Here is a 227,338-nt window from a genome sequence, read left to right on the forward strand (position 1 = left end):
TGGTGGCTATGACGGGATTCGAACCTGTGACCCCCGCATTATGAGTGCGATGCTCTAACCAACTGAGCTACATAGCCAACCTTGCTTCCGGTGAGTCGTTGCCTCGTCACCGTGCGGGCCGAATTATGCGTATCTGGCTCTGGGGCGTCAACCCTTTTTTTGCCAGAAAAACGCAATTTGAGTGCGTTTGACCAGTTATTGGCCTCTGTTGCGCAAAAGCCCAACAATCTGGTTTTTTTTAAGACATTGCCATTATTGCCCGGGCAATGGCAGATAAAAAACAGGCCAGCAAATGCTGGCCTGTCATGGGATTAGACGTTGAACAGGAAGTTCATGATATCGCCATCTTTGACGATGTAATCTTTCCCTTCAGCGCGCATCTTGCCCGCTTCCTTGGCGCCTTGCTCACCCTTGTAGGTAATAAAGTCTTCAAAAGCGATGGTTTGGGCGCGAATAAAGCCTTTTTCAAAGTCAGTGTGGATCTTGCCAGCCGCTTGCGGGGCAGTGGCACCGACCGGAATAGTCCAGGCGCGCACCTCTTTCACACCGGCGGTGAAGTAGGTCTGCAGGTTGAGCAGCTGGTAGCCGGAGCGGATCACGCGGTTCAGGCCCGGCTCTTCGATACCAAGGTCAGCCATGAACTCGGCGCGATCTTCGTCGTCCAGTTCGGCGATGTCGGCTTCGATGGCACAGCAGACCACGACCACGACCGCGTTCTCGGCGGCGGCGATTTCACGCACCTTGTCCAGATAGGGGTTGTTCTCGAAGCCATCTTCCGCCACGTTGGCGATATACATGGTTGGTTTCAGGGTCAGGAAGTTGAGGTGGCTCACGGCGGCCAGCTCTTCTTTATCCAGCTTCATGCCGCGGATCATCTGGCCGTTTTCCAGTGCGACCTTGATCTTCTCAAGCACTTCTACTTCAAGCTTGGCATCCTTGTCGCCGCCTTTGGCGCGCTTGGACTGGCGGTGAATGGCGCGCTCGCAGGCGTCCAGATCCGACAGGGCCAGCTCGGTGTTGATCACTTCGATATCGTCAGCAGGGGAGACCTTGCCGGCAACGTGAATGATGTTCTCGTCGTCGAAGCAGCGCACTACGTGGCCGATCGCTTCGGTTTCACGGATGTTGGCCAGGAACTGGTTACCCAGACCTTCACCCTTGGAGGCACCGGCAACCAGACCGGCGATGTCCACAAATTCCATGGTGGTCGGTACAACGCGCTGCGGATTGATGATGGCAGCCAGCTGATCGAGGCGGGGATCCGGCATCGGCACCACACCTGTGTTCGGCTCGATGGTGCAGAACGGGAAGTTGGCGGCTTCGATACCGGCCTTGGTCAGTGCGTTGAACAGGGTGGATTTGCCTACATTAGGCAGGCCCACGATACCGCATTTAAAACCCATGGATTGTTACCTTACTTGATGGATGCTGTGAGGCTCGCCCGTAGGCGGCCCGTGTCATGCTTTATTCGGCTTTGAAGCTGTGCAAGCGATTCATGGCCTTGGTCATATCTTGTTTGAACAGGATGTCGGTGGCGCGCAGGGACTCGTCCAGCGCGGCGTCGATCAGGTTCTGTTCACTGCTGGGGGCCTTGGTCAGGACGAAGCCCGCCACCTGCTCTTTGCTGCCGGGATGGCCGATCCCGAGACGCAGCCGGAAGAAGTTATTGTTGTTGCCCATCTTGGCGATGATGTCCTTGAGGCCGTTATGGCCACCGTGACCACCACCCTGCTTGAACTTGGCGATGCCAGGCGGCAGATCCAGTTCGTCATGGGCCACCAGCATCGCTTCCGGCTCAATCTGATAAAAACGCGCCAGTGCGGCCACCGCCTTGCCAGAGAGGTTCATATAGGTGTTCGGGATGAGCAGCCGCACATCCTGCCCCTCGACCAGGATGCGGGCAGTATGGCCGAAGAACTTGGGTTCTTCACGCAGGCTGACATTGTGCCAGCGGGCCAGTTGCTCCACATACCAGGCGCCCGCATTGTGGCGGGTCTTGGCATATTCCGGGCCGGGGTTGCCCAGTCCGACGATCAGTTTGATTTCGCTTGTCACGCTTGATGTCTTCACTCGCAGCTGCCGTGGGCACACTACCCAGGGCAATAGGACGCAATATTCTAGCCGCCGAGTGGCGATCACTCAACCAATGCGCATGTTATGGCGGGATTTGCAGCATTATTGCGGCCAATGGGTGGCTAACGGTGGGCAAACGGGCCTCTTGCAAGAGGCCCGTTTCAGCTTGCCGATGGATTGTGCCCGGTTGACTACCGTCGTTATTTGGCACGCAACAGGGTTACGGTCTCTTCATCCAGTGCGGTCAGGGTGGGACGGGCATCGCGCACATACTCCACGAAAGAGGCTGCATCGGTGCCGCAATCCACGCCGCTGGCTTTGCAATCGAGTGGCTGGCCCGGGGCATAGACGGCGCTCAGCAGCTCGCCGTTTTGTGCCACCTTCAGCACCGGGAAGGCGGTCAGCTTGCCATTGACGCTGGCGATATCGACCCGCTCGCTCTTCTGACGCTGGGCATTGGCCAGTGCCTGCCAGCCATCGTTGCCGTTGGCGCTGTAGGCGTTCATCACCACCCGATAGCGCTGGTTATCCACCAGATCTTGCCATTCGCCACTTGCGGTCTTGCGCTGCAATTGGGTCAGGGTGCCCGCCTTGCCTGCGTCGGTCTCCTGGAAGGTGTAACGCAGGTTACCGCCATAGGGGAACTTGCCGGCATGGGCGCTGGCGGGCAGGGTGGCGGTGATGGTCTCGGTCAGCAGGGCACGCACCTCGGCGCCGGTCAGGGTCAGCACCGAGAGCTGGTTCTTGAACGGCAGCAGAGTGAGGGCGCTATCCCCCTCACGCCATTCGCCAGCAGGCAGGTCGGCGCGCACGCCGCCCACCGCAACCAGAGAAAAATCGACCGGGCCGCCGGTCAGGGCTTGCACTGCTGGGGTATTGGCCCAGTAGAACTCCCCTTCGGCAACCAGCGGCGCTACATCTGAGCCGTGGCTGTCGCTGCCGTTGTCACCGGGACGACGGGCATTTTGCAGCTGCTCGGGGATGGTGCCGATCACCGGGCCGTAGGCTTTCTCCAGCGCCGGTTTGTAGTGGCTGTCGATGATGCCGCGCAGGCGCGGATCTTCATCCACGGTCACCAGATTGGGCTGGTTGTCGACAAACTGGCTCGCCTCTTTGCTGCGGGCGTCGTCGAGTGCTTGCTTGCGCGCCGCATCGGCGAAGAAGTCGCGGCTGGCCAGCAGGCTGTTGTGGCCTTGGCAGTCGGTCACCTGACCCTGGCTGTCAAAGGTCACCTGTGCCAGACCGATGGCCTGGGCGTAGGAGCCCGCCTGCACCACGCAGGTCTTGCCGATGCCATCCGGATTGGTCACCAGCTTGGCGTAATCGCCGGTCTTGCCCCAGCCAATATTGCGAAAATCGCCGAGCAGGCTGTGGGAGTGGCCGCCGACGATGGCATCGAGGCCGTTTACCTTGGCGGCCAGCGCCAGATCCCGCTCGTTGCCGATGTGGGTCAGCGCCACGATCTGGTGGATCCCCTTGGCTTGCAGCATGTCGACCGTGGCCTGAGCCGAGGCGACCTCCTTGCCAAAGCGCAGTTTGCCGACGTTGGGGGCGATATTGCCCATGTCTTCCAGTACCAGACCGATGACGGCGACCAGCTGTTTGCCTTGTGGCAGGTTGTCGAGATCGGTGACCGGGCTCTTCTGGTTGCCGTCAAAGGCGTAGACCACGAAGGGCTTGAGGTTGTCAGCCTTGCTGAGAGCCGGATCGGCCTTGGTGTCGAGGTTGGCGGCCAGCACCGGGAAGTTGACCCCCTCGATGAAGCGGGCCAGCTTCTGGTTATCCAGATCGAACTCGTGGTTGCCCAGCGCCATGGCATCGAGGCCGAACTGGCTCAGCAACTCGGCGTTGGCCATCCCCTCGTTGAGTTTGAAGTAGCCGCTGCCCTGCCAGGCATCACCGCCGTGCAGCAGCAGCAAGGGCTGGTTCTTGGCCAGCGCATCGGCCTGATAGGCTTTCGCCATGGTCAGCAGGCGCGGGTAACCGCCAAAGCGGGTATAGAGGGTGTCCGTCTCCCCCTGCTGGGTAAAGATCTGCCCTTTGATCTCGGCATTGACCGGATCAAACTGGGAGTGGGTGTCGTTCATGTGAGCCAGGGTCAGCACGAAGGGCGGGTTCTCTTTGGCGGGCTGACAGGCGAACAGGGCGGAGGTGAGGGTCGCGAGCAGGAGGGGACGCAAGCAATTCATGGGTAAATCCTTAAGCCTGCCGGGGGCAGGGTCGTACCAGATAGCAGAAAGTTGGAAAGAGAAGGTCCAGAAAGACGAAAACCGCCTGATGGCGGTTTTCGTTATTGCTGAATCTATCAATGCTCAAACATGGCAGAGATGGACTCTTCGTTGCTGATGCGACGAATGGCTTCGGCCAGTACAGTTGACAGCGTCAGCTGCTTGACCTTGCCTACCGCTTTCATCTCCGCAGTGAGCGGGATGGAGTCGGTGATGATCAGTTCGTCGATCACGGAGTTCTTGATGTTCTCGACGGCGGAACCGGAGAAGACCGGGTGGGTAGCGTAGGCGAATACACGCTTGGCACCGCGCTCTTTCAGGGCCTCTGCGGCTTTGCACAGAGTGCCGCCGGTGTCGATCATGTCATCAACGATGATGCAGTCGCGGCCGGCAACGTCACCGATCAGGTGCATGACCTGGGAGACGTTCGGGCGGGGACGGCGCTTGTCGATGATGGCGATGTCGGTGTCATCCAGCAGCTTGGCGATGGCGCGGGCACGCACGACGCCACCGATGTCCGGAGAGACGACGACAGGAGACTCGAGGTTCTTGGACTTCATGTCTTCCAGCAGCACCGGGCTACCGAACACGTTGTCTACCGGAACGTCGAAGAAACCTTGAATTTGCTCGGCATGCAGGTCAACGGTCAGCACGCGATCCACACCGACGCTGGAGAGGAAGTCAGCGACAACCTTGGCGGTGATGGGTACACGGGCGGAGCGGACGCGGCGGTCCTGACGGGCATAACCAAAGTAGGGGATAACGGCAGTGATACGGCCAGCTGAAGCACGACGCAGAGCATCCACCATGACGATCAATTCCATCAAATTGTCGTTGGTCGGGGCACAGGTGGATTGAATGATGAAGATATCGCCACCACGTACATTCTCATTGATCTGTACGCTGATCTCGCCGTCGCTAAAGCGACCTACGGCAGCATTGCCGAGTTTGATAAACAGGCGATCTGCGATCTTCTGGGCTAGTTCCGGCGTTGCGTTACCAGCAAACAGCTTCATGTCAGGCACGGTTTGAAACCTCGGGGTTGCATCCAGTATGTGGGGGAGTCTGAAATCAGACCCTATCGTTTTGGGGCAAACGATTTATCAAGATAACGTACAAGGTGTCTGCTGCCCAATGATTGTGATGATACCGGTAACCCGAATCCGTGGCCGAGTGCAAAACCGGCCACGTTAATCATCAATACCGTTCGGTAAAATTGGCTGGGGTACTAGGATTCGAACCTAGGAATGGCGAGATCAAAACCCGCTGCCTTACCGCTTGGCGATACCCCAATCATTTGAACTGTTGCAATGTGGAGAAGAGAGGTGATATGTTCTCGCCCTTGGCGACAAACCCATCAAGTCCCTTCGGCACGCAGGCCAACACTTCCCGAGCAGTCACTTCGTCTTCAAATTGAGCAAAGACGCAGGCTCCTGTGCCCGTCATTCTTGACGGCGCGTATTCTAGCAACCAGCCGAGCGCATTGGCAACCTCGGGGTGGCGCTTTTTCACCAGTGATTCGCAATCGTTTTTCCACTCGCCTTCCAGCAGGTTGTCCAGCGCCATTTTTGGCGTGGCTCTCGGCAGGTCCGGATCCTGGAATACGGCCGCGGTCGCCACATGGCAATCGGGCTTGAGCACCAGATACCAGGCATCGGGCAGTTCGACCGATTGCAGCCGCTCGCCCACTCCTTCGGCAAAGGCCGCCTTGCCACGGACAAACACCGGCACATCAGCCCCCAACTGGACGCCAAGCGCTGCCAGTTCATCTTCACTCAAACCCGCTTGCCAGAGGTGGTTAAGCGCTACCAGCGTGGTCGCTGCATCGGACGAACCGCCGCCAATGCCGCCTCCCATGGGCAGCACCTTCTCCAGCCGGATATGGGCACCTTGCGGGCTCGGCAGGGTTGCCTGCAGTAGGCGTGCAGCCCGGATAATCAGATTCTGCTCATCCGGCACCCCGGGAATGGCCGGGCTCAGGGTGAGGGTGTCGCTATTTGGTATCACCTCAAACTCGAGCCAGTCGCTGTGGTTGAGGAAGATAAACAGGGTCTGCAGCTCGTGATAGCCATCGGGACGACGGCCATTGACGTGTAAAAACAGGTTGAGTTTGGCCGGTGCCGGCCAGCGTGTGGAAGCCATTAACGTGCAAGAGTCCATTGGTTGATCTGAAGCTTGAGGCGGCTGTTCTGGCCGGTCATGGTCAGCTGGTGCGGCAGGCGGTAGCCATCCTGATCCCGATAATCGCCATAGACGATCTGCCACTGGCCGTCGCGCACGCTGGCCAGACTGCTGTCGGGGTTGAGTTCAAACTCCGCTTGACCCGGTAGCCCCTTGATCCACTCTGGCAATCCCGCAACCGGAATATTCCAGCCGGTCAGTTGATAGATGAGCGCTTCTGCATCCTGGCTCTGGTGGCGATTGCCGTCGCTGTCGAGCAGGGTGATCTCTCCCTTGCTGCGGGAGAGCTCCAGAATGCTGGTGCCAATCAGGCTGGTGAGGTTGAGGCGATAATCCTCGCCATCCTGCTGCCAGTTGAGACGGGCGCTGCCTTTTTGCTGGGGCGTGATGATGGCCATCTTGCCGGATAGCTGCCAGTGGGTCAGCTTCTCGAGACGGGTCCGCTCCTGGTTCCAGTTCACCTGGTCACGCTGGGGCTGGGTGGTGGCACAACCGGCCAGCAACAGCAGGCAGGTGAGGGTAAAAATACGTAGCAGCAAGAGACGGCTCCAGAGAGAGGAATTTGCCACAGTATACGGGGCGGCCGTATTGCTTTTAAAGACTTACCCTTTCTCGTACAATTGGCAGCCTTTGCACCCAGCGTATGAAATGATCGTCGCCCACTCATGAGTTTGCTTGCCCTCGGAATCAACCACAACACCGCCAGTGTCGCCTTGCGGGAACGGGTCGCCTTTGGCCCGGACTGCATCGATCGCGCCTTGCGTGAGCTGGTGAGCCAACCCGGTGTCAGCGAGGCGGTGATCGTCTCCACCTGCAACCGGACCGAACTCTATTGCAATCTGGAGGAGGAGCGGCAGGAGCAAGTGCTGCGCTGGCTGCAACAGTTCCACGGGCTGGACGCGGCCGAACTGGTCACTGCCATCTATCAGCATCACGATGAAGAGGCGGTGCGCCACCTGATGCGGGTGGCGTGCGGGCTCGACTCGCTGGTGTTGGGGGAGCCGCAGATCCTGGGGCAGATCAAGCAATCCTACGCTCACGCCCAGCAGGCGGAGTCGGTGAAGGGGGCGCTGGAGCGGCTGTTCCAGAAATCCTTCTCGGTGGCGAAAAGAGTGCGTACCGATACCGAGATTGGCGCCAGTGCCGTGTCGGTGGCCTTTGCCGCCGTCAGTCTGGGTCGGCGGATCTTCTCCGATCTCTCCCAGACCAAGGTATTGCTGGTCGGGGCGGGGGAGACCATCGAACTGGTGGCCCGTCACCTGCGCGAGCAGAGCGTCACCAAGATGATGGTGGCCAACCGCACCTTGCAGCGCGCCCAGACCCTGGCAGCCGAATTCGGTGCCCAGGTGATGACGCTCGAAGAGATCCCCGACTATCTGCACGAGGCGGATATTGTCATCAGCTCGACCGCCAGCCCACTGCCCATCATCGGCAAGGGGATGGTGGAGCGCGCGCTGAAGGCCCGCCGCTTCAAACCCATGTTTCTGGTGGATATTGCCGTGCCGCGCGACATCGAAGCCGAAGTCGATGAGCTCTCCGATGCCTATCTCTACACGGTGGATGATTTGCAGGGGATCATTGAGCAGAACCTCGAAACCCGTAAACGGGCTGCCGCCCAGGCGGAAGTGATCGTGCAGGAAGAGCGCGACGAGTTTATGGGCTGGTATCGTGGCCAGAGCTCGGTCGACCTCATTCGCGATTACCGCCATCAGTCCCAGCAAGTGGCTGATGAAGAGTTGCAACGGGCCCTGCTGGCATTGGCGCAGGGCGAGAGTGCCGAACAGGCGCTCAAGGCGATGGCCCATCGCCTCACCAACAAATTGATCCACGCGCCGACCCAGGCGTTGCGCCAGGCTGCCTCCCAGGGGGATCAGAGCGAGCTCTCCCGCTTGCGGCAGGCGCTGGGGTTGTCACAAGAGCCATAATTTTCGGGCAACCTGCCGGTTGTCCCGTCCTCCATTGAGAATGCAAGAGTTATGAATCCGTCACTGATCAGAAAGCTGGAAGGCCTCATCGAGCGCCACGAAGAAGTACAGGCCATGCTCGGCGAGCCGGATGTGGTCTCGGATCAGGATCGCTACCGCGCCCTGACCCGCGAATATGCCCAGCTGGAAGATATCGTTCACGCCTTCCAGCGTTACCGTCAGGCGCAGGATGATCTTGAGACCACCCAGATGATGCTGGAGGAGGATGATGCCGACCTGCGCGAGATGGCGCAGGAGGAGCTGCCGCTGGCCAAGGCCAATCTGGAGGCGCTGGAGCAGGAGCTGCAAGTGATGCTGCTGCCCAAGGATCCCAAGGATGACAACAACTGCTATCTGGAGATCCGGGCCGGGGCCGGCGGTGATGAAGCGGCCATCTTTGCAGGCGACCTGTTCCGCATGTACTCCCGCTTTGCCGAGCGTCAGGGCTGGCGCGTCTCCATCGTCAGCTGCAACGACGGGGAATATGGCGGTTACAAGGAGGTCATCGCCAAGATCGACGGCGAGCGTGTCTATGGCCGTCTCAAGTTTGAATCCGGTGGTCACCGGGTACAGCGGGTGCCGGAGACCGAATCTCAGGGTCGGGTGCACACCTCCGCCTGTACCGTCGCGGTGCTGCCGGAAGTGCCGGAAGCCGAGCAGATCGAGATCAACCCTTCCGACTTGAAGATCGACACCTTCCGCGCCTCCGGTGCCGGTGGTCAGCACGTCAACAAGACCGACTCGGCCATTCGCATCACCCACCTGCCGACCGGGCTGGTGGTGGAGTGTCAGGACGAGCGCTCCCAGCACAAGAACCGCGCCAAGGCGATGTCGGTACTCTCTGCCCGCCTGCAGGCGGCTGAGGATGAGCGCCATCGCGCCGCCGAGCAGAGCACCCGCCGCAATCTGGTGGGCTCCGGTGATCGCTCCGAGCGCATCCGGACCTACAACTATCCGCAGGGCCGTCTCTCCGAGCACCGTATCAACCTGACCCTGTACCGCCTCTCCGAAATTTTGGAAGGGGACCTGGACTGCGTTATCACGCCGCTGGTGCAGGAGTATCAGGCCGACCAGCTCGCCTCGCTGGCCGAGAGCAATTGATGCAAATGCGGAACCGGCAAGTTCGCATTAAGTGTTGTGCCCATAACATGGAGCCGCACTGATGCAGATCCAGCAGGCTCGTGCCCATATCATGACCGTACTGGCTGAGGGGGAGTCCCCTCGCGCCGATGCCGATGTGCTGCTCTGTCATCTGCTCGACTGCCGGCGCAGCTATCTGATGACCTGGCCCGAACGCGAGCTGGATGCCGCCCAGCAGGCCACCCTGCAGACGTGGCTGGCCCGTCGTCTCAACGGCGAGCCCATTGCTCATCTCGTTGGCGAGCGGGAGTTCTGGTCGCTGCCGCTGAAAGTGAGCCCGGCGACCCTGATCCCGCGCCCCGATACCGAGGTGCTGGTCGAGCAGGCGCTGACCAGAATCCCGCAGGGGCCGTGCGCCGTGCTGGATCTGGGCACCGGCACCGGCGCCATCGCGCTGGCGCTCAAGTCCGAGCGGCCCGAAATCGATGTGTGGGCGGTGGATCGGATGGCCGATGCCGCAGCGCTGGCCCGCGAGAACAGCGCCGCGCTGGGGTTGCCCATCGAGGTGCGTGACGGCAGCTGGTTTGCCCCGCTCGATGAGCAGGCCCCCCGCTTTGCGGTGATTGTCTCCAATCCCCCCTATATTGATGGCGCCGATCCCCATCTCGAGCAGGGTGATGTACGCTTTGAACCGCGCTCGGCGCTGGTGGCGGACGAAGCGGGGCTGGCGGATATCCGCCATATCGCGACCCATGCCCCAACCCATCTGCACAGCGAAGGGTGGCTGCTGCTGGAACATGGCTGGGATCAGGGGATGGCGGTGCGCCAGCTGTTGCAGGATCTCGGCTATCGCAGCGTAACCACGGTGCGTGATTACGGGGAGAACGAGCGGGTCACTCTGGGCATGTGCCCGGCCTGCTGAATCTCTTAACTACCGGTTTGACGGGCAGGGGCGCGGCCTCTGCATCGAGGATTGATATTGAATAGCTATCTTGTGCTCAAGCATCTGCATCTCACCCTGATTGGCGGGGCCGTGCTGATGTTTATGCTGCGTTTCTACTGGGTTCAGGCCGGTTCTGGCCGGGCGTTTAGCGCACCCGTGCTGAAAACCAGCGGTCTGCTCAACGGACTGGTGGTGCTCTCCGGCATACTGCTTTGCGTGGTGCTGGGTCTCAACCCGCTCAATAACGGCATTCCCTGGCTCAGTGAGAAGCTGACGGGGATCCTGGTATTGGTCTTTCTGGCGGCGATGGCGCTGCGGCTGGCCAAAAGCAATCTGGTGCGCTGGTGCTCCTTTCTGGGGGCGCTCGGCTGGATCTACTTTATTGCCAAGTTGGCAGTGCTCAAACAGACGAGTGTGTTCGGCTAAGGCATGAAGAGAATGTTACACATAGACGAATGGACCGATTTCGAAGCCCACGACATCACCGAGCTGGCGTTGTCAGTCAGTGACGAAATTTATGGCTCGGTCGAGCAGGGGATCCGCGAGTTGAACCTGCTGGACGAGTGGCTGGACGAGCAGATTGAAGAGGGCACCTGCGACGAGGTGCGCCAGCAGTTGCTGCAAGGCTTCTACCACAGCCTCGGTTTTCATGGCGATTGGCAGGATTATTTCTCTGCCAACAATTGCGATCTCAATCAGGTGTTGGTTCAGCGCAAGGGGATCCCGGTCAGCCTCGGCATTCTCATCATTCAGCTGGGGCGCAAGCTCGGGCTCGATGTAGAGGGGATCTGCTTCCCCGGCCACTTCCTGGTGAGCTTTGCCGGTGGCGAGGGGGAGGTCTATGTCGATCCCTTTACCGGCGATGAGCTGAGCCTGGCCCGCATCGAGCTGCTGCTGCGCGGCGCGTTGGGGGACTTGGCGACCCTGACCCCCGACTACCTGCAACCCTCCGGCCAGTGGGAGATCATCGAACGGCTGCTCAACGTCAGCAAGGGTGCCCTGCTGCGGGAAGACCGCATGCCCGAGGCGCTGCGTTGCAGCGAGCTGTTGCTGCGGATGAAGCCCGGCGATCCGCTGGAGACGCGGGATCGCGGCTTTATCTACGAGCAGCTCGATTGCCCGCGCCAGGCCGCCGACGATTTTGAATATTTTATTGAACAATGCCCGGACGATCCGGTCGCCGATGTGCTGAAAGTGCAGCTGGCCGCGCTGGATCTGAGCCCCAAGCCCCTCCATTAAGGGTGCTTGAAACTAAACAGAAGAATATCAAGGCCGCTGCGTCCGGTCGTAACGGATTAACTTGGCTTCAGGCCCTTTTATTAAGGATGTCTTGGAGTTGAAACAGAAGAATATCAAGGCCGCAGCGCTCGGCTGCAACGGAGTAACTTGGCTTCAGGCCCCTTCATTAAGGAAGTCTTAGATGGAACAGAAGAATATCAAGATCAACCAGATCGACGTTGCCAATGACAAACCGTTCGTGCTGTTTGGTGGCATGAACGTGCTGGAATCCCGCGACATGGCGATGGTGGTGTGCGAGAAGTACGTGGAAGTGACTAGCAAGCTGGGCATCCCGTTTGTCTTCAAGGCGAGCTGGGACAAGGCCAACCGCTCCTCCATCCACTCCTACCGCGGTCCGGGTCTGGAAGAGGGGATGAAGATTTTCCAGGAGCTGAAAGCGACCTTCGGCATGCCGGTCATCTCCGATCTGCACGAACCCCATCAGGCCAAGCCGGTCGCCGAGGTGGTTGACGTTATCCAGCTGCCCGCTTTCCTGGCACGCCAGACCGATCTGGTGGAAGCCATGGCCCGCACCGGCAACGTCATCAACATCAAGAAGCCGCAGTTCCTGAGCCCAAGCCAGATGAAGAACATCACCGACAAGTTCGAGGAGTGCGGCAACGAACAGCTGATCCTGTGCGAGCGCGGTGCCAACTTCGGCTACGACAACCTGGTGGTGGATATGCTGGGTCTGGGCGTGATGAAGAAGAGCACCGGTGGCTATCCGGTGATCTTTGATGTGACCCACTCCCTGCAGTGCCGTGATCCGCTGGGGGCGGCCTCCGGTGGTCGTCGCGAGCAGGTGACCGAGCTGGCGCGCGCCGGTATGGCAGTCGGTCTGGCCGGTCTCTTTATCGAATCCCACCCGGATCCGAAGATTGCCCGTTGTGATGGCCCGAGCGCCCTGCCGCTGGAGAAGCTGGAAGGCTTCCTCAAACAGATGAAGGCCATCGATGACCTGATCAAGGGCTTCGAACCCCTCGATACCTCGGCCTGATCCCGACGCTGTCATGCCTGATGAAAATGCCCCGCAATGCGGGGCATTTTTTGATAATGATGCGGTGACAAGCACGCATAAAAAAACGGCCAGTCGGCCGTTTTTTGTGCTGATACCGCAAGTATCAGCTCTTCACTGCAGGGCGCTGATTACAGGCTCTGGGTGAAAGTACGGGTAACCACGTCACGCTGCTGTTCCGGGGTCAGGGCGTTGAAACGCACTGCGTAGCCAGATACACGGATGGTCAGCTGCGGGTACTTCTCCGGGTTTTCGATAGCATCTTCCAGAGTTTCGCGACGCAGCACGTTGACGTTCAGGTGCTGGCCACCTTCAACAGCAGGCTCAGCCTGAACCGGCAGTTCGCGGTATTCGAACTGACCCAGGTCAGCCAGTTGCACTTCTTGATCGGCAGCGAAAGCATCGCCTTTGACGCAGATGCAGCGAGCCTGTTGCTTCTCTTCGTCCAGCAGCCAGAAAGAGTTCAGCAGAGCGGTGTTGGCGGCCTGGGTGATTTGAATGCCTTTGATCATGGTATGACTCCTCAATGGGAACGCGAATCCAACTGTAAGGAAATTACCCTGATGTATTTAAGCTACCGTCGATGGCGATGACTTAAAGGGCCCTTGCCTTACACCTTTTCTTTGATGGGGTCATATATACCATGTTGGTAATATTACTAAAATTGATCTAGATCAATAAAAATCAATAAAGCGCCATTTAAATGGGGTTAAATTCTTGAGTTGAATCAAAAATAGGTCATTTTTCTGATTTTGTAAGATATCAAAATTATGCATCTTTTATCTTTTTAATCTAGTAATTTAACTACATCTTTTCGGCTTTTCTGTGGTGGATTGAGGAGTTGGCTACACTCAGCAGAAAGCAAGGAGAGTGTCGGGTGAATATCAGGTGGCGAATGTGGGGATGGTTGGCCCTGTTCTGTTGCTGGGCAATCACAGCTGTGGTCCGGGCCGAAACAGTACGCATAGCGGTGGGCGAATGGCCGCCTTATATCAGTGAGTCGCTGCCCAATCAGGGGTTTCTCTGTCAGGTGGTACGTGAGGCCTTTGCCGAGCAGGGGGTCGATGTCAGCTTTCATTTCTACCCCTGGTCTGAGGCATACAGCCTGACTCTTGAAGGGCGTTATATGATTACCATGCCCTGGTTTCGCTCTCGCGAGCGCGAGCAGCACTTCTATCTCTCTGCATCGCTGGGCAAATTTACGACCCGTCTGCTTGCACTTAATGGTTCGCCATTGGTCAGTTTGGGTGAGCTGAAAAACGAGCCTGTCGGGGTTACCCGTGGCTATTTTTATGGTGAAGGGTTTGCAGCAAGGCAATCCGAGCTGTCTCTTGAGTGGTCCGACTCCGATGAGGAGAGCATGGAGAAACTGCTCACCGGACGCATTCGTTATCTGGTCATGGATGAACAGGTGGCACAGGTTCTGTTTCAGCAGGTTCTCTTTCGTCATCCCCAAGCGGCAGCATTGAGTGGTGCCCCCGATCCCATCTGGTCCCAGCCGGGCTATCTGCTGATGCGCAAGGCCGATCCCGATGCCCGCCGCTTGATGTTGCTGTTTAACGCCGGTCTGCACAAACTGGAGCGCTCCGGCCGGCTCGCCAGGCTCTGGAAAGTGTGAGTCACGGTTGCGTCTTGCGGGCTGCCCCCCTATCCTGACTCCTTCGCCGTATCAAGTGAGGAGGCCGGGGTGCTGACCTGGAGTGATGTGATTGGCTCTGAAAAAGAGCAGGACTATTTCAAGTGTACGCTGGCGACCGTCAGGGCAGAGCGGGAAGCGGGCAAGGTGATCTACCCCCCCGCGGCCGATGTGTTCAATGCTTTCAAACTGACCGAACTGGATCAGGTCAAGGTGGTGATCCTGGGGCAGGATCCCTACCATGGCCCGAATCAGGCACATGGTCTCTGCTTCTCCGTCCTGCCCGGGGTGCGTACTCCCCCCTCACTGGTCAACATCTATAAGGAGATGCAGCGGGATCTGCCTGGTTTCGTCACACCCAATCACGGTTTTCTGGAGTCCTGGGCCAGACAGGGGGTTCTGCTGCTCAACACAGTGCTGACAGTGCAGGCCGGTCAGGCACACTCTCATGCCCATCTGGGGTGGGAAACCTTCACCGATCGGGTCATCGAGCAGATCAATGCCAGTTGTAACGGGGTGGTATTTCTGTTGTGGGGCTCCCATGCCCAGAAGAAAGGGCGTTTTATCGACCGGCAGCGCCACCACGTGTTGACGGCACCCCATCCCAGCCCCCTTTCTGCCCACCGTGGTTTTATCGGCTGCGGCCACTTTTCCGAGACCAACCGCCTGCTGGAATTGCAGGGTAAAAGCCCGATCGAATGGCAATCTGTCTGCCAACCACTTGATTGAGTGCAAAGTTCGGGCGACAAATGACCGTATACTCAGGAAAGTAACATTTTATTTCAGCGCCAAGGAGTGCCCATGTTATCGAGTCTGCACAAGGATCACCTCAATATCGCCCGACTGCTGGATCTGCTGAAGCAGAAGCTGGCCGCCATTCGTGCCGAGCAACCTATCAGCTATTTTCTGGTGCGCGATGTCATCGATTATCTGCGGGAGGTTTCTGACAAGTATCACCACCCCAAGGAAGATCTTGTCTATGACTACTACCTGAAATACCGGGTGGTGGAGGGGGATGTCGCGAACCGCTTGCATGAGGAGCATCTCAAGTTGCTGGAGGCGGGGACCGAGCTCAAGGAGATGGTGGAGATGATCCTGATGGATGCGGTGATCCCGCTCGATCAGTTCACCGCCAAGCTGGAGCGCTTCGTGGAGCTGCAAGAGGCACACATGAACTACGAAGAAGGGGTGATCTTCCCCCATCTGCGTGACTCCCTGACCGAGGATGACTGGCGTCATCTGGAGCAAAACTGGCAGAACCGAGCTATCGGTGATCCTCTGTTTGGTGCCGAGATCAGCCAGCACTTCCAGGCGCTTGCCAAGCGCCTCTCCCTGCCTTTTGCTGCCAGCTGACGCACGCGGCTTTCGGTCATCAGTCATCTGACTGTGCAGGTGTTACCCGGCCAATGTGCCGGGTTACTTATTGTTACTCACGCCACATGATCTTGTTGTGCCATTTGTCGGGCACAGTGAGCTGCCAGCGGGCCAGCTCGCTCTTGCTGAAGACATATTCGCCGCGCAGGGCCGCTCGCGGGGAGATAGTACGGGGCAGGGTGCCCGCCAGTATGGTGCTGATAAGGGACGCTGCCTGCAACCCCTGATCGTGGCCGTCCAGTACCAGCCCGCCGATGGCCATCCCCTTGCCGACGGCAAACTCCCAGAAACAGAAGAGAGGAACCGGTGTGTTGGCGCTGGTCCACTCCAGCACCGTCTGTTCGCTCACATGCTTGCCATTATCGTCGACCAGCGTGTGGTAGAGGCCGAGGAAGATTGCCTGATAGCCATTCTTCTTGGCGTTGAGCACCGCCTCCTGCCAGAGGCTGTAATCCCCCATCAGCTGGCTGTTGACCCGGGTCTGGCCGACTCGCAATTCGGTCTGGGTCTTGAATTCATCCTCGATAGCGGTGAGGGCCACATTGCTGGAATCAAACAGTACCAGCGCCTTGTCAAGCCCTCCCATCATCTGACTTATTTCGCTGATGTTGCGCTTGAGCAGGGGGCGTTCCAGCACCCCGGTGATCTTGGGGTGGCCGACAAAGCCCTTGAGGCGGGGGTTTTCGTTCATGCCGAGAAAAACAACGGGAGTACCCAGCGAGGCGATCTCGTTGGCCAGATAGTTGATGGCATTGTCATCCCCCAGCACCACCAGATCCGGTTTGCTCTTCAGATAAAAAGCGATAGCCCGTTGAGCGATGTCGTCGAACGCCTCCCGTGGATGGCGTTTGGTGTCCATATAGAAGTGAGAGATCTTGTGCTCCCCCTGCAACCCTTTGCGCAAACCTTCGTTGTAGCTCTGGTCCCAAAGGTATTCGGGATGGTAGCTGCTGATCACCAGAATGTTTGCGGCCCAGAGCGGCAGGGAGAGGGTGGAGAGCAGTAGCAACAGCAGGGAGGTGCGCATGGGAAGGCCCCTGTCGAGTGATAGTGTATGCATGCTCAGTATGGGCAGTGTTTGCCGTTACTGTCATCTCGAAACCGGTATGGCAGGGCGCGATTTTTTTTTCGGTTGAGCGGATCGGACGCCAGCCCGCACTCTGCTTGGGATCGGGTTTTATTGAGTCTTTTTTTGGTTGGTCGTGAACTGTCCCGCTCGCTGAAAAACCTGTTCTGGATCAAGAAATGAGGCTGCGCTTTGGTGCCTAATAGACACCACATATAGGGACGCATTCGTTTTTAATCCCTATATGTTGTGTTATTAAGCTGTGTATAAGCTGTTCCCCTCCTATCTTCAGCCCAGGCTTGTCAAGCCTCGGCTGAATTTATTTGCGTCCAGGACGAGATGCCGGGAGGGGGGCCCAACAAGGGTGAGCCAGAGGCAAATGCCTGGCCTTTTAACGGGGAAAATCCATGAAACCGGTTGTGATCAAACGTGACGGATGTCGCGCACCATTCAATGCCCAGCTGATTCGCGATGCGGTCAGCCGTGCGGCGGAAGCGGTCAATCAGGCCAATCCGTCACTCGCCTCCCGCATTGCCAATGCAGTGAGTCAGGAGCTGGAAGGGCGTGGTGAAGTTGATATCCACGAGATCCAGAACCGGGTCGAAAACCACCTGATGGCTTCCGACGACAAGGCCATCGCCCGTGCCTATATCGAATATCGCCACGACAGGGATCAGGCTCGCGAGGCGCGCGGCCGGCTGGCACAGGAGATCCGTGGTCTGGTCGAGCAGACCAACGCCGCCCTGCTCAACGAGAATGCCAACAAAGACTCCAAGGTGATCCCGACCCAGCGCGACCTGCTGGCCGGTATCGTCGCCAAGCACTATGCTACCAGCCACATGCTGCCCCGTGATGTGGTTCAGGCTCATGAGAGCGGTGATCTGCACTTCCACGATCTCGATTACTCACCTTTCTTCCCGATGTTCAACTGCATGTTGATCGATCTGAAAGGGATGCTGACCCACGGCTTCAAGATGGGCAATGCGGAGATAGATACCCCGAAATCCATCAGCACCGCCACGGCCGTGACCGCCCAGATCATCGCCCAGGTGGCGAGCCACATCTATGGTGGCACCACCATCAACCGCATCGACGAAGTGCTTGCCCCCTATGTGACCATCAGCTGGCAGAAACACCGTGAAGTGGCCGAAGAGTGGGGCATTGCCGACGTGGAAGCCTACGCCATGGCCCGCACCGAGAAAGAGTGCTACGACGCCTTCCAGTCGCTGGAGTACGAAGTCAACACTCTGCACACCGCCAACGGTCAGACGCCGTTTGTCACCTTCGGCTTTGGTCTGGGGGACAGCTGGGAGTCGCGGATGATCCAGCGCGCCATCCTCAGCAACCGTATCGCAGGCCTTGGCAAGAACAAGAAGACCGCCGTGTTCCCGAAACTGGTGTTCGCCATCAAGGATGGCCTCAACCACAAGCAGGGCGATCCCAACTACGACATCAAGCAGTTGGCGCTGGAGTGTGCCTCCAAGCGGATGTATCCGGACATCCTCAACTACGACCAGGTGGTCAAGGTGACCGGCTCCTTCAAGACCCCCATGGGTTGCCGCTCCTTCCTCGGTGCCTACGAGGAGAATGGCGAGCTGATCCACGAAGGTCGCAACAACCTGGGGGTGGTGAGCCTCAACCTGCCGCGCATTGCCCTGAAATCCCGTGACGAAGCGGACTTCTGGGATCGTCTGGATGCCTCTCTGAGGGTCGCCAAGAAGGCGCTGATGTACCGCATCTCCCGTCTGGACGGGGTGAAAGCGCGGGTTGCTCCGATCCTCTATATGGAAGGGGCTTGCGGTGTGCGGCTGAAGGCGGACGACAACGTCAGCGAGATCTTCAAGAACGGTCGCGCCTCCATTTCCCTCGGGTATATCGGGGTACACGAGACCATCAACGCCCTGTTTGGTGACAAGGTGCACCTGTTTGACAGCGCCGAGCTGCAACAGAAGGCCATCGCCATCATCGCCCGTCTCAGGGCAGCCATTGACGAGTGGAAAGAGGAGACTGGCTACGGCTTCAGCCTCTACTCCACCCCGAGTGAGAACCTTTGCACCCGTTTCTGCCGCATCGACGCCAAAGAGTTTGGCGTGGTATCCGGTGTGACCGACAAGGGTTACTACACCAACAGCTTCCACCTCGATGTGGAAAAGCAGGTCAACCCGTACGACAAGCTGGACTTCGAGGCGCCCTATCCGCCCATCGCCAGCGGCGGCTTCATCTGCTACGGCGAGTACCCCAATATCCAGCACAATCTGGAAGCGCTCGAAAACGTCTGGGATTACAGCTATGACAAGGTGCCTTACTACGGTACCAACACCCCCATCGACGAGTGCTACGACTGCGGCTTCACCGGCGAGTTCGAGTGCACCTCCAAGGGCTTCACCTGCCCGCGCTGCGGCAACCACGACCCGGCCAAGGTGTCGGTGACCCGCCGTGTCTGCGGCTACCTCGGCAGCCCGGATGCGCGCCCCTTCAATGCGGGCAAGCAGGAAGAGGTGAAGCGCCGCGTCAAACATATGTAAGCCAAGCCCTCACCCTAGCCCTCTCCCAAGGGGAGAGGGAACCGGCCGATGTACAGTTTGCGCTGCTTTGCTCCCTTCTCCCCTCGCGGGAGAAGGGGCGGGGATGAGGGGGCCGTAATAGAGAGAGATGATGCACTACCACCAATACTATCCGGTCGATGTGATCAACGGCCCCGGCACCCGTGCCACCGTGTTTGTCTCGGGCTGCGAGCACCAGTGCCCGGGTTGCTACAACCAGAGCACCTGGCGGCTCGATGGCGGCAAGCCGTTCGATGAGGCGATGAGCGATCGCGTCATTGCGGATCTCAACGACAGCCGCATCAAACGGCGAGGTCTGTCGCTTTCCGGCGGCGATCCGCTCCACCCTGCCAACGTGCCCCACGTGCTGGCGCTGGTGAAACGGGTGCGCGCCGAGTGTCCGGGCAAGGATATCTGGTGCTGGACCGGCTACCGGCTCGGCGAGCTGTCAGAGGCCCAGCGCGAGCTGGTGGCCTTGCTGGATGTGCTGGTGGATGGCAAGTTTGAAAAGGCGTTGGCAGACCCCGGCCTGCTCTGGCGTGGCAGCAGCAATCAGCAGATCCACGACCTCAACGCCTGGCGTGATGCGGGTGAGCGAATTCCCTGTCTGGTTTGCAGTTGAAGTCCGGGATGTTTATGGTTAGCCCATTCCAATCCTGACTACATTTTTGAAAAGGAGAGCCGAGATGAACAATCTGCTCAAGATCCTGTTGGCCATTTTCCTGCCCCCGGTGTGCGCGTTTATCCAGGTGGGCTTTAGCCTGCACTTTTTAATCAACATTGTGCTGACCCTGATGGGCGGTCTGCCGGGCATGGTGCATGCGCTCTGGCTGGTGGTGAGCGACAAGCGCGGCTGATTGGCTGGTTAATGAGTTTATTGATGATAAAAGGGCCAACCTCTCGGGGTTGGCCCTTTTGTTCATGTTCATACGAATACTTTTTCGTTAGGATGGGTCACTGACCAAGGGGCGCATTGAGCGTCCCGCAGTCCGGCAACAAGCACCGGCAAAGAACAAGGAGCGTTACATGAAGTGGAAAGTCGCAGTATGGTCAGGTCTGGCAGTGACACTGCTGCTGGGGTGCTCATCCCGTCAGGAGGTGGCGCACGAGCGCGCTCCGATCGCTATCCCTCTCGAGCAGTTGTCCAGCTACTGGGTTCAGGAGAAGCAGTGGTCATGGCTTGGCAACGACGAGCCAGCCCTGCCAGCCAAACCGGTCAAGGGGTATGTGGAAGTACGCTATCAAATCGACGCCAGCGGCACGCCGGTCAAGCCGGAAGTGGTGGCGGCCGAGCCCCCCGGCGAGCTGGAGCAGAGCGCGCTGGCGACCCTTTCGCGGATCCGTTACAGCCCGGCAGAGGGCAACCCGGATGCCATTCCGGTCGAGGTGACCAACCGCTTCGAGATCGAGATCAACTGATCCCCCACCACTCTGATGCCAGAGAAAGAGAGACCCCGGCCAGGCCGGGGTCACGTTTATTGCTGTTTGCAGTCGTTGTAGGCGGTCTGCCACTCGCCATCCTGATCCCGAAGCTCGACAAAGCCCTCATCCCCCTTGTTCCACCAGACGGCCTCATGTTCGTCCGTATAGCGGGCGCCGGAGGCCGAAATGGCCTGGGGCAGGGTGTAATCCTTGCCGTTCGGCAGTGATAGCTTGATAAAGTTGAGGCTCTCGTCTGAGAGGGAGAAGTAGCGCACCTGCACCTTCTTGCCCTGCTCGCACTGGTAACTGACCGGTTCGCCACCAGTGACTGAGAGGGTATTGCCCTGATTGCAGCCAGCGAGCAGGCCGAGGGCCAGCGCACCAGCGGCCATCATATGTGCTTTATTCATGATTACAGCTCCATTGGTGTCATACGGGCGTGAGCCTAACAGGTTGCCGTTATTGTGCAATCAGCGGGGCCATTCGGTGCGTCGCTGGCTGTCCGGCATACCGCGCGAGTATGAGGGGGATGCCGCTATCAGCAAGGTAGTGTCAATCAGTGCAGGCCAAGTCTGGTTTCAAACTGGCGGATCAGCGTCTCATAGGTGCCGTTGTTCTTGATCTTCTGCAATCCCTGCTCGAACTGCTTGGCCAGCGCTTCCCCTTGCGGTGTGTTGCGGGAGAAAGCGAGCCAGAAGCCATCGGTGGAGATCTTGCCAACCTTGACCACCTTGCCGGTCAGCTGCTTCTGCTGGATCTTGAGGTAGCCCGGCATACCGTTCATCAGGATGTAGTCGACCCGGCCACGTACCAGCATCTCGAGGATCTGGGCATCGGATTTGGCCTGAAAGCGGGTGATCCTGGGGTTCTCCATAAAATCGGTGGGGTAGGTGTAGCCGAGGGTGATGCCCACCCGCTTGCCCTCCAGCGAGGTAAGCTTGAGATCCCGTTGCGGGTCGCTGGCAAGAGCGAAGATGGCGAGATCCTCCTCGAACATGGGGGTATCGTGCCAATGGTACTGGTAGCGGTTCTCTTCGGTGATGGTAGCGTTGAAGCACCCCGCAAGTTTGCCGCTTTTTGCATCGTGCATGCAGCGGGCGAAGGGGAGGGTGCGAAAGACAATCTCGATCCCTTCGGCGGCGAACACCGCCTTGACCAACTCAGGCGCCAGTCCGCGGGGCTGGCCATCCTCATTGTCCTTGCCGCGCTCGCAGTAGGGAGCCCAGTCATCTTCGGCGCCAATGACAAGCGGAGCCGCCCCGAGCGGGCTGGTGGCCAGCAGCACCAGACACACCAGCCATTTTTTAAACAACGAAACCATAGGTGCACCTCATCGACAGCAGCCTTACAAGCATAGCCATACTTCTGTGCTGACTTGTGGTGACGGGAGGATGACAAGGGTGCAAAAAAACGCCCCGGCAGGCGACGGGGCGAAAGAGAGCTCATCCATGGGCTGACAACAGTGTTTACAACAGGAGATCAATAACCGAAGCGGGTCGCCTCGAAGCGGTTGAGCAACCGGTGGACGAGGTAGCAGGCCAGCAGGGTGACCACGATGGCAAACAGGATGCTGCTCACCCGGTAGAGGGCGCTGAACACCAGATCGTTGCCCGGGGTGAGGTACTGGCCAAACAGGATGCCGAGGGTGGTGAGGGCGCCAAAGCCGACCCCGGAGCCGCCTGCCTCCTTGACGTGGGCATGGCTGAACAGCATGGCGCCGAGCCACAGCAGTGGAGCGACCAGCAGCAGTTGCCCTGACCAGTCATAGAGCAGCAGTTGGCCGAGCAGGCCGAAGGTGACCCCCAGCAAGGTACCCATCGCCCGTTTACGGGCATAACTCAGCGCACCGTTCCAGTGCATGGGGAACAGCACCAGCAGGGTTGTGGCCTGGGCAGACATGGAGTCGCGCAGGTCAAACACCTGAAATACCAGAAACGACAGGGTGGCCACAGTGGCACCCAGCAGGGCTTCATGGCGCATCCGGTGCGGTGCCTTGGGGGCCGAGGCGGGCTTGGGTCTGGCCTCCACATCCGGGATCAGCATGGTCATCAGGTAGGCGATCAGCACCGACAGCAGGCTCGCCCAGATATTGTTGAGGATCAGGTCGTTGAGGTCGGTCTGCGGATAGCTGGCAAAGTGCAGCATGATGCTGAGGCTCAGCACCCCGTTGGCCCCGAACAGAAACAGGCTGCCCCGCGACATGGCGGCGAAACGGTAGAGAAACAGCAGAAAGGCGATGGGAGTCATCAGTGCCGGATGGCTGCCAAACAGCCCCCCCAGCAGCCCGACCTCCACCCCACAGACCATCGCCGCCGCGATCAGCTGGCGTGCGGCATGGCCATTCATTACAGGCACCATCCCCAGCAGCAGCACCGGCGTGACCGTATAGAAGACCCCGTAATTCCAGCCAAACAGTTTGCAGAGCAGAAAGCCCGTGGTGCAGCCAAAAGCGATGCGCAGGCACTGGCGCAGCTCGTTGCCAGTGAGGGGCCGATACCAGAGGTGAGTGGCAGCACCACCGACGAGGTGGGCTGGGGCAGTATTGGCCGACGGGTGAGTGGCGTGGTTAGTAGACATAATGGAGCAGGCTGAGCAGGTGGATCTGGCCCCGTGCCAGCATGGCGGTCAGGGCATTGTCCGGCAGCAGTTGCACCGTGGCCCGCGCCCCGGCTGGCAGATGGTCGGGGAGCTGGTCCAGCTCGAGGTGCAGCCGCATCCGCTGGGCATCCCGCACCCAGCGATCCGACTCCACCGGTGCGGCCAGTCGACCATTGGCATCAAACTGACCGGCACTCACCCCGGCATCCAGACTGCTCACCCGGGCAGGATAGAGCTGACCCGGCTCGCCATCGAAGGCGACCAGTGCGCGGGTTTGCGCGCCGACATGGCGCAGGCTTTTCTCCCGAAAATCGGCAATGACGTCCACCTGTTCCGACACCAGCGCCAGCAGCGGGCTGCCCGCGCTGGCGATACTGCCCGGCTTGAGCTGCAGGTTGGTGATGGTGCCATCCTGATCCGCGTGGACCTGGCTGTAAGAGAGGGCCAGCTGCGCTTGCGCCAGCTGGTTGCGGGCCTGGCGCAGCAACAGATTATCCTCACCGGTTACGCCACGACTGGCCTTGATCTGGGCCAGTTTGGCCTGACTGGCGCGCAGGTTGGCCTGGGCGCTGCGCAGGGCGCTGTCAGCCTCATCTTTTTGTTGCAGCGAAACCATGTGACGTTGGTAAAGCGCATCGATCCGCTCAGCCTCGCGCCACTTCTGGCTGGCCAGGGTCTCCTTGGCGTTGATCTCGGCAACGGCGGCGGTCAGGGCGGCATCCAGTTCACTGTTCTGCTGCTCTGCCTGCGCCAGCGCAAGGCGGGCCTGCTCCACTGCCAGTTCAAAAGGGGCCGGATCCAGCCTGAACAGCAGATCCCCCTTCTTGACCTGCTGGTTGTTGTGAACGGCGACCTCGATCACCTTTCCGCTCACCTGGGGGGCCAGCTTGGTGACCACCCGGGTCGCCATCGCCTGAGGGGTGAGGGGCATCAGCAGGTCGGCTATCAGAAAATAGGCAAACAGGGTGGCAAAGCCCGCCATGGACCATTTGATCCAGCGGGTAAATTGTTGATCCGGGGTCATCTTATTCTCTCTCTGTGTCGGTCTCGGGAGGGCTTGTATCGCCTCCGGCTTGTCGGTCGTGGTGTTGTTCAATTTTGCTGAGGGCGTTGGCCGAGATCCGCTGCACCGTGGCTTCAAACAGCTGCAGGGTCTGCTCGTCGATGCCCCCCAGCAGCTCCCGGCGTATATTCATGATGCGGTCGGCGATCTGATTGAGCAGGGTCTGGCCAGCCGGGGTCACGCAGACGATGCGGGCCCGCTTGTCCTGACTGCAGCAGTGGCGCTCAATCAGTCCCTGCTCTTCCAGCTGGCCCAGGGTGCGCATCAGGGAGGGGAGCTCTATCTCGAGGGCTTCGGCCAGGGTCTTCTGGCTGACATGGTTCCCCATGCGGGAGAGTTTCCACAGCGCGGTCCAGCGGGGATGGGTGAGGCCAAGGGGAGCCAGCTCCAGGTCGGCGGCAGTACGCCATAGCCGGTGCATCCGCGCTATCTGCTCGGCGAGCGACAGCTCGCGCAACCTTTCCAGATCCGTCATCTTCTCATCCTCAATGTACTTAGCATGCTAACTATCATACTTGTTTAGCAGGCTAAGTAAATAGTGTGATGCTGATCATGTTTCTGGTCGGATCTTTCGCTGGTGCGAGTTGGCATCATTCGAGACTTGTGTATTATTCTCGGGTCTGATCCACTCGAGGCTCTCTTGCCGATTCGGATATTGCGCCGTGAATGGAGGATATCCGGCGATTATTTTCATGAAATTTTCAGCTTCAGCGAGCAGCTCTTTTTTTATCCGCTAATATTGATGGGGTTATAAAACAAGGGGGAAACGGGTTGTGGATGGATATGACAGTGGATGTGTGTATCTGGCAATTGAAACGCTGTTGAGTGATGGGGAATATGGTGCAGAGTCACACCATGGCGTGAATCGGGAAGGCGCTATCAGAAGTACCGATATCAGTCATGATTTTGACCCCGCCAATATTCCATTACTGTTGGCAGAATAGACCTGACCGAGTGTGATCCTTGTGAGTTCAAGCCAGTGCTCTGGTATTCGCTGGCTTGGCTCATCACTATTTCAATCTCCCCTTTTTGCATCTTTCTCCTCACCCTTTTTCATCGTGCGTGCTTCCTGCACGCCGACTCAAACCCTGATGTGGCACGCCGTGGCACTCGCGTTATGGCGATGACATTGCCCGCTGATTATCACTCACAGGTGCTGTGGCGATAAATGGTCGCAGAGCTTGTCATCTGGCTCTGTTATTTCCCCGAAGGGGGGAGAACATCGCATCGTTATTACTGCTGATCACCCAAATACCCGCCATTATGGTCGCTCGTTTTATCACCCTATTTCCTGACTTGGTCGGGTATCGGATGTCTGGTGTTCTATTGTGTTGCGCACGTTGGCGGCACCATGATGTTTAAGTTTTTAATGTTTTTATATGGCTTTGCAGTCTGGCTAACCGACAGGGGAGAGGGGGATCAATAAAGTAGCGGCCACAATCACACGCAGAGTACATAACAATGAAAAACCTCTCACCCCTACAAACCACACAAGAAAAGGCCGCCTTTATGGGCGGCCAACAAATTGCCGGTATGCCGCTCTTTATATTTCTGGGGCTGGCGACCTGTGTTCTCTTTTCCGGCTGGAATGGCTCGCTGCCGCTGGGCATGGTCGGTGCGCTGGCACTGATGTTCGTGCTGGGCACCCTGCTGACCGAGTTGGGTGAGCGGATCATGCCGATCCGCGAATACCTGGGGGGTGGCACCATCCTCGCTATCTTTGGCGGCGCCGCCCTGTTCGAATACCAGCTGCTGCCGGTGCAGGCGGGGCAGGTCATCACCCACTTCATGAAGGAGGGAGGCTTTCTCAACTTCTTTATCGCCAGTTTGGTGACTGGCTCCGTGTTCGGCATGAGCGGCGCTTTGCTGAAAAACGCTGCCATGCGCTATCTGCCGGTCATTCTTGGCGGCGTGGCGCTGGCACTGCTGAGCGTGGGGCTGGTCGGCTCCCTGATGGGGTATGGCTTCAAGAATGCGGTGCTGCTGATCGGGCTGCCCATCATGGGCGGCGGTATGGGGGCGGGGGCGGTGCCTCTGGTGGAGATCCTCTCCGGCCCGATGCAGATGTCCAGTGCGGATCTCTTGTCGCGCATGGTACCGGCGGTGGTGATCGCCAATACCTTGGCCATTCTGGTGGGCTCCCTGCTGGCGCGGCTCGGTCGCCGTTACCCCTCCCTGACCGGCAACGGCAAGCTGATGGTCAAAGAAAGTAGCCAGAGCATTGCCGATGAGCAGGCCGAAGCACCGACCCTGCAGAGTCTTGGCATGGGCCTTTTCATCAGCTCCAGCATGTTTGTGCTGGGCTCCCTGCTTGGCAACTTTATCCCCATGCACCCCTTCGCCCTGATGATTTTGGCCGTCGCCTTTATCAAGGTGAGCGGCCTGCTGCCGCGCCGTTATGAGCAGGCGGCGGCCGACTGGTATCAGTTTGTGGTGAGCAACCTCACTCCCTCCCTGCTGGTGGGGATCGGCGTCGCCTATACCAGTATTCCGGAGCTGATCAGCGCTTTCTCCATCAGCTACTTCGTGCTGGTCATGGTCACCGTAATCGGTGGCGCCCTCGGCGCGGCGCTGGTGGGCCGGATGATCGGTTTCTATCCCATCGAGGCGGCCATCACCGGCGGACTTTGTATGGCCAACATGGGTGGCACCGGCGACGTAGCCGTGCTCTCGGCGGCCCAGCGCATGAAGCTGATGCCCTTTGCCCAGATCTCCTCCCGTCTCGGCGGCGCCGTGATGCTGATCTTGGCCACCGCCCTTATCTCCCTGCTCGCCTGATACCGGATTGAGGAACAAACAAAATGAACGACATCATGATGGGCACCAGCCTGCCCTATGCCGAGCGCAAGCGTCAGGGCGTGCGGGGTCGCATGCCGCATAAGGAGGAGTCCCTCTCCCAGCAGCGGCGCCGGATCTACCGATTGGTCAGTGCCATGCAGAGTCCGTTTGACCAGCATCTGCTGCTGCGCCAGCTGCAGGAGGACAACCCGGTGCTGTTCTACGATCTGGTGCGCCACCACCTGCCGGAGCTGCTGCCGATCATCTACACCCCGGTGGTGGGGGAGGCGTGTCAGCGCCACAGCGATCTCTATCTGCGCAGTCACGGGCTCTATCTCTCCTGGCATGACAGGGACGATCTCGACGACATCCTCGAGTCGGTGGAGCAGGAGGTGGATGTGATCGTCATCTCCGATGGCGAGCGGGTGCTGGGTCTCGGCGATCTCGGTATCGGCGGCATGGGGATCTGTATCGGCAAGCTGGCGCTTTACTCCGCTGCTGGCGGCATCAATCCGGCCCGCACCCTGCCGCTCTGCGTCGATGTGGGTACCAACAACCCCGAGCTGCTGGAGGATGACTCCTACCTCGGCTGGCAATCCCCGCGCATCGACGGCGAGAGCTACTACCACTTCATGGACAAGGTGGTGGCCGCCATTCGCAAGCGTTGGCCACAGGTGGTGCTGCAGTTTGAAGACTTTGCCGGCAAGCACGCCGCCAATCTGCTGGCCCGCTATCGGGACGAGCTCTGCATGTTCAACGACGACATTCAGGGCACGGCGGCGGTCGCCTCTGCCTGCGTGCTGGCCGGTTTGCAACAGTCGGGTATCGCCCTCAGTGATGCCCCTGTGCTGATCGTCGGTGCCGGTTCTGCCGGTTGTGGCATTGCCGCCATGCTGGCCCAGCTGGCGGGTGGCAATGAGGGGGTCTGGCTGTTTGATCAGGACGGGGTGGTCTGCAGCGATCGCTCCACGCTGACTCGTGCCCAGCAGCCGTTTGCTCGCGCCGTGAACGAGGGCAACAGTTCGCTGCTGGAGACCATCCGCCAGGTGCGACCGGCGGTCTTGATTGGCGTCAGTGGTCAGGGGGGCCTCTTTACCCGCGAGGTGTTGCAGGCGATGGGGGAGGTGTGCGATCAGCCGGTGATCCTGCCGCTCTCCAACCCGACCCGCAGCGCCGAGGCTACCCCTGAGCAGGTGTGGGCCGCCACAGATGGCCGCGCCCTGCTGGCCACCGGCAGCCCCTTTGCGCCGGTAACGGTGGCCGGCGAGCGGCGGGTAGTCTCCCAGTGCAACAACGTCTATGTCTTCCCGGGGATTGGTCTCGGGGCCTGCGCCGTCAAGGCGCGCCGCATCAGCGATGGCATGTTGCTGGCCGCGGTGCGGGCAGTTGGCGCCTATCCACTGGTGGCGGGTCGGCTGTTGCCCCCCATCGAGCAGGTGGGAGAGGTGGCCCGCGCCGTCGCCAGAGCGGTGGCACTCTGTGCCCGCGAGGAGGGGTTGGCCGATTTTGTCGGCGATCCGGCACCTTTGATTGACCAGACCTGGTGGCATCCGCACTATTGGGCAGCGTCCTGACGTTTTAAGGTATGTGCATGAAACTTCGCCACCAGTTGGTCACCCTCTCTCTTGGGCTCTCCCTGCTGCTGATCCTCATTCTGGGCAGCCTGCTGGCGCTCTTTATCCGTCATCTGCTGGAGAGCAATCTGCAGGATAAAGGGAGCGATCTGGCACGGGTGATGGCGGCGGACACCCGGGTGGTCGAGGCCCTGCGTCAGGGGAGTGATCCTACCCTGCGCGACTACGTGGAGGCGGTCTGCAACCGCACCGACGCCACCTATATGGTGGTGACCGATGAGCATGGTCGCCGCCTCAGCCACCCCAACCCCGAGCTGGTGGGGCAGAAGTTTCGCGGCGAGGATATCTGGCCCGCGCTGCAGGAGCGGCGCAGCTACTGCTCCAAGGATCGGGGCACCATGGGACCGGCGATCCGCTGCTTTTCCCCGGTGGTGGGCGGGGATGGGCGCGTCATGGGGGCCGTGGTGGTGGGCTACCTGATGCAGCAGGTGGAGGGAATCTATATGGAGCGGGTGGCCCTGCTCATCAGCGCCATCGTTGCAGTGCTGGGGTGTGGTCTGCTGCTGGCACTCTGGGTGCAATATCTGCTGCGCAAGACCCTGCTCGATCTGGAGCCGGAGGCGATCGTGCGCCGCTTCACCCTGCAGGATCTGGTGCTGGAGCACATCACCGAAGGGGTCATCGCCCTCGATGGTCGCGGCAATATCAACATGATCAACAGCACCGCCAGCTATCAGCTGCGGCTGCCGGTTACCGGGCGCCATGCCCTGCAGGGGCAGTCGCTGGCGGAGCTGGTGCCACCCCTTGCCCCCTGTCTGGAGCAGGAGGCGGGGGAAGTGAGCTTTACCATTCAGGGGGAGTCCTTCGTCGGCCGCTGGCAGGCGGTGCAGGGCAAGGCACCGGGGCGGTTGCTGATCTTCAGCCGTCCGGAGGTGGCCGCCAGTCTGGGGGTGCAGGTGACCCACCTGCGCCAGTATGCCGAGATGCTGCGGATGCAGAGCCACGAGTTCGCCAACAAGCTGAGCAGTCTCTCCGGCCTGTTGCAGCTGGGCCATGTGGAGCAGGCGGTGGAACTGATCCAGCAGGAGAACGAAGCGTGCCAGACCATGCTGCAGGAGCTGCTGCGGCTGATCGACAACAAGCCGGTGGCGGGGCTTATTCTCGGCAAGTTCAGCCGGGCCCGCGAGCTGGGGGTGACCCTGGAGCTCGATCCTGACTCGGCGCTGGCGGAGTATCCGGCTTCGGTCTCGGCCGATCTAATCACCCTCATTGGCAACCTGCTGGATAACGGCCTGCAGGCGGCTTGGCGCAACCGCCAGCAGCGACCGCCGCGGGTGCTGCTGTCCCTGTGCGATGTGGGGCGGCGGCTGGTGATCGAGGTGGAGGATAGCGGCGAGGGGGTCGACGAGGAGTTGGCCGATCATCTGTTCGATTACGGGGTGAGTCGCCAGAGCGGCGATCACGGGGTGGGTCTGTTCCTGGTCAAGGAGACCGTGGGTCGGCACGAGGGTGTGATAGAATGGCGGCGAACCGCCGAGCAGACCACCCTGTTTGGTATCTACTTGAATAAAAGCCAATTAATGTGAGCCATGGACCCAATAATCACGCTTGTTATTGAAGATGACGATCGGATCGGTGCCATCTTGTCAGAACTGGTGGCGGCGACCCCCGGTTTCTCCCTGCTGGGGCGGGCCGGCACCCTGGCCCAGGCCGATGCCATGATGGCCGGTGTGGTGCCCCAACTGCTGCTGGTGGATGTCTCCCTGCCCGATGGCTCCGGCCTTGAGTGGGTGAGCCGCCTGCGCAGCCACAACCGCGAAGCCTATGTCATCATGGTGACTGCCTCGCGGGATGTGGAGACCATCCAGCAAGCCCTCAATCTGGGGGTTCATGACTACGTCATCAAACCATTACGGCTGTTTCGCATCCAGCAGAGCCTGGACGAGATCCTGCAACTGCACAGCCGCCTCTGCGAGCGGGGTCGGCTGGAGCAGGAAGATCTCGACAAGCTGCTGGGCAAGGGGGGGCGCTCCCAGATCAAGGAGATGCGTGTCACTCCCAAGGGGATCGACAGCATCACCCTGCGTCAGGTACTGGATTTGCTGGCGGGTGAGCCGGAGAACGTCTTCTCCACCGACACGGTGGCGCTGCGGCTCTCCCTCAGCCGCACCACGGCGCGCCGCTATCTGGAGTATCTGGAGTCGGAAGATCGGGTGGATGTAGATCTCAACTACGGTCAGCGGGGGCGGCCGGAGCGGCGCTACCGCTGGCGCCGGGCCGGTTGAGATGCGCACTGGCGTGCATTGCAGAAACAACAAGGGAGCCATGGGCTCCCTTGTTGTTTTCGGACGATGTTCGTTCTCAGGCGGTTTCCCGTTCGGCTACCGGCGCACGCCCCTTCAGCTGGGAGATCATCACGCCCCCCAGAATGAGGCCACCCCCCAGCAAGTGGTAGCCGTGGATCGGCTCGCCCAGACCGACGACAGCGATAAGCGCTGTACAGAGCGGCATCAGGTTCATAAAGACCGAGGTGCGCTCTGCCCCCATGTAGGCGAGGCCGCGCATCCAGCAGTAAGCCGCCAGCAGGGAGGAGGCGAGCCCGGCGAAGAGCACCAGCCCCCACCCTTCGGCCGGCACCGCCATCGAGTCGGCACTGAGAGCGAGCGGCACCAGCAGCAGTACGGCCAGCAGGATCTGCATGTAGAGGTTGAGCCAGGGGCCAAACGGCAGTTGCCAGCGGCGGATCAAGAGGCCGTAAAGGGCGTAGCTGGCGGAGCCGAGCAACATCATGCCATCCCCCGGGTTGATGCCGTTATGGAGCAGGGCCAGTGGTTCGCCCTTGCCAAGCAGCCAGAGCACGCCGAACAGGGAGATACTCATGCCGAGCAGTGCCTGTTTGCCGGGACGCTGGCCGAAGAAGAGCGCCCCTTGCAGCAGGGTGAGCAGTGGAATGAGGGAGCCGATCACCCCCATATTGGTGGCCGAAGTGCTGTGAGCAGCGTAGTAAGCGAGGCACTGGTAGAGCACCATACCGAGCGCCGCCAGCACCAGCAGCTTGCCGAGCCAGGGGCGAACCTCGCTACGGCGGCGCCACAGCTGCGGCAGGCAGAAGGGGGTCAGCGCCAGAGCGGCGATCACCCAGCGATAGAAGGAGATAGCCGCGGGGTCGAGCACACTGGCGGCCGCCTTGGACACCACGGTATTGGTAGCCCAGATCAGCACCGCCATCAGCGGAAAGAGAAGAGGGGAAAAGATTCGCATCAGAGGCTCCTTATTAACAGGGGGCCAAGTCTACCCTTGTCTTTATATTCTCAAGTAGCGTAAAACAGACAGATGACCCAGCAGAAAAGACAACTCTTTCTGATGCACCTTATTCCGGCCCACACGGGCTGCGTCTGCCCGCAACTGATGGCTGCTTTTGACCTGTGCCGGAGACCGAGCCAACAGGGCGTTGCATCACGCCTGCTCCTCTCTCTCGCTGACAAGGGGCGCTGATGGCCACTCACCACTTTCAGCCGGTAGATGTCGTTCTGCCCGCTCCCAATCCGCTCTTTTTCAGTTACCAGCAGATGTTGGCCGACAGCGCGACCGTGCTGCACTCCCACCCCTGGGGCCAGCTCAACATGATCAGCCTGGGGATCATGGAGATAGAGCTGGGGGATCAGCGACTGGTGGCCCCTGCCGACTACCTGATCTGGGTACCGGCGGATCTCGACCACACCTCTTACAACGAGCAGACCCTCGACTACACCTCCATCTACGTCAGTCACGAGCTGGCGGCCAAGCTGCCGCCAGAGCCCAGATTGCTGCTGCTCACCCCGCTGATCCGCGCCCTGCTGAGCGATTTTTGCGAACGGCGGGTGAGCCATATGGCGGATGAGTGGGATCAGCGTCAGGCCGAGTTACTGGTGGAGCGACTGGCGCGCACCCGCTGTCAGGAGAGCTACCTGCCGATGAGTCAGGACAAGCTGCTGGCTCCCATGCTGGCGGCGTTACACAGCGATCCTGCCGATCCCCGAACTCTGGCCCAGTGGGCCGGACAACTGCATACCACAGAGCGCACCCTGGCGCGGCGCTGCCTGCGGGAGCTGGGGATGAGCTTCGGTCAGTGGCGGGCGCGGTTGCGGCTGCTCAAGGCTCTGGCCTGGCTCAAGGGGGACATGCCCATTCAGGAGATCAGCTGGCGGCTCGGTTACGGCTCCACCTCGGCCTTTATCGCCATGTTCAACCGGGAGCTGGGATGTTCACCCCAGCGTTATCGCCAGCAATCGGCAGAACGGGGGCTCTAATGGGAAAAAACGGGAGCGATGCAGTGTGAATGCCATGATAAGTAGCCTGTTTCTTGTCGTTACAGGGATTATCATAGAGCCCTGTTATCATGGGCCATCTGGCAGCAACGATCGGTTGTCTGCCCGAGTGAATGGCTGTGCCTTCATATTCAGGGGTTAGGGTAAGCATGATCGCGTCCGGTTCCCGTTTGGCCGAGTCACTATTCTGGTATCTGCTGGCGCTCACCGGTTGTGCCATCCTGCTGTTCGAGTTCGGGCCAGAGCGAGTTCTCGATATCAAGGAGTGGCCGCTCTCCATCACAGTGCAGCAGCCACGGGATGCTGGGCCGGGGGCGGTGCGCTATCAACCCTCGGCGGATGATCATCCCGGAGTGGTCTGTACGTTAACCGCCAATCCCGCCAGCTACCCAAGTTGCGGCCTTATCCTCACCCTGACCCCCCGTGACAAGGGGATTAATCTGACCCGTTTTGGCACACTTCATATCCGTTTGAGCGTAACCGGGGCTGGCGAGCAGGATTGGCGCTTGTATCTGCGCAACTACAATCCGGTCTATGACCGGGTTGATGAGCCTGAGCAATCCAAGTTCAACGAGATCATTTTTCGGCCGGCGGATTACGGCCGGGATCACGAGGTGCCACTGGATGTGTTTACCCCGGCGACCTGGTGGATCACCCGTTACAATGTGCCGTTGCAGCAGCAGGGGGCCAATCTGGATCGGGTTTATGCCATCGAGGTTATGGCTGGTTCAGATATGCCGCCCGGTAAGCATGGCGTGGTGATCGAAGCGCTGCAGTTTCACGGTAGCTGGCTCGATGCCACCCTCTTCTATCGGCTGATCCTGTTTGTCTGGTTTCTTTACGGTTGTACCGTTTTTCTGATCAACCACCTTTTGATGAAGCAGCGCTTGCAGCATGCCCATCAGGCCAAACTGGAGGCCGAGGCGCTCAACCGGACCTTGAGTGAAGAGAATCGCCGCTCCCGCGAGGAGGCCTGTTATGATGCCCTGACCGGCGCCCTCAACCGGCTCGGCGGTGAGCGACTGCTGCTCGAGATAGGTGAGCAGCCCTGCACTCTTGTCTATATCGATGTGGATCACTTCAAACAGATCAACGATAGCCATGGCCATCCGGTGGGAGACGAGGTGCTCAAACTGCTGGTCAGCGAGATCCTGCGCCACTGCGATCCCCTCTGCCATCTGGTGCGCTGGGGGGGAGAGGAGTTTGTGTTGGTCTGCCTTGATTACGATGAGTTGCGGGCGTGTATCCTGGCCGAGCGGCTGCGCACCCTGCTGGAGGCATCTCCCCATTGGCCGCTGGCCTTGCGGGTGACCGCTTCGTTCGGGGTGGCCGAGCGGGGGGGAGAGCCATGGGAATGCGTACTCAAACGTGCCGACGAGGCGCTCTATCAGGCCAAGACGCAGGGACGCAACCGGGTAGTGGCGCATTGAGGGCGGTAGCATGACATGTTAAAGACGAGAGCAAGATGACCAGACAATCTATTGGTGCCCTGACCCTGCTGGTGGCCGACTATGACGAGGCTATCGCCTTTTTCACCGAGGGGCTGGGGTTTGCGCTGCTGGAAGATACCCGGCTCGACGAACCGGGCAAACCGGGCAAACGCTGGGTGCGGGTTGCTCCCGCTGGCAGCTCGGGTTCCTCGTTGCTGCTGGCGCGGGCTGCGACCCCGGAGCAGCTGGCCGCCATTGGCAAACAGGGTGGCGGACGGGTATTTCTGTTCCTCGAGACCGATGACTTCTGGCGGGATTACCGGCGGATGCAGCAGTATGGTGTCCATTTTTGTGAACAGCCTCGACAGGAGTCCTACGGCACCGTGGTAGTGTTCGAGGATATCAGTGGCAACCGCTGGGACCTGCTGCAACGCGCTGCTGCCAACTGAATCTGAAAACGTTTATCATCCCGCCTGTCATAAAGTCATAAAAGTGTCACAGAAAATTCTAATAATTGGCGCACCCATCTTCACAGAGGAGAGAGAAGGGAATGGCTAAGCGAATTCTGGTGGTCGAGGACGAAGCACCGATCCGCGAAATGCTCTGTTTCGTGCTGGAGCAGAAGGGGTATGAGACGATTGAAGCGGAAGATTTCGCCGACGGACTGGCGAAGGTGCGTGAACCCTACCCGGAACTTATCGTGCTGGACTGGATGATGCCAGGCGGCAGTGGCATCCAGTTTATCAAACAGCTCAAGCAGGATGAGGTGACCCGCCAGATCCCGGTGGTGATGCTCACCGCCCGCGGTGAGGAGGAGGACAAGGTGCGTGGTCTGGAGGCCGGTGCCGACGACTATATCACCAAGCCGTTCTCGCCCAAGGAGCTCACCGCTCGCCTCCATGCGGTGATGCGCCGAGTCTCCCCCACCTCGGTAGACGAGGTGATCGAGGTGCAGGGGCTCAAGCTGGACCCCGTCTCCCACCGGGTCAGTGCCGAGGAGAAGGCGCTCGACATGGGGCCGACCGAATTCAAGCTGCTGCATTTCTTCATGACTCACCCCGAGCGGGTCTATAGCCGTGAGCAGTTGCTCAACAATGTCTGGGGTACCAATGTGTACGTCGAGGACAGAACCGTGGATGTGCATATTCGGCGCCTGCGCAAGGCGATTGAAGAGACAGGGCACGACAGATTGATCCAGACGGTGCGTGGAGCCGGATACCGCTTCTCAACCCGTCTCTAGAGGCAGTTATGTTGCAACCTTACGCCTGGCGGCGACAGTTGTGGCGAATGGCGTTTTTCTACGCCCCCTTCGCATTGGTTGGCTGGTTGATTGATCATCTTGCCCTCTGCCTGTTGGTGGCGGCAGTGTTGCATCTGGGCTGGCATTACCGTTTTCAGAAGCGGCTGTCTGATTGGCTGTGGCACGACCGCAGCCTGGTACCACCTAACGGCAGTGGCAGCTGGGAGCACATTTTCAACGGGATCTACAAATTGCAACAGCGTCACCGGGCTCGGCGGCGCGAGCTGGCGGGGCTGATCCGCCGCTTTCGGGAGGGGGCCGAGGCGCTGCCCGATGCGGCCGTGGTGTTTCGCGAAGATGGCAGCATCCTATGGTGCAACCGGCTGGCAGAGCAACTGCTCGGTTTCCGCTGGCCGGAAGATGCAGGTCAGCACATTGGCAACTTGATCCGCCATCCTGCCTTTGCCGCCTATCTGGGGAAGGGGAGCTATGATGAACCACTGGAGATGACTTCTCCGATCAACGAAGAGAAGTTTCTCGAGTTTCGCATTATGCCCTACGCCTCCGATCAGGCGATGCTGGTGGTACGCGATGTCACCCGCCTGCGCAGTCTGGAGAAGACCCGCAAGCACTTTGTCTCCAATGTCTCCCACGAGCTGCGCACTCCGCTCACCGTGCTCAAGGGCTATCTGGAGATGACTGAAGATCCGCCCCCGCCTGCCATGTGGGCCAAGGCGCACCGGGTGATGATGGAGCAGACCATCCGGATGGACAATTTGGTCAACCAGCTGCTCACCCTGTCGCGCATCGAGGCGGCACCGACCGTTGATCTCTCCCATCTGGTGGACATACCTGCCATGCTCGGACTGCTGGAGCAGGAGGCGCGGGCGCTCTCGGGCGAACGGGCCCACCAGATCGAATTCATGGTGCAGCCAGACCTGTTTGTGCGCGGGGATAAGGAGCAGCTGCGCAGCGCCGTCTCCAATCTGGTCTACAACGCCATCCACTACACACCGGCAGGGCGCAAGATCAGCGTGGAGTGGCGCAAGCAGGGGGCAATGGCGCTGTTTGCCGTGAGGGATGAGGGGGAGGGGATTGCCCCCGAGCATCTGGCGCGGCTGACCGAACGGTTCTATCGGGTCGACAAGGCCCGCTCCCGCCACACCGGTGGCTCCGGACTCGGCCTTGCCATCGTCAAGCATGCCCTCAGTCATCATGACTGTCAGCTCGAGATTGAAAGTCGTGTCGGCCTTGGCAGTCGCTTCAGCTTCATGATACCGGCTCGTATGGTGGTGTTAAAATAGCCTTTTATGACAATGGGTTAGTAAATTCGAGAGGGCCACAATGCGGGCCCTCTCTGCATTTGTGCAACTTTGTTGTCATGTCATTAAAGTGTCACATTTAATCCATAAATTTGTCACTGCCAGGTCAGATACTGGCGCCGTCTTAAGAACGGACCTTCTGTAACTTTGGAGAGATTGGATGAAACTCAACAAACTGGCTGGTGTAATAGGATTTACCGCAGCAACCCTGTTTTCTGCCAGCACCCTGGCCTATGGTGTCGACAAGGATCTGCCGGATTACACTCCGACCAGCGGTATCTCAGGCAACCTGTCCTCTGTCGGCTCTGATACTCTGGCCAACATGATGACCCTGTGGGCAGAAGAATTTAAGCGTGTCTACCCCAACGTAAATGTCCAGATCCAGGCGGCCGGCTCTTCTACCGCACCGACCGCCCTGACCGAAGGGGTTGCCCAGTTTGGTCCCATGAGCCGCGCCATGAAGGCCGGTGAAATCGAAGCGTTCGAGAAGCGTTATGGCTACAAGCCGACCGCTATCCGCGTTGCCGTCGATGCCCTGGCGGTATTCGTCAACAAGGACAACCCCATCAAGGGGCTGACCATGCAGCAGGTTGATGCCGTTTTCTCCAGCACACTCAAGTGCGGCGAAGCCAAGGCGGCTACCAAGTGGTCTGATCTGGGTCTGGATGGCAGCTGGTCCGGCAAGGATCTGCAACTGTTCGGTCGCAACTCGGTATCCGGCACCTACGGTTACTTCAAGGAGCACGCGCTCTGTAATGGTGACTTCAAGAGCGGTGTGAACGAGCAGCCGGGTTCCGCCTCCGTGGTGCAGTCTGTTTCCGCTTCCCTCAACAGTATCGGTTACTCCGGTATTGGTTACGTTACCTCCGGCGTTCGTGCCATTCCGCTCTCCAAGGATGGCAAGACCTTTGTCGATGCTACTGCCGATAATGCCATCACCGGCAAATATCCGCTGTCACGCTTCCTGTACGTTTACGTGAACAAGCATCCGAACAAGCCGCTCTCTCCGATGGAGCAGGAGTTCGTCAAGATGATGCTCTCCAAGGCGGGCCAGAACATCGTTGCCAAAGATGGCTACGTACCGGTACCGGCCAAGGTGGTGCAGGCGGATCTGAAAAAGCTGGGCATCATGTAACCGCTTGCTGCCAGCATCTACTGATAAAACGAGCCCCAATCGGGCTCGTTTTGTTTTTGGTGACTGTCAGTTCTGTTAATAGCGCTGGATGGATGTTTTTCCGCCAGCCGGGGGCAGGTTCCCTTGCGTAGCAGGGCTGCATTTCCGAGAATAGGGCAACGTTATGGCAAAGGATCCCTTCATGATTGCGTCCCTCTCCAAGTTTGGCCTGGTAGCCCTCTGTAGTTCCCTGCTGGTCGCCTGCGCCCAGTCGCCGACTGGCCGCAGCCAGATGCTGCTCTACTCCCCCCAGCAGATGAACCAGCTTGGTGCCGACTCCTTCGAGCATATGAAAAAGCAGGAGAAGGTGAGCAAGGATGCCAAACTCAACGCCTATGTCTCCTGTGTCGCCAAGGCGGTGACCGCCCAGGTGCCGGCCAGCTATGGCATCACCAATTGGGAAGTGGTGGTGTTTGACTCCAAGCAGGTCAACGCCTTCGCCCTGCCCGGCGGCAAGATCGGGGTCTACAGCGGCCTGCTCAAGGTGGCCAAGAATCAGGATCAGCTGGCGACCGTCATCGGTCACGAGTTGACTCACGTGCTGGCCCAGCACTCCAACGAGCGACTCTCACGCAGCCAGTTGGCGGGGATCGGTCTGGCGGCTGCGGACATTGCCATGGGCACCAGCGAGTATCGCGGCGCCACCATGGCCGCCCTTGGCCTCGGGGTTGAGGTCGGAGTGATGCTGCCCTATGGCCGTACTCAGGAGAGCGAAGCGGATCGGCTCGGGCTTGAGCTGATGGCGCGCGCCGGATTCAATCCGGCCGAGGCGATCCCCCTGTGGCAAAACATGAGTGCCGCTGCCGGTGGCAACACCCCGCCGCAACTGCTCTCCACCCACCCGAGCAACGAGAACCGGATCGCCGAGTTGCAGGCGCAACAGGCGCAAGTGCTGCCGCTCTATGAGCAGGCCCGCGCCAATGGTCTGGTGCCCCAATGCAAGGCATAAGCCTGCGCATGGCGCGCAGCGATGATGCCGCCGCCATGACGGTGATGCAGCGAGCCAGCTGGCTCGCTGCCTATGGCCAGGTGCTCGGTGCTGACCTGCTGGAGCAGCTGGACGTTACCGCTCATCTACAGATTTGGCAGAGCCGTCTGGCCGAGCCGGGCCCAAGGCCCATGCTGCTTTGTCTCGATGAGGTAGTGATTGGCCTGCTCTATTGGCAACCACAGCAGGAAGCGGGGCAGAGCCATGCCCTGATCCGCGCTTTTTACCTCCATCCCGACCACTGGCGACAAGGCTATGGCAAACGGTTGTGGCAGGCGGTGGCTATGCAGATGCGCCGCGCCGGTTGTCATAGCGTCAAATTGTGGCTGCTCGATGGCAACCACATCGGCGAGGGGTTCTACCTGCGACGCGGCTTCGTCTTTGACGGCGCAGAGCGCACCCTGATAAGCCTCGGGCAGCCCTGCCTGCAGCGACAAATGAGCCGTTTGCTCTGATCACTCTCCCGTTTTTCGCCTTCGGTCACTTTATTTTTTTTGCGAATTAATACAATGTCCCCCTTGGAACAGAGTTGGATAAACACGGGCTGACAAGGGAGTGCTGGCATGTATTACGGCTTTGATATCGGTGGCACCAAGATCGCTTTTGCGGTCTATGACGGTGCATTGAACCTCTGCCACGAGGAGCGCATGAGCACCCCGGGCAACGATTACGAGGGGTTGCAGCAGCTGATCCGCTCCCGGGTCGAGCAGGCGGATGCCCGCTTCGGCGCACGGGGCTCGGTCGGCATCGGTTTTCCCGGGGTCATCAACAGCCACGATCACAGCATAGTGGCGGCCAATCTGCCCTCCATCAATGGTCGCCATCTGGGCGCCGATCTGGCCGAGTTGCTGGAGCGGCCGGTCAAGTTGGATAACGACGCCAACTGCTTCCTCTGGTCCGAAGTGCATCAAGGGGCAGCTGACGGCGCAGGCAGTGCGCTCGGCGTCACCATCGGCACCGGTATCGGCGGCGCCGTCTATTTGGCGGGCAAGCTTATTCAGGGGCGCAACTGGCTGGCTGGCGAGATTGGTCACTACCCCTTGCCCGCGACCATGCTGATGAAGTACCCCGATTTGCCCCGTCCCCGTTGCGGCTGCGGCCGTCTGGTCTGTTTTGAAACCTATGCCTCCGGCACCGGTCTGGAGCGTCTCTATCACCATTTCCATGGCCAGCGCGCCACGGGTCACCAGATTGTGGGGCGCTTCGAGGCCCATGAACCCAATGCGGTCGAGACGGTCGACTGCTGGCTGGAGATCATGGCCGCCGGGCTTGCCACCGCCATTTCGGTGATTGATCCCGAGGTGGTAGTGTTGGGGGGCGGCCTGAGCGGCTTGCCCGCCCTCTATGAACAGCTGCCGCTGCGTCTGCCCGGTCACTTGTTGCCCGGGGTCGCCCTGCCCGAGATCCGCCAGGCCCGCTTCGGCGGCGCCGGTGGTGTGCGCGGCGCAGCCTTGCTCAATCTATGAGATCAGATGTGGGGTCTGATCTCCCCGAAAAAGGAGTCCTCATGACCCGTCTTGAAATCTGTATCGACAACCTGGAATCCCTGTTCACCGCCCAGCGATCCGGGGCGGATCGCATCGAGCTCTGCTCTGCGCTGGGTCTGGGCGGCCTGACCCCCTCCTACGGTTTTATGCAGCAGGCGGCCCGCCATGCCACCGTGCCGGTTTATGCCATGATCCGCCCGCGTGCCGGGGATTTTTGCTTCAATGACGGCGAGTTCGAGATGATGCTGCAAGATATTGCGGCCGCACGCGCTGCCGGTCTGCAAGGGGTGGTGGTCGGTTTGCTGGATGAGGAGGGGCGGGTGCCTGCCGCCAAGCTCAAACAGCTGGTGGATGCAGCAGGACCGTTGGGGGTCACCTTCCATCGCGCCATCGACCTCTCCTCCGACTGGCGCCTCGATCTAGAGACCATAGTTGCTGCCGGTTGCGAGCGCATTTTAAGCTCGGGCCATGCGCCGACCGCGCTGGCTGGGCTGGAAACCCTGCAGGAGATGCAGCATGCGCTGGCGGGGCGTGCCAGCCTGATGCCGGGGGCCGGGGTCAATGCCGACAACGTGCGTACCATCATCGAGTTCACCGGGGTGAGCGAAGTACATATGTCCGGCATGGGCTGGCGCGGTGGCATGGTGCCGCACGGAGTGAATATGGGCACTTCGGATGATGGTCGGGTCAATATCACCGATGGCGCCAAGGTGGCCGCGGTCAGAGCCTTGCTGGATCGCGGTTAAGCAGATCGCCGCCGTTGGGCGGCGTTCATCCGCATCTTGTGTGAAGTTCCTCCCACTGACGGGGAAATCAGGGGCGCCCCCGGCAGCACCCCGGCCAAAAGTCTGATATCATCCCGCCTCTTTACTACATGGATCTGGAGCAACATCTCAATGTCCCAATACGACTCTATCGAACAGAAGGCCAGCTATGGCATCGGCCGCAACATGGGTGATCAGCTGGCGCAGCAAGCCTTCGCCGGTCTGGATATCCCGGCCCTGCAACAAGGTCTGGCAGATGCCCTGAATGGTCTGGAGTTCGCGGTCAGCCGTGACGATATCAATGATGCCTTCCAGGTGATCACTGCGCGTATGCAAGAAGAGCAGGAAGCCGCCGCCAAGGCCGCTGCTGCTGACGGCGAAGCCTTCCTGGCTGATAACGCCAAGCGCGCTGAAGTGAAGGTGACCGACTCCGGTCTGCAGTACGAAGTGCTGGTAGAAGGCAACGGTGCCGTTCCGGTAGCCGGTCAGTCCGTGCGTGTGCACTACCACGGTACCTTCACCCACGGTGGCGTATTCGACAGCTCCGTCGCTCGCGGCCAGCCGGCTGAATTCCCGGTGACCGGCGTGATCGCTGGCTGGGTTGAAGCGCTGCAGCTGATGCCGGTTGGTTCCAAGTGGAAGCTCTACATCCCCCACGATCTAGCCTACGGTGCCCGTGGTGCCGGTTCCATCCCGCCCTACTCTGCACTGGTATTTGAAGTCGAACTGCTGGACATCCTGTGATCCTGCTGGCTTGATGCAAACGGCGACCCTCGGGTCGCCGTTTGTTTTTGGGTTATGTGATAGACAGTATTTGTCGCGGCCAGCGGGCTGGAGAGCAGAAAAGGACGGCGTTTTTGCGCCATTGACTGGTTTTTTCAGAAACGGAAGCAGGCATACTGCGACTCATTAGAGAGGATAAGGAGAACCCGATGAGCAAGAAGATGAAGAAAGTAGCGGGGCTTGCTCTGTTGCTGCTGAGCATTCCGGCCAGTGCTGATGCCATGCGCTGCAAGAACGCTCTGATCACCGAGGGAGACACCACCGCCGAGATGCTGCTCAAGTGCGGTGAGCCGATGTTGCGTGAAGAGCTCAACCGCAACGAGGAGAACCAGTTTGGCAACATGGTGCAGGTCAAATATGGTGAACGCTGGACCTACAACTTCGGCAAGAACGAGTTCATGCGCTTTGTGACGGTGCGCAACGGCATCATTACCGATATCGAAAACGGCCCGCGCGGCCAGTAGCCGGCGGGCAAAGCATGGATGCACAACAGACAGTAGGGCAAGACCCTTTGACTCACATGTCCGGCAAGGGGTCGCGGTGACCAAGTTGTCTGACCGCCAGATTGATCTGGCGAGCCAGTCTTAGCCGCTGGCGGCAGGTCAGGCCATGGAGGCTGATCCTGCCCGCGTTGAATTCAAATGTCCCCAGCGACTCGATGGCAAAATAGCCTCGATGAAAGCTCTTGATGTAGCGAGCGATCTGCCGTGGGGATAACTGCTTGAATACCTTCATCACACGGTTCCCTGATTGCCTGGACAGGGCACACTATGGTGTCGGTCGATGACACTGATATGACGGTTTATAAAGATTTGCATGAATCCTTATTTTGCCAGTGAGCTCGGCAAATTGACGGCATCATCGAAAAAGTTGTGCCATGACAAACCACCGCACCGATATACTGCGGGCTTGAATGGAACAAATAAAAGGGCCTGTGCGTGGAATGGGTTGATGTGGTGGACGAGGATAACCGGGTGATTGGCGTGGCCGAGCGAGCCAAGGTGCGGCGGGAGAATCTCTGCCATCGCGCCAGCTATATTCTGGTGCTCGACGACGCGGATCGGATCCTGGTGCAGCGACGCACCCTCAGCAAGGATTTCTGCCCCGGCATGCTGGATGCCTGCGCTGGTGGCGTGGTCACCACCGGTGAGGAGATGGAGCGCTCCGCCCGCCGCGAGCTGGCCGAGGAGCTGGGGATTATAGATGTTCCTCTGCAGGGCTTTGGCAGCTTTTATGCGGAAGGGGAGGGCTACCGGGTCTGGGGTGGCCTCTTTAGTTGCCGTTATCAGGGGCCGCTGCAGTTGCAGGCCGAAGAGGTGAGCTCGGTGCACTGGATGAGCCTGGCCGAGATCGCCGAGCGTGCCAGCGACTTTACCCCCGACTCCCTGCTCGCCATCGCCACCTGGCAGGCGAGGCGCTGAACAATTTCATATATCCTCTTCTTCAGAGACAAGACGGGCAGCCTGATGGCTGCCCGTCTGCCTTTGTGCATTTAGTTGGTCTGCTACACCAGCTTGAGGCGTCGGTTGGTGCGCCCGCAAGCGCTCGGCTTGGCGAGCCAGTGCCCTTGCCAGTCGGTGGCTAGCCGCAGCAGCGGATACTCCAGATCGAGTCGGGTCACCACCAGCTGGCCGGTCTCGTCGCCGCTCACCGGCTCGCCGCTGGCGGGATCGATGATCTCGATGATGCAACTCTCGCTCACAATAAATCCCTCTCCTGGTCGGCTCTCGTAAGCCACTACCCCCACATCCTGCCACACCAGACAGTTGAGGGCCGCAATGCCGTGAATGGCGCGCAGCGGCGTGGTTTCCGGGTGAGTGGCTTCACACAGCAGTGCGCGGCGCAGCGAGTCGGTCGGGATGTCGGCCGCTTCGGCCGCTTCCAGCAGATCGAGCAGGGTCACCAGCGGACCGACGTAGCCGGTGGGTTGATAGCGCAGCAGCGCCTCCAGCTGGCGCTGGGTATCGTGGGGCCCGCAGGGCACCACGGGGGCGCCCAGCTGGCGGGCGCCGTTATCGAAAATAAAGGCGGTGGGGCCGGCATGATAGTCGTGGCCATTGAGTATTACCTCACCTGGCTTGAAGCCGGCGGCAAACAGTGCTCGAGCGGCCCCCCACCAGTCTGCTCCTGCATACTCGGGGATGGCCAGCTGGCCCGGACAGGAGAAGACCCGCAACGCCTGACTGGCGGGGCGGCCGGTGAGTCCGGCGAACGGAGGGTGAGCCTGCTGGGCGGCAAACAGCTCTTTGCTGTCGAGCAGTGGCAGGGTGGCCAGCTCTGCCAGATCCTCGAGGCGGCACTGGCGATAGACGCTGGAGTAACCGGCGCAATATTGACTGACATGGGTAAGCTGATGATTGAGCTGCTCCAGCTGCTGTTGTTCGCGCAAGGCGGGGGGGCGAATTTCCAGTCCATCGTAATAGTGCTGCATGAGGCCTCCTTGGTCGGCTGATCCTGCTCAAGGTTAGTTCAAATGATCCAAGCAAAGGGAGGTCTGTGTCACAGCTCGGCAGTGGGGTAGACTGGGGCCTCCTCCCTCCACTTAAGGACGAGCACAATGATTGCGATGGGTCAGACTCTGCCTTCGGGCGAATTTACCTTTATCACCGCCGAGGGCAAGCAGCTGCGGGATAGCCAGACGCTGTTCGCCGGTAAAAAAGTAGTGCTGTTTGCGGTACCCGGTGCTTTTACTCCCACCTGCTCCAATGCCCACCTGCCCGGTTATGTGGTGCTGGCCGATCAGTTTATGGCCAAAGGGGTGGATGCCATCTGCTGTCTGTCGGTCAACGATGCTTTCGTGATGCGGGCCTGGCAGACGGCCCAGAATGCCGAGGCGATCACCATGCTGGCGGATGGCGACGGCAGCTGGACCCGGGCGCTGGGTCTGGCCAAGGATACCGGCGCCTTTGGAGGTATCCGCGCCCAGCGCTTTGCGTTGATCGCCAACGATGGCGTGGTCGAGCAGCTGTTTGTGGAGGCGCCTGGCAAGTTTGAGGTCTCCGATGCCGCGAGTCTGCTGGCTGTGCTGTGAAATGTTAATCGCAGTTTGATTTCCCCTTGAAATGGGAGGCTGGCTCGTTACACTGGCGCCACTTTTGAATCGGGTCAGGAGCTTGTCCTGACTCTGTTGCTTACTGGCGATGGGATGGAGATGTTATGACCCTGGCTGTTGTTGCCCTGATTGCCGGACTGGCGCTGCTGGTCTGGAGTGCTGACAAGTTTGTGGATGGTGCTGCGGCGACCGCCCGTTATGCGGGGATGCCGCCGCTGCTGATCGGCATGGTGATCATCGGTTTTGGTACCTCGGCCCCGGAGATGGTGGTCTCGGCGCTGGCGGCGTCCCAGGGCAATCCCGGGTTGGCGCTTGGTAATGCCTATGGCTCCAACATCACCAATATCGCGCTGATCCTGGGTCTGACGGCACTGATCAGCCCTATCGCGGTGGCCTCTCAGGTAGTGCGCAAGGAGATCCCCATCCTGCTCGGTATTACCCTGCTCTCAGGTGCCCTGCTGATTGATGGTCATCTGGGCCGGATGGATGCGGTCATTCTGGGGGCCGTCTTCGTTGCCCTGATGGGCTGGTCCATCTGGGCTGGCATGAATGGCAAGGGAGATGCGCTGGATACCGAGACCGCCGAGGATATCGAGAGCGAGGGGATGTCCCTCAAGAGCGCCGTTTTCTGGTTGGTGGTCGGGCTGGTGCTGCTGATCGGCGCTTCCCGCCTGTTGGTCTGGGGGGCGGTGACCATCGCTCAGGCGCTTGGTATCAGCGATTTGGTGATTGGTCTCACCATAGTCGCGATAGGAACCTCCCTGCCGGAGCTGGCTTCGTCTCTCATCGCCATTCGCAAGAACGAGCATGATCTGGCCCTTGGCAACGTGCTGGGCTCCAACCTGTTCAACACCCTGGCGGTGGTGGGGATCGCGGCGGGTATTCATCCGTTGGATGTGGCGCCGGAAGTGCTCTCCCGCGACTGGAGCATCATGATGGGGTTGACCCTGCTGCTGCTGGTGATGTGTCTGGGCCGCAAGGGGCAGGGCCGTATCAACCGGTTGGAGGGGGGCGTGCTGCTCACCTGCTTCGTCGCCTACACCGGCTGGCTGCTGACCAGTCAGTTCGTCTAGCCAGATCTGGCAAGATAAAACGAAAGAGGGGAAGCCTGGCTTCCCCTCTTTGCATTCGGGTGTCGGTCTTAAGCGACGGCCACCAGTTTCTGCCCCTTCTGACTGCTGTCCAGAATGAGGATGCTCGCCTTGGGGAAGAAGTTGAAGGTGGAGGCGGAGGCCCATGTATAGGCGCCCATCACCTTGCCAACCACCAGTTCGCCGATAGCCAGATCGGGCAGCATGATGCCATCGCGGATCACGTCCACGCTGTCGCAGGTGGGGCCTGAGAGTACCGAGTTATGCAGCTCGCCACTGGCATAAGGCGTGCTCACCGGATAGGTGACGTGGTCATAGAGCTGGCCGTTGTAGCTGCCGTAGAGGCCATCATCCAGGTAGTACCAGATCTTGTCGCCACGGTGGGCCTTGCCCATCACGCTGGATACCGAAGTCATGGCCGGCGCACTGATAAAGCGGCCCGGTTCGGCAATCTTCTGCACGGTAGCGGGCAGCTTGGCCAGCGCTTCGCGGATCGGGGCGCAGAAGCCGTCGATATCGAACTCGCCCCCCTCATAATCGACCGGGAAACCGCCGCCGATATCCAGCACCCAGGGCTTGAGCCCGAGCGCCCAGGCTTGCTCCATGATCTCGCGGCAGGCGTCGATGGCCTGCACATGGCGACGGGCATGAGGCACTTGCGAGCCGACGTGGAACGACAGCCCCATCACCTTGATCCCCTTGGCGTGGGCCAGTTGCAGCAGCGGCAGCGCCTGCTCCGGAGTGCAGCCGAACTTCTTGGAGAGATCGACCTTGGTCTCGGGGTTCGGGAAGCTGACCCGCAGCAGCAGTTTCACTTCGTCCTTGTAGGGAATGAACTTCTCCAGCTCCAGCGGGTTGTCGTAGACAAACACAGTGCAGCCGAACTCCAGCGCATAACGGATATCGCTGTCGCGCTTGATGGGATGGGTATGAATGCAACGTCCCGGGCGAACCCCCTGACTGCGCACCAGATCCACTTCGCCATTGGTGGCCAGATCGAAACAGGCCCCCTCTTCCTTCAAGACAGAGACCACCGCCTCATGGGGCAGGGGTTTGAGTGCATAGTGCAATCGTACATCGGGCAGGGCGGCGGCCAGGGCCCGATACTGTTTGCGGACGGCTGCCTTGTCGAGCAGCAGCAGGGGGGAGCCGAATTGTTCAACCAGCTGACGGTAATCTTGTGCGACCACATCTTTTGCAACCAGGGTCTCGTTCATTCTCTTTTGGTCATCCTTAGGGGGCGTGATATGCCCAAGCCATATGCGATTGAACCGGCGACGGCCGGGTCAGGCGAGCGGTCCGGTGGGACCAACCGAACACAGTGCATAAATTGATAACAAAGTGCTTGGTTATGCGGCGGATTATCGGCTTATTGATTCTGTGTGCAAGCATTTTGATTGGATATGTCGGCAAGATTTTCTTGGCGAAACGAGAGGGATCACTGTTCTCTATCCGCCATTTTTCCCGTTTGGGCCACATTTGATCCGTGAAAGCCTAACTTGTTGATAGTTAACTAACATTTAACATTCTTGCTGCGATTCTGGTGGTCACTAAAAAAATATAAATGGGGGCGGCCAAGTGCGAGACAGCTCACATTTTTTGGATTAACATGCCGACTTCCTAATCCAAACTAGTTCGGATGAAGGTAGCAGGAGAGCGATGGGCAACCATCCACCGAAGAAGTGAATCTTTCAGGTACCGGGCAACCGGTGTGGACTGCTACTGGACGATACTCTGGAGAGACCCGTTAAATCGGGCGCCGAAGGAGCAAGGCACCATGACTACCCGCAAGGGCAGGCTGGCGCCGGAAACTCTCAGGCAAAAGGACAGAGGGGATGGGATGGTTGTACCTGGGCTTGGCCCGCATCCGATCGCCTCTGGCCGATCGCGACACCTATGGGAAGATCATCCTTCTCCTCCTTAATTTATGTTTCTTAAGGAGGATGCATGTCATCAATTCAATCGGCGTTAACCGCCATCGATAGTTTTATCTGGGGGCCGCCCCTGCTGATCCTGCTGGTCGGGACCGGTATCTATCTCACCCTGCGTCTGGGTCTGCTTCAGGTGGTGCGCTTGCCGCTCGCTCTGCGGCTGGTCTTTGGCCGCGATCAGGGGCAGGGCAAGCAGGGGGATGTCTCCAGCTTCGGCGCCCTCTGTACCGCCCTCTCTGCCACCATTGGCACCGGTAACATCGTCGGGGTGGCTACCGCCATCAAGCTCGGCGGCCCCGGTGCCCTGTTCTGGATGTGGATGGCGGCACTGTTCGGCATGGCTACCAAGTATGCCGAGTGCCTGCTGGCGGTCAAATACCGCGAGCAGGATGCCAACGGCCAGATGGCTGGCGGCCCCATGTACTATCTGGAGAAGGGGCTCGGTTCCAAACCGCTCGCCAAGCTGTTTGCCCTGTTCGGTATCGGCGTGGCCTTCTTCGGCATCGGTACCTTCCCGCAGGTCAATGCCATCTCCGATGCCATGAGCCTCTCCTTCTCGGTGCCCCGTGAAGCGACCGCCGTGGTGCTGACCCTGATCGTGGCGCTGGTGACCCTGGGAGGGATCAAATCCATCTCCAGCGTGTCGAGCAAGGTGGTGCCCTTCATGGCCATCTTCTACATCGTCGCCTGTCTGGGTGTGCTGGTGAACAACGCCAGCGCCTTGCCCGATGCCGTCATGCTGGTTATCGAGAGTGCCTTCACCGGCCATGCGGCGACCGGCGGCTTCGTCGGTGCCAGCATCATGCTGGCCATTCAGTCCGGGGTGGCGCGCGGGGTCTTTTCCAACGAATCGGGACTGGGCTCTGCGCCCATCGCGGCGGCGGCGGCCAAGACCGATTCGTGCGTGGAGCAGGGGCTGGTCTCCATGACAGGTACCTTCATCGACACCATCATCATCTGCACCATGACCGGCCTGACCCTGGTGGTGACCGGCGTGTGGAGCGGCGATGCAAGCGGCGCGGCCATGACCAGTCTGGCCTTTGCCCAGGGGCTCGATGCTCATGTCGGCCAGTATCTGGTGAGCATTGGGCTGCTGTTCTTCGCCTTTACCACCATCCTTGGCTGGAACTACTACGGCGAGCGCTGCACCGAGTACCTGTTCGGGGTGAAGGCGATCAAGCCCTATCGTCTGGTCTATCTGGCGCTGGTGGCGAGCGGTGCTTTCCTCCATCTGGACATGATTTGGCTGCTGGCCGATATCGTTAACGGCCTGATGGCGGTGCCCAACCTCATCGGCCTGATTGGCCTGCGCCATGTGGTGATCGCCGAGACCCGCGCCTACTTTAGCCGGGATCTGGATAGCGAAGCCGAGCCGGAGCCGCAGACGGCCTGAACGCCTCAGCCCGTTTCGCGTTCCCATTGAAAAGAACAAGCCACGACTCCGGTCGTGGCTTTTTTTGTGCGCAGTGTCTATGGACGGTGATTTTCCCTCTCCCTTCGGAATAAGGTCAGGATGGGGGGGATAGCCCCTCGCTCAGCAGGCTATCCAGACGTGCTCGCACTTTCTCTACCAGTGCCTGATCGCTACCGCGCCAATCGATGCAGCTTGCCAGCGTGGTGGAGGTTCCCGCCATAAAACGCAGCTCGCCGCCCGCCAATTCGTAGAAGCGGCTCGCCATCCTGGTTCCCTCATCCACATCACCCGCCACCAGCAGCATGGCTTGCGCCAGCACGGCGCCCTGGTGATCCTGCCCCGGCGCCAGCCAGCGCTGGGCGGTACCGGTGATCTTGCGTCCCCCGATCACCAGATTGTACTGACCATCGCAAAAGGATCCGGGCACGAAGTCATAGCTTCCCTCAAGGCCGTACTCTGCCAGCAGGGTCAGCAGCGGCGCCCCCAGCAGCCGGTAGTAGTGGGCGAGGTCTGTGGTCGTGCGGGGCAGCAGCAGGGATAGGTTGAGGATCCCCGCCCCGTGGGGCACGGCGGTACCGCCGCTGTCGCGCACATGTACCGGCCAACCTTCAGCTGCAAGTTGCTGGCAGGCGGCTTCGTAATGGGGGAGGCGGGTATCTTTGCGAGTGACAATCAGGCATTGGGGCGCCTGCCAGAGGTGAGCGCGGGGCTGGCCGTCATGGGCACAGTCGCGCAGCCAGCGCTGCTCTTGCGCCAGTATCTGTGCGGGTGAAGCGGTATCGGGAAGGGGGGAGAGCAGGCGATAGGGCATGGCGGCATCCTCAAAAAAGGCTGCCCAGCACACTACCCGTGGCGACTGGCAAGGTAAAGCCCCGCAGTGCGGGGCTGTTTGCTATCGGTAGACGGTGTCTCAGGAGTGGCGCGCTTCGCGCTTGGGCAGCAGCAGGTTGAGCACGATGGCGGTAATGCCACCGGTGGCGACGCCGTAGGAGAGTACGCTCTTGGCCAGCTCCGGGAGGTGTTGCAGCACTTCCGGCACCTGCGCGACTCCCAGCCCCATGGCCAGCGACACTGCCAGGATCATCAGGGCGCGGCGATCCAGCTCCTCGCGGGCAATGATGCGCACGCCAGCGGCGGCGATGGTGCCAAACATGACGATGGTCGCTCCGCCCAGCACGGGCTCGGGGATCTGTTGCACCAGACTCGCGACCGCCGGGAACAGGCCAAGCAGCGCAAGCATGGCGGCGATAAAGAGACCGACGTGGCGGCTGGCGACGCCGGTCAGCTGAATAACGCCGTTATTCTGGGCGAAGGTGGACATGGGGAAGGTGGAGAACACCGCCGCCAGCATGGAGTTGGCACCATCAGCCAGCACGCCGCCTTTGATCCGCTCCATATAGACAGGCCCTTCCAGTGGCTCGCCGGAGATATCCGAGGTGGCGGTCATGTCGCCGATCGCTTCGAGCGCCGTCACCACGAAGATGATGGCGAGCGGCACGAACAACTGCCAGTCAAAGCCGAGGCCGTAGTGGAGCGGAATGGGCACCATCACCAGCGGGCCGTCGAAGGTGGGGGCGCTCACTTTGCCCAGCAACAGCGCCACGGCATAGCCCGCCAGCATGGCGATCATGATGGCGGAGAGGCGCAACCAGGGGTTGCGACTGCGTTGCAGCAACACGATAAGGCCGAGCACCAGCAGGGAGAGGAAGAGGTTGGTGTGACTGGCGAAGCTGCCATCAGAGAGGGCTGCATAGCCGCCGCCCATGCTGATGAGACCTACCTTGATCAGGGTCAGGCCGATCAGCAGCACCACTATGCCGGTCACCAGCGGGGTGATGATCCGTTTCACCAGATGGAGGAAGCGGCTCATCACCACGATAGTGAGTGCGGCAACCATCATGGTGCCAAACAATGTGCCCAACAGATCCTCGGTGGGCATGGCGGCCTGTTTGAGGGCGAGACCTGAGGCGATGATGGGGCCGAGGAAGTTGAAGCTGGTGCCTTGCACCGAGAGTAGGCCGGAACCGATGGGGCCGAAGCGGCGGGTTTGAATGAAGGAGGCGATGCCGGACATGACCAGCGACATGGAGACGATATAACGGGTGTCGGCGGCAGGGAGGCCGAGGGCATTGGCGATAATCAGGGGCGGGGTAATGATGGCGACAAACATGGCGAGCATATGCTGCAAGGCGGCGAACAGCGTCTGGGGCAGAGGCGGGACATCCTCTATGCCATAGACCAGTTCGCTATGGGCTCGCCTGGGTGGATGTGCCTCTCGATTGGCGCGTGTGACAGCAGCCTGTTCCATAAGTACCTCGAATTGTGTGGGGAGGGGGAGAAAATTGGGCGCTATTGTAGTGATTGAAATGAGGCTGACCAGCGCTAATTATGCAAAAAAAGGTTTATTTTTTGATGGGTTGAAACGTTTGCGCGCTGCGATTATCATCTGTCGGTTTGTGTGACCGACCTCTCCTTTTTATTCTCCCCGCTAATGACATTTTTACCACTTTGTAGGTGTAGAATGAGCCCTCAGTATTCATCGTGGAGACTCTGGATGCTCAAGTTGTCAGAGTTCTGGAGTGCGAGGGTTCACTCCGAAGACTTTACTCGTACTCGCATGGGGTTTATGACGGTGCGTTTGCGTCTGCTGACCTGCTTGCTGATGCTTGGATTGCCCGCCTGGGCCGTGGTGGATTGGTTGACCTTGCCTGCCGTTCATTTCGAGCAGCTGTTCCAGGCCAGGATCTTCTGCACTCTGGCGCTCTCGCCACTTATTCCGCTCTCGTATCTCATCCACTTCAAGCGGGAGCGGATGAAGCTGGCCCTTGGCTACCTGATGGCCGTGATGATGCTCTTCTCCCTCTTCTGCCTGAACAGCTTTGGCGCCGGACAGGAGTTGCAGGCGGGCTATGCGGCCTTTCCCTATCTGCTGATCACCCTGTTTGCCATCTTCCCCATCCCCCTCTCCCTCGGCTTGCAACTGGCAGGTGTGGTGCTGGTGACCATGCTGCTGGGTCACTGGCTGCTGGTGGGCCAGAGCATCTGGAGTCAGGCCACCCTGAATCAGGTGTGGGTGCTCGGCATGTTTACCATGGCCAGTTGCTGGGTGCAGTGCGGCCAACTCAACATGCTGCTGCGGCTCTATCGGGAATCGACCACCGATGAGCTGACCGGCATGATGAACCGCCGCCTGCTGATGAAGCAACTGGAGCAGGCCAGAATCCGGCTGCAACTCAAGAAGAAGCCCTTTGCGGTGATGCTGCTGGATCTCGATCGCTTCAAGCGGATCAACGATATCTACGGCCATCTGGCGGGGGATGCAGTGCTCAAGGAGGTGGCTACCACCCTGGGCGAGCAGCTGGAGTCTGACATGGTGCTGGGGCGTTATGGTGGTGAAGAGTTTGCCATCCTGATGCACAACTGCGCCGATCCGGCGCTGGCGAGCAAAATGGCCGAGCGGCTGCGCATTGCCGTCGAGGCGCGGCTGGTGAAGAGCCCCACCTCGGACGAATTGCTGGAGGTGACGGTGAGTATCGGGATTGCCATGGCTCGTTCCGATGACACCATCGATATTCTGATCAACCGTGCCGACGAGTGCCTCTACCAAGCCAAGATGGCGGGACGCAACTGCGTGGTGGTCGAGGGGCAGAACCGCGCAAAAACAGATGCCGCCTGAGGGCGGCATCCTGTTGGCAATGAGCTGGTGCGATCAGGCCAGCTTGTACTTGCCGGAGAGCTGCTGAGCCAGCAGCTTGAACATGTTGAAGACCGCCATGGTCTTGCCGGTCGGGGTGCCGTCTTCGGCCAGGAAATACTCCCCCTTGAACACCAGAATATCCCCCTTCTGCTCCACCGAATCGGCGCGCATACCGTGGATGAAGTCTTCATGCTCTTTGATGATCTTGTTGGCCATCTCAAGCAGGGCCGTCTCGGTGATCAGCTCTTTCTGTGGTTGCATGCTCGTCTCCTTAAACGACTACTGGACAGGGAAACCGTGGATCCCTGCCTCTGATTGAAGAGGCGCCCAGCATACTGCAAACAGGGTTTTTCTGTCATTGATATGACCCCGATTTGTGGCTGTTTATCCGATCACCAGATTCTTCAACCAGCAGCGCTGGCGAATACGGCGCTGCACCAGCAGCACCTTGCTGAGCTCCTCAAGCAAGACCACCGCCACCACCCAGGAGAGGGGCCAGCCGAGCAGCGTGACCGCCACCCAGGCGAGCGGGATGCCGATGCACCACATGCCGACAATATCGATGAAGATGCTGTAGTTCACATCGCCGCCAGAGCGCAGCACCCCGATGATCCCTACCATGTTGAACACCTTGAGCAGCATCCCGAGACACATGATGCCGAGCACCTGTCCCGCTTCCGTCATCAGCTCGGGGGGCAGGTTGCCGACCCACTGTAGCAGGTTGGCTTGCAGCAGCCAGACGATGATCCCCACCAGTAGCGCGCCAATCGGTGCCAGCAGCAGGAACAGCTGGGAGTGCTGCCAGGCAATCTCGTACTCCTCGGCCCCGAGCCGGTGACCGAGCAGGGTGGAGCAGGCCACCGCCAGTCCGAAGAAGAGGGAGATAAGGATGCTCTCCAGGGTGCCAAGGGTGGTCATGATGGCCAGCGAATCGGTGCCAAGATGGGCATAGAGAAAGCCGTAAATCAGCATGCCGAAGGCCCAGAGTCCGTCATGGAACAGCAGCGGCAGGGCGATCAGGGTAAAGCGCACCACCTCCTTGCGCTTGAAGGCGGCCAGCCAGTCTGGTGCGCGCGGGATCAGGCGCGCTTCATAACGCTTTACGTAGAGCAGTAGCAGGGCTGTCTGCAGCAGCCGGGAAATGGTGGTGCCCCAGGCCGAACCGGCGACCCCCATCGCCTCGAAGCCGAAGTGACCGAAGATGAGGGCGTAGTTGAGGATGACGTTGGCGATGATGGCGATAATGCCGATGCGGGTCGGCGCGGCGGCATTGCCGACCGAGCGCAGTGCTGACTCCAGCGGCACTACGATGGCGGTACAGAGGATGGTGGCGCCGGTGATCATCAAGAATTGATCCGCCAGTGCCCGCAGTGCCGGATCCTGACTGGCAAAACCCAGTACGCTGCCCGGTGATAACACATAGATGAAGGCAAAGGGCAGGGTGACCAGCAAGGCGCCCACTATGGCCAGCGCCAGGGAGCGGCGCACCCCGGCCATCTCCCCGCGCCCGAAGTATTGTGCTGCCAATACCGAGACCCCGCCCGCGAGGCCCGCTATCACCAGCAGATTGAAAAAGAAGACCCGGTTACCCAAGCCGACCGCCGCCACAGCCGTGGTGCCAAGCTGGCTCACCATCATGATATCGATGAGGCCAAGCAGGGAGAACATCATGGATTGCAGCGAGACAGGCAGGGCCAGCCGCCACAATCGGGTCATGAACTCGCGATCGGTGGTTTGTTTTAAAATCGCTTGCCAATAATTCATAGTTGTTAACCGGGTATGAGAAAAGCAAGGTTTGTCAGGGGTATGATAGGGGCTGACGAGGCTCTTCTCACTGTGAGTAGCTCTCGATTTTCTTGTGTAAAACTATCCTGTTGAGGTGTTATGCCATTTGCCAGCGAGTGTCTGGAGATAGCGCCAGCCTGTGAAGAGCAGATGCTGGGACGTGAAGGGCTGCCCCTGCTCGGCGAGGCGGGGATCTTCCTGACCGGCCTCTCCCGGGTGCGGGGTCACTACCTGATCCGTCGCAATCGCCCCGAGTTTCATATTCTGATGGTGAGTCACGATGAGGGTGGCGCGCTGCTCACCGACGAGGGGGAGCAAGCCATTCCGGCCGGGTCGCTGATTTTCCTGCCCGCCGCCGTGCCTGGCGGTCTCAAGCTGATTGGCGAAAGCTGGCAGATCAGCTGGATTTTGCTCGATGACGTGCCGCGCTGGCAGCACCTGCACCGCCTTGGTCACCGTATCTGGCAAGGGGATGGCGGCGATCAGCTCTACCATCTGCTCAGCCTGATGCAGGGGGAGGGGGTTCGCTCTTCGCTGCAACCCCAACTGCTTAGCCTGTTGCTGGCGCTGCTGGAGCGTACCCTGCAAGGGGAGGTGCGCGGCACCCCTGAACTCAGATTGCAGGCGCTGTTTCGCCGGGTGGAGGCGCGCCTGGACGAGCCCTGGAGTGTCGCCCTGCTGGCCCGACAGATGGCCTGCTCCGTGCCTCATCTGCATCGCCTCTGTCAGCAAGCGTTCGGTATGGGGCCGATGGCGAGGGTGACCGAGCTCAGAATGAACAAGGCGCGCCAGCTGCTGCTCTATACCAACTGGCCACTTGGCGAGCTGGCGGCTCGGGTCGGTTACAGCGATGGGGCCAACTTTGCCAACCGCTTTCGTCGTCTGACTGGTCAGACCCCCGGCGCCTTTCGTCGACTGGGTCGCAAACCTTTTGCAACGGATGTGCAAACTCTTTGAAATTAATGAGACAAGCCCCTAGGATCGGCGGGTCCCTGCGTCTAGCTAACCGTTTAGGTACCAAGATCCATGTTTGAAGATAATAACCAGAAACGTCCTCTCTACATTCCCTACGCCGGTCCCGCCCTGCTGGAGACCCCTTTGCTCAACAAGGGCAGCGCCTTCACCTGCGAAGAGCGCAGCAACTTCAACCTCGAAGGTCTGTTGCCCCAGAATATCGAGACCATCGAAGAGCAGGCCGAGCGCGCCTATCGCCAGTTCATGGCGTTTGGCAACGACATGGACAAGCACATCTATCTGCGCAACATCCAGGATACCAACGAGACGCTTTTCTACCGTCTGCTGCACAACCACCTGACCGAGATGTTGCCCATCATCTACACCCCGACGGTTGGCAAGGCGTGCGAGGAGTTTTCCAACATCTATCGCCGCGCCCGTGGCCTGTTTATCTCCTATCCGGACAAGGACAGGATCGATGACATGCTGCAAAACGCCACCAAGCAGAACGTCAAGGTGATCGTGGTGACCGATGGCGAGCGGATCCTGGGTCTGGGTGATCAGGGGATCGGCGGCATGGGCATTCCCATCGGCAAGCTGTCGCTTTACACCGCCTGTGGCGGCATCTCGCCTGCCTACTGCCTGCCGGTGGTGCTGGATGTGGGCACCAACAACCAGCAACTGCTCAATGACCCCTTCTATATGGGGTGGCGCAATCCGCGTATCTCGGGGGATGAGTACGCCGAGTTTGTCGATGCCTTCATTCAGGCGGTCAAGCGCCGCTGGCCCGATATTCTGCTGCAGTTCGAGGATTTCGCCCAGAACAACGCCATGCCGCTGCTCAACCGCTACAAGAACGAGCTCTGCTGCTTCAACGACGATATTCAGGGTACCGCGGCTGTGACGCTGGGCAGCCTGATCGCCGCCTGCAAGGCCTCCGGTGCCAAGCTCTCCGAGAAGCGGGTTGCCTTCCTCGGTGCGGGCAGCGCTGGTTGCGGCATCGCCGAGCAGATCGTGGCGCAGATGAAGGCCGAAGGGCTGACCGATGCGCAGGCCCGCAGCCGGGTCTTTATGGTGGACCGCTTTGGTCTTATCACCGACAAGATCCCCAACCAGCTCGACTTCCAGCGCCGTCTCTCCCAGCCGGTGGAGCGGATCAAAGACTGGCCGGTGGGGGACAACATATCCCTGCTGGAGGTGATGGAACACGGTCGCCCGGACATCCTGATCGGGGTATCCGGTCAGCCGGGGCTGTTTACCGAAGAGGTGGTCAAGACCATGCACAAGCACTGTGCCCGTCCCATCATCTTCCCGCTCTCCAACCCCACCTCCCGGGTCGAGGCGACGCCGGCAGACCTCATCCGCTGGACCGACGGTCAGGCGCTGGTGGCAACCGGCAGTCCGTTTGCACCGGTGGAGTACAAGGGCAAGCGCTACGTCATCGCCCAGTGTAACAACTCCTTCATCTTCCCGGGGATCGGCCTTGGCGTCATCGCCTCCGGCGCCACCCGGGTGACTGACGCCATGTTGATGTCGGCCAGCCGCGCGCTGGCGGAGTGCTCGCCGCTGGTGAAAGGGGAGGAGGGCTCCCTGCTGCCGGACCTGGCGGATATCCATCAGGTCTCCCGCTACATCGCCAAGATGGTGGCCAAGACCGCCATGCTGCAGGGCAAGGCGGTGCAGACCCCGGACGAGGTGATCGATCAGGCCATCGACGCCAACTTCTGGCATCCGGAGTATCGCCGCTACCGCCGCACCTCCTTCTGATTGGGGAGAAGGGAATGCCACGGCAAAGCAAAAGGGATGCGAAAGCATCCCTTTTTACTGCACGTCTGACATGGTTATCGCCTCAAGATCAACTACTCGCTGGCGCCCTGTACGCCGGTGACGCGCACCTCGACCCGGCGATCCGGCCCAAGGCAGTCTATGAGGGCGGCTCTGGCCTTGATGTCGTCACACTGGTTGCCGGTGACCGGATTGCTCTCGCCATTGCCCTGAATGCTTACCTTGTCGGCAGGCAGCCCTTTGTTGATCAGAAAGTCGGCAACGGTTTGGGCCCGAGCTTCTGACAACCTCTGATTGCTGGCATCCGAGCCGATACGGTCGGTATATCCCATCACCACCGCACTGCCATCCTTGGGTTGTACATCGACGATCTGCTGGTAGAGAGCGTCCAGCGCGCTCATCCCCTCCGGTTTTAAGTCCGCTTTGCCAAAGGCGAACAACACATCGGAACTGAGGTTGAAGGTCTGATCTACCACCTCCGGTTCGGCCGGTGGCGGGGGAACCACGACCGGTGCGGGCGTGGGAGCCGGCTCTGTCGGCTGGCTGCGATTGGGATGGATCACTACTTCCAGGGTTGCTGTGCTGATGTCGCTGACCCAACGCTGGGTGCCGCTGTTTGCCTTGTCATTGTCAGGATCATCGCCGACCCTGACCAGATAACGATACCTGGCCTGGAGATCGACCCAGTCATGGAGCCGGGCCGTCACTCCCAGACCTGCCAACGGTGCCAGGTTGTCGTCCCCGCCATTGATCGATTCAACGTGATAGATATAGCCACCACCCTCGGCAAACACCGAGAACATCTCGCTGAGCGGCAAACGACCAATCACAGACAGGGTAGCTCCCTTGCTGTTGAACTCATGACCGCTGATATCCCAGTCACCTGTGGAGAGGTAACCAATTTCGGCGCCCAGGTTCTCCGTGAAGTTGTAGCCGCCAAACAGGGAGAGCGCAGTCGCATCCTTGCTGACATCCTGGCTGAAATCATTCAGATCGTGGGCTATCGCCCAGCCACCGCCTATCCCGGCATACCAGTCATGGACCGGTACTGCTTGTGCGCCTGTGCTCGCCAATGCCAGTGCAATCCACACAGGTTTTAATCTTATGTTCATCGCGTATCCTCGTCGATGTGTGGTTTAGTGGGGCTGCCTGCTGGTCAAACCCCACACTTATGTATAGGTGACAGGTTGTATTTAACCACTCAAGAGGTGTGGATTGCGGCCATAAGTGAACCTATGTCACTGAAACCATGCGGGAAGAGGAAAGATAGCCTGAGGTGGGCGGCATGGAAGACAATAAAAAGGAGGCCATATGGCCTCCTGCTTATCCAGATGATCAGGATTATTGTGTGACTTGTTGCACACCGGTGACGCGCACTTCAACGCGGCGATCCGGCGCCAGGCAGGAGATCAGCTGAGCCTTGCCCTTGACGCTGTTGCACTGGGTGCCTGTGACCGGATTGGCTTCACCGCGGCCTTCGATGGCAACTTTGCCAGCCGGCAGGCCCTTGCCAACCAGGAAGTCGGCTACGGTACGGGCGCGTGCTTCGGAGAGTTTCTGGTTGTAGGCGTCAGTGCCGATACGGTCGGTGTAACCGACGACCACGGCACTGCCATCTTTTGGCTGTACGTCGACGATCTGCTGATACAGGGTGTTGAGCGCTGCGACACCTTCTGGCTTGAGGGTGGATTTGCCAAAGGCAAACAGCACGTCAGAGCTCAGGGCGAAGTTCTTGTCAACCACCACAGGTTCTGGGGTTGGCTCGGGTGCTGGTGCCGGAGCGGGGGCCACGTAAGTGGTGCGGTTCGGGTGCATCACCAGCTCCAGGGTTGCGACGCTCATGTCGCTCTCCCAGGTCTTCTGCTCGTCACCCAGACTCCACATGTAGCGGTAGCGGGCTTGCACATCGATAAGGTCGGAGAGCTTGGCTGTCACCCCCAGACCGGCCAGCGGCGCAGTGCCGTTGTCGCTGTTGCCATTGCCGTTGACGTGGTTGAAGTAGGCACCACCTTCGGCAAACACCGAGAAGATGTCACCCAGTGGCAGGCGGGCGATACCGGAGAGGGTTGCACCCTGGGTTTTGAAATCGGCACCGTCAACGCCCGCTTTACCTGCGTAGAGGTATCCCAGTTCTGCCGAGTAGTAGTCGTTGAAGTTGTAGCCGCCGAACAGATTGAGCGCGGTGGCATCCTTGTCAGTGTCTGTCCCGAAGTCATCCAGGTTGTGAGCATAAGCCCAACCGGCACCGACACCGGTATACCAGTTATCGGCGGCCTGAGCCGTGGTTCCTGCGGCGGCGAGCGCCAGTGCAATCAGGGTAGGAGCCATTTTGAGTTTCATCGGTTTATCCTCGTTGTGTTAGCCCATGTCGGGCAATGCACTTGTTTTTATTGCTGCGAAAAAACCGCCAGCAAAGTGGATAGCGAAGGCTTATGGACACTCATGAGGCAGTGGCGTCATGGACAACAGACCGGACAAGAAGCGCTTTTTAGTGCTTATCCAACACCTTACAGGCGCAACTACTTTATGCTTTCGAGACGGGGCAGGCAAGGGCAGGGAGGCGGGAATGAGGGATGCAAGCGAGAACGAGACAAACAAAAAGGGATGCCGCAGCATCCCTTTTTTTCGCACTATCTGAACGAGGTCAGATTATTGCTGAACTTCTTGTACGCCAGATACGCGAACTTCTACGCGACGATCCGGAGCCAGGCAGGAGATCAGCTGAGCTTTAGCGGTGATACCGTTGCACTTGGTGCCGGTAACCGGGTTGGCTTCGCCACGACCTTCGATGGCAACCTTGCTGGCAGCCATACCTTTGCTCACCAGGAAGTTGGCAACGGTACGGGCACGGGCTTCAGACAGCTTCTGGTTGTACGCGTCGGAACCGATACGGTCGGTGTAACCAACAACAACAGCGTTGCCATCTTTCGGCTGGAACTCAACGATCTGCTGGTACAGCGCATTCAGGGCTGCAACGCCTTCCGGCTTCAGAGTCTCTTTGCCAAAGGCAAACAGCACGTCTGAGTTCAGTGCGAAGTTCTTCTCTACAACTTGCGGAGCAGGAGCCGGTGCTTCTTCAACAACCGGGGCAGCTACCGGAGCTACGTAGGAAGTGCGGAACGGGTGGTATACCGCTTCCAGAGTAGCGATGCTCTGGTTGGCCTTGTAACGCTCACCGTTGGCGTGCAGGTCAGCCACGTCCCACATGTAGCGGTAACGAGCTTGCAGATCCAGCGCGTCATTTACCTTGTAGGTCACACCGGCGCCAGCCAGCGGGGAAACTTTAGTGTCGCTGGTGCCCAGGCCGTCGGTGTGACCCCAGTAGGCGCCGCCTTCAGCGAACAGGGAGAAGTTGTTGCCAACCGGCATACGGGCGATACCGGACAGGGTGGCACCCTGGCTCTCGTAACGGTTGCCGTCGGTGTTGCCACGACCGGTGTACTGGTAGCCCAGTTCGGTACCGAAGTTTTCGGTGAAGTTGTAACCCATGAAGGCGTTGGCGGCAGCCGCGTCTTCCTGGCCTACATTGGTGCTTTCCAGCTTGTTCAGGCCGTTGAAGTGAGTAGCACCGACACCGGCACCGAAGTAGATGTCGTCAGCGGCGTGAGCAGCGGTAGCACCCAGAGCAGCCATGGCGATGGCGATCATGGAAGGAGCCATTTTCATCATAAAAAAATCCTCGTTGAGATCGCACGTTATTCACGTGCTTCACACTTTGTAATTTATGTAAGCTGCAGGCTCCGCCGTACGGCTGGCGTCGAGTCTGGCAGATGACCCGGTATAACCGGGTTGCACACTCTCCTGGTGTGTCGAGTGCGCTGGCATGGCACGCAATGCGTGAGAAACCACTGCCAGGCAACTGATGTCATTCCGATGACGAGGCGCACTCTATGCCGATTTTAAAACATGATCAAGCTCACAAATGAGCCTTGTGGCAAATTGTGTCGTGACCTTAAATGGCTGTTTATCCAGATTAATTAGTGATCCAGATAGGCCCTGTGCAGTTTTTTTTCCAGCTTCATATAGGCCTGAACCCAGTCGGAGTGCGGGTTGGCAGGATTTGCTCTGGCAGTGAACACCTCGAGGTAGTCTGCTTCCGTTGCACTTTTCAGCAGGGGAGTAAACGCCATCAGGTAGTGGCGGGCCAGATAGGGATCCAGGGGCCAGATGTTGAGGATGGCTCGTGCCACAGGCTGAACCGCGGCTGAACAGATGAAATGGCGGTGTCCCGCCTCCAGCCAGTCGGCCATCTCGCACATGCCCGATTCAGCTACCAGACCACCATCACCCGGGGCGCTTGCCAGCGCAATTGTCTGACCGTTTACCGTGGTGAGCTCTTCATTGTTATGCAGGGCACCATCGTGGCTGCGCAAGGGTAGGTTATGCGATTCCTGTTCAAGAAACAGGCTGCAGCTCTCCGGCAGGGCGGCCAACAGCTCGCTGGCCTGGCTGGACATCAAGGCCGGAAGCCAGAATGCTTCGGCACGATATTGTGCACCTTGACTGAGCTGTTGTTGCAATTGGGCCGGGTCAGAAACCGGGTGTAGGCGAGAGATAATGCCGGGAAACGCCATACTTATTCCTCTTAATGGGTAGCTGGCGGATTATACGAGTTATTCTGGTGGCAACAATAAAGGTTTCTTTTCGAGACTGTTTACCTGAGACAGCTGAGCGATTACCATCCCACGTTGAAGATAAGGGTTGTCGCCGAAAGGCGCTCATAAAGATAGAGGCTCGACCATAACGAGTCCGTACAAAACTGATACACTTGACTACGAGTCGTCGCGAAAAATAAAGACGGATTTAATCCGTCAAACGGAGTATGGAACATTATGAATTCAAATATCGTCACTGTTGGCAAGAAGATCCGTCAGATCCGTGAAGCGGTCGGTTTGAGCCGTCCGAAGTTTGCTGATTTGCTCGGTGTTCCCCCCACAACCCTGAAAAACTACGAGCTGGGTTACCGTGAAGTTGGGGGCGCCTTCCTGGTTGCCCTGGCGCACCACCCGGATCTGCACAAGTTCACCCTCTGGCTGCTGGCAGACAAGAAAGTCGCCGAAATTGGCCAGATTGGCCCGGATGACCTCGCCAAGGCGTGATTATCGATGTGAATAGAAATGCCGCCTTCGGGCGGTATTTTTTTTGGGTCGCCGATCGATATTTTGATCTAACACGCTTTGAATTATCCATGCAGGCCAACGAGAATAAGCGGCCCCGAAAAGTGGGCCCCTGGTGGTATCTGGCCACCTGAACACTATTACATTCAGGATGATATGAGCAATCGTATGGAGTATGGGTATGAGCAGTAATGAGTTGGATAAACGCTATGGCCTGATGACTGCCATTGCGATGGTGGTCGGCGTGGTGATCGGCTCCGGTGTCTTCTTCAAGGCCGATGATGTACTGCGTCTGACTGGCGGTAATCTGGCCATTGCGCTGCTGGCATGGGCGCTGGGGGCATTTTCGATGATCTTCGGCGCGCTGGTGTTTGCCGAGTTTGCCCAGCGGATCGAAAAGTCCAACGGTATCGTCGATTATGCCGAAGCGGCATACGGCAAAATGTTTGGTTATCTGGTGGGGTGGTTCAAAGGCGTACTCTATTACGCCCCTCTTTCCGCCATCCTTGCCTGGGTCGCCGCTCTGTACACCATGATCTTGCTTGGTAGTGATAATCCGACCAACTCTGGTGCGACCTGGATACTGGCGGCTGTCTATATGACGGTCACCTATTTGATCAACTTCTACACCCCGGTCCTGGCGGGCAAGCTGCAAGTGGGCTCTACCCTGATCAAGTTGATCCCGCTGATCCTGGTTGCCATTGTGGGCACCATTTCAGGCTTGCTCAATGGTGTCACCGTGACCAACTTTGTGCAGGCAATGGATGGGATAGGAAGCACCGGAGGCACGCTGGCCACGGCCGTGGTTGCCACCGCCTTCGCTTATGAGGGGTGGATCGCCGCCGTGACCATCAACAGCGAAATTCGCGATTCCAAGAAGAATCTGCCCAGAGCGCTGGTGATTGGCACCCTGATAGTCTTTGTGGTCTATGTCACCTATTTTCTGGGGATCGCCAGTGTCTTGCCGACGGACGAGATAGTGGCGCAAGGGGATAACGCGGTAAATCTCGCGACAACCAGCCTGTTTGGCGGGACTGCCTCGACTATTTTGACCGTGTTCGTGATTATCTCCTGCCTCGGAACCCTCAATGGTCTGGTGTTGGCGACCATGCGTATTCCCTACTCGCTGGCGATCCGCAATCAGGGGCCGGCCCCCAAGTGGATGAGCCGTATCGAACCGCATCACCACATGCCAATCAACTCGGCCCTCGCAGCAGCGCTGTTGTCGGTGATCTACTCAGTGCTGTGGTACTGCAGCATCAACGAGACATTCGGTCGTTACATCGCCCTGGACGAGATGCCGATCGTGCTGATTTATGGCCTCTATCTGTTCCTCTATGTCTGGTACATGCGCACCTTTACCGAGTTGGGCTGGATAAAGCGGTTTGTGATCCCGACCTGTGCCACCCTGGGCGCGCTCATCATTCTGTATGGCGGTATCACCAATCCCAGTCTGGGGCTCTATCTACTGGTCTCTGTGGGGGTGATTCTGCTCGGGTTGCTCTTCTACCGTAAGGAGTGACCGGGTAAGTGAGTTGAAAAAAAGCGCCGAATGGCGCTTTTTTCATATGTAAACCGCAGCATGCCGACAACTAACTGCCCAGCAACCCGAGGCGGCCCAGTTCATCCTTGAGCTGATCGAGATTGCGCTCGACGCAGGCTTCCCCCTCGTTGATGGCATCGCTGGCGCGATGAAAATCCATGATGGAGAAGCTGCCAAGGCGCGGGCAGAGCTGGATCTCCGGCGGGTCACCGGCCATCCGGGCACGGGTGATCCGCTCCTGCATGATGTTGATGGAGCCACTCATCACGCTCCACAGACCCGGTGTGGCTGGCGCCGATTCACCGCGATTGAGCCACTGGCTGAGCAGGCCGCCGCTGCCGGGTTGATCCGGCTCGTCGGTCCAAGGTTGGTGCATATCGGTGTTGAGGTTGACCGCAATCACCACCTCGGCCCCCATGGCGCGGGCCAGCGAGATGGGCACCGGATTGACCACGGCGCCATCGACCAGCCAGCGGTCGTTGATCCGGGTCGGGGTGAGGATCCCCGGCATGCCGCAGGAGGCGCGCACCGACTGGCGCAGCGGGCCCTGTTGCAGCCAGATTTCGCGGCCGGTATCGAGCTCGGTGGCGATGCAGGCGAAGGGAATGGGCAGATTCTCGAGATCGGGATCCCCCAGATGGCTGGCGGCAAGGCCAAATACCTTTTCGCCGCGAAACAGCCCGCCGGAGAGGGCCGGGTCGAGCAGGCTGACCACCTGCAGGCGGGTAAAGCCGCGCACCCAGGTTTCCAGCCGATCCAGTTCACCGGCGGCATAGGCGGCACCGACAAAGCTGCCGATGGAGCAGCCAGCGATCAAATCCGGTTTGATGCCGAGACGTTCAAGGGCGCGGATGACGCCGATATGGGCCCATCCTCTGGCGGCGCCGCTCCCGAGAGCGAGCCCTACGCGGGGTTTACGTGGCACGACAGTCCTCCAAAAAGGGGTTGAGGGGTCAGCTTACTCCGAGAGTCAGGAGGCGTCACCCTGCCATCTTTCGCTGCGGTTGCGACCGTTGGCCTTGGCCTGATAGAGCGCCACATCGGCGCGGCGCACCGCTTCGTGCAGGGGAAGGTTCTCCTGGTGGGGCAGATAGCCGAGGCTGATGGTGACTTCCAGCCCGGGTTCGATGGCGGCCCAGTCGTGATCTGCCACCGCCTTTCTCAGCCGCTCCGCCAGCTCGCCGAGCTGCGTTGCATCTGCGCGGCCAATCAGCAGCAGAAACTCTTCGCCCCCCCAGCGGATCAGGCGATCTGTGGGCCCAAGTTGCTGCTGGCAGATCTGCACCAGCCGGATCAGCACGATATCGCCGACTGCATGGCCGAAGTTGTCATTGACCCGTTTGAAGTGATCCGCATCGAACATCAGGATCCCCGCTTGCAACCGGGCCAGCTCTCCCGCCTGCTCCAGCAGCACCAGATAGTGCCGGTTGAAGGCGCCGGTGAGGGCATCGTGGCAGGAGAGGTAATTGAGCCGTTGGTTGAGGCGATGGGATCTCAGGTTGGAGAGGGCGGCCAGCAGCATAAAGAGGATGGCGAGCAGGGTCGGCGTGGACTGGCAGAGCATGGCCCACACCAGCGGCAGCAGGGTGACGTTGTGCACCAGTCGCAACGGGGTATCTGGGATTGCCATGGTCAGCTGCAATGTGCCTTGCCGCCATTGATATTCGCCGGTCGGTTCGGTGTTTTGCGGCGCCACGGGTTGGCGCGCGCTGCTGGCCAGCACCTGGTGGTACTGATTGAGCAGCAGATATTCCCCCAGCGCCGGGGTCATCTGATCGAGCTGCTGCTGCAGGCGGGCGAGCAGCACATCCATGTTGATCATTCCCACCAGAGTTCCCTCTTTGTAGAGGGGCTGGGACATGGTGACCATGGGGCCGCGCCCGATAAAGTCCTCATAGGGGCGCGAGAGAACGGTCTTCTTGTCCGGATTGGTGCTGTGCAGCGCATCTTGCCAGAAGCTCTTCTGGTAGATTGTGGGATAAAAGCGAAACCGGCTGGAGGGTTGCCAAGGGTAGAGATAGATAAAGTTGTCCACACCGGTGAAGTAGACCCAGGCGATCTCGTTGCCAAGGCGCTGGCTGGCGGTGGCAAGCAAGGGGGAGAGGCTCAGGGCCAGATGAATGCGTGCCTCACGCTCGCTGCCGGGGGGCGGCAGCGGGCCATCACCGGTGAGGTTGCCTGCCAGTCCGGCCGGCAAATCACCGGGGAGCTTGTCGAGAGCCAGCCCCTCTGGCAGCGCCTCGATATGGCGATAGAGCTGGCGGGTGAGCACCGACTGGGGGTCGCTGCGCAGTCGCTCCTCAGCCTGCCCGCGCATCGCCTCCAGAAATACTTCGGTCCGTTTGAACCGATCCCGCAGGTAGATGGCACTGTTGAGGGTATCGCTTTGATAGAGGCGTTCAATCTGTTTCAGGCTTTGCCACAAAGTCAAACCAATCAGCAGGATGACCACGGCGAACAGGAGCCAGGTCAGGCGTGTGAGAAAACGGTGGCCAGACATGTTGGGCATAGGCAGTCAGTCGGGTTGCGAAGGAAATTGTCGTTAGTGTATGCGATGTGGTGTGAAAACAAACTGAACTACCTGAAACCGGGTGAGTTCACCATGCACCTGTTACGTTTTGTCACATTTATACATAGTCACGGCATAGTCTGGGGCTAAAATGGCCCCCACTCAGATTTCCCCTTCTTAACACTTCATGGATTGTTTGATGAAAATGCGTATCTGGATTGGCCTCGGCCTGCTCTCTCTGGTAGCGGCCATCTGGTGGGCGGTTGGCCACTTGCAACCAGCAGCCAAAGCCCCTTCCCGCGAGATAAATATTCGTACCCAGACCGTCGAGCAGAGTCTGGCCGAGCCGACTCTCAAGCTGGTAGGTAAACTGGTGGCCAACCACTCGGTGGTGATCACTCCCGAGGTGACCGGGCGCCTGGTCAAGATTGCGGTGCAGTCGGGTCAGCAGGTCAACAAGGGCGATACGCTGGTCGCGCTGGATGCGGGCAAGCAACAGGCGGAGCTGGCCGAGCAGAGTGCCAGTCTGCGCGACGAGAATCGCAAGCTGACCGAAATGCGCAAGCTGGTCGCCCGTGGAGCCGTCACCCAGTCGGTGCTGGAGGGGCAGGAGGCCACCGTTGATCAGGTGCAGGCGCGGGTCGATGCCGCCCGTTACGAACTCTCCCTGCGCACTCTCACCGCTCCCTTTGCCGGTACCGTGAGCCTGATTGATTTGAGCGAAGGGGCCCTGGTCAATAGCGGCGATACCCTGCTGCACCTCGACGATATCGACACCCTGCGCCTCGATCTGGCAGTGCCGGAGCGCTACCTTTCCCTGCTGCGCCCCGGCATGGCGGTGACAGCGACCAGCGCAGCCTGGCCGGATCAGCGCTTTAACGGCACCCTCACCACCCTCGATAGCCGTATCTCCAACGAGACCCAGAACATCAAGGCGAGGGTCGAGTTACCCAATAATAACGGCCAGTTGCGCCCGGGCATGCTGCTCAACGTGGAGCTCTTGCTCCCCTCCCGCCAGCTCACTCTGATCCCTGCCCAGTCGGTGGAGTACGCCGGCGAGCAGCGTTTCGTCTATCGCCTTGAGGCCGATGGCCGGGTCAAGCGGGTGCCAGTGGTGCTCGGCGAGACCGAGGGTGAGACTGTCTGGGTTACCGAGGGGCTGAAAGTCGGCGATCGCATCGTGGTCGAGGGGCTGGTCAACTTGCGTGATGGTGCCAAGGTGCACGATCTGGCGGAGGTGAATGGCTGATGTGGCTCTCCGATATCTCAGTACGCCGACCGCTGGTGGCGGTGGTGCTCAGCGCCCTGCTCAGCGTGTTCGGTCTGGTCGCTTTTAGCAAATTGACGGTGCGGGAGATGCCGGACGTGCAGATCCCGTCGGTCTCCATCACCACCACCTATGAGGGAGCGGCTCCCGCAGTGATGGAGAGTCAGGTCACCAAGCCCATCGAGGATCAGCTCTCCGGCATCAGCGGTATCAAGAATATCAACTCGGTGACCCGCAAGGGGCGCTCGATGATCACGGTGGAGTTCAAGCTTGGCTGGAACATGGTGGAGGGGGTCTCCGATGTGCGCGACGCCCTGACTCGCGCCAAGAGCAAGCTGCCGGAGGATGCCGACGAACCGCTGGTGACCAAGGATAGCGGCAGCGGTGACGTGGCGATCTGGCTCAACTTCAGCAGCAGCCAGATGGATCGCACCGCCATGACCGACTACGCCAACCGGGTGCTGGTCGACCCCTTGAGCCTGGTGGATGGGGTGAGTGAAGTGGCGCTCTCCGGCGATCTGACCCAGGTGATGTATGTGCGGTTGAGGCCGGCCGATATGGCGGCCCGCGGCGTGACGGTGGCGGATGTGCAGGATGCCCTCAAGCGCGAGAACATCGAGCTGCCGGGTGGCGAGATCCGCAACAACTCCATGACCATGTCGGTGCAGATTGCCCGGCTCTACCACACCGCCGAAGATTTCCAGCAGTTGCAGGTCCGTACCGCGACCAACGGTCAGAGTGTCTATCTGGCCGATATTGCTGATGTGGAGGTGGGAGCCAAGAACGAAGACAGTGCCTACCAGCGCAATGGCCGCGAGAGTCTGGGTATCGGCATCGTCGCCCAGTCCACCGCCAACCCGCTGGCGGTGGCACAGGGGGTGGAGAAGAAGCTGGTGGAGATGCAGCGCTTCCTGCCGGAGGGGGCCACCCTTGAGGTTGACTACGACTCCACCATCTTTATCAAGCAGGCCATCGACGAGGTATATGAAACACTGGCCATCTGTGCCGTGCTGGTGGTGGCAGTGCTCTATCTGTTCCTCGGGCAGGGGCGCACCACACTCATTCCGGCCATCACGGTCCCGGTGTCGCTCATCTCCGCCTTTATCGGCGCCTGGTATCTCGGTTTTTCCATCAACCTCATCACCCTGCTGGCGCTTATTCTCGCCATCGGTCTGGTGGTGGATGATGCCATCGTGGTGGTGGAGAACATTCACCACCATCTGCAGCGGGGTGAGCCCCCCCTGCTGGCGGCCTGGCACGGCACCCGCGAGGTGGGCTTTGCGGTCATCGCCACCACGGCGGTGCTGGTAATGGTCTTTATTCCCATCGCTTTTATGGATGGTATGGTGGGCAGGCTCTTTACCGAGTTTGCGATGTTGCTTTCGTTGGCGGTGCTCTGCTCCTCGCTGGTGGCGCTGACCCTCACCCCGGCCATGGGCTCCTGGCTGATGCGCCCGCTCGACAAGCCGAACCGGCTGACGGCGGCCCTCGATCGCGCTTTGGGCCGGATGGAGGGGCACTATCGTCACCTGCTGCAGGGGCTGCTGCGTCGCTCCCGCTGGATGCCGCTGGCGCTGCTGCTCTGTCTGGCCGGTATCGGTGCCCTCTTTACCCAGCTGCCTAGCAGTCTCACCCCGACCGAGGATCGCGGTGTGGTCTTCGTCTTCGTCAAGGGGGCGGAGGGGACCAGCATCGAGCGGATGAAGCGCAACATGCAGCAGGTAGAATCGACCATCATGCCGATGCTGGGCCAGGGGGTGGTCAAGGCGATGAGCTTCAGTACCCCCGCCTTTGGCCGCGGCGGTGATCAGACCGGTATGGTGATTATCCAGCTCACCGACTGGGCCGAGCGCGACATCACCGCCACCCAGTTCTCCCGCTCGCTCGGGGCCAAGCTGTCGGTTATTCCCGACGTGATGATCCGCACCTTCCAGCCAGGCTTTCGTGGCGGCTCTACCGCTGCGGTGCAGTTCGTGCTGCAGGGCAACGACTATGCCGAGCTCTACCAGCAGGGGCTGGCGCTGCAAAAAGCGGCGCAGGCGAGCGGCCTGATGATAAGCCCGGATCTCGACTACGCCGAGAAAACGCCGGAGCTGCAGGTGACCGTCTCACGTGACAGCGCCAGCCAGCTCGGCATACCGGTCTCCACCGTTGCCAGCACTCTGCAGGCGATGCTGGGCGGGGTGAGCAAGACCACCTATGTGGACAGGGGCGAGGAGTATGACGTCTACCTGCGCGCCAACCAGAAGGAGTTCAACGGCATCTCGGATCTCGGCCGCATCTACCTGAAGGCGGCCAATGGCGAGATGGTGAGCCTTTCGACGCTGGCGACCGTCAAGCAGGTGGCGACCGCCAACCGCCTCAACCACTATCAACGCCAGAAGGCGGTGACCCTGACCGCCGATGTGGCACCGGATCACACTCTGGGCGAGGCGCTCGACTTCCTCGATGGCTGGGCCAACGAGCATCTGCCGAGCGGCATGACGGTCGATTACGCCGGTGACTCCAAGGATTACCGCGACAATCAGGGGGAGATGGCGATGGTCTTCGGCCTCGCCCTGCTGGTGGTCTATCTGGTGCTGGTGGCCCAGTTCGAGAGCACCCTCACCCCGACCGTGGTGATGATGACGGTGCCGCTCGGCATCTTCGGCGGTCTACTTGGCCTCTGGTTGACGGGGCAGGAGATGAGCATCTACAGCCAGATCGGGATGATCATGCTGATCGGCATGGTGACCAAGAACGGTATTCTCATCGTCGAGTTCATCAACCAGTTGCGTCAGCGCGGTGAAGGATTCGAAGAGGCGATCATCGCGGGTTCGGTGCGCCGTCTGCGGCCGATCCTGATGACCTCGCTCACCGCCATCATCGGCGCTGTGCCGCTGATGCTCTCCATGGGGGCTGGCTACGAGAGCCGGATGGCGGTGGGGACCGTGGTCTTCTTCGGTCTCTCCCTGGCGACCCTGGTTACCCTGCTGGTGGTGCCCGCCACCTACCACCTGATCGCCCGTCACGCCAGCATGACCGGGCAGCGGGATCAGCAGGTAGATGAGGCGCTGGCCGCCAGGGGGGACACTTCTGAGCCATAACGGCAGTGTCCGATGCCAGCTTTGACTGGGGCCGCGGAGCGTATCAGTCCGCACCCGCAAGCGTGCAGAGCCCGATAGCCGGCTCTGCACGCGCCATCCCCCCGGACTGATAGCCCGTCGAGTGGTTAATCTTCACAACAAACCACTGGTCAAGTGGCTCGACAAACATCACGGTTCTACGGTGTGGCCGGTTACGGAGCCGTGCCGTGCGTGAAGCGGCCTATTCCCCGATCCCCCTCATCATCTCTTTTTCCCCTCCATTTCTGCGGCTTGAGATCGTTTTTACCTAATTGGCACTTTTATTGCTTTTGGTCCGTCAGCGTCAATGATTTGTCTGGGGACAGAAAATGGAAATTAGTGCAAGCAGCCTGATGCAAGAGATGCAGGCTCTCAAGGTAGAGGCCGGTGCAACCCCGCTGTCACAGCCTGGCCGTCAGGTGACCTCCGATTTTGGCCTGCTGTTGCAGCAGGCGCTCGGTAACGTCAACGAGTTGCAGGGCGCAGCCAATGATCTGCGCACCCGTTTCGATATGGGCGACAAGTCGGTGGATCTGGCCGAGGTGATGATCGCGGGCCAAAAATCCTCCATCGCCTTTGAGGCGACGGTGCAAGTGCGCAACAAGATGGTTGATGCCTACAAAACCATCATGAATATGCCGGTCTGAGCGATGACCGTGCATCATGACATGTCAGCAATAAGGACATAAATCGTGGCTACTGACCAAAATGGCGATCTGCTGATAAACGATGAGGGCACCGCCGCCCTCGATGCCAACGAGCAGAAGAGCTCGGCACTGGGATTCTTGTCCAATACCGATGTACTGCGCCAGATCACTCTGATCCTGGGGCTTGCCATCTGCCTGGCCATCGCCGTCTTCATCCTGCTGTGGGGCAAGGAGCCGGATATGCGCCCTCTTGGCACCTATACCACTCAGGAGCTGGTCAAGACCCTCGACTTCCTCGATCAGCAGAAGATCCCCTATGAGGTCGATGGCAAGAGCGTGCTGGTCAGTGCCGAGAACTTTGCTAGTATCCGTTTGGCACTGACCCGGGCCGGCCTCACCAATGCGGCCGATGTAGCCAATGGTGGAGAGGATATTCTGCTCAAGGACTCCAGTTTCGGTGTCAGCCAGCGGATGGAGGCCGAGCGCCTCAAGTTGAGTCGCGAGCGCCAGTTGGCGAGCGCCATTGAACAGTTCCAGAATGTGGCCAAGGCCCAGGTGCTGCTGGCCATCCCCAAAGATAACGTCTTTGCCCGCAACGAGCGCAAGCCCAGTGCTACCGTGGTACTCAACCTGAAAGGGGCGGCACTGGGGCAGGGGGAGGTGGACTCCATCGTCGATATGGTGGCCTCTGCGGTACATGGCCTGGAGCCGACTCGTGTCACCGTCACCGACCAGAATGGCCGCCTGCTTAATTCCGGCTCCCAGGATCCCGTCTCTGCCCAGACGCGCAAGGAATTTGCGATGCAACAGAAGCAGGAGCTGGAGTACAAGCAAAAAATTGACGCCATTCTGATCCCGGTGCTTGGCGCCGACAATTATACGGCGGAAGTGGATCTCTCCCTCGACTTCTCCCAGCAGGAGCAGACCCGCAAGACTTACAACCCGGATCTGCCTGCAGTGCGCTCCGAGATGACGTTGGAAGAGAACAGCTCCGGCGGCAGCAATGGCGGAGTGCCGGGGGCTCTCAGCAACCAGCCCCCTGCCGCGTCCAATATTCCTGAACAGGCCACTGGCGGTGATGGGGCCAGCGCTGCTGCCTCGGGGCGTTCTCGCAAAGAGGCGACCCGCAACTTCGAACTGGATACCACCGTCAGCCATACCCGGCGTCAGATGGGGGGCATTCGCCGCATGACCGTCTCGGTCGCGGTGGATTACAAGGCGGTGCCCGGTGCCGACGGGGCCGTGACCCGCGAAGCGCGCACCCAGGCGGAACTCGATACCCTGCGCCGTTTGCTGAGCGGTGGCCTTGGCTTTGATGTGACCCGTGGTGATACCCTCGAGGTGGTCGCCATTCCGTTCAATCGTCCCGAGCTTGATACCGTGGCCGAGGTGCCGCTCTACGATCAGCCCTGGTTCTGGCGTGCGGTACGGATTGCCGCCTCGGTACTGGTGATTATTGTCTTGATCGTCACCGTGGTTCGCCCCATGCTCAAGCGGTTGCTCTATCCGGATGCCAAGCCGGAAGGAGAAGTTGACTTTGACAACCACACCGTATTGGGTGGTGACGACGAGCTCAGCTTGCTGGCAGCCCAGGTTGAGGGAGAGCAGGTATTCGGGGTGCGCGATGGTCAGCTGAAACTGCCGGATCTGCACCGTGACGAAGATTTGCTCAAGGCGGTGCGTGCGCTGGTGGCGAACGAACCGGATCTGGCCGCTCAGGTCATTAAAGAGTGGGTAACCAAAGATGCCTGAAGAAACTAAAAGCCAGGTGACCGGCAACGACATTACCGACAGCCAGCGCCAGTTGCTGGATCAGATGTCCGGTATGGAGATGGCGGCTGTATTGATGTTGAGCCTCAACGAAGAGGATGCCGCCCAGATCTTCCGCCATCTCGAACCCAAGCAGGTGCAGCGGCTCGGTATGTCGATGGCCTCCATGTCCGATTTCAGTCACGATCGGGTGGCGGCGGTGCACCGTCAATTCATCGACGATATCCAGAAGTACACCAACATAGGTATCGGTAGTGAAGACTTTGTGCGCAAGGCGTTGGTGGCGGCCCTTGGCGAGGACAAGGCGAGCAATCTGGTGGACCAGATCATTCTCGGTTCCGGCGCCCGTGGCCTCGATTCGCTCAAGTGGATGGATGCCCGTCAGGTGGCCAGCATCATCCAGAACGAACACCCGCAGATCCAGACCATAGTGCTCTCCTATCTGGAGCCGGAGCAGTCCGCCGAGATCCTGAGCCAGTTCCCGGAGCAGGTGCGCCTCGATCTGGTGATGCGTATCGCCAACCTCGAAGAGGTACAACCGGCGGCACTGCAAGAGTTGAACGACATCATGGAGAAACAGTTCGCCGGTGCGGCCGGTGCCCAGGCAGCCAAGATGGGCGGCCTGAAGGCAGCCGCCAACATCATGAACTATCTGGATACCAATATCGAAGGCCAGTTGATGGACTCCATCCGCGAGTCGGACGAAGAGATGAGCCAGCAGATCCAGGATTTGATGTTCGTGTTCGAAAACCTCATCGATGTGGACGATCGCGGTATCCAGACTCTGCTGCGGGAAGTGCCTGGGGATCTGTTGCAGCGCGCCCTCAAGGGGTCCGACGATCAGATGCGCGAGAAGATCTTCAAGAACATGTCGAAACGGGCGGCAGAAATGCTGGCAGACGATCTGGAGGCCATGGGGCCGATCCGGGTCTCCGAGGTGGAGGCTGCCCAGAAGGAGATCCTCTCCATCGCCCGCCGTCTGGCGGATGCCGGCGAGATCATGCTGGGTTCCGGCGGTGGCGAGGAGTTCCTCTAAACCATGGCCAACTCATGTAACCTGTCTGCCGCCCAGTATGTTGTCTTGGCAAGGAGCGGCGCGAATAGATGAACAACAAGCTGCGTGGTTATGTGCGGCCTGAAGGGGAAGAGACCCGGGTAGAGGCCTGGGGCTGGCCCGAAATGGACGTGGTGGCTGAGGCCGAGACCAATGCGCTCGGTCTTGCACCTGACTGGTATCAGCAGGAAGAGGAGGTGGTGGAGCCGGAACCCGAGCAGGAGCCGACCCCCAGCATCACCGCCGAAGAGCTCGAAGCGATCCGTCAGGCCGCCTGGGAAGAGGGACTGACCGAAGGGCGCGAGGCCGGTTTTGCCAAGGGGCTCGAAGAGGGCAAACTGGAAGGATTGCAACAGGGTCATGCTGCAGGTCTCGAACAGGGGCGCGAGGAGGGGCTGGCCATGGGGCGCGATCTGGTGGAGCAGGAGATCGCCCACTGGCAGGGTCTCGCCGCACGCCTTGCCAATCCCCTGAGCGCGCTGGATCTGGCGGTAGAGCAGCAACTGGTCTCGCTGGTGATGCAACTGGCCCGCGCGCTCATTCGCCATGAAGCAGAGACCTCGCCCCGCATCCTGCTGGAGGCGCTCAAGGAGGGGCTGGCCTTGCTGCCTGCCGCCGAACAGGGGGTGACTCTGATGTTGCATCCCGACGATATCGCGCGAATCGAACAGGCATTTGGCGCCGACGAGTGCGCCAAGCGCCACTGGCGATTGCAAAGCGATCCCACCCTCTCCCCCGGCGATCTGCAACTGGCTACCGAGCTATCCAGCATCGATCTGACCCTCTCCGGGCGCATCGATCAGTTGCTGCGCAACTTCTTGCGGGACAATGCGTCGCAGAAACCGGCTTCGCAGGACTCACGCCCATAACCGATGCCGGACGTTGCCGTCCGGCTGCACTTTTTAGCTCTCAGGAGGCCAGATGAGCGGCTCGCTACTGAACCGGTTGCAAGGGTACAAGGTTCGCGACAGCGCCCCCAAACCGCCGGTTGCCGGCAAATTGACCCGGGTGGTGGGGCTGACCCTCGAAGCCATCGGCTGCCGTGCCGCCATCGGAGCCTTGTGTCGCATCGATACCCTGGATGGGGCGCTGGAGGCCGAAGTGGTGGGGTTCTCGGGCGATCGCCTCTATCTTATGCCGAGTGAACAGCTCAAGGGGGTTATCCCTGGTGCCCGTGTGGTGCCCATCACCGAAGAGCACGGTATTCCTGTTGGCATGAACCTGCTTGGTCGGGTCATCGACGGCATCGGCCAGCCGCTTGATGGCCTCGGCCCCATTATCTCGTCCCGGACGGTGCAGTTTGCCCAGCACCGCATCAACCCGCTCTCTCGCCGCCCGATCCATCAGCCGATGGACGTGGGGGTACGCGCCATCAATGCCGTGCTGACGGTGGGGCAGGGCCAGCGGATGGGGCTGTTTGCCGGTTCCGGTGTCGGTAAATCGGTGCTGCTTGGCATGATGACTCGCGGCTCGGTGGCGGATGTGGTGGTGGTCGGCCTCATCGGTGAACGGGGCCGGGAAGTGAAAGAGTTTATCGAAGACATTCTGGGAGAGGAGGGGAGAGCCCGCTCCGTGGTGGTGGCGGCTCCCGCCGATGCCTCGCCGCTGATGCGGCTAAAGGGGTGTGAGACGGCGCTGGCCATCGCCGAGTATTTCCGCGATCAGGGGCTTAATGTGCTGCTCTTGATGGACTCCCTCACCCGTTACGCCCAGGCTCAGCGGGAAATCGCACTGGCGGTGGGCGAGCCGCCAGCGACCAAGGGCTATCCACCGTCGGTATTTGCCAAATTACCGGCGCTGGTGGAGCGGGCGGGTAACGGCAGTGACGGCCAGGGCTCCATCACGGCATTCTTCACAGTCCTGACTGAGGGGGATGACCTGCAAGATCCCATTGCCGATGCGGCGCGAGCGATCCTCGATGGCCACATAGTGTTGTCGCGCGAGCTGGCCGATGCGGGCCACTATCCGGCCATCGACATCGAGAAGTCCATCAGCCGGGTCATGCCCATGGTGACCTCGCCGGAACATATGGATCTGGCGCGCACCCTCAAGCAGTTCTACTCCCTCTATCAGCAGAACCGGGATCTCATCACCATCGGCGCCTACAGTCAGGGTTCCGATCCGCGCATCGACCGTGCCATCATTCAAAAACCCTATCTGGATCAGTTCTTGCAGCAGGGGATGCGCGAGGTCATTCACTACGATGATGGCCTGCAAGCCTTGCAGATGGTGGCGATGCCATTGATGCGCTGATGATGGTCGGTAACAGAGAGGTCGACGATGAGTAAAGGGTTGCTATTGTTGGCCGATCGGCTGGTGGAAGCGGAGCAGCAGTGTGCGCTGGCACTGGTGAAGGCGCAGCAGGATCTCAAGCTGTTCATGGATCAGCAAAATGCCCTCAACCAGTACCGCCAGATCTATCACCAGCAGTGGACCGATCGCGGCCTGCAGGGGATTTCACCCCAGCAAAACACCCAGTATCACGCCTTTATCAACAAGCTCGAACAGGCAGCGACCCAGCAGTACGAAGGGGTGTTGCAGGTTCGTCAGGCGCTGGAACAACGCCGTGAAGAGTGGCTGGCTGCTCAGCAGCGGCGCAAGGCGGTGGAGCTGTTGCTGGAGAAGCAGGCGAGCCGCGAGCAGCAGAAAGCCCAGCGTCAGGAGCAGAAGATGCTGGATGAGTACGCCATGTTGCGACGCTTTCATCAATCTGGCCTGTAACTTGCTTTGATATGAACATTGTCGGCGGCCATCTCTTTGGGGGCCACCAGAATTCAGGGATCCCATCATGATGCAGACACTGTTGACACAAACGCCTTCGGCTCCGGCCAACGGGTTGGACAAAGCGCCTCTGAGCGGTTCCGTCGAGAGCAAAAGTATCGATGAGGGAACCGGTAGCGACAGCAAGGGTGATTTCGCCACCCTGATTGCCAAGGCCCGGAACCGCGAACAGGGCGCCGCCGAGGCCACTCAGGGCGGTAACCATGTCCGATCAGCCAAATCTTTGGCGACCGAGAGCGCCTCTCCCAAAGAGGAGATCGGCAAGGAGCAGGATCCTGACGCCGACAACAAGGCGGAGGAGGTCCCTGCCACCGACTTTCTGCTGCGCCTGCAAGACTCCCTCAAGCTCGATACCTCGCTAGTGACCCCCCAGCTGACGGTGGCGGCCCAACAGAGCGCCACTGCGGTAGACGGCAATCCGTTGCCGCAAGAGGGTGAGCTGGAGGGGATTGCGCTTGATGAAAGCGAGCAGACCCCAGCCGCAGCCAGGATTGCCAGCCAGCTTGCTGGTCAGACTGGGGCGCAGTCGCCTCTGGCGACGACCGCCAACTCGACTCTTGATACCACGGTATCGTCCTCAGCGGCGCGAGTGGTGGCGCAGGGCGATGCCTCTGCTGCCGTTCTCTCCTCTGAAGGTGAAGATGTCGCCACTACTGCGGATGGGCAGACCGGGGAGATAGCCTCTGCCAAGGGCGAAACCCTCGGGGCAGATGGCAAGCTCACCAAGCCCCTTACGGGGGCTGAGCGGATGGCCCAACTGGCCAGGGTGTTGCCGGTTGAGGCGTCCGCCAATGCGGCAAATAGTGGTGAGTCACCCGCAGTGAAAGAGGGAGATGACAGCAAATCCGACCCCGCTGCCTGCAGCGTCGTGACCGGCAAGGGACAAGCTGCTCAAGCCGCGATTCAGGGGGCGGTGCTCAAGGCATTCGGTGAGGGGGGCAAACAACCAGATGCGGGTAGCTCAACCACTTCTACTGCCGTAGAGAGCATCGCTAATGGGGCTGGCAAGGGAGCTGATAAGAGTAGCGCCGAGGGGGGACAGCAGGCAGCGACAACCACATCCTCCAATCCAGGTGCGGCGCAAGTGACGACAGTGCAAAGTGCCACAGCCCAGAGCAGCGTGACGCCAAATGTGACGACTCAGACCGATAGCGCTGCCGCACCCGTGATGGTGGCGCCGCAGCAGGTGTTGGCGCAGGCCGAATCTCAGGGGCCGCAAGCACCGCTGTCGAGCATTTCAGCCGGGATCAGGCAGATGGAAGTGACAGGCACCGACGAGGTGCGCAAAGCGGTTTCGCTTGAGGTAAAACCGAAGGCCGGTGAGTCTGAGAAGAGCCTGGTTGCGACGACATCTAGCGGCGAGAGCAGCCCGAGCCAGACCGTTCAGCATGGCCAGAACAGCCAGACTCAGCCACAGGTAGCCGATAGCCGGGCGCCCGCCGCTGAGGGCACGTTGCGCCGTGAACCGCAGAATTTACCCCATTTGAAACTGTCTAGTCAGGAAGCACCCGCCGAATTGCACAAGAAGGTAAACCTGATGCTGGCCGACAAGCTGCAGCAGGCCGAGCTTCAGCTAGACCCCATCGGCCTTGGCAAGATGAAGATCAAGATCCAGATCGACGCATCCAGCCAGGCGAGCGTCCATTTTGTAGTCCAGCACGGACAGACCCGTGAGATGCTGGAGCAGGCGATGCCCCGTCTGCGTGACATGCTGGCAGGGCAGGGGATCCAGCTTGGCCAGACCCAGGTGCAGCAGCAGTCACAACAGTCACCGCAGCAACAACAGCAGGGTCAGTCGGCGTTTGCCGGGCAGGGACAATCAGGAGAGGGACACTCCGGTCATAGCCATCTTGACGGGGAGGTCACTACGACCAACCCCAATTTGTCGGTGGAATCGACAAACGGTTCAGGAATAGATTTCTATGCTTGATGCAATCCCGAGTAAGTTTATGATATCGAACAAGTTTGAGACTAGGGTGGACAAGGGATGGCTGACGATAACGAATTGACGCTAAAAGACCCGGCGGCGGGCAAGAAAAAGAAGCTGATTATTATCATTGCCCTGGCGGTCATTTTGCTGGGCGGTGGTGGAGCTGGCGCCTGGCTTATGCTGTCCGGCTCGGATACCCCCCCTGCCGAAGCGGCGGAGGGTGCTGAGGCCAAACCCAAGGTGGAAGCACCCCAGCCATCCCTTTATGTCGGGATGCCGCGTCCCTTTGTCTTCAACGTCGCGGGAGCCCAGCGGGATCGACTGGTGCAGATCAAGATCCAGCTGATGGTGCGCGGCACCGCCGACGAGACGCTGGCCAAACAGAATATACCCCTGATTGAAGGCACCTTGCTGCGGGTGTTCAGTGCAGCCAGTGCCGAACAGCTGATGACCTTTGAAGGCAAGGAGAAGCTGCGCAAGGATTCACTGGAAGAGTGCCGTCGGGTGCTTAAGGACCTGGTCTCTTCCCCCGTTATCGAACAAGTGCTGTTTACCGGCTTTGTAATGCAGTAGGTGAAGCGTGAGCGATCTGTTAAGTCAGGACGAAATTGATGCCCTCTTGCACGGTGTCGATGATGTCGAAGAGGAAGAGATAGGCGGCGCCGGAGACCCCGGCGTTGCCCAGTTTGACTTCTCCTCCCAGGACCGCATCGTCCGTGGCCGGATGCCGACCCTGGAGCTGGTGAACGAACGTTTTGCTCGCCACATGCGGATCAGCCTGTTCAACATGATGCGTCGTACCGCCGAGGTCTCCATCAACGGGGTGCAGATGCTGAAGTTTGGTGAGTATGTTCACACCCTGTTCGTGCCGACCAGCCTCAATATGGTGCGTTTCCGGCCATTGAAAGGAACCGCACTCATCACCATGGAGGCACGACTGGTTTTCATCCTGGTGGAGAACTTCTTCGGTGGTGACGGGCGCTACCACGCCAAGATTGAGGGGCGCGAGTTCACGCCGACCGAGCGACGGATCATCCAGATGCTGCTCAAACTGGTGTTTGAGGATTACAAGGATGCCTGGGCGCCGGTGATGGACGTAGGGTTCGAGTATCTCGACTCTGAAGTGAACCCGGCGATGGCCAACATCGTCAGCCCGACCGAAGTGATTGTGGTGAGCTCGTTTCACATCGAACTCGATGGTGGCGGCGGCGATTTCCACGTGGCCATGCCCTACTCCATGCTGGAGCCGATCCGTGAACTGCTCGATGCCGGTGTACAGAGTGACAAGGGTGACACAGACGTGCGCTGGAGCAAGGCACTTCGTGACGAGATCATGGATGTAAAGGTCGAGTTGAGGGCCAAACTGCTGGAGACCGAACTCACTCTGCGTGAACTGATGGAGCTGCAGCCGGGAGATATTATTCCGGTCGACATGCCGGAAAATCTGCTGGTTTTTGTCGAGGACTTGCCTACTTTCCACGCCAAGATGGGCCGCACCAAGGATAATGTGGCGCTCAAGATCACCGACAAGCTCAAACGTCCGGAAGGGGTCAAGACGGAGATGCATCTGGTGACCCGGGGCGGGGTACGAATTGATGGCGAGGCCGAGCTGGAAGAGCTCGAGCGCAGTATCGAAGATCAACAGCGATAATTGACGGTTTATTACGGTAAACGGTCACGAAGTAGCATAAGGAAACAAAATGAGCGGAACTGAGGAAGAGGATCTGATGGCTGATGCCTGGGCTGCGGCTCTGGAGGAGCAGGTGACGGCGGAAGCCAAACCGGCCCCGCTGGAAGAGCTCAAGGACGATGCCCCTATCAGTGCCGAGGAGCGGCGTAAGCTTGACACCATTCTGGATATTCCGGTCACCATCTCGATGGAGGTCGGTCGCAGCCAGATTAGCATTCGTAACCTGCTGCAGCTCAACCAGGGCTCGGTCGTGGAGCTGGATAGGGTGGCGGGCGAGCCCCTCGACGTGCTGGTTAACGGTACCCTGATCGCTCACGGCGAGGTGGTGGTGGTGAACGACAAGTTCGGTATTCGCCTGACCGACGTCATCAGCCAGATTGAACGGATTAAGAAACTCAAATGATGCGTCTGCTGCTGTTGTGGCTGCCATTGCCGGTGTTTGCCGAGGTGGGGGGGGCCGCCAACCCTCCCAGCCTGAGTTCCTGGCTGCTCTCCAGCCTGATGGTGATCGGGCTTATTCTGGTGCTGGGTTTCTTGCTCAAGAAGAGCAAAATTGCCACCGCCATGGGGGGCGGGCAGATGAGAGTGATTGCTACGCTGCCTGTGGGCTACAAGGAGAAGTTGCTGGTGGTCAAGGTGGGTGAGCAGCAGCTGCTGGTCGGCGTAACGCCGCAGCAGGTCAACTTTCTCTATCGGCTGGAGGAGCCGCTGGACGAACAGCAGCCGCAGGCATTTTCCCAGCAGCTGGGTAAGTTGATGGGCAAACATGAAAAAAACTAACGGCTTGTTGTGGCAAAGCGGATTGCTGGCCAGCCTGTTGATTTCGCTGTTTTGCGCCTGGCCTGCGTTGGCGCAGGACGGCATGTCGGCAGTGACCGTCAAGACCATGGGGGATGGCTCTCAGGAGTACAGCCTGACCCTGCAGGTGCTGGCGTTGATGACGGCACTTTCATTCCTGCCGGCAATGGTCATCATGATGACCTCGTTTACCCGTATCATCATAGTGTTGGGTATCTTGCGTCAGGCGATCGGTCTGCAACAGAGCCCCTCCAATCAGGTGTTGATCGGCATCGCCCTGTTCATGTCGTTCTTCATCATGTCGCCTGTGCTGGATCGCATAAATGACGAGGCACTGCAGCCCTATCTGGCCGAAACCATTGAGGCCAAGGAGGCGCTGGAACGGGCTGAATTGCCCATCCACCAGTTCATGCTGGCCCAGACCCGGATCAAGGATCTCAATACTTTTATGGAGATCGCCAACGTGCAGGTGGAGAAGCCTGCCGATGTGCCGCTGCGGGTGCTGATCCCGGCCTTTGTCACCAGCGAACTGAAAACAGCCTTCCAGATTGGCTTTATGCTGTTCTTGCCGTTTCTGGTCATCGATCTGGTGGTCGCCAGTATCTTGATGGCGATGGGGATGATGATGCTCTCGCCGATGATCGTCTCGTTGCCTTTCAAACTGATGCTGTTTGTGATGGTGGATGGCTGGAACCTGATCCTGGGTTCGCTGGCCAACAGTTTCGGACTGGGTGCCGGTTAACCGGTCCCATGCAAGGAGCCCGAACATGAGTCCAGAAACCTTTGTCGATGTATTTCGTGAGGCGCTCTGGCTGGTCAATATCATGGTCAGCGCCGTGATCCTGCCCAGCCTTGCTATCGGGTTGGTGGTAGCCATCTTTCAGGCCGCCACCTCCATCAACGAACAGACCTTGAGCTTTCTGCCCCGTCTCATCGTGACCCTTTTGGCCCTAGGGATTGGTGCTCACTGGGGAATGCAGAGTCTGATGGACTTCTTCATCCTGATGGTCAATCAAATTCCCGAGGTGGTGGGGTGACCTATACCACCGCTCTGATCATGGAGTGGTTGTCGTCCATTCTCTGGCCACTGGCTAGAATAAGCAGCCTTTTCATGGTGATGGCGGTATTTGGCAGCCGGCTGGTCGCCGCTCGGATCAGGTTGGGGCTGGCGGTAGCCGTGACGTTTCTGGTTGCTCCTCTGCTCCCTCCCATGCCCCCAGTGGAGCTCTTCTCTGCCGGCAGTTTTCTGGTCTTGGGCCAGCAGCTGCTGATCGGTATTGCGCTGGGGTTGATGACCCAGTTTCTGATGGAAAGCTTCGTGATGGCGGGGCAGGTGATAGCCATGCAAACCAGTCTGGGTTTTGCCACCCTGGTGGATCCGATGAATGGCCAGTCGGCCCCTGTGGTCGGTCAGTTTTATCTGATGCTGGCGACTCTGGTATTTCTGGCGCTTGATGGTCATCTGGTGATGCTACGCCTGGTTATCCTCAGTTTTGAGACGCTACCCATCTCCGATAGCGGTCTGTCACTCTCTTCTATGCAAACCCTGAGCGCGTTCCTGGGGGTCATGTATCAGGCCTCGCTGGTGATGGCCCTCTCTGCCATCGTGGCGCTGTTGCTCATCAACTTCGCTTTTGGCGTGATGACCCGGGCAGCCCCCCAGCTCAATATTTTCAGTATCGGTTTTGCCGTCAGCATGATGTCGGGTTTGCTTATCCTCTGGCTTACGATCGGCGGGTTCCTCGGCCATTTCGACACCTTGTGGGAGCGGGTGCAGGAGGTCAGTTGCGAGCTGATTGACACCCAATGTTTCGGAGGTGTCAATGGCTGATACCGACCAGGAACGTACCGAACAACCCACGGGCAAACGACTGCAACAGGCCCGTGAAAAAGGGCAGATTGCACGTTCAAAGGAGCTGGGAACAGCCAGTGTGCTGTTGTCAGCCGTATTTGGCCTGCTGTTTATCAAGGGTTACCTGGCGAACGCCATGCTCAAGGTGGTGACCATGGGCTTCACGCTGAACAGAGAGCAGGCTTTCGATCCCAATGCCATGGTTGCCATGGTGCCGGCGCTGCTGGGGGAACTGGTGTTTCCGCTCGGATTGCTATTCGCTCTGGTCGCTATTGCAGCTTTTATCGGCAATATCCTGATGGGGGGGATGAACTTCTCCACTGAAGCAATGATGCCGAAATTCAGCAAGATGAGCCCCATCAGCGGGTTCAAGCGGATGTTTGGGGTGCAGTCACTGATTGAGCTGGTCAAGTCCATCGCCAAGGTGGTGTTCATCACCCTGTTTGCCTGGTGGATGCTCTCCAGCCAGTTTGATCATCTGCTCAACCTCTCCATGGAGGGATTCCCCGGTGGGATTATAGATGCCCTCGACCTTTTTTTGTGGATGCTGATCATTCTTTGCTGTGCCCTGTTGCCTATTGTGGCCATCGATGTGCCGTTCCAAAAATGGAACCATATGCGTCAGCTCAAGATGACCAAGCAGGAGGTGAAGGACGAGTTCAAGGATAGCGAGGGTAAACCCGAGGTAAAGGGCAAGATCCGCCAGTTGCAGATGCAGATGGCGATGCGCCGGATGATGGGGGATGTACCCAAGGCTGATGTGGTGATCACCAACCCGACTCACTACTCGGTAGCGCTCAAGTATGATGCGGGCAAACCCGGTGCTGCGCCCAAGGTCTTGGCCAAGGGAACTGATGAAATTGCAATGAAGATCAGGGAGATAGCTAGAGAATACGAGATACCCATCATGCCGTCACCGGCCTTGACCCGGGCTATCTACCACTCTACCGAGTTGGGCCACGAGATCCCGGAAGGGTTGTTTGCGGCGGTTGCCCAGGTTCTGGCCTATGTCTTCCAGCTCAAGAAATTCCGCCGTGGCCAGGGGCGCCGTCCTCAGCCGCTGGCTAAAGATCTGCCCATTCCGACCGAATATCGCAAATGACAAAGTTCTGACGTTGTCAAAATAAATTCATTGCATTTCAATGTGTTGCATTGTTGGCTTAATGTTTGCTTTAATCTGGCACCAGCAGGTTGACATTGAGAAGAGCGATGGAATTCAAGGCAGTATTGGGCCAGTTAAAACAGTCTCGGGGAGTATTGAGCAAAGGCCTTGGTACCCCTCTGCTGGTATTGGCCGCGCTCGGCATGGTGGTGTTGCCCATCCCGCCACTGATGCTGGATGTGCTCTTCTCCTTCAACATTGCGCTCTCTATCGTGGTGCTGCTGGTATCCGTCTATACCCGGCGCCCCCTCGAATTTGCTGCTTTCCCGACCGTATTGCTGCTGGCCACCTTGCTGCGGTTGGCATTGAACGTGGCCTCGACCCGAGTGGTGTTGCTGGAAGGTCACAATGGCAGTGCAGCGGCAGGCCATGTGATCGAGGCATTCGGTAATGTGGTGATCGGCGGTAACTATGCAGTAGGCATCATCGTCTTTACTATCCTGATGATCATCAACTTTGTGGTTATCACCAAGGGGGCCGGGCGGATCGCGGAAGTGAGCGCCCGTTTTACTCTGGATGCGATGCCGGGCAAACAGATGGCCATCGATGCCGATTTGAATGCCGGCCTCATCAACCAGGAAGAGGCGAAGAAGCGTCGCCAGGATGTGACCCAGGAAGCGGACTTCTATGGCTCTATGGATGGTGCTTCCAAGTTCGTCAAAGGGGATGCCATTGCGGGCATCATGATCCTCTTCATCAACATCATCGGCGGCTTTATCATCGGGATGATGCAGCATCATCTTACCTTCAGGGAGTCTGCCGAGATCTATACCCTGCTGGCGATAGGTGACGGTCTGGTGGCGCAGATCCCCTCCCTGTTGCTCTCTATCGCCGCCGCCATCATAGTGACCCGTCAGAATACCGATCAGGATATGGGCACGGCGGTATTGGGCCAACTGTTCGACAATCCCAAGGCCTTGATCATCTCTGCCGGTATCCTGCTGATGATGGGACTGGTGCCGGGGATGCCGCACTTCGCCTTCCTGAGTCTGGGGGCGATCGCTGCCGCTGGAGCCTGGTGGCTGCTGCGCCGCGAGAAGCTGGCGGTAGCCAAAGCATCCAGCGGCGAGTTGATGCCGACCAGTACTGACCAGCCATCGCATGAACAGAAAGAGTTGAGCTGGGACGATGTGATGCCGGTAGACATCATCGGGCTGGAAGTGGGTTACCAGCTAATCCCGCTGGTGGATCGCAATCAGGGGGGCGAACTGCTCAACCGGATCAAAGGGGTGCGCAAGAAACTCTCGCAAGAACTGGGCTTTCTGGTGCCTGCCGTCCACATCCGCGACAACCTGGATCTGGCACCAAATCAATATCGCATCACCTTGATGGGAGTCAGTACCGGCGAGGCCAGCGTCTACCATGATAAAGAGATGGCCATCAACCCGGGGCAGGTATTCGGCCAAATTCAGGGGATTGCTACCCGGGATCCCGCGTTTGGACTTGAAGCAGTGTGGGTAGCCAAGGAGCAGGTGTCACAGGCGCAGACCCTGGGGTATACAGTGGTGGATACTGCGACCGTAGTTGCCACCCATTTGAGTCAGATCTTGACCAACCATGCCTCACTGTTGCTCGGCCATGACGAGGTACAACAACTGCTCGACATGATTGGCAAACACCAGAGCAAGCTGGTCGAAGGGCTGGTGCCGGAAGTGATCAGCATGGGTAACCTTGTGAAGGTATTGCAGAATTTGCTCAATGAAGGGGTGCCAATCCGCGATATGCGCACTATCCTGCAGACCCTGGTTGAATACGCGCCGCGCAGTCCGGATCCGGAAGTGCTCACCGCGGCTTGCCGGATTGCCCTGCGTCGTCTGATTGTGCAGGAGATTGCCGGCCCAGACCCAGAGCTACCGGTGATAACATTGGCACCTGAATTGGAACGTATATTGCATCAATCCCTGCAGGCGGGTGGAGGTGATGGTGCCGGTATTGAGCCGGGTCTGGCGGAGCGAATGCAGCGCTCGCTGGTGGAAGCCACTCAACGACAAGAATTGGAAGGCCAACCGGCCGTGCTTCTGACATCGGGGATCTTGCGCAATACCCTGGCAAAATTTGTCAAGAATGCCATTCCTGGGTTGCGTGTTCTGTCTTATCAGGAAGTGCCCGACGACAAGCAGATCCGCATCGTCAGTGCGGTAGGGCAGAACTAGTTAGCGGAGACGATGGGTGAAGATTAAGCGGTTTTTTGCCAAGGACATGCGAACGGCTCTGGCCGAGGTCAAGGAGACGCTCGGGCCTGACGCTGTCATCATGTCCAACAAGAAGGTCACCGGAGGGGTAGAGATAGTCGCCGCAGTCGATTATCAATCCCAGGTTCCGGGGCCCAAAGATGCGCCGGTTCGCCGTCAGCTGAACGATGAGAGTGTCAATATTTCGTCTGCTGCTCGGCAGATGACCCGCCCCGAGCCCACAAAGGTTCAGGAACAGAACGAACATTATGCCGATACCCTGGCAGCCTTGCTGGCGCGCCAGCAGAAGCTCAAGCCGGGCAATGGGGCGCCAATGGGCAATACCCAATCGGCCGGTCTGGCCGCTGCCAATGCAGCGCCCAGAACATTGGCCGAGCAGGGGCAATGGGGCGCCGCCCCGGAACCTGTCAAGCCCAAAGCCCGGGTTGCCTCCGCCCAGCGTTCTTCTCAACCTGCTCAGCGGGATCAGGAGATGGAGGGGATGCGCAAGGAGATGGCCAGTATCCGCAAATTGCTGGAGCACCAGATCTCCGGTCTGATGTGGCAGGAAGTTGAGCGACGTGAGCCGATGCGGGCTCTGCTGATCAAGGAGCTCAAAAAGATGGGCTTTGACGATGCGTTTGCCGATCAACTGGCGGGGCTGATCCCTGAAGACATGCCCATCCATCAGGCGATGGCCCAGTTGGCGGAAGTGTTGACGGCTCAGCTCAAGATCAGCGAGGACGAGATTTTACGTCAGGGGGGCGCCGTTGCCCTGCTGGGGCCGACCGGGGTGGGCAAGACCACCACCATCGCCAAATTAGCCGCCCGTTTTGCCATGAAGTATGGTGCCGAGCAGGTGGCCCTTATCACCACTGACAACTACCGGATCGGTGCTCATGAGCAATTACAGACTTATGGCCGGATCATGGGCTGTCCGGTGCGGCAGGTGCGTGATGCCGAAGAGCTGGCCAATGCCCTCTATCAGTTCCGCCACCGTCGGCTGGTATTGATCGATACGGCAGGCGTGGGGCAGCGGGATATCCGGCTGACCGAGCAGCTCGATACCCTGGTCAAGAATGCCAAGGTGAGGATCCGCAGCTATCTGGTGATGTCGGCAACCTCCCAGCGTCGGGTAATGCAGGAAGCGGTTGACCATTTCCGGCGCATTCCCTTGAGCGGCTGCATACTTACAAAGTTGGATGAGAGTCTGAATCTGGGCGAAGTAATTAACGTGTGTATCCAGAATGCCTTGCCTATCAGTTACATCACGGATGGGCAGCGGGTTCCGGAAGATATTCAGGTTGCCAATGCGGCGCAGCTTGTCGGCGCGGCCATGGGCTCGCTGGAGCGAGAAACAGAAGAGCCCTATTTCTGGGGCACAGGCTTTGGCGAGACCGAAGATTCGGAGTTTTATGAGTAACATGTATATGGATCAGGCGAGTGGTCTGCGCAAAATGCGTCAAAACAATCGAGTAAAAGTGATCGCCGTTTCCGGTGGTAAAGGTGGCGTGGGCAAGACCAACGTGACCCTGAATGTGGCGGGAGCCATGGCGGCCCAAGGCAAACGGGTAATGGTGCTGGATGCTGACCTTGGTCTGGCCAACGTCGACGTCATGCTGGGGCTGCGGGTTCATCGCAATCTCTCTCACGTGCTGGCAGGTGAGTGCACTATCGACGACATTATCGTTGAGGGACCGTATGGCATGATGATTGTGCCTGCAACCTCGGGGACCCAGTCCATGGTCGAGCTTTCACCGGTACAACATGCCGGACTGATCCGCGCCTTCAGCGAGATGAAGACCCAGGTCGATATTCTGATGGTGGATACGGCGGCGGGGATCTCGGACATGGTGTTGAGTTTCACCCGTGCTGCGCAGGACATCATGGTGGTTGTGTGTGACGAGCCGACTTCCATTACCGATGCCTATGCCCTCATCAAGATCCTCTCCAAAGAGCACGGTGTATTTCGCTTCAAGGTAGTGGCAAATATGGTGCGCAGCCTGCGTGAAGGGCAGGAGCTTTTTGCCAAGCTGACCCGGGTAACCGATCGTTTCCTCGATACGTCACTGGAACTGGTTGCCTGCGTGCCTTATGACACCAATCTGCGTGCAGCCGTGCGCAAGCAGAAACTGATTGTCGAGGCGTTTCCCAAGTCGCCGGCGGCTTTGGCTTTCCGCGCATTGGCCAACAAAGCAGCTAGCTGGCCGGTACCAAACCAGCCTGGCGGTCATCTGGAGTTTTTCCTGGAGAATCTGTTGCAGACTCAGGCCACCACACAGGAAGGTTCCCGTGAATAAAGCCCAAGCGTACTTGCGTCATCAGGATTCCTATCTGCTGGTAGAGCGCCATGCTCCACTGGTCAAGCGGATTGCCCAGCATTTGCTGGCTCGCCTGCCAAGCAGTGTCTTGCTGGATGACCTGATACAGGCAGGTATGATTGGGCTGCTCGAAGCGTCACGGAACTTTGATGGTAGCAAGGGAGCCAGTTTCGAGACCTATGCCGGGATCCGTATCCGTGGTGCCATGCTGGATGAGATCCGGCGTGGTGATTGGGTGCCCCGTTCCGTGCATCGAAACAGCAGAGCGATTGCCGAAGCGATCGAAAATGTGGAGCAAGCCAATGGACGGGATGCTCGCGACGCGGAAGTCGCAGCGCAAATGGGGGTCTCTCTCGCTGATTATCATGTCATGCTGCAGGATGTCTCCTGTGGCAAGATCATCGGTATCGAGGATCTGGGGGTCAGTGAGGATGTGATCGGTAACCCTGATGAAGCTCCGTCAGGCTCGGGGTTTGATGAACTGGCCACAGAACGATTTCAAATTCAACTGTCGGAGCAAATTGGTCGCTTACCGGAGAGAGAAGCCCTGGTTCTCTCTCTTTACTACGATGAAGAGCTGAATTTACGTGAAATTGGCGAGGTTTTGAATGTGAGTGAGTCGCGCGTGAGTCAGATACATAGTCAGGCAATGCACAGACTACGCGCTCGTTTGAGAGATTGGCATCTATAAGTGTTTGTACTGGCTACACTGAGATGAAACTCTAAGGCATAATCCGCATGACACAACCCGTTTTTAGCATCATGTAAGTGAGCCACTGAGGTGGCTATTGAGGAGGGAATTTTGGACAAGAACATGAAAATCCTCATTGTTGACGATTTTTCAACGATGCGCCGGATTATCAAGAACTTGCTTCGCGACCTTGGGTTCAACAATACCCATGAAGCGGATGACGGCAACACAGCATTGCCGATGCTGAAAAATGGTGATTTCCAGTTTGTGGTTACCGACTGGAACATGCCAGGCATGCAAGGTATCGACCTGCTGAAAGCCATTCGTGTCGATGAAAAGCTCAAGCATCTGCCGGTACTGATGGTGACGGCAGAAGCCAAACGCGAGCAGATCATCGAAGCCGCGCAAGCCGGCGTTAACGGTTATATCGTCAAGCCTTTCACTGCAGCAACGCTCAAAGAAAAACTCGACAAAATTTTTGAACGCCTTGGCTAAGGAGCAGCAGGGATGATGGCCAAAACGAAAGCAATGATTTCGCTCGACCAGGCAAGGATGCTTGTTGCTCATCTGGAGCAAGGTGAATTCGAGCTGGCCGATGAACTGCTTGCCAATGTATGTGCCCCCAACGCAGCCGATCTGTTTGAAAAAGTTGGTCAGCTGACCCGACAACTGCATAACTCACTTCAAGAATTTCGTCTCGACCCCCGAATTCCCGATTTGGCCACCCATGACATTCCCGATGCGAGGGAGCGCCTCAATTACGTCATAGATATGACCGACAAGGCTGCTAATCGCACCATGGATGCGGTAGAGGCCAGTCTGCCAATAGCGGATCGCCTGAATGATAATATCCAGCTGGTGATGCCCAACTGGAATGCACTGATGTCCAGAGATATGAGCGTGGGGCAGTTTAAGTCCTTATGCCATCAACTTGATGATTTCATTAAGGCTTCTGAGTCAGATGCCGATAAGTTACGACAACTGCTGACAGAAATTCTGATGGCACAAGACTTTCAGGATTTGACAGGCCAGATGATCCGCAAGGTCATAAAACTGGTTCAGGAAGTTGAAACAAAATTAATAGAAATGCTGACTATGTTTGGTGAGGCTGCAGCTGAGCATTCAACTCGTACTCTCCCTGTGAACGGGATTGAAGCCGAAGGCCCAATCATGAATCCAGAGGCGCGTGCCGATGTAGTCAATGGTCAGGATGATGTGGACGATCTGCTGTCTAGCTTGGGATTCTAATGGAGTGACGCATGGCCTTCGAAGTTGATGAAGACATACTGCAAGACTTTCTGGTCGAAGCATCCGAAATATTGGAACAGTTGTCTGAGCAACTGGTCGACTTGGAAAAGCGGCCTGATGACAAGAATCTGTTAAATGCCATCTTTCGCGGTTTCCATACCGTAAAAGGTGGTGCCGGTTTCCTGTCTTTGGGGGAGTTGGTTGACGTATGCCACGGCGCTGAAAACGTATTTGATATCTTGCGTAATGGCAAGCGAACCGTGACTGCCGAACTGATGGACGTGATCCTGCAAGCGCTGGACGCCATAAACGTCATGTTCGCCCAAGTACAAAACCGTGAAGCGCCAAGTCCTGCGTCTGATGATCTGCTCCATGACCTCCACGAGTTGTGCAAGCCTGAAGGAGAAGAGCAACTCCGAACCGCGACAAGTGGCGCTATTGCCATGGAGCAGGAGGCTGTCACTCCTGTTGTTGAGGTTGTCTCCGACCCCGAGGTTGTTGAACCGATAAACCAGGCCAGCGATCCTGCTCCTGTTAACGGGGGCGGATCCATAGACGAGATTTCAGCTGATGAATTCGAGCGTCTGCTGGATGAGCTGCATGGCGTGGGGGGCACACCAACCAAGAGTGCGGCAGGAGCGACTGTTGCTGGCGAATCTGGCGATATAACCGATGATGAGTTTGAGGCCTTGCTGGATCAACTCCATGGTCAGGGACAGCACATGGGGGCGCCAGAGGTGAATCCTCTGAAGTCGGTGCAAAAAGAGGTGGACGAGCTTATCGATGATGATGAGTTTGAACGCCTGCTTGATGAATTGCATGGTCGTGGCCAAGGTCCTCAGAGTAGTATGGCACCTGCCGCACCTGCCGCACCTGCCGCACCTGCCGCACCTGCCGCACCTGCCGCACCTGCCGCACCTGCCGCACCTGCCGCGGTGACTGCGCCCAAACCGACAACACCTGTAGCCAAACCTGTACAGGCTGACCCCGCAAAACCTGCCGAAGCAGCCAAGGCATCAGCGCCTGCCGCCAAGGCTACGCCAGCTCCTGCCGAAAACAGTGCAGTGCAAAGCGATACGACGGTGCGGGTGGATACCAAGACCCTTGATGTCATTATGAACATGGTAGGTGAGTTGGTACTGGTTCGTAACCGGCTGGTGAGTCTGGGTATTGCCAGTAATGATGAAGAGATGTCAAAGGCGGTTGCCAATCTGGATGTGGTAACGGCTGACCTGCAAGGTGCGGTGATGAAAACCCGCATGCAGCCAATCAAGAAGGTATTTGGTCGTTTCCCGCGCGTGGTGCGTGATCTGGCCAGAACCCTCAAAAAAGAGATTGAGCTGGTGATGGTTGGGGAAGAGACCGACCTCGACAAAAACCTGGTGGAGGCGCTCGCCGATCCTCTTGTTCACCTTGTTCGCAACTCCTGCGATCACGGGGTCGAAATGCCGGATGTGCGAGAGAAAGCGGGCAAGCCGCGGCAAGGGACGATCACCCTTAGCGCCTCCCAGCAAGGCGATCATATCCTGCTTTGCATTGAGGATGATGGCGCCGGGATGGACCCGGAAAAACTCAAGTCTATTGCCATCAGCCGCGGTGTGCTGGATGCAGATACTGCCGCGCGCATGAGTGATAACGATGCCTATAACCTGATCTTTGCCCCCGGATTTTCGACCAAGTCCGAGATCTCCGATATCTCTGGCCGTGGTGTCGGAATGGACGTGGTTAAAACCAGTATTGTCAGCCTCAATGGGTCAGTGCACATCGATTCTACCTGGGGGAAAGGCACCCGTCTCGAAATCAAGGTTCCGTTGACGCTAGCCATTCTGCCGACCCTGATGGTTGAAGTGGGTGAGCAGACCTTCGCTCTTCCCCTTGGTTGTGTGAACGAGATTTTCCATCTGGATCTGAAAAAGGCCAATATGGTCGATGGTCAGCTCACCATCATTGTGCGTGATAAGGCGATTCCCCTCTTTTATCTACACAAGTGGTTGATCCGTGGTACCAACAAGCGCTCACGTCAGGATACCGGGCATGTGGTGATCGTGCAGATTGGCACTCAGCAAATCGGGTTTGTGGTCGACAGCTTGATTGGTCAAGAAGAGGTGGTGATCAAGCCGCTCGATAATCTGCTGCAAGGCACCCCGGGGATGGCTGGTGCAACCATTACCAGCGATGGCGGTATTGCCCTTATTCTGGATGTACCGAGTCTGCTCAAAGCATATGCGCGTAGACATTAATCGCTCAGGCCCAAGGAGTTAGAAAAATAACAATGGCAGTCAAGGTATTAGTTGTCGACGATTCGAGCTTCTTTCGCCGCCGGGTGAGCGAGATAATCAATCAGGATCCCATGCTGACGGTGATAGATACTGCTCAGAATGGGCGTGAAGCCGTAGACAAGGCCATGTCGCTGCGCCCTGATGTGATCACCATGGACATCGAGATGCCCGTGATGGATGGCATCAGTGCAGTGCGGGAGATCATGGCCAAGTGTCCAACTCCCATTCTGATGTTCTCCTCCCTGACTCATGAAGGCGCCAAGGCAACGCTGGATGCACTGGACGCCGGTGCTCTTGACTTCTTGCCCAAAAAATTTGAAGACATTGCCAGAGACAAGGACGAAGCGGTCAGACTGTTGCAACAACGGGTGAAGGAGATCTCCCGCAAGCGCTTCCTGATGACATCCGCTGCTCGCCCCAAAGCACCTGAACCGGTTGCTCGTGCTCCGCTGGGTAGCACTGCGCCCAGATCTTCAGAGCGTCAGCCTGACCTGCAACGCACTGTGCCAAGTGCCTCATTCAAGCGAAGTGGCAAGAGTTATCAATTGGTGGCGATCGGGACTTCTACCGGCGGCCCGGTAGCCTTGCAAAATGTGCTGACCAAGTTGCCAGGGGATTTTCCTCACCCAATATTGCTTATCCAGCATATGCCTGCCACCTTCACCGCAGCTTTTGCTGCCCGTCTAAACGGGTTATGCCAGATAGGTGTCAAGGAGGCCGAGGATGGAGACGTCCTCAAACCGGGCCATGCCTACCTGGCCCCCGGTGGCAAGCAGATGCTGTTGGAGGGTCGTGGTGCAGGCGCCCGTATTCGCATCGTTGATGGCAACGACAAGGTAAATTACAAGCCTTGCGTGGACATTACCTTTGCCTCTGCTGCCAAGACCTATGCCGACAAGGTATTGGCGATTGTGCTAACCGGTATGGGGGCTGATGGCCGTGATGGTGCCAGACTGCTGAAAGAGCAGGGCTCTACAATCTGGGCTCAGGATGAGGCTTCCTGCGTGGTATATGGCATGCCTCAAGCGGTTGCAAAGGCAGGTATTGCCAGTGAATCACTTCCTCTGGACAAGGTGGCCCAGCGTATTCTGGTTGAGTTGGGGCGCTAATCATGGGCTTGCTCGGTCTGCTCCTCGCACTGGGGGCTATTGCTATTGCCCAGCTGTGGCATGGTGGCTCCCTGTTGACGTTGTTGGACGGGCCTGCTTTTCTCATTGTTCTTGGCGGTACAGTTGGTGCCGTTACATTGCAGACCCCTGCCAAGTTTGTTTTGCTGGCATTGCGCCAGTGTCTATGGATTTTCAATCCGCCACGGCAGGATCTCTCTGCCCAGGCTGAACGGCTACAATCCTGGGCTGCCTTTGCACGCCAGCAGGGGCTGCTGGCCCTCGAAAATCAGGCTGAGCAGGAGGAGGACCATTTTACCCGCCAAGGGTTGAACATGATTGTCGATGGTGTCTCCACGGAGGATATTCGCATGTTGCTCGAAGCCGATATCGATATCGAGCAGGAGCGTAATGAACATGCGGCCCGGGTGTTCGAAGCCATGGGGGGATATAGTCCGACTATCGGGATTATCGGCGCTGTCTTGGGCCTTATCCAGGCCATGTTTCATCTTGAAGAGCCATCTGCTCTGGGGGCTGGCATCGCAGTGGCATTTGTGGCAACCATCTATGGTGTCGGGTTTGCCAACCTGATCTATCTACCGATAGCCAACCGGTTGCGAGCGTTTCACTATCACTATGCACTGTTTCAGGAGATGACCCTGGAAGGGCTGTTAGCCATTGCCCATGGTGAGAATGGTTTACAGGTTGAACGTCGGCTCAGGGCCTATTTGAAAGGAGAGTAGCCATGCGCAAGCGCTATCGTTTGCACTTGCAGGGGCGTGAACACCTTGACCGTTGGCTGGTCTCCTATGCCGATTACATGACGCTGATATTTGCTCTGTTTGTGGTGCTCTACTCTGTTGCGCTGGTGAACAAGGACAAATATCGTGCGGTGATAGATGGCATGAGTCAGGCGTTCAGTGTCATGCAGTCTCGCAGTGATGGTCTGCTGGAGGGGCAGGGCAATTCACTGTTGGAGAATGCTGTTTCTGCCTCCCCCTCGTTGCTGGAAAGCGCAACGTCCCCCTCTCCTTCACTTGCCCCCATTTCTGGTGTCCCTGTGCTGCAAGATGGCACGACACTTGCCAAACTTGATATGCAGTTGCAAGAGAGCATGGGGTCACTGGTGGATGCCGGGATAGTCAAAATGACGCAAGACGAGAACTGGCTGACTGTGGAACTCAGTTCAGGTCTGCTGTTTGGCAGTGGCAGCGCCTTTATGGGACCGAATGCTGCACCGGTAATCAATACTCTTTCAAGTATTCTCAAACCGGTCGATAACTATATAAGGGTCCGAGGATATACAGATAACCAACAGATAAATAATGAAATTTATCGTTCTAATTGGGCGCTTTCTGCTGCGAGGGCCGAAGCGGTGCTCAATGGCTTGATTGCTGATGGCATCGCACCCCAGCGTCTGGCCTTTGAGGCATATGGCGAGTTTTCCCCTTTTGCCGATAACAGCACTGAGCAAGGCCGGCTGCAAAATCGCAAGGTTGTGGTCGCAATTTCCAAATTCGCCTGGGTGCCGCCAGCTCCTGTGGCGGTAAAGCCCCCGGTGGTTGCCGAACCGGTTCCTGTGGTGCAGCAGGCGGTGGATGCTGGAGAGATAAAGGTTATCTCTTTGCCCGGTGGCGGCATACGTATAACAACAAGGCAGGATTGATACAGTGATTGTTTGGACGGTTGCCAACCAGAAAGGTGGTGTGGGTAAAACCACCACAGTGGTCTCGCTTGCCGGGATCCTGGCCCAGCGTGGTCAGCGAGTGCTGTTGATTGACACCGATCCTCACGCCTCGCTGACTGCATATCTTGATTTTGATTCAGATCGTCTGGATGGAACCCTCTATGAGTTGTTTCAAGCTGTCAAACCGACAGCCGAGCTTGTCAATAAACTGACGCTCAAGACCAAGTTCGAGAATATCAATTTACTACCCGCATCTATTACCCTGGCGACTCTTGATCGGGTAATGGGAAATCGTGAGGGAATGGGGCTGGTGCTGAAGCGGGCGCTGCTGCGCATTCAGGATCAATATGATTATGTGCTGATCGACTGCCCGCCTGTGCTTGGGGTGATGATGGTCAATGCGCTGGCTGCCTGCGATCGTATTCTTGTGCCGGTTCAGACCGAGTTTCTCGCTCTCAAAGGATTGGAGCGGATGATGAAGACATTCGAGATCATGCAGCGTTCCAAGCGTGACAAATTCCGTTATACCGTGATCCCGACTATGTTCGACAAGCGCACCCGTGCCTCTCTGATGACCTTGAAGTCGATCAAGGATCAATATGGAGATTCAGTGTGGAATGCGGTGATCCCTATTGATACCAAGTTTCGGGATGCCAGCTTGCTGCATATCCCCCCGTCTATCTATTCTCCCGGGAGTCGTGGAACCTATGCCTATGAGACGCTGCTCAACCATCTTGATGCCCTTGAGCGGCAACGGGTTCATGAGGTGACGGCATGAGAGATACCATTCAAGTACGGGCGATGGATGACTATTTCCACTCCCTGCTGCTCGATGAGCCGCTGGTGCTGGATGAGGTGGAAGACGTTCAATCCGCCCCTGTTTTACAGTTGCAACGTCAGCCCCAAAGCGTCCCCGAGGTGGTTGCTGCACCTTATTTGGAAAGTGATCCACGCCTTGCCCAGCTTGGCGAACTGTTGGCTCAGGTGGGACAAGTTCAGTTTGAAAATGATGCCTTCACCCAGGAGGTGACACTGACGGCCCCATTGGAGATTGTGGCCGAGGAGTCATTGTTGCCGGTAGAGCCTGAATGGCCTGAGGAGGTGCTGCTGCCCGAAGTTGCAGAGCCCCACACCACCATCTTGACTGAAACTGCGCTGGAGGTTGCTCCGGTAGAAGCCACTGAACCTGTCACTTGGGAGAATATCGATACCGGTAAAGAGTTTCAGGCCCTCTTTTTTGAAGTCGCGGGCGTGACGTTTGCGGTGCCGTTGACCGAGCTTGGTGGTATTCACCAGTTGGGCGAGATCACCTCCCTGTTTGGCCAGCCGGGCTGGTACAAGGGGATCATGACCTCTCGCGAGCAGAAGATGAATGTGGTCGATACCGCCCAGTGGGTCATGCCGGGTCAGCATCTCGAGATGGATGATTACAAGTATCTGATTATGCTTGGTGAATCGCCGTGGGGATTAGCCTGCCACCATCTCAAAGGGACTGAATTGTTACACCGTGACCAGGTTAAATGGCGCCATCAGGAGGGCAAGCGCCCTTGGTTGGCGGGCATGGTCAAAGAAAAAATGTGTGCCCTGTTACACGTTCGTGAACTGCTCTTGTTGCTGGAGCGTGGGGTTAACATAGAAGGTCGCTGATAACTTCTGCAATCGAGCTGTTTTATTGCTAGTTTTAGCAGTAGACGTTTTCATAAAAGGAATAAAAACATGACAGAAAAGCGCAATATCGCACAGAATCTGGCCGAAGATGAAGTGCTGCAATGGGTAACCTTCCAGCTGGAAAACGAAACCTACGGCATCAATGTGATGCAGGTTCAGGAGGTGTTGCGCTACACCGAAATTGCACCGGTGCCGGGTGCGCCTGAGTACGTACTGGGGATCATCAACCTGCGTGGCAATGTGGTGACTGTCATCGATACCCGTTCCCGTTTCGGTCTGCCTTCCGGCGATGTGAGCGAAAATTCCCGGATTGTGATCATCGAAGCCGAGAAGCAGGTGATTGGCATCATGGTCGACAGCGTGGCAGAAGTGGTATATCTGAAATCTTCCGAAATCGATGCTGCTCCAGCTGTAGGTACCGAAGAGAGCGCCAAGTTCATTCAGGGGGTCAGCAACCGTGATGGGCAACTGCTGATCCTGGTTGACTTGAACAAGCTGCTCTCCGATGAAGAGTGGGAAGATATCGGTTCCCTCTGATAAGTAAGGTGATGTTTTGATAATCGAGATGGTTGCCTTGGGGTTGTCCCTGATTGCCTTGGCGTTTGCCTCTTATATCTGGTTCAAGAGCAAGCGTAGCAAGCAGGAGTCCGAGGCTAGTGTGGCAACGCTGCAAGGTCAGTTGGAAAGCTTGCGCAAGCAGATGATGGAGCTTCATACCGGCGCCATCGGCATGGGACAGCGGTTACAGTCGGTAGAAGGGGCGATGCAGCAGGTCAATGAACGCCAGCAAGAATTGACCATGCAGGATCCCGAGCGACGGCTTTACAGTCGAGCGGCCAAGATGGTCGAACTGGGCGCCGACCTTGATGAGGTCATGAGTGAGTGCGAGTTGCCAAAGGCAGAAGCCGAGCTCTTGATATCGTTGCGAAAAGGCCGCTCTTGATGATTCAGGAAGGCAACTTGCCTTCCTGAATTTTTTCTGTTGCATGTATGGCGCTCTTTCATGGAGCGCCATGTACAGTGATCGAGAAGAATAGTTATTTGCTAATACTGGTTTGTTATGAGGTTTCCAGTTTGATCTATTTGGATGCCTTTGATTGTCATCATTTTCCACGCCTATTTTTCCTTGTGCGCGATCTTCTCCACAAAAACAGTGGATGAAGGGCATCTTGGAAAAGACGTATTCCAATACTGTGTTAAGATGCAAGCCGCTTCATTTTCTCTGAAAAAATCTCCATGCTGCTTCAAGTTAACAATCTGAGCTGCGTGCGTGAAGATCGCACTCTGTTTGAACATCTCTCCTTTGCGGTAGTTCCCGGTGATCTGGTGCAAATTGAAGGTCCCAACGGGGTTGGCAAGACCAGCCTGCTGCGTCTGCTGACTGGCCTGTCTCAGCCGTTTTCCGGTGAAGTGTGCTGGAATGGTGAAAATATTCGCCATTGCCGTGATGAGTACCATGCCAATCTGCTCTATCTCGGTCATCAGCCCGGGGTCAAAGCTGCCTTGACTCCGCTCGAAAATCTCGCCTTTTATCAGAAGCTGCATCATGTATCCCGGCAGACAGTGGATTTGTGGCAGGTGCTTGCCCAGGTTGGGTTGGCCGGTTTTGAAGAGAACCCGACCGGACAGCTCTCGGCAGGTCAACAGCGTCGGGTGGCTCTGGCCAGGCTCTGGCTCAGTGACAAACCGGCTCTCTGGATCCTGGATGAGCCTTTTACCGCCATTGATAAGCAGGGGGTCAAGGTGCTGGAGAGGTTGTTTCTTGCTCATGCCGAGCGGGGGGGGATGGTGATCCTCACCACTCATCAGGATATGACGCTGATGCAGGGTCGACTGAAAACACTCTCGCTTACGCCCTTGCTGCAGGAGTAGTTTCGATGTTGCGTGCCGTCATGTATTTGATCCACCGCGAGTTATTGATGGCCCTGCGCCAGCGTGCAGATATTCTTAACCCGCTCTGGTTTTTCCTTATTGTCATCACCCTGTTCCCACTCGGTATCGGCCCTGAGCCCAAGTTGTTGGCTCGCATTGCTCCCGGCATCATCTGGGTGGCAGCCTTGCTGGCGGCCATGCTGTCGCTGGAGCGACTGTTTCGCGACGACTTTGGCGACGGTTCGTTGGAGCAGATCATGTTGATGCCCCATTCACTCGGGTTGCTGGCGCTGGCCAAAGTGATTGCTCACTGGTTACTGACTGGATTGCCGTTGCTGCTGATTTCGCCCTTGCTGGCAATTTTGCTATCGCTGGATATGAACAGTTATCTGGCGGTAGTCGCCACTCTGGCACTCGGCACACCGGTGCTGAGCCTGCTCGGTGCAGTCGGGGTTGCCCTGACGGTCGGGTTGCGCAAGGGCGGAGTGCTGCTCAGTCTACTTATCCTGCCGCTCTATATTCCGGTACTGATTTTTGCCACCTCTGCAATTGATGCGGCGGGGATGGGCTTGCCCTATGGCGGACAGCTTGCCATTCTGGCCGCCATGCTGGTTGGTGCCCTGACGCTGACGCCGTTGGCCGTTTCGGCCGCATTGAGGGTCAGTCTTAACTGATGATCTATTGGTAGAACGCAACATGGTTTCGCATGGAGCATTCTTTTCCAGAAATAAAGTTGCGATGGATCAAGCGGATTGCCGCTTATTGCTTTCGAGGTATTTGATGTTATCCCGAGGTCAGTATGTTAGGCCTCGCCAAACAATTAATAACAAAAAGGTTTGTGAGTTATGTGGAAATGGTTGCACCCTTACGCTAAACCCGAACGGGCCTATCGGCTGGCTGGGACCCTGTTGCCCTGGTTTGCTGTGATAAGTCTGCTATCGTTCATCATCGGCACTGTCTGGGGACTGGCTTTTGCACCCGCCGATTATCAGCAGGGTGACTCTTTCCGGATCATCTATATCCATGTTCCTTCCGCCATTCTTTCGATGGGGGCCTACTCCACCATGGCAGTTGCCGCCTTTATCGGGCTGGTATGGCAACTGCGGATGGCGGACATGACGGTGGCGGCTATCGCACCTGTCGGCGCTGTGTTCACTTTTATTGCACTGTTTACCGGTGCCGCCTGGGGCAAGCCCATGTGGGGAACCTGGTGGGTGTGGGATGCACGGCTCACCTCTGAGCTGATCCTGCTGTTTCTCTATCTCGGCGTGATTGCCCTCTACAACGCCTTCAGTGACAAGGTGGTTGCTGGCCGTGCTGCCGGCATTCTGGCACTGGTGGGGGTGATCAACCTCCCCATCATTCACTACTCGGTGGAGTGGTGGAACACCTTGCACCAGGGGGCCACTATCACCAAGTTTGACAAACCCTCCATCTCTCCCGAGATGCTTTGGCCACTGCTCATCATGATCTTGGCGTTTGTTGCCTTTCTCGGGGCCCTTACCCTGATGCGTTTTCGAAACGAGCTCTTGATGCGGGAGTGGCATCGTCCCTGGGTTCAAGAGATTGCCGAACAGGAGAAGTAAGCATGCACTTTGCCTCATTCAGTGACTTTTTGGCGATGGGCGGTTACGCCTTCTACGTCTGGCTCTCCTTCGGTCTGACCCTGCTCTGTCTGGTCGGTATCATCATTTCTACCCGCATGAAAACCCGTCGTCTGTTTAATGAGTTACGCAGCAAGCAGGCACGCGAGAGCCGTCGCAAGGCGGCCCGGCAGATGGAGAACACCCTATGAACCCGAGACGCAAAAAACGCCTCACCATCATTCTGGCCATCACCCTGGGCCTCGCCACCGTGAGCGGCCTAGTGCTTTACGCCCTCAGTCAGAATATCGACCTCTTCTATACCCCGAGCGAGCTGGTGGAAGGGAAGGGGCCGGACAAGATCAAACCGGAAGAGGGGCAGCGCCTGCGCATTGGTGGTCTGGTGGTCCCCGGCACTGTCAAGCGCGATCCGAACAGCCTCAAGGTTAGCTTCAACCTGATCGACAATGGTGGTCATCAGGTGATGGTGCAATTTGATGGCATCCTGCCGGATCTGTTCCGCGAGGGGCAGGGGATTGTGGCGCAAGGAACTCTCAAGGATGCCACCACGGTCGAAGCGTTCGAGGTACTGGCCAAACACGATGAAAACTACATGCCGCCAGAAGTGGCCGATGCCACCAGTGGCATGCACTTCAAACCTGAATACACCGATGCGCAGTTGAAGGGGAATAAGCCATGATCCCGGAATTAGGACAGTTTGCGCTGATCCTGGCCTTTGCCACCTCCCTGTTGCTGGGTAGCTATCCGCTGCTTGGCGCAAGTCGGGGGCGTCTTGGCATGATGTCGGCGGCTCGTCCGCTCGCCTATGCCCAGTTTTTGTTGCTGCTGCTGTCGTTTCTCTGCCTGACCTGGGCCTTTATCGATAACGACTTTACCGTGCAGTATGTGGCCACTAACTCCAACAGCTTGCTGCCGCTCGCCTATCGTATCTCGGCGGTGTGGGGGGCCCACGAAGGTTCCCTGCTGCTGTGGGTACTGACCCTAGGTGGCTGGACTGCGGCGGTAGCCATGTTCAGCCGCCGTCTGCCGCTCGATGCGGTGGCGCGGGTGCTCGGCGTGTTGGGGCTGATCTCGGTCGGTTTCACCGCCTTCGTGCTGTTCACCTCTGATCCCTTCACCCGCACCTTGCCCTATTTTCCGGTCGATGGCCGTGACCTCAATCCGCTGCTGCAGGATCCGGGTCTCATCTTCCATCCGCCGATGCTCTACATGGGTTATGTAGGATTCTCGGTGGCATTTGCCTTCGCCATAGCCTCATTGATGACCGGTCGTCTTGATGCAACCTGGGCCCGCTGGTCGCGCCCCTGGACCATGGCGGCCTGGGTATTCCTGACCCTCGGCATAGTGCTGGGCTCCTGGTGGGCCTACTACGAGCTCGGTTGGGGCGGCTGGTGGTTCTGGGATCCGGTAGAAAATGCCTCCTTCATGCCCTGGTTGGCGGGTACCGCTCTGCTGCATTCGCTGGCGGTGAGCGAGAAGCGCGCCACCTTCAAGGCGTGGACCGTGCTGCTGGCCCTTTCGGCCTTCTCGCTGAGCCTGCTCGGTACCTTCCTAGTGCGCTCCGGCGTGCTGGTGTCGGTGCATGCGTTTGCCTCCGACCCGACCCGCGGCCTGTTTATTCTCGGCTTCCTGCTGGCGGTGATCGGTTCATCCTTGCTGCTGTTTGCCTTTAAAGGTTCGCAGGTGAAAAGCCACGGCAAGCATGAGCTGTGGAGTCGCGAAACCCTGCTGCTTTGTAACAACATCATGCTGGTGGCTGGCCTGCTGACTGTGCTGCTTGGCACCTTGCTGCCGCTGGTGCACAAGGAGCTGGGGCTGGGGAGCATCTCTATCGGTACTCCCTTCTTCAACCATATCTACAGTTGGCTGATCATTCCGTTTGCCCTGCTGCTGGGGGTTGGTCCGCTGTTTCGCTGGCGCCGCCAGGAGCTTGGCGAGCTCAAGGGCAAGGTGATTCTTGCGCTGGTGCTGAGCCTGGCAGCAGCCCTGCTGTTGCCGCTGATCTTTGCCGAAACCTTCAAGCCGTGGGCTGCGGTGGGGATTGGTCTGGGGGCCTGGGTCATCGTTACCAGCCTGCAGGAGACCTGGGTGCGCGCGACCCACAAGCACAGCTTTGCGGTCGGTGTGCGCAAGCTTGGCAACAGTCACTGGGCTATGATCCTTGGCCATGTGGGGCTGGCAGTCAGCATCATAGGTATCGCCTGCACCCAGAACTACAGCATCGAGAAGGATCTGCGGATGCAGGCGGGTGATCGGGTGCACTTTGCCGATTACGAGTTCGTTTTTGCCGGGATCAAAGAGAAGAACGGCCCCAACTACGATGGCTTCAAGGGCGTGCTGGAAGTGCACAAAAATGGCAAGCAGGTCGCCCTGCTCAAGCCCGAGAAGCGGATGTACACAGTGACCCGGATGCCGATGACCGAAGCGGCCATCGATGCCGGTTTCACGCGAGATCTTTATGCGGCCCTTGGCGAGCAGCTAGACAACAATGCCTGGGCAGTGAGGATCTACTACAAGCCGTTCGTGCGCTGGATCTGGTTCGGCGGCGTCTTTATGGCTATCGGTGGCGTGCTGGCGATGCTCGACAAGCGTTACCGTTTCGGCCGTCGTGAGGAGGAAGCCAAGGCATGAACAAAAAGGTCTGGTTGTTTTTAATTCCCTTTATCGTTTTTTTGCTGGGGGCTGTGTTCCTGTTCAAGGGGCTCTACTCCGATCCCACCAAGCTCGAATCCGTGATGGTGGGCAAGGAGGTACCGGTGTTTACCCTGCAGGACATTTACGATCTGAACAAACAGCACGATCGCAGTATCCTGACCGGTCGCCCCATGCTGCTCAACGTCTGGGCCACCTGGTGCCCGACCTGCTATGGCGAGCACACCTACCTCAAACAGTTGGCAGGGCAGGGCATTCCCATCATCGGCATGAACTACAAGGATGAGCGCGACAAGGCGATCAAATGGCTGGCGGAGCTGGGCAACCCCTATCAGGTCAACCTCTATGATCCGGACGGCATGCTGGGGCTGGATCTCGGGGTATATGGCGCGCCGGAGACCTTCTTTATCGACAGCAAGGGGATCATCCGTTATCGCCACGTGGGGGACATCAACCCCGAGAACTGGGCGTCGACCCTCAAACCCATCTTTGATGCCATGAAGTGAGGGGAGTCCTGATGAGAGTATTTATTGCTTCCCTGCTGCTGTTGCTGGGATGGGTGGTACAAACGCCGGTCATGGCTGCTATCGATGTCTACACCTTCGATAACGACAATCAGGAGCAGGTCTTTCGCGAACTGACCAAAGAGCTGCGCTGCCCCAAGTGCCAGAACCAGGATATCGCCGATTCCAATGCGGGGCTGGCCAAGGACTTGCGTGACAAGACCTACCAGATGGTGCGCGAGGGTAAGGATAAAGAGGAGATCGTGGACTATATGGTTGCCCGCTATGGCAACTTTATCCTCTATAACCCGCCCCTGATGGCATCGACCCTGATCCTCTGGCTTGGCCCGCTGTTAGTGATCGTTATCGGCATCGGCGTGGTGGTGATACGTAGCCGACGCTCTGCGGCAACGGCAGAGCCTGTGGAAAGCACCCTGAGCGATGAAGAGCAGCGTCGCCTGGCCGAGCTGCTCAAAGAGGAAGAGAAACAATGACCGCCTTTTGGATTGTGATTGCGGCCCTGCTGGTGCTGGTGAGTCTGGCTCTGGTGTTACCGTTGTGGCGCAGTGAGGGAAACCAGAGCATCAGTCGCTCGGCGCTCAACAAACAGCTCTATCGTCAGCGCTTGCTAGAGATTGGCGAGGAGCGAGAGCAGGGTGTGCTTGCCGAGGAGCCCGAATCGCTGGTCGAGTTGCAGCGCAGCCTCTTGGATGATATTCCCGATGTGGAGCAGACAGCCCGCAGTGGCAAGAGTCTGAGCTGGATCCCAGGTGTGCTGGTGCTGGTGGTGGTGAGCCTGGGTATCTACTACAAGCTGGGTTCATGGCAGGAGGTGAGCCGCTGGCAGGATGCCAGCAGCCGTCTTGGTGAGCTCAGCAACCGGATTCTTGTGGAGCGTGATGCCCAGGTAACCGAGCAGGATCTGCTGGACTTCACGCTGGCACTGCGTACCCGCCTAAAGGATGAACCGAACGACTACCGCGGTTGGCTGCTGCTGGGACGCTTGGCGCTGGATGGCAATGATCCCGAGATGGCCAACGATGCGCTGTCGCGTGCCTACACGCTGGCTCCCCAGAAATCGCTGGTGGCGGTGCCCTATGCCCAAGCGCTGATGATGACGGGGGAGGAGGTGCAGGCCGATGCACTGCTGCGTGCAGCCATCGCGCAGGAGCCTGATAATATCGAGGCGCGCTCCGTCTATGCCTTTATGGCGCTGCAGAAAGAGGACTTCCAGACCGCGCTGGCTCGCTGGCAGGCGATGTTGCCCTTGATGGAAAAAGGCTCTCCCCGTTATGTGATGGTTGAGCGCTCCATGGAGTATGCCCGCACGCAGCTCAAGCAGCGTGGCATAGAGGTGACGAATTCAGGCGCAGCCAAAACGGGAACAGAGCAGGTAAAGCAGTCTGACGTTAATGAGGGAGAGTTCCCCATCCACATCACGCTGGCTGCGGGCATCCAGATGCCGGAAGATGCTCACCTCTTCGTCTTTGCCGTGGTGCCCAACGGACCACCCATGCCCATCGCGGTGAAACGTATCGCTGGGCCAACCTTGCCTGTTACCCTGTCACTCGGGGATGGCGATGCCATGATGGAAGGTAGCAAACTGGAGGCCTATCCAGAGCTGCAGTTCAAGGCGCGTCTCTCGCGCGGTGGCAATGTGATGAACAAGGAAGGAGCCTTCGAAGGGGTATCCGTGCCGGTCAAGACGGCCGAGATCCCTGCTGCTCCGATTGACATCCGCATCGATCACGCCCTCTAATATGCCTTTGGATAACCCGGCCCCTGGATAGGGGCCGGGTTATCTATACTTCTGATAAATCAAAATAAAACGTCAGGACAATCATATGTATCTTCGTTCAGGGGCCATACTGGCAGCCCTCTTGCTGGCTGGTTGTGCCGGTGGCCCGCCCAAGCCTGGCCCAGAGAGTCTGGATCTCAATCCCGGTATGAATCGTCCGGGCGCCACCAGTACGGCGGCCGACCCGCGTGATCCCTTCCAGGGAGCAAACCGTGCCATGTGGGCGGTCAATTATGATGTGCTGGAGCCCTATGTGGCACGTCCTGTGGTACATGCTTACGCTCGCTATATTCCGGTGGGGGTGAAGGATGGCATTGCCAACTTTGTTGCCAACTTTGATGAACCGAGCAGCATGGTGAACCACCTGATCACCGGTGATTTGAAGGGGGCGGGGACCAACCTGGGGCGCTTTACCCTCAACACCACCGTCGGTCTGCTGGGTATCTTCGATGTGGCCAAACATGCCGGCCTCGAGCGCAACAAGCTGGAGATGGACACAGTGCTGGGCAGGGCCGATATCGGTAATGGTGCCTACATCATGGTGCCTGTTTACGGTCCGACCACCACTCGGGAGCTGGTTGGTGACACCATTGACACCATCTACTTCCCCTATGCCTTGCTGACTATCCCGTTAAGGGTTACTCATTGGGTTCTGGATGGCTTGGGCAATCGCGCCAAGCTGATCGATCAGGAGCGGATCATCGACAACTCCCTCGACCCCTATGCGCTAACCAAGGACTTCTACCTGCAATATAACCAGGGCAAGGTGACGGGCAAGCAGACCGAGCTGAAAGCATCTCAGCAAGAGCAGGCCGACGATGCCAATCTGGATGAATACATGGACGAGCTGGACCAGTAAACTGGCTATCTCGATATGTAAAAGGCGCCTGCGGGCGCCTCTTTCATTTACGCAGCCATCTAGATATAAAAAAACGCCCCGCAGTGCGGGGCGTTTTGGCAAGCGAGGCTGATTAGGCAGCCAAGTTCTTGGCCACGAATTCCCAGTTAACCAGAGCCCAGAAGGTTTCCATGTACTTCGGACGCAGGTTGCGGAAGTCGATGTAGTAGGCGTGCTCCCACAGGTCAACGGTCAGCAGCGGGGTGGTACCGGCTTCAGTCAGCGGGCAGCCAGCGTTGGAGGTGTTGACGATAGCCAGAGAGCCGTCAGCTTTTTTCACCAGCCAAGTCCAGCTGGAACCGAAGTTGCCGATGGCTGATTTGGTGAAGGCATCTTTGAACTCGGCGAAGGAGCCGAATGCCTTGTTGATAGCATCAGCCAGGGCGCCAGTCGGCTCGCCACCGCCATTCGGGGAGAGGCAGTGCCAGTAGAAGGTGTGGTTCCAGATCTGGGCGGCGTTGTTGAAGATGCCGCCGTTGGAGGTCTTGATGATCTCTTCCAGAGACTTGCCTTCAAACTCGGTACCCGGCACCAGATTGTTCAGGTTGACCACGTAGGTGTTGTGGTGCTTGCCGTGGTGATATTCCAGAGTTTCCTGGGAGATGTGCGGTTCCAGAGCGTTGATTGCATAGGGCAGAGCGGGAAGTTCGAATGCCATTTTCTACTCTCCATTGGCTGGACCGTGCGAAGGCGACGGTTGCAAGACATTGCGTACTCTTTTCTATATGTGAAAAGAGTTGTTTTTAAAATGATGGGGCTGGGTAGCCCAAAGCCAAGGGATTGTAGCAGTATCAAAGATGGCCTAACAACTCTTGATTGGCGCCATGATCGCGATCAATCCTGTGTGGGTTCTTTGCACAATTCGAGCCGGGTCACCCCTTTGTCAGTTTGTGCTCGGGCAAGATTGCAGTAGAATGGCCGCCGAAATCGCTCTAGTGAGGCACCTATGGAAACTATTGAAAAGATTAAGCAGCAGCTGGCTGACAACCCCATCATCATCTACATGAAGGGCTCCCCCAAGCTACCCAGCTGTGGCTTCTCTGCCCAGGCCTCCCAGGCTCTGATGTCCTGCGGCGAGCCGTTTGCATACGTTGATATCCTGCAGAATCCGGATATCCGCGCCGAATTGCCAAAATTCGCCAACTGGCCGACCTTCCCGCAACTGTGGGTTGAAGGTGAGCTGATCGGTGGCTGTGACATCATGATCGAGATGTTCCAGGCTGGCGAGTTGCAGGCTCTGATCAAAGAGACTGCTGCCAAGTACAAGAAAGATGATGCAGCAGCCGAGTAATCGGTCCTGTGTTGTCGATAGGGAGCCACATCGGCTCCTTTTTTATTATCCCGGTTCTGGCAGGCAAGCAACTGATTGTCGGTTGCAAAAAGCAACGCGTTCGCCCTGAAAAATCTAATCTTTGCCGCTTTGTTTTGGAGTTGTTAACCATATTGATTTCCCAATCTGCGATTACTTTTTTTAATCATTTTGGATTCAAGTGTTGCTGCCATCACATTTTTTGATAATTTCACCGTAACGCAGTCTCTTTGTAGATTTTTTTGTGTTTATGCTCACATTAATTGCAAGTGATAGAACCTAGTATCGCTTCGCCCAGTGAAATAAAACCCTACAAATTAATAAATAAAAAGAGATTTGCGATGAAGATGTATAGCAATCTGCCCATTGGTCTTCATGATATTACCGAAGCCCAAAAAAGACTGACCAACCATATATACAAGACCGCGCAATTACCCTCTAACTACATCAGCGAACGTTGCCATGGCGAGGTTTACCTCAAGCTTGAAAACATGCAACGTACAGGCTCTTTTAAAATTCGCGGTGCCTTCAACAAACTCAGTTCATTAAGTCTGGAGGATCGTCAAAAAGGTGTTGTCGCCTGCTCTGCCGGTAATCACGCGCAGGGGGTATCTTTGTCCAGTGCCATGCTGGGAATTGATGCCAAGGTGGTCATGCCTTGCTGCGCACCCAAATCAAAAATTGCTGCAACCAGCGATTATTCGGCGGAAGTTATTCTGCATGGCAATAGTTTCAATGACACCATTGCCAAAGTCAGCGAAATCGTGGAGATGGAAGGCCGCGTATTTATCCCCCCCTTTGACGATGCAAAAGTGATTGCCGGCCAGGGAACCATCGGCCTGGAAATTATCGAAGATTTGTATGATGTCGATAACATCATAGTGCCGATTGGCGGTGGTGGTCTGATTGCCGGTGTCGCCATGGCCATCAAATCCATCAACCCGACTATCCGGGTGATTGGCGTGCAGTCGGAGAATGTCCACGGCATGGCGGCTTCATACTACGCAGGCACCATTACCAATCACAGAACCAGCAGTACGCTGGCCGATGGCTGTGACGTGGCAAGACCCGGCACCCTGACCTTCGAAATCGTCAAACAATTGGTGGATGATATTGTACTGGTCACCGAGGATGATATTCGTCACAGCATGGTTGACCTTATTCAGCGCAACAAGGTGATTACCGAAGGGGCGGGAGCTCTGGCCTCGGCAGCGCTGCTGAGCGGCAAACTCAAACATTATGTCGAAGGCAAAAAAACCGTCAGCATTATTTCTGGTGGCAATATTGACCTGACCCGGATCACCGAAATTATCGAACAGAACAATATTCGTCAATTTAGCCTGTAAGGAATGCAGTCATGATATTAGACAGTGTTGTCACCGGCAGTAAAGAGAATACACGTGCATGGCGTAAATCGGATACCACATGGGGATTAGGTCTGTTTGGTACAGCGATCGGTGCAGGTGTTCTATTTTTCCCTATTCGGGCCGGATATGGTGGCCTGATACCTATATTAATCATGTTGGTGCTGGCTTACCCTATTGCATTTTATTGCCACAGGGCGTTGGCCAGATTATGTCTTTCTGGCAGCAATCCATCGGCAAATATTACCGAGACCGTTGAAGAACATTTTGGCAAAATGGGTGGGGTAGTGATTACCTTCCTCTATTTCTTTGCCATCTGCCCACTGCTGTGGATATATGGTGTGACGATCACCAATACCTTTATGGCATTCTGGGAGCATCAACTGCAAATGGCGCCGCTTAATCGGGGTGTTGTCGCCCTTGGGCTGCTGCTATTGATGGCATTTGTGATCTATTTTGGTAAGGATCTGATGGTTCGCGTAATGAGCTATCTGGTATTTCCTTTCATCGCCAGCCTGGTGGTCATCTCTCTCTCCCTCGTTCCGTACTGGAATAGTGCCGTCTTTGATCAGGTCAACCTTAGCGAGATATCCATGTTCGGTCACGATGGTATTCTGGTCACCGTCTGGCTGGGGATCTCCATCATGGTTTTCTCCTTCAACTTCTCGCCGATTGTCTCCTCTTTCATCGTCTCCAAGCGGGAAGAGTATGAGCAGGAGTTCGGTCGTGATTTTACCGAGAAGCGCTGCTCGAAGATTATCTCCGGTGCCAGCATGCTGATGGTGGCCGTGGTGATGTTCTTTGCCTTCAGCTGCCTGTTTACCCTGTCGCCGCAAAATATGGCGGAAGCCAAGGCCCAGAATATTCCGGTGCTCTCCTATCTGGCCAACCACTTCTCCTCGATGACGGGCAGCAAGTCTGCGTTTGCCACCACTCTGGAGTATGCGGCGTCCATTATCGCGCTGGTTGCTATCTTCAAATCCTTCTTCGGCCACTATCTGGGGACGCTGGAAGGGTTGAACGGCCTTATCCTCCGCTTTGGCTACCAGGGCGACAAGAGCAAGGTTTCCAGTAAAAAACTCAATATGGTCAGTATGTTGTTCATCATGGGCTCCACCTGGCTGGTCGCTTATGTGAACCCCAACATCCTCGACCTGATTGAGGCAATGGGGGCGCCGATCATCGCTTCCCTGCTCTGTCTGCTGCCGATGTATGCGGTGAGCAAGACACCGGCACTGGCAAAATATAAAGGTCAGGCCAGCAACTTGTTTGTCACCATCATCGGTGTACTGACCATCCTGAATATTGTTTCCAAGCTGTTCTGAAAACCTTTTCTGAAAGTCATCAACCATTCAGGCCCCCTTGGCGGGGTCTGGCTGGTGCAGTCAGACATGAGCAATAACCGGTTCTTCGTTGGCCCAATTGTGTGGGCCCTGGGTAAGGCTTGCCGTTTTTTGACTTTCTGTTTATGGCGAAATGCCCTGACTGCAGTGACTTGACACTATTAATCTCGAGGCGATGTAATGAAGTTTGATTCGTTGGTTCTGGTTATCAATTGCGGCTCTTCGTCGGTCAAATTCTCGGTACTGGATAGTAAAACCTGCGAGGTGGTGATATCCGGTATGGCGGATGGTATTGAGACGGCCCATCCCCAATTGCAAGTTGGTAAAGAGCCCGCAATGTCATTAGCTGAAAATAACCACACCTGTGCATTGGCTGCCATCGCGGCGGAATTGAAAAAACGGGATCTGCTGGATGCCATTGCACTGGTGGGTCATCGAATTGCTCATGGTGGCAGTGAATTTAGCGAAGCCGTGATCATTGATGAACATGTATTGGCCAAAATAAAGCAGGTGTCACCCTTGGCTCCCCTGCACAATCACGCCAATTTGAGTGGTGTGATGGCGGCTCGTCAGCTATTTCCCACACAACCCCAAATTGCGGTATTTGATACCGGTTTTCACCAGACCCTGAAGCCGGAAGCCTATATCTATGGGCTGCCTTACCAATATCTGCAGGATTATGGCGTGCGCCGCTATGGCTTCCATGGCACCTCCCATCGTTATGTCGCCGAGCAGGCGGTCTCCTTCCTTGGGTTGAATGGCCACGATGCCGGTCTGGTTATCGCCCATCTGGGCAATGGCGCCTCTATTTGCGCGGTACAGGATGGCAAGAGCGCCGATACCTCGATGGGGATGACGCCGCTGGAGGGGTTGATCATGGGCAGCCGAAGCGGCGATATCGATTTTGGCGCGCTGGCCTATATCGCCAGCAAGACGGGGCAATCCATCGAGGATATCGAGCGGGTATTGAACAAGCAGTCCGGTCTGCTGGGTATTTCGGGGCTCTCCTCCGATATGCGGGTATTGGAAGCTGCCTATCACGAAGGACATCCCGGGGCAAAATTGGCGATTCACGCTTTTGTCCATCGTATTGCCCGCCATATCGGCGGCCATGCCACCTCATTGCGCCGGCTGGATGCCGTTATTTTCAGCGGCGGGATCGGCGAGAACTCGGCCTTTATCAGAAAGCTGGTATGCGAACGACTTCAGGTATTTGGCGTAGCGATCAGTGAGCCGTTTAACCAGCGTCCCAATAGCGAGGGCTGCCGGGTGATTTCGGCGGCAGAGTCCATGGTGCTGGCGGCGGTTATTCCCACCAATGAAGAGAAAATGATCGCACTGGATGCCATTCGTCTGGGGCAGCTGGTTCGTCAGGCCGAGTGCGTCTGACATCTTCCACTGTAGTGTCATGAGTAGTGAATGAGGTTTATTTGATGAAAGTTGATATGCAATTGGATCAGGATAAATTCCGTCAGGCATGGCAAGGGTTTGCCGGTGAAAACTGGAAGCACGAGATCAACGTCCGTGATTTTATCCAGCAGAACTACACCCCCTATGAAGGTGACGAACAGTTTTTAGCAGATGCGACCGAAGCGACCACCACTTTGTGGAACAAGGTGATGGAGGGGATCCGTATCGAGAATGCCACCCACGCACCGGTCGATTTTGATACCAATATTGCCACGACCATTACTGCCCACGGGCCGGGTTATATCGAGCAGGGGCTGGAAAAAATCGTTGGCCTGCAAACCGACAAGCCCCTTAAAAGAGCACTGCATCCATTTGGCGGAGTAAATATGATCCGCAGCTCTTTTGAAGCATATGGCCGGGAGATGGATCCCGAATTTGAATATACCTTCAGCGAATTGCGCAAAACCCATAACCAGGGCGTGTTCGACGTCTACTCTCCCGAGATGTTGCGCTGCCGAAAATCGGGAATTTTGACCGGTTTACCGGATGGTTACGGCCGTGGTCGCATTATCGGAGATTATCGTCGGGTCGCGCTCTATGGCATAGATTATCTAATCCGTGAGCGGGAGCTGCAGTTTGCCGATCTGCAACCGGCGCTTGAGCGGGGAGAGCAGCTGGAGCAGGTGATCCGCCAGCGCGAGGAGCTGGCCGAGCACAAGCGGGCACTGGTGCAGATCAAGCAGATGGCGGCCAACTACGGCTTTGACATCTCCGGGCCGGCACGCACTGCCCAGCAGGCAGTCCAGTGGCTCTACTTTACCTATCTGGCGGCGGTGAAGTCGCAAAATGGCGGGGCCATGTCCCTCGGTCGCACCGCCACCTTCCTCGACATCTATATCGAGCGGGATCTGAAGGCGGGGCTTATCAGCGAGCAGGATGCCCAGGAGCTGGTCGATCACTTCATCATGAAGATCCGCATGGTGCGCTTCCTGCGCACCCCCGAGTTTGACTCCCTCTTCTCCGGCGATCCCATCTGGGCCACCGAGGTGATCGGCGGCATGGGGCTGGATGGTCGCACCCTGGTGACCAAGAACTCCTTCCGCTACCTCCACACCCTCAAGACCATGGGGCCGGCGCCCGAGCCCAACCTCACCATCCTCTGGGCGGAAGGATTGCCGCGGGCCTTCAAGACCTATGCGGCCCGCGTCTCCATCGATACCTCATCCCTGCAGTATGAGAACGATGACCTGATGCGCACCGACTTCGAGAGCGATGACTACGCCATCGCCTGCTGCGTGAGCCCCATGGTGATCGGCAAGCAGATGCAGTTCTTCGGTGCTCGCGCCAACCTGGCCAAGACCCTGCTCTATTGCATCAACGGCGGCGTGGACGAGAAGCTGAAGATCCAGGTTGGTCCGAAAGTGGCGCCCATCATGGACGAGGTGCTGGATTACGAGACCGTCATGGCCAGCCTCGACAGCTTTATGGATTGGCTGGCGGTGCAGTACATCAGCGCGTTGAACCTGATCCACTACATGCACGACAAGTACAGCTATGAGGCCTCGCTGATGGCGCTGCACGATCGCGACGTCTATCGCACCATGGCCTGCGGCATTGCCGGTCTGTCGGTGGCGGTCGATTCGCTGGCGGCCATCAAGTACGCCCGGGTCAAGCCGGTGCGCGATGCTGACGGGCTGGCGGTCGATTTCGTGATTGAGGGGGAGTATCCCCAGTACGGCAACAACGACGAGCGGGCCGACTCCATTGCCTGCGATCTGGTCGAGCGCTTCATGAAGAAGATCCAGGCGCTGCCGACCTACCGCAATGCGGTACCGACCCAGTCGATCCTGACCATCACCTCCAACGTGGTCTATGGCCAGAAGACCGGCAACACCCCGGATGGCCGCCGCGCCGGTGCCCCGTTTGCCCCGGGGGCCAACCCGATGCACGGTCGGGATCGCAAGGGGGCGGTCGCTTCGCTCGCCTCGGTGGCCAAGCTGCCGTTCAAATACGCCAAGGACGGGATCTCCTACACCTTCTCCATCGTGCCGGGGGCGCTCGGCAAGGAACCCGCCAATCGCGAGAACAATCTGGTGGGGCTGATGGATGGCTACTTCCACCATGAGCGGGATGTAGAAGGGGGGCAGCACCTCAATGTCAACGTGATGAATCGCGAGATGCTGCTGGATGCCATCGACAATCCGGACAAGTACCCCAGCCTGACCATCCGGGTCTCCGGTTATGCGGTGCGCTTCAACGCCCTGACTCGCGAGCAGCAGCAGGACGTCATCTCCAGAACCTTCACCAACATGATGTAACTCTCATGCCCGGGGTGAGCAGGCTTGCTCCGGGCCTACTTTTTGTTTGTCAGCACGAGGAAGTAACAGATGCGACAGGTTATCACTACCAAAGCGGCGCCGGGCGCCATCGGCCCCTATGTGCAAGCCACCCGGATTGGCAACATCCTATACACCTCCGGTCAGATCCCGCTGGACCCGGTGAGCGGTGACATTGCAGAGGGTATCGAAGCGCAAACCCTGCGCTCCCTGCAAAACGTCAAGGCGATTGTCGAGGCGGCAGGCGGCGAGGTGCGAAACATCTTCAAGACCACGGTGTTTGTCTCGGATCTGAACGACTTTGCTGCGGTCAACCGGGTCTACAACGACTTCTTCACCCGGCACGATGCCATGTATCCGGCTCGCTCCTGCGTAGAAGTGGCTCGGTTACCGAAGGATGTGAAGATCGAGATAGAGGCGATTGCTGCGCTGTAACCCCATCGGGTGTGGGTCAGCAAGCCAAAACAAAGCGGCTGCCATTGGCAGCCGCTTTTGTCTATATGGTCATCGGGCAGATCAGGCGATCCGCTCGATACGAGCCATGTAGAAACCGTCGAAGCCGGTCTCGGACGGGCTTACGGTGTGATCGTCACGCAGACGGAAGTTCTCGTTGGCCGCGAGGAACTTGTCCACCTGCTGGCGGTTCTCCTGCGGCAAGATGGAGCAGGTTGCATAGACCAGCAGACCACCCACCTTCACCATCTGGCTGTAACGCTGCAGGATTTCTTCTTGCAGCGCGACCAGCACCGGCAGACGCTCGGCGGTATCACGCCACTTGGCATCCGGATTGCGCTTGAGTACGCCCAGACCGGAGCAGGGCACGTCCAGCAGTACGCGGTCGGCGCTCTCTTTGAGGCGCTTGACGGTCTTGCTGCTGGTGATGACCCGGGTCTCCACGTTGTGGGCACCGGCGCGACGGGCGCGCTGCTTGAGGTTCTCCAGCTTCCACTCTTCCACATCCATCGCCAGAAGACGGCCTTTGCCCTGCATCATGGCGGCGATGTGCAGAGTCTTGCCACCGGCCCCGGCGCAGGCGTCGATGACGCGCATGCCCGGGGTGACCTCCAGAGCCGCAGCAACCAGCTGGGAGCCTGCGTCCTGCTGCTCGAAGCAACCATCGGCAAAGGCCTTGGTACGGAACAGGGCGGCGTCCGAGGTGACCTGCAGGGCAGTCTCCACACCTTCAACCGGAATGGTGGTGACCTGCTCTTTGGCCAGCATGGCTTGCAGTTCATCACGGGTGCACTTGAGGGTGTTGACCCGCAGGTAGCGCTTGGGCATCCAGGCCAGGGCGGCACGCTCGGCAGGCCAGGCTTCACCCAGCTGCTCGCTACCCAGTTTCTCCAGCCAGCTCGGGCAACCATCCATCAATACCGGGTTCTTCTTCGCCTCGGTCAGACGGCGGCGGAATGCTTCTTCATTGAAGCGATCCAGGGTCGGGTGGTTGGGCTGGGCAATTTTGTGGAAGGCGTGCCAGCTGTGCAGCAGTGGCCAGACATTCTTTTCGGCCTGACGCACCTGAATACCGGTGAGGAAACAATAGAGGCTGAGACGGCGCAGCAGGTCGCCGGTGACCAGGGCAATCCTTGCCTGTTCTTGCGGTTTGAGTTCGATGCCGGAGAAGTGACGGGCATAGGCGCGGTCGAGGGTAAGACCCTGACCGAGCACATCGTCAACAATGGCAACGACCAGATCCCCGAAACGGGGCAACAGTGGGGATTTGAGCATGAGATTAACCTTGGCCAGATAAAGATGAACCGCACCTTTGTGAAGAGGAGCAGTTCTAAAATTGACAAATCCGCGCAATGATAGGGGTTAGACTGGGTTGGCGCAACATTCCCCATGGGTGAGTGGCTGAAACAGTGGCGCCGGGCTTCTTGATTCGGCGGGATAATGATGCCGGTAATGGTTCAAAAAAGTGCATGACTACAAGGATGACAAAGATGCATGTGACCAGTAAGTGTTCGTTGGCCCTGTTGGTGGCCAGTTTGTTGGGGTCAACCAGCCTGATGGCCAGCGAGTGGAGCACGGTAGCCGCCAGAGCGACTGCGGAGCAAGGTTATGAGGTGCGGGCTAATCAGTTTCGGGTGGCCAAGGTGCCGCTTGACTATTTTGCGGGGCTGCAAGCCGGGGCGAGTGAGCTGACCCTGCCGCTGCCCGATGGGGGGGAGGTCACCTTTGCTCTGGAAGCCTACGACTTGCTGCCTGCAGATCTTGCCGCCAAGTATCCGCAGATCCGCACCTTCAAGGGTCACAACCCGGCGCATCCGATAGAGACGGGGCGCTTCGATCTGGGGCCGCAAGGTTTCCACGCCATGTTCAGTCATCAGGGCAGGATGGTGTTTGTCGATCCGCTCAGCAATGCCGAAGGCTACGCCATCTATTACCAGCAGGATGCCCATAGTCGATTGGAAGAGGCTGCAGATGAGGTGATAGGGCCCAAGCTCAGCAAACTGGTGCGCAAGGTGCAAGTGGATGGCAATGTTCGCAAGCGCTACGTCATTGCCATTTCGGCGACAGGAGAATTTACCCAATACCACGGTGGCTCCAAAGCGCTTACCATGGCGGCGATTGCGACCTTGCTCAACCGCGTCAATCAGGTCTATCAACGGGATGTGGGCGCCGAATTCGTGCTGGCCAGTGGCAATGACAACCTGATCTTTACCGATCCGGCCAGCGACTTGTTTGCTAATGATAATTCGGATGCGCAGACCAATATCGGGGTACAGGCTTATTACTTTACCAATATGCAGCTCGGTAATTTTGATATCGGCCATGTCCTGAATACCAATGGCGGCGGTCTGGCCGGATTGGCAGTGCTCTGCACCAATCAGAAGTCTGGTGGGATGTCGGGTTCACCTACACCGGTGGGAGATGCCTTCTTCGTTGACTATGTGGCTCATGAAATTGGCCACCAGTTTGGTGCTGATCATACCTTCAACGGCACTACCGGGAGTTGCGGTGCTGGTACCCGGGTTGCGAGTCAAGCCTATGAGCCTGGTAGTGGCAGCTCCATCATGGCCTATGCCGGCATCTGCGGTGAGGAGAATATCCAGCCACACAGCGATCCCTATTTTCATAGCAAGTCCATCGAGCAGATGCGTGCGCACATGGCGACCGTATCGACTTGTGGAACCACACTCGCGTTGAGCAATAATGCCCCGCAGGCAGCTGCAGGGGGGGACTATGTGATCCCTGCCAATACGGCCTTTATGTTAAAAGGGGCTGGTGGAGATCTGGATAATGATTCTCTGCTCTACAACTGGGAGCAGATCGATCTGGGTACTGAATCGAGCAGTGCCGCCACCATGATTGACGATGGCTCCCGGCCGCTGTTTCGTTTTGTCTCTCCCACGGCATCGCCGGAGCGGATCCTGCCGAGTTTGCCATCCCTGCTCTCCGGCACGCTTGCCAAAGGAGAGGCCTGGCCGACTACCAATCGGGATCTCAATTTCAGACTGACGGTGCGTGATGGTCAGGGTGGCGTTGCCAGTGATGACATGAAAGTGCAAGTGATCAATACCGGCGCGGCATTTCGCATCACCAACCCGTTTTACGGGGTGACTCTCACTCCGGGGGCCAGTCAGGCCGTAGCATGGGATGTGGCGAGCACAACTGTGGCGCCGATCAGTTGCAGCAAGGTGGACATCTCGGTGACTCAGGATGAGGGCGTAAGCTGGACAATGCTTGCCGCCGGACAACCCAATAACGGCGCAGCAACGGTAACGTTGCCTGCCGATCTCACCAGCAGCGTCAGGCTGAAAGTGGCATGCAGCGACAATATCTTCTTTGCCATCAGTCCCCTCAAATTGCCTCTGGTGCAAGGTGGCTCGACTTCAGGTGGCGGCGGTGGTGGCGGGGCGCTCGGATTGTGGACGCTGGCTCTGGCGCTGCTCGGCTGGCAACGGAGGCGCATATGAAGGGAGTCCCTCTGTTGCTGCTTGTCATGCTCGGCGGTTGTCAGGCCGATGCCAGCACGCTGGAACAGGAGCTGAGTGCAAACCTCGCCAGACAGGATTACCGCCTGATAGTGATAGCCGGGCGGGGAGAGTTCGCCCCCGGTATTGCAGCCGAGCAGCAGGCAGAGGCCAAGGCGCGCTGTGGCAAGCGTTATCGGGATGGATTGGGCGATGTGATAAGGCCCGGTCAGCAAGAGATACATGCCAAGTTGAGTGCTTACGCCAGCGAGTATAACCAGCGTATGGTGATTCATTGCCCGATAGCATTGGGCGCGGATAAGCAGTAATACGCCAACGAACCAATCCAAATGGGGGGATATTCAGCCCCCTATCTATCCGTGAAGGCGCCAATGGCGCCTTCACTTTTTTCCGTTGTTGAATGGGGTCAGTCTGTATCGCCTGAGATGGGGAGCGTGGGTGTAGCACGATGTCTCAGCGTGACAGAAGTTTTGTGCGAATTTTCTTTTCTGTCTGTCACGCAGATCGTCAATTGACGCTGCACCATACTTGTTGTCACCAAGGTAGGGCAAGGAGGCTCTATGAAGCATGGCATTGCGGTGATTATCACCAGTTTGTCTGTTCAGGTTGCGGCAGAACCACAGTGGACCTTCATGGATGAAAACTTGGAAAGGGGAGGGGTCTATGATGTGCGAGCTGAAAAGGTCAGAGTGGTGGTTCCTGACAGGCCTTTTGAACCCGGGCATCTCGCCAGTGTATTGACCTTGCCATTGCCGGATGGCACTACGGTGCAGTTTGATGTTCATCCCAATGCCTTGCTCCCGGAGCCTTTGGCCCAGCGCTACCCTTCTATCAATACTTACAGTGGGAAGGCTATCGATCGGGCGGCGGATACAGGCCGATTTGATGTCACCATACATGGTTTTCACGGTATGTTTACTCATCAGGGGCGTACCTTTTATGTCGATCCGCTTCAGGACGGTTTCTCTTATGCCGTTTATGAACAGCAAGATGCCTGGCGGCGACAGGATGTGGATCAGGTGATTGATCATCATGGTATCGAGCGTGAGCGAGCTGTGCTGGTCGATGGCAATTTGCGCAAGCGCTACACCATCGCCATCTCGGCAACCGGGGAATATACCCAGTATCACGGTGGTACCAAGGTTGCAGCACTCTCGGCCATTGCAACACTGCTTAATCGGGTCAATGAAGTCTATCGCCGTGATGTGGGGGCCGAGTTTCAGCTTGCAGCTGATACGGATAATGTGATTTTCACCGATCCTGCGACGGATCCTTTCACCAACTCGACCCAGGATATCGCCATCAACCAGACCCAACAGGGGGTGTTGCTCAATCCTTCTTTTGATCTGGGCCATCTGCTGGCGACATCAGGCGGCGGGGTGGCGACCCTGAGATCTTTATGCAACCCTTTCAGCCGTTCACGGGGCATGACCGGAGGCTCACAGCCTATCGGTGATGCATTCTTTATTGATTATGTGGCTCACGAATTGGGGCACCAGCTGGGGGCAGAGCACTCCTTCAATGGCATGGCCGACAGTTGTGCGACAGGTCGCAAGGCTAGCTCAGCCTGGGAACCGGGCAGTGGCTCGACCATCATGGCCTATGCCGGGATCTGTGGTGAGGAGAATCTGCAGGTTAACAGCACACCTTTCTTTCACAGCAAGTCGATCGAGCAGATGCGGGCTCTGATGGCCTCTCTGCCCTCCTGCGGCACCGACCTGGCGCTTGCCAATAACGCGCCGGTTGTGGATGCGGGGGGCGATAGGTTGATCCCCGCCAATACGCCTTTCACTCTTGTCGGTAGTGCGCTGGATCTGGATGGAGATGCCTTGAGTTACACCTGGGAGCAGGTGGATCTGGGCAACGCATCCAGCAGTTTGGCCACCATGGTGGATGATGGGTCACGCCCGCTGTTTCGCTTTGTCTCGCCAACTTCGGATCCCCGCCGAACCTTGCCTGCCATGAGCTCGCTGATCACGGGTGTGCTGGCCAAAGGGGAGGCGTGGCCAGCGACCAATCGCAATCTCCAGTTCCGCCTTACCGTACGTGATGGTCAGGGGGCGGTCAGCAGTGATGAGATGGTGGTGCAGGTGATCAATACCGGCGCGGCATTTGCCATCACAGCCCCGCAGATTGGCGCCATGGTGGCGGGTAGCACTCAGCTAGTGACATGGAATGTTGCTGGGACCGATCAGCCTCCTATCAACTGTCCCAGCGTGGATTTGGCACTGACACAGAATGGCGGTTCTAGCTGGACTACGCTGGCAAGCGGGCTTGTCAATAACGGTTCGGCCAGTGTGGTGTTGCCTGCACCGTTGATCAGCACGGCTAGGCTGAAGCTGGCATGCAGCAATAATATTTTTTTCTCTATCAATGGGATAAGAGGTAATGCGTCGGCCACTACGGAAAGTGCAACTGTCATTACCGACAACAATACGGGTGGCGGCGGTGGTGGTGCGGTGAGTATCATTGTGATCATCCTGATGGGAGGTGCAGCCGGATGGCGCAGGTATTACGGTTAGCCGTCAGTTTGCTGTTTCTGCATATCTGCGCAGCGCCTGTTGTGGCCGCATCACTGACCGAGGCAATAGATGAGAGTCTTGCTGCTCAGGATTATCGGCTCATCGTGCGCGGCGGGCGTGGCGGCATGGCCCCGGGGGTTGTGGAGTCATTGCAAGCAGAAGCGAGAACCCGGTGCGGAGTCCGTTATCTGAAAGGGTTCGGCGATGTGATTGAGATGGGCAAGGAGGCGGAGTTTGAGCAGCGGATTGACTATGCCACCCGATATAACCGACAGATGCTGGAAAGGTGCATGCCGGAGGCGATTCAGAGGTAATAGTTTGCAGGTAAACACAGCGGGGAGGCAGTTGCCTCCCCGCTGTGTTATGGCTTGTCACTGACAGATGAGCGGAGCACAATGCCTGCGTCACTCTCTTGATGGTCGTGGAACCATTATTTATTTGAAGGAAAATCAAGATGATGGATGTTGCTGATCTGCGCCGTGAATACTCCCGTGGCGGGCTGCACCGGGCCGATCTGCCGGCCGAGCCGCTGGCGCTGTTCGAGAAGTGGTTGGCGCAGGCTTGTGAGGCCAAACTGACCGATCCCACCGCCATGGTGGTAGCGACGGTGGATGCCGATGGTCAGCCCTGGCAGCGCACTGTGCTGCTCAAGCACTACGACGCCCAGGGGATGGTCTTTTACACCAACATGGGTAGCCGTAAGGCGCAGCAGCTGGAAGGCAATCCTCGAATCAGCCTGCTCTTCCCCTGGCACACGCTGGACAGGCAGGTTCACGTGACCGGCCGGGTGGAGAAGATGAGCACCTTCGAGGTGATGAAGTATTTCCACAGCCGTCCCAAGGATAGCCAGATCGCTGCCTGGGTCTCCAAACAGTCGACCCGCATCTCGGCCCGCGGCGTGCTGGAGGCCAAGTTCCTCGAGCTCAAGCAGAAGTTTGCCAATGGCGAAGTGCCGCTGCCGAGCTTCTGGGGCGGATTCCGGGTGGTGATCGAGACGGTGGAGTTCTGGCAGGGGGGCGAGCACCGGCTGCACGACCGCTTCTACTACACCCGCGACGGGGATGGCTGGCATATCGAGCGTCTGGCACCCTGAGCGCGCTGTTCAATTCTGTTTTCACAAGGAGTGTGTATGCGTCTGTATGGTGATCTGCGTTCTGGCAACTGTTACAAGGTGTGGCTGCTGGCCCGCTGGCTGAAGCTGCCCCTTGAGTGGGTTGAGGTGGATATTCAGGCGGGGGATACCCGTACCCCCGCATTTCTGGCCAAGAACCCCAACGGCAAGATCCCGGTGCTGGAGATTGGCCAGGGCGATGCGCTGGCGGAATCCAATGCCATCCTCTTCTATCTGGCGCAGGGCTCGTCTTTGTGGCCAACCGATCCGCGCCAGCAGGCCGAGGTGCTCAAATGGATGTTCTTTGAGCAGTACAGCCATGAGCCCTACATCGCGGTGGCCCGCTTTATCGTTCACTATCTCGGCCGACCCGAGTCGCAGGAGGCGCGGCTCGACGGTCTGAAAGCCGGTGGCGAGAAGGCGCTGGCGGTAATGGAGCAGCAGCTGAAACAGAGCCCCTACCTGTGTGGTGATGCGCCGACCATCGCCGATATCGCCCTTTATGCCTACACCCATGTGGCAGAGGAGGGGATCTTCTCCCTTCAGGGGTGGCCAGCTATCCGTAGCTGGATCGCCCGTATCGAAGCCCATCCCCGCCATCTGACGCTGCCCGCGGCCTGTCAGACCCGTTGATGGAATTGCTGATCGAGGCCAGTCTGTGGCAACCGCAGTGGGCTGCGCTGTTGCTGCACTGGCAGCAGCAGGGTCATCGCTGGCAGCTGCTGCTGGGCAAAGAGGCGGCGGCCGCCCTCGATCAAACCGATGCACCCTGGGCGATCAGCCCTCCAGACGGGGTGTTCTGCCCGGGAGCCCTGCTGGCTGCCTGGCTCGATGGGGATCTGCTGGTGGATTTTCATGTTGATCCCAGCCGCCAGATCCTGATCAGCGCCTCTACTTCCCTATTGACCCTCGCCAGGGAGCAGGGACTGCTCACCCTTGGCCCTGTGGGGGCCGATCTGCCGCTCACCCCCGAGGCCGATTTGGGCGCCGTGCTAAATCGCCTGCTGGCGCGCCGCGTGACGGTGCCGACCCTGGTTGAGGATCATCCGCTATCAGGCGTCGCGCTGCGACCGCTGCAGGCCGCCGATGATCGCGAGATAGTACGCTACTGCAACGACGAGGCGCTGGCCCGCTACACCCTTAATATTCCTCACCCCTATCCGCCGGAGGGGGCCCGCGACTGGCTGGCGCTCAGCTGGCGCAAGGCGGCGCTTGGTCTTGGCTGGAGCTGGGCCATCACCTTGCCAGAGGAGCAAGGGACTGCGCTGGTCGGGGTGATCTCCCTGCACTGGAATGGCGAGCTCGCCTGGTGGGTGGGCGTGCCCTGGCAAAATCGCGGTCTGGCGACTCGGGCCGCAGGCTTGGTCAAGGGGTTCGCCTTTGCCCAACTGCAACTGCCTGCGCTGACGGCTCGTCATATGCCAGACAATTTAGCCTCCGGCCGGGTGATGGCTAAAGTGGGCATGCACTATCGCGGGCGGCGCCATATCAGTGGTCGCCAGCCGTGCGAGGTGAGCTACTGGCGGCTGGATCGCGCGCCCTCCTTGCCCAGCCCCTTGCCCGAGGAAATTGCCCGCTGGCTGGCAGATGAGCGGATCGCCGTGGTGATCCTGCGCGATCCTGTAACGTTGGATCGGCAGAGTACCAACGGCAAGCTGGCCATCTCGCTCTTTGTGGATGAGAGGGGCGAGGGGGAGAAGCCCTGTTTTCTGCGTTGCCCGCCGCATCTTGAGAGGTTGCTGGCGCTGCACTGTTACCCCGTCGATCTGCTGGAGCAGGCCGAACCGGAGCAGTTGTCCCATCTTGGCGGCGTCTTGCTGAAAGACAGGGATGAACGGGGGCTGGCGTGGCTGCTGCAACTGGTCGCGCTGCAGCGTCAGGGGCCCGAGCTGCTTAGCCGCGAGGAGCGCGTATCACGGCTCCACTGGTTCAACCAATTGATGGCGCAGGCGCTGGGCGGCAACGGTGACTCTTCGCAGATACGCTATCAGCAGTTACAGCTGCTGGTGGAGCTGCCGGAGCTGGTCGACGAGCTGGATGGCTGTTGGCATCAAACGCCCGAACTGACCTTTGAGCGGTTGGCGCGGGAGGCTCCCGCCCTCTGGCTGGCCTACCGCGAGGCGATGAACAGGGCCACCCCGGCTACGCTAACAGCCTTGCAGCAGCAGTTTGCAGCTCGTTTTCCTGAGTGCACCCTCCCATTTTTGGACAAAGGTACTCAGAGTGACCAGCCGTTATGTGGAATAATGCCTGCTCTGCTGTACGAGGAGTAATACCTGATGTTGAGAACCGAGCGCCCCGGTGACATGCTGCCGGTCTATGAGCTGCTGAGTGCCGCCTTCGGTCGTTCCGATGAGGCCGAACTGGTCAACCGCCTGCGCGAATGTGGTGCTGCCGTGGTGACCATGGTCGAAGAGGAAGAGTACGAGTTCATGGGGCACCTGATGCTAAGCCCGATCACCATTAACGGCATGGAAGGGCCTTGGCTCGGTCTGGCGCCGGTCGCGGTTCATCCCGACTGGCAAGGCCAGGGGATTGGCTCGGATCTTATCCGTGAAGGGCTTGATACGGCGCTCGAGATGGACTGGAAAGGGGTGGTTGTACTCGGGGATCCGGCCTATTACAGCCGTTTCGGTTTCCGCCCGGCCAGCGAGTTTGGCCTGCACTGCATCTATGAGGTGCCTGCCGACTGCTTTATGGCGATGGAGCTGCAGGAGCGCGGTTTTGCGGGTGTGCAGGGTGAGGTGCTCTATCACCCCCTGTTTGATGAACTCCCCGACGAGCTGCCGGACGCGCAGGCAGAAGTGTCCCATTTATAGCGAGACGTCGCAGCGACAAGCCATAACGAAAAAGCCCTCATCGAGGGCTTTTTCATCTTGTATTGGTCCCTGCCGGGCTTATTCGAGCAAATTGGCTCAGGCAATGATGTCGAGCTGGGTGCCCTTGCGATTATCTTCGCCCACCATGTCACCCATCTGCTGGGCGAGCGGGCTCTGCTGGAATTGCATGTAGTCGCTCAGATTCTGCTGGCGCTGGTAGCGATTGGCCGCCTGATAGAGTTCCGCTGTGCTCGGGCCCGACTTGCTGTCGCTCTCCTGACCGCTGGCCTCCAGGTAGCGCTCCACCACGGCCTTATCTTGCTGGTTGGCCGTATAAGAGACCGCCAGAGTTCTGCGAGCCGTTGCTTTCTCTTCGCTCTGCGCCTGCACTTCATCCTTCTTGGCCAGTGCTTCGTTACGGGCCTGACTGACCTGCTCGGGTGTGACAGTCGGAGAGGAGGGGTATTTGCCGTAATCGGGCAGCGGCATGGGTCGGGAGGGGATTTGCATGGTGGCGCTTCTCTTTTGAACAGGGACGGACGCATGATACTCATCGATCTTAGTTCAATAAATCACCACTTGTCGGTTCATCAAGAGTGGGTTCAGTTTCGCGCATCGATTGTTAATTGAACCGTATCGGAGTGACAAAAAAGGCGCCATAAGGCGCCTTTTTGTCGTTCAGTCATCGCTGGATCAGTTGAAGAACCAGTACCCGCGGTTGACGAGACGGGTCAGCAGTTGCAGGAAACCGGCCTGATCGGCCAGCTCCACCATATCGGCTTGAGTGATGATGTCTTTGTCACACAACAGCGAAATGGCGGCCGCGTCTTCGCTCTGCAGGGTCCAGGCTTCGCCGTCGATGAAGCACTGCTGGCTTTCGCCGCTAAACCAGACGGTGCGCAGACCCGGCACCTTGATGGCTGGCTCGCCCTGGGTCAGCAGGTCGGCCACTTCCTCGGCGCTGTAGTCCGGCTCCACCGGATTGACGTCCAGATCGTGCTTGGCCTCGGAGATCATGGTGCCGAACCACTCCTTGAACAGAGTCTCGTCATCGAGGGCCTGCTGCATCAGCTCGCGCAGACGGTGCAGCTCGTGGGGCTGGATCTCGCCGTGACGGGCGCGGGGCTTGAGATCTGCATCGCCGTAACGCTCGGTACGCACCTCGTTGTCGATCAGGTGATCGGCAAAGGAGGAGATAAGCGCCTTGGCATCCGGCGCGCGGAAGCCCACCGAGAAGTTCATGGAGGGCTCGATGGCGTAGCCTTCGTGGGGGAATCCGGGCGGAATGTAGAGAATGTCACCCGGCTCCATGATGACGTCGATGATCGCCTCGAACGGCTCGCAGTGCAGCAGGGCGGCGTGGGCGGCAAACTCGTTGAGCGGCTTGGCATCGCCAACCCGCCAGTGGCGTTTGCCCAGACCCTGGGTGATAAACACATCGTAATTGTCGATGTGGGGGCCGACACCCGCATGGGGGGTGGAGAAGCTCACCATCACATCGTCAAAGCGCCAGCCCGGAATGAACTGGAACGGCACCGCCAGCTCGTTCACCTCGGGAGCCCAGTGGTTGCAAGCCTGTACCAGAATGGTCCAGTTCTCTTCGCCCAGATGGTCGTAGGATTCGAAGGGGCCGTGGGCAGCATCCCACTTGCCGTCGAAACGGGTGACGAGGCGGGACTCTACCACCTCTTCCATGGCCAGACCCGCCAGCTCGTCCGGGCTGATGGGATCCTGAAAGTCCTTGAAGCCACCCTTGATAAGGAGCGGGCGCTTCTGCCAGTAGTGCTCAAGGAAGTGAGCGATATCCAGATTGAGTTCGTACATGCTGTTTCTCGTGTCTCGCAAAGAGGTTTTGCCCAAGGCAGGCTTGGGAAAAGCCACTCGGGATCCTGCCGTGGCAGGGAAAATAACAGGGGCCCTGTGGCGTATCGTGCACAGGGCCCCTTCGTCACTGCCGGTTGGCTTACTTCAGCAGATCGACCAGACGCTGGGCGTCACCGATGTAGTTGGCCGGGGTCAGCTTCTTCAGCTCAACCTTGACCGCTTCCGGCAACTCTAGGGTGTCGATAAAGGTACGCATCCCTTCGGCATCGACGCGGCGACCACGGGTCAGCTCCTTGAGTTTCTCGTAGGGCTTCTCGATACCGTAGCGGCGCATCACGGTCTGGATCGGCTCGGCCAGCACTTCCCAGTTGGCATCCAGATCGGCGGCCATGGCGGCGTCGTTGGCTTCCAGCTTGGAGATGCCCTTCAGGGTCGCCTGATAGGCAATCAGTGAGTAACCCACCGCCACACCCAGGTTGCGCAGTACGGTAGAGTCGGTCAGATCACGCTGCCAGCGGGAGATGGGCAGCTTGCTCGCCAGATGCTGGAACACGGCGTTGGCCAGACCCAGATTGCCTTCGGAGTTCTCGAAGTCGATGGGGTTGACCTTATGCGGCATGGTGGAGGAGCCGATTTCCCCCGCGATGGTGCGCTGCTTGAAGTGACCCAGGGAGATGTAACCCCACACATCGCGGTCGAAGTCGATCAGGATGGTGTTGAAGCGGGCCATGGCGTCGAACAGCTCGGCGATATAGTCGTGCGGCTCGATCTGGGTGGTGTAGGGGTTCCAGGTCAGACCCAGGGAGGTAACAAACTCCTCGGAGAACTGGTGCCAGTCCACATCCGGGTAGGCGCTGAGGTGGGCGTTGTAGTTGCCGACCGCACCGTTGATCTTGCCGAGGATCTCCACCGCCATGATCTGCTTGAACTGGCGCTCCAGACGGTAGGCGACGTTGGCCATCTCCTTGCCCATGGTGCTCGGGGTCGCCGGCTGGCCGTGGGTGCGGGAGAGCAGCGGCATATCGCGGTACTCGTGAGCCAGACGCTTGAGCTCGCTGATCAGCTTTTCGCAATAAGGCTTGATGACCTCTTCGCGGGCGGTTTTCAGCATCAGACCGTGGGAGTTGTTGTTGATGTCTTCCGAGGTGCAGGCGAAGTGGATGAACTCGCTGACAGCCGCCAGCTCCGGGTTCACTTCAACCTTCTCTTTGAGGAAGTACTCCACCGCTTTCACATCATGGTTGGTGGTGCGCTCGATCTGTTTGATGCGGGCGGCGTCACTCTCGTTGAAGTTGCTGACGATGCCGTCGAGCAGGGTGTTGGCGGCCGCGCTCAGGGCAGGGACTTCCGGGATCCCGGCGTGGCTGGCCAGTTTTTGCAACCAGCGCACCTCGACTTCGACGCGAAAACGCAGCAGGCCGAATTCGGAGAAGATAGGGCGCAGGGCATCGGCCTTGTCGCCATAACGACCGTCAATCGGGGAAACAGCAGTCAGCGCGGACAGCTCCATGGGGTGAACTCCTGATGATTTGTGTGGGGGATCCGTATCCACTCGCGCGTGGGGCTGAGTCGTTGTCAGGGCGGATGTGCGGCTGTTCACCCTGATGTTGACCTCGCTTGCCCGCGCGCGAGCCGATGATTAGTAACGCTTGGCCAGTTCCACCATCTTCTTGCGAGCGAAGATGATCTGGGTGCGGCTGCCACCGAGCTGACGCCACAGCACGCAGGCACGAATGCCCGCCAGCAGCAGGGCGCGCACCTTGTGCTGCACCAGCGGCTGTTGCAGGAACAGCGGGGTACCCGCCACCTGGATGCGCGGCCCGATGGGGCTGATAAGATCGCTGTAGATGCTCGCCATGTTGGCCAAAATCTGCTCGTCGAGCAGATCGAAGTGCTGTTGCTGGCGGCCAATCTGGCTGATCCGCTCACCCAGCATATTGAGAATGTCCTTGCGCTTGGCCAGCTTGCGCTCCAGTGCAATCAGGCTTACCACGTAGCGGGTCAGCTCGGCATTCTTCTGGCTGCCGTCGGCACCCAGCTGCTCGACCAGCGCACGGTAGCCGTCGCGAATGGCCAGATGGGTGTTGTTGAACACCTCGAGCGGGTGGCTCGGGTTGGTCACCAGAATGCTGGAGAGGCTCTCGCGCAGGGCGGCCTCGTCACAGCTGCCGTCTCGGGCCACCTTCTGCACCAGATACGCGGCCTGGCAGATGCCGGCAAAGGCCATTGTTCTGTCTTGGAATTTATCGCTCATATCTTCACAGCCCTGTTCTGTTCATTCACCGGCCGATGCCATGATCCGGCCTGGACGTTGCCAATCATGTATCGCTGCTTTGTGCTGTTTTGTCTTTGTCCCCTCTCCCTCAGGGAGAGGGTCAGGGTGAGGGTGGTTACCCCCTCATCCCCAACCCTTCTCCCGCGAGGGGAGAAGGGAGTACAGCGCGGACGCTCGTGAGCGCCCAGCCCTTAGACCGGATGGCTGAAACGTTGTTCGATGATGCCACCGCCCAGACACACTTCCCCGTCGTAGAAGACAGCGGATTGGCCCGGGGTCACCGCAGCCTGTTTCTCGTCGAAGATGACCCGGATGGTCTCATCGTCGATGGGCTGGATCAGGCAGGGGATATCCTGCTGACGGTAGCGGGTCTTGACGGTGCAGCGACGCGGCTCGCGAATGGGAGTGCGATCCACCCAGTGCAACTGGCTGGCAATCAGGCCATCGGAGTAGAGACGGGGATGTTCGCCCTGCGCCACCACCAGCACGTTGCGCTCGACCTCTTTGTCGACCACATACCAGGCCTCTTCGGTGGCATCTTTGCGACCACCGATGCCGAGCCCCTTGCGCTGGCCCAGGGTGTGATACATCAGCCCCTGATGCTCGCCGATCACCTTGCCATCCACGGTCTCGATTTTACCGGGCTGGGCGGGCAGGAACTTGGCCAGGAAGTCCTTGAACTTGCGCTCGCCGATAAAGCAGATGCCGGTGGAGTCTTTCTTCTTGGCGGTGATGAGATCGAGCTGCTCGGCGATGCGGCGCACCTCGGGCTTCTCCAGATCGCCAACCGGGAACAGGCTCTGACCTACCTGCTTTTCGCTCAAGGTGTAGAGGAAGTAGCTCTGATCCTTGTTGGTATCGAGACCGCGCAGCAGGCGCGGGCGGCCTGTGCTGTCGTCACGGCGCACATAGTGGCCGGTGGCGATGTAGGTGGCACCCAGCTCTTCGGCGGCAAATTCGAGGAACGCCTTGAACTTGATCTCCTTGTTGCAAAGGATATCGGGGTTTGGCGTGCGGCCAGCCTTGTACTCTTCGAGGAAGTGCTCGAACACATTGTCCCAGTACTCGGCCGCGAAGTTGATAGTGTGGAGTTTCATCCCCAGCTTGTCGCAGACGGCCTTGGCATCAGCCAAATCCTGGGCGGCAGAGCAGTACTCGTCCGTGTCGTCTTCTTCCCAGTTCTTCATGAACAAGCCTTCGACCTGATAGCCCTGCTGCTGGAGCAGGTAGGCCGAGACGGAAGAATCCACGCCGCCGGACATGCCGACGATCACCTTGATTTGGCTGTTGTCTGTCATTAGTCGAAGTTACCAGTTCGTTTAAACGGGGCGTATTCTACCAGAGTTTTGCGCCCCCGGTCACATATCCATGCCGCAGTTCCCATCAGGAACCTGATAGCAGGAAATCGTTTTTCTGTTGTTGGCCTTTGTCACCGAAAAAGAGTGTCAAATGGCCTCAGATAAAGGCCTTGAGGGCCGAGAGCGGCAGCCGTGTACCCGCCAGATAATCCTGAATGCACTGCCACACCAAGGGGCTGCGCAAGGCCGGTTTGCATTCCGCTATTTCTTCAAGAGTGAGCCAGTGGCAAGCCAGCACATCACCGTCAGGATCCTCTGGATGGTGCTGACCTGGCGCTTTTTCAAGGTCGAAGATGATGGCGGTGCGCACATAGGTGGCCTCGCTGTCGGCCGGTTTGTAGAGATAGGTGCCAAGCCAGGCGGTCGGTGTGGCGGTCAGACCCGTCTCTTCTTTCAGCTCACGACAGGCCGCTTCAAGCAGGTTTTCCCCCGGCTCCACATGGCCGGCGGGTTGGTTGAAGCGGCGCTGGCCTTTTATCTCCTCTTCCACCACCAGAAAGCGCCCCTGCCACTGCACCAGGGCGGCGACCGTCAGGCGCGCCTCCATGCGGGCGTGGCTGGTGGCCGATTGCTCTGCCTGATTGCTCATCATGACTCCTTGTCGTTGCTATCGGGATTGCCCGCACGGGCGGGTCGGCGTGCCGTTCCTCGCCCGCTGCTGCGGGGTTTGCCGCCGGTCGGGTTTGAAGTTGAACGCTCGGTTGGGTGAGTGCTGCGGGGGCGCTCGTCCCGTCTCGGCTGGCTGGCCCGCCGTGGCGCATCCCCTGCCGGTTTGGCCGGTTTGGCGGTATGAGCGCCTGAACGGGATGAGGAGGGACGCGGGCGGCTGCTGGAGCTCGGTGCCTGCTCGGGGGCGGGCAGGCTGCGGCTCTCGCCGGGTGCCAGACCATCCAGGGTCCAGTCGCCGATGGCGTAGCGAATAAGGCGCAGGGTGGGGTGGCCGATATGGGCGGTCATTCGCCGCACCTGCCGGTTGCGCCCCTCCACTATCTTGATCTCCAGCCAGCAGGTGGGGATCTCCTTGCGCTCGCGAATGGGCGGATTGCGCGGCCACACCGCAGGTTCATCCATGATGCGCGCCCCGGCAGGCAGGGTCATGCCGTCGTTGAGCTCCACTCCGGCGCGCAGGGCGGCCAGTTTCTCTTCGCTCGGGATCCCTTCCACCTGCACCCAGTAGGTCTTGGGGGTCTTCTCCCCCGGCTGGGTGAGGTGCGCCTGCAGCTTGCCGTCATTGGTGAGCAGCAACAGCCCCTCGCTGTCGCGGTCAAGCCGACCTGCGGCGTAGATGCCGGGCTCGCTGATGTAATGCTTGAGGGTCTCGCGGCCCGCCTCGTCGGTGAACTGGCAGAGCACCATGTAGGGCTTGTTCAGCAGGAGCAATTTGCGATCCGCTGGGGCCAGCTCCGGTTTGCGGGGGGATGCATGGCGAGGTGCGGCTGGTTTGGCCGCCGTGCGCGGGGCGTTATCGCGCGGCGAACGGCTGACAGAGAGACGGGAGCGGGGAGATTTCATCGGATACACACTTCAGACAGACGACAGACGATGGCAGCGAGTGTACCACAGGGGGCTGAGAGCTGGATGAATGGCTGGGGTTTCAACAAGCAGTGCCCAGAGCCAATTCGCCTAGCTCAGCAGGCTCTCGATCACGATAGCCTGACGGGCGGGGGCCGAGCCCGCCAGCAGCAGGGCGTGGCTGACCACATCGTCGATCATCGCCTGCGCCAGTCGGGTGAGGGGGCGCAGGGTCTCCCGTCCGCTACCAACCGGCACCGCCAGCAAAATGATGGTTTGCACCTGCCCGATTTGAGAGCCCCACTCGATGGGCTCCTTGCAGCTAAGCAGGGTCAGCGCTGGCCGGCTGATCCCTTCGCTCAATACATGAGGCATGGCAAGGCCGGGGCGGATGATGGTGGCCGATACCTGCTCGCGCCGCTCTACCGCAGCGGTCAGTGTGGCGCGGTTGGTGATCAGCTCGGTGGGCAGCAGATCGATCAGATGCTCGAGGGCTTCGGCCTTGGTCAGCGGTTCGGGGCTGTGGGCCAGCTGGCGCAGGGCAAAATGGTAGTCGGGCAGGGCGTTGGCCAGTCGCAACTCCGCCAGCGCGGCGGTATGCGGGCGCACCAGCGGTTGACCCAGCTCGCCACACCAGCAGGTGAAGGCCATATGGGCCAGCTCGGCGTCGTTGCCCTCGATCTGCAACTGGCAGAGATCGCCGGGCTGGGTGGCGAGGGTCAACAGGGATAGCTGGTTGCTGGCGGCAACGGTCTGGCGCCGGGTGAGGTTGGCGCAGCGGATGGTGGATTTGAACATTCCCGCCAGCCGGTTCAACTGCTTGGCCTGGGTGATGCTCAACCCCTGCTGGCAGTAGAAGGTGATTTCGCGAGTCAGCATCAGGCCGGGATCGGCAGGGCCTTGAGTACGGCGTTGGCATCCAGCAGCACGGTTTCCAGTCTCACCTGATGGATAGTGCAGCCGAGGAAGCGCTCTTTCTGCTCAATCTCGATATCGGAGGCAATCAGCACCAGGTCGGCGCTGGCAATATCGCGGGCGGTCAGCATGTTCTCCATGCCCATGGCGCCCTGAGTTTCGACCTTGATCTTGAGTCCCAGCCCAGTGGCGGCTTTTTGCAGGGCATCGGCAGCCATATAGGTATGGGCAATACCGGTCGGGCAAGCGGTGACGGCGACTATCTTCATCTGCTCTCTGTGATGCTGACAAGGGGGAGCAACAAGATAGCGCCAGCGGGGGGCTTTTACCAAAAGTCCATATGAAAAGTGGGATCTTGATGGGGATATGCCCGTCCCTTGAACGGTAGTGCAGGCTCATGCCGGCCAGTCGGGTGTCTGATTGCTCCAAACAACAAGGGCCACCCCTGTGGGTGGCCCTGAACAATCTGCGTCTGTTGTTATGGCTATCAGGCGGTCTGGGCAGCCAGCTCGGCGGCTTTCAGTTCGCGCTTGATGCGGCGGATCTTGCGCTCCTCGGCGACCGCGACACAACCCATCAGCACCAGACAGGCGGCGGCTGCGATATCCAGCGCCGCGAAGGTGCCGGTCCAGCCGGTCAGACCGAAGATGGGGGTGCCATCGGCGATCATGCCCAGACCCAGCTTGGCGAAGCTGTCACCAATCAGGTAAGCGAAGGTGCCCTTGACGCCATCGGCTACGCTGATGCCCTGCTTGGGGACGAAGCCCACGGCGGCGACGCCGATCAGCAACTGCGGACCAAACACCAGGAAGCCCAGGGTGAACAGGGAGCCCAGGAACATGAACTGGGTAGTCGCATGCTGGTAGAGACCCAGAGTCGCGATGATCAGCGCCAGTGCCACACAGGCAACCAGACCACGACGGCCATTGGCCAGATCGGAGAGGTAACCCCACATCAGGGTACCGACCAGTGCGCCCACTTCGAAGAAGGTAAAGCCCTGAATGGCAACGTCTTTGGAGAAGCCCAGCTCCTGGTGGGCATAGACGGTAGACCACTGGTCGATACCGATACGCACTACGTAGAGGAAGATGTTGGCAAAGCAGAGCAGCCAGATCACTTTGTTGAGCAGCACGTACTTCACGAAGATCTGCCACTTGGTCAGCTGCTGCTCTTCGGTGGCGATATCCTCTTCGCTCGCCACTTCGTCAAACAGCTCTTCCACCTTGCCCAGGCCATAGGCTTCCGGCGAATCGCTACCAAAGCGCAGGCCGATAAAACCGACGATCAGCGCGATGATGGAGGGGAAGATAAACATGCCGAGCACGTTGCCATCGAACAGGTAGTTGGCACCGAACAGCGCCACACCGGCCGCACCGGCACCGCCCACGTTGTGGGAGAGGTTCCACATACCCAGATAGGTGCCGCGCTTGTTGCGAGGGGTCCACTTGGTGATGGTGGAGTAGCTGCAGGAGCCGCCACAGCTCTGGAAGAAACCGCTCAGGGCATAGAAGAAGATCATGAAGTAGAGGCTGAAACCTGTGCCACCCATGCTGGCACTGAAGCCCAGCATGCACAGCGCGGAGAGGATCAGCATCAGCGGCAGGAACTGCTTGGTGTTCTTGCCATCGGCGTAGTAGGAGACGATGGTCTTGCCCACCCCGTAGGTGATGGAGAAGCCAAGACCGATCATGCCAAGCTCGGTCATGGAGAGACCGTACTCCTGGATCATGTCATTTTGCGCAATGTTGAAGTTCTTGCGGATCAGATACATGGTCAAATAGCCAATAAATACAACCAGATAAGATTGCATAAACGGCTTGAACCAGAGCTTGCGCCGGGCTTCGACCGGCAGGTCGAGGGTGGGAACCCGGACCTGTTGGAGCAATTTCAACATCTTCGTTCATCCTCTGCGAGATAGACGGTATTTCCGCCGCGCCCCTCATTTGTAGATAGGTTGTTCGAGGTCACGCCACGGAAGGGGGAACGGAACGTCGGGGCTGTCAGCCGTTGCTGCGCTCGACGCTCCATCCATATAAACCCGGGCCCGACACGGGATAACGGGGCACATTGCCCATCGCGGTGCGGGTCACGACATCAGGTGGGGTGACTCTAATAAGAGGGGCAAAAAATGGCTTGAGAGCCATCCCTAGTGGGGCTAGGAAATTTTCCTAGTTTTTGCGCTTTCGCGGACAAAGCGTGAGAAACATCACACCGCTGACGCCGGATTGCTGCCATTTCAGCCAGTTTGGCGCTCTGTGTGAGTGCTGGGCTGAGGAGGGGAGAGGCTAGAAGGGAGCTAGGGAAAGGCAAGGGGAGAGGTGAAAGCAGAGATAAGGGAAGAGTGCTTATCGACCACTATTTCTCGGTGGGCGATGTTGGGAAATACGGCTCGCCAGCCATCCCAAAAAACAAGAGGCCACCCCGTGGGGTGGCCTCTTTTTATGCTCTATGAGCCGCGATGGCGAGAGGGACTCAGGCCGCCTTGGCCAGAGTTACCTCATCACTCTTTTTGACCCGCAGTTTTTTCAGGGCAACCGCCACCACGCCGGTGACGATGGCACCGCAGATCATGCAGAGCAGGGCCAGCAGCGGCTTGTTGACCGCACCCAGCAGGGCCACGATGGGGCCACCGTGGGCGACGCTGTTGGTGATGCCAAACAGGAAAGCCATCACAGCGGCGGTCATGCTGCCCAGCACGTTGGCCGGAATGACGGCCAGCGGGTCACGGGCGGCGAACGGAATCGCCCCTTCGGAGATCCCCACCAGACCCATGGCACCGGCGGCTTTGCCCGCTTCGATCTCGGACTCGTCAAAGATGCCGAGCTTGCGACCGAGTACGGTAGCCAGCGACATGCCAAGGGGCGCAGCCGGGATGGCGCAGGCCATGGCACCCATAAACTGGGTCTGACCGGAGGCGATCATGCCGACCGAGAACAGGAAGGCCACCTTGTTGACCGGGCCACCCATATCAAAGCCGGCCATACCACCCAGCACGATACCCAGCAGCACCAGACTGCCACCACTCATGGAGAGCAGCATGGCGTTGAGGCCAGTCATCATGTCGGCAATCGGGGCGCCGATGATGAAGATGAATACCGCAGCGATAAAGAGCGAACCGACGATGGGGGCGATCAGGATCGGCACCAGCGGTTGCACCATCTTGTGGTACTGACGGGTCGCAATCCAGCGCACCAGATAGCCGACCAACAGGCCCGCGATGATGGCACCGATAAAGCCGGTACCGGCGTCAGCGCCGTAGAAGCTGCCGTTGTTGGCGATCCAGCCGCCGATAAAGCCCGGTGCCAGTGCCGGACGGTCACCGATTGCGTAGGCGATATAGCCCGCCAGAATGGGGATCATCAGGGTGAAGGCGGCCACGCCGACGTTGAGGATCTGGTTCCACATGCTCCCTTCCGGGATCTGCATGCCGCTCGGGGTCGGGTTGCCGCCGATGGCGAGTGCCAGCGCAATCAACAGACCGCCGGTCACCACGAACGGGATCATGTGAGAGACACCGTTCATCAGGTAGCGATAGAGATCGGAACTGCCACCCGCGCTCTTCTCCTCACCTTTTTTATCTTCTTTGCCAGCCACGTAGGCGGGGGCTTTCAGGGCCTGCTCGATCAGACCCTTGCCATCCTTGATGGGGGCCTTGACGCCGGTTTTGATGAGCGGCTTGCCAGCGAAGCGGGCCATGTCCACCTGCTTGTCACAAGCCACCACGATGGCGCTGGCGCGGGCGATCTCGTCCGCGGTCGGGCTGTTCTTGACGCCGATGGAGCCGTTGGTCTCCACCTTCACCTCATAACCCAGCTCCTTGGCGGCGCGCTCCAGTGACTCGGCAGCCAGATAGGTGTGGGCGATACCGGCTGGGCAACCGGTGACACCGATGATAAAGCCTTTGCTGGTGGTCGGGGCCGCGCTCTGCTCCTCTTTCTTGGCCAGCAGCAGCGCCAGCGCATCGGCCGGGGTGTTGGCTGCCAGCAGTTTGGCGATAAACCCCTCTTCGATCAGCTTGCCGGAGAGCTCGGCCAGCACTTCGATATGGTGGTTGGCGCCGCCATCGGGGGAGGCGATCATAAAGAAAATGTGGGACGGCTTGCCATCTTCGGCGCCGTACTCGATGCCGTTGCGGCTGATGCCGATGGCGACCGCCGGATTGCATACCGCCGCACTCTTGGCGTGGGGCAGGGCCACGCCCTCTTCAAAGCCGGTGTTACCCAGCTCTTCGCGGGCCCACAGATCCTTGAGAAAGGCCTGCTCGTCGCTGACCTTGCCTTGCGACGCCAGCAGGCGGGCCATCTCGGTGAAGACCTCTTCCTTACGCGTCGCTTTCAAATCGAGATTGATCAGATGTTCATTGATCAAGGTGGTGATCATGGCGCTCTCCCCGCTTCCGGTGACGGAAGCTATGCGTGAGTACGTATCGACGTACTGGATAAAAATGACCTGATCATTATCGCGGCTCGCCCGCCCCCTCCCTATCGGACAAATGTGCTAATCACTGGATTTTTGTGCGCATTAAAACGCGATGTGATGAAGATCCCGTTTTCAGGCAGGACTCGCCATTTTCAGGTCATTTCTGATTTTGTCTTTAAAAACAGATGAATGGATTATGGTTTGCCTCGAAATCAGGTTTGTAATGCGTCATATCAATAAATTAATCACCAGCGGGGTCTGGATTTATATGTGGTTTTAAGGCGTTATCAGATGTGACCTTTCTCACAAAAAGTCGCAGTTTCATCGGGCGGGTTAGGATTTTTATGCGCCTCATGGCGGAGGCCAATTGCATTGGCTGGGCGAGCGCAGAGGGGCGTTGTTTGGGAAGAAAGTGTGGTAGCAAGAGAGGGGATGGCCGAAAAGATAGAGGTGATAACGCGAACGTCCGAATACGCTCCGCTATTCGAACCTACGGACTACACAATATGCGCCACCGACCCCAGCCAGTTGGGAACTTGTTGCCGATACCACTCCAGATATTGCTGTGCTTGCGGCTTCTCCCTTCTGGTCAGCAGATTGGTGACCTCAATAATCAGCCAGCACTTGGCCATGACGAGATGGCGCAGCAACCGGTCGCCAGAGAGCTGCGAGCTGTGGCGCAGATAGCGTTCAATGATGGTTTCATACTCAGCCAGCGAACCCATCCGCGGCACCAGCGGGGCCAGATCGATGGCCGGGCTGCCATAACCAAATCGCTCCCAGTCAAACAACACCAGCTCACCATTGTCGCGGGTGCCCCAGTTGCCCTCATTGCTATCTCCCGAAATCAGGCATGACTCCTCGAATAGTTCGTGGCCGACTTGCTGGATATGGCGGATCTTCTCGTTTACCGCTTCCGGCAGGCAGAGTACAGAGAGCGCCTCGTTGGTGTCGACGAGCGACCAGCCGTGAGTTTTCACCGCAAAGTTGGGCTGATAGTTGGCGTTATGCAGGCTGGCCAGCTGAGCAAAGGTCTGTTCGTTGTGGTGCAGCTGCGTGAGCGTGACCGGATGAGGGATCTGCTCAAGGAACAGGGTCTCCCCTTCGACCTTGAGCAGGGCAGGAGTGTTGAGCCCGCTCAAATGCAGTGCGGCGCGTTGGTAGAAATGGCGCTCGACAGGCGATGCGCCGCTTTTTCTGATACAGGGTTTGCCATCCAGCAGCTGGATACTTACCGAAGCGCCCCCCATTTTCGCCAGCTCCTGTTGCGTCATCCTCTACCCCGTTAGCTATGAGTGGTCAGTTGCGTGAGATAGCTATGTACCTCTGTGCGAGTCGTGAAACGGTGCTTGTCGTTTGGGAATCGATCAAACAGCTCGTGATGGAATTGGCGGGAGCTTTTGCCGGCTCGCTGCCCATATTCCGATGCCCACACCAGCAGTTGTTGAAAGCTCTCTTCGGCTGCTACGGCATCCCGTTGCCTGGCACTTTGTGATCCGCGCGATAGCAGTGAATCACGGCATACAGACCAGTCAAGATCCAGAAAAAGCAGGGTATCGGCGGCATCAAGCAGTTGCTCGGCCAGGGCACCAAATACCCCTTCGACCACCCATGATTGCTCTTGAGCAAGTGTCTGAATGGCATGGTCAATCTCATGCTGGGGCCGTTTTGGGTTAAAGCCGCCCGGCTGCCAGACAATGGTGTCCAGATTGACCTCGCGGATAGTTAACCCCTCAGCCAATCGAGCTGCCAACCAGCTCTTGCCCGATCCCGAGTTACCAATAATCAGAATGCGTTTCATCTATGAGTGCTCTTTTCTGGAACAGATATCTGGAGGCTGGAAAGTAGAGGTGCAATCAACGTAGTGAATTGCACAGCTTATTCGGTTGGAACGAATACAGAGCGGAAGGTAGAGTTTATTACGCGAATATCAGAATATGCTCCGATATTGGAAAAACATTCCTTGAGCAACAAGGTCGTTATACAGTCCAATCTACCAAGTGTTCAGCATTCAATATAACATTTTTCACTGTAGGCATAAGGATCATCTCTCCAGCAACAATCGTGAAGCTAAATCGGTACTCCTTTTCTGTGGAGAAAGATGGCGGCTTAACAAAAGCCATATCTGAAATTTTTTTCATAAAGTGCTCTATCGTAAAGTCGCTGGCGTCAGATATATGAACCTCACGACTTAAGTAAGATACAGGTTCATGTCGGCAGTAAATTGACAGATTTTCTAATGATATATTTTGATCGACGATGTGATTACCTGAGTGACGTCCGGATAGAATACGTGCACGGAGTAGTTTTGAAAGTTCAATTCCAAGGCTATGAGCTTTTGATGCTGTCATATACCAACAGTCATCGTAATTTGGAAATAGTCCAATAGCATCTCGCTTTTTTCTAACGCGTGATACGCAAAAAATAAATCCGTTAAGAGCTTCTCGATGTATTCTTGCTCGAGTGTCCCGTATCTTGAGTGATTTTTCTGTACGTTCAATAATATGAAGATTCTCTATGGCTGCGCTCATCCGCCCCATGATTCTTGGTTGGTTCTCATCTCCTCCTACACTAATTACTCCCTGTAGGATGAAATTGAACCATTTAGGCTCAATCTCAACTGTTCCGTCAAAATTGAGTACAAAAGAGTATTTACCTTCACCATCATCGACGATTTGATCGCTTTCTATATCTCTATACTCATATAATGTACCCAGCTTTATTGTTTTTCCAGTTTTCAAATTGTCCTTTTTGTAGCAGTTTTTTGCTAGAAGCATTCTCATTACTCCATTTTAAATTCAGATGAGTATCCCTAGAATTTTTTTATAAACGATCTTGTAAGGCCATGGGTTTAACTTTTACAAAGAACTTGCTATGGCGAAATGTTGTGGGATAAATTAGTAAGTTGATATGTGCATCTCATAAGGCGACTTTCAAAAATTAAATTTTCCACCCCTGCCATTAATCACTATGATAATTAATTGCCCAACAGTTTACATCGACTTTTACTGCCATTGGAAATAGCTGTACACATCGTCGTTATTAAATCCATCTACATTCTGGCTGTAGAATATAAGCGGTGTGACCTCTTGTGTCAGACTTGTAGATTAGTGCTACGTAACCGGACGTTCGCGAATGTTTTATCAATATCTCGCTTATTGGGCTTCGTTTCGCTCAGCGCCAACCTACAAACACCACGCTACCGCCCGTGGATTACAGCCTCCAGCCTGCTGCGGTTATCCGGCGATGTGGTGGATGGCGAAACGGCTGCACAGGGTTATCTCTGCAAGAGTGGTTGCCAAGTGAGGCATATTAATCGAGAGAGGGGCAGGGGGAAACCGCAGTCGGGCAAAAACCTGCCAAAGATCAACAAATTACTTATTAAGTGACTGCTATCTGACCGCTTGGCACAGCAGCCGCAGACAGAGCTTCATCTCTTGCCGGGTGCTACCGCCACTCAATACTCCAGAAACTTCTCCCCGCAGCGTTCGCAGATCAGATGTTTTACATGGGTGGCCTGATAGGCGAGGGTCTGGCCGAATACCGCATTGGTCAGGCTGCTGGAGCGAAAGGCTTGCCAGAAGGCTTTGCGCGGATCCTTGGGCATGATGTCCTGGCTGTGATCGCGGGCGACCAGCACCACGAGATGGCGGGTACGCTCGCCGCATTTGTCACAGCGATGGATTTCACTCGGTGGGTTCTGGTCGTGCGGGTTGCTCATAAATGGGCTCGTGAAGGGAATGGGCCCCCATCATATTCCTCTTCACTTGGCTCTCAATCTCTCCTTGCCGGCGCAGTGAGCGGCCTCACGTTTTGCGCTGCTGCACGCTTGCCCAGCCAGCTCAGGCCGACTCCCGCTTTTGCAGATTGGGGGTGATGATATGGCGGTTGGGGGCGAGTTCGGGTTGCTGCATCCGGGTCAGCAGTCGTCTCGCCGCCTGACGGCCGATTTCGCGGGCCGGTGAGCTGACAAAGGTGAGGGCGGGGGAGGTGAGTTCGGCCTCTGCCACGTCGTCAAAACCGAGCAGGGCCACCTGCTGGCCGATGTAGTTGTCCTTGCCCACGGTGCGGCCGCTCGCCTCGACGCCATAGATGGCACCGAGCGCCACCTCGGGGTAGTGGCAGAGCACGGCGGTCACCTTGGGGTGCTGGTGCAGCAGCTGGGCGATGGTGTCGGCGGCACTGCGTTGGGTGCGCTCGCACTCCAGTACCCACTCCGGTTTGAAGGGCAGGCCATATTGCAGCAGGCTGGCGCAGTAGCCGCCGATGCGCTCGGCGCGGGTGAGGGAGTCGGCCCGCCCGCCGACATAGGCGATATGGCGGTGCCCCTGCTCGATAAGGTAGGTGGTGGCCTGCTTGGCGGCGTGGGTGTTGTCGGGGCCGATAAAGTCCACGTCATCCCGATAGTAGGAGCGGGCGGCACACACCACCGGCAGCTCGGAGTCGAGCAGGGTCTCCAGGGTTTTGGCCGCCGCGCCGCGCACCGGATTGAAGATGATGCCCGCCACCCCCTGCCGTGACAGGGAGTGGATGCTCTGCTGCAGCCGCTCCGGACTGTGGCCGCACTGGGTCAGAAACAGCAGATAGCCCTGCTGCTCCAGCACCTCGCTCACCCCGGCGGTCACCTCGGTATAGAAGGGGTCGGTGATGTCGCGCAGGATCAGCCCCACCAGATTGGATTGCTGGCTGCGCAGGTTGGCGGCGGCGCTGTTGGGCACGTAGTCGAGCTCTCTTATCGCCTGCTGCACCCGCTCGGCGGTGGCCGGGGAGATGCGCCCCTTGCCGTTGAGCACCATGGAGACGGTGGTGACCGACACTCCCGCCCGCTGGGCGACATCGGTGATCTTGGTGGCTTTGGCAGAGAGGGATTTGGGCGACATAGGCGAATGGACGACGGACAGTTGAAAGCGAGGCCCCAGCATACCTGCTCAGATGCCCAAGTGAAACGTTACATCACCATCTGGCCGATCCGGCTCACAAATTTGGATCCTGCTGCCAGCCAGCCCCCTGATTCTGTGATCTTGTCGGCACTTGCAAGCTGATAAAACGTTTTATCATCCAGCAAAACCTGATGTTGACCCGCGCCTTTTGCTTCGAGATTGCGTCGAGATTGCCTCGAGCGGGGGAGGGCAGCCGCAGATATTGCTGTCTATTCACAAGGAGCCGTTTCATGGCCAAGCCTCAAGCAAAATCCACCATCTGGGAGTTCCTGCAGAGCCTCGGCAAGACCTTTATGTTGCCGGTCGCCCTGCTGGCCTTCTCGGGCATCCTGCTCGGTGTCGGCAGCTCGCTCACCAGCGACGCGGTCAAGCAGAGCATGCCCTTCCTCGACAATACCGTGCTGCAACTGCTGTTCCTCTGGATGACCAAGGTAGGGCTGGTGGCCTTTATCTACCTGCCGGTGATGTTTGCGGTGGCTATTCCGCTGGGGCTGGCGCGGGAAGAGAAGGGGGTCGCGGCCTTTGCCGGTTTCGTCGGCTATGCGGCGCTCAACCTCTCCATCAACTTCTACCTCACCGTGGCCAACGTCATCGGTGACGCAGCGGCGGAGAAGGCCTACGGGGTGAAATCGATCCTCGGTATCAGCTCCATCGACACCGGGATTCTGGGGGCCATCATCGTCGGGGTGATCGTCGCGAAGCTCCACGCCCGTTTCTACACCTACAAGATGCCCGATGCGCTCGCCTTCTTCGGCGGCGCCCGCTTCGTGCCCATCATCACCGCACTGGTGCTGGGTGTAGTCGGTCTGGTCGTGCCGTTCGCCTGGCCCTGGTTTGCCGCCGGCATCAACGGTATCGGAGCGCTCATCTCCCACGCCGGTCCCTTCGGCCCCTTCCTGTTCGGTACCGGTGAGCGCCTGCTGCTGCCGCTCGGCCTGCACCACATTCTGGTGGCGCTGATCCGCTTTACCGAAGCGGGCGGCACCCAGCTGGTATGCGGTCACGAGGTGAGCGGCGCCCTCAATATCTTCTACGCCGAGCTCTCCTGCGCTGACACCACCGGCTTCTCGGTCTCTGCCACCTCCTTCCTCTCTCAGGGCAAGATGCCTGCCTTCCTTGGCGGCCTGCCGGGCGCGGCGCTCGCCATGTATCACTGCGCCCGCCCGGAAAATCGCGGCAAGATCAAGGCACTGCTGGTCTCCGGCGTGGTGGCCTGCGTCATCGGTGGGATCACAGAGCCGCTGGAGTTCCTGTTCCTGTTCGTGGCACCGGTACTCTACGTCATTCACGCCATCCTGACGGGTCTGGGCTTTATGACCATGGGGCTGCTTGGCGTCACCATCGGCAACACTGACGGCAACCTCATCGATTTTCTGGTGTTCGGCGTGCTGCAAGGCACCGCCACCAAGTGGTATCTGGTGCCGGTTGCGGCTGCCATCTGGTTTGCCATCTACTACAGCGTGTTCCGCTTCGCCATTGTGCGCTTTAACCTGAAAACCCCCGGCCGTGAAATCGAGACTAGCGAGACTGCCCAGCCCGCAGGCAAGAAGGCCGGCAACAGCGGTTACAACGGTGAAATCATCCTTAACGCCCTGGGCGGGGCCGATAACATCCTCGCGCTCGATAACTGCATCACCCGCCTGCGGATGTCGGTGCAGGATATGAGCCGGGTCGATGACAAGGTATTGAAAGCGAACGGTGCTATCGGGGTGATCAAGCTCGATGAGCACAACCTGCAGGTGGTGATCGGCCCGCAGGTGCATCTGGTGAAAAACCAGCTGCAGAGCCTGATGGGGGCCTGAACCGGCCAATAAGATCCGAACGGGGGGCGCAAGCCCCCCTTGTTTGCCTCTCCCAATATGTCTCCTGTTTATGGAGGGAGAAACTTCATGCACGATATTTATGACTTCGACCATGTGGTCGACCGCCACGGCACCTACTGCACCCAGTGGGACTATGTAGCCGACCGTTTTGGCCATGCCGATCTGCTCCCCTTTACCATCTCCGACATGGATTTTGTGACCGCCCCCTGCATTCGCCAGACCCTGGCAGCCCGCCTTGAGCACGGAGTATTTGGCTACAGCCGCTGGAATCACGACGACTTCAAGGGGGCGGTGAGCAACTGGTTTGCCCACCGCTACGGGGCGAGCCTCGACCCCGAGACGCTGGTCTACGGCCCCTCGGTCATCTATGTGATTGCCCAGCTGGTGAGCCTCTGGTCGGCGCCGGGGGAAGGAGTGCTGGTGCATACCCCCGCCTACGATGCCTTCGGCAATATGCTGGCTGCCAACGACCGGGTGCTGCTGCCTTGCCCGCTCAAAAAAGCAGAGGGGAGCTACCAGATCGACTGGCAATGTTTCGAGCAGCAAGCCGCTCGTCCCGATTGCCGGATTTTGCTGCTCTGCAGCCCCCACAACCCCACCGGTCGGGTCTGGACGCGGGATGAACTCGGCCGGATGGCCGCCATCTGCCAGCGCTACGGGGTCAAGGTCATCTCGGACGACATCCATATGGATGTGAGCTTTGCTCGCTACCTGCCGTGGAGCGAGGTGGCACCGGATGACCACTGGGCGCTGGTGAGCTCGGGCTCGAAATCCTTCAATATTCCCGCCCTTGGCGGCGCCTACGCCTTTATTGCCAACGCAGCGGCGCGGGCCGCCTATCTGCAGCGACTCAAGGCGGCCCATGGCCTCTCATCGCCCCCCATTCTCGGGGTGCTGGCCCATATCAGCGCCTATCGGGACGGGGCTGCCTGGCTCGATGCCCTGAAAGCCTACCTGCACGGCAACCTCACCCATGTGGCGGCGCGGCTCAACGCCGCCTTCCCCGCCATCGACTATCGGGTGCCCGAGGGAACCTATCTGGCCTGGATTGACCTGCGCGGTCTTGGCATCGACTCCACCGAGCGGATGGATGCGCTGCAAACCTTGCTGGTGGAGAAATACCGGGTCGCCATCATGCGCGGCGACACCTATGGCCCTGAAGGCACAGGCTATATCCGCCTCAACGTCGGCTGCCCGCGCTCGAAGGTAGAGCAAGGGCTCGACGCCCTGATCGGCGCGCTGGGGAAACTGGTGTAGGGCAAATCCATTCAACATGAGAAACAAAACGGGACCATCAGTGATGGCCCCGTTATGTGGGGAAATATAAAAAACCGCCCCGGATTTACGGGGCGGTTTTTTTATTTAGCGATACCGAGATGAGTCGTGGACGACACAAGGGCTCAGCGATAGCGGCCACGTACGGAGCTGCTGGCGCGGCCAGCCATCTTGATCAGGCTCTGGCGGGTGTGCAGGTGGCAGAGCGCGACGCCGAGGGCATCTGCCGCATCTGCCTGCGGGGTGGCGGAGAGTTTCAGCAGATGAGTCACCATATGCTGCACCTGCTCCTTGGCGGCGCCGCCGGTGCCGACCACCGCCTGCTTGATCTGGGTAGCGGAGTATTCGCTCACCGGCAGATAGGCGTTGACCGCGGCGACGATGGCGCTGCCCCGGGCCTGTCCCAGTTTCAGGGCCGAGTCGGCGTTGCGGGCCATAAAGACCCGCTCGATGGCAAATTCGGTGGGTTTGAACTGGGTGATGATCTCGCATACCCCGTCATAGACCTGCTTGAGGCGCTCCGGCAGCTCGCCGCAATCGGTGCGGATGCAGCCAGAGCCCAAGTATTCGGCCTTGCCGCCCACGACCCGGATAACCCCGTATCCGGTGATCCGCGATCCCGGATCGATGCCCAAAATAATGCTCATGGGTGTTGATTGCTCTAAACGCGAGTGATGGCCGCCAAGATAGCAAACTGTGGCCCGTTTGGCTGTATGTCCCGGGTCAAGCGGGCAAAGATTGGCCAGCCTGCGTCGGGCGTGGCTACCCCTTGAACAATTCTATGGTGTCGCCATCCTGCAGGCTGCCCGCGCCGCGCACCACCACCCGATCACCCTGCTTGAGGGCACCACTCACCGCCACCTGCTGGCTGTCGCCAAACAGCACGGTGACCGGCACCCGATTCACCTTGAGCGCCTTGCCGCTTCGCGCCACCTGATAGACCACGCTGCCATCGGTGCCGAGCACCAGGGCATCCCGGGGCAGCAGCATGCTCTGCTGATCCCCCAGTGGCAGTGCAACCCGTACCGGCGAGCCGATGATGAAGGTGCCCGCTTCCGGTTTGAGACGCAGCTCGATGAGGCGTGACTTGGGATCGGCGCTGGCGGCTCGCTGGTAATAGACGCCGTGACCGCTCAACTGCTCCCCCTCCACCCGCAGCCGGGTTTGCGGCGCCAGCTGCTTGGCCCAGAGAATGGGGGCCTGCAGGCGGATATCCGGCTGATCCGGGTTGACCAGCTCCAGCGCCTGCTCGCCCGCGTCCACATGCTCGCCGGGCTGGATGAAGTGGTTGTTCACCACGCCATCGAACGGGGCATAGATGTGGCTGCGGCGCAGCTGTTCTTCAATCTGGTTCACCTGTATGGCGGCCAGTCGCTCGGCCAGCGCGGCCTGCTCTACATCATAACTGGCCTTGTCGTACTGGCTTTGGGAGGCGCTCTTTTGCTGGTGCAGTCGGGTGATCCGCTGGGATTCGGCGCGAGCGAAGCGCAAGTTGCTCTGCCATTTCGCCTGCTCGGCGCTGGCCTGCTCCAGCGAGAGGCGCAGCGCCGTACTGTCGAGGCGCAGCAGCTCATCCCCTTTTTTGACCCGGCTGCCAAATTCGGCGATCCACTCCACCCGGCCGCTCACTTCGGCGCTTAGCGCAGCTTGCTGGCGACTCGCCACCGTGCCGCTGACCCAGATATTGGCGGCCGCATCCCCTTGGGTCACATCCGCCAGGGTCACCATCTTGCCCTGATCGGCCAATACCGGTAGCGCGCTGCCTGCAATCAGCACAGCGCCAGCCAACATTCGGGTAATCATATGTGTCATTGATGAGCTCCTTGCTCAGGCCCGCTGGCGCAGGGGTTGTGGGATCGCCACCTGCTCCCCGAGACGCAGGAAGGCAGGCAACAGGATCAGGGTAAACAGGGTGCTGCAACTCATGCCGCCGACAATGACGGTGGCGAGCCCGCGGTAAATTTCGCTCCCCTCGCTCGGGCTCAGCATCAGCGGCAGCATGCCGAAGATGCTGGTGAGACTGGTCATGGCGATGGGACGCATCCGGCTTTGCAGGGCATCGGCCACCGCCAGCTGGCGGCTCATGCCGTCCCGCTCGGCGGTGCGGGTCTGATGCACCAACAGGATGGCGTTGTTGACTACCAGTCCCAGCAGGATGACAAAGCCGATGATGGTGAGCAGGTCCATCGGCAGCGGCACCAGCAGCCCGCTCAGTTGCAGCGCCAGCACGCCGCCAACCGAGGCAAGGGGCAGGGTGAGCAGCACCAGCAGGGCATCCTTGATGGAGGCAAACACCCCCCACAGCAGCACCAGCAGGATCACCACGGCGAACAGGAAGATGGTCCCCAGATTGTCGAGCGCCTGTTGCAGGCTGTCGGCATTGCCGGCAATGCGCAGCTCGCCACCAGCGGGCAGCAGGGGGCGGATGGCGGCAAAACTGCGGTTTTTCAGGGTGTCGAGCACCTGCTCCATGGTCATGCCCGCCGGGGGCGCTATCTGCAGGCTGATGCTGCGCCGCCCATCGGCCCGGAAGATACTGGCCGGGCCCATGTCGTGCTCTACCCGCAACAGCTCGCCAAGGGGAACGATGCGCCCGGAGGGGGTGGCCAGCGGCACTGCCTTCAGTTCGTCCGGATTGGCGGAGCTCTGCCCCATCAGCATGATGTCGAGCCGATCTTCGCCGTCGAAATACTCGCCAACCCGCAAGCCGTCGCCAAAGGTCTGGATGATGGCGGGCAGGGGCGTGCGATCCCAGCCAACTTCGGCGAGACGCCGATCTTGCGGCACCAGTTTGAGCTCGGGGGCGGTGAAGTCGAGACTCGGCTCGGGTCGGATCTGTGCTCCCGGTAGGTCCTTGCTGAGGATCCCCACGCTGGCACGGGCCGCCTGATAGAGCTCGGGCAGGTTGCCCCCCTGCAGCAGCAGGGAGACGCCGTTCTCGCTGTCAAAGCCGCCAAACAGCGACCCCTGACCGCCGAACACCCGGGTGTCGGGAATACCCACCAGCAGCTGTTTCATCAACAGGCTCTCCAGCTCCTTGATGCGGGTCTCGTCCTTGGGTCGCACGCCAATCTGGGCGCCCCCCGGGTAGCGCAAGATGTAGTAGTTCTTGAGGGCAGGCTCTTTCTCCCCCTTCATGTAGGGGGCGAGGCGGGCGATCAGGGTATCGATCACCTCTTCGCGCTGGGCCTTGAGGTTGACCCCGGGGGTGAAGTTCATCCAGACATCCACCGCGTCCCGTTTCACGTCTGGCAGATAGTCCATCTTGGGCAGCAGCGCCCAGGTGGCCAGTACCGGCAGACTCATCATCAGGGTGATGACCGTCCAGCGCTGGCGTGAGGTCGAGGTCCAGCGGATCACGTGACGGGTGGTGCGCTGCCACAGCGACTCATAGGGGTCGGTCAGTGTTTCATGTCCCATCCAGCGCGCCGCCACCGCAGGCAGCACGATGACGGCGACCAGCATGGAGACTGTCACGGCGCAGGCGATGGTGAGCGCCAGATCGGCAAACAGCTGACCCTCCACATCGTTGAGCAGCAGCACCGGCAGGAAGATGGCGACCGTGGTGAGGGTGGAGGCGACCAGCGCCGTCCACACCTGACGGGTACCTTCGAGCGCCGCCTCCACCTTGCTCAAATCCCCCCGCTCATGGCGCCGGTAGATGCTTTCCAGCACCACGATGGCGGCATCGAGCACCATGCCGACAGCAAAGGCGATGCCCGCCAGCGAGATGATATTGAGGGTGCGATCCATCACCTTGAGCAGGCAGAAGGTGAGCATGATGCTGATGGGGATGGCGAGGGCAATCATCATGGTCGCCTTGAGCTGGCGCAGGAAGAGCCAGAGGATGGCGCAAGAGAGCAGCACCCCGAGCCCCAGGTTGGCGGTGACCATGCTGACGGCGCGATTGATGTAGAGGGAGGCATCGAACGACTGCTCCATGTGCAGCCCGACCGGCTCCAGCACCTCGCGGTTGAGCTCGTTCACCCGGGCCTTGATCGCCTCAAGGGATGCCAGGGCATTGGCGCCGCTCTCCTTGAAGATCTGGGCGGCGATGGCGGTATTGCCGTTCTGGATCCGCAGCACCGGGTTCTCTTCCCTGGCCACCCTTACTTCCGCCACATCCCGCAGATAGATGGGCAGGCCATCGCGCCAGTCCACCACCTTGTCCCCCAGCGTCTCGACATCATAGCGACCGGCGAAGCGTAGCTTGTACTCCCAGCGACCGATGTCGAGGGTACCGGCCGACACGTCCCAGCCGGTGGTGGCGCGGCTGGCCAGCACCGGGATCTCCACCCCCAGCTCGGCGGCGCGATAGGGGTCGAAGCGGATCTGGATCTGGCGCTCGTTGATCCCCTCGACTGCGACCGTCGAGACCCCTTCAATGCGCTCCAGCTCGGGTTTGACCCGCGCCTCGATCAACGCCTGATGATCATCGATCAGCCCCTTGGCGCCGGGCAGCTGCTGGATGAAGAAGAAGGTGAGGGTGTCGTTGCTGCTGTAGTTGTTGACGTAGGGGCCGCCAATCTTGTCCGGCAGTCCCGAGACCCGGTTCAGTCGCGAAATCACATCGAGTTGGGCCCGTTGCATGTCGGTGCCGAGGGCAAACTCCATGTCGATTTCGGTGAAGCCGGGATAGCTGTTGCTGACAAGGCTCTTGAGCCCCTGAACCCCCTGCATCTCCTGCTCGATGGGGTCGGTGATCTCCGACTCCATCTCTTGCGGCGAGGCTGAACGCCAGCTCACCGAGATGTTGAGGTGTGGACGGTCGATGTCGGGGAACAGCTGGATCGGCAGTCCCCGGATGCTGAGCAGGCCCAGCAGGAAAATCAGCACGATCGAGACCGCCACCCAGATGGGGCGTTCGATCGCCGTTTTGGCGAGGTTCATTCACTCTTCCTGAGTTGTTGTTATCGGCCATTCCGCTGGCCTTGCTTCCAAAGCCCCTGCAACAGGGACTCAAGCATTTAACTGGAATTCGCCCGGCTTGTAAATGCATGGTTAACAAACAAAAAAACCGGCCACGAGGGCCGGTTTGGTACTGGTTTGCCAGGGGATCAGGCGGCATGCTCGACCTTGTTTGGCTGCTTGTTTGCTTGCTGGGAGAAGCCTTCCAGCTCGCCCGGGGCGAAGTTGTCTACCTGAATGGCTTCGTAGCGCAGGGCATCGGCGGCCAGCAGCTTGTCTGCCTCGTCCTTGCTCAGCACCGCTTTGGCCAGCGCAGCTTCCACCAGTTCCGACAGCGCCAGTTTGCGGGGCAGTTTGCCCTCTTTCTGGGCCTGCACCAGTTTCTTCTCGTAGGGCTGCACGGCGACCATGGCCTGGAAGGCACGCTCCATCAGACCGACCGGGTCCGCCTCGTCCTTGCCGACGTAGCACAGCGCCGTCAGACGGTCGCGAAACTCGCCCGGCTTCATCATGGCCAGACAGATGGCGTGGCAGCGATCGTCAGCAGGCATCTTGTAACCGACGCCGAACGGGAACACCACGCGCTTGAGCACAGCACCCACAACCTTGTTCGGGAAGTTCTGGAAGAAGCCCTCGAACGCCTTGCCAATCAGGTAGAGGTTGCGCTCCACCGCGTACTGCACGAACGGCAGATCGGAGACCATACGGCCCTGATCCTCGTAGTGTTTGAGGGTGGCGGAGGCCAGATAGAGGTGGCTCAGCACGTCACCCAGACGGGCGGAGATCATCTCCTTGCGCTTGAGATCGCCACCCAGCATCAGCATGGAGACGTCGGCACACAGCGCCAGCCCTTTACTCATGCGGGAGAGCTGCTTGTAGTAGCGAGCGGTTTCACCGGCTACCGGCGCGCTGTTGAATTGACCCAGAGTCAGCCCCTGGAACAGGGAACCGAAGAAGTTGCCGGCGCCAAAGGCGATGTGTTTCATCAGCAGGGCGTCAAACTTCTCGAGACCGCGCTCCACGTCGGTATCAGCCGCCGCTTCCAGCTCGGCAAACACATACGGGTGGCAGCGAGTGGCCCCTTGCCCGAAGATCATCAGGTTGCGGGTCAGGATGTTGGCCCCTTCCACCGTGATGGCGACCGGAATCCCCATGTAGGCGTAGCCGGTGTAGTTTTTCGGACCGAGCTGGATGGCGCGACCGGCGTGGATGTCCATGGAGTCATCCATGATCTGGCGCGCCATCTCGGTCATGTGGTACTTGGAAATCGCGGTGACGATGGCCGGTGCCTGACCCAAGTCCAGGGAACCGGCGGTCATGCGACGAGCCCCTTCCAGCTGATAGGTGAGGCCGCCGATGCGGGCCAGTGCCTCTTGCACACCTTCAAACTTGCCAATGGACATGCCGAACTGCTTGCGCACATAGGAGTAGGCACCCACGGTGCGGCTCGCCATGTGACCGCAAGCGGTGCCAAGGGCAGGCAGCGAGATGCCGCGACCGGCGGAGAGGCACTCCACCAGCATGCGCCAGCCGCGACCGGCGTAATCCGGGCCGCCGATGATCCAGTCGAGCGGAATGAACACATCCTTGCCGAAGGTCGGGCCGTTCATGAACGCCAGGCCCATGGGGTAGTGGCGATCGCCGACGCGCACGCCCGGGTGGTTGGTGGGAATGAGTGCGCAGGTGATGCCGAGCTCTTCCTTGTCACCCAGCAGTTTTTCCGGGTCATAGAGTTTGAACGCCAGTCCCAGCACGGTGGCGCGGGGCGCCAGGGTGATGTAGCGCTTGTTCCAGTTGAGGCGAATACCCAGCACCTCTTCACCCTTGTGCATCCCTTTGCAGACGATCCCCTTGTCAGGAATGGCGCCGGCATCGGAGCCCGCTTCCGGACCGGTCAGGGCGAAGCAGGGCACCTCTTTGCCACTGGCCAGCCCCGGCAGCCAGAAATCTTTCTGGGCCTGGGTGCCATAGTGCATCAGCAGCTCGCCCGGGCCGAGGGAGTTCGGCACCATGACGGTGACCGCCACGCTCAAGCTCTTGGTGGCGATGCGGGTGACGATGGTGGAGTTGGCAATCGCCGAGAATTCGCGGCCGCCATAGGATTTCGGGATGATCAGGGAGAAGAAGCCTTCCTTCTTCAGATAGTCCCACACCGGTTCCGGCAGATCTTTGGTTTCGTTGACGATCTTGAAGTCATCGACCATGGCGAGCAGGGTTTCGACCTGATTGTCGATAAAGGCCTGCTCCTCTGCGGTCAGCTCGGCCTTGCCGTAGCCATGCAGTTTTTTCCAGTCGGGGTTGCCGCGAAACAACTCGCCATCCCACCAGACGGAGCCGGCTTCCATGGCCTCCCGCTCGGTAGCTGACAAGGGCGGCAATATTTTTTTGAAGATGCCGAACACCGGACGGGTTACCACCTTTTTACGGATGGAGGGTACGCCGAGCACAACGGCTATCGCCAGCACCAGCAGGACAAGCAATGTGATCATACCGAAGTTCCTTCTATTTCACTGTTTCCGTTGATTTATTGTTGGTTGTTACACGGCCAGGGAGAGCCTGGTCGACTCCACGGGCGCCCCGACTCCGGACGCCAGATAAGGAATAACGTTGCGCACCAGCCCTTCCACATCGAGCTGCTGGCCAAAGTCGGCCAGGGCGATGTCGCGCAGGGCATCGGCAGAGGCCATGGTGAATACGACGGTGCCCAGAGTGAAGTGCAGGCGCCAGAAGAGATCCGCGGGCGACAGGGCCGGATTGGCCTTGGAGATGGCCTGGGTGATCCGCTGCAAAATGGGGCCATAGTGAGCGGTGATAAAGCGGCGCAGGTGGCCCTGGCTGTCGATATAGCCGCGCCCCAGCAGCTGCATAAAGATGGCCGGGCCGTTGGCCCGTACCGCCGAGAGCTTCATCAGCGGTTCGACAAAACTTTCAAAGAGTTGCAGCAGGGTGAGCTGATCCTGCTCCATCAGCACCCGCAGGCGGGCATCCAGATCGGGCATGAACAGACTCAGATAGCGGTCGAGCACCGCCTGGATCAGCTCCTTCTTGGAGCCGAAGTGATAGTTCACGGAAGCCAGATTGACGTCGGCCTCGCTGGTGATCAGACGCAAAGAGGTATCGGCGAATCCCCGCTCGGCAAACAGCACTTCAGCGGCGTCGAGAATACGGTTTTTGGTATCGATTTTACTCACTGGACACCTCACTTAAACGAATGTTTAAAAAGTACGTTTCATAACGTGAAGTGTCAAGAGAATGTGAATGGGTGTTAGCGGAATGTTTTTCGATGAAAAAAGCACAGTGGGCGGAACTTAGTCAAAAAGCAGGACTCTATATCTATGCCACTGCAATTAAACATTAAGTCTCGCCCAACCTGCACCATGCTAGTTGGGCCTTTTTTTGCGCGTCTGTTACCGGTTTGCGGTTTGCAGGCAAAAAAAACCGCCGCAGGGTGCGACGGTGGGGAAAGTGAGTTCGCGTCATCCTGACGGCAAACTGTCGATGCGAGTTCAGGCATGTATCGACGGGAGCCAGTATGCCAGTCAGCCCGGCTCAGACTATGTCAGCTTCGCGGTATTTTGTGACAAAGTGTGGCAAGCACTGGCGTGGCCCAATTCCCCCTACTTTGTTATGCTGCCCCTTCAAAATATGAGGGGAGAGAAGATGAAGTACCCGGTCGATACCCACACTCACACCATTGCCAGCACCCATGCCTACAGCACCATCCACGACTATCTGCCGATAGCCAGGGCCAAGGGGATCAAGCTGTTCGCCACCACGGATCATGGCCCCGAGATGGCCGATGCCCCTCATGTCTGGCACTTTGCCAACTTGCCGATATTGCCAAGAGTGGTGGATGGGGTAGGGATCCTGCGGGGTATCGAGGCCAACATCAAAAACCTGGAGGGGGAGATCGATTTTCCCGAGCGCTATGAGTCGCGCCTCGACATGATCATGGCGGGTTTTCATGAGCAGGTATTCCCTCCCTGCGATCAGGCTACCCACACCCAGGCGATGATCAACGCCATCAAGAGCGGTCGGGTCGACATGATCAGCCACCCGGGCAACCCCGCATTTCCAATCGATATTCAGGCGGTGGTCAAGGCGGCGGCCGACTATCGGGTGGCGCTGGAGATCAACAACTCCTCCTTCATTCATTCCCGCCCGGGTAGCGAAGGCAACTGCCGTGCCATAGTCGAAGCCGCGCGAGATCTGGGCGCCTATCTCACCTTCGGCTCCGATTCCCACGTGGCATTTACTCTTGGCGATTTTGACTACTGCCACCGTCTGGTGACCGAAGCGGGCTTCCCGCAAGAGCGGATCCTGGTGCGCTCCCCCCGCGCCCTGCTCGAATTTCTCGAAAGCCGCGGCCGTGCCCATATCCCCGAGTTTGCCGATCTGTAAATCGGGCTCTAACACCATGAGCCAACTCATAAAATCGAGTTGGCTCAATTGACTTGCCGGTCATTTTTTATGAATGTGGAGAGCAACAAGCCGGTATAGCTCAGTTGGTAGAGCAGCGCATTCGTAATGCGAAGGTCAGGAGTTCGATCCCCCTTATCGGCACCATATAAAACAAAGGGTTAGCTTCTCATTGAAGCTAACCCTTTGTTTTATATGGTTAATTGGCCCAACACTGGGCCCAACAGATTGCAACCCTATAGCCTGTTAGGGCATATCTCCCAAGGCACAGGATTTGTCAGGATCGCCCCCGTAACCTACCCGTAATCTTGCCGTTCAGATGCCTCGATGTTTGGTGTTACGTTGAGATTGCGACCACTCTGCATTGAGAGACTGGTAGCTAATCGTTTAAACTTCGCACTTTGCAAGGTTCAATGAAATTTTAATGTAGGGTAATAATGTAGTGGTCTAATCATCCCGGACACCATTTTAGGTGGTACAGTCGCCACCATGACTTGAGGTGTTCAATGACAAGATTACGTCGCTCATTTACTGCCGAATTCAAACTCGAAGCCGCATCCCTGGTGCTCGACCAGGGATATTCAGTCCCCGAAGCCAGCCGTTCACTGGACGTCGGTGAAACCGTACTTCGTCGCTGGGTTCAGCAACTGCAATCCGAACGCAGTGGCACAACCCCAATCAGCAAAGCGCTAACTCCTGAGCAGCAGAAAATCCAGGAGCTGGAAGCCCGTATCAACCGACTCGAACGTGAAAAGGTCATTCTAAAAAAGGCTACTGCTCTCTTGATGTCGGACGACTTCACACGTACGCGCTGATAGACCGATTAAGGGAGCAAGCCCCCATCACCCTGGTCTGCTGCGCTTTCGATGTTCCAACATCCTGTTTTTACGACTATCTGGCTCGCAGGCGGACGATTAACCGTGAGCGCATGCAGCATCGCTGTGAGTTGCGCCGTTTGTTCAAAGTGAGCCGGAACTCGGCAGGCAGCCGTGCCTTGATGTCGATGATGCGGGAGTTGGGGTATCAGATTGGTCGATTCAAAGTACGTAACCTGATGAAGGAAGCCGGTCTGGTATCCAAGCAACCGGGCGCTCATCGCTATCAGGTCGCTCGGTCTGAACGACCGGGCACTCCCAATCTGCTGGCCTGCGAATTTGATGTCCAGCAACCCAATCAGGTGTGGTGATATCACCTACGTCTGGGCAGGTGGTCGTTGGTATTACCTGGCAGCGGTGCTTGACCTGTACACCCGGCGGGTCGTGGGCTGGGCGATGTCTGATAAACCTGATGCAGAATTGGCAATCAAAGCACTGGAGATGGCCTATCAGTAGCGGGGTTGCCCATCCGGTGTGCTATTTCACTCCGACCAGGGCAGCCAATATGGCAGCCGGGCATTTCGGCAACGACTGTGGCGTTATCGCATAACCCAGAGCATGAGTCGTCGTGGAAACTGCTGGGATAACGCCCCGATGGAGCGACTGTTCAGAAGCCTGAAGTCAGAGTGGCTCCCGGCTATGGGATATATGAGCTTGCGAGAGGCGAAACGAGATATCAGTTATTACCTGATGGATTACTACAACTGGCGGCGTCCACATCACCACAATAATGGGATACCGCCAGCAAAAGCCGAAGATCGGCCTAACCAAGGGTCCGGATTTAGTTGACCACTACAAGTAGGAGCCTGCCAATTTTGAAAGCATGGATCCACAATTCTCCCGTTTTAGCGCGATTTTTTGTGCCGAGTGAGAAACGGGTCTCACGAGGAGCTCCGTACTGGCGGAGGGCCGGGGGGAAGATCAGGCGGTAGCAGTAGACACCACAGTGGTTTTTGATGAGACCGGGATAGAGCATATGTGACACCTCAGTGTGTCACTCCCTGACCAGCCATAAAGAAAAAGCCCTGACGAATCAGGGCTTTAGCAGGTGGTGGAGCTGGGGGGATTTGAACCCCCGTCCAAAATTACTACATCCTTGGCACTACATGCTTAGTCACTCTTTACATTCGCCAACCCGCTGCGGAGAGACACGCCACGAATTGACTAGCTCGATTGGTTTTAATGCTTCCGCCCCGAGCAGGACTTCCACACGATCCTGTGAAGGATGACCTTCCGATTCCCTAGGACACAGGCAAGCTAGGGTAGAAGGGCTCTATGCAGGTTATTAAGCTGCTAGTGCGTAGTTTTCGTCGTTTGCGACTATTTTTTTGCGGTTTATTAACGAGGCCTACCGCACCTCGGCATGCACCTTGGGTTTCGTGAATCTTGTCGAATCCAGAATCAGCCCCAAGTTGTTAATTGCGATTGTACGCAAAAATGCTGTCATAGCAAGGCGTTGATACCCATTCCCTCTGGCAGCCAGTCTGTTTGCCGATTTATTGTACGCAGCTGAGCCTGAAGAGCCAGCTGCGCTGGTGGAAGGTGTACTGGCGTACTGATCCTGCCAGTCGCAGGTTAGCCGCGATGCTTGTTCTTCATGATGCGCGCTTTTTCCCGATCCCACTCGCGGGCCTTGGTGTCTTCGCGCTTGTCGTGCTCTTTCTTGCCCTTCACCAGGCCGATCTCGACCTTGACCCAGCACTGTTTCCAGTAGAGGGCGAGGGGAACTATGGTGTAGCCCTGACGGGCAATCAGGCTTTCGAGCTTGTCGAGTTCACGACGGCTCAGCAGCAGTTTGCGGGTGCGGGTCGGGTCACATACCACATGGCTGGAGGCCGCTTGCAGTGGCAGGAAGCTGGAGCCGAACAGATAGGCCTCGCCATCGCGGAAGATGACATAGGCTTCGCTGATGTTGGCCTTGCCCGCCCGCAGGGATTTGACTTCCCACCCTTGCAGGGACAGACCCGCTTCGATCTTCTCTTCGATGAAGTATTCGTGGCGCGCGGTTCTGTTGAGTGCAATGGTGCTGGACCCGGCTTTGTTTTTACTGTTTTTTTTGCTCATGACGGGCGATTTCCGGCAATGACTAGGAGGCTCGTATTATACGTAGGCAGGGGCGGCTGTAAAACGCGCAGCAGGTCAAGTGGTGGCTTTCTGAGCGGTTTGGCTGAGGTTTTACCTCCACAACCCCAAACATGGTGATAAAATCGCGCCGATTGGATGAGGAAAAGCCATGCCCCGAATTACGCGCAGTGCCCTGGTGATGTTCAGTGCAGAACAGATGTTCAAGTTGGTTAACGATGTGGATGCCTATCCGCAGTTTTTGCCCGGCTGTGTCGGCAGCCGTGTCCACGAGGCTGGCGATGACTACATGATGGCGTCGGTCGATGTGGCCAAGGCGGGGATTGCCAAGACCTTTACTACCCGCAATCAGCTGGATGTGAACCGTCAGATCAGGATGGAGCTGGTGGATGGCCCGTTCCGCAAGCTGGCGGGCTGGTGGACCTTTACCCCGCTCGATGTGGATGCCTGCAAGGTGGAGTTTGATCTCGATTTCGAGTTTACCTCCAAGCTTATCGAGGTGGCATTTGGTCAGGTGTTCCGCGATCTGGTGAGCTCCATGGTCTCCGCCTTCTCCAACCGGGCGAAGGAGGTCTACGGTGTCTGACCAGCTCAACATCGAGGTTGTCTATGCCTTGCCGCAGCAGCAGACGGTGATTGCCCTGCGGGTGGCGCCCGAGACCTGCGTGCTGGCAGCCATCGAGCAGTCCGGCATCGTACAAAAACACCCCGAGATCGATCTGGCGGTCAACAAGTTCGGTATCTACAGCCGCCCGGTGAAAGGGAGCGAGCCGCTGCACGACGGCGATCGTATCGAGATCTACCGCCCGCTCATCGCCGATCCCCGCGAGATGCGCAAAAAGCGGGCCGAGAAGGCCAAAGAGGAGGGGAGAGCCGATAGCGTGACCGGTGGTCGCCCCGATGTGCATCGCAAGCACCGCGAGTAGTGCTCAGGTTTTTCTTGCAGAAAAAAGGCGCCTAGGCGCCTTTTTTTGATCCCGTTAGCCGGTGAGCTTGCCGAGGGGATATCAAGAGAGGGCTGCTGCTGCCACACCCAGTCGTGCACGGGCCCAGGCGGCCAGTAGCTCTACCCCGCTTTGCATCACCCGCTCATCGAAATCGAATTCGTTGTGATGGTGCGGCGCCGCCAGATCGGCCCCCAGGATGAGGTAAGCCGCTTCGCCCCCCTGCTTTTGCACACGCTCCATCAGAAAACCGGCATCTTCGCTGGCGCCAAAGCGGCGAGTCTGGATGGTGGCGAGTCCCTGCTTGCGGGCCAGCGCCGCCAGCTCGGCCTGCAGTGCCGGGCTGTTGTCGAGGGCAATGGCCTCACCCTGCTTGATGATGCGATAGGTGACACCGTGGGCGAGGGCAGTCCCTTCGACGATGCGCTGTACCTGACTGAACATATAGTCGTTGAGCGTGCTGTCGGCGCCGCGGGTCTCACCGCGCAGCTCGGCGTGATCGGGGATGACGTTGCGGCCGCTGCCAGCGTGGAGCTGGCCGACGTTGATACGGGTCATGCCGTCGCGGTGGCGGGGAATGCCGAGCATGGCGGTAGTGGCCATGCAGGCGGCTGCCAGCGCATTGCTGCCAGCGTTGGGTTCGAGCCCTGCGTGGGCGGCGGAGCCCATAAAGTGGACGTCGAACTTGGTGGAGCAGAGGAACTCGGTGGGGTTGATCACCAGCTCGCCGCTGCCAGCGTGAATACCGATATGGAGCGAGAGCAGGGCATCCACGTCATCGAGTGCCCCCCCGGCGGCCAGCGCCTTGCCACCGCGGCACCCCTCTTCGGCGGGCTGGAAGAAGAGCTTGATGCGGCCGCACAGCTGCTCCTTCATCGCCATCAGGCTGCTGGCCAGCCCCATGCCGATGGCGGTGTGGCCATCGTGGGCGCAGGCGTGCATCCACCCCTTGTTGTGGGAGGCAAAACCCTCCTGCTGCGGCTGGTGCTGTTCGGCATCGGACTCTTCCACCTCCACCGCGTCGATATCGAAGCGAAAGGCCAGGGTCGGGCCGGGACGGCCGGTATCCAGCTCCCCCATCAGCCCGGTGACATCGCCGATCCGCTCCAGCCAGTCGGGATGGGCTCCCTGACGACGGGCGCGAGCCTTCTCGGCCGCCACATCCACATCACGGCCCATCATCAGATTGCTGGCCAGCAGTTTGTCGCCGAGCACAATGCGATAACCGAGCTCGCTCAAATGGTGGGCAATCAGGCTGGTGGTGCGAAACTCTTTCCAGGCGGCTTCTGGCAGGCGGTGCAGGTCGCGGCGCCACAGGATCAGGTGCTCAAGGGTCATCTTGGCTTCCTTGGTGATTCGATTTGTCGGCTATTGTGCCTTTTTTCCCGGCTGACCACACGGGGGCTGCAGCTGGTCGGGGGAGCTGTGCGTGCGAGTGGTGGCTGTGAGGGCCGTGAATAGTGGCGAGCGCCCATAAAAAACGCCTCCACAAGGGAGGCGTTGTCGATAGCTGGTTATCAGGCCGCGTGATGGTAAGCGGAGGCTTCAAACAGCTTCTTGTTGGCCACCAGATCGATGGGGTCAAAATCATCGACGTTGATGGTGCGCAGGCGACTTACCTCGGCGCGGCGCAGCAGCTCGGCTTCGCTCTGGGTCAGTACGCCAGCGGCCAGGCCGATGTCGGCCACCTTGTCCAGCGCCATGAAGGGACGCTTGATACCATCGCTCTTGCAGACTTTCTCGAACAGCGGCTCGGCGGCCAGCACGTCATCGAGCGCCTGCTCCAGCAGACCGAAGGGGTTGCCCTCTTCGCGAGTCAGGTATTGGCCCTTGGCCAGGCGGCTGCGAGTTTCGCTCGGGGTTTGCAGCAGACGGGCCACTTGTTGGTCCAGCTTGTCGCATGGACGGTTCAGGTCACGACCCAGCGGCAGCACCACGGCGCGCAGGGCAAGCCCAATCCAGCGGTTCGGGAAGTTGCGCAGCAGCTCGTCGATCGCCTCTTGGGCCTTGAACATGGCATCTTGCAGTGCCCAGTGCAGCAGCGGCAGGTCGGCCTGCTGGCGTCCCTCGTCCTGATAGCGCTTTAGGGCGCTGGAGGCCAGATAGAGCTGGCTCAGCACGTCGCCAAGGCGGGCGGAGACCCGCTCCTTGCGCTTGAGCTCGCCACCCAGGGTGCCCATCGCCATGTCTGACAGGAACGCCAGGTTGGCCGAGAGCCGGGAGAGCTGCTGGTAGTAGCCCTTGGTCTGATCCTTGTACGGGGCCGCGGCAAAGCGGGCGCCGGTGATACCGAGCCAGAAACTGCGCACCAGGTTGCTGATGGCAAAGCCGACGTGGCTGAATACCGCCTTGTCGAAATCCTTCAGCGCCTGCTCCTTGTCGGGATGGCTGGCAGCCAGCATCTCCGGCAGTACATACGGGTGGCAGCGGATAGCGCCCTGACCGTAGATGATCATGCTACGGGTCAGAATGTTGGCCCCTTCTACCGTAACGGCGATGGGCGCACCCTGATAGCCACGGGCCAGATAGTTGTTGGGGCCCATGCAGATGGCCTTGCCGCCGTGGATGTCCATGGCATCGATGATGCACTTCTGGGCACGGTCGGTGAGGTGGTATTTGACGATGGCGGAGATGACCGAGGGTTTCTCGCCAAGGTCGATACCGGTCACGGTCAGGTTGGCTGCGGCGCCCATGATGTAGGCGTTGCCACCGATGCGGGCCAGCGGCTCTTCAATCCCTTCCATCTTGCCGATGGGCAGCTTGAACTGGCGACGGATGCGGCTGTAGGCGCCGCTTGCCAGGGCCAGCATCTTGACGCCACCTGTGCTGTTGGAGGGCAATGTGATACCGCGGCCAACCGACAGACACTCGACCAGCATGCGCCAGCCCTGACCAGCCATGGCCGGGCCACCGATGATGAAATCGAGCGGGACGAATACATCCTTGCCCTGGGTCGGGCCGTTCTGGAACGGCACGTTGAGCGGGAAGTGGCGACGGCCGATGCCGACACCCTTGATGTGAGTGGGAATGAGGGCGCAGGTGATACCGAGCTCTTCCTCTTCGCCCAGCAGGTGTTCCGGGTCACGCAGTTTGAAGGCCAGACCCAGCACAGTAGCAATGGGGGCGAGCGTGATGTAGCGCTTGTTCCAGGTGAGGCGCATACCGAGCACCTCTTTTCCTTCCCACTCACCCTTGCAGACGATACCGAAGTCGGGGATGGAGCCGGCGTCAGAGCCCGCTTCCGGGCTGGTCAGGGCGAAGCAGGGGATCTCTTTACCTACCGCCAGGCGGGGCAGGTAGTAATCTTTCTGCTCGTCGGTGCCATAGTGCTGCAGCAGTTCGCCCGGGCCCAGCGAGTTGGGCACGCCGACGGTGGAGGCGAGCACGGCGCTGGCTCCGCACAGTTTTTGCAGGACGCAGGACTGGGCGTAGGCCGAGAACTCCAGACCGCCATATTTCTTCTTGATGATCATGGCGAAGAACTTGTTGTCCTTCAGGTATTGCCACACCTCGGGGGAGAGATCCGCGCGCTCGTGGGTCACTTCCCAGTCGCTCACCATGCGGCACACTTCCTCGACCGGACCATCCATAAAGGCCTGTTCTTCGGCAGATAGGGTGCTGACCGGAATGGCGTGCAGTTTTTTCCAGTCCGGGTTGCCCGCGAACAGATCGGCTTCCCACCAGGTTGTGCCCGCTTCGATCGCTTCTTTCTCGGTGCGGGACATCTCCGGCATGATCGATTTGTAGATCTTGAACAGCGGCTTGGTTATTTGATTGCGGCGAAATTCCACCAGATTGAGCGGGATGGCGATCACCGCGAACAGCGCCCATACCAGCAAGGGCACATGACCATAGATGGCGCCAAGCGCCAGGGCGGCGCCGGTGACCAGGGTGGAGATGAACAGGGATGCCCGGCGATAGGCCAGGGCTCCGATAACCAGGATCACCCCGAGCAGAGTGAGGGTCGTCGTCATTGCTTGCTCCTTGCGTGTATAAATGTGCCAACTTGGTGTAACTCATCCAGAGGTCTGACCTGTTGGATATGGCCCCTGTTGTAATTCATACGCACAAAGTTATCAAGCTGTTTACATCTTTATTACCTTCTCTCTGTGATCCCCATAACGCTCACGCGCCGCCAGCGCTGTGGCTCGCAGGGGGGCGACTGTGCGATTCGCTTGTGCGAGAATAGCCGCGATCTACACGCACACTAAAAACAGTGGAAGAGACATCATGTACCAAGAATTGATCCGCAATGAACTGACCGAAGCTGCCAGCGTGCTGCAGGCCTTCCTGGCTGATGAGCAGAACCTGAAAAACATCGAAGCGGCCGCCAAACTGCTGGCTGACTCTTTCAAAGAAGAGGGCAAGGTGCTCTCTTGTGGCAACGGTGGCTCCCACTGTGACGCCATGCACTTCGCCGAAGAGCTGACCGGTCGTTACCGCGAGAACCGCCCGGGTTATGCCGGTATCGCCATCTCCGATCCGAGCCACCTCTCCTGCGTCTCCAACGACTTTGGCTATGACTATGTCTTCTCCCGCTACGTAGAAGCGGTCGGCCGCCGTGGCGACGTGTTGCTTGGCATCTCTACCAGCGGCAACTCCGGCAATATCCTGAAAGCCATCGAGGCGGCCCGCGCCAAAGGGATGAAAGTGATCGCCTTGACCGGCAAGGATGGCGGCAAGATGGCAGGTCTGGCGGATGTCGAGATCCGCGTGCCGCACTTTGGCTATGCCGACCGTATTCAGGAAGTGCACATCAAGGTGATCCACATCCTGATCCAGCTGGTCGAAAAAGAGATGGCCAAGTAATCAGGCTGTCACTACCAGACAAGGGCAACGCCGGTAGCATGGTTCGCCATCGGCCGGTTGTTGCCAGTCACAGGGGAAGAGATTGCGCCTTCCCCTGCTGTCTGTCGAACCAGCGTGCTGGTCGAACATGACACAAGCCAAATCATGAAAGGAGTCTGCCGGATATGTGCGAACTGCTCGGCATGAGTGCCAATGTGCCGACCGATATCTGCTTCAGCTTTACCGGGTTGATGCTGCGCGGCGGCAAGACCGGGCCCCACAAGGATGGCTGGGGGATCACCTTTTACGAAGGGAAGGGCTTTCGCACCTTCAAGGATCCCGAGCCCAGCGCCCAATCTCCCATCGCCAGACTGGTACAGGCGCTGCCCATCAAGAGCTGCGCTGTGGTCAGCCACATTCGGCAGGCCAATCGTGGCTGCGTGTCACTGGAAAATACCCACCCCTTTACCCGTGAGCTGTGGGGCCGTTACTGGACCTTCGCCCACAACGGTCAGCTGACCGGTTACAAGAAGCTGCCAACCGGTCGCCACCGTCCGGTAGGGGATACCGACAGCGAACACGCCTTCTGCTGGCTGCTCGACCGGTTGGAGCAGAAGTACCCCAAGCGTCCTGCAAACTTTCCCGCCATGTTTCGCTATATGGCCACCTTGTGTGATGAGCTCAGAGCATTCGGGGTGTTCAACATGCTGCTCTCGGACGGGGAGTATGTGATGAGCTACTGCAGCAACAACCTGCACTGGCTGACTCGCTGCGCGCCATTTGGCGAGGCGAGTTTGCTGGATGAGGAGGTGGTGATCGATTTCCAGAGCGAGACCACACCCAACGATGTGGTGACGCTGGTCACGACGCGGCCGCTGACCGGCAATGAGAACTGGATCAAGATGGCCCCCGGCGAATTCAATCTGTTCCGGCTTGGGGAGCGGGTGGCGACCAATCGGGTTGCGCTTGGGCAAGATAAAAAAATACCAGGGTAGATACCTACCCTGGTTCTTCGCAGCAGCCATAAAAGGCAAAAGGGATGAGAGGTGTTGCTGAGCATCATCACTCTGACGGCATTGAGTGTTGATCAATTGTTAATTTGTGGCAATCAAGTTGTTGGCTTGACGGGCGCTTGAGCATCGCTATTTCGATACTGATCACATTTTTTGCCACTTTATTCCCTGAGCCATCCAATCGGGTGCTTCATCACTGCCTGGTCGTGAGCCACGACATCGAAAACTATCTATAGTATGGTCTGTTTGAATACCGTTCTGGAGGAGCCTCGCATGGAGTGGGTGGATCGCAAGGTGTTGCAGCAGCTGGCAGAGGATATCGGTCCGGATATGCTGCCCGTGGTCATCGCAGTCTTTATTGAAGAGGTGGGCGAGCAGCTGAGTCAGCTCAGACCCCTCTATGAACAGGGAGAGTGGGAGGCGCTGGCTCGGGTGGCGCACAGCATGAAATCATCCTGTGGCAGCTATGGCGCCATGCCGAGTTATCAGCAGGTGATGGCACTTGAGATGGCCAGCAAGCAGGCCGATGTGGCAGAGGCAGAGCGCCAGTTGCAACTGCTGGAGGCCTCCTTGCCCCAAGTGCTCGCGTTTCTTGCCGATTATCAGTAACGGCGCCATGCAGGGGTGCCGGGGCGCAGTGACCGTTGCCTAACGCTGGTTGAGCAGTTGCTGGATGATCCGGTCCAGCGCCAGTTTAAGCTTCAATCGATCGTGCCGATGGGGCAGCTCAAGCTCGCCCAGCTCGGCTTCGATCACACGCCCTTGCCAGCCCCCCGCATCACCTGCGCCCTGTGGGGCCAGGATGGCATCCAGCCGACCCTGACCGACCCGGGATTCCAGCCAGCGACACTGACTCATCAGATCCAGCTGGCTGGCAGGGCCGTTTTCCGCCACCAGATTACAGACGAAAACCAGCATGGCGCTGCTCTCGTTGATGGCCTGGGCGATCTCGGCCAGCAGCAATGGCGGCATGATGGAGGTGAGGAAACTGCCCGGCCCCAGAATGATCATGTCCGCCTGCTGCAATGCCAGCACCGCTTCGCGGGTCGCTTGCACCTCCGGCATCAGGCCGAGGGAGAGGGGTGGTGTTGCCAGTTGATCGATGGATACCTCTCCCAGGATCTGGGTGCCACACTCCATATGGGCGCAGAGATCGGTGGGAAATTCAGACATGGGTAGCAATTGTGACTCTATTTTGAGCATGTCACTGATCAGCTTGATAGCATCAAGAGGACGGACACAGAGATTATCGAGCGCCAGCAGCATCAGGTTGCCAAGGTTGTGGCCCGCCAGCTCGCCTTTGCCGGCAAAGCGGTATTCGAACAACAGGCTGCCGATGCTGGGATCGGTGACCAGCTGGTTCAGGCAGTTGCGCAGATCGCCCCAGGCGATGCACTCCTGACTCTTGCGCAGGCGTCCGGTCGAGCCGCCATCATCTGTGGTGGTGACGATGCCGGTGAGCCGTTGACCGAGAAACGAGAGGGACGAAAGCACTCGTCCCATACCATGGCCACCACCGATGGCAACGACCCGATCGAAGTCATTGATGTTTTTTTGCCACATATGGGCGTCCTGTCATTGGTCTCAGTTGACCGCTATGTTAGCAAGCGAAGCGAGATAATTGTTTGATAAAGGTATGATTTTTGCTTGAGGCTGCCATTCGATAAAACAAGGAGATGGTGTTGAAATTTCTGACCGTTCACTCCCTCGCCCAGAATTCATCGCTGGCGGCCCAAGATATCTGCGCGCAGCTGCGCCACCATGCCGATCAGGCCCCCTCCCTGCTGTTGCTCTATTTTACCCAAGCCCATGAGGGGGCGATACTGCGCGACGCGCTCAAATGCCAGTTCCCGACGACCCGCCTGCTTGGGTGCAGCTCTTGCGGTGGTGTCATGACCGAGATGGGACACCACGCCCGAGACGGATATGGGCTGGCGGTTGCTGCTCTGTACGATGAGAAAGGGGCATTCGGGGTAGCCGGTGCCAGCGGTGACGGGGTGGATGTGCGGCAGTTGCTGCGCCGAGCCATGAGCGACTGTGGTCGACCGGGCGAGCTGCCCCAGCTGATCCTGTTTCATGCCAGTCCCGGCAAGGAGGAGGGGCTGCTGGCCGGAATCGAGGCAGAACTCGGTGCCTCGGTGCCGGTGGTCGGTGGATCCGCGGCTGATAGCAGCGTCAGCGGTGACTGGCAGCTCTGCTGGGATGAGGCGGTGGCTCAGGATGGCATCGGTCTGGCGGTGCTCTATCCCGATTGCCAGCTGGCTTTTCAGTTTCACTCCGGTTATGTGCCTGCCGAATTCAGTGGTGAGATCACCGCCTGCAACGGGCGGGAGGTACTCACCATCGATCACCAGCCTGCTGCCGAGGTCTATGCCCGCTGGTGCGGTCGCGAGCAGCCCTGGCCGGTGGGGGCGATTTTGCGGGAGACCACGCTCACCCCGCTGGCCCGTCAGGTGGGAGCGCTGGATGGCATTCCTTACTACAAACTCTCCCACCCCGAAGCGGTGACCGAACAGGGCGGGCTGCGGCTCTTTACCGATGTGGTGCAAGGGGAGCGTCTGCTGTTGATGTACAGCAGTCAGGAAGGGTTGTTGCAGCGCAGCCTCAATGCCATGCGTATCGAGCCAGGGTATGGGGTCGACGTGGAATTGCAGCCTATCGGCGCTCTCATCATCTTTTGTGCTGGTTGTCGTTTGGCGCTAGGTGATATGTTGTGCCAATTTGTCGAGCAGAGCCAGGCTCGCCTCGGCAAGATCCCTTTTATCACCCCCTTTACCTTCGGCGAGCAGGGGCGGCTGCCCAATGGCGAGCTGGCCCACGGCAACCTGATGGTATCGAGTGTGATCTTTCTGACCGCTTGAGCAGAGCAGGATACAAGATGATTGGCAACAGTGAATTGGAAGCCCTTGGCGACAAACTGCAGGCGACCCTGGTCGATCTTATGCGCTGTCGTGAGCGCGAGGCCAAGTATCGTCATGAATCCCATACCCTGCTGAAAGGGGTGGCTACACTGGCTGATGCCAAAACGCTGGAGCAGGTGCTGGAGAGCCTCATTCAAGTGCTCAAGCCCTTTATTGGATTTGAACATGCGGATGTGGTGGCCTGGAGTGGGGAACAGGGCATCACCCACCTCAGTACCGAGCCGGAACAGTGCGGTCGCAGCTGGTTGATGACCCCGGCCTTTGCTCGTGCCATTGCCGGAGAGACGTTGGTGATCTATGACCCGTTCCAGTTGCCTGAGCTGGCACCGCTGGCGAGCGAGCCGGGCTGGGCCAGCCTGATGCTGACCGGGCTGCAGGCCCCCGGCTTTACCGCCGTTATCCTCTGTCGGCACTCGCTGGCCGGCTCCTTCGATCTGACCAGCAAGGCGGCCATGCAGCGCTGCCGTCCGTTGATTTCACAAGCGCTGGTCAACATTGCCTATCGGGCCCGCTTGCAGGAGCAGGTCGATTTAAAAACTCAGGCCCTGCAGGCCAGTGAACGCCGTTTTCGCAGTTTTGCCGCCATGGCCTCCGACTGGTTCTGGGAGACCGATGCCGAACACCGGCTCAGCTATGCTTCCGAGCCCGGTTACCTTGACGAGATGACCCCGCTGGCAACCCGGCCGACCCTCTATGACTATGTCTGCAACAAGCAGAGTACTGAGTCACAGGCATATCTCGACCTATTGGAGCAGCGTAAACCGGTTCGGGCTGTACGCATGCAGGTTGCGATGCTCGACGGCCCCCGCTGGATGGAGGTGAGTGCCGAACCCTGTTTTGATCATGGGGGGGCTTTTACGGGATATCGCGGTACCGCACGCGATATCAGCCACCAGATCCATCGTGAAGAGGAGCTGGCGCGGGCACGGGACGATGCGGAGGCGGCCAACCGTGCCAAATCCCAGTTTCTTGCCATGATGACCCACGAGATCCGCTCCCCCATGAATGCGGTGCTGGGGATGCTCGACCTGGTGCTACACGCCGAGCTGGCACCCGAGCAGAAGCAGTTGCTACGTCATGCCACCCACTCTGCCAGATTGCTGCAGACCATCATCGACGATGTGCTCGATTTCTCTAAAATCGAGTCCCAGACCCTGGTGTTCCATTGCGAGACCTTGCAACCGATCCAGTTGTGTCAATCCGTGATCGAACCGTTGCAGAACCGTGCCGACGGCAAGGGCATAACACTGAGCTATGGGGTAGATGAAGCTGTCCCTGCCGAGCTGCAGGGAGATCCGGTGCGTCTTACCCAGGTGATGGGCAATCTGCTGGACAACGCCCTCAAATTTACCGAACAGGGAGAGGTCACTCTCCATCTGGGTTGGCAGGATGAGAAGCTGCTGATCTCGGTCTCCGACACCGGGATCGGGATCGCTGATGCGGATCAGGCGCTGCTGTTTGAACCCTTCTCCCAGGTCGACAACTCGGCCACCCGGCGTTTTTCCGGTACCGGCCTCGGTCTTGCCATCAGCAAGCGTCTGGTGACGCTTATGGGGGGAGAGATCCACCTGAAGAGCGAGCCGGGCAAGGGAAGCTGTTTCTGGTTCGAACTGCCCGGCATGGCGCTACCCTGCCATAGCCAGCCGCAGCGGGAGGAGGGGGCTTCGGCACTGTTGCCACTGGATGTGCTGGTGGTGGAGGACAGCCCGGTGAATCAGCTGGTGGTGTCGCTGATGCTGCAAAAACTGGTGGGCAAGGTTCGGCTGGCTGCCAATGGTCTGGAAGCGCTGGCGCAGGTGGATGAGCAGCTCCCGGATCTGATCCTGATGGATATGCGGATGCCCCTGATGGACGGACTGGAAGCGACCCGACGCTTGCGTGAGTTGGGATGCACCATGCCTATCGTCGCCCTGACGGCCAATGCGATGGCGGAGGACAAGGCGTGCTGTCTGGCGCAGGGGATGGATGACTTTCTCGCCAAGCCTATCACCTTGTCACGGTTGAGAGAGTGTTTGCAGCGTCACTTTGGTCAGCGGTTGCCGACGCGCGGATAAAAAAAATGGTCAACTTTGTGGGTTGACCAGTTCTTCAGCAAATACTGAAGAGAGCACGGGATAAATCGGGTTGTATCAATCTATATGAAAAATCTGTGCCAACTTTTTTAGGACTCTTTTGTGTTCAATTTTGGCCGTTTAGCGCAGCGGCTCTCTCTTGTTATGGCGTTTTGCGTTCCTACTTACTCGCAAAATGCGAATTTCACATTTTCATTGTTGGAATAATTGCATTTTGCAACGCTGTTTTTGTCATTGTGAAATCAGGCGATGCAGAAATTTACGGGCCGCTTCGCTGTTTTGTTTGGCAATCAGCATCTGCTTTTCATAAATCGGCATCGGCAATATCTCGAGCCAGCGCTGGCAGAGCCAGGCGGCATCTTCAAAGCGCTTGTCCGGATAGAGCTCATCAAGCTCCGGATACTGCTCGAACACTTCCCGCAGGCGATTGACCAGCAGCTTGTCGTTGAAATCTGAGTGGGTGCTCGGCCAGTTGGGCAGCATCTCCACCTTGGCCCGGCGCAGGCCCATCTCGTCTGTTTCCATCTCGTGGATGCAGAAGCGCTCCAGTCCCAGCACCGTCACTCCCAGCAGGCCATCATTAAGGCTGTAGAAGTCAGTCACCTTGACCCGGGTGCCCACCGGCAGAATGCGGCCGGATTGTCCCGAGGTGGTCGACTCTTCCATCACGATGCCAAAGCCCTGATCGTTGATGAATGACTCCTTGAGCATCTGCAGGTGGCGTGGCTCGAACAGACGCAGAGGAAGCTTGCCGCCCGGCAGTATGTGGGAAGGCAAGGGGAACAGTGCCAAAGGTTGTAGTTTCATGTTCCATCCTCCATTGAGTAGTTGCTGAATATGACAATGCAGCGACTGTGCCAGAGAATGAAAAAAGCCACCGGAGGGTGGCTTTTCGGGCGGTTGAGGGCGCTTAGTTGCGCTGCTCCAGATACATGACAGCCGCTTCCACGCGGCTTTGCGCCTCGAGTTTCTTCAGCAGGCTCTTCACGTGAACCTTGACCGTTCCCTCGGAGATATGGAGTACCGAGGCGACCTGTTTGTTGGAGAGGCCTTTTGCAATTTCGCGCAGGATTTGCATTTCGCGACGCGTTAAGCTTTCCAGCTTCTGCTGCAGGTGATCCAGCTCGTAGATGTTTTCGAGATAGGGGCGCAGCGGTTCGCTCAGGATCTGCTTGCCGGTCATCACGTCGGCCAGCTGGGCCAGCAGCAGATCAGGCTCGGTATCCTTGAGCAGGTAGCCGTCGGCACCGGCCTTGAGCAAAGCCACCACATCCTGACGGGCATCGGAGACGGTGAGGATCACTACCCGGGAGGTGATCTCCTCGGCGCGCAGCGCCTTGAGGGTATCGAGGCCGGAGAGCCCCTTCATGTTGAGATCGAGCAGGATCAGATCCGGCTCGGACTCTTTGGCCAGCGCCACGGCATCTGTGCCGTTGGAGGCTTCACCGGTCACCTCCATGTTCTCTTCCAGAGCCAGCAGCTGCACAATCCCTTTGCGCATGAGGGGATGGTCATCTACGACCAGAACTGTGTATTTCATCTCGTCCATCAGGCGTCTCTCGTTAGACTGGTGGGAAAGGTCAGATGCACGCAGGTGCCTTGTGGTTGCTGCTCGTTGATGGTCAGCAGACCGTGCAGTTTGCTGGCGCGCTCGTTCATGATGCTCAACCCGTAATGGTTGATCGCCGAGCTGGCGAGTCCGATCCCGACACCGTCATCTGAAATCTGAACCTCAATGTTACCACTGGCGAGGGTCTCACAGCTAACATCAATCACTTGCGCGTTGGCATGTTTGATGGCATTGAGCACTGCCTCACGGATCAACTGCAAAATGTGGATATGCTGGCCCGCCTCCAAGTCGTTGTCGGCCAGTCCGTAATGGAACCGGATTTCGGCCTGGGTCTGAGGCTGCAGTTGATCAAGCATGACGCGGATCGCTTCCCCCAGATTGGCATCGCCAATGGTGAGACGGAAGGTACCGAGCAGTTCGCGCAACTGGGTATAGGCATTGCTAAGCCCCTCGTCGATCTGCTGCATCGCCTCCTGCGCCTTGTCATGCTGCCCCTTGGCGTAAGAGCGCTTGAGCAGGGTGGACTGGATCTTGAGATAGGAGAGGGCTTGCGCCAGCGAGTCGTGCAGCTCGCGGGCGATCACCGCCCGCTCCTCCATCAGCAGCAGTCGCTGCTGTTGCAGCAGGGTCTGGTCTTTGTGCAGCACCTGAGCCAGCAGCATGGTGAAGTTTTTAATCAACCGCTCATCGATGGGGTGCTGGCTGATGATGTCGAGGCGGCCGAACTCCTGCTCATCCATCTGCAGATAGAAGCTGGCGACCGCATCGAGATCGCCGGGCCAGCCGGTGCGCCCCGAGATGTAGACCGGCATGGCGTTGTGCTCGAAGCGGGTCAGCCGGATATGGTCGATATGCTGGTGGGCGGCAGCGCGGTCCAGCAGTTTGATGAGGGTACGGGTACTGAGCGGGGCGGCGTGCAGCTTCTGGGCGGTCGAGTAGAGAAACGAGAGGGTGTCGTTGGCCTGTTGCAGCTTGGCGGTTTTCTCTTCCACCTTGTTTTCCAGCTCCCGATAGAGCTTGCCCAGCTCGTCGGCCATGGTGACGAAGGCGCGCGACAGTTCCCCCAGCTCGTTTTCGCCGTGGGCGGGCAGCTTAAGATCGAAATCCTGCCGCTGGATCTGGCGGGCACAGTAGACCAGCTGGTTGAGGGGGGCGACCACCTGCTGACGGGTGAAGCGCACCGTGAACCAGGCGATGGTGATGATGGCCAGCAGGCCGAGCCCCTCCGCAAGCGCCAGCATCCTCACCTTGAATTCCACGTGGTACTGCATCTGATTGACGAAATTGTCGATGGCCGCCACAAACTGCTCGGTATTATCGGTGTACCGTCTGGGGGTGCGATCCTCGATGTGCTGGCGCATCACCTGCCACTGGCCGAGCACTTCGCCATAGGTGCGGCGCAGGGAGGCAGGCGTGATCCAGCGCTGGGTCTCCTGCAGCTCTTCGGCGTGCAGGGTCTCTTCAAACTGGGAGAGGCGTCCCAGCACGCTGTCGCCCCGCTCGATTTCGTAGGCCATCCGGTAGGCCTGCATCCGCAGCGAACCGGAGAGGTTGATCGCCTTGGCATCGGGTACCGAGTAGAAGAGGGTGACCATGGCGACCAGCGCGATCAGGCTGGCCATGAAGAGGATCAACACCATGGCGCGACCAATGGCACTGCTGACCGAATGGACCCTGAACCGTTTTCCCATACTGATGCGCACCTCTGAATAGTGATAAGGACCCCGCAAGATGCGTGGGAGTGTACTCCAACTTGTGTTAGCATCGAAAAACTAGATGAACTCCGAGCGGTTTTGCCTAAGTCCTAGCGATAGGGGGAAACCAGCCGTCAGCCGACGTTCGAGCTGTAAGGGTCAGGAAAGAAATGCCCTGGCCTCCCGTATTTGGAAAGGTGTTTATGTTGCCACTTGAAGATGGTTTTTCCCGTCGTTTTTACTATTTGCGTCTGTCGGTGACCGATGTGTGCAATTTCCGTTGCACCTATTGCTTGCCTGACGGTTATCGCCCCCCGGAAGTTCACAAAGCGGGGCGTCAACCCTTTCTCTCGATTGACGAGATCCGCCGTGTGGTCAGCGGTTTTGCCGCCATGGGCACCCGCAAGGTGCGGATCACGGGGGGCGAGCCCTCCCTGCGCCGCGATTTCACCGAGATCGTCAAGGTGATTGCCACCACCCCGGGTATCGAGAAGGTCGCCATGACCACCAACGGCTATCGCCTCAAGGAGCGGGCCCAGGAGTGGTTTGATGCCGGACTCAACGCGCTGAATGTCAGTGTCGACAGTCTCGACCCGCGCCAGTTTCATCAGATCACCGGTGAGAACAAGCTGGCCGAGGTGATGGAGGGGATCGAAGCAGCACTGGCCGCCGGTTTCAAATCGGTGAAGATCAATGCTGTGTTGCTTAAGGGGCTCAACGACTACCAGCTTGATGCCTTTCTGGGCTGGATCAGGCACAAGCCCATCGAGCTGCGCTTTATCGAGCTGATGCAGACCGGCGAGATGGATACCCTGTTTCGTGACCACCATGTCAGCGGTGAACAGATCAAACAGCGCTTGCTGGAGAGCGGCTGGGTGCAGCAGTTGCGGGGCACGGATGACGGTCCGGCGCAGGTCTTTATGCACCCCGATTCGCAGGGCGGAGTGGGGCTCATCATGCCCTACAGCAAGGATTTCTGTGCCGGTTGCAACCGGCTGCGGGTCTCCTCGCTGGGTAAGCTGCATCTGTGCCTGTTTGGCGACAACGGCATCGACTTGCGGGATCTGCTCGGCGCAGATGGGCAATCTGATGAGCTGCAACAGCGCATTCGCGCGGCACTGGCGGGCAAGAGTGCCACCCATCGTCTCCATGAGGGCAATGCCGGCATCACCCCTCATCTCGCCTCGATCGGCGGATAACCGCAAAAAATCGCCAACGATTAAATAGCAATCCTCACATGGAGGTATTTTAACCGATACCTCCTTTTTTATTGCGCTGCAAGGCTTTGATCTGGCGCAAGAATCCCCCCTGTTTATCTCCCTGGTGGTATATCCCTTACCTTGTCAGGGCCGCAATATACACCCACTCTTATAATTGGTATCAAGAATGCCAATCATGGACTCGCACTGTCCCCTTTTTCACCAGAACAGGAGTCAACATGCCGGATGAGATCGATCTTGCCCGCCGCGGCCTGTTCCGGGGGCGGCTGAGAACTGCCGAACCGCCGGTGCAGTTGCCCTGGTCAGTCAACTGGTCGGCATTTGTCGCCGACTGTACCCGCTGCGGGGACTGTCTGGCCGCCTGTCCGGAGCAGATCCTGGTGAATGGCGAGGGCGGTTTTCCGGTGGTCGATTTCCAGCGTGGCGAATGCACCTTCTGCACCGAGTGCGTCACGGTCTGCAAGGTGCCGCTGTTTCGCCCGACCAGCGAGTCCCCCTGGCACTACAAGGCCCATATCGAGGCCAACTGTCTGGCCAATGGTCAGGTGTTTTGCCAGCGCTGTCAGGACAGCTGCGAGCCCAATGCCATTCGCTTTATTCCGGTGCTGGGGCGTGTGCCCACCCCGACGGTCGAGCCGGATCGCTGTAATGGCTGCGGCGCCTGCGTGCAGGATTGTCCGGTTGGCAGCATCAAGGTCGATGGGCGAGCCGCCCCATCCGGTGTTACGAGCCAGTCCACCCTCAAGCAGGAGTCAGAATGAGTCAGAAGCCGTGTGACACAGAAGCCACAATGGATCAGGAGTTCCATGTATCGAGTCTGGTGGTGCTGACCCAGCCCCCCTTGCGCCATCAGCTCGCCGAGCAGATTGGCGCCCTTGAAGGGGCCGAGATCCACGCCGTCAGTGACGAGGGCAAGCTGGTCGTGACCCTGGAAGGTCCGAGCCAGCGGCCGATCATGGCGGCCATTGATGCGATACAGGCGATGCCGGGTGTGCTCTCTGCCGCCCTGATTTACCACCAGTTCGATGAACTGGGCGGTCACTGAAAAGAGTGATGGGATGCCGGGCGTGCCCTCTGCCGCTGATGGCTGGCTCCCGTTCGACAGATTCGACAACTATTACGCGATAAGCAATGTGAGGATATGCCATGAAGCTGAGTCGACGCGACTTTATGAAGGCCAACGCGGTGGCAGCTGCCGCTGCCGTGGCCGGTGTCAGTGCCCCCACGCTGGCAGCCAATCTCATCACCAGTACCGACAAGACGGCCATCCATTGGGATAAGGCTCCCTGCCGCTTCTGCGGTACCGGCTGCTCCGTGCTGGTGGGCTCTCAGGATGGTCGGGTCGTGGCGACTCAGGGCGACCCCGATGCACCGGTCAACCGTGGCCTCAACTGCATCAAGGGCTACTTCCTCTCCAAGATCATGTACGGCCAGGATCGCCTGACCCAGCCGATGCTGCGGATGAAGAACGGCCAGTTCGACAAGGATGGCGACTTCGCCCCCATCAGCTGGGATCAGGCGTTCGACATCATGGCCGAGAAGTTCAAGGCGACCCTGAAAGAGAAGGGGCCGACCGCCGTCGGCATGTTCGGCTCCGGCCAGTGGACCGTCTGGGAAGGTTACGCCGCCGCCAAGCTGATGAAGGCCGGTTTCCGCTCCAACAACATTGACCCCAATGCCCGTCACTGCATGGCCTCTGCGGTCGTTGGCTTCATGCGTACCTTCGGCATGGACGAGCCGATGGGCTGCTACGACGATATCGAGCAGGCCGATGCGTTCGTGCTGTGGGGCTCCAACATGGCCGAGATGCACCCCATCCTCTGGTCGCGGATGTCTGATCGTCGCCTCTCCAACCCGGATGTGCAGGTGCACGTGCTCTCGACCTTCGAGCACCGCAGCTTCGAGCTGGCGGACAACGGCATGGTGTTCACTCCGCAGACCGACCTGGCGATCCTCAACTATGTCGCCAACTACATCATCCAGAACGACAAGGTGAACTGGGACTTCGTCAACAAGCACACCGTGTTCAAGAAGGGGGTCACCGACATCGGTTACGGCCTGCGCCCGACCGATCCGCTGCAGCAGAAAGCGAAGAACCCGGACAGCGGCGATGCCACTCCGATGACCTTTGAGGAGTTTGCCAAGTTCGTGGCGGATTACGATGTGGAGTCGGTCTCCAAGCTCTCCGGCGTCTCCAAAGAGAAGCTGGAAAAGCTGGCCAAGCTCTATGCCGACCCGGGCAAGAAGGTGGTCTCCTACTGGACCATGGGTTTCAACCAGCATACCCGTGGCGTCTGGGCCAACAACCTCTGCTACAACATCCACCTGCTGACCGGCAAGATCTCCGAGCCGGGTAATGGTCCTTTCTCACTGACCGGCCAGCCCTCTGCCTGTGGCACCGCCCGTGAAGTGGGTACCTTTGCCCACCGTCTGCCTGCCGACATGGTGGTGACCGAGCCCAAGCACCGCGCCATTGCCGAGCAGATCTGGAAACTGCCGGAGGGGACCATTCCCGACAAGGTGGGTTTCCACGCCGTGCTGCAGGATCGCATGCTCAAGGACGGCAAGCTCAATGCCTACTGGGTGATGTGCAACAACAACATGCAGGCCGGCCCCAACATGAATACCGATCGCCTGCCTGGCTATCGCGATCCGCGCAACTTCATCGTGGTCTCCGACCCGTACCCGACCGTCACTGCCCAGGCCGCTGACCTCATCCTGCCCACCGCCATGTGGGTGGAGAAAGAGGGTGCCTACGGCAATGCCGAGCGCCGCACCCAGTTCTGGCACCAGCAGGTGAAAGCGCCGGAAGGGGCCAAGTCCGACTTGTGGCAGCTGATGGAGTTCTCCAAGCGCTTCAAGGTTGAGGAAGTGTGGCCGGCTGAGCTGATTGCCAAGATGCCGGAAGTGAAGGGCAAAACCCTGTTCGATGTGCTCTATGCCAACGGTCAGGTCAACCAGTTCCCGAAAGAGCAGAGCAAGGGGCTGCTGAACGACGAAGCCGAACACTTCGGGTTCTACGTTCAGAAGGGCTTGTTCGAGGAGTACGCCACCTTCGGTCGTGGCCACGGTCACGATCTGGCACCGTTCGATCAGTACCACGAAGCCCGTGGTCTGCGCTGGCCTGTGGTAGATGGCAAAGAGACCCTGTGGCGCTATCGCGAAGGGTTCGACCCCTATGTGAAAGCGGGCGAGGGGGTACGTTTTTATGGCAAGCCCGATGGCAAGGCGGTCATCTTCGCCCTGCCGTTCGAGCCCGCCGCCGAGTCGCCCGATAAAGAGTACGATCTGTGGCTCTCCACCGGCCGCGTGCTGGAGCACTGGCACACCGGCACCATGACCCGTCGGGTGCCCGAGCTCTATCGCGCCTTCCCGGATGCGGTGCTCTTCATGCACCCGGACGATGCCAAGGCTCGCGGCGTGCGTCGTGGTGAAGAGGTGATCGTCTCCTCCCGCCGTGGCGAGGTGAAGACCCGGCTCGAGACCCGTGGTCGCAACCGTCCGCCGAAAGGACTGGTCTTCATGCCCTTCTTTGATGCGAGCCAGCTGGTCAACAAGCTGACCCTGGACGCCACCGATCCGCTCTCGAAAGAGACCGATTACAAGAAGTGCGCCGTCAAGGTGATGAAGGCTTAAGGCGGGGGAGTGCGAGATGAGTCGTAGTCGTCGCCAGTTTCTGGCCGACATGGCCAAGGGGGCCTGCGGTGTGGGCCTGCTTGGCGTGGGGCTCGGTGGCGTGGCCCGCCAGCAGGCACAAGCTGTGCCTGCCCAGGCGCTGCGTCCGCCCGCCGCCCTCGATGAAGCAGAGTTTCTCGGCGCCTGCGTGCGTTGCGGGCTCTGCGTCGAGGCGTGCCCCTACGACACTCTCAAGCTCGCCCGGCTGTTTGACCCTGTGACCACTGGCACCCCCTATTTCAAGGCGCGTGCCGTGCCCTGCGAGATGTGTGATGACATCCCTTGCGTGGTGGCCTGTCCGAGCGGGGCGCTGGATCAGCAGATGACCGACATCGATCAGGCCCGGATGGGGGTAGCAGTGCTCATCGATCACGAGACCTGCCTCAACTATCTGGGTTTGCGTTGCGATGTCTGTTATCGGGTCTGCCCGCTGATTGACAAGGCGATCACTCTTGAGCTGCAGCATAACCAGCGTACCGGCAAGCACGCCATGTTCCTGCCCACGGTACACAGCGATATCTGTACCGGCTGTGGCAAGTGTGAGCATGCCTGCGTGCTGGAGGAAGCGGCCATCAAGGTGGTGCCACGCCAGCTTGCCAAAGGTGAGCTGGGTCATCACTACCGGCTCGGCTGGGAAGAGAAGGCCAAGGCGGGGAACAAGTCGCTCATCGGCGACAGGCTCACCCTGCCCACCCGCAAACCGGAGGGGTTATGAGTCGTTATCCGGGGGAAGAGGCTCGCATCAAGCTGGGGTGGTGGCGTTCCCACCGCTTCCTGATGCTTCGTCGGCTGAGTCAGTTCAGCGTGCTCGGGCTGTTTTTGCTGGGGCCGCTGGCGGGCATCTGGATCCTCAAGGGCAACCTCTCCAGCTCGCTGTTGCTGGAAACAATGCCGCTGACCGATCCCCTTACGCTGTTGCAGTCGCTGGCGGCGGGCCACTGGCCCATCACCACCCTCTGGCTGGGGGCTGCCATTGTGCTGGCCGGTTACTGGCTGGTGGGGGGGCGGGTGTTCTGCTCCTGGGTCTGTCCGGTCAACCTTATCACGGATGCAGCAGCCTGGCTCAGGGGGCGCCTTGGCCTCAAGGGCAATGGCCAGTTCAGCCGTGCGACCCGCTACTGGCTGCTGGCCATGGTGCTGGTGGTGCCAGCGGTGGTCGGGGTGATGGCGTGGGAGTTGGTCAATCCGGTGTCGCTCGCCATGCGCGGTCTGCTGTTTGGCATGGGGGCTGGCTGGGCCCTGCTGGCGGCGCTGTTCCTGTTCGATCTTTTCGTGGTTGAGCGGGGCTGGTGCGGTCATCTCTGTCCGGTGGGGGCCTTCTATGCCCTGGTCAACCGGGTCGGATTTATCAAGATTTCTGCCAAGGGGCGCGAGCGGTGCAACAACTGCATGGATTGTTATGCGGTCTGCCCGGAACGTCCCATCCTGCGCGGACCTGTTCATGGTGCCAAGCGCGGTCACGGGCCCTTGATTGCGGCTCAGGAGTGTACCAACTGTGGCCGCTGCATCGATGTCTGCGCGGAACAAGTTTTTGAAATCACTGTAGGTTTTGCCGTCAAGGCAGAAAAAACGTCGGAGAACAAATAATGAAAAAGCTGATTGGAGCAATGCTGGCCTGCCTGATGGCGGGATCCTTGATGGCAGCGGCCCCCGAGATCACCAACAGTACCGGTGGCCTCAAGTCCGAGCGTGGCGCCACCGATCTGGTGACCGATGCCACTGCCGCGCCCCTGAAAAACTTCCGCAAGGATGGTGCGCCCTACGATCGCCAGTACATGCATCAGCCGCCGCTGATCCCCCACGACATTCGCAACTATGAGGTGGACACCAAGGTCAACAAGTGCCTGGCTTGCCACAGCTTCAAGAATGCCAGCGCCATGAAGGCCCCCAAGATCAGTCCGACTCACTTCGAGACCCGCGACGGCCTGACCCTGGGTGAAGTGTCGCCGCGTCGCTACTTCTGCCTGCAGTGCCATGTACCGCAAGCGGATGCCAAGCCGCTGGTGGAAAATACCTTTAAACCGGTTGAAGCGCTGAACTGAGGAATCCATAGATGAAATTACCCGGCTTTATCCAGCGTCTGTGGACCACCTTCAAGTCACCATCAAAGGCGGCTCTCTGGGTCATCCTGCTGATGGGCTTCTTCGGTGGCGTGATTTTCTGGGGTGGCTTCAACACTGCCATGGAAGCATCCAACACAGAGGCCTTCTGCACCAGCTGTCACGAGATGAAGGACAACGTGTTCGAGGAGTACCGCGACACCATCCACTACGCCAACCGCTCCGGCGTGCGGGCCAGCTGCCCGGATTGCCACGTGCCCCATGAGTGGACCTACAAGATCATCCGCAAAGTGCAGGCTTCCAAGGAGCTGTGGGGCATGATCACCGGCAAGGTGGATACCCGTGAGAAGTTCGAGTCGCACCGGCGCGAGATGGCGGAGCGGGAGTGGCAACGAATGAAAGAGACCGATTCGCGCGAGTGCCGCAACTGCCACAACTTCGAGTACATGGACTTCTCCCTGCAGGGGCAGCGTGCCGCCAAGATGCACTCTACCAATCTGGCCAGTGGTGAAAGTACCTGCATCGACTGTCACAAGGGGATTGCGCACCAGCTGCCCGACATGACCGGGGTGAAAGGGTTCTGATCCTGCGACGACAGGCCGGGTTTACCCGGCCTGCGTTTTGCTCATATATGGGACAAGCATCAGATTTGTGTGTCTTTTAAATCCCATATCTCGTGAAACCTTTGATAGAATCAGCCCGCCGTCACACGCTTGAGCAAGTTGGTCCCCCTGTCTGCGTCCGTTTTTGCGTCCTGACAGCCGGCCTCTCATACCCCTTCTCTTCCTGCCTCGTTGACGGCCCATAGCCACAAGGAGCTGCCCGATGGGACAGAAACACAACGCATTTATTCCCCTCAAGATCGCCGTGCTGACGGTTTCCGACAGCCGCACCGCCGCCGATGACAGCTCGGGCGACTATCTGGTCTCGGCCCTTACCGACGCGGGCCATCAGCTGGCCGATCGGGCACTCTGCCCCGACAACCTGTTTCGCATTCGAGCCCAGGTGAGCGAGTGGATCGCCGATGAAGGGGTGCAGGTGGTGCTGATTAACGGCGGTACCGGCTTCAATGAACAGAACCGGGTACCGGAAGCGGTCGGTGTGCTGTTCGAGCGCACCGTACAGGGTTTTGGCGAGATGTTCCGTCAACTCTCTTTTGCCGAGATTAAAGGCTCCGCCATGCAGAGCCGTGCGCTGGCGGGACTCGCCAATCGCACCCTGATCTGCTGTCTGCCGGGCTCCACCGGCGCCTGTCAGCTGGGTTGGGAGCAACTGATCCGCGATCAGCTCGATGCCCGCACCAAGCCGTGCAACTTTGTCTCCCACCTCTGAGAGCAAACGATGAACCAGACAGATACCAAGCAGACCCAGCCCAACCTGACGCATCTGAACCAGAGCGGTGAAGCCCATATGGTGGATGTGACCGACAAGCAGGTGACCGAGCGCGAAGCCCGTGCCGAGGCGTTTGTTGCCATGACCCCCGAGACGCTGGCGCTGATCCTGAGCGGCCAGCACCACAAGGGTGACGTGTTCGCCACCGCCCGCATCGCAGGCATCATGGCTGCCAAGAAGACCGCCGATCTTATCCCACTCTGCCATCCGCTGGCCTTGACCAAGGTCGAGGTGGAGATAGTGCCGCTGGCCGAGCAGCGCAAGGTGCATATCCGCACCCTCTGCAAGCTCTCAGGCAAGACCGGGGTGGAGATGGAGGCGCTGACGGCGGCATCTGTTGCGGCGCTGACCATCTACGACATGTGCAAGGCGGTGCAAAAAGACATGGTGATCGAACAGGTGCGGCTGGTAGAGAAAAAGGGCGGCAAGTCTGGCCATTTTCAGCTGGGGTCAACGAACGGGGAACAAGCATGATCAAGGTACTGTTTTTTGCGCAAGTAAGAGAGCTGGTTGCCTGCGATGAGCTGAGCCTGCCGTGCGACTATGCCACTGCCGAAGCGCTGCGTGCGGCGCTCTGTGAACGCGGCGACAAGTGGGCGCTGGCGCTGGAAGCTGGCAAGCTGCTGGTGGCGGTCAACCAGACGCTGGTGCCCCTCGATACCCCCATTAATGATGGCGATGAGGTTGCTTTTTTCCCGCCAGTGACCGGAGGTTAAGGATGAGCGAGGCAACCATGACCGATCGCATTCTGGTGCAGCGGGAAGATTTCTCGCTGGCGGACGAATATGCCCGCCTCGCCACCCGCGCCGACAGTGGCGCCATCGTCACTTTTGTTGGCAAGGTTCGCGACTTCAATCAGGGGGAGGAGGTGAAGGGGCTTGCCCTCGAGCACTACCCCGGCATGACCGAGAAGGCGCTGGCCGATATCGTGCAGGAGGCCCGTTGCCGCTGGCCGCTGCAGGAGTGTACCCTCATTCATCGTATCGGCGAGCTGTGGCTTGGCGAGCAAATCGTGCTGGTGGCGGTGAGCAGTGCCCACCGCGACGCAGCCTTTGATGCCTGTCACTTCATCATGGATTTCTTGAAAACCCGGGCGCCGTTCTGGAAAAAAGAGCTGACCGCCGAGGGTGTGCAACGCTGGGTCGAGGCCAAGGAGAGCGACAACGCCGCCGCTGCCCGCTGGCAAGCCTGACCTGTTCATCACGAGGGGCGCAGGTTCAACGGGAACCACGGCCCCGCCAAGGGGCGCGGATGTGCGGGCCCCATCAGGAGAAAGGGAATGAAACCGCTGTTATCTGTTGTCATCGCCGGCGTCTGCGCCGCCACCTTGCATACCGGTGCCGTGCAGGCTGATGAAGTGAAGGTGGCTGTGGCTGCCAACTTCAAGGGAACCATCGAGCGTATTGGCAAGGAGTTTACCGCCAAGACCGGCCACACCCTGGCCATCTCGTCTGCCGCCACCGGAGTGCTCTACACCCAGATCAGTCACGGCGCGCCGTTCGATCTCTTCCTCTCCGCCGATGCGGCGACCCCCGAGAAGCTGGAAAAAGAGGGCAAGGGGAGCGATCGCTTCACCTACGCCATCGGCCAGCTGGGGCTGTGGAAGAAAGGGGGGCCGGCCCCTGACGAGGCGACCCTGCGCAGATGGAAAGGCAACCTCGCCATCGCCAATGCCCGTACCGCCCCCTATGGTGCTGCCGCCATGGCGACCCTCACCCATCTCAAAATCGATCCCAAGCAGTACCGGTTGCTGACCGGCGCCAACATCGGCCAGACCTGGCAATTTGTCGACACCGGCAATGCCGAGCTGGGCTTTGTCGCCTGGGCCAATCTGGTGGAAGCGGGCAAGACCGCCGAAGCCTGGGCAGTGCCTGCCGACTTCTATCCGCCCATCGAACAGCAGGGGCTGGTATTGAAGAAAGGCGCCGCGGTCGAGGCGCTGGTCGCCTGGCTCAAGGGGCCAGGTCAGGCGCAGATCAAGGCTGCGGGCTATGCCTTGCCCCAATAAGGGGATGGGGTTGACGCAATACCCTGAGTGGTCGGCCTTCGGGTCGGCCACTCTTTGCAATGAGGATGGAGACCATGCCGTTGGAGGCATTTATCAACCGGGAGGTCGGCAATGAGTGAAGGGGATCTGCTGGCTGTCTGGCTCACCCTGAAGCTTGCGGCCAGTACCACAGCGATTTTGCTGTTGCTGGCTCCGCCGCTGGCCTGGTGGCTGTCGCGCAGTCAGAATCGGCTGCGGCCGCTGGTGGAGGCGCTGGTGGCGCTGCCGCTGGTGCTGCCCCCCACAGTGCTGGGTTTTTATCTGCTGCTCGCCTTCTCCCCCGAATATGGCTTCGGCGCCTGGTGGCGCGACACCTTTGGTGTCCCGCTCGCCTTCAGCTTTCTCGGCCTGCTGTTTGCCTCCATCCTCTATTCGCTGCCGTTCGTGGTGCAGCCGCTCACCTCCGCCTTCGTCAACATGGGCAACAAGGAATTGGAGGCCGCCGCTACTTTGGGGCTCGGCCCGCTGGAACGGTTCTTCCACATCATCTTGCCGATGACCCTGCCGAGCTTTGTGATGGCGGCGGCCCTCGGCTTTGCCCATACATTGGGGGAGTTTGGCGTGGTGCTGATGATTGGCGGCAATATCCCCGGCGAGACCCAGGTGCTCTCCATCGCCCTGTTTGATCATGTGGAGGCGATGGATTACCAGAACGCCCATATTCTGGCTGGCGGCCTGATGGCCTTCTCGCTGGTAATGCTGGTACTGGTCTACGGGGTGTTGCAGCGCAGACAGCGGAGAGTATTTGGATGAACCAACCCGCCACTATGCCGTCAGTGAACGAGCCACCCCGCCATGCCCTGAACCTCCATGCCCGGCGTGAGTTTGGCCCCTTTACCCTCGACTGCGCACTGACCCTCGAACTGGGGGGGATCCTCGGCCTGTTCGGCCCCTCGGGCTGTGGCAAGAGCACCCTGCTGCGCATCATCGCCGGGCTCGATCGCCGAAGCGGGGATCGCTTGCGGTGGCGCGATCGGGAGTATGCTCAACTGCTGCCCGAAGCGCGCCGGATCGGGCTGGTGTTTCAGGACTCGCGGCTCTTCCCCCATCTGACGGTGCTCGGCAATCTGCAACTGGCGGCCCGCAAGGGGCGAGGGCGCTGGCAGCCCGAAGCGCTGGCGGCTCGGCTCGGTTTTGCCGATCTGCTGGGGCTGCCTGCCCATGCCCTCTCTGGCGGTCAACGCCAGCGGGTAGCGCTGGGGCGGGCGCTGCTGGCCGAGCCTGATCTGCTGCTGCTCGATGAGCCTTTTTCTGCGCTCGATCGGCGCAGCCGCATCCATCAGGCCCATGTGCTAAAGGGCTTGCAGCAGGAGAGCGGCATCCCGATGATCTTCGTTAGCCACGCCATGGAGGAGGTGAGCCTGCTCTGCGATCAGCTGGTGCTGCTGGAAGGTGGCAGGGTGGAGGCGCAAGGTCGGCCGAGCGAGATTTTCGCCCGAACCGATCTCTCGCTTGCCAGTCGCGACGATGCCGGGGTGATGCTGGCGGCGACCCTCTCTCACTACGATGAAGAGGAGCAGATGGCGACTCTGCAACTCGGTGAGCAGCGACTGCGGGTCACCATGACCCATGTGCCGGACGAGAGTGGCCCCTTGCAGATCAAGGTGGCGGGACGGGATGTGGTGATTGCTACGGCCCCCATCGAGCACTCCAGTCTCTCCAACTGTCTCATCACCCGTCTGCTGGCGGTGCGCGAGGTGCGCCCCGGCCAGACCCTGTTGCAGTTGGCGCTGGGTGAGCAGATACTGCTGGCCCGGATCACCAGCCGCTCCGCCAGGCGGCTGGCGCTGGCGCCGGAGCAGCAGATCTACGCTTATATCAAGGCGGTGAGTCTGGTCAGCGAAGGCTGATTGGGCGCCGTGCTGATAACGTGGCAGGATGGCCACGGGCAACATAACAACAAGAGATGGTTCAGGTGATGAGTCGAGAGGCAATACACTGATGCGCCGCAATCAGGTGATGAAATTAAACGGTCTTGCCCTGCGCAGCGCAGGAGAGGGCCCCTTGCTGTTGCTGCTGCACGGGCTGGGCTCCTCGAGCCTCGACTGGCAGGCGCAGATCGAACGGTTTTCCGAGCACTACCGGGTGGTGGCGCTGGACTTGCGCGGCCACGGCCAGAGCATGCAGGAGGGGCCGTTCGATGTGGCGACCCTGGCAGCCGATGTGGTGAACTGGCTCGACGAGCAGCCAGAACCCGCCTGGGTTGTCGGATTGTCGCTCGGGGCCATGGTCGCGCTGGAGCTGGCGCTGCAACTGCCCCACAAGGTGCAGGGGCTGGTGCTGGTCAATGGCTTTAGCGAGTTTCTGCTGGAGACCCCCAAAGAGCAGGAGCGTTATGCCCAGCGCCTCAAGTGGCTGCGCTGGTTCGGTATGCGCCCCCTCGCCTGGTGGCTGGGACGCGAGCTCTTCCCGGGCCCGGATCTGGCACAGGTGCGCCACACCTTCCGACTGCGTTTCGTGCGCAATAAAAAGAAAACCTACAAGGCGCTGCTGGAGGCACTACCCGGTTGGTCGGTGCGCGCCCGGCTAGGCTCCATCTGGCAGCCGGTGGCCATCATCTCCACCAGTCATGACTACCTGCCGCTGGCGAAACGGGTAGAGCAGTTTGCCGCCCTGCCCAACGCCACCATCCACACTCCCAACGGCCACCACGCCTGGCCCGCGGAAGATCCCTCGGGCTTTAATCACCTGTTGCAAAGGATCCTCACGACCCATTGAGGAAGGGGTTGTTAGGTGCAGGTACCAAAAAGCCGAACCACAGGGTTCGGCTTTTTTGATCCCGTTTGCGTCAAGGGTGGGAGCAGACCGGGCAGTCGGGGCGTTTGGGCAGCTTCATCTCGCGGAAGGTGCCGCTCAGGCCGTCAATCATCAGCAGGCGGCCGCTGTAGCTTTTGCTCATACCTGCCAACAGCTTGATGGCTTCCAGTGCCTGCAGGCTGCCCACCAGACCTACCACGGGGGCGAGTACCCCCGCCTCGACGCAGGTGAGGGCCTGCTCGCCAAACAGGGCGCTGAGGCAGGCGTAGCAGGGCTCATCTTCCTGCCAGGTGAAGCTGCAGAGCTGCCCCTCCAGCCGGATGGCGGCGCCGCTGACCAGTGGCACGCCATGCTGGCGTGCCTTTTGATTCAGCAGGTTGCGAATGGCCAGATTGTCGGTGCAGTCGAGTACCAGCTGATGCCGTGGCAGCAGGCTATCGAGCAGCGCCTCGTCGGCCACGGCAGCGTGGGTCTCCACGTTGAGCCAGGGGTTGAGGGCGCGCAGCGATTGCGCTGCGGAGTCCACCTTGTAGTGACCGATGCGCTCATCGTTGTGCAACACCTGACGCTGCAGATTGGAGAGCTCCACCTTGTCGAAATCGACCAGGGTGAGCTGGCCAACCCCGGCCACCGCCAGATACTGGCTGGCGGCGCAACCAAGGCCACCGGCGCCGATCACCAGCACACGGGCCTGCTTGAGCGCCTCCTGTCCCTCGAAGTCGAAGGATTTGAGGATGATCTGGCGGTTGTAGCGCAGCAGTTCGGCGTCGCTCAGGATCTCGCTCACAGCAGCAATCCCCCGAATGGCTCGACGGTGACGGTTTCACCCACAGCGACGCGGCCCCGCTCGCGCTCAAGAATGATGTAGCAGTTGGCCCACGACAGTGAGCTGAACACGGCGGAGTCCTGCGAGCCGGTACTGCGTACCTCGAGACCGTTTGGCCCCTGACTCAGGATGCCGCGCTGGAAGTCGAGTCGGCCCGGGCTCTTCTTGAGCGGCTCGGTGGTGACGGCCTGCAACTGAAGCGGGCGTTCGAAGCGTTGGCCCGCCAGCTTGGCCAGCGCCGGTTGCACCAGCTGATCGAAGGTGACCATGGCGGAGACCGGGTTGCCCGGCAGGCCGAAGAACCAGGCGCGGGGCAGGCGGCCGAAGGCAAATGGCTTGCCCGGCTTGATGGCCAGCTTCCAGAAGCCGATCTCGCCGAGCTCGTCCAGCAGCTGTTTGGTGAAGTCCGCTTCCCCTACCGAAACGCCGCCGGTGGTGATCAGCACATCGGCCTCGTCATCGGCACGGATAAAGGCGGCACGCAGCTGGGCGGGATCGTCCGGGATGATGCCAAGGTCGAGGCAGTCGCAGCCCAGCCGTGCCAGCATGGCCCGCACGCCGTAGCGGTTGGAGTCATAGATATCGCCGTGGGCAAGCGGGGTGCCGACCGGTTTGAGCTCGTCACCAGTGCTGAAAATAGCCACTTTCAGCGGGCGGCGCACCGCGACGGTAGCTACGCCAAGGGAGGCCAGCAGTGGCATTTCGCGCGGGGTGAGGCGAGTACCGGCTGGTAGCACGCAGGCGCCTTTGCCGATATCGCTGCCGGCGCGGCGGATATTCTGGCCCGGTTCGGGTTGTGCCAGAAAAGTGATCCGATCGCCATCGGCCTGCGTTTCTTCCTGCATCACCACTGCATCTGTCCCTTCGGGAACCGGGGCGCCGGTCATGATCCGCACGCAGTGGCCAGCGGGCCACTCGCCCTGATAGGGCTGACCGGCAAACGCCTTGCCCGCCATGATGAGCGGGGTGCCGCTGGCGAGATCCGAAAGGCGCACTGCATAACCGTCCATGGCAGAGTTGTCGAAGGGGGGTACGGCGAGGGGAGAGGCGATATCGCTGGCCAGCACCCGGCCAAGGGCCTCTGGCAGGGGCAGCTGCTCGCTATCGCAGCAGCAGGCGAGTTGTTCCAGCATTCCTTGCAGGGCATCGCTTAAGGGGAGTAGTCCGCTGGTATCAAATCCCATCGTCATGGCCTCTTTCTATGATTGAAGGCGGGATTATCACAAAAATCCCCGGGGATGGGCAGGTTATCTCAAGGATTCTCGGGGTAATCGGCGCTGAAACGGGGGGAGATGGTCATAAAGTATGAGGTGACGCACAAGTTGACTTGAATCTTGGCGGCAATGGCCGTTTACTATGCCGCCATAACAGATGGCCGTCACATCCCGTGTGGCGACCATTACAGCGATACCGTCGGCCCTGTACGCCGCCATAACATAAGGGGTTGCTCCTTGAGCTGCCCTCACAGTCCCTGAGCGTGGGAGAGAAGATAATGACAACCTTAAGTCCGGAAGCCTTGCTGGTCAGGGCTGCCCTCGAAGCCCAGGGACTGGAAACCCCCCTGGTCACCAACGAGCTGAACAGCCAGGAGAAGCGGGAGAAGATCGAAGGCCATATGCGCTCCATCATGGAGACCCTGGGGCTGGATCTGGCCGATGATAGTCTGGCCGAGACGCCGCATCGCATCGCCAAGATGTACGTCAACGAGATCTTCTCCGGCCTCGACTATTCCACCTTCCCCAAGGTGACGGTGATCGAGAACAAGATGCAGGTGGACGAGATGATCATGGTGCGGGACATCAGCCTCACCAGCACCTGCGAACACCACTTCGTCACCATCGACGGCATGGCCCATGTGGCCTATATCCCTCGTGGCAAGGTAATTGGCCTGTCGAAGATCAACCGAATCGTGCAGTTCTTTGCCCGCCGTCCCCAGGTGCAGGAGCGGCTGACCCAGCAGATCCTGCTGGCGCTGCAGACCCTGCTCGGTACCAAGGATGTGGCCATCAGCATCAAGGCGACCCACTACTGCGTCAAGGCGCGCGGAGTGATGGATTCGACTTCTTACACCACCACCACCTCCCTCGGCGGGGTGTTCAAGACCCAGCCCGATACCCGGGCCGAATTTCTGGGCGGCCTGCGCGGATAAGATGGCGGTTGTTTTGTAACCGCCTTGCTGAATAAACGAGACGCCAGCAGCCATTGCTGGCGTTTTTCATTGGTCCCGGATGAGAGTGGCGGCCTGTAACGGCTTGACCCGCGCTGCTTGCCTTATGCAAACGTTATGCATTTTTCCGATTTATTCATCTGAGCGGTATATTTAATCGAACACGAAAAAAACCTCGTTTTCACCTTACAAAAAGTAACCGGTCAGACTCTTTCCGAACCGTCACAATCCGGTTACTCTAGCGCCCCCTCACGGCTCTCGCTGCCCCTCATGGAATTCAGAGATATTCATCAAGGTTGGATGGTGCACCACTGAACAGGTGGCCAGATAGTTCATGTCAGGAGGGCGTGAACCGGACGAGTGCTACGAATTTAACGACCACCAGGATATCCCATGAATACCAGTACCATGACCATAGGCAAAAAACTCACCGCCGGCTTTGCCGTGCTCGGTTTGATGGTCGCCTTTATCGGCGGTTTTTCCCTTGTCCAGTTTGGCAATATGAACGCTGATGCCATCCGGTTTACCGACAGCATCTTGCCAGCGGTCAATCGCACCAGCGCGATCGGGGATTCTCTCGGTGAGTTGCGTCGTTATGAGCTGGGTTATTTCGTGGTGGCCGCCGAGCCGCTGAAAAGGGCTGAATATCGGAATATTGCCAGTCAACAGCTTAACTCGATCGCGCAGCAGCTGATTGCCCATGACAAGACGATCTGGCCTGAGGATGTGGCGGAGCGCCGTACCTTCGATACGGTGAAATCTGACTGGGATCGTTATGTCGCCCTGCACCAGCGAGTCAAACAGCTGCAAGACAGCGATCAGCTTGCCGAAGCCCAACGCATCTTCCTTGAGGAGGGGGTTCCCCTTTACACTGCGCTGAGCAAGTCAGTGGCCTCCCTTATCCAGATTAACCATGGTTATGCGTCTGAATCCCGCAGCGACATTGTCGACTCTTATCAATCCGCCAATCTGAGTGTCACCATCGCGCTGGTGATCGGCCTGATCCTTGTGGTGGTGCTCTCCGTGGTACTGACCCGCCAGATCCGCGACCCGCTGATCATGCTGGCCCGTCAGGCCCAGCGTATTGCCAATGGCGATTTGGGTCAGGGCGAACTGCAGCAGTGGATCCGTGACAGCCGCTTCAACCGCGATGAACTGGGTCAGCTGGGCTCCGCCATCAACCGGATGCAGGGTTCCCTCTCCGATCTGGTGAGCGAGATCGCCGGCTCCGTGAGCCAACTCAGCAGCGCAGTGGAGGAGGTGAGCGCCATCTCCAGCCAGTCCGCCAGCGGTATGGCCATCCAGCAGAACGAAGTCTCCCAGGTGGCGACCGCCATGAACGAGATGCAGTCCACCGTCAATGAAGTGGCCCGCAACACCACGGATGCCATGAGCGCCGCCAAGGATGCCTCCCGCACCTCTGCTGCTGGCAGCGAAGTGGTTCGCAGCTCCATTGCCAGCATCGAAGAGGTGTCGGTCAAGATTGAGCAGGCGGGCACAGTAGTGCAGCAGCTGGAGGCCGACAGCGCCAACATCAGCGTGGTGCTGGATGTGATCCGCGATATCGCCGGTCAGACCAACCTGCTAGCCCTTAACGCCGCCATCGAAGCGGCCCGTGCCGGTGAGCAGGGTCGTGGTTTTGCGGTCGTTGCGGATGAAGTGCGCTCCCTGGCCCAGCGTACCCAGGACTCCACCGCCGAGATCAGCAAGATGATCGAGCTCTTGCAGAGCCGCGCCGCCGAGGCGGGCAACGCCATGCAACTGAGCCGTCACCAGATGCAGGAGAGCGTTGGTCTGGCGCGGGATGCCGGTACCAGTATCGAGACCATCAACGGTGCCGTGGTGCGCATCACCGACATGAACACCCTGATCGCCACCGCCACCGAAGAGCAGAATGCGGTGACCGAAGAGCTCAACCGCAGCATCGTCAACATTCACAATGCCGCTGATGAGAATGCCCAGGGCGCTCATCAGATCGCCCAGGCTTGCGTCGAGCTGAGCAAGCTGGCCAACACCCTGCACCATATGACCCAGCGCTTCACCCTCTAAGGGTTGATGCATGGATAACAGAAGGCCCCGCAATTGGCGGGGCCTTGTTGTTTCTGGCGTTGTGGAAGGGCTCAGCTCAGGCCGACTATCTCGCCGTTCTCATTGATATCGATATGGCGATAGGCAGGCAAACTGCCCAGCCCCGGCATGGTCATGATGGGGCCCGCCAGCGCATAGACGAAGCCTGCACCGGCGCAGAGCTTCACCTCGTCGATGGGCACCTCGAAATCGGTCGGCACTCCCTTGAGAGCAGGGTCATGGCTGATGGAGAGCGGCGTCTTGGCCACGCAGATGGGCAAGTGATCCCACCCTTCGGCGGAGAGCTGGGCCAGCTGCTGGCGCGCTCTGTCGGAGAGCTGTACTCCGCGGCCGCCGTAGCCGCACTCCACCAGGGTCGCCAGTTTGGCGTCGAGGCTCGACTCGTCGGGGTAGAGCAGTTTCACCTTGCCGGGTTGCTCGCAGGCGGCGACCACGGCGCGGGCCAGCTCGCTGGCACCGGCACCACCCTGGGTGAAGGCGTTGGAGATGGCTGCGCCACAGGCACCGGCTTGCTGCGCTTCATGGGCCAGCAGCGCCAGTTCGGCCTCGCTGTCGGTGGGGAAGCGGTTGATGGCGACCACCACCGGCACCCCGTAGCGGCGGGCGTTCCGGATATGCCAGGCGAGGTTGGCGCAGCCCTGCTTGAGGGTCGGCAGATCTTCCCCCAGCAGGCTGGCTGGTAGCGGCTGGCCCGGGCGAATATCCAGCAGACCGCTGTTGGCCTTGAGACCGCGCACCGTGGCCACCAGCACCACGCAGGCGGGGGTAATACCTGATTGGCGGCTCTTGATGTTGAAGAACTTCTCCAGCCCCATGTCGGAGCCAAAACCTGCCTCGGTCACCACATAGTCGGTCAGACCAAGGGCGATGCGATCGGCGATCACCGAGGAGTTGCCGTGGGCGATATTAGCAAAGGGGCCGGCGTGCACCAGCACCGGCGTCTGCTCGGTGGTCTGCATCAGGGTCGGTTGCAGCGCATCTTTCAGCAGTACCGTCATGGCGCCCGCCACTTCCAACTGTTCGGCGGTAATGGGATCGCCGTGAATATCGCGGGCCAGCTGGATGCGGCCGATGCGCTGGCGCAGGTCTTTCAGATCGCTCGCCAGCGCCAGAATGGCCATCAGCTCGGAGGCTGCGGTAATGACGAAGCGATCGCTGCGCTCCACACCATCGGCAGCGCCCCCCTGTCCAATCGTGAGGTGGCGCAGTGCGCGGTCATTCATGTCGAGGGTGCGCGGCCAGAGGATGTTATCGGCATCGATATCGAGCCGCGGCAGGCCGGTTTTGGCACTGAACTGGTCGCCGAGTTTGCGCTCATGGAACAGCCGGGCATCGAGGGCTGCCGCCGCCAGATTGTGAGCCGCCGTCAGGGCGTGAAAATCGCCGGTAAGGTGGAGGTTCATCTCCTCCATCGGCACCACCTGGGCGTGGCCGCCACCGGCTGCGCCCCCCTTGACCCCGAATACCGGGCCGAGGCTCGGCTGGCGGATAGTGGCAATGCTGGGCTGGCCGATATGGTTGAGCCCCATGGAGAGGCCAAGGGTGGTCACCGTTTTGCCTTCACCGAGCGGGGTAGGGGTGATGGCGCTCACCAGTACCAGCTTGCCGCTCTGTGTGGGCTGAGACGCGAGCAGGTCGAGGCTGAGCTTGCCTTTGTAGTGGCCATGAGGGCTGAGCAGGTGCTGGGGGATGGCGAGGCGTTCGGCCAGCGCGTGGATTGAGAGACGGGGGGACTGGCGGGAGATCTCGATATCGCTTAGCATCAGCACCTCGTTGGCATATCGGGGTAAAATATGCGGCGCAGTCTAGTGGAATATAACGGGTAATCCAATGACGAAAACGATTTTATTTGGTGGTGGTGAGGTTCGTCAGAATCCTGTTCTGCTGGATCTCAACGCACTCTATCATCCCCCCAGGCAGCCGATGACGGCGCTGGGGATTGTCAGCGCGCTGGTGCCGTTGTTCGGTTTCGGCTGGCAGGCGATGACCCAGGACCCCGAAACCCAGCTGCGCCACGAGATCCGCAAACGGGTCAACAAGCACAAGACCGACGAGGCAAACCTCATTTTGATCCTGCAGCTGGCCGCCATGTTTGACTGCCCCGAGATTGAAGTGGCGCTCCCCTATGCCCTCAGTGAGCAGCAGTTGTCGGTTGTCCGCACCCGGCTGCCACGCTGGCAGTTGCACCCCGAGCAGGAGCGTCTGCTAGCCAAGCTCACCCCTGTTGCCGCATCCACCACCGCATCCGGCCAGCGTTAGGTTTCAAGCCGGACTAGCAGGCCGTACCCTCTGCTCTGGCAATCAGGTCGGCGCATCCCACTGCTGCGGGGCGAGATAGCGCTCCTGCACGAACTCGATAAAGCAGCGCACCTTGGCCGAGACGAAGCGGCGGTGCGGATAGACCGCATAAAGTCCCACCTCTCCCTTGTCCCACTCCGGCAGCAGGCTGACCAGCTGCCCTGACCGTAGCGCCTCCCCCACGATAAAGGTGGGCTGCAATATGATGCCCTGATCATCACAAGCGGCGCGGGTCAGCGCCACCCCGTTGTTGGCCCGCAGTGGCCCCTGTGGCCGGATGCTCTGCTGCTCGCTTCCCCGTTTGAAGTGCCACTCCGGCTGGGTCAGGGTGTAGATCAGACAGTCGTGCTGCTTGAGATCCTCGGGCTTTTCCGGTCTGCCCTTGCGCGCCAGATAGGCGGGGCTGGCGCAAAGCTCGACCCGAATGGTGGCAAGCTGGCGTGCCACCAGCGAGGAGTCGCTGAGGTGGCCGATCCGCAGCGCCAGATCGAACCCCTCTTCCACCAGCGCTACCCGCCGGTCGCTGTACTCGATATCGAGTTTGAGATCGGGAAAGCGCTGGCGAAACAGCGGCAGGGCGGGGGAGAGGTGCAGATAGCCAAAATCCATCGGCACCGAGAGCTTGAGGGTGCCGTTCGGCTGCTGGTTGTGGTGGGTCAGCTGGCTGTGGGTCTCTTCCAGCTCCGCCAGCAGGGCGAGGGAGCGCTGGTAGTAGAACTGGCCCGCTTCGGTGGGATTGACCTGACGGGTGGTGCGCGACAGCAGCCGGGTGGCGAGGGACTCCTCCAGCTGCTGCATTAGCTTGGAGGCCATGGCGACCGAGATGCCGAGCTGGTTGGCAGCCCTGGTAAAGCTCTGGCACTCCACCACCTTGATAAAGGTACGCATGGCGGCGATCTGGTCCATTTTCCATCCTCAGTAAATAATGAATTTAATAAATCACTGATTATTCATCTTCAGAACGAGGTTAGCATTTTAACCACTGATGTGAACCCCAAGATGAAGGAACGAACGGATGAAAATGACCAAGGCTCTGCTGGCCTCCTGCCTGTTTATGGCTACCCCTCTGATGGCGGCGGATTACGATGTGGATGCGGCGCACACCACGGTGCAGTTCAAGGTGGGTCACCTGGGCTTCTCCGAGCTGGTGGGTCGCTTCAACACCTTCAGCGGCACCTTCAGCATGGATGACGCCAACCCGGCGGCCGCCAAGGCGAGCTTTGAAGTGGATGCCGCCAGCGTCGACTCCAATCACGAGGCCCGCGACAAGCACCTGCGCAGTCCGGACTTCCTCGACGTGAAGCAGTATCCCAAGATGACCTTCGTCAGCTCCGCTTACGAGGGCACCAAGGATAAAGGCGTGCTGAAAGGGACCCTGACTCTGCACGGTGTCTCCAAGGAAGTGGCCTTCGATCTGGTCAAGATCGGTGAGGGCAAGGATCCCTGGGGCGGCTACCGCAGCGGCTTCAACGCCTCCACCACCATCAAGCGCAGTGACTTTGGCGTGAGCTACATGCTGCCCGGCATTCCGGACGAGATGAACATCAACCTGTTTGTCGAAGGCGTGCGCAAGTAATGGGCGCGGAACTTCTGCTGCAAACCCTGGCGGCTCCTCTGGGAGCCGCTTTGCTATCGTGGCGCTGGCCGCGACTGGGTTATCTGTGGGGCGCGCTGGCGCTCTGGCTGGTGGGCTCATTGCTCGGCGGTCTCTATGGTATTCCGGCCAAGGCGTGGCAGTGGCTGCCGCTGACCCTGCTGGTGCCCGCCATTGCGGCTCAGGTGAACGATCTGCGCGGTTCACTGCTGCTCTTTGCGGTGTTCAGTGCGCTGGTGTGGTGGCAGGGATTGGCCTCGGTACTGGCGAGCGAACCCGGGATCTGGCTGGCGCTACTGCCCGCCATCCTCTGGTTTGGCTGGAGCACCTTGCGCTGTGACAGCCGCGAAGGGCTCGGGTTTGCCCTCGGCTTTATCTGGTTGGCACTGGTGATCGGCATCGATGGCAGTCTGCTGATTGCCCAGCTGGCCGGTGCGCTGGCCGCTTTCGCCGGTTTTCGCGCCCTGCTTGCCACCTTTGTTGACATCAAGGTAGCACCCGCCGGTCTGGCGCTGGCCCTCGCCTTCGTCCAGATGCTGGCCTGGCAATATGTGGAGGTGCCGCTGGTGGTGTTGCTGCCGGTCTGGTTGCTGCCGCTGCTGGAGTGGGCGTTACGTGACAAACCCTGGCCAGTGCGTTGGAGTGGGCTGATCCTGCTCGCTGCCGCGGGAACCGGGCTCAGCCTATGGTGGGTCTGGCCTGCTGCTTCTTTGTACTGATACTTGTGTGGAAAATGGTCAAATGGCGCCATTTTTGCATACCTGCTCATACTCTTGGCAGATAATGATTGAGCCCCCTATGTGTTTCAGATAAAAAGGATTTTCATTTTATTTGGACACACACAGAACCCGGCCTCGCCGGGTTCTGTTTGCCTGCTTTGCGGCACATAAGGAGGCCACAGTTGCGCAGTCAAGGATCTGAGCATCTGTTTTTTCGCCATTTCACCGGACAGGGACGTATCGATGGTCTCTGCATTCTGCTGGTCACTCACCTGCTTCCCGATCGCCCCCGTTTTATCGACGCTCTCGGTCAGATTGGACGGATTGGTGCCATTTTGCCCAAACCGAAATCGGTACACGGCCCGACCCTGGAGTGGGTATCCCAGCACTATCCGGTGCTGCCCCTCAACCGACGCTGGACCAATGAACCCGACAGCCTCATCCAGCAAATTGCGCCGCTGGTGGCCCCCCACGAGCGGTTGCTGATCCTCGATATTGGCGGTTACTTTGCCAAAACCCAGGTGATCTTGAGTGAATACTTCGGCCCCCGTTTCCTCGGGGTGGTGGAGATGACCGAGAACGGCCATCAACGCTATGAGCAGGAGGTGCTGGCGACCCCGGTGGTGTCGGTGGCACGCAGTCCCCTCAAGCAGGCCGAGGATATCCAGATTGGTTTGAGCGTGGTCTACTCCGCGGAGTCGCTGGCTCGTAATCTCAACCGTACTTTCAACGTCTGCGAAGCCGTGCTGTTTGGCTATGGCAAGGTGGGGCGCAGCATCGCCCGCGACCTGCGCTGTCGCAATCTTCATCTCGGGCTGGTGGAAACAGATGTGCTGCGACAGGTCGAAGCGCTCTCTCACGGTTTTCGCTTGATCACCAAGGCTGAAGCCTTGAGCCGCGCCGAGCTGGTGATCTGCTCTACCGGCAACGGCTCGCTGGATTTGGCGGATCTGCAGGCGCTGCGCCCCGGCACCATGGTCGCCTCGGTCACCTCGGCCGATGACGAGTTTGCCTTCTCGCTGGCCCAGTTGCCGTGGCCGAGCGAAGAGGTGTGCCCCCATGTGCTGGCCCTCAACCGGCCGGATGGTACCCAGATCTACCTGCTCAACCGGGGCGAGGCGGTCAACTTCGTCCATGGCGCCGTGATTGGCGAATATGTCTATCTGGTGCTGGCGGAGATCATGGAAGGGATCCGGATGCTGGCGGCAGGCCCTCTTGCTCCCGGCCTGTTCGAGCTGCCAGAATCGGCGATGCGTACCATTGCCCGCCATTGGCTGGCCGATTTTCATGGGGTTGATCAGCGCTGATTTGACCGAACCGGGATTGGCCATTGGGTGGCGGTACGCCATTTCCCGCCATTGGCCGCTTTTTTATGGAGTCACTCATGACCGAGTCTGAAACCCTGATCAGCAAACCCCGCATCGAAATCCGCTACTGCACCCTCTGTCGCTGGATGCTGCGCGCCGCCTGGCTGGCGCAGGAGCTGCTTTCCACCTTTGACAGCGATCTGGGGGAGGTGGCGCTGGTGCCGGCCTGCAAGGGGGAGTTCCGCATTCTGGTGAACGGGGTGCAGGTGTGGGATCGGGTGGTCGATGACGGCTTCCCCGAGGCCAAGGAGATCAAGCAGCGGGTGCGCGATGTTATCGCCCCTGAGCGGGATCTCGGCCACTCGGATCGCAAGGCTGCCGAGTAACGCCAGATGGGCCGAGCGCCTCGAAAAGGTGCTGAGCATGAGAGCGAAAGGAGAGGGAGGCGATGGCCTCTCTCTCCTTTTTTGCCTTTGGCTGTTTGCCTGGCGCCTGCAGGGCTATGAGCGCGGCTCGGCCAGATGACTGCCGATATAGCGGGCCCGCTTGTGGGGCTTGATGCGGCTCACATCGACCCACACCAGCCCGTCGATGCAGTGGTTGAAGTCGGGGTCGATACCAAAGTCCATAAATTGCACCCCGCCCGGCTCGCACAGCTCGGAGTACTGCTTGTAGAGGGTGGGGATGGCGCAGCCCAGATTGTCGAGACGGGCCTTGAGTGCTTTGAGATCGGCGCCGTAATCCACCCCTTCGAACAGAGGCTGCGTCTCGGGGTAGGGACGGCGGGAGGGGGCCAGCGCCAGCTCGGGGGCAAAGTGCTGGCGGTAGAAGCTCACCAGCAGATCCTTGGCCGCCGGCGGCAGGCTGCCGGAGAGCGACACCGGGCCAAACAGGTAGCGGTAGCGGGGATAGCGGGCCAGATAGGCACCGATGCCGAACCAGAGATAATCGAGCCCCCGCTTGCCCCAGTAGGCGGGCTGGATAAAGCTGCGGCCAAGCTCGATAGCCTGCTCCAGCCGGGGCAGCAACTTATCCTCAAAGCCGAACAGGGTGTGGCTGTAGAGGCCATCCTTCCCCTTGCTGGCCAGCAGCTCCGCCACCGGGGCAAAGCGGTAGGCGCCGATAATGTCGAGTCGGGCCGGATCCCAGAGGATCAGGTGGTGATAGTCGTTGTCAAAACCATCGAGATCCCGCCGCTTGCCAGACCCTTCCCCCACTGCGCGAAAGGCGATCTCCCGCAGTCGCCCCAGCTCGCGCAGGATCACCGAGTGGCTCAGTTCGTGGCGGCGGTAGAGGTAGATCCCCTGACCATCCGGGGTGGTGCCGAGCTGTTCGCAGCTTTCGATGGCCTGTTTGAGCTGGCGGCGATCCCCCGGCAGGGCGATGGGGGCCTCGGTCTGCAGCCGTCCCGCCTTGCCACGGCCAATCCGGTAGAGGTGGTTGCGCACCAGCCGCGCCGCCGTCTTGGCGGGCAGCTCCTGAAAACTGCCGAGCGGAATGCGCGCTCCTATGGTCACCGGCAGGGTCTGCCCCTGCTGGCGAAACAGCTGGCGCACCAGCAATAGGGCGGAGGCGGGCTTGTTGAGCCAGGAGGCGAGATAGAACCAGAGGCTGTTGCGCCCTCCCAGATGGATGGGCACCAGCGGGGTGCGGGTGCGCTGGGCCAGCTTGATAAAGCCTGCTTGCCAGGGGCCATCTTTCACCCCCTTGAGGCCAAGCCGCGAGACTTCGCCTGCGGGGAAGATCACCAGTGCCCCTTCATGGGCGAGGTGTTCGTTCATGGCGAGGATGGCCTGTCGATCGGTCTTGCCCTCCATATTGTCCACCGGCAATAGCAAAGGGCGCAGCGGCGCGAGCTGGGCCAGCAGCTGGTTGGCGACGATCTTCACATCGGGGCGGATGCGGCCGAGCAGTTGCAGCAGCGCTAGTCCGTCCAGCGAGCCGATGGGGTGGTTGGCGACTAGAATGACCCGGCCGCTGGCGGGAATATGCTCCAGCTGCGCCTCGCTGACCCGATAGTCGAAATCGAGCTGGGTCAGCGCCTGCTCGACAAAGTCGAGGCCGCGCAGGTGCGGGTAGCGGGTGGCAAAGTCGGCAAAGGCCTGCTCGTTGAGCAGCCAGCCCAGCAGCCGCTTTAACAGCGGGGTGAGCAGGGGGTAGCCAAGCAGGCGGGGGAAGTGCTGGGTCAGCAGGGTATCGATAGTGAACATCTGGAGGGCTCCGGCGATCCGTTGCTCCCAGCATGATGTGACACTGTTCCCGCGACATGTCAGCGGGATGACAGTTTGATGGCAGTGGCAGCCAGTTGCCCCTGCGCGACTCTCCCCGGTTTCCCTTTGTTGATGGGTGATGGCCAGATAGCAAGGGGGGAGCCGGTAAACCGGCTCCCCCCTTTTGCCCTGGTAATGACAGCTACCGATTAACCGCGCCAGGCTGCGGTGAGGCGCACCAGCTCCACCAGGGTGGCGACCGATTTCTCCATGGATTGCAGCGGGATGAACTCGTGCTTGCCGTGGAAGTTGTGGCCACCGGTGAAGAGGTTGGGGCAGGGCAGGCCCATAAAGGAGAGGCGGGCGCCATCGGTACCACCGCGAATGGGTTTGATCTTGGGCACCACGTCGGCGGCCTCCATGGCGGCCTTGGCCAGCTCGACGATATGCATGTGCGGCTCGATCTGGCTGCGCATGTTGCGATAGCTGTCGGTCAGGGCCAGCTCGATGCGGGCCTTGGGATACTCGGCCTGCAGGGCGGCCACCCGGCTTTGCATCTCGGCCTTGCGTGCGGCGAAGTGCTCGTCGTCGAAGTCACGGATGATGTAGTGCAGGGTGCTCTCCTCCACGGTGCCGCTCATCTGCGCCAGATGGAAGAAGCCCTCATACCCGTCGGTGCACTCCGGGGTCTGCTCGGCAGGCATGGCGGCGTGGAAGCGGGCGGCCAGGGTCTGGCTGTTGATCATGCTGCCCTTGGCGGTGCCGGGGTGGACGTTGTTGCCGATAAAACGCACCGTGGCGCTGGCGGCGTTGAAGTTTTCATACTCCAGCTCGCCCAGCTCGCCGCCATCCACGGTATAGGCCCACTTGGCCGGGAATCTCTTCAGCGGGAACAGGTTGGCGCCACGGCCAATCTCTTCATCCGGGGTAAAACCGACCCAGATATCGCCGCGGGGGATCTCGGGGTGGGCCTGCAGGTGGTCGATGGCAGTGAGGATCTCGGCGATACCCGCCTTGTCGTCGGCGCCAAGCAAGGTGGTGCCGTCGGTGGTGATGAGATCTTGACCCAGGTAGTTTTTCAGGAAGCGGTAGTCACGGATGGCGAGCACCTCGTCACCCTTGCCAAGGCAGATGTCGCCGCCCTGATAGTTTTCGATGATTTGCGGTACTACGTGCTCCGCCTCGTAGTCGGCGGTGTCCATGTGGGCAATCAGGCCGATGGCGGGGGCGTCCGGCTGGTTGCCCGGCAGGCAGCCGGTGAGGTAGCCGTGCTCATCCAGAGTGACCCGAGTTAGCCCCAGCGCCTTCATCTCTTCTTGCAGGGCACGGGCAAAGATCAGCTGGCCTTCGCTGCTGGGGCAGGCTGGATTGGTCTCATCGGAGCGGGTATGAAAAGTTACGTAACGCAGAAAACGCTCAAGCAGGGTATCCATTAGTCAGCCTCTAACCGATTGTGAGCGGTCATTGTGGCCAATCCGTGCGGGGCACTCATTGCGTCAGCGCAGGTTTTTCCCATTTTTTGACGCAAGGGGAGAGCGGCGAATGTGCGGCGCGCGGGGCAACGTCCGGGAGGGAGATCGCATAAATGTGGCATTTATTGCGATATTTAGGCGCTGGCGGTGGCGGCCAAATTCCCCTCAGCCACCGCACAGCAAGGCGTCAGCCCAATCATGGCGTTTTCACACACTTTTCAAGAGGAAACTGGGCTGTCGCATAACCTGCGCCATCCCAGAGCCCGCCTGCTCGCCAGCAAGATTTGATCGACTTATTAAAAGGGGATTTTGAACACTATTTTTTATTGTCACTGCCCGCGGTAAGTGTGTACACTCCGCGCCGATCCAAGGGCAACCCTGAAGCAGGCAGAGCCGCCAGAAACCCGACCGATCATACGCCTATAGGGCGAGGCACGCAGAAACGACAGACACTGCTGGGGAATGGTTTCTTTAATACCGGTTAGGCTCCGGTATCAGGGAGAACAACAGACTCTCATCTTTCATTTGACCGAGTGGGCCACCGGCTCATCATCTTCCCTTGTCATGGGCGGTCACTGACGGTGAGGTGGGCTGTGGTTGTTGTCGTCTATCAACACGCATGCGTGCTGGCGCCTTCGCTTCTCTTCCTTGGAACCCTCTCCTTCTGTCGGGATCGCTGCCGAATGATGAACTGACGGCGTGGCTGATGTCGTCTGTCATCAAAGTACCGCGGCGCTACGGCATAGTGGCACCGCATACCGTTGAGCTTGATGTAAAGCCACCAGCCCCACATCAAGACTCGTTACTTCCCCAAGATCCACCAGGCAGCCTCTGGCTTGCCGCGATGTGCAAAGGGTTGGGTTGGGTGGCTGCGTCTCGTGATGGCAGCGCTCGCCGTACTCTGCACTAGATGGTCTGGATGTGATTGAGGGTAACGAAGGCGACTTTGGGTCGCTCATTTGCGAGGCATAGCCCATGACTAACTGGTCCAGCAAGGACTCCTTGAAGGTCTACAACGTTCCCTACTGGGGTGCGGGTTTTTTCAATATCAATGACGCCGGTCATGTGACCGTCGCCCCCGACAAATCACGCCCTGACGCGCATATCGTGCTCTCTGACGCCATCGAACAGTTGCGTCAGTCAGGGCTGACCACCCCCGTGTTGCTGCGCTTCCCCGACATCCTCAAGAGTCGGGTCGATGCGCTGTTCAACGCCTTTGGTCAGGCCATCGAGAAGTCTGGCTATGAAGGGGACTACCTCTGCGTTTACCCGATCAAGGTAAACCAGCAGCGTCGTGTCATCGAGACCATCAGCCAGTCCTACAGCGACAAGCCCCGGCTTGGCCTGGAAGCTGGTTCCAAACCGGAACTGCTGGCCGTGCTGTCCCATCACCATGAGCAAGGCTCGGTGATCGTCTGCAACGGTTACAAAGACCGCGAATATATCCGCCACGCCCTCTTGGGCAACCTGATGGGCCACAAGGTCTACATCGTGGTGGAGAAGCCCTCCGAACTGGAAATGGTGCTGGACGAGTCAGCTCGTCTCAACATCAAGCCCAACATCGGGGTGCGTGCCAAGCTCGCTTCCACCGGCTCCGGCATGTGGGAATCGAGCGGTGGCTCCATGTCCAAATTTGGTCTCTCCGCCTCCCAGATCCTGGCTCTGATCGAGCGTCTGCGCGGGCTGGGCAAGCTGGATTGCCTGCAACTGCTGCACTTCCATCTGGGCTCCCAGATCGCCAATATCCGCGACATTCAGGGCGGCATCCGCGAGTGCGGCCGTTTCTACGCTGAACTGCGTCGCCTCGGTGCCAACATCGAAGTCGTGGACGTCGGTGGCGGCCTGGGCGTGGATTACGAGGGAACCCGTTCCCAGAGCCACTGCTCCGCCAACTACAGCCTCTCCGAGTACGCCAATAACGTGGTATGGGGCATCGGCGATGTCTGCCGCGAGTTCGATCTGCCGCACCCGACCATCATCAGCGAGTCTGGCCGTGCCCTGACCGCCCACCACGCCGTGCTGGTCACCAATATCATTGGTGCCGAAGGGGTGGAGATGAACGACATCAGCGCGCCGGACGAAGATGCACCCACCATTCTGCAGAACATGTGGAAAGGCTGGCTGGATCTGCGCAGCGAAGATCCCTCCCTGCTGGAGATCTTCCATGACTCGGTGGCAGATCTGGGTGACGTGAATACCCAGTACACCATGGGCCTCTTGAACCTTGAACAGCGTGCCTGGGCCGAGATGCTGCACCAGAACACCTGTCTGGCGCTCAAAGAGATGCTCAACCCGGTCAACCGCAACCACCGTGCGCTGGCTGACGAACTGAGTGAAAAGCTGGCGGACAAGTGCTTTGCCAACTTCTCCCTGTTCCAGTCTCTGCCGGATGCCTGGGGTATCGGTCAGGTATTCCCGGTGATGCCGCTGGCTGGTCTCGATCGTCCGCTTAGTCGTCGCGGTATCCTGATGGATATCACCTGTGACTCTGACGGTCAGGTCGAGCACTATGTCGACGGTCTGGGGGTCGAGAGCACCCTGCCAATGCCGGTCTACGGCGAGAACGAAGAGTGCCACGTCGGCTTCTTCCTGGTCGGTGCCTATCAGGAGATCCTCGGCGATCTGCACAACCTGTTCGGTGACACCCACTGCGCGGAAGTGTGGCTGGACGAAGAGGGCAAGATGGACATTCGCAACGTGGTGCGCGGCGACACCGTCGACCAGCTGCTGCGTTACGTCAACATCGATCCGTCCGTGATCCGCGAAAACTACCAGCGGATCGCCGCTCACCCGGCGCTGGACGATGCCACTCGCAAAGCCCTGCTCGACGAGCTGGAGCTGGGCCTGCAAGGCTACGCCTATCTGGAAGACGAATAAGCCTTCTGTTTGCCCCTCGCTTTTGAGGGAAAATCAAAAACGGCGCCTGCGGGCGCCGTTTTTGTTACCGGGGGCCATCCGGCGATATGACGGGGCACTCGGCCTGTCTTCATTCGGATAACTATGGTGGCTCGGGGCATCCGCAGGCCACAGATCTGGCTGATATCTGTCCCTTTCAGTCGCTTCCCTTGATCTGCATCAAGCGTGAACCTCGGTGGTTATTTTACGGTCAGAAGTGATGTTGATGGGATGTAACAAAAGGATGTGTATATGGAACTGAAAAGGGACCCGAGATGCTATACCGACGTCTGTATCGACGGTAAGTGGTATCACTACGATCACTGCAGCACCAACGTCTACATGCTGATGGGAGGCGCCGCGCCGAGCCTTCAGCTGGCCTATGAGCCGAGCAGCGAAGAGGAGCTAATCGAGATGCTCCAGCAGCTGGGGCGCTTCTGACTCACCGAATTGATATCTTGCCATATGGCCATCGGGCGCGTTGCCACGATGGCCACCACTCTTCACCGCTGTACCTTATCTCAGCGGTTTTTATTGCCCAATAACCCCTTGCCAATCTCCAGCATGGCGACGGCCGCGGCGTAGCTGCTATCGGACTTGCCAATCTCATCCGCTACATAGAGAAAATTGGATTGGTACTTCTCGACAGCCTCTCGTGGGCTGGTTGCGTCAATTAAGTCCTCCTCCACCTCGAATCCTTGGGTCAGTAGTGCCGCCTTTTCACTCAGGAAAGTCGGAGATGCCATGTCGATAAAGGTGTATTGCTGCCGATTGGATGCCGGAATGGTAAAAAACTGGTATCTGGCCATGGGTAAATCCTCGCTTGAAGCGGGTGATAGATGACGTGACGCTGGTTTTAATCTGTGGCTCGCAGGCGGCTTGCTTGCCTCGACGTCGTAGACAGTGCGTGTCGGGAATGCCGCATTTTGTTTTCGTTCGAGACTACTTTGTTGGCGTTTGCCCGGCAAGTGGGAGCTGCGATTTTCTGAATGATCCGAGCAACCGAGATGTTGTGGGCAGGGGCGAGACCGGGATAATGCCGGGCTCACGTTGAGCCCGGCTTGTCAGCGCTTTGTTACAGCACGAAGCTCTGTACCATGGCGCGCAGCTGTTCGGTGAGCTGGTGGATCTGGCGGGCGGCATCGCGGGCGGCGTTGGCCACTTGCAGCGCCTCGTCACTGCCATCGGAGATGCGCACCACGTTGCGTTCGATCTCGTTGACCACGGCGCCCTGCTGCTCGATGGCGCTGGCGATGATGGCGTTGGTATCGACCATTCGATCCACCTTCTCGGTGATGGCGCCGAAAGCCAGTTTTGCCTCCTGCGCCAGCCCGACCCCCTCCTGCGCTTCATGGCTGGCCGCCGACATGGCGGTGACCGAGGCGCGGGCGCCGGATTGCAGCTGTTCAATCATCTGCTGGATCTCGACGGTAGCCCCCTGGGTGCGGTTGGCAAGAGACCGCACCTCGTCGGCCACCACCGCAAAGCCGCGACCCTGCTCACCGGCACGGGCCGCTTCGATGGCGGCGTTGAGGGCCAGCAGGTTGGTCTGCTCGGCGATGCCGCGGATCACGCTGATGACGCCACCAATCTGACTGCATTGCTGCTCCAGTTGGCCTATGGTGTCGGCGGTGCGCAGCACTTCGCGGTTGATATGGTCGATTGCCTTGATGGTGCGCTCCACCACATCCTCGCCCTGACCTACCACGTTCTGCGCCTCCTGGGTCATGCGGGCGGCTTGCAGGGCGTTGCCCGCCATGTCTTGTGAGGTGGCGGCCAGCTCCTTGATGGCGGTAGCGACCTGATGGGTCTCCCCTTGCTGATCGGCAATGACCTCCTGCGAGCGGCAGGTGCGCGCTTCGATCTCGGTAGCGCTTTCCACCACGGTGACGCCATTTTCCCGCACTCGCAACATCAGGGTGCGCAGGGTCTCCAGGGTCACGTTGTAATCCCGGCTGATGGCGGCCAGTTCGTCCTGACCAACGATCTCGATATGCTGGCTGAGATCCTGGGCGTTGACCCGGGCGGCGATATCACGCACCCGTCCTACGGTTTCGCACAGGGAGAGATAGGCACCGATCATCAGGTAGAGGTAGAGCAGCAAGCTGATGGTCAGCGGCGCGGTGACCCACCAGAAGTGGCGCTGGTTGGCGGTCAGCCGCTGATGCAGGTCGGCCTCCAGCCGCTGGCGTACCTGGCCTGCCAGTGCGGTGATGGCCTCGTCCATCTTATCCCCCAGTGCCTGCACCTCCTTGGTGGAGAGCTGCACCAGCTGATCCTTCATCATCTTGTTTTCCATGGTCTCAACCCCCTGACGCACCAGCTTTATCAGAGCACCGGTCTGCTGACCCAGCTCGGCGTGGTAGGCCGGTTCCATCTGGTAGAGCAGGGTCAGATCGGCCTCCAGCTCCTGCAGGGTGGCGCTGATGAGGTCGAGACGAAAACGCAGGCCGCTGTAGCCCTCGGCCTGAAACAGGCCGAAATCGGCGATGGTGGCGGCGCGATCCCGCACCTGAGCCAGCAGGTCGCGCAGTTGCGGCAACCGCTCACTGGCGAGGATCACCATGTAGTAGGTACCGAGCGCCGGATCCTGGATCAGGCTGCTACTGGCGGTAATGTGCTTGTAGAGGTGGCGCACCTCGGTCAGCAGCTTGTCGTGGCGCAGGTTGCTCTGCTCCACTTCCAGCTTGCCTGCTTCACTCTGCAGGGCGGCCCAGCCCTGCTGGATCACCTCAAAGGAGGGATTGTTCTGGCGGGTGTCGGCAAAGGCTTGCAGGCTCTGATCAACGGCTTGTGCGGCTGCCTTGACCTGCTCATCATCGACAGGATCCACCTCATGGGCGTGACGGGTCACCAGATTGCGATGGGTGAGCAGGGCTTGCTCGATAGCAGGCACGGGGGTGAGATTGACCACTCCTGCCAGCTCGCGGTTGGCCTGGACGTTGTCATCCTGCAGCCGCCCCAGCAGATTGGTCATGCTGTAGGCCAGTGGCAGCAGCATCAGACAGGACCAGAGCAGGAATTTGTATTTGAAGGAGAGCTGATTGCCCAGCCGGATGGCGGGGTTGAAAATCCATTTCATGTTAAGCCTCGATACCTGAGTGCGGGCGTGAGTCGTATTGCCTGAATAGTACTCCGAGCGGCCTCCCTTGGGTGATGGCCGGTTGCAAGTTGTGATCCCCTTGGCTTTTTACTTCCAGGCGGGACACCGTCAGCCGAGCCAATAGAAAACGGGCCACCCGAAGGTGGCCCGAAGTCGATAAGGAGGGCGTTTGCAATCGATCAGTTGAACGCTAGGAAGGGCGAGACACAGAGTAGCAGGCCAGTGACGATGATGATGTAGAGGGAGGTGCCCTTGTACTTGTGCAGCGCCGGTACCTGATAGACCAGATAGGCTGGGATGAGGCAACCCACCATGCCGAAGATGGGGCTGCAGATGGAGGTGAAGCTCAGTACCGGTGCGTTGAGCACGATGGCACCCCAGGAGAGCATGACGGTAAACACCATGATGCCCTTACCCACCAATCCCTTGTTGATGCGGTTTTCCGGCAGCACCCGGCGCAGCAGGTTCATCGCCAGACCCTGACAGGCTTCACGGAAACCGAGGTAAACGCCGAAGTAGGCGGTCATCACCGCGAAGATGTTGAGGGTGAGGCTCAGGAGCTTGAGGGTCTGGCCGGGCATCCCCTGGGCCACCATGGCCAGCGCAGAGATGTTCTCCTCGGAGGCTTTAACCGCCTGATCGTGGCCCATGGCAAGAGTGAAGGAGACCGCGTAGAAGAACACCACCACGAACAGGATGCCGAAGGCGATATTCATGGCGCGCATCGCCTTGAAGCGAGCCACTTCCAGCGACTTTTCCCGCGAGCGATAGGAGATCACCATGGGGCTCAGGCTCTGGATAAAGAGGATGGAGGTGAGGGTGAAGGGGAGCATGATGATGGCATCCTTCATCCAGTCACCGGCAGCGGGCATGGCGGTGATGTTGGCCGCATCCCACTTGTCCACCATCATCAGGCCGAGCACTGCCACCACGCTGATCTTGGTCAGCACCATAAAGGTGGAGATCTTGAACAGCAGGTTTTCGCCGCGCGAGGCCAGTGCCACCAGACCGCAGATCAGCACCAGACCGTAGAGCGGGTTTTCGGAGAGCAGGCCGTCGGTGACGCCGAAGCTCTGCAGGAAGGAGGCGCTGTCATTGGTGATGGCGGTGGAGTAGACGAAGACCCAGATCACCAGCATCACGAAGTAGAGGGCGCCGAGCAGCACACCCCAGTTCTTGCCAAGGTAGCCGGTGATGACGCTGGGGTAATCCTTGCACTCCGGCGAGGTGGCCAGGGTATTGATAAAGAGGCGCTGGAACATGTACATGGCGGGGTAGCCGATCACCGCAGAGAGCAGAAAGACCCACAAGCCCATCAGACCCACCTGTACCGGCAGGAAGACGATCCCTGCGCCGATGGCCATTCCGATGCTCATGATGATCCAGCCCCAGTCGGTGCTGTCGAAGCGAACCGCTTCTTTCCATTCCAGCGTGCCCATCACGGGGCTGGCGAGTGTAGTGCTATGCGCGTCCATTAAAACCTTCTTTTTTGTAGGGGTGTGGGAATTTGGCGCAAATATAGTTGAATAAAACTGTCATAAACAATGCCCATAAGAGTACTTTTGTTCAAATCAGGATGGTGATCACGGTTTATATTGAGGCCGAAAGGTGCCTTAAAACGCCATTTTTGTATCTTTTTGTTGAATGGATAAAATAAAAAGCAAATAATGTTGAACGGAATGAGATTCGTGATTGCAAAAAAAATTGCACAAACAGGAGTGGCTATATGAAACGCATCATCACAGCAGCAGCGGCACCTGACGCTATCGGTCCCTACAGCCACGGCACTGCCTATGGCGACCTTATCTTTACCTCCGGTCAGTTGCCGGTCTGCAAGCAGCAGGGTGGTGTGGTGGAAGGGGGCATTGCCGCCCAGACCCGCCAGTCACTGGAAAACCTGAAATCCGTGCTGGAAGCCGCTGGCGGCTCGCTGGATACCGTGCTCAAGACCACTTGCTACCTCGCCGAGATCAGCGATTTTGCCGCGTTCAACGAGGTCTATAAAGCCTATTTCCAGAAAGATTGTCCGGCGCGCAGCTGCTTCGCAGTGAAGGATCTGCCGATGGGCGTCAAGGTTGAAGTGGAAGCGATCGCCCATATCGCTCGTTAATGCTGATAAAAAGGTTCAAGTGATGAAACAAGCGTGGCAGCAGTATCTGCAGATTATTCAACAGGTTGTCAAACCAGCGCTGGGTTGTACCGAGCCAATCGCCGCCGCCTATGCCGCGGCTGTCGCCGTCCGGCAACTGGGCTGTGAGCCCGGTCGCCTCGAGGTTGCGGTGTCGGACAATCTCTATAAAAACTCGATGGGTGTTTATGTGCCGGGCACCGGCAAGATCGGTCTGGCCATTGCGGCCGCGGCCGGTGCCATCGGCGGTAACGTCGACGCCGGGCTGGAGGTGCTGGCCGCGATCCAGCCAGAACAGGTGGATCGTGCCCAGCAGCTGATCGATGCTGGCAAGGTGCAGGTGAGCCGCACCGCCGCCCCCGAGTTTATCTTCTGCCGCGTGACCGTTTATGGCACTGATGACAAGGGTGAAGAGCACAGCGCCGAAGTGACCCTGTGCGGCGGTCATACCCGCATCGTCGAGCAGCGCCGCGATGGTGAAGTGACCTTCACCGCCGATCAGAGCCAGGGTGGTGCAACCGGTTCCATCTGCGATGGCGTCGATATCAGCATCGCCGCCATCTACGAGTTCGCCACCCAGGTGGAGTTCGAGCAGATCAGGTTCATCCTCAAAGCCTCGGAACTTAACGGCAAGCTCTCCGCCGAGGGGATGAACAACCCCTATGGCCTGGAGATTGGCCGCACCATGCAGCAGAACATCAATGCCGGTCTTATCGGCGAGGATGTGATGAACCGCATCGTGATGATGACGGCGGCTGCCTCCGATGCCCGCATGGGGGGCGCGACCCTGCCAGCCATGAGCAACTTTGGCAGCGGCAACCAGGGTATTGCCGCCACCATTCCGGTGATGGTGATTGCCGAGCGCTTTGCTGCCAGCGAAGAGCAGCTGGCTCGCGCCCTCATCATGAGCCATCTGGGCGCCATCTATATCAAGTCCCACTATCCGCCGCTGTCGGCCTTCTGTGGCAATACCGTGACCAGCGCGGCCGCCTCCATGGCCATGGTTTATTTGGCGGGCGGCAGCTTTGAGCAATCCTGCTTCGCCATCCAGAACGTGCTGAGCGACAGTGCCGGCATGGTGTGCGACGGGGCGAAAGCCTCCTGCGCCATGAAGGTGAGTACCTCCTCCGGTGCGGCGGTGCGCGGCTTCCTGATGGCCCTCAACAGCCACTCGGTGTCGGGGCAGGGGATCGTCGCCGGCGACGTGGATCAGACCATCCGCAACGTCGGCCAGATGGTGAAGGAGGGCATGTCTGCCACAGACAGCACCATTATTGATATCATGTCCGCCTGATGTCACTGTTGGTTGCTGCCCGGCGTCCATTGTCCGGCAGCAACCCTTGCAAGAAGGTCCCATTGTGAAGCTGCAAGAGTTGAGTCCGAGCGATTTTGAGATCCTCAAGTCGATGGAGAACATTGTGGACGGCATCGCCGCCATGTATGGTCAGCACACCGAGGTGCTGCTCCACAGTCTGGATGCGCGCAATCCCTCGATCGTCAAGATTGCCAACGGCCATATCACCGGCCGCAGTGTCGGCGCCCCCATCACCAACCTGGCGATGATGAAGCTCAAGAGCGGGCAGGATATCTCCAGCCCCTACATGACCAAGTGTGCCACCGGCAAGACCCTGCGCTCCATTACTACCGTGATCCGCAACGGGGAGCACAGGGCCATCGGGTTGCTCTGCATCAACAGCGACATGGATGCCCCGCTGCAATCTGTGCTGCGCACCATGATGCCGGAGTGCATGCATCCCCACGAGAGCCATGCCACCCCGGAGGTGTTCGCCCGCAACATCGACGAGGCGCTCAACAGCACCATAGACACCGTCAGTGCCGAGGTGCGCGGCAACGAGGCGGTGCCTCCGTCCCAGAAGACCCGGGTTATCGTCAACCAGCTGCACGACATGGGGATCTTCGAGTTAAAAGACAGTGCCCAGATTGCGGCGCGCCAGCTCGGGATCTCGGTCCACTCCATCTACCGCTATCTGCGGGAGATCAAGAAGGGCTGAGCCGATACACTCTGGTCAAATTGGTAGCAAACGGGTCAGCCTTGACCCGTTTTTTTACGCCCGCTTTAGCCTCTCTGTTTGGGCCATCCTTCGGGCTCATCTGTTATCATCTTCCCCCTTTATTTTTCTATCTCTCTGAACGTGCTGGAGAAATCATGTCTCGACTCATCTATCTGCTGCGCCATGGCCAGACCCGCTTCAATGCCGAGCAGCGTCTGCAGGGGCGTTGCAACTCCGATCTGACCGACAAGGGTGAGGCGCAAGCCATCGCCATGGGGCGGCGCCTTGCCGCCGAACTGGCGGATCCTGCCCGCTGGACCGTCTATGCTAGCCCGCTCGGTCGCGCCCGTCAGACTGCGCTGCTGGTGTGCGAGCAGTTGGGGCTGTCAGTTGATCGCATCATCTGGGACGATCGGTTGATGGAGCTGGGGATGGGGGAGTGGGAGAGCTGCCAGATCCCGGTGCTGCGGCTCGCTCATCCCGAGCTCGATACCGGCAAAGGGGACTGGTATCTGCAGGCACCGGGGGCCGAGAGCTTCGAGAGCATTCAGCGCCGGGCACACCAATGGTTGCAGGATCCCGCGCTCGTCGAGCGGGCCATCGTCATCACCCACGGTCTGCTCGGTGCCATGCTGCGTGGCGTCTATGCCGATCTCGACTATGAGGCGACCTGGTCACAGGAGTTGCCGCAAGATGCCTTCTATAAGCTGCAGGATGGCCACATCACCCGCATTGCCTGCTAATTGCCGTGAGGTGGCACCATGGCATGGACCATGATTGCCACCTTCGGATGCCCATTTTTGCCGCAGTTCAACACATCAGAGCACCTTATCGCGGCAAGATGAGGTATCTTATGCCCCGATTTCATCCATTAAACGGATCCGAGACCCCATATGATCATCAAACCCAAGGTTCGCGGCTTTATCTGCACCACCACTCATCCGGTCGGTTGTGAAGCCAATGTTCGTCGCCAGATCGCTTATACCAAAGCCAAGGGCATCATCGAGAATGGTCCCAAGAAGGTGCTGGTGATCGGCGCTTCCACCGGTTATGGCCTGGCCTCCCGGATTGCGGCTGCCTTCGGTAGCGGCGCCGCCACCCTCGGCGTCTTCTTTGAAAAAGCGGGCACCGAGTCCAAGACCGGTACCGCTGGCTGGTACAACTCTGCCGCCTTCGACAAGGCAGCCAAAGAGGCGGGCCTCTACGCCAAGAGCGTCAACGGCGATGCCTTCTCCAACGAGTGCCGCGCCAAGGTGATCGAGCTTATCAAGCAGGATCTGGGTCAGATTGATCTGGTGGTCTACTCCCTGGCCTCTCCGGTGCGCAAGATGCCGGAAACCGGCGAAGTGGTGCGCTCTGCCCTCAAACCGATCGGTGAGGTCTACACCACCACCGCCATCGATACCAACAAGGATCAGATCATCACCGCCACCGTCGAGCCGGCGAACGAGGAAGAGATCCAGAACACCATCACCGTCATGGGCGGTCAGGATTGGGAGCTGTGGATGGCTGCCCTGCGTGATGCCGGCGTGCTGGCTGACGGCGCCAAGTCCGTGGCCTACTCCTACATTGGTACCGATCTGACCTGGCCAATCTACTGGCACGGTACTCTGGGCCGCGCCAAGGAAGATCTGGACCGCGCCGCTGCCGCCATCCGTGGCGATCTGGCTGCCAAGGGCGGCACCGCTCACGTGGCCGTGCTCAAATCCGTGGTGACTCAGGCCTCTTCCGCCATTCCGGTGATGCCGCTCTATATCTCAATGGCCTTCAAGATCATGAAGGAGAAGGGCATTCACGAGGGGTGCATGGAGCAGGTGGATCGCATGATGCGCACCCGTCTCTACGCCTCCGACATGGCGCTGGACGATCAGGCTCGCATCCGTATGGATGACTGGGAACTGCGCGAAGATGTGCAGCAGACCTGCCGCGACCTGTGGCCATCCATCACCAGCGAGAATCTTTCCGAGCTGACTGATTACACCGGCTACAAGCAGGAGTTCCTGCGCCTGTTCGGTTTCGGTCTGGACGAGGTCGATTACGATGCGGATGTAAATCCGGATGTGAAATTCGACGTGGTCGAGCTCTGAGTCTGACTCAAGTGAAAACAGGGCCCCGCGGGGCCCTGTTTTTTTGGCAAACATTCCGCTAATTTGCGGAATTTTATTATCAGCGATCACCTTTTTCCCATATCAAACCCGCTAGTCTTGCGCTGATCGGATCACAGACGGCATTGCCGAGGAACGGAAGCTATGACCACTCCAAACGAGGCGCCCAAGAAGCGCCAACTCCCCACTGTCTATACCCTGCTTTTTATCATCATCGCGCTGATGGCCGCCCTGACCTGGGTGCTGCCAGCGGGCAAATATGACTATGTCACCGCCAAGACCCAGCAGCCGGTTGCGGCAGCGGCCGTGGCCGATTACAGCGGCGACGAGCGGCTGTTGCCGGTGCCCGGCAGCTACACCGAGTTACCCGCCCACCCGCAAGGGGTATTCGAGGTGCTCAAGGCGCCCATCCAGGGTTTTCACAAGGCGGCCGATGTGGCGCTGTTCGTGCTCATCATCGGCGGTTTTCTCGCGGTGACCATGCAGAGCGGTGCGCTGGATGCCGGGGTTGGGGCCATTGTGCGTGGCTTTGCCGGGCGTGAGCGGTTGCTAATTCCTGTGTTGATCGCCCTGTTTGCCCTCGGCGGCTCCACCTTCGGCATGGCAGAGGAGACGGTAGCCTTCTGGGCGCTGATCGTGCCGGTGATGATGGCGGCGGGCTTCGATCGCATGGTGGCGGCGGGGATTATCCTGCTCGGCTCCGGGGTCGGGGTGCTCGCCTCCACCGTCAACCCGTTTGCCACCGGTATCGCCTCGGGCTTTGCCGGTATCCCCATCGGTGAGGGGATTGGCCTTAGGGTTGTGCAGTGGCTGCTGCTGGTGATCTTCGCCTCCTGGTTCGTGATGCGCTACGCCAAGCAGGTGCAGCAGGACAAGTCCCGCTCCGTGCTGGCCGACATCGCCTATGACGACGAGTTTTCCCAGATGAAGAGCGGCAACCTCGCCTTCACCGGCAAGCAGAAACTCACCATGCTGGTCTTCTTCGGCACCTTCCTGCTGATGATTTACGCGGTGGTGCCCTGGTCGGATTTGGGGATCGACGTGCTGCCCACCTTTGGCTGGTGGTTTGACGAGCTCTCGACCCTGTTCTTCAGTGCCTCCATCCTGATTGCGCTGATCAACCGGATGCCGGAGTCCAACTATGTGGCGACTTTCCTGAGCGGCGCTCGGGATCTCATCGGGGTAGCGCTGGTGGTGGCGGTGGCGCGCGGCATCTATGTGGTGATGGAGCAGGGCGTCATCATCGACACCATTTTGCACTGGGCCGAGGGGCTGGTGACCGGACTCTCCTCATCGGTCTTCATCCTGATGGCCTATCTGGTGCACATCATCCTGAGTTTTTTCATCCCCTCCACCTCGGGGCTGGCGACCGTCTCCATGCCGCTGATGGGGCCGCTGGCTGACTTCTCCGGTATCTCCCGGGATCTGGTGATCACGGCCTATCAGTCCGCCTCCGGCTGGATCAACCTGTTTGCCCCCACTGCCGCCCATCTGGTGGCGGGTCTGGCGCTCGCCAAGATCCCCTACGATCGCTTCGTGCGCTGGGTGCTGCCCTTTATCATCGGCGTAGCCCTCATCACCATGGCGGTGCTGGTGGCCGGCGCCCTGCTGCACGGCTGATGGCACGGATAAAGCCACAGATAACAAAAAGGCTCCCGCGGGAGCCTTTTTCATGAGCTTTGCTTACTGCTTGTAGCCCTTGAGGAAGCGGGCGAGGCGGCCGATGGCATCCTCCAGCTCCTCTTCGCGGGGCAGAAACACCAGCCGGAAGTGATCCGGCGCCGGCCAGTTGAAGCCGGTGCCCTGTACCAGCAGCAGCTTCTCCTGTTGCAGCAGGTCGAACACCATCTTCTGATCGTCGCGGATGTCATACACCTTGGGATCAAGGCGCGGGAACATGTAGAGCGCCCCCTTGGGTTTGACGCAGGAGACCCCGGGGATCTCGTTCAAGAGCTCCCACGCCTTGTCCCGCTGCTTGCGCAGGCGCCCGCCCGGCAGGATCAGCTCGTTGATGCTCTGGTAGCCGCCAAGGGCGGTCTGGATGGCGTGCTGCATCGGCACGTTGGCACACAGCCGCATGGAGGCCAGCATTTCAAGCCCTTCGATATAGCCTTTAGCACGCCCCTTGGGTCCGGTAATGACCATCCAGCCCTGGCGGAAGCCGCAGGCGCGGTAGGCCTTGGAGAGGCCGTTGAAGGTCACCACCATCACATCGTCGCACAGGGTGCAGACGCTGGTGTGGGAGATGTCGTCGTAGAGGATCTTGTCGTAAATCTCGTCGGCGAAGATGATGAGGTTGTGCTGGCGGGCGATCTCGATCACCTCCAGCAAAAACTCGCTGCCGTAGACGGCGCCGGTCGGGTTGTTGGGGTTGATCAGCACCAGGCCGCGGGTGCGCGGGGTGATACGGGCGCGGATGTCGTCGAGATCCGGATACCAGTCGGCCCCTTCGTCGCAGCGGTAGTGCACCGCATGGCCGCCGGAGAGGGTCACTGCCGCGGTCCAGAGCGGGTAGTCAGGGGAGGGCACCAGCATCTCGTCGCCGTTGTTGAGCAGCGCCTGCATCGCCATCACGATGAGCTCGCTGGCGCCGTTGCCGATGTAGATGTCGTCGATGTCGACCTTGCGCATCCCTTTTTGCTGGTAGTACTGCATCACCGCCTTGCGGGCGGAGAAGAGCCCCTTGGAGTCGCAGTAGCCCTGGCTCTGGGGCATGTTGAGGATCACATCCTTGATGATCTCTTCCGGCGCCTCGAAGCCGAACGGGGCCGGGTTGCCGATGTTGAGCTTGATGATGCGGTGGCCTTCGTCTTCGAGACGGCGAGCTTCTTTATGCACCGGGCCGCGGATGTCATAGCAGACATCGTCGAGCTTGTGCGACTTGTCGATAGTGAACATGGTGACTGTGATTCCTTCCCCATGGGGACGCGTTGGCGAAAAAGGCGGTTTTTAGTATCAAATATCTTTTCCCCTATTCTTCACAGAATTGAATGCTAGAACAATCTTCTTTTTAGTAGATATTCCTGATTTTTAGCCCCAAAACAGAGTTATTAAAAGGTTAAATTCAGCACGATCGTTTGTGCTTGGCAAGGTTCACCAGTGAAAGATGGGGGAGTGATTAACAAAGCTACTCTACTGTGTTGAAATCTTCACGCTCTCTGGCACGATTGGCTTGTGTAAAAAAGCCTCTTCATCGTCATTTCCGACGAGAAAAAGCTGATACAACTGGCACTGGCCAGCGCATATTTCCCCTTTCCCGTCCTGTTCTATCTGCAGAGGTATCCCATGCATGCACCCACACCCGGTCGCTATCGTCACTTCAAGGGGGGCTACTATCAGGTGCTGACCCTGGCCAGCCATACCGAGACAGGCGAGCAGCTGGTGATCTATCAGTCGGAACAGGATGGCGCCGTCTATGCCCGTCCAGTCGCCATGTTCATGGAGTGGATTGAGCATCAGGGTCAGGTGGTCAGCCGTTTTTCGCCGATCAAGTGATCCGCTGGTGTGGCCCTGAATTGTTGATCAACAAATAGACAGAACAGGCCTTTGGAGTCATAAGTTGTCGCATGAGGCTCCTTGTTGGCAACAGCCTCTGTGTGGCTTGCTACTGATAAATATCTCTATTAATCAACCAATTGTGACTTGAGTCACGTTTTCTGGCGACTGGTAACCGGGTTCGCATCGGCTATTGCTGCTCCCATAATGCTGCGCGTGTTAACGCATGGCCCCTTTGCGGGCCTTTTTATCTCATCTTATCGGGAGACATACAGTGAAACCTGTTGCAGCAGAGTTTTTGGGAACCTTCTGGCTGGTATTGGGAGGTTGTGGCAGTGCCGTGCTGGCTGCAGCCTTCCCCCATGTGGGGATCGGCCTCTTGGGCGTATCGCTGGCATTCGGCCTGACCGTGCTGACCATGGCCTATGCCATCGGCCATATCTCCGGTTGCCATCTCAACCCGGCCGTCACCATCGGTCTGTGGGCGGGTGGTCGTTTTCCGGCATCCGGTGTACTGCCTTATATCGTGGCGCAAGTGCTGGGTGGCATTGCCGCCGCTGCCGTGCTTTACGTGATTGCCAGCGGTCAGGCCGGTTTTGATCTCTCCGCCGGCTTTGCCTCCAACGGCTACGGTGAGCACTCTCCGGGCGGCTACAGCATGATGGCGGCACTGGTGTGCGAAGCTGTGATGACCGGCTTCTTCCTGTTCGTCATCATGGGCGCTACCGACAGCCGTGCGCCAGCTGTGCTTGCTCCGGTTGCCATCGGCCTGTGCCTGACCCTGATCCATCTGGTGAGCATTCCGGTGACCAATACCTCGGTCAACCCGGCCCGCAGTACCGGCGTTGCGCTGTTTGTCGGTGACTGGGCGGTCAGCCAGCTGTGGTTGTTCTGGGTTGCCCCGATTGTCGGTGCCATTCTGGGTGCGCTGGCTTATCGCCTGGTGGCGACGGAGCAGAAGTAATCATTTGCGAAACAAAGTGTGGTATCGACACGCCTGAGGGCGTGTTTTTTGTTTCTGGAGGAGTGAGATAAGAGAACTCACCAAGCCAAACGTCAGAGTCCCTTGGCCTGCAGCATCTCTTTGTAGCGCTGATGGAGCAACTGGACGCGCTCCACATAAGCGCGCGTTTCCGCATAGGGTGGGATGCCGCCATGTTTTTGTACGGCGCCCGCCCCGGCGTTGTAGGCCGCGGTCGCCAGCGCAATGTTGCCGTCATACTGCTTGAGCAGTCCCGCTAGGTATTTCACCCCGCCGAAGATATTCTGCTCCGCCAGCAGGGCATTGCCGACCCCCAGCTCCCGCGCCGTGGCAGGCATTAGCTGGGTCAGCCCCATCGCCCCCTTGCGGGAGACCGCCAGTGGATTGAAAGCCGATTCGGCGTGAATGAGCGCTCGGATCAGCGCAGGCTCAACCTGATAGGTCTTTGCTGCTGCCTTGATGGTGCTGGCATAGTCATAGAGAAACAGTCCTGTGGTCTGCCAGTTGACGCTGGATTTGGGGTCGCAGGCGAAGCAGTCGTTGAACAGCAGCAGTTCGTAATGGCCCTGTTCGGGCGCCATATCGGAGTAACGTACTACCCCGTTTTGCTGCACCGATTTATAGACCTGGATCTGCTTCTTGCCGCCAGCGGCGGTTGCCGCTGTTTGAGTGGTTTCGGGTTGTGGGGCGGGCGCAGCATGATTGACCGGGCGCAAGGGAGAGGGGGCTGCGGTCAGGAAGACCACCTCCGCGGGAGGGGGCGTCTGGCTCCATCCACTCAAGGGGATCAACACCATCTGGCCTGCCAGCATCCATGCTTTCAACCGTCACACTCCTTCCCTGGATCATCATGTTGAGTAAAGCACCATGGCGAGTGCAGAACAAGCGTACAAACAGGGAGTTGTGAAGTGGAGGGGGGATTTGACCGAGGGACGGGGGGATGCCGGAGTATGGCCAGGAGAGGCGCCAAAAGGTGGAATTTTCCGGTAGCTAATGGTCATAAGCGTCTTAGGGAAGTGCTCCAGCATGCTCGCTTTTTTGTTAATAAAAGGCATGCTATCTTGCTGGTGTAAGCTGGTCTGGCTAGTTAGTTTCAATCTATCTTATCTACTGATTATAAAGGAATTTTTTGTGTCAGGAATGCTGGCGATGGAACTCATCTTCGAGGAGTACTGTGACGCCGATCTCTCTCTCATCAAGGATTATTACGAGACGACTTTTTCCCACTATGTGCCGGATCTGGCAGAGCGGGTCTTTGTCGTACGTGATGCTCACTGGCTGGTGGGGGCGGTTCGGTTGCGGGACGAGGAGGAGTTTTATCATCTGTGCGGCTTTCGTCTGTTGCCTCACTACCAGTCGCTGGGATTGGGTTCACGGCTGTTGCAGCACGCCTGTCACGGTCTGGAGGACAAACCGGTAGTCTGTCAGGTACTGCCTTTCGAGAAACCCTTCTATCTCAAGGCCGGTTTTGCCGATATCTCCCTCAACCAATTGAGCGGGTCACTCTTCTCCCTTTATGAGCAACAGCAGCAGCAGGGTTATCAGGTGGAGCTGCTGGTACGGGATACCAGCCAGCCCCTCCTGAATTGAGCGGGCTAGCGGGGTCTGGTCAGCAGGTGGATTTTGCCCGGTGACAGCTCCAGCCCCAGCAGGTTTTCTTTCAGCCAGGCTTGTTGCGGATCCTTGTCATCCAGTCGGTAAACCGGTTTGCTCTCAAGACGCTTCTCCATGCTCTGCAGCAGCATAGCGAGCATCATGCCGAACTTTCTCTCTGCCGCCTCCGGTTCCAGCTTGTACTCCACCAGTTTCATGTTGTCGAGAAACAGCGCGCTCTGGCTCTTGTCATAGCGGGGTCTTGCCTCATAGGTCATCTGCAGGCGGGCGTCATATTCGGTATTGTCGGGCAGGGCGATCTTGAGCTTGCCCTTGCCATAGACTCGGGCGGTGTCTGGCTGTTGACGGCCAATCTGGACATCGCTCTGCTCCAGCTTCACATGGGCCTTTATGATGCCGGGCAGCTCCAGCTGTTTGTCGACTTGCACCTGGGATTGCAGGTACTGATTGATCTGCTGCTCATTGATGTCATATGAGCCTTGACCTAGCATGGCCAGGCTGAGCAGCATGGATTGCAGAATCATGGGGGCAACCTGATAGAATGGATTTGCCTTACAGCATACCATTCCTGACTGGCAGGATCTGCCGACCACTGTTTGTTGATGAAAAGGAGTTACCGTTGCTAAACGGTCTGGAACATGATCTCCACCTGCTGTTCTCCCGCTTTCTGGGCTGGCTGCTACTGCTTTTTCATACCGTTATCGTCGCGGGTGTGTCGTTTCGGGTAGTGATGAAACGCCGCCCCATCGGGGTGTCGCTGGCCTGGCTGGCGCTGATCTACGCCATTCCGTTTGCCGGCGTCGGCTTTTACTTGCTGTTTGGTGAAATCAAGTTGGGGCGCCGCCGCGCCGAGCGGGCACAGGCCATGTATCGCCCTTACGCTATCTGGATTCGTCAGTTGGCCCGCCTTTTCCCCCAGCATTGCTGCGAGGTGGGGGAAAAGGCCCAACCATTGCACGATCTGATCCAGGGGCGGTTGGCCATGCCCATGCTCTCCGGTAACCGGATGACTCTGCTCAGCCAACCCGACCAGATCCTGCATGAGATTGCTCAGGATATTCGCCGCTCGACGCTCTCATGCTATCTGGAGTTCTATATCTGGCACCCCGGCGGTGATGCCGACGAGGTGTGTGAAGCACTGATGGAAGTCGCGCTGTGCGGCGTGGATTGTCGTTTGTTGCTCGATTCGGTGGGCAGCAAGCACTTCTTCCGCTCCGGGTGGCCGAAAAAGCTGCGCAAGGCGGGGGTCAAGCTGGTGGAGGTGCTGCCGGTCGGCGCCTGGCGCATTCCGTTCCAGCGGCAGGATTTGCGAATGCACCGCAAGTTGGTGGTGATCGATGACAAGGTCGGCTATACCGGCTCCATGAACATGGTGGATCCCCGTTTTTTCAAGCAGGATGCCGGGGTCGGCCAGTGGGTCGACATCATGATCCGGGTGCAGGGGCCCATGGTGCCGCTGATGTGGTCGATCTTTGTCTGGGACTGGGAGATGGAGACCGGCGAGCGGCTGCTCGACAGTCTGCAGCATGAGCCGGAAGCCTGGCCCCAGACCAACTACCGCGCCCAGCTGATCCCGTCCGGCCCCTTCGTCGGCGGCGACTGCATCCAGCAGAGCCTGCTGCTGGCCATCTATCAGGCGCGCAGCCATCTGGTGCTGACGACCCCTTACTTTGTGCCCGACGATCCGCTGGCGGCCGCACTCAGTTCGGCGGCGGCGCGCGGGGTGCAGGTGCAGCTGGTGTTGCCGGCACGCAACGACTCCATCATGGCCAATTACGCCTGCAACGCCTTTATGGAGGAGCTGCTGGCGGCCGGGGTGGAGATCTACCGCTACGATGCCGGTCTGCTCCATACCAAGAGCGTGCTGGTGGATGATGACTTCGCGCTGGTGGGGACGGTCAATCTGGATCGGCGCAGCCTCTGGCTCAACTTCGAGGTGACCCTGCTGGTGGATAACCCCTCGTTCGTGGCCCAGATGACCCGGCTGGTACAGGGCTATATGGCGGAAGCCACCCCGATGACCCTGGCCCAATGGCAGGCCCGCCCCTGGTACAAGAAGGCGATGGAGAACATCTTCTATCTCTTCAGCCCCTTGCTGTGATGTTGTGGCGAGCCGCAAGAAAGTGGACTCGCCATCTGATTGGACTTGCCTAGCCCCGAGTCCGCCCCGTAGAGTGCAGTGACAACTCCCTGGAGACACATGGATATATGAAAAAGATAGTGGCCCTCGCCGTGGGTGCGGCACTGGTAGGTGGTGGTCTGGCTGCGTGTTGGTACACGGGCAACAGCTTCGACAACATCATGGCGGAGCAGATCGCCAAGGTAGAGCAAGAGACCGGTATCGATATGCAGTGGCAGCCGAGTAGCAGCAGCCTCTTCACCCGTGACGGGGTCCTGAAGGTCGTGGTGACGCCGGAGGAGCTGGCTGCCATTGACAGCGAGCTGGAGGGCAGTCAGTCCATCGAGTTGCAACTGGTGGTCAAGAGCCAGATCCTGCCGCTCTACATCAAGAGCCACCTCCTGCTCGATACCCATAATGGCACGCTAGCGCCGGTTTTCACCGCACTGGGCATGGAGCAGTGGGAACTCGGTCTGGAGTCGGTCACCAGTCTCTGGACCCAGGGTAACAGCAGCCGTTTCTGGGCCAATGAATTCAAGGTAAAACAGGGGCTGGACGAGTTCAGCTTCCTGCCCCTGAGCGGCGAGTTCCACGGCAATCTGGAGGGGAATGGTCACCTCACCATGACCTGGCAGGGGATGACGGTCCATGAAGAGCAGAGCAAGATGGACTTGGTGCTTGCCGATCTGAAAGGGAGTGCCGACATTGCCGAGATCAGCGGTGTGCTCCTCTCGCCCCAGAGCGAGATGACCCTCTCGGCCCTCACGGTACAACTGCCTGACAGCGTCAAGGTTGCCCTGCAGGGGATGACTACCGAGACTCAGCTGACCGGTGATGATGCCCAGACCCTCTCCAGCAGCTATCAGATGAAAATTGCCAAGCTGGATCTGGAGAACGAGACTGACACCCTGGCGGTGACCGACAGCAAGTTGGCGCTCAACCTCAACGGTCTGGATCTGGAAGGGTATCAGGGGCTGCAGGCCGCCGGTGGCAAGGGAGTTGAAGATGCCGCTATCCAGCAGGCGCTGGACAAGATGCTCAAACGTGGCGCGACCCTTGAACTGGCCGATCTCAGCGCCAAGCTCAACGGTGAGGCGGTGACCATGAAGGGGGACGTGAAGCTGGCCTCCACTTCGCTGGAGCAGCTGTTCAACAGCGACGCGGGAATGCAGGCCCTCTCCGGCGTGCTGCATGCCAGCCTCAGCGACAAGCTGGGCAAGGCGGTGCCGCAACTGGCCCCCATGCTCGATCAGCTGACCCAGATGGGTTATCTGAAGGCCGACAAGCAAGCGCTGACCTCCGAGCTGAAGCTGGAGAAGGGCGCGGTGACGGTAAACGATCTGCCGCTCTGACACTCGGCGCAGAAACAACAACGGCTCCCGCGGGAGCCGTTGTTGTTTCTGGCGTTTGCATATGGGCCGTGTGGGCGAATTACTTGAAGACCACCGTCTTGTTGCCGTAGACGAACACCCGCTCGTTCAGTACCAGCTCCAGCGCGCGGCTCAGCACCGATTTCTCCACATCCCGACCCGCCTTGGCCATGTCGTCCGCACTGAAGGCATGACCGACGTGGATCACGTCCTGTTCGACGATGGGGCCTTCATCCAGATCGTCGGTCACGAAGTGGGCGGTGGCGCCGATCAGCTTGACGCCGCGATCAAACGCCTGCCGGTAGGGGCGGGCACCGATGAAGGCGGGTAGGAAGGAGTGATGGATGTTGAGGATCTTGCGCGGGTAGGCCTCGACGAAGCTCGGGGTCAGCACCCGCATGTACTTGGCCAGGATCACATAGTCAGGCTCATAGCTGTCGATGATGGCGCGAACCTGCTCCTCATGCTCTGTCCGGCTCAGACCCTCGTGACTGACGGTGTGGAACGGGATATCGAACTTGCCGGTGAGCTCGGCCAGGGTGTCGTAGTTGCCGATCACCGCGACGATATCCATATCCAGCGCGCCCGCGTAGTTCTTCATCAGAATATCGCCGAGGCAGTGGGTCTCTTTGGTCACCAGGATGACGATGCGCTTCTTGCCCGCCTTGACCAGACGGCGCTGGGCACCGGTGGGCAGGGCATCATCGAGGTCGGCCAGCAGGGTCTCGTCGTTGAAGCGTCCCTCCAGCTCGGTACGCATGAAGAAGCGGCCATTCTCGTGATCCACAAACTCATCGTTCTTGATGATGTTGAGCTGGTGCTTGTAGCAGATGTTGGTGATCTTGGCGATGAGCCCTTTGGCATCCGGGCAATCCGTGAGCAGTATTTTCTTTTCCATCTCTGTCATTTTCCGTTTGTGGTGTTGGCGCTGCTGTCTGCGCCGGCAGCGTTGTTCAGGCTCTCTTTTCGGGCCCTGTTTTTTTGTTTCGGGAACTATGCCATAAACCGATCCGCGCCATAAAGAAATTCGCCAGTCATGGTCTTTCGTGCTGGCGAGCGGGCCGCAGAGCGGGATCCCGGGCGCAATGTTGAAACGCTTTTCAGCCTGCGGGGGATTTTGGCTGGTATCTGCAACCGTTTTTCTTTAGGCTGTCTGCGCTTATTCTCAGGGCGGGGTGCAATTCCCCACCGGCGGTATCCCGATTGACTCGGGGAGCCCGCGAGCGCCCGACTTGGCTGATTGCCGGGTCGGGGTCAGCAGATCCGGTGAGATGCCGGAGCCGACGGTCATAGTCCGGATGAAAGAGGATAAGACAGACCTTGCCGTGTTGGCCCTTGTGGGCTGGCCGCTGCATGCCCGTCTCTGTCTGCCTTTCCATGCCCTGATTCTGGTCCTTGTCTTGTTTAGGAGTTTTACCATGAATCAGTCTCTACTCAGTGAATTCGGTGATCCCGTTGCCCGTGTCGAAGCGGCTCTGTCTGCCTTGCGTGCCGGAGGCGGCGTGCTGGTGGCCGACGATGAAGATCGGGAGAACGAGGGCGACCTCATTTTCGCCGCCGAATCCATGACCAATGAACAGATGGCGATGATGATCCGCGAGTGCTCCGGCATCGTCTGCCTCTGCCTGCCCGACGAGCGGGTTCGCCAGCTCGAACTGCCGATGATGGTGGAGGCCAACTCCAGCCACTACCAGACCGCCTTTACCGTGACCATCGAAGCGGCGCAGGGGGTCACGACCGGTGTCTCGGCGGCTGATCGCATCACCACCATCCGCGCGGCTATCGCTGACGGCGCCAAACCGGGTGATCTGCATCGCCCGGGTCATGTTTTCCCGCTGCGGGCGCGAACCGGTGGGGTGCTTACCCGCCGTGGTCATACCGAAGCGACGGTCGATCTGATGCAGCTGGCTGGCCTCAAACCGTTTGGTGTGTTGTGTGAATTGACCAAAGAAGATGGCTCGATGGCGCGTCTGCCAGACCTGGTTGCGTTCGGTCGCAAGCACCAAATGCCGGTGCTGACCATCGAGGATCTGGTGCAATATCGTCAATTGTTGTCAGAACGTACAGCCTGAGCCTCATACGAAATTGTAATAAGGCAAAAATTTGGTTAACCTTTGTCCGTGCCCCCACCACACGACACTCATTTTTTAGACGAATCTGGACAAAAACTGTTCATTCAAAAAAAAATGAGGGTTTTAATGCATTTATCTGTGGTGGGGACTATGCAAAGTAGGATTTTTTTGTGCCATAATCACGCCGCTTGCTAAACGTCTGGCGAGTTCAAGGGAGCTTTAAAAATGAAAAAATTGTTGTTGGTAGGTGTTGTTGGTCTGTCCGCTCTGCTGGGCGGTTGTGCAAACACCAGCGAACTGGAAACTTCCGTTCAGAATCTGTCTAACAAAGTTGACCAACTGGCTCAAGATGTTAGCGCAGTTCGTGCTGATCAGTCCAAAATCGCTGCTGATGTTGCCGAAGCCAAGCAAGAAGCTATGCGTGCTAACCAGCGCATCGACAACATGGCTACTTCCTACAAGAAGTAATCCATGCGAAAAAAATGGCGCAGTTTTGCGCCATTTTTTTTTGCCTTAAATTCACCGTATCTCCACTATTCCCACAGCACCTTATTCCCACAGTACCTTCTTCGTACTTGACCCATGAGGTCATGCCGGTCTCCCGGCACTCCCCCATCATTACCAGCCAGTTCGATTCCGATCAGTAGAGCAGACTATAGAGTTTGCGACGGTAGCTCTGCGCCTGTGGTGTGTTACCCATAGTGGCGAGAATATCGAGATAGGTCTTTCTGGCTTCGCCGAATGCCAAGTCCCGTTTGAGGATCGCCAGCAGCAGTTCCAATGCCTCTTCCTGACGGCCGGCCTGGTTGTATTGCACAGCAAGTTCTTGTGCCAGACCAAAATCATCAGGCTGTTCTGCATGACGGGCTTCCAGCGCGCGCAGTTCCGGGCTGTCTGCCGCTTGCAGGGCCAGCGCCAGTCGTGAGCTCAGGGTATGGAAGTGACTTTCCTGTGCCACCATCGGGATGGTGCCGAGGCGCTCCTGCGCTTCATCCAGCAGGTTGAGGTCGAGCGCGGCCTGAATGAGCCACAGGCTGATGTCGTGACGTTCAGGGGCCAGCTGGTGTGCCTTGGTCAGATGGGCATAGGCGATGCTGGGCTGCTCGTCAGCCAGTGCCTGTTGCCCCTTGGCCAGCAACTCTTCCTCTTCTTTGGGGGTGAAGGCGGCGAAATACTGGCGCAGGGTGGCTTCATCCTGCGGCCCTTCGATGATCCCCTGTTCGTCAGGGCGACCCTGATGGAACAGCACCAATGCGGGTAGGGCGCGCAGGCCGAGCTGGCTGGCGAGCGGTTGCAACTGGGGATCGTTCATATCCACCTTGGCCAGGGTGACCTGCTCATTAGCGGGCCCAACCAGTGATTCGATCAGCGGTGTCATCCCGTGACACTCCGGCATCTGCGGAGCATGGAAATAGATGACGACCGGCTTCTTCATGGAGGCATCGATCAGTTCAGCGTGAAAATTCTGGGGAGTAATGTCGACGATCATGAGTTGGACTCTTCAGAAAGGGTGTTGAGTAACATGGGGTTGAGTGACTGGCAATTCAAGCGCTCATCAAGCCGGTAAAAGGTCACGGGGGTTGCCGCCGCGAGACTGAGCCAGCCGCTGGCAAAGGGCCAATCCTGTACCTGATAAGGGGTGTCATCGAGCCGGTTGTCGAGTCGCCACCCTTCCTCCGGGAGAAACCGCACCTTCTCCAGTCCCGCCGCTATGCCGCCACCGTGGGCTTTCAGTACCGCTTCCTTGCGTGACCAGAGCCGGTAGAAGGCACTCTCCTGCTCTGGAGCAGGCAGCGCGCAGAGCCACTCATATTCACTCTGTGCATAAAACCGGCGGGCCAGGGGGAGGGGGTGATGCCGCCGTTTGCCCAGTTCGATATCCACCCCAAGCTGCCCCTGCGGGCAGAGCGCCAACACCAGCCAGCTGCCACTGTGGCTTAGATTGAACTGCCAAGCATCATCATGCAGTTGGGGCTTGCCGTGGGGGCCGTTGCAAAATTGCAGGCTGGCGGCAGGGCGTTGCAGCCTCTCGGACAACAGCTGGCGCAGCAGGGCGCGGCTCACCAGATATTCCTGACGCCGTTCAGGAT

The 227,338-nt window shown here is 59.0% G+C and carries 212 protein-coding genes, 3 tRNA genes, 1 other RNA gene, 2 pseudogenes and 3 riboswitches (1 of these 221 cut by a window edge); of the genes and pseudogenes, 143 read left to right on the plus strand and 75 right to left on the minus strand.

The window, feature by feature from the left end; translation table 11 throughout:
• The 8 genes and pseudogenes from G5306_RS03880 to lolB all read right to left on the minus strand — a co-directional run bounded on the left by G5306_RS03880 (window position 1) and on the right by lolB (window position 7,021).
• Window positions 1-77 (minus strand) — tRNA-Met (locus G5306_RS03880).
• A 234-nt stretch (window positions 78-311) separates the two neighbouring features.
• Entirely contained in the window at window positions 312-1,403 is a 1,092-nt protein-coding gene (ychF, locus tag G5306_RS03885) for a redox-regulated ATPase YchF (RefSeq protein ID WP_005343844.1), read from the minus strand.
• A gap of 61 nt (window positions 1,404-1,464) precedes the next feature.
• The gene (gene pth / locus G5306_RS03890; RefSeq protein WP_167574292.1) at window positions 1,465-2,055 is read right to left on the minus strand and encodes an aminoacyl-tRNA hydrolase; all 591 of its coding nucleotides are present in this window, start codon (window positions 2,053-2,055) and stop codon (window positions 1,465-1,467) included.
• Window positions 2,056-2,273: 218 nt separating this feature from the next.
• On the minus strand, window positions 2,274-4,262 hold the full coding sequence (locus G5306_RS03895; protein WP_337072542.1) for a bifunctional metallophosphatase/5'-nucleotidase: 1,989 nt from the start codon (window positions 4,260-4,262) through the stop codon (window positions 2,274-2,276).
• Between the two features lie 116 nt (window positions 4,263-4,378).
• The gene (locus tag G5306_RS03900; RefSeq protein WP_005343846.1) at window positions 4,379-5,326 is read right to left on the minus strand and encodes a ribose-phosphate pyrophosphokinase; all 948 of its coding nucleotides are present in this window, start codon (window positions 5,324-5,326) and stop codon (window positions 4,379-4,381) included.
• A gap of 192 nt (window positions 5,327-5,518) precedes the next feature.
• A tRNA-Gln gene (locus G5306_RS03905) sits at window positions 5,519-5,593 on the minus strand.
• A pseudogene (gene ispE / locus G5306_RS03910) lies at window positions 5,573-6,443 on the minus strand (4-(cytidine 5'-diphospho)-2-C-methyl-D-erythritol kinase). The gene G5306_RS03905 and the pseudogene ispE overlap by 21 nt, the downstream one beginning before the upstream one ends.
• Window positions 6,443-7,021 carry a lipoprotein insertase outer membrane protein LolB gene (lolB, locus tag G5306_RS03915; RefSeq protein ID WP_421312429.1) on the minus strand — a complete coding sequence of 193 codons (579 nt, stop codon included), beginning with the start codon at window positions 7,019-7,021 and terminating at the stop codon, window positions 6,443-6,445. The pseudogene ispE and the gene lolB overlap by 1 nt, the downstream one beginning before the upstream one ends.
• Window positions 7,022-7,147: 126 nt before the next feature.
• Between lolB and hemA the strand changes: the two genes are divergently transcribed.
• The 6 genes from hemA (at window position 7,148) to kdsA (ending at window position 12,744) form a co-directional block, all read left to right on the plus strand.
• Window positions 7,148-8,407: a glutamyl-tRNA reductase gene (gene hemA / locus G5306_RS03920; RefSeq protein ID WP_120415613.1), complete on the plus strand. Its 1,260-nt coding sequence runs from the start codon at window positions 7,148-7,150 to the stop codon at window positions 8,405-8,407.
• A 51-nt stretch (window positions 8,408-8,458) separates the two neighbouring features.
• Window positions 8,459-9,547, plus strand: coding sequence for a peptide chain release factor 1 (prfA, locus tag G5306_RS03925; RefSeq protein WP_421312430.1), 1,089 nt, complete (start codon window positions 8,459-8,461; stop codon window positions 9,545-9,547).
• Window positions 9,548-9,608: 61 nt separating this feature from the next.
• Window positions 9,609-10,448 carry a peptide chain release factor N(5)-glutamine methyltransferase gene (prmC, locus tag G5306_RS03930; RefSeq protein ID WP_421312431.1) on the plus strand — a complete coding sequence of 280 codons (840 nt, stop codon included), beginning with the start codon at window positions 9,609-9,611 and terminating at the stop codon, window positions 10,446-10,448.
• A gap of 57 nt (window positions 10,449-10,505) precedes the next feature.
• Window positions 10,506-10,895: a SirB2 family protein gene (locus G5306_RS03935; RefSeq protein ID WP_421312432.1), complete on the plus strand. Its 390-nt coding sequence runs from the start codon at window positions 10,506-10,508 to the stop codon at window positions 10,893-10,895.
• Between the two features lie 12 nt (window positions 10,896-10,907).
• Window positions 10,908-11,708 (plus strand): SirB1 family protein, encoded by an 801-nt coding sequence (locus tag G5306_RS03940; RefSeq protein ID WP_421312433.1) that lies wholly within the window; start codon window positions 10,908-10,910, stop codon window positions 11,706-11,708.
• 181 nt (window positions 11,709-11,889) lie between these two features.
• Window positions 11,890-12,744 carry a 3-deoxy-8-phosphooctulonate synthase gene (kdsA, locus tag G5306_RS03945; RefSeq protein WP_421312434.1) on the plus strand — a complete coding sequence of 285 codons (855 nt, stop codon included), beginning with the start codon at window positions 11,890-11,892 and terminating at the stop codon, window positions 12,742-12,744.
• A 149-nt stretch (window positions 12,745-12,893) separates the two neighbouring features.
• Here the strand turns inward: kdsA and grcA are convergent, their stop codons facing one another.
• Complete coding sequence (gene grcA / locus G5306_RS03950; protein ID WP_005334936.1) at window positions 12,894-13,274, minus strand: autonomous glycyl radical cofactor GrcA; 381 nt, start codon at window positions 13,272-13,274, stop codon at window positions 12,894-12,896.
• 458 nt (window positions 13,275-13,732) lie between these two features.
• Here grcA and G5306_RS03955 point away from each other — a divergent pair, with 458 nt between their 5' ends.
• From G5306_RS03955 to G5306_RS03965, 3 genes are all read left to right on the plus strand, one after another.
• The gene (locus G5306_RS03955; protein ID WP_421312435.1) at window positions 13,733-14,380 is read left to right on the plus strand and encodes a substrate-binding periplasmic protein; all 648 of its coding nucleotides are present in this window, start codon (window positions 13,733-13,735) and stop codon (window positions 14,378-14,380) included.
• A 69-nt stretch (window positions 14,381-14,449) separates the two neighbouring features.
• Window positions 14,450-15,127 (plus strand): uracil-DNA glycosylase, encoded by a 678-nt coding sequence (gene ung, locus G5306_RS03960; RefSeq protein WP_421209582.1) that lies wholly within the window; start codon window positions 14,450-14,452, stop codon window positions 15,125-15,127.
• Between the two features lie 72 nt (window positions 15,128-15,199).
• Window positions 15,200-15,751, plus strand: a complete 552-nt coding sequence (locus tag G5306_RS03965; RefSeq protein ID WP_216951846.1) for a hemerythrin domain-containing protein — start codon at window positions 15,200-15,202, stop codon at window positions 15,749-15,751.
• A gap of 73 nt (window positions 15,752-15,824) precedes the next feature.
• Here G5306_RS03965 and G5306_RS03970 read toward each other — a convergent pair whose 3' ends face one another.
• The gene (locus G5306_RS03970) at window positions 15,825-16,799 is read right to left on the minus strand and encodes an ABC transporter substrate-binding protein (protein WP_421312436.1); all 975 of its coding nucleotides are present in this window, start codon (window positions 16,797-16,799) and stop codon (window positions 15,825-15,827) included.
• A gap of 446 nt (window positions 16,800-17,245) precedes the next feature.
• Here G5306_RS03970 and nrdD point away from each other — a divergent pair, with 446 nt between their 5' ends.
• From nrdD to G5306_RS03990, 4 genes are all read left to right on the plus strand, one after another.
• Complete coding sequence (gene nrdD / locus G5306_RS03975) at window positions 17,246-19,363, plus strand: anaerobic ribonucleoside-triphosphate reductase (RefSeq protein WP_421223383.1); 2,118 nt, start codon at window positions 17,246-17,248, stop codon at window positions 19,361-19,363.
• Between the two features lie 130 nt (window positions 19,364-19,493).
• Complete coding sequence (gene nrdG, locus G5306_RS03980; protein WP_421312540.1) at window positions 19,494-20,003, plus strand: anaerobic ribonucleoside-triphosphate reductase-activating protein; 510 nt, start codon at window positions 19,494-19,496, stop codon at window positions 20,001-20,003.
• A gap of 64 nt (window positions 20,004-20,067) precedes the next feature.
• Window positions 20,068-20,238, plus strand: coding sequence for a YqaE/Pmp3 family membrane protein (locus G5306_RS03985; RefSeq protein ID WP_005338440.1), 171 nt, complete (start codon window positions 20,068-20,070; stop codon window positions 20,236-20,238).
• 169 nt (window positions 20,239-20,407) lie between these two features.
• Complete coding sequence (locus tag G5306_RS03990; RefSeq protein ID WP_005358848.1) at window positions 20,408-20,800, plus strand: TonB family protein; 393 nt, start codon at window positions 20,408-20,410, stop codon at window positions 20,798-20,800.
• Between the two features lie 56 nt (window positions 20,801-20,856).
• On the opposite strand, the gene G5306_RS03995 is transcribed toward G5306_RS03990, so the two are convergent.
• From G5306_RS03995 to G5306_RS04015, 5 genes are all read right to left on the minus strand, one after another.
• The gene (locus G5306_RS03995) at window positions 20,857-21,213 is read right to left on the minus strand and encodes an MliC family protein (RefSeq protein ID WP_201972991.1); all 357 of its coding nucleotides are present in this window, start codon (window positions 21,211-21,213) and stop codon (window positions 20,857-20,859) included.
• 146 nt (window positions 21,214-21,359) lie between these two features.
• Window positions 21,360-22,124 (minus strand): substrate-binding periplasmic protein, encoded by a 765-nt coding sequence (locus G5306_RS04000; protein ID WP_216979290.1) that lies wholly within the window; start codon window positions 22,122-22,124, stop codon window positions 21,360-21,362.
• A 158-nt stretch (window positions 22,125-22,282) separates the two neighbouring features.
• Window positions 22,283-23,380 (minus strand): DUF2955 domain-containing protein, encoded by a 1,098-nt coding sequence (locus G5306_RS04005; protein WP_216951842.1) that lies wholly within the window; start codon window positions 23,378-23,380, stop codon window positions 22,283-22,285.
• Window positions 23,370-24,425: an HlyD family secretion protein gene (locus tag G5306_RS04010; RefSeq protein WP_421206199.1), complete on the minus strand. Its 1,056-nt coding sequence runs from the start codon at window positions 24,423-24,425 to the stop codon at window positions 23,370-23,372. The genes G5306_RS04005 and G5306_RS04010 overlap by 11 nt, the downstream gene beginning before the upstream one ends.
• A gap of 1 nt (window position 24,426) precedes the next feature.
• A complete protein-coding gene (locus tag G5306_RS04015; protein ID WP_421312437.1) occupies window positions 24,427-24,939 on the minus strand; it encodes a MarR family transcriptional regulator in 513 nt (170 codons plus the stop codon).
• A 986-nt stretch (window positions 24,940-25,925) separates the two neighbouring features.
• Here G5306_RS04015 and G5306_RS04020 point away from each other — a divergent pair.
• Genes G5306_RS04020 through G5306_RS04035 form a run of 4 tightly spaced genes read left to right on the plus strand, consistent with a single transcriptional unit; the run spans window position 25,926 to window position 31,101 of the window.
• Window positions 25,926-27,242 carry a 2-hydroxycarboxylate transporter family protein gene (locus G5306_RS04020; protein ID WP_323925710.1) on the plus strand — a complete coding sequence of 439 codons (1,317 nt, stop codon included), beginning with the start codon at window positions 25,926-25,928 and terminating at the stop codon, window positions 27,240-27,242.
• A gap of 23 nt (window positions 27,243-27,265) precedes the next feature.
• The gene (locus G5306_RS04025) at window positions 27,266-28,816 is read left to right on the plus strand and encodes an NAD-dependent malic enzyme (RefSeq protein WP_216951840.1); all 1,551 of its coding nucleotides are present in this window, start codon (window positions 27,266-27,268) and stop codon (window positions 28,814-28,816) included.
• 17 nt (window positions 28,817-28,833) lie between these two features.
• Window positions 28,834-30,402, plus strand: coding sequence for an ATP-binding protein (locus tag G5306_RS04030; RefSeq protein ID WP_421312438.1), 1,569 nt, complete (start codon window positions 28,834-28,836; stop codon window positions 30,400-30,402).
• A 3-nt stretch (window positions 30,403-30,405) separates the two neighbouring features.
• Complete coding sequence (locus G5306_RS04035; protein ID WP_005338420.1) at window positions 30,406-31,101, plus strand: response regulator; 696 nt, start codon at window positions 30,406-30,408, stop codon at window positions 31,099-31,101.
• 76 nt (window positions 31,102-31,177) lie between these two features.
• Here G5306_RS04035 and G5306_RS04040 read toward each other — a convergent pair whose 3' ends face one another.
• Window positions 31,178-32,077: a DMT family transporter gene (locus G5306_RS04040; protein WP_421312439.1), complete on the minus strand. Its 900-nt coding sequence runs from the start codon at window positions 32,075-32,077 to the stop codon at window positions 31,178-31,180.
• A gap of 233 nt (window positions 32,078-32,310) precedes the next feature.
• Between G5306_RS04040 and G5306_RS04045 the strand changes: the two genes are divergently transcribed.
• From G5306_RS04045 to G5306_RS04100, 12 genes are all read left to right on the plus strand, one after another.
• The gene (locus G5306_RS04045) at window positions 32,311-33,105 is read left to right on the plus strand and encodes an AraC family transcriptional regulator (RefSeq protein WP_421255034.1); all 795 of its coding nucleotides are present in this window, start codon (window positions 32,311-32,313) and stop codon (window positions 33,103-33,105) included.
• A 167-nt stretch (window positions 33,106-33,272) separates the two neighbouring features.
• Window positions 33,273-34,553, plus strand: a complete 1,281-nt coding sequence (locus G5306_RS04050; RefSeq protein ID WP_266134087.1) for a GGDEF domain-containing protein — start codon at window positions 33,273-33,275, stop codon at window positions 34,551-34,553.
• A 35-nt stretch (window positions 34,554-34,588) separates the two neighbouring features.
• A complete protein-coding gene (locus tag G5306_RS04055) occupies window positions 34,589-35,002 on the plus strand; it encodes a VOC family protein (RefSeq protein WP_167572379.1) in 414 nt (137 codons plus the stop codon).
• A gap of 101 nt (window positions 35,003-35,103) precedes the next feature.
• Window positions 35,104-35,793: a phosphate regulon transcriptional regulator PhoB gene (gene phoB / locus G5306_RS04060; RefSeq protein WP_026457670.1), complete on the plus strand. Its 690-nt coding sequence runs from the start codon at window positions 35,104-35,106 to the stop codon at window positions 35,791-35,793.
• Between the two features lie 8 nt (window positions 35,794-35,801).
• The gene (phoR, locus tag G5306_RS04065; protein ID WP_266134086.1) at window positions 35,802-37,097 is read left to right on the plus strand and encodes a phosphate regulon sensor histidine kinase PhoR; all 1,296 of its coding nucleotides are present in this window, start codon (window positions 35,802-35,804) and stop codon (window positions 37,095-37,097) included.
• A 178-nt stretch (window positions 37,098-37,275) separates the two neighbouring features.
• Window positions 37,276-38,250 (plus strand): PstS family phosphate ABC transporter substrate-binding protein, encoded by a 975-nt coding sequence (locus tag G5306_RS04070; protein WP_216951835.1) that lies wholly within the window; start codon window positions 37,276-37,278, stop codon window positions 38,248-38,250.
• A gap of 181 nt (window positions 38,251-38,431) precedes the next feature.
• Entirely contained in the window at window positions 38,432-39,238 is an 807-nt protein-coding gene (locus G5306_RS04075) for a M48 family metallopeptidase (RefSeq protein WP_216951834.1), read from the plus strand.
• The gene (locus G5306_RS04080) at window positions 39,226-39,732 is read left to right on the plus strand and encodes a GNAT family N-acetyltransferase (protein ID WP_064337029.1); all 507 of its coding nucleotides are present in this window, start codon (window positions 39,226-39,228) and stop codon (window positions 39,730-39,732) included. Before G5306_RS04075 ends, G5306_RS04080 begins: the two co-directional genes overlap by 13 nt.
• A gap of 108 nt (window positions 39,733-39,840) precedes the next feature.
• Window positions 39,841-40,743: an ROK family protein gene (locus G5306_RS04085; RefSeq protein WP_421312440.1), complete on the plus strand. Its 903-nt coding sequence runs from the start codon at window positions 39,841-39,843 to the stop codon at window positions 40,741-40,743.
• A 41-nt stretch (window positions 40,744-40,784) separates the two neighbouring features.
• Window positions 40,785-41,510, plus strand: coding sequence for a copper homeostasis protein CutC (locus G5306_RS04090; RefSeq protein WP_421312441.1), 726 nt, complete (start codon window positions 40,785-40,787; stop codon window positions 41,508-41,510).
• 150 nt (window positions 41,511-41,660) lie between these two features.
• Window positions 41,661-42,272 (plus strand): FKBP-type peptidyl-prolyl cis-trans isomerase, encoded by a 612-nt coding sequence (locus G5306_RS04095; RefSeq protein ID WP_005338405.1) that lies wholly within the window; start codon window positions 41,661-41,663, stop codon window positions 42,270-42,272.
• Between the two features lie 188 nt (window positions 42,273-42,460).
• Window positions 42,461-42,775 carry a DUF2845 domain-containing protein gene (locus G5306_RS04100; protein WP_005338404.1) on the plus strand — a complete coding sequence of 105 codons (315 nt, stop codon included), beginning with the start codon at window positions 42,461-42,463 and terminating at the stop codon, window positions 42,773-42,775.
• 52 nt (window positions 42,776-42,827) lie between these two features.
• On the opposite strand, the gene G5306_RS04105 is transcribed toward G5306_RS04100, so the two are convergent.
• A complete protein-coding gene (locus G5306_RS04105; protein ID WP_005338403.1) occupies window positions 42,828-43,046 on the minus strand; it encodes a DUF1107 family protein in 219 nt (72 codons plus the stop codon).
• A gap of 203 nt (window positions 43,047-43,249) precedes the next feature.
• Between G5306_RS04105 and yfcD the strand changes: the two genes are divergently transcribed.
• Window positions 43,250-43,732: an NUDIX hydrolase YfcD gene (gene yfcD / locus G5306_RS04110; RefSeq protein WP_421312442.1), complete on the plus strand. Its 483-nt coding sequence runs from the start codon at window positions 43,250-43,252 to the stop codon at window positions 43,730-43,732.
• Between the two features lie 83 nt (window positions 43,733-43,815).
• Here the strand turns inward: yfcD and G5306_RS04115 are convergent, their stop codons facing one another.
• Window positions 43,816-44,742, minus strand: coding sequence for a phenylacetate--CoA ligase family protein (locus tag G5306_RS04115; RefSeq protein ID WP_421312443.1), 927 nt, complete (start codon window positions 44,740-44,742; stop codon window positions 43,816-43,818).
• 126 nt (window positions 44,743-44,868) lie between these two features.
• On the opposite strand from G5306_RS04115, the gene G5306_RS04120 reads away from it, so the two are divergent.
• Together G5306_RS04120 and G5306_RS04125 are read left to right on the plus strand one after the other, a co-directional pair.
• A complete protein-coding gene (locus G5306_RS04120) occupies window positions 44,869-45,342 on the plus strand; it encodes a peroxiredoxin (RefSeq protein WP_100646526.1) in 474 nt (157 codons plus the stop codon).
• A gap of 125 nt (window positions 45,343-45,467) precedes the next feature.
• Window positions 45,468-46,436 carry a calcium/sodium antiporter gene (locus G5306_RS04125; protein ID WP_216951830.1) on the plus strand — a complete coding sequence of 323 codons (969 nt, stop codon included), beginning with the start codon at window positions 45,468-45,470 and terminating at the stop codon, window positions 46,434-46,436.
• A 68-nt stretch (window positions 46,437-46,504) separates the two neighbouring features.
• Here the strand turns inward: G5306_RS04125 and G5306_RS04130 are convergent, their stop codons facing one another.
• Window positions 46,505-47,671 (minus strand): type III PLP-dependent enzyme, encoded by a 1,167-nt coding sequence (locus G5306_RS04130; RefSeq protein ID WP_058059164.1) that lies wholly within the window; start codon window positions 47,669-47,671, stop codon window positions 46,505-46,507.
• A gap of 507 nt (window positions 47,672-48,178) precedes the next feature.
• A riboswitch (glycine riboswitch) is annotated at window positions 48,179-48,294 on the plus strand.
• 107 nt (window positions 48,295-48,401) lie between these two features.
• Here G5306_RS04130 and G5306_RS04135 point away from each other — a divergent pair.
• Window positions 48,402-49,778, plus strand: coding sequence for an alanine/glycine:cation symporter family protein (locus G5306_RS04135; RefSeq protein ID WP_005338391.1), 1,377 nt, complete (start codon window positions 48,402-48,404; stop codon window positions 49,776-49,778).
• Window positions 49,779-49,893: 115 nt separating this feature from the next.
• On the opposite strand, the gene G5306_RS04140 is transcribed toward G5306_RS04135, so the two are convergent.
• Together G5306_RS04140 and G5306_RS04145 are read right to left on the minus strand one after the other, a co-directional pair.
• A complete protein-coding gene (locus G5306_RS04140; RefSeq protein ID WP_335832202.1) occupies window positions 49,894-50,610 on the minus strand; it encodes a lipoyl protein ligase domain-containing protein in 717 nt (238 codons plus the stop codon).
• A gap of 99 nt (window positions 50,611-50,709) precedes the next feature.
• Complete coding sequence (locus G5306_RS04145) at window positions 50,710-52,107, minus strand: nucleobase:cation symporter-2 family protein (protein WP_040066712.1); 1,398 nt, start codon at window positions 52,105-52,107, stop codon at window positions 50,710-50,712.
• Window positions 52,108-52,353: 246 nt separating this feature from the next.
• Between G5306_RS04145 and G5306_RS04150 the strand changes: the two genes are divergently transcribed.
• Complete coding sequence (locus G5306_RS04150) at window positions 52,354-53,475, plus strand: GGDEF domain-containing protein (protein ID WP_201991740.1); 1,122 nt, start codon at window positions 52,354-52,356, stop codon at window positions 53,473-53,475.
• Between the two features lie 33 nt (window positions 53,476-53,508).
• Here the strand turns inward: G5306_RS04150 and G5306_RS04155 are convergent, their stop codons facing one another.
• Both G5306_RS04155 and G5306_RS04160 read right to left on the minus strand, forming a co-directional pair.
• The gene (locus tag G5306_RS04155; RefSeq protein ID WP_005338382.1) at window positions 53,509-53,757 is read right to left on the minus strand and encodes a YciN family protein; all 249 of its coding nucleotides are present in this window, start codon (window positions 53,755-53,757) and stop codon (window positions 53,509-53,511) included.
• A 123-nt stretch (window positions 53,758-53,880) separates the two neighbouring features.
• Window positions 53,881-55,260: an MATE family efflux transporter gene (locus G5306_RS04160; protein WP_047435970.1), complete on the minus strand. Its 1,380-nt coding sequence runs from the start codon at window positions 55,258-55,260 to the stop codon at window positions 53,881-53,883.
• Between the two features lie 120 nt (window positions 55,261-55,380).
• On the opposite strand from G5306_RS04160, the gene G5306_RS04165 reads away from it, so the two are divergent.
• Entirely contained in the window at window positions 55,381-56,238 is an 858-nt protein-coding gene (locus tag G5306_RS04165) for a helix-turn-helix transcriptional regulator (protein WP_421312444.1), read from the plus strand.
• A gap of 69 nt (window positions 56,239-56,307) precedes the next feature.
• Window positions 56,308-58,002, plus strand: a complete 1,695-nt coding sequence (locus G5306_RS04170) for an NAD-dependent malic enzyme (protein WP_421312445.1) — start codon at window positions 56,308-56,310, stop codon at window positions 58,000-58,002.
• A gap of 92 nt (window positions 58,003-58,094) precedes the next feature.
• Here the strand turns inward: G5306_RS04170 and G5306_RS04175 are convergent, their stop codons facing one another.
• The 4 genes from G5306_RS04175 to G5306_RS04190 form a co-directional block, all read right to left on the minus strand.
• Window positions 58,095-59,132 carry an OmpA family protein gene (locus G5306_RS04175; protein ID WP_421206207.1) on the minus strand — a complete coding sequence of 346 codons (1,038 nt, stop codon included), beginning with the start codon at window positions 59,130-59,132 and terminating at the stop codon, window positions 58,095-58,097.
• Between the two features lie 229 nt (window positions 59,133-59,361).
• Entirely contained in the window at window positions 59,362-60,360 is a 999-nt protein-coding gene (gene ompA / locus G5306_RS04180; protein WP_421223357.1) for a porin OmpA, read from the minus strand.
• Window positions 60,361-60,669: 309 nt separating this feature from the next.
• Entirely contained in the window at window positions 60,670-61,689 is a 1,020-nt protein-coding gene (gene ompA / locus G5306_RS04185; RefSeq protein WP_421312446.1) for a porin OmpA, read from the minus strand.
• Between the two features lie 308 nt (window positions 61,690-61,997).
• Window positions 61,998-62,594: a hypothetical protein gene (locus tag G5306_RS04190; RefSeq protein WP_201909695.1), complete on the minus strand. Its 597-nt coding sequence runs from the start codon at window positions 62,592-62,594 to the stop codon at window positions 61,998-62,000.
• A 258-nt stretch (window positions 62,595-62,852) separates the two neighbouring features.
• On the opposite strand from G5306_RS04190, the gene G5306_RS04195 reads away from it, so the two are divergent.
• Entirely contained in the window at window positions 62,853-63,119 is a 267-nt protein-coding gene (locus G5306_RS04195) for a helix-turn-helix domain-containing protein (RefSeq protein ID WP_005338367.1), read from the plus strand.
• Between the two features lie 199 nt (window positions 63,120-63,318).
• Entirely contained in the window at window positions 63,319-64,659 is a 1,341-nt protein-coding gene (locus G5306_RS04200; protein WP_005338365.1) for an APC family permease, read from the plus strand.
• A gap of 70 nt (window positions 64,660-64,729) precedes the next feature.
• Here the strand turns inward: G5306_RS04200 and G5306_RS04205 are convergent, their stop codons facing one another.
• Window positions 64,730-65,605 carry a patatin-like phospholipase family protein gene (locus G5306_RS04205; protein WP_005338362.1) on the minus strand — a complete coding sequence of 292 codons (876 nt, stop codon included), beginning with the start codon at window positions 65,603-65,605 and terminating at the stop codon, window positions 64,730-64,732.
• A 45-nt stretch (window positions 65,606-65,650) separates the two neighbouring features.
• The gene (locus G5306_RS04210; RefSeq protein WP_421312447.1) at window positions 65,651-67,189 is read right to left on the minus strand and encodes a sensor domain-containing diguanylate cyclase; all 1,539 of its coding nucleotides are present in this window, start codon (window positions 67,187-67,189) and stop codon (window positions 65,651-65,653) included.
• 199 nt (window positions 67,190-67,388) lie between these two features.
• Between G5306_RS04210 and G5306_RS04215 the strand changes: the two genes are divergently transcribed.
• From G5306_RS04215 to G5306_RS04415, 41 genes are all read left to right on the plus strand, one after another.
• On the plus strand, window positions 67,389-68,438 hold the full coding sequence (locus G5306_RS04215; protein ID WP_421312448.1) for an efflux RND transporter periplasmic adaptor subunit: 1,050 nt from the start codon (window positions 67,389-67,391) through the stop codon (window positions 68,436-68,438).
• Window positions 68,438-71,542, plus strand: a complete 3,105-nt coding sequence (locus tag G5306_RS04220; protein ID WP_421312449.1) for an efflux RND transporter permease subunit — start codon at window positions 68,438-68,440, stop codon at window positions 71,540-71,542. Before G5306_RS04215 ends, G5306_RS04220 begins: the two co-directional genes overlap by 1 nt.
• 347 nt (window positions 71,543-71,889) lie before the next feature.
• The gene (gene fliE / locus G5306_RS04225; RefSeq protein WP_042011636.1) at window positions 71,890-72,207 is read left to right on the plus strand and encodes a flagellar hook-basal body complex protein FliE; all 318 of its coding nucleotides are present in this window, start codon (window positions 71,890-71,892) and stop codon (window positions 72,205-72,207) included.
• Window positions 72,208-72,252: 45 nt separating this feature from the next.
• The gene (gene fliF, locus G5306_RS04230; RefSeq protein ID WP_266134068.1) at window positions 72,253-73,959 is read left to right on the plus strand and encodes a flagellar basal-body MS-ring/collar protein FliF; all 1,707 of its coding nucleotides are present in this window, start codon (window positions 72,253-72,255) and stop codon (window positions 73,957-73,959) included.
• A complete protein-coding gene (gene fliG, locus G5306_RS04235) occupies window positions 73,952-75,013 on the plus strand; it encodes a flagellar motor switch protein FliG (protein WP_216951816.1) in 1,062 nt (353 codons plus the stop codon). The genes fliF and fliG overlap by 8 nt, the downstream gene beginning before the upstream one ends.
• A 68-nt stretch (window positions 75,014-75,081) precedes the next feature.
• On the plus strand, window positions 75,082-75,900 hold the full coding sequence (fliH, locus tag G5306_RS04240) for a flagellar assembly protein FliH (RefSeq protein WP_421206214.1): 819 nt from the start codon (window positions 75,082-75,084) through the stop codon (window positions 75,898-75,900).
• A gap of 52 nt (window positions 75,901-75,952) precedes the next feature.
• Window positions 75,953-77,284, plus strand: a complete 1,332-nt coding sequence (gene fliI / locus G5306_RS04245; protein WP_421312450.1) for a flagellar protein export ATPase FliI — start codon at window positions 75,953-75,955, stop codon at window positions 77,282-77,284.
• A gap of 27 nt (window positions 77,285-77,311) precedes the next feature.
• On the plus strand, window positions 77,312-77,752 hold the full coding sequence (gene fliJ, locus G5306_RS04250; RefSeq protein ID WP_421209539.1) for a flagellar export protein FliJ: 441 nt from the start codon (window positions 77,312-77,314) through the stop codon (window positions 77,750-77,752).
• Window positions 77,753-77,819: 67 nt separating this feature from the next.
• The gene (locus G5306_RS04255) at window positions 77,820-79,742 is read left to right on the plus strand and encodes a flagellar hook-length control protein FliK (RefSeq protein ID WP_421312451.1); all 1,923 of its coding nucleotides are present in this window, start codon (window positions 77,820-77,822) and stop codon (window positions 79,740-79,742) included.
• A gap of 57 nt (window positions 79,743-79,799) precedes the next feature.
• Window positions 79,800-80,315 (plus strand): flagellar basal body-associated protein FliL, encoded by a 516-nt coding sequence (gene fliL, locus G5306_RS04260; RefSeq protein WP_227341088.1) that lies wholly within the window; start codon window positions 79,800-79,802, stop codon window positions 80,313-80,315.
• Between the two features lie 7 nt (window positions 80,316-80,322).
• On the plus strand, window positions 80,323-81,393 hold the full coding sequence (gene fliM / locus G5306_RS04265; RefSeq protein WP_123172597.1) for a flagellar motor switch protein FliM: 1,071 nt from the start codon (window positions 80,323-80,325) through the stop codon (window positions 81,391-81,393).
• A 49-nt stretch (window positions 81,394-81,442) separates the two neighbouring features.
• Window positions 81,443-81,835 (plus strand): flagellar motor switch protein FliN, encoded by a 393-nt coding sequence (fliN, locus tag G5306_RS04270; RefSeq protein WP_005343964.1) that lies wholly within the window; start codon window positions 81,443-81,445, stop codon window positions 81,833-81,835.
• Complete coding sequence (gene fliO, locus G5306_RS04275; RefSeq protein WP_216951810.1) at window positions 81,832-82,212, plus strand: flagellar biosynthetic protein FliO; 381 nt, start codon at window positions 81,832-81,834, stop codon at window positions 82,210-82,212. The genes fliN and fliO overlap by 4 nt, the downstream gene beginning before the upstream one ends.
• A complete protein-coding gene (gene fliP / locus G5306_RS04280; RefSeq protein WP_216951809.1) occupies window positions 82,199-82,972 on the plus strand; it encodes a flagellar type III secretion system pore protein FliP in 774 nt (257 codons plus the stop codon). Before fliO ends, fliP begins: the two co-directional genes overlap by 14 nt.
• Window positions 82,973-82,997: 25 nt before the next feature.
• Window positions 82,998-83,267, plus strand: a complete 270-nt coding sequence (gene fliQ / locus G5306_RS04285) for a flagellar biosynthesis protein FliQ (protein WP_005334727.1) — start codon at window positions 82,998-83,000, stop codon at window positions 83,265-83,267.
• Complete coding sequence (gene fliR, locus G5306_RS04290) at window positions 83,264-84,061, plus strand: flagellar biosynthetic protein FliR (RefSeq protein ID WP_216951808.1); 798 nt, start codon at window positions 83,264-83,266, stop codon at window positions 84,059-84,061. The genes fliQ and fliR overlap by 4 nt, the downstream gene beginning before the upstream one ends.
• Complete coding sequence (flhB, locus tag G5306_RS04295; protein WP_216951807.1) at window positions 84,054-85,184, plus strand: flagellar biosynthesis protein FlhB; 1,131 nt, start codon at window positions 84,054-84,056, stop codon at window positions 85,182-85,184. The genes fliR and flhB overlap by 8 nt, the downstream gene beginning before the upstream one ends.
• A 107-nt stretch (window positions 85,185-85,291) precedes the next feature.
• A complete protein-coding gene (flhA, locus tag G5306_RS04300) occupies window positions 85,292-87,397 on the plus strand; it encodes a flagellar biosynthesis protein FlhA (RefSeq protein WP_421312452.1) in 2,106 nt (701 codons plus the stop codon).
• Window positions 87,398-87,413: 16 nt separating this feature from the next.
• Window positions 87,414-88,838, plus strand: a complete 1,425-nt coding sequence (gene flhF / locus G5306_RS04305; RefSeq protein ID WP_421209531.1) for a flagellar biosynthesis protein FlhF — start codon at window positions 87,414-87,416, stop codon at window positions 88,836-88,838.
• A gap of 34 nt (window positions 88,839-88,872) precedes the next feature.
• Complete coding sequence (locus G5306_RS04310) at window positions 88,873-89,715, plus strand: MinD/ParA family protein (RefSeq protein WP_408082997.1); 843 nt, start codon at window positions 88,873-88,875, stop codon at window positions 89,713-89,715.
• Window positions 89,708-90,427 (plus strand): RNA polymerase sigma factor FliA, encoded by a 720-nt coding sequence (locus G5306_RS04315; protein ID WP_216951804.1) that lies wholly within the window; start codon window positions 89,708-89,710, stop codon window positions 90,425-90,427. Before G5306_RS04310 ends, G5306_RS04315 begins: the two co-directional genes overlap by 8 nt.
• Before the next feature lie 111 nt (window positions 90,428-90,538).
• Window positions 90,539-90,922, plus strand: a complete 384-nt coding sequence (gene cheY, locus G5306_RS04320; protein WP_041234108.1) for a chemotaxis response regulator CheY — start codon at window positions 90,539-90,541, stop codon at window positions 90,920-90,922.
• 12 nt (window positions 90,923-90,934) lie between these two features.
• A complete protein-coding gene (locus G5306_RS04325; protein WP_216951803.1) occupies window positions 90,935-91,675 on the plus strand; it encodes a protein phosphatase CheZ in 741 nt (246 codons plus the stop codon).
• Between the two features lie 11 nt (window positions 91,676-91,686).
• Window positions 91,687-93,915 carry a chemotaxis protein CheA gene (locus G5306_RS04330; protein WP_216951802.1) on the plus strand — a complete coding sequence of 743 codons (2,229 nt, stop codon included), beginning with the start codon at window positions 91,687-91,689 and terminating at the stop codon, window positions 93,913-93,915.
• A gap of 32 nt (window positions 93,916-93,947) precedes the next feature.
• On the plus strand, window positions 93,948-95,063 hold the full coding sequence (locus G5306_RS04335) for a protein-glutamate methylesterase/protein-glutamine glutaminase (RefSeq protein ID WP_227341083.1): 1,116 nt from the start codon (window positions 93,948-93,950) through the stop codon (window positions 95,061-95,063).
• Between the two features lie 2 nt (window positions 95,064-95,065).
• Window positions 95,066-95,803, plus strand: coding sequence for a flagellar motor protein (locus G5306_RS04340; RefSeq protein ID WP_227341082.1), 738 nt, complete (start codon window positions 95,066-95,068; stop codon window positions 95,801-95,803).
• A gap of 2 nt (window positions 95,804-95,805) precedes the next feature.
• On the plus strand, window positions 95,806-96,726 hold the full coding sequence (locus G5306_RS04345; RefSeq protein WP_216951800.1) for a flagellar motor protein MotB: 921 nt from the start codon (window positions 95,806-95,808) through the stop codon (window positions 96,724-96,726).
• Between the two features lie 4 nt (window positions 96,727-96,730).
• Window positions 96,731-97,525, plus strand: coding sequence for a ParA family protein (locus G5306_RS04350; protein WP_005334696.1), 795 nt, complete (start codon window positions 96,731-96,733; stop codon window positions 97,523-97,525).
• On the plus strand, window positions 97,522-98,394 hold the full coding sequence (locus G5306_RS04355) for a chemotaxis protein CheW (RefSeq protein ID WP_421231262.1): 873 nt from the start codon (window positions 97,522-97,524) through the stop codon (window positions 98,392-98,394). The genes G5306_RS04350 and G5306_RS04355 overlap by 4 nt, the downstream gene beginning before the upstream one ends.
• 69 nt (window positions 98,395-98,463) lie before the next feature.
• Window positions 98,464-98,952, plus strand: a complete 489-nt coding sequence (locus G5306_RS04360; protein WP_005343991.1) for a chemotaxis protein CheW — start codon at window positions 98,464-98,466, stop codon at window positions 98,950-98,952.
• Between the two features lie 28 nt (window positions 98,953-98,980).
• On the plus strand, window positions 98,981-99,358 hold the full coding sequence (locus tag G5306_RS04365) for a DUF2802 domain-containing protein (RefSeq protein ID WP_168769852.1): 378 nt from the start codon (window positions 98,981-98,983) through the stop codon (window positions 99,356-99,358).
• A 293-nt stretch (window positions 99,359-99,651) separates the two neighbouring features.
• Complete coding sequence (gene ccmA / locus G5306_RS04370; RefSeq protein WP_216951798.1) at window positions 99,652-100,287, plus strand: cytochrome c biogenesis heme-transporting ATPase CcmA; 636 nt, start codon at window positions 99,652-99,654, stop codon at window positions 100,285-100,287.
• Window positions 100,288-100,292: 5 nt separating this feature from the next.
• Entirely contained in the window at window positions 100,293-100,961 is a 669-nt protein-coding gene (gene ccmB, locus G5306_RS04375; protein ID WP_216951797.1) for a heme exporter protein CcmB, read from the plus strand.
• A gap of 171 nt (window positions 100,962-101,132) precedes the next feature.
• Window positions 101,133-101,873, plus strand: a complete 741-nt coding sequence (locus tag G5306_RS04380) for a heme ABC transporter permease (protein WP_216951796.1) — start codon at window positions 101,133-101,135, stop codon at window positions 101,871-101,873.
• Between the two features lie 2 nt (window positions 101,874-101,875).
• Window positions 101,876-102,082: a heme exporter protein CcmD gene (ccmD, locus tag G5306_RS04385; protein ID WP_216951795.1), complete on the plus strand. Its 207-nt coding sequence runs from the start codon at window positions 101,876-101,878 to the stop codon at window positions 102,080-102,082.
• Window positions 102,079-102,570, plus strand: coding sequence for a cytochrome c maturation protein CcmE (gene ccmE / locus G5306_RS04390; protein ID WP_005344003.1), 492 nt, complete (start codon window positions 102,079-102,081; stop codon window positions 102,568-102,570). The genes ccmD and ccmE overlap by 4 nt, the downstream gene beginning before the upstream one ends.
• Complete coding sequence (locus G5306_RS04395; RefSeq protein ID WP_216951794.1) at window positions 102,567-104,522, plus strand: heme lyase CcmF/NrfE family subunit; 1,956 nt, start codon at window positions 102,567-102,569, stop codon at window positions 104,520-104,522. Before ccmE ends, G5306_RS04395 begins: the two co-directional genes overlap by 4 nt.
• Window positions 104,519-105,049 carry a DsbE family thiol:disulfide interchange protein gene (locus G5306_RS04400; RefSeq protein ID WP_323912695.1) on the plus strand — a complete coding sequence of 177 codons (531 nt, stop codon included), beginning with the start codon at window positions 104,519-104,521 and terminating at the stop codon, window positions 105,047-105,049. The genes G5306_RS04395 and G5306_RS04400 overlap by 4 nt, the downstream gene beginning before the upstream one ends.
• An 11-nt stretch (window positions 105,050-105,060) precedes the next feature.
• Window positions 105,061-105,540 carry a cytochrome c-type biogenesis protein gene (locus G5306_RS04405; protein WP_421312453.1) on the plus strand — a complete coding sequence of 160 codons (480 nt, stop codon included), beginning with the start codon at window positions 105,061-105,063 and terminating at the stop codon, window positions 105,538-105,540.
• Window positions 105,537-106,805 carry a c-type cytochrome biogenesis protein CcmI gene (gene ccmI / locus G5306_RS04410; RefSeq protein WP_421312454.1) on the plus strand — a complete coding sequence of 423 codons (1,269 nt, stop codon included), beginning with the start codon at window positions 105,537-105,539 and terminating at the stop codon, window positions 106,803-106,805. Before G5306_RS04405 ends, ccmI begins: the two co-directional genes overlap by 4 nt.
• Before the next feature lie 85 nt (window positions 106,806-106,890).
• Window positions 106,891-107,703 (plus strand): MlaA family lipoprotein, encoded by an 813-nt coding sequence (locus G5306_RS04415; RefSeq protein WP_216951790.1) that lies wholly within the window; start codon window positions 106,891-106,893, stop codon window positions 107,701-107,703.
• Window positions 107,704-107,815: 112 nt separating this feature from the next.
• Here G5306_RS04415 and sodB read toward each other — a convergent pair whose 3' ends face one another.
• Window positions 107,816-108,400: a superoxide dismutase [Fe] gene (gene sodB / locus G5306_RS04420; RefSeq protein ID WP_005334664.1), complete on the minus strand. Its 585-nt coding sequence runs from the start codon at window positions 108,398-108,400 to the stop codon at window positions 107,816-107,818.
• 288 nt (window positions 108,401-108,688) lie between these two features.
• On the opposite strand from sodB, the gene G5306_RS04425 reads away from it, so the two are divergent.
• From G5306_RS04425 to G5306_RS04450, 6 genes are all read left to right on the plus strand, one after another.
• Window positions 108,689-109,033 carry a Grx4 family monothiol glutaredoxin gene (locus G5306_RS04425; protein ID WP_005353650.1) on the plus strand — a complete coding sequence of 115 codons (345 nt, stop codon included), beginning with the start codon at window positions 108,689-108,691 and terminating at the stop codon, window positions 109,031-109,033.
• Window positions 109,034-109,392: 359 nt separating this feature from the next.
• Window positions 109,393-110,397: a bifunctional threonine ammonia-lyase/L-serine ammonia-lyase TdcB gene (tdcB, locus tag G5306_RS04430; protein ID WP_227341074.1), complete on the plus strand. Its 1,005-nt coding sequence runs from the start codon at window positions 109,393-109,395 to the stop codon at window positions 110,395-110,397.
• 11 nt (window positions 110,398-110,408) lie between these two features.
• Entirely contained in the window at window positions 110,409-111,740 is a 1,332-nt protein-coding gene (tdcC, locus tag G5306_RS04435; protein WP_421312455.1) for a threonine/serine transporter TdcC, read from the plus strand.
• Window positions 111,741-111,938: 198 nt separating this feature from the next.
• Window positions 111,939-113,147: a propionate kinase gene (gene tdcD, locus G5306_RS04440; protein WP_421312456.1), complete on the plus strand. Its 1,209-nt coding sequence runs from the start codon at window positions 111,939-111,941 to the stop codon at window positions 113,145-113,147.
• 44 nt (window positions 113,148-113,191) lie between these two features.
• The gene (gene pflB, locus G5306_RS04445) at window positions 113,192-115,486 is read left to right on the plus strand and encodes a formate C-acetyltransferase (protein WP_421312457.1); all 2,295 of its coding nucleotides are present in this window, start codon (window positions 113,192-113,194) and stop codon (window positions 115,484-115,486) included.
• Between the two features lie 69 nt (window positions 115,487-115,555).
• Complete coding sequence (locus G5306_RS04450; RefSeq protein WP_421312458.1) at window positions 115,556-115,939, plus strand: RidA family protein; 384 nt, start codon at window positions 115,556-115,558, stop codon at window positions 115,937-115,939.
• Window positions 115,940-116,020: 81 nt separating this feature from the next.
• Here G5306_RS04450 and G5306_RS04455 read toward each other — a convergent pair whose 3' ends face one another.
• Complete coding sequence (locus G5306_RS04455) at window positions 116,021-117,232, minus strand: RsmB/NOP family class I SAM-dependent RNA methyltransferase (protein WP_421312459.1); 1,212 nt, start codon at window positions 117,230-117,232, stop codon at window positions 116,021-116,023.
• 215 nt (window positions 117,233-117,447) lie between these two features.
• Here G5306_RS04455 and G5306_RS04460 point away from each other — a divergent pair, with 215 nt between their 5' ends.
• The 8 genes from G5306_RS04460 (at window position 117,448) to G5306_RS04495 (ending at window position 125,894) form a co-directional block, all read left to right on the plus strand.
• The gene (locus G5306_RS04460; protein WP_421312460.1) at window positions 117,448-119,424 is read left to right on the plus strand and encodes a reprolysin-like metallopeptidase; all 1,977 of its coding nucleotides are present in this window, start codon (window positions 117,448-117,450) and stop codon (window positions 119,422-119,424) included.
• The gene (locus G5306_RS04465; protein WP_265775343.1) at window positions 119,421-119,750 is read left to right on the plus strand and encodes a hypothetical protein; all 330 of its coding nucleotides are present in this window, start codon (window positions 119,421-119,423) and stop codon (window positions 119,748-119,750) included. The genes G5306_RS04460 and G5306_RS04465 overlap by 4 nt, the downstream gene beginning before the upstream one ends.
• 252 nt (window positions 119,751-120,002) lie before the next feature.
• Window positions 120,003-121,964: a reprolysin-like metallopeptidase gene (locus tag G5306_RS04470; protein ID WP_421312461.1), complete on the plus strand. Its 1,962-nt coding sequence runs from the start codon at window positions 120,003-120,005 to the stop codon at window positions 121,962-121,964.
• A complete protein-coding gene (locus tag G5306_RS04475) occupies window positions 121,943-122,278 on the plus strand; it encodes a hypothetical protein (protein ID WP_227341066.1) in 336 nt (111 codons plus the stop codon). Before G5306_RS04470 ends, G5306_RS04475 begins: the two co-directional genes overlap by 22 nt.
• A 140-nt stretch (window positions 122,279-122,418) precedes the next feature.
• Window positions 122,419-123,057 (plus strand): pyridoxamine 5'-phosphate oxidase, encoded by a 639-nt coding sequence (gene pdxH / locus G5306_RS04480; RefSeq protein ID WP_005353629.1) that lies wholly within the window; start codon window positions 122,419-122,421, stop codon window positions 123,055-123,057.
• A 36-nt stretch (window positions 123,058-123,093) separates the two neighbouring features.
• The gene (locus tag G5306_RS04485; RefSeq protein WP_421172554.1) at window positions 123,094-123,708 is read left to right on the plus strand and encodes a glutathione S-transferase family protein; all 615 of its coding nucleotides are present in this window, start codon (window positions 123,094-123,096) and stop codon (window positions 123,706-123,708) included.
• The gene (locus tag G5306_RS04490; RefSeq protein WP_421312462.1) at window positions 123,708-125,348 is read left to right on the plus strand and encodes a GNAT family N-acetyltransferase; all 1,641 of its coding nucleotides are present in this window, start codon (window positions 123,708-123,710) and stop codon (window positions 125,346-125,348) included. The genes G5306_RS04485 and G5306_RS04490 overlap by 1 nt, the downstream gene beginning before the upstream one ends.
• A 6-nt stretch (window positions 125,349-125,354) precedes the next feature.
• Window positions 125,355-125,894, plus strand: coding sequence for a GNAT family N-acetyltransferase (locus G5306_RS04495; RefSeq protein ID WP_005344037.1), 540 nt, complete (start codon window positions 125,355-125,357; stop codon window positions 125,892-125,894).
• 96 nt (window positions 125,895-125,990) lie between these two features.
• On the opposite strand, the gene G5306_RS04500 is transcribed toward G5306_RS04495, so the two are convergent.
• The 16 genes from G5306_RS04500 to G5306_RS04575 all read right to left on the minus strand — a co-directional run bounded on the left by G5306_RS04500 (window position 125,991) and on the right by G5306_RS04575 (window position 143,077).
• Window positions 125,991-126,404 (minus strand): hypothetical protein, encoded by a 414-nt coding sequence (locus tag G5306_RS04500; protein WP_421312463.1) that lies wholly within the window; start codon window positions 126,402-126,404, stop codon window positions 125,991-125,993.
• 183 nt (window positions 126,405-126,587) lie between these two features.
• Window positions 126,588-127,718, minus strand: coding sequence for a cupin domain-containing protein (locus tag G5306_RS04505; protein ID WP_005353621.1), 1,131 nt, complete (start codon window positions 127,716-127,718; stop codon window positions 126,588-126,590).
• A gap of 139 nt (window positions 127,719-127,857) precedes the next feature.
• On the minus strand, window positions 127,858-129,228 hold the full coding sequence (gene purB / locus G5306_RS04510) for an adenylosuccinate lyase (RefSeq protein ID WP_421172555.1): 1,371 nt from the start codon (window positions 129,226-129,228) through the stop codon (window positions 127,858-127,860).
• 129 nt (window positions 129,229-129,357) lie between these two features.
• On the minus strand, window positions 129,358-129,972 hold the full coding sequence (gene hflD, locus G5306_RS04515) for a high frequency lysogenization protein HflD (protein ID WP_204381641.1): 615 nt from the start codon (window positions 129,970-129,972) through the stop codon (window positions 129,358-129,360).
• 212 nt (window positions 129,973-130,184) lie between these two features.
• The gene (mnmA, locus tag G5306_RS04520; protein WP_005353619.1) at window positions 130,185-131,291 is read right to left on the minus strand and encodes a tRNA 2-thiouridine(34) synthase MnmA; all 1,107 of its coding nucleotides are present in this window, start codon (window positions 131,289-131,291) and stop codon (window positions 130,185-130,187) included.
• A gap of 157 nt (window positions 131,292-131,448) precedes the next feature.
• A complete protein-coding gene (locus tag G5306_RS04525; protein ID WP_064339722.1) occupies window positions 131,449-131,940 on the minus strand; it encodes an NUDIX hydrolase in 492 nt (163 codons plus the stop codon).
• Window positions 131,940-132,863 carry a pseudouridine synthase gene (locus tag G5306_RS04530; RefSeq protein WP_216961586.1) on the minus strand — a complete coding sequence of 308 codons (924 nt, stop codon included), beginning with the start codon at window positions 132,861-132,863 and terminating at the stop codon, window positions 131,940-131,942. The genes G5306_RS04525 and G5306_RS04530 overlap by 1 nt, the downstream gene beginning before the upstream one ends.
• A gap of 111 nt (window positions 132,864-132,974) precedes the next feature.
• Window positions 132,975-133,742 (minus strand): PTS sugar transporter subunit IIA, encoded by a 768-nt coding sequence (locus G5306_RS04535; protein ID WP_216951775.1) that lies wholly within the window; start codon window positions 133,740-133,742, stop codon window positions 132,975-132,977.
• Complete coding sequence (locus G5306_RS04540; protein ID WP_005334611.1) at window positions 133,742-134,047, minus strand: PTS fructose transporter subunit IIB; 306 nt, start codon at window positions 134,045-134,047, stop codon at window positions 133,742-133,744. Before G5306_RS04540 ends, G5306_RS04535 begins: the two co-directional genes overlap by 1 nt.
• Window positions 134,048-134,265: 218 nt before the next feature.
• Complete coding sequence (uhpT, locus tag G5306_RS04545; protein ID WP_005353611.1) at window positions 134,266-135,672, minus strand: hexose-6-phosphate:phosphate antiporter; 1,407 nt, start codon at window positions 135,670-135,672, stop codon at window positions 134,266-134,268.
• A 578-nt stretch (window positions 135,673-136,250) separates the two neighbouring features.
• Window positions 136,251-138,158 carry a PTS fructose transporter subunit IIABC gene (locus G5306_RS04550; RefSeq protein ID WP_216951774.1) on the minus strand — a complete coding sequence of 636 codons (1,908 nt, stop codon included), beginning with the start codon at window positions 138,156-138,158 and terminating at the stop codon, window positions 136,251-136,253.
• Between the two features lie 536 nt (window positions 138,159-138,694).
• On the minus strand, window positions 138,695-139,471 hold the full coding sequence (locus G5306_RS04555; protein WP_254204215.1) for a phosphotransferase: 777 nt from the start codon (window positions 139,469-139,471) through the stop codon (window positions 138,695-138,697).
• An 11-nt stretch (window positions 139,472-139,482) separates the two neighbouring features.
• The gene (locus tag G5306_RS04560) at window positions 139,483-139,998 is read right to left on the minus strand and encodes an AAA family ATPase (RefSeq protein WP_216961589.1); all 516 of its coding nucleotides are present in this window, start codon (window positions 139,996-139,998) and stop codon (window positions 139,483-139,485) included.
• A 178-nt stretch (window positions 139,999-140,176) separates the two neighbouring features.
• Window positions 140,177-140,974 carry a hypothetical protein gene (locus tag G5306_RS04565; RefSeq protein ID WP_139460411.1) on the minus strand — a complete coding sequence of 266 codons (798 nt, stop codon included), beginning with the start codon at window positions 140,972-140,974 and terminating at the stop codon, window positions 140,177-140,179.
• 680 nt (window positions 140,975-141,654) lie between these two features.
• A complete protein-coding gene (locus tag G5306_RS04570) occupies window positions 141,655-141,918 on the minus strand; it encodes a hypothetical protein (RefSeq protein ID WP_204478330.1) in 264 nt (87 codons plus the stop codon).
• A 121-nt stretch (window positions 141,919-142,039) separates the two neighbouring features.
• The gene (locus G5306_RS04575) at window positions 142,040-143,077 is read right to left on the minus strand and encodes a Mal regulon transcriptional regulator MalI (protein ID WP_216961593.1); all 1,038 of its coding nucleotides are present in this window, start codon (window positions 143,075-143,077) and stop codon (window positions 142,040-142,042) included.
• 290 nt (window positions 143,078-143,367) lie between these two features.
• Here G5306_RS04575 and malX point away from each other — a divergent pair, with 290 nt between their 5' ends.
• Window positions 143,368-144,939: a maltose/glucose-specific PTS transporter subunit IIBC gene (gene malX / locus G5306_RS04580; protein WP_216961596.1), complete on the plus strand. Its 1,572-nt coding sequence runs from the start codon at window positions 143,368-143,370 to the stop codon at window positions 144,937-144,939.
• 87 nt (window positions 144,940-145,026) lie between these two features.
• On the plus strand, window positions 145,027-146,217 hold the full coding sequence (locus G5306_RS04585; RefSeq protein ID WP_216961599.1) for a MalY/PatB family protein: 1,191 nt from the start codon (window positions 145,027-145,029) through the stop codon (window positions 146,215-146,217).
• Window positions 146,218-146,360: 143 nt separating this feature from the next.
• Here the strand turns inward: G5306_RS04585 and ruvC are convergent, their stop codons facing one another.
• The 5 genes from ruvC to G5306_RS04610 all read right to left on the minus strand — a co-directional run bounded on the left by ruvC (window position 146,361) and on the right by G5306_RS04610 (window position 154,334).
• Window positions 146,361-146,882, minus strand: coding sequence for a crossover junction endodeoxyribonuclease RuvC (gene ruvC / locus G5306_RS04590; RefSeq protein ID WP_005334512.1), 522 nt, complete (start codon window positions 146,880-146,882; stop codon window positions 146,361-146,363).
• 115 nt (window positions 146,883-146,997) lie between these two features.
• Window positions 146,998-148,047, minus strand: a complete 1,050-nt coding sequence (locus G5306_RS04595) for an efflux RND transporter periplasmic adaptor subunit (RefSeq protein ID WP_216961602.1) — start codon at window positions 148,045-148,047, stop codon at window positions 146,998-147,000.
• Window positions 148,048-148,062: 15 nt separating this feature from the next.
• Entirely contained in the window at window positions 148,063-151,125 is a 3,063-nt protein-coding gene (locus G5306_RS04600; protein WP_216961605.1) for an efflux RND transporter permease subunit, read from the minus strand.
• 167 nt (window positions 151,126-151,292) lie between these two features.
• Window positions 151,293-153,632, minus strand: coding sequence for an acyl-CoA dehydrogenase (locus G5306_RS04605; RefSeq protein WP_216961608.1), 2,340 nt, complete (start codon window positions 153,630-153,632; stop codon window positions 151,293-151,295).
• A 48-nt stretch (window positions 153,633-153,680) separates the two neighbouring features.
• Complete coding sequence (locus G5306_RS04610) at window positions 153,681-154,334, minus strand: TetR/AcrR family transcriptional regulator (protein WP_041208826.1); 654 nt, start codon at window positions 154,332-154,334, stop codon at window positions 153,681-153,683.
• Window positions 154,335-154,803: 469 nt separating this feature from the next.
• On the opposite strand from G5306_RS04610, the gene G5306_RS04615 reads away from it, so the two are divergent.
• From G5306_RS04615 to G5306_RS04625, 3 genes and pseudogenes are all read left to right on the plus strand, one after another.
• Complete coding sequence (locus tag G5306_RS04615; protein WP_421312464.1) at window positions 154,804-155,544, plus strand: phosphatase; 741 nt, start codon at window positions 154,804-154,806, stop codon at window positions 155,542-155,544.
• Window positions 155,545-155,633: 89 nt separating this feature from the next.
• A tRNA-Thr gene (locus G5306_RS04620) sits at window positions 155,634-155,709 on the plus strand.
• Between the two features lie 359 nt (window positions 155,710-156,068).
• Window positions 156,069-157,226: pseudogene (locus G5306_RS04625) on the plus strand (IS3 family transposase).
• A 260-nt stretch (window positions 157,227-157,486) separates the two neighbouring features.
• Here the strand turns inward: G5306_RS04625 and ssrA are convergent.
• Window positions 157,487-157,846: a transfer-messenger RNA gene (gene ssrA / locus G5306_RS04630) on the minus strand.
• Between the two features lie 166 nt (window positions 157,847-158,012).
• Window positions 158,013-158,501 carry an SsrA-binding protein SmpB gene (gene smpB, locus G5306_RS04635; protein ID WP_005334498.1) on the minus strand — a complete coding sequence of 163 codons (489 nt, stop codon included), beginning with the start codon at window positions 158,499-158,501 and terminating at the stop codon, window positions 158,013-158,015.
• Window positions 158,502-158,670: 169 nt separating this feature from the next.
• Here smpB and G5306_RS04640 point away from each other — a divergent pair, with 169 nt between their 5' ends.
• Together G5306_RS04640 and G5306_RS04645 are read left to right on the plus strand one after the other, a co-directional pair.
• A complete protein-coding gene (locus G5306_RS04640; RefSeq protein ID WP_005334496.1) occupies window positions 158,671-159,105 on the plus strand; it encodes an SRPBCC family protein in 435 nt (144 codons plus the stop codon).
• Complete coding sequence (locus tag G5306_RS04645; protein ID WP_005353535.1) at window positions 159,098-159,445, plus strand: RnfH family protein; 348 nt, start codon at window positions 159,098-159,100, stop codon at window positions 159,443-159,445. The genes G5306_RS04640 and G5306_RS04645 overlap by 8 nt, the downstream gene beginning before the upstream one ends.
• Window positions 159,446-159,526: 81 nt before the next feature.
• Here the strand turns inward: G5306_RS04645 and G5306_RS04650 are convergent, their stop codons facing one another.
• Entirely contained in the window at window positions 159,527-160,801 is a 1,275-nt protein-coding gene (locus tag G5306_RS04650) for an amidohydrolase (RefSeq protein WP_421312465.1), read from the minus strand.
• A 179-nt stretch (window positions 160,802-160,980) separates the two neighbouring features.
• Window positions 160,981-163,437, minus strand: a complete 2,457-nt coding sequence (gene fadE / locus G5306_RS04655; protein ID WP_421230722.1) for an acyl-CoA dehydrogenase FadE — start codon at window positions 163,435-163,437, stop codon at window positions 160,981-160,983.
• Window positions 163,438-163,693: 256 nt separating this feature from the next.
• Between fadE and lpcA the strand changes: the two genes are divergently transcribed.
• The 3 genes from lpcA (at window position 163,694) to G5306_RS04670 (ending at window position 165,873) form a co-directional block, all read left to right on the plus strand.
• Window positions 163,694-164,272, plus strand: a complete 579-nt coding sequence (gene lpcA, locus G5306_RS04660) for a D-sedoheptulose 7-phosphate isomerase (RefSeq protein WP_005334485.1) — start codon at window positions 163,694-163,696, stop codon at window positions 164,270-164,272.
• Window positions 164,273-164,436: 164 nt separating this feature from the next.
• Complete coding sequence (locus tag G5306_RS04665) at window positions 164,437-165,246, plus strand: class II glutamine amidotransferase (RefSeq protein WP_421172031.1); 810 nt, start codon at window positions 164,437-164,439, stop codon at window positions 165,244-165,246.
• Window positions 165,247-165,537: 291 nt separating this feature from the next.
• Window positions 165,538-165,873 carry an Hpt domain-containing protein gene (locus tag G5306_RS04670; RefSeq protein ID WP_005353511.1) on the plus strand — a complete coding sequence of 112 codons (336 nt, stop codon included), beginning with the start codon at window positions 165,538-165,540 and terminating at the stop codon, window positions 165,871-165,873.
• A 39-nt stretch (window positions 165,874-165,912) separates the two neighbouring features.
• On the opposite strand, the gene G5306_RS04675 is transcribed toward G5306_RS04670, so the two are convergent.
• Window positions 165,913-166,827, minus strand: a complete 915-nt coding sequence (locus G5306_RS04675) for a gluconeogenesis factor YvcK family protein (RefSeq protein ID WP_201937091.1) — start codon at window positions 166,825-166,827, stop codon at window positions 165,913-165,915.
• A gap of 113 nt (window positions 166,828-166,940) precedes the next feature.
• Between G5306_RS04675 and G5306_RS04680 the strand changes: the two genes are divergently transcribed.
• The gene (locus G5306_RS04680; protein ID WP_421312466.1) at window positions 166,941-168,125 is read left to right on the plus strand and encodes an FIST signal transduction protein; all 1,185 of its coding nucleotides are present in this window, start codon (window positions 166,941-166,943) and stop codon (window positions 168,123-168,125) included.
• A 17-nt stretch (window positions 168,126-168,142) separates the two neighbouring features.
• Window positions 168,143-170,239, plus strand: coding sequence for an ATP-binding protein (locus G5306_RS04685; protein WP_421207948.1), 2,097 nt, complete (start codon window positions 168,143-168,145; stop codon window positions 170,237-170,239).
• A 249-nt stretch (window positions 170,240-170,488) separates the two neighbouring features.
• On the opposite strand, the gene G5306_RS04690 is transcribed toward G5306_RS04685, so the two are convergent.
• The 3 genes from G5306_RS04690 to narQ form a co-directional block, all read right to left on the minus strand.
• A complete protein-coding gene (locus G5306_RS04690; RefSeq protein WP_201937094.1) occupies window positions 170,489-171,064 on the minus strand; it encodes an LON peptidase substrate-binding domain-containing protein in 576 nt (191 codons plus the stop codon).
• Between the two features lie 103 nt (window positions 171,065-171,167).
• Window positions 171,168-171,806, minus strand: a complete 639-nt coding sequence (narL, locus tag G5306_RS04695) for a two-component system response regulator NarL (RefSeq protein ID WP_005334471.1) — start codon at window positions 171,804-171,806, stop codon at window positions 171,168-171,170.
• Window positions 171,806-173,518, minus strand: a complete 1,713-nt coding sequence (narQ, locus tag G5306_RS04700) for a nitrate/nitrite two-component system sensor histidine kinase NarQ (protein ID WP_201937096.1) — start codon at window positions 173,516-173,518, stop codon at window positions 171,806-171,808. Before narQ ends, narL begins: the two co-directional genes overlap by 1 nt.
• A 78-nt stretch (window positions 173,519-173,596) precedes the next feature.
• A riboswitch (molybdenum cofactor riboswitch) is annotated at window positions 173,597-173,737 on the plus strand.
• Between narQ and moaA the strand changes: the two genes are divergently transcribed.
• From moaA to G5306_RS04780, 16 genes are all read left to right on the plus strand, one after another.
• Window positions 173,725-174,720: a GTP 3',8-cyclase MoaA gene (moaA, locus tag G5306_RS04705; protein WP_421312467.1), complete on the plus strand. Its 996-nt coding sequence runs from the start codon at window positions 173,725-173,727 to the stop codon at window positions 174,718-174,720. (Overlaps the previous riboswitch by 13 nt.)
• 239 nt (window positions 174,721-174,959) lie before the next feature.
• Window positions 174,960-175,502 (plus strand): ferredoxin-type protein NapF, encoded by a 543-nt coding sequence (gene napF / locus G5306_RS04710; protein ID WP_139410607.1) that lies wholly within the window; start codon window positions 174,960-174,962, stop codon window positions 175,500-175,502.
• A 29-nt stretch (window positions 175,503-175,531) separates the two neighbouring features.
• Window positions 175,532-175,786 carry a chaperone NapD gene (locus G5306_RS04715; RefSeq protein ID WP_031227438.1) on the plus strand — a complete coding sequence of 85 codons (255 nt, stop codon included), beginning with the start codon at window positions 175,532-175,534 and terminating at the stop codon, window positions 175,784-175,786.
• A 101-nt stretch (window positions 175,787-175,887) separates the two neighbouring features.
• Entirely contained in the window at window positions 175,888-178,377 is a 2,490-nt protein-coding gene (napA, locus tag G5306_RS04720; protein WP_421312468.1) for a nitrate reductase catalytic subunit NapA, read from the plus strand.
• Window positions 178,378-178,393: 16 nt separating this feature from the next.
• On the plus strand, window positions 178,394-179,131 hold the full coding sequence (gene napG / locus G5306_RS04725) for a ferredoxin-type protein NapG (protein WP_139410605.1): 738 nt from the start codon (window positions 178,394-178,396) through the stop codon (window positions 179,129-179,131).
• Window positions 179,128-180,003 (plus strand): quinol dehydrogenase ferredoxin subunit NapH, encoded by an 876-nt coding sequence (gene napH, locus G5306_RS04730; protein WP_257687424.1) that lies wholly within the window; start codon window positions 179,128-179,130, stop codon window positions 180,001-180,003. The genes napG and napH overlap by 4 nt, the downstream gene beginning before the upstream one ends.
• Window positions 180,003-180,458 carry a nitrate reductase cytochrome c-type subunit gene (locus G5306_RS04735; protein WP_005334452.1) on the plus strand — a complete coding sequence of 152 codons (456 nt, stop codon included), beginning with the start codon at window positions 180,003-180,005 and terminating at the stop codon, window positions 180,456-180,458. Before napH ends, G5306_RS04735 begins: the two co-directional genes overlap by 1 nt.
• A gap of 11 nt (window positions 180,459-180,469) precedes the next feature.
• Window positions 180,470-181,060: a cytochrome c3 family protein gene (locus G5306_RS04740; protein WP_005353459.1), complete on the plus strand. Its 591-nt coding sequence runs from the start codon at window positions 180,470-180,472 to the stop codon at window positions 181,058-181,060.
• Window positions 181,061-181,301: 241 nt separating this feature from the next.
• Window positions 181,302-181,808 (plus strand): molybdenum cofactor biosynthesis protein B, encoded by a 507-nt coding sequence (gene moaB, locus G5306_RS04745; protein WP_064340970.1) that lies wholly within the window; start codon window positions 181,302-181,304, stop codon window positions 181,806-181,808.
• A 9-nt stretch (window positions 181,809-181,817) separates the two neighbouring features.
• The gene (moaC, locus tag G5306_RS04750) at window positions 181,818-182,342 is read left to right on the plus strand and encodes a cyclic pyranopterin monophosphate synthase MoaC (protein WP_421312469.1); all 525 of its coding nucleotides are present in this window, start codon (window positions 181,818-181,820) and stop codon (window positions 182,340-182,342) included.
• Window positions 182,339-182,584, plus strand: a complete 246-nt coding sequence (moaD, locus tag G5306_RS04755) for a molybdopterin synthase sulfur carrier subunit (protein WP_059168580.1) — start codon at window positions 182,339-182,341, stop codon at window positions 182,582-182,584. Before moaC ends, moaD begins: the two co-directional genes overlap by 4 nt.
• Before the next feature lie 2 nt (window positions 182,585-182,586).
• Window positions 182,587-183,060, plus strand: coding sequence for a molybdopterin synthase catalytic subunit MoaE (gene moaE, locus G5306_RS04760; RefSeq protein WP_421312470.1), 474 nt, complete (start codon window positions 182,587-182,589; stop codon window positions 183,058-183,060).
• An 87-nt stretch (window positions 183,061-183,147) separates the two neighbouring features.
• The gene (gene modA, locus G5306_RS04765; RefSeq protein ID WP_201941326.1) at window positions 183,148-183,876 is read left to right on the plus strand and encodes a molybdate ABC transporter substrate-binding protein; all 729 of its coding nucleotides are present in this window, start codon (window positions 183,148-183,150) and stop codon (window positions 183,874-183,876) included.
• 111 nt (window positions 183,877-183,987) lie between these two features.
• Window positions 183,988-184,668 (plus strand): molybdate ABC transporter permease subunit, encoded by a 681-nt coding sequence (gene modB / locus G5306_RS04770; RefSeq protein ID WP_421312471.1) that lies wholly within the window; start codon window positions 183,988-183,990, stop codon window positions 184,666-184,668.
• Window positions 184,665-185,765 (plus strand): molybdenum ABC transporter ATP-binding protein, encoded by a 1,101-nt coding sequence (gene modC, locus G5306_RS04775; protein ID WP_421312472.1) that lies wholly within the window; start codon window positions 184,665-184,667, stop codon window positions 185,763-185,765. Before modB ends, modC begins: the two co-directional genes overlap by 4 nt.
• A 91-nt stretch (window positions 185,766-185,856) precedes the next feature.
• Window positions 185,857-186,633: an alpha/beta fold hydrolase gene (locus G5306_RS04780; protein ID WP_421312473.1), complete on the plus strand. Its 777-nt coding sequence runs from the start codon at window positions 185,857-185,859 to the stop codon at window positions 186,631-186,633.
• Window positions 186,634-186,703: 70 nt separating this feature from the next.
• Here G5306_RS04780 and moeB read toward each other — a convergent pair whose 3' ends face one another.
• Together moeB and moeA are read right to left on the minus strand one after the other, a co-directional pair.
• Window positions 186,704-187,459 carry a molybdopterin-synthase adenylyltransferase MoeB gene (gene moeB, locus G5306_RS04785; RefSeq protein WP_021229343.1) on the minus strand — a complete coding sequence of 252 codons (756 nt, stop codon included), beginning with the start codon at window positions 187,457-187,459 and terminating at the stop codon, window positions 186,704-186,706.
• Window positions 187,456-188,682, minus strand: coding sequence for a molybdopterin molybdotransferase MoeA (gene moeA / locus G5306_RS04790; protein WP_421312474.1), 1,227 nt, complete (start codon window positions 188,680-188,682; stop codon window positions 187,456-187,458). Before moeA ends, moeB begins: the two co-directional genes overlap by 4 nt.
• 308 nt (window positions 188,683-188,990) lie before the next feature.
• On the opposite strand from moeA, the gene folE reads away from it, so the two are divergent.
• Window positions 188,991-189,647 carry a GTP cyclohydrolase I FolE gene (gene folE / locus G5306_RS04795; protein ID WP_113739140.1) on the plus strand — a complete coding sequence of 219 codons (657 nt, stop codon included), beginning with the start codon at window positions 188,991-188,993 and terminating at the stop codon, window positions 189,645-189,647.
• Window positions 189,648-190,058: 411 nt separating this feature from the next.
• Window positions 190,059-191,714: a methyl-accepting chemotaxis protein gene (locus tag G5306_RS04800; RefSeq protein ID WP_421312475.1), complete on the plus strand. Its 1,656-nt coding sequence runs from the start codon at window positions 190,059-190,061 to the stop codon at window positions 191,712-191,714.
• Window positions 191,715-191,785: 71 nt separating this feature from the next.
• Here the strand turns inward: G5306_RS04800 and G5306_RS04805 are convergent, their stop codons facing one another.
• Window positions 191,786-193,516 (minus strand): formate--tetrahydrofolate ligase, encoded by a 1,731-nt coding sequence (locus G5306_RS04805; protein WP_421312476.1) that lies wholly within the window; start codon window positions 193,514-193,516, stop codon window positions 191,786-191,788.
• A gap of 67 nt (window positions 193,517-193,583) precedes the next feature.
• Between G5306_RS04805 and G5306_RS04810 the strand changes: the two genes are divergently transcribed.
• Window positions 193,584-194,012: a hypothetical protein gene (locus tag G5306_RS04810; RefSeq protein WP_421207967.1), complete on the plus strand. Its 429-nt coding sequence runs from the start codon at window positions 193,584-193,586 to the stop codon at window positions 194,010-194,012.
• 42 nt (window positions 194,013-194,054) lie between these two features.
• Here the strand turns inward: G5306_RS04810 and G5306_RS04815 are convergent, their stop codons facing one another.
• A complete protein-coding gene (locus G5306_RS04815) occupies window positions 194,055-194,957 on the minus strand; it encodes a LysR family transcriptional regulator (RefSeq protein ID WP_058059914.1) in 903 nt (300 codons plus the stop codon).
• A gap of 109 nt (window positions 194,958-195,066) precedes the next feature.
• Here G5306_RS04815 and G5306_RS04820 point away from each other — a divergent pair, with 109 nt between their 5' ends.
• The 4 genes from G5306_RS04820 to G5306_RS04835 all read left to right on the plus strand — a co-directional run bounded on the left by G5306_RS04820 (window position 195,067) and on the right by G5306_RS04835 (window position 198,057).
• Window positions 195,067-195,627 carry a YceI family protein gene (locus G5306_RS04820; RefSeq protein ID WP_005334411.1) on the plus strand — a complete coding sequence of 187 codons (561 nt, stop codon included), beginning with the start codon at window positions 195,067-195,069 and terminating at the stop codon, window positions 195,625-195,627.
• Window positions 195,627-196,364 (plus strand): hypothetical protein, encoded by a 738-nt coding sequence (locus G5306_RS04825; protein ID WP_216979197.1) that lies wholly within the window; start codon window positions 195,627-195,629, stop codon window positions 196,362-196,364. The genes G5306_RS04820 and G5306_RS04825 overlap by 1 nt, the downstream gene beginning before the upstream one ends.
• A gap of 182 nt (window positions 196,365-196,546) precedes the next feature.
• Entirely contained in the window at window positions 196,547-197,671 is a 1,125-nt protein-coding gene (locus G5306_RS04830; protein ID WP_216951723.1) for an adenosylhomocysteinase, read from the plus strand.
• A gap of 77 nt (window positions 197,672-197,748) precedes the next feature.
• Window positions 197,749-198,057 (plus strand): SelT/SelW/SelH family protein, encoded by a 309-nt coding sequence (locus G5306_RS04835; protein ID WP_216979195.1) that lies wholly within the window; start codon window positions 197,749-197,751, stop codon window positions 198,055-198,057.
• Between the two features lie 114 nt (window positions 198,058-198,171).
• Here the strand turns inward: G5306_RS04835 and G5306_RS04840 are convergent, their stop codons facing one another.
• Window positions 198,172-199,881 (minus strand): lysophospholipid acyltransferase family protein, encoded by a 1,710-nt coding sequence (locus G5306_RS04840; RefSeq protein WP_421222127.1) that lies wholly within the window; start codon window positions 199,879-199,881, stop codon window positions 198,172-198,174.
• A 209-nt stretch (window positions 199,882-200,090) separates the two neighbouring features.
• Complete coding sequence (pepT, locus tag G5306_RS04845; protein ID WP_421312477.1) at window positions 200,091-201,314, minus strand: peptidase T; 1,224 nt, start codon at window positions 201,312-201,314, stop codon at window positions 200,091-200,093.
• A 1,014-nt stretch (window positions 201,315-202,328) separates the two neighbouring features.
• On the opposite strand from pepT, the gene speA reads away from it, so the two are divergent.
• Entirely contained in the window at window positions 202,329-204,230 is a 1,902-nt protein-coding gene (gene speA / locus G5306_RS04850; RefSeq protein WP_005344160.1) for a biosynthetic arginine decarboxylase, read from the plus strand.
• A 270-nt stretch (window positions 204,231-204,500) separates the two neighbouring features.
• Window positions 204,501-204,689: a hypothetical protein gene (locus tag G5306_RS04855; RefSeq protein ID WP_005334402.1), complete on the plus strand. Its 189-nt coding sequence runs from the start codon at window positions 204,501-204,503 to the stop codon at window positions 204,687-204,689.
• A gap of 80 nt (window positions 204,690-204,769) precedes the next feature.
• Here the strand turns inward: G5306_RS04855 and G5306_RS04860 are convergent, their stop codons facing one another.
• From G5306_RS04860 to G5306_RS04870, 3 genes are all read right to left on the minus strand, one after another.
• A complete protein-coding gene (locus G5306_RS04860) occupies window positions 204,770-205,057 on the minus strand; it encodes a hypothetical protein (RefSeq protein ID WP_421312478.1) in 288 nt (95 codons plus the stop codon).
• Between the two features lie 266 nt (window positions 205,058-205,323).
• A complete protein-coding gene (locus tag G5306_RS04865; RefSeq protein WP_421312479.1) occupies window positions 205,324-207,330 on the minus strand; it encodes a methyl-accepting chemotaxis protein in 2,007 nt (668 codons plus the stop codon).
• 200 nt (window positions 207,331-207,530) lie between these two features.
• The gene (locus G5306_RS04870) at window positions 207,531-208,826 is read right to left on the minus strand and encodes an amino acid permease (protein WP_021229327.1); all 1,296 of its coding nucleotides are present in this window, start codon (window positions 208,824-208,826) and stop codon (window positions 207,531-207,533) included.
• A 251-nt stretch (window positions 208,827-209,077) separates the two neighbouring features.
• Between G5306_RS04870 and G5306_RS04875 the strand changes: the two genes are divergently transcribed.
• The 6 genes from G5306_RS04875 to G5306_RS04900 all read left to right on the plus strand — a co-directional run bounded on the left by G5306_RS04875 (window position 209,078) and on the right by G5306_RS04900 (window position 215,216).
• Entirely contained in the window at window positions 209,078-209,461 is a 384-nt protein-coding gene (locus G5306_RS04875; RefSeq protein ID WP_005344164.1) for a Rid family detoxifying hydrolase, read from the plus strand.
• 22 nt (window positions 209,462-209,483) lie between these two features.
• The gene (locus G5306_RS04880) at window positions 209,484-210,773 is read left to right on the plus strand and encodes a serine dehydratase subunit alpha family protein (protein ID WP_421312480.1); all 1,290 of its coding nucleotides are present in this window, start codon (window positions 209,484-209,486) and stop codon (window positions 210,771-210,773) included.
• A 64-nt stretch (window positions 210,774-210,837) separates the two neighbouring features.
• Window positions 210,838-211,491, plus strand: a complete 654-nt coding sequence (locus tag G5306_RS04885) for a helix-turn-helix transcriptional regulator (RefSeq protein WP_005334376.1) — start codon at window positions 210,838-210,840, stop codon at window positions 211,489-211,491.
• A gap of 155 nt (window positions 211,492-211,646) precedes the next feature.
• Complete coding sequence (locus tag G5306_RS04890) at window positions 211,647-212,234, plus strand: histidine phosphatase family protein (RefSeq protein WP_421205841.1); 588 nt, start codon at window positions 211,647-211,649, stop codon at window positions 212,232-212,234.
• 150 nt (window positions 212,235-212,384) lie between these two features.
• Window positions 212,385-213,578 (plus strand): enoyl-ACP reductase FabV, encoded by a 1,194-nt coding sequence (gene fabV / locus G5306_RS04895; RefSeq protein WP_100653359.1) that lies wholly within the window; start codon window positions 212,385-212,387, stop codon window positions 213,576-213,578.
• A gap of 162 nt (window positions 213,579-213,740) precedes the next feature.
• Window positions 213,741-215,216 (plus strand): YfcC family protein, encoded by a 1,476-nt coding sequence (locus G5306_RS04900; RefSeq protein WP_164537218.1) that lies wholly within the window; start codon window positions 213,741-213,743, stop codon window positions 215,214-215,216.
• A gap of 63 nt (window positions 215,217-215,279) precedes the next feature.
• Here the strand turns inward: G5306_RS04900 and G5306_RS04905 are convergent, their stop codons facing one another.
• Entirely contained in the window at window positions 215,280-216,494 is a 1,215-nt protein-coding gene (locus G5306_RS04905) for a pyridoxal phosphate-dependent aminotransferase (RefSeq protein WP_421312481.1), read from the minus strand.
• A 387-nt stretch (window positions 216,495-216,881) separates the two neighbouring features.
• On the opposite strand from G5306_RS04905, the gene G5306_RS04910 reads away from it, so the two are divergent.
• Together G5306_RS04910 and aqpZ are read left to right on the plus strand one after the other, a co-directional pair.
• On the plus strand, window positions 216,882-217,091 hold the full coding sequence (locus G5306_RS04910; protein ID WP_043851261.1) for a DUF1653 domain-containing protein: 210 nt from the start codon (window positions 216,882-216,884) through the stop codon (window positions 217,089-217,091).
• A gap of 274 nt (window positions 217,092-217,365) precedes the next feature.
• A complete protein-coding gene (aqpZ, locus tag G5306_RS04915) occupies window positions 217,366-218,055 on the plus strand; it encodes an aquaporin Z (RefSeq protein WP_421205840.1) in 690 nt (229 codons plus the stop codon).
• A 92-nt stretch (window positions 218,056-218,147) separates the two neighbouring features.
• Here the strand turns inward: aqpZ and G5306_RS04920 are convergent, their stop codons facing one another.
• Window positions 218,148-218,897, minus strand: coding sequence for a lytic transglycosylase domain-containing protein (locus G5306_RS04920; protein WP_421309607.1), 750 nt, complete (start codon window positions 218,895-218,897; stop codon window positions 218,148-218,150).
• A gap of 325 nt (window positions 218,898-219,222) precedes the next feature.
• Here G5306_RS04920 and G5306_RS04925 point away from each other — a divergent pair, with 325 nt between their 5' ends.
• Entirely contained in the window at window positions 219,223-219,663 is a 441-nt protein-coding gene (locus G5306_RS04925) for a GNAT family N-acetyltransferase (RefSeq protein WP_266134531.1), read from the plus strand.
• 5 nt (window positions 219,664-219,668) lie between these two features.
• Here G5306_RS04925 and G5306_RS04930 read toward each other — a convergent pair whose 3' ends face one another.
• Window positions 219,669-220,211, minus strand: coding sequence for a DUF1439 domain-containing protein (locus G5306_RS04930; protein WP_421312482.1), 543 nt, complete (start codon window positions 220,209-220,211; stop codon window positions 219,669-219,671).
• Window positions 220,212-220,306: 95 nt separating this feature from the next.
• Between G5306_RS04930 and cls the strand changes: the two genes are divergently transcribed.
• Both cls and G5306_RS04940 read left to right on the plus strand, forming a co-directional pair.
• Window positions 220,307-221,788 carry a cardiolipin synthase gene (gene cls, locus G5306_RS04935; RefSeq protein WP_421205839.1) on the plus strand — a complete coding sequence of 494 codons (1,482 nt, stop codon included), beginning with the start codon at window positions 220,307-220,309 and terminating at the stop codon, window positions 221,786-221,788.
• Window positions 221,789-221,895: 107 nt separating this feature from the next.
• A complete protein-coding gene (locus tag G5306_RS04940) occupies window positions 221,896-223,158 on the plus strand; it encodes a DUF945 family protein (RefSeq protein WP_421235757.1) in 1,263 nt (420 codons plus the stop codon).
• A 79-nt stretch (window positions 223,159-223,237) separates the two neighbouring features.
• Here G5306_RS04940 and purU read toward each other — a convergent pair whose 3' ends face one another.
• Window positions 223,238-224,074, minus strand: coding sequence for a formyltetrahydrofolate deformylase (gene purU / locus G5306_RS04945; protein WP_005344188.1), 837 nt, complete (start codon window positions 224,072-224,074; stop codon window positions 223,238-223,240).
• Window positions 224,075-224,333: 259 nt separating this feature from the next.
• A riboswitch (FMN riboswitch) is annotated at window positions 224,334-224,490 on the plus strand.
• A 104-nt stretch (window positions 224,491-224,594) separates the two neighbouring features.
• On the opposite strand from purU, the gene ribB reads away from it, so the two are divergent.
• Together ribB and G5306_RS04955 are read left to right on the plus strand one after the other, a co-directional pair.
• The gene (gene ribB, locus G5306_RS04950) at window positions 224,595-225,248 is read left to right on the plus strand and encodes a 3,4-dihydroxy-2-butanone-4-phosphate synthase (protein WP_100654777.1); all 654 of its coding nucleotides are present in this window, start codon (window positions 224,595-224,597) and stop codon (window positions 225,246-225,248) included.
• Between the two features lie 225 nt (window positions 225,249-225,473).
• Complete coding sequence (locus G5306_RS04955) at window positions 225,474-225,716, plus strand: Lpp/OprI family alanine-zipper lipoprotein (protein WP_005334342.1); 243 nt, start codon at window positions 225,474-225,476, stop codon at window positions 225,714-225,716.
• A gap of 172 nt (window positions 225,717-225,888) precedes the next feature.
• Here the strand turns inward: G5306_RS04955 and G5306_RS04960 are convergent, their stop codons facing one another.
• Both G5306_RS04960 and G5306_RS04965 read right to left on the minus strand, forming a co-directional pair.
• Window positions 225,889-226,737: a tetratricopeptide repeat protein gene (locus G5306_RS04960; RefSeq protein WP_421205837.1), complete on the minus strand. Its 849-nt coding sequence runs from the start codon at window positions 226,735-226,737 to the stop codon at window positions 225,889-225,891.
• Window positions 226,734-227,338 carry the 3' portion of a 4'-phosphopantetheinyl transferase family protein gene (locus tag G5306_RS04965; RefSeq protein ID WP_158112381.1) on the minus strand. The gene runs 115 nt beyond the window's last position, so the window shows 605 of its 720 coding nt (coding positions 116-720); the start codon falls outside the window, past its right edge — the gene reads right to left on this strand; it ends in the stop codon at window positions 226,734-226,736. Before G5306_RS04965 ends, G5306_RS04960 begins: the two co-directional genes overlap by 4 nt.

The organism is Aeromonas sp. 603404 (genome assembly GCF_049171775.1).
In the GTDB taxonomy this organism is placed as follows: domain Bacteria; phylum Pseudomonadota; class Gammaproteobacteria; order Enterobacterales; family Aeromonadaceae; genus Aeromonas; species Aeromonas veronii_A.

What these genes read in the sequence shown, in the direction of transcription:
- ccmA (WP_216951798.1), top strand. Translation starts at nt 99,652, where the DNA reads ATGCTGCTTCAAGTTAACAATCTGAGCTGCGTGCGTGAAGATCGCACT.
- smpB (WP_005334498.1), bottom strand. Translation starts at nt 158,501, where the DNA reads ATGAGCAAAAAAAACAGTAAAAACAAAGCCGGGTCCAGCACCATTGCA.
- fliN (WP_005343964.1), top strand. Translation starts at nt 81,443, where the DNA reads ATGAGCGGAACTGAGGAAGAGGATCTGATGGCTGATGCCTGGGCTGCG.
- G5306_RS04210 (WP_421312447.1), bottom strand. Translation starts at nt 67,189, where the DNA reads ATGCCCAACATGTCTGGCCACCGTTTTCTCACACGCCTGACCTGGCTC.
- G5306_RS04500 (WP_421312463.1), bottom strand. Translation starts at nt 126,404, where the DNA reads ATGCAAATCCCCTCCCGACCCATGCCGCTGCCCGATTACGGCAAATAC.
- G5306_RS04550 (WP_216951774.1), bottom strand. Translation starts at nt 138,158, where the DNA reads ATGATCACCACCTTGATCAATGAACATCTGATCAATCTCGATTTGAAA.
- G5306_RS04000 (WP_216979290.1), bottom strand. Translation starts at nt 22,124, where the DNA reads ATGGTTTCGTTGTTTAAAAAATGGCTGGTGTGTCTGGTGCTGCTGGCC.
- modC (WP_421312472.1), top strand. Translation starts at nt 184,665, where the DNA reads ATGAACCAACCCGCCACTATGCCGTCAGTGAACGAGCCACCCCGCCAT.
- speA (WP_005344160.1), top strand. Translation starts at nt 202,329, where the DNA reads ATGACTAACTGGTCCAGCAAGGACTCCTTGAAGGTCTACAACGTTCCC.
- G5306_RS03940 (WP_421312433.1), top strand. Translation starts at nt 10,908, where the DNA reads ATGTTACACATAGACGAATGGACCGATTTCGAAGCCCACGACATCACC.
- G5306_RS04050 (WP_266134087.1), top strand. Translation starts at nt 33,273, where the DNA reads ATGATCGCGTCCGGTTCCCGTTTGGCCGAGTCACTATTCTGGTATCTG.
- G5306_RS04495 (WP_005344037.1), top strand. Translation starts at nt 125,355, where the DNA reads ATGTTGAGAACCGAGCGCCCCGGTGACATGCTGCCGGTCTATGAGCTG.
- G5306_RS04525 (WP_064339722.1), bottom strand. Translation starts at nt 131,940, where the DNA reads ATGAGCAATCAGGCAGAGCAATCGGCCACCAGCCACGCCCGCATGGAG.
- moaA (WP_421312467.1), top strand. Translation starts at nt 173,725, where the DNA reads ATGTTGCCACTTGAAGATGGTTTTTCCCGTCGTTTTTACTATTTGCGT.
- G5306_RS03965 (WP_216951846.1), top strand. Translation starts at nt 15,200, where the DNA reads ATGTTATCGAGTCTGCACAAGGATCACCTCAATATCGCCCGACTGCTG.
- G5306_RS04665 (WP_421172031.1), top strand. Translation starts at nt 164,437, where the DNA reads ATGTGCGAACTGCTCGGCATGAGTGCCAATGTGCCGACCGATATCTGC.
- purU (WP_005344188.1), bottom strand. Translation starts at nt 224,074, where the DNA reads ATGGAAAAGAAAATACTGCTCACGGATTGCCCGGATGCCAAAGGGCTC.
- G5306_RS04135 (WP_005338391.1), top strand. Translation starts at nt 48,402, where the DNA reads ATGTCATCAATTCAATCGGCGTTAACCGCCATCGATAGTTTTATCTGG.
- hemA (WP_120415613.1), top strand. Translation starts at nt 7,148, where the DNA reads ATGAGTTTGCTTGCCCTCGGAATCAACCACAACACCGCCAGTGTCGCC.
- fliL (WP_227341088.1), top strand. Translation starts at nt 79,800, where the DNA reads ATGGCTGACGATAACGAATTGACGCTAAAAGACCCGGCGGCGGGCAAG.
- G5306_RS04335 (WP_227341083.1), top strand. Translation starts at nt 93,948, where the DNA reads ATGGCAGTCAAGGTATTAGTTGTCGACGATTCGAGCTTCTTTCGCCGC.
- sodB (WP_005334664.1), bottom strand. Translation starts at nt 108,400, where the DNA reads ATGGCATTCGAACTTCCCGCTCTGCCCTATGCAATCAACGCTCTGGAA.
- lpcA (WP_005334485.1), top strand. Translation starts at nt 163,694, where the DNA reads ATGTACCAAGAATTGATCCGCAATGAACTGACCGAAGCTGCCAGCGTG.
- G5306_RS04835 (WP_216979195.1), top strand. Translation starts at nt 197,749, where the DNA reads ATGACCGAGTCTGAAACCCTGATCAGCAAACCCCGCATCGAAATCCGC.
- G5306_RS04800 (WP_421312475.1), top strand. Translation starts at nt 190,059, where the DNA reads ATGAATACCAGTACCATGACCATAGGCAAAAAACTCACCGCCGGCTTT.
- G5306_RS04875 (WP_005344164.1), top strand. Translation starts at nt 209,078, where the DNA reads ATGAAACGCATCATCACAGCAGCAGCGGCACCTGACGCTATCGGTCCC.
- G5306_RS04015 (WP_421312437.1), bottom strand. Translation starts at nt 24,939, where the DNA reads ATGACGGATCTGGAAAGGTTGCGCGAGCTGTCGCTCGCCGAGCAGATA.
- G5306_RS04930 (WP_421312482.1), bottom strand. Translation starts at nt 220,211, where the DNA reads ATGATTCTGCAATCCATGCTGCTCAGCCTGGCCATGCTAGGTCAAGGC.
- G5306_RS04680 (WP_421312466.1), top strand. Translation starts at nt 166,941, where the DNA reads ATGGTGTTGAAATTTCTGACCGTTCACTCCCTCGCCCAGAATTCATCG.
- modB (WP_421312471.1), top strand. Translation starts at nt 183,988, where the DNA reads ATGAGTGAAGGGGATCTGCTGGCTGTCTGGCTCACCCTGAAGCTTGCG.
- G5306_RS04100 (WP_005338404.1), top strand. Translation starts at nt 42,461, where the DNA reads ATGAGCAAGAAGATGAAGAAAGTAGCGGGGCTTGCTCTGTTGCTGCTG.
- G5306_RS04880 (WP_421312480.1), top strand. Translation starts at nt 209,484, where the DNA reads ATGAAACAAGCGTGGCAGCAGTATCTGCAGATTATTCAACAGGTTGTC.
- G5306_RS04460 (WP_421312460.1), top strand. Translation starts at nt 117,448, where the DNA reads ATGCATGTGACCAGTAAGTGTTCGTTGGCCCTGTTGGTGGCCAGTTTG.
- G5306_RS04740 (WP_005353459.1), top strand. Translation starts at nt 180,470, where the DNA reads ATGAAATTACCCGGCTTTATCCAGCGTCTGTGGACCACCTTCAAGTCA.
- G5306_RS04530 (WP_216961586.1), bottom strand. Translation starts at nt 132,863, where the DNA reads ATGAAATCTCCCCGCTCCCGTCTCTCTGTCAGCCGTTCGCCGCGCGAT.
- prmC (WP_421312431.1), top strand. Translation starts at nt 9,609, where the DNA reads ATGCAGATCCAGCAGGCTCGTGCCCATATCATGACCGTACTGGCTGAG.
- G5306_RS04085 (WP_421312440.1), top strand. Translation starts at nt 39,841, where the DNA reads ATGTATTACGGCTTTGATATCGGTGGCACCAAGATCGCTTTTGCGGTC.
- G5306_RS04960 (WP_421205837.1), bottom strand. Translation starts at nt 226,737, where the DNA reads ATGATCGTCGACATTACTCCCCAGAATTTTCACGCTGAACTGATCGAT.
- ribB (WP_100654777.1), top strand. Translation starts at nt 224,595, where the DNA reads ATGAATCAGTCTCTACTCAGTGAATTCGGTGATCCCGTTGCCCGTGTC.
- prfA (WP_421312430.1), top strand. Translation starts at nt 8,459, where the DNA reads ATGAATCCGTCACTGATCAGAAAGCTGGAAGGCCTCATCGAGCGCCAC.
- G5306_RS04535 (WP_216951775.1), bottom strand. Translation starts at nt 133,742, where the DNA reads ATGCTGACTCGCGAAATCACCTTCTACTGCCAGCAGGGGTTGAGCATC.
- G5306_RS04095 (WP_005338405.1), top strand. Translation starts at nt 41,661, where the DNA reads ATGTCCCAATACGACTCTATCGAACAGAAGGCCAGCTATGGCATCGGC.
- G5306_RS04405 (WP_421312453.1), top strand. Translation starts at nt 105,061, where the DNA reads ATGAGAGTATTTATTGCTTCCCTGCTGCTGTTGCTGGGATGGGTGGTA.
- moaC (WP_421312469.1), top strand. Translation starts at nt 181,818, where the DNA reads ATGAACCAGACAGATACCAAGCAGACCCAGCCCAACCTGACGCATCTG.
- G5306_RS04045 (WP_421255034.1), top strand. Translation starts at nt 32,311, where the DNA reads ATGGCCACTCACCACTTTCAGCCGGTAGATGTCGTTCTGCCCGCTCCC.
- G5306_RS04025 (WP_216951840.1), top strand. Translation starts at nt 27,266, where the DNA reads ATGAACGACATCATGATGGGCACCAGCCTGCCCTATGCCGAGCGCAAG.
- G5306_RS04615 (WP_421312464.1), top strand. Translation starts at nt 154,804, where the DNA reads ATGAAGTACCCGGTCGATACCCACACTCACACCATTGCCAGCACCCAT.
- ompA (WP_421223357.1), bottom strand. Translation starts at nt 60,360, where the DNA reads ATGAAACTCAAAATGGCTCCTACCCTGATTGCACTGGCGCTCGCCGCC.
- malX (WP_216961596.1), top strand. Translation starts at nt 143,368, where the DNA reads ATGGCCAAGCCTCAAGCAAAATCCACCATCTGGGAGTTCCTGCAGAGC.
- moaE (WP_421312470.1), top strand. Translation starts at nt 182,587, where the DNA reads ATGAGCGAGGCAACCATGACCGATCGCATTCTGGTGCAGCGGGAAGAT.
- G5306_RS04455 (WP_421312459.1), bottom strand. Translation starts at nt 117,232, where the DNA reads ATGCTCAAATCCCCACTGTTGCCCCGTTTCGGGGATCTGGTCGTTGCC.
- G5306_RS04640 (WP_005334496.1), top strand. Translation starts at nt 158,671, where the DNA reads ATGCCCCGAATTACGCGCAGTGCCCTGGTGATGTTCAGTGCAGAACAG.
- fadE (WP_421230722.1), bottom strand. Translation starts at nt 163,437, where the DNA reads ATGACGACGACCCTCACTCTGCTCGGGGTGATCCTGGTTATCGGAGCC.
- phoR (WP_266134086.1), top strand. Translation starts at nt 35,802, where the DNA reads ATGTTGCAACCTTACGCCTGGCGGCGACAGTTGTGGCGAATGGCGTTT.
- purB (WP_421172555.1), bottom strand. Translation starts at nt 129,228, where the DNA reads ATGGAGCTGTCCGCGCTGACTGCTGTTTCCCCGATTGACGGTCGTTAT.
- G5306_RS04490 (WP_421312462.1), top strand. Translation starts at nt 123,708, where the DNA reads ATGGAATTGCTGATCGAGGCCAGTCTGTGGCAACCGCAGTGGGCTGCG.
- G5306_RS04380 (WP_216951796.1), top strand. Translation starts at nt 101,133, where the DNA reads ATGTGGAAATGGTTGCACCCTTACGCTAAACCCGAACGGGCCTATCGG.
- moaD (WP_059168580.1), top strand. Translation starts at nt 182,339, where the DNA reads ATGATCAAGGTACTGTTTTTTGCGCAAGTAAGAGAGCTGGTTGCCTGC.
- fliI (WP_421312450.1), top strand. Translation starts at nt 75,953, where the DNA reads ATGAGCGGCTCGCTACTGAACCGGTTGCAAGGGTACAAGGTTCGCGAC.
- G5306_RS04840 (WP_421222127.1), bottom strand. Translation starts at nt 199,881, where the DNA reads ATGTTCACTATCGATACCCTGCTGACCCAGCACTTCCCCCGCCTGCTT.
- G5306_RS04030 (WP_421312438.1), top strand. Translation starts at nt 28,834, where the DNA reads ATGAAACTTCGCCACCAGTTGGTCACCCTCTCTCTTGGGCTCTCCCTG.
- G5306_RS04105 (WP_005338403.1), bottom strand. Translation starts at nt 43,046, where the DNA reads ATGAAGGTATTCAAGCAGTTATCCCCACGGCAGATCGCTCGCTACATC.
- G5306_RS04400 (WP_323912695.1), top strand. Translation starts at nt 104,519, where the DNA reads ATGAACAAAAAGGTCTGGTTGTTTTTAATTCCCTTTATCGTTTTTTTG.
- G5306_RS04365 (WP_168769852.1), top strand. Translation starts at nt 98,981, where the DNA reads ATGGTTGCCTTGGGGTTGTCCCTGATTGCCTTGGCGTTTGCCTCTTAT.
- G5306_RS04570 (WP_204478330.1), bottom strand. Translation starts at nt 141,918, where the DNA reads ATGAGCAACCCGCACGACCAGAACCCACCGAGTGAAATCCATCGCTGT.
- G5306_RS03995 (WP_201972991.1), bottom strand. Translation starts at nt 21,213, where the DNA reads ATGAATAAAGCACATATGATGGCCGCTGGTGCGCTGGCCCTCGGCCTG.
- G5306_RS04865 (WP_421312479.1), bottom strand. Translation starts at nt 207,330, where the DNA reads ATGAAATGGATTTTCAACCCCGCCATCCGGCTGGGCAATCAGCTCTCC.
- grcA (WP_005334936.1), bottom strand. Translation starts at nt 13,274, where the DNA reads ATGATCAAAGGCATTCAAATCACCCAGGCCGCCAACACCGCTCTGCTG.
- G5306_RS04125 (WP_216951830.1), top strand. Translation starts at nt 45,468, where the DNA reads ATGACCCTGGCTGTTGTTGCCCTGATTGCCGGACTGGCGCTGCTGGTC.
- G5306_RS04175 (WP_421206207.1), bottom strand. Translation starts at nt 59,132, where the DNA reads ATGAACATAAGATTAAAACCTGTGTGGATTGCACTGGCATTGGCGAGC.
- G5306_RS04195 (WP_005338367.1), top strand. Translation starts at nt 62,853, where the DNA reads ATGAATTCAAATATCGTCACTGTTGGCAAGAAGATCCGTCAGATCCGT.
- fliO (WP_216951810.1), top strand. Translation starts at nt 81,832, where the DNA reads ATGATGCGTCTGCTGCTGTTGTGGCTGCCATTGCCGGTGTTTGCCGAG.
- G5306_RS04540 (WP_005334611.1), bottom strand. Translation starts at nt 134,047, where the DNA reads ATGAAGATAGTCGCCGTCACCGCTTGCCCGACCGGTATTGCCCATACC.
- pflB (WP_421312457.1), top strand. Translation starts at nt 113,192, where the DNA reads ATGAAAGTTGATATGCAATTGGATCAGGATAAATTCCGTCAGGCATGG.
- G5306_RS04600 (WP_216961605.1), bottom strand. Translation starts at nt 151,125, where the DNA reads ATGAACCTCGCCAAAACGGCGATCGAACGCCCCATCTGGGTGGCGGTC.
- fliJ (WP_421209539.1), top strand. Translation starts at nt 77,312, where the DNA reads ATGAGTAAAGGGTTGCTATTGTTGGCCGATCGGCTGGTGGAAGCGGAG.
- ccmE (WP_005344003.1), top strand. Translation starts at nt 102,079, where the DNA reads ATGAACCCGAGACGCAAAAAACGCCTCACCATCATTCTGGCCATCACC.
- moeA (WP_421312474.1), bottom strand. Translation starts at nt 188,682, where the DNA reads ATGGGATTTGATACCAGCGGACTACTCCCCTTAAGCGATGCCCTGCAA.
- fliP (WP_216951809.1), top strand. Translation starts at nt 82,199, where the DNA reads ATGAAAAAAACTAACGGCTTGTTGTGGCAAAGCGGATTGCTGGCCAGC.
- G5306_RS04010 (WP_421206199.1), bottom strand. Translation starts at nt 24,425, where the DNA reads ATGACCCCGGATCAACAATTTACCCGCTGGATCAAATGGTCCATGGCG.
- G5306_RS04325 (WP_216951803.1), top strand. Translation starts at nt 90,935, where the DNA reads ATGATGGCCAAAACGAAAGCAATGATTTCGCTCGACCAGGCAAGGATG.
- G5306_RS04035 (WP_005338420.1), top strand. Translation starts at nt 30,406, where the DNA reads ATGGACCCAATAATCACGCTTGTTATTGAAGATGACGATCGGATCGGT.
- G5306_RS04020 (WP_323925710.1), top strand. Translation starts at nt 25,926, where the DNA reads ATGAAAAACCTCTCACCCCTACAAACCACACAAGAAAAGGCCGCCTTT.
- G5306_RS04905 (WP_421312481.1), bottom strand. Translation starts at nt 216,494, where the DNA reads ATGTTCACTATCGACAAGTCGCACAAGCTCGACGATGTCTGCTATGAC.
- G5306_RS04130 (WP_058059164.1), bottom strand. Translation starts at nt 47,671, where the DNA reads ATGAACGAGACCCTGGTTGCAAAAGATGTGGTCGCACAAGATTACCGT.
- G5306_RS04810 (WP_421207967.1), top strand. Translation starts at nt 193,584, where the DNA reads ATGACGAAAACGATTTTATTTGGTGGTGGTGAGGTTCGTCAGAATCCT.
- G5306_RS04330 (WP_216951802.1), top strand. Translation starts at nt 91,687, where the DNA reads ATGGCCTTCGAAGTTGATGAAGACATACTGCAAGACTTTCTGGTCGAA.
- G5306_RS04075 (WP_216951834.1), top strand. Translation starts at nt 38,432, where the DNA reads ATGATTGCGTCCCTCTCCAAGTTTGGCCTGGTAGCCCTCTGTAGTTCC.
- G5306_RS04485 (WP_421172554.1), top strand. Translation starts at nt 123,094, where the DNA reads ATGCGTCTGTATGGTGATCTGCGTTCTGGCAACTGTTACAAGGTGTGG.
- G5306_RS04475 (WP_227341066.1), top strand. Translation starts at nt 121,943, where the DNA reads ATGGCGCAGGTATTACGGTTAGCCGTCAGTTTGCTGTTTCTGCATATC.
- nrdG (WP_421312540.1), top strand. Translation starts at nt 19,494, where the DNA reads ATGCACTACCACCAATACTATCCGGTCGATGTGATCAACGGCCCCGGC.
- G5306_RS04910 (WP_043851261.1), top strand. Translation starts at nt 216,882, where the DNA reads ATGCATGCACCCACACCCGGTCGCTATCGTCACTTCAAGGGGGGCTAC.
- G5306_RS04415 (WP_216951790.1), top strand. Translation starts at nt 106,891, where the DNA reads ATGTATCTTCGTTCAGGGGCCATACTGGCAGCCCTCTTGCTGGCTGGT.
- G5306_RS04780 (WP_421312473.1), top strand. Translation starts at nt 185,857, where the DNA reads ATGCGCCGCAATCAGGTGATGAAATTAAACGGTCTTGCCCTGCGCAGC.
- G5306_RS04825 (WP_216979197.1), top strand. Translation starts at nt 195,627, where the DNA reads ATGGGCGCGGAACTTCTGCTGCAAACCCTGGCGGCTCCTCTGGGAGCC.
- G5306_RS04160 (WP_047435970.1), bottom strand. Translation starts at nt 55,260, where the DNA reads ATGAATTATTGGCAAGCGATTTTAAAACAAACCACCGATCGCGAGTTC.
- G5306_RS04200 (WP_005338365.1), top strand. Translation starts at nt 63,319, where the DNA reads ATGAGCAGTAATGAGTTGGATAAACGCTATGGCCTGATGACTGCCATT.
- G5306_RS04115 (WP_421312443.1), bottom strand. Translation starts at nt 44,742, where the DNA reads ATGCAGCACTATTACGATGGACTGGAAATTCGCCCCCCCGCCTTGCGC.
- ccmD (WP_216951795.1), top strand. Translation starts at nt 101,876, where the DNA reads ATGCACTTTGCCTCATTCAGTGACTTTTTGGCGATGGGCGGTTACGCC.
- G5306_RS03990 (WP_005358848.1), top strand. Translation starts at nt 20,408, where the DNA reads ATGAAGTGGAAAGTCGCAGTATGGTCAGGTCTGGCAGTGACACTGCTG.
- G5306_RS04505 (WP_005353621.1), bottom strand. Translation starts at nt 127,718, where the DNA reads ATGTACGAACTCAATCTGGATATCGCTCACTTCCTTGAGCACTACTGG.
- kdsA (WP_421312434.1), top strand. Translation starts at nt 11,890, where the DNA reads ATGGAACAGAAGAATATCAAGATCAACCAGATCGACGTTGCCAATGAC.
- G5306_RS04255 (WP_421312451.1), top strand. Translation starts at nt 77,820, where the DNA reads ATGATGCAGACACTGTTGACACAAACGCCTTCGGCTCCGGCCAACGGG.
- G5306_RS04690 (WP_201937094.1), bottom strand. Translation starts at nt 171,064, where the DNA reads ATGAAACTACAACCTTTGGCACTGTTCCCCTTGCCTTCCCACATACTG.
- G5306_RS04055 (WP_167572379.1), top strand. Translation starts at nt 34,589, where the DNA reads ATGACCAGACAATCTATTGGTGCCCTGACCCTGCTGGTGGCCGACTAT.
- G5306_RS04560 (WP_216961589.1), bottom strand. Translation starts at nt 139,998, where the DNA reads ATGAAACGCATTCTGATTATTGGTAACTCGGGATCGGGCAAGAGCTGG.
- G5306_RS04715 (WP_031227438.1), top strand. Translation starts at nt 175,532, where the DNA reads ATGGATCAGGAGTTCCATGTATCGAGTCTGGTGGTGCTGACCCAGCCC.
- flhA (WP_421312452.1), top strand. Translation starts at nt 85,292, where the DNA reads ATGGAATTCAAGGCAGTATTGGGCCAGTTAAAACAGTCTCGGGGAGTA.
- G5306_RS04165 (WP_421312444.1), top strand. Translation starts at nt 55,381, where the DNA reads ATGCCATTTGCCAGCGAGTGTCTGGAGATAGCGCCAGCCTGTGAAGAG.
- hflD (WP_204381641.1), bottom strand. Translation starts at nt 129,972, where the DNA reads ATGAGCGATAAATTCCAAGACAGAACAATGGCCTTTGCCGGCATCTGC.
- G5306_RS03985 (WP_005338440.1), top strand. Translation starts at nt 20,068, where the DNA reads ATGAACAATCTGCTCAAGATCCTGTTGGCCATTTTCCTGCCCCCGGTG.
- G5306_RS04860 (WP_421312478.1), bottom strand. Translation starts at nt 205,057, where the DNA reads ATGGCCAGATACCAGTTTTTTACCATTCCGGCATCCAATCGGCAGCAA.
- G5306_RS04925 (WP_266134531.1), top strand. Translation starts at nt 219,223, where the DNA reads ATGGAACTCATCTTCGAGGAGTACTGTGACGCCGATCTCTCTCTCATC.
- G5306_RS04340 (WP_227341082.1), top strand. Translation starts at nt 95,066, where the DNA reads ATGGGCTTGCTCGGTCTGCTCCTCGCACTGGGGGCTATTGCTATTGCC.
- G5306_RS04070 (WP_216951835.1), top strand. Translation starts at nt 37,276, where the DNA reads ATGAAACTCAACAAACTGGCTGGTGTAATAGGATTTACCGCAGCAACC.
- G5306_RS04040 (WP_421312439.1), bottom strand. Translation starts at nt 32,077, where the DNA reads ATGCGAATCTTTTCCCCTCTTCTCTTTCCGCTGATGGCGGTGCTGATC.
- narQ (WP_201937096.1), bottom strand. Translation starts at nt 173,518, where the DNA reads ATGGGAAAACGGTTCAGGGTCCATTCGGTCAGCAGTGCCATTGGTCGC.
- G5306_RS04220 (WP_421312449.1), top strand. Translation starts at nt 68,438, where the DNA reads ATGTGGCTCTCCGATATCTCAGTACGCCGACCGCTGGTGGCGGTGGTG.
- G5306_RS04670 (WP_005353511.1), top strand. Translation starts at nt 165,538, where the DNA reads ATGGAGTGGGTGGATCGCAAGGTGTTGCAGCAGCTGGCAGAGGATATC.
- G5306_RS04955 (WP_005334342.1), top strand. Translation starts at nt 225,474, where the DNA reads ATGAAAAAATTGTTGTTGGTAGGTGTTGTTGGTCTGTCCGCTCTGCTG.
- mnmA (WP_005353619.1), bottom strand. Translation starts at nt 131,291, where the DNA reads ATGACAGACAACAGCCAAATCAAGGTGATCGTCGGCATGTCCGGCGGC.
- G5306_RS04870 (WP_021229327.1), bottom strand. Translation starts at nt 208,826, where the DNA reads ATGGACGCGCATAGCACTACACTCGCCAGCCCCGTGATGGGCACGCTG.
- ccmB (WP_216951797.1), top strand. Translation starts at nt 100,293, where the DNA reads ATGTTGCGTGCCGTCATGTATTTGATCCACCGCGAGTTATTGATGGCC.
- tdcB (WP_227341074.1), top strand. Translation starts at nt 109,393, where the DNA reads ATGAAGATGTATAGCAATCTGCCCATTGGTCTTCATGATATTACCGAA.
- G5306_RS04190 (WP_201909695.1), bottom strand. Translation starts at nt 62,594, where the DNA reads ATGGCGTTTCCCGGCATTATCTCTCGCCTACACCCGGTTTCTGACCCG.
- moaB (WP_064340970.1), top strand. Translation starts at nt 181,302, where the DNA reads ATGGGACAGAAACACAACGCATTTATTCCCCTCAAGATCGCCGTGCTG.
- G5306_RS04735 (WP_005334452.1), top strand. Translation starts at nt 180,003, where the DNA reads ATGAAAAAGCTGATTGGAGCAATGCTGGCCTGCCTGATGGCGGGATCC.
- ccmI (WP_421312454.1), top strand. Translation starts at nt 105,537, where the DNA reads ATGACCGCCTTTTGGATTGTGATTGCGGCCCTGCTGGTGCTGGTGAGT.
- G5306_RS04815 (WP_058059914.1), bottom strand. Translation starts at nt 194,957, where the DNA reads ATGGACCAGATCGCCGCCATGCGTACCTTTATCAAGGTGGTGGAGTGC.
- G5306_RS04345 (WP_216951800.1), top strand. Translation starts at nt 95,806, where the DNA reads ATGCGCAAGCGCTATCGTTTGCACTTGCAGGGGCGTGAACACCTTGAC.
- G5306_RS04395 (WP_216951794.1), top strand. Translation starts at nt 102,567, where the DNA reads ATGATCCCGGAATTAGGACAGTTTGCGCTGATCCTGGCCTTTGCCACC.
- G5306_RS04140 (WP_335832202.1), bottom strand. Translation starts at nt 50,610, where the DNA reads ATGCCCTATCGCCTGCTCTCCCCCCTTCCCGATACCGCTTCACCCGCA.
- G5306_RS04605 (WP_216961608.1), bottom strand. Translation starts at nt 153,632, where the DNA reads ATGATCACATTGCTTGTCCTGCTGGTGCTGGCGATAGCCGTTGTGCTC.
- G5306_RS04090 (WP_421312441.1), top strand. Translation starts at nt 40,785, where the DNA reads ATGACCCGTCTTGAAATCTGTATCGACAACCTGGAATCCCTGTTCACC.
- fliH (WP_421206214.1), top strand. Translation starts at nt 75,082, where the DNA reads ATGAACAACAAGCTGCGTGGTTATGTGCGGCCTGAAGGGGAAGAGACC.
- phoB (WP_026457670.1), top strand. Translation starts at nt 35,104, where the DNA reads ATGGCTAAGCGAATTCTGGTGGTCGAGGACGAAGCACCGATCCGCGAA.
- fliG (WP_216951816.1), top strand. Translation starts at nt 73,952, where the DNA reads ATGCCTGAAGAAACTAAAAGCCAGGTGACCGGCAACGACATTACCGAC.
- napG (WP_139410605.1), top strand. Translation starts at nt 178,394, where the DNA reads ATGAGTCGTAGTCGTCGCCAGTTTCTGGCCGACATGGCCAAGGGGGCC.
- tdcC (WP_421312455.1), top strand. Translation starts at nt 110,409, where the DNA reads ATGATATTAGACAGTGTTGTCACCGGCAGTAAAGAGAATACACGTGCA.
- G5306_RS04080 (WP_064337029.1), top strand. Translation starts at nt 39,226, where the DNA reads ATGCAAGGCATAAGCCTGCGCATGGCGCGCAGCGATGATGCCGCCGCC.
- fabV (WP_100653359.1), top strand. Translation starts at nt 212,385, where the DNA reads ATGATCATCAAACCCAAGGTTCGCGGCTTTATCTGCACCACCACTCAT.
- G5306_RS04450 (WP_421312458.1), top strand. Translation starts at nt 115,556, where the DNA reads ATGCGACAGGTTATCACTACCAAAGCGGCGCCGGGCGCCATCGGCCCC.
- G5306_RS04145 (WP_040066712.1), bottom strand. Translation starts at nt 52,107, where the DNA reads ATGGAACAGGCTGCTGTCACACGCGCCAATCGAGAGGCACATCCACCC.
- ychF (WP_005343844.1), bottom strand. Translation starts at nt 1,403, where the DNA reads ATGGGTTTTAAATGCGGTATCGTGGGCCTGCCTAATGTAGGCAAATCC.
- G5306_RS04565 (WP_139460411.1), bottom strand. Translation starts at nt 140,974, where the DNA reads ATGCTTCTAGCAAAAAACTGCTACAAAAAGGACAATTTGAAAACTGGA.
- G5306_RS04805 (WP_421312476.1), bottom strand. Translation starts at nt 193,516, where the DNA reads ATGCTAAGCGATATCGAGATCTCCCGCCAGTCCCCCCGTCTCTCAATC.
- G5306_RS04005 (WP_216951842.1), bottom strand. Translation starts at nt 23,380, where the DNA reads ATGTCTACTAACCACGCCACTCACCCGTCGGCCAATACTGCCCCAGCC.
- G5306_RS04310 (WP_408082997.1), top strand. Translation starts at nt 88,873, where the DNA reads ATGCGTCAAAACAATCGAGTAAAAGTGATCGCCGTTTCCGGTGGTAAA.
- G5306_RS04890 (WP_421205841.1), top strand. Translation starts at nt 211,647, where the DNA reads ATGTCTCGACTCATCTATCTGCTGCGCCATGGCCAGACCCGCTTCAAT.
- G5306_RS04120 (WP_100646526.1), top strand. Translation starts at nt 44,869, where the DNA reads ATGATTGCGATGGGTCAGACTCTGCCTTCGGGCGAATTTACCTTTATC.
- G5306_RS04675 (WP_201937091.1), bottom strand. Translation starts at nt 166,827, where the DNA reads ATGTGGCAAAAAAACATCAATGACTTCGATCGGGTCGTTGCCATCGGT.
- G5306_RS04900 (WP_164537218.1), top strand. Translation starts at nt 213,741, where the DNA reads ATGACCACTCCAAACGAGGCGCCCAAGAAGCGCCAACTCCCCACTGTC.
- G5306_RS03895 (WP_337072542.1), bottom strand. Translation starts at nt 4,262, where the DNA reads ATGAATTGCTTGCGTCCCCTCCTGCTCGCGACCCTCACCTCCGCCCTG.
- napH (WP_257687424.1), top strand. Translation starts at nt 179,128, where the DNA reads ATGAGTCGTTATCCGGGGGAAGAGGCTCGCATCAAGCTGGGGTGGTGG.
- G5306_RS04575 (WP_216961593.1), bottom strand. Translation starts at nt 143,077, where the DNA reads ATGTCGCCCAAATCCCTCTCTGCCAAAGCCACCAAGATCACCGATGTC.
- G5306_RS04425 (WP_005353650.1), top strand. Translation starts at nt 108,689, where the DNA reads ATGGAAACTATTGAAAAGATTAAGCAGCAGCTGGCTGACAACCCCATC.
- G5306_RS04170 (WP_421312445.1), top strand. Translation starts at nt 56,308, where the DNA reads ATGTTTGAAGATAATAACCAGAAACGTCCTCTCTACATTCCCTACGCC.
- napA (WP_421312468.1), top strand. Translation starts at nt 175,888, where the DNA reads ATGAAGCTGAGTCGACGCGACTTTATGAAGGCCAACGCGGTGGCAGCT.
- ompA (WP_421312446.1), bottom strand. Translation starts at nt 61,689, where the DNA reads ATGATGAAAATGGCTCCTTCCATGATCGCCATCGCCATGGCTGCTCTG.
- G5306_RS03970 (WP_421312436.1), bottom strand. Translation starts at nt 16,799, where the DNA reads ATGCGCACCTCCCTGCTGTTGCTACTGCTCTCCACCCTCTCCCTGCCG.
- G5306_RS04940 (WP_421235757.1), top strand. Translation starts at nt 221,896, where the DNA reads ATGAAAAAGATAGTGGCCCTCGCCGTGGGTGCGGCACTGGTAGGTGGT.
- flhB (WP_216951807.1), top strand. Translation starts at nt 84,054, where the DNA reads ATGGCTGATACCGACCAGGAACGTACCGAACAACCCACGGGCAAACGA.
- napF (WP_139410607.1), top strand. Translation starts at nt 174,960, where the DNA reads ATGCCGGATGAGATCGATCTTGCCCGCCGCGGCCTGTTCCGGGGGCGG.
- G5306_RS04150 (WP_201991740.1), top strand. Translation starts at nt 52,354, where the DNA reads ATGCTCAAGTTGTCAGAGTTCTGGAGTGCGAGGGTTCACTCCGAAGAC.
- G5306_RS04360 (WP_005343991.1), top strand. Translation starts at nt 98,464, where the DNA reads ATGACAGAAAAGCGCAATATCGCACAGAATCTGGCCGAAGATGAAGTG.
- pdxH (WP_005353629.1), top strand. Translation starts at nt 122,419, where the DNA reads ATGATGGATGTTGCTGATCTGCGCCGTGAATACTCCCGTGGCGGGCTG.
- G5306_RS04820 (WP_005334411.1), top strand. Translation starts at nt 195,067, where the DNA reads ATGAAAATGACCAAGGCTCTGCTGGCCTCCTGCCTGTTTATGGCTACC.
- G5306_RS04215 (WP_421312448.1), top strand. Translation starts at nt 67,389, where the DNA reads ATGAAAATGCGTATCTGGATTGGCCTCGGCCTGCTCTCTCTGGTAGCG.
- ruvC (WP_005334512.1), bottom strand. Translation starts at nt 146,882, where the DNA reads ATGAGCATTATTTTGGGCATCGATCCGGGATCGCGGATCACCGGATAC.
- G5306_RS04155 (WP_005338382.1), bottom strand. Translation starts at nt 53,757, where the DNA reads ATGCAACCACAGAAAGAGCTGATCACCGAGACGGCCCTGCTTGAGATG.
- G5306_RS04595 (WP_216961602.1), bottom strand. Translation starts at nt 148,047, where the DNA reads ATGACACATATGATTACCCGAATGTTGGCTGGCGCTGTGCTGATTGCA.
- tdcD (WP_421312456.1), top strand. Translation starts at nt 111,939, where the DNA reads ATGAAGTTTGATTCGTTGGTTCTGGTTATCAATTGCGGCTCTTCGTCG.
- G5306_RS04470 (WP_421312461.1), top strand. Translation starts at nt 120,003, where the DNA reads ATGAAGCATGGCATTGCGGTGATTATCACCAGTTTGTCTGTTCAGGTT.
- modA (WP_201941326.1), top strand. Translation starts at nt 183,148, where the DNA reads ATGAAACCGCTGTTATCTGTTGTCATCGCCGGCGTCTGCGCCGCCACC.
- narL (WP_005334471.1), bottom strand. Translation starts at nt 171,806, where the DNA reads ATGGACGAGATGAAATACACAGTTCTGGTCGTAGATGACCATCCCCTC.
- uhpT (WP_005353611.1), bottom strand. Translation starts at nt 135,672, where the DNA reads ATGTTGAAATTGCTCCAACAGGTCCGGGTTCCCACCCTCGACCTGCCG.
- G5306_RS04585 (WP_216961599.1), top strand. Translation starts at nt 145,027, where the DNA reads ATGCACGATATTTATGACTTCGACCATGTGGTCGACCGCCACGGCACC.
- G5306_RS04555 (WP_254204215.1), bottom strand. Translation starts at nt 139,471, where the DNA reads ATGACGCAACAGGAGCTGGCGAAAATGGGGGGCGCTTCGGTAAGTATC.
- fliE (WP_042011636.1), top strand. Translation starts at nt 71,890, where the DNA reads ATGGAAATTAGTGCAAGCAGCCTGATGCAAGAGATGCAGGCTCTCAAG.
- folE (WP_113739140.1), top strand. Translation starts at nt 188,991, where the DNA reads ATGACAACCTTAAGTCCGGAAGCCTTGCTGGTCAGGGCTGCCCTCGAA.
- G5306_RS04650 (WP_421312465.1), bottom strand. Translation starts at nt 160,801, where the DNA reads ATGACCCTTGAGCACCTGATCCTGTGGCGCCGCGACCTGCACCGCCTG.
- fliQ (WP_005334727.1), top strand. Translation starts at nt 82,998, where the DNA reads ATGAGTCCAGAAACCTTTGTCGATGTATTTCGTGAGGCGCTCTGGCTG.
- nrdD (WP_421223383.1), top strand. Translation starts at nt 17,246, where the DNA reads ATGAAACCGGTTGTGATCAAACGTGACGGATGTCGCGCACCATTCAAT.
- G5306_RS04465 (WP_265775343.1), top strand. Translation starts at nt 119,421, where the DNA reads ATGAAGGGAGTCCCTCTGTTGCTGCTTGTCATGCTCGGCGGTTGTCAG.
- G5306_RS04685 (WP_421207948.1), top strand. Translation starts at nt 168,143, where the DNA reads ATGATTGGCAACAGTGAATTGGAAGCCCTTGGCGACAAACTGCAGGCG.
- G5306_RS04855 (WP_005334402.1), top strand. Translation starts at nt 204,501, where the DNA reads ATGGAACTGAAAAGGGACCCGAGATGCTATACCGACGTCTGTATCGAC.
- G5306_RS04355 (WP_421231262.1), top strand. Translation starts at nt 97,522, where the DNA reads ATGAGAGATACCATTCAAGTACGGGCGATGGATGACTATTTCCACTCC.
- pepT (WP_421312477.1), bottom strand. Translation starts at nt 201,314, where the DNA reads ATGGATACCCTGCTTGAGCGTTTTCTGCGTTACGTAACTTTTCATACC.